Annotated in this window: 203 protein-coding genes, 5 tRNA genes, 1 other RNA gene and 1 riboswitch (2 of these 210 cut by a window edge); of the genes, 84 read left to right on the top strand and 125 right to left on the bottom strand. The window is 66.1% G+C overall.

The window, feature by feature from the left end:
• A protein-coding gene (locus ACXU4B_RS03215; protein ID WP_131407716.1) for a thiolase family protein crosses the window boundary here: on the top strand, window positions 1–1,141 show its 3' portion. The gene continues 152 nt to the left of window position 1, outside the view; only the last 1,141 of its 1,293 coding nucleotides appear in the window; its start codon lies off the left edge, out of view; it ends in the stop codon at window positions 1,139–1,141.
• 29 nt (window positions 1,142–1,170) lie between these two features.
• Here ACXU4B_RS03215 and ACXU4B_RS03210 read toward each other — a convergent pair whose 3' ends face one another.
• Window positions 1,171–2,439, bottom strand: a complete 1,269-nt coding sequence (locus tag ACXU4B_RS03210; RefSeq protein WP_240733995.1) for an OprO/OprP family phosphate-selective porin — start codon at window positions 2,437–2,439, stop codon at window positions 1,171–1,173.
• Window positions 2,440–2,775: 336 nt separating this feature from the next.
• On the opposite strand from ACXU4B_RS03210, the gene ACXU4B_RS03205 reads away from it, so the two are divergent.
• The 11 genes from ACXU4B_RS03205 (at window position 2,776) to ccoS (ending at window position 15,593) form a co-directional block, all read left to right on the top strand.
• Window positions 2,776–4,620, top strand: a complete 1,845-nt coding sequence (locus ACXU4B_RS03205) for an amidohydrolase (protein WP_131407714.1) — start codon at window positions 2,776–2,778, stop codon at window positions 4,618–4,620.
• A gap of 173 nt (window positions 4,621–4,793) precedes the next feature.
• Complete coding sequence (locus ACXU4B_RS03200; RefSeq protein WP_131407712.1) at window positions 4,794–5,543, top strand: SDR family oxidoreductase; 750 nt, start codon at window positions 4,794–4,796, stop codon at window positions 5,541–5,543.
• 137 nt (window positions 5,544–5,680) lie between these two features.
• On the top strand, window positions 5,681–6,916 hold the full coding sequence (locus tag ACXU4B_RS03195) for an NnrS family protein (RefSeq protein ID WP_131407710.1): 1,236 nt from the start codon (window positions 5,681–5,683) through the stop codon (window positions 6,914–6,916).
• Window positions 6,917–6,941: 25 nt separating this feature from the next.
• Entirely contained in the window at window positions 6,942–7,361 is a 420-nt protein-coding gene (locus tag ACXU4B_RS03190) for a group III truncated hemoglobin (RefSeq protein ID WP_131407708.1), read from the top strand.
• 48 nt (window positions 7,362–7,409) lie between these two features.
• Window positions 7,410–9,341, top strand: coding sequence for a cytochrome c/FTR1 family iron permease (locus tag ACXU4B_RS03185; protein WP_240733994.1), 1,932 nt, complete (start codon window positions 7,410–7,412; stop codon window positions 9,339–9,341).
• A 388-nt stretch (window positions 9,342–9,729) separates the two neighbouring features.
• A complete protein-coding gene (ccoN, locus tag ACXU4B_RS03180; RefSeq protein ID WP_131407706.1) occupies window positions 9,730–11,196 on the top strand; it encodes a cytochrome-c oxidase, cbb3-type subunit I in 1,467 nt (488 codons plus the stop codon).
• Window positions 11,197–11,207: 11 nt separating this feature from the next.
• A complete protein-coding gene (gene ccoO, locus ACXU4B_RS03175; protein WP_131407704.1) occupies window positions 11,208–11,870 on the top strand; it encodes a cytochrome-c oxidase, cbb3-type subunit II in 663 nt (220 codons plus the stop codon).
• Window positions 11,867–12,073 carry a cbb3-type cytochrome oxidase subunit 3 gene (locus tag ACXU4B_RS03170; RefSeq protein ID WP_131407703.1) on the top strand — a complete coding sequence of 69 codons (207 nt, stop codon included), beginning with the start codon at window positions 11,867–11,869 and terminating at the stop codon, window positions 12,071–12,073. Before ccoO ends, ACXU4B_RS03170 begins: the two co-directional genes overlap by 4 nt.
• Entirely contained in the window at window positions 12,070–12,972 is a 903-nt protein-coding gene (ccoP, locus tag ACXU4B_RS03165) for a cytochrome-c oxidase, cbb3-type subunit III (protein ID WP_131407701.1), read from the top strand. Before ACXU4B_RS03170 ends, ccoP begins: the two co-directional genes overlap by 4 nt.
• Before the next feature lie 201 nt (window positions 12,973–13,173).
• Complete coding sequence (locus ACXU4B_RS03160) at window positions 13,174–15,393, top strand: heavy metal translocating P-type ATPase (RefSeq protein ID WP_131407697.1); 2,220 nt, start codon at window positions 13,174–13,176, stop codon at window positions 15,391–15,393.
• Window positions 15,390–15,593 carry a cbb3-type cytochrome oxidase assembly protein CcoS gene (gene ccoS, locus ACXU4B_RS03155; RefSeq protein ID WP_131407695.1) on the top strand — a complete coding sequence of 68 codons (204 nt, stop codon included), beginning with the start codon at window positions 15,390–15,392 and terminating at the stop codon, window positions 15,591–15,593. The genes ACXU4B_RS03160 and ccoS overlap by 4 nt, the downstream gene beginning before the upstream one ends.
• A 17-nt stretch (window positions 15,594–15,610) precedes the next feature.
• On the opposite strand, the gene ACXU4B_RS03150 is transcribed toward ccoS, so the two are convergent.
• Window positions 15,611–16,396 carry a helix-turn-helix domain-containing protein gene (locus ACXU4B_RS03150; RefSeq protein WP_131407693.1) on the bottom strand — a complete coding sequence of 262 codons (786 nt, stop codon included), beginning with the start codon at window positions 16,394–16,396 and terminating at the stop codon, window positions 15,611–15,613.
• A 435-nt stretch (window positions 16,397–16,831) separates the two neighbouring features.
• The gene (locus ACXU4B_RS03145; protein ID WP_131407691.1) at window positions 16,832–17,863 is read right to left on the bottom strand and encodes a LacI family DNA-binding transcriptional regulator; all 1,032 of its coding nucleotides are present in this window, start codon (window positions 17,861–17,863) and stop codon (window positions 16,832–16,834) included.
• A 204-nt stretch (window positions 17,864–18,067) separates the two neighbouring features.
• On the opposite strand from ACXU4B_RS03145, the gene ACXU4B_RS03140 reads away from it, so the two are divergent.
• From ACXU4B_RS03140 to ACXU4B_RS03130, 3 genes are all read left to right on the top strand, one after another.
• The gene (locus ACXU4B_RS03140) at window positions 18,068–18,784 is read left to right on the top strand and encodes an HAD family hydrolase (RefSeq protein ID WP_131407689.1); all 717 of its coding nucleotides are present in this window, start codon (window positions 18,068–18,070) and stop codon (window positions 18,782–18,784) included.
• A gap of 31 nt (window positions 18,785–18,815) precedes the next feature.
• Entirely contained in the window at window positions 18,816–19,649 is an 834-nt protein-coding gene (locus ACXU4B_RS03135; RefSeq protein WP_131410279.1) for an NAD-dependent protein deacetylase, read from the top strand.
• A 73-nt stretch (window positions 19,650–19,722) separates the two neighbouring features.
• Entirely contained in the window at window positions 19,723–20,640 is a 918-nt protein-coding gene (locus ACXU4B_RS03130; protein WP_131407687.1) for a CHAD domain-containing protein, read from the top strand.
• Window positions 20,641–20,650: 10 nt separating this feature from the next.
• Here ACXU4B_RS03130 and tadA read toward each other — a convergent pair whose 3' ends face one another.
• Window positions 20,651–21,139 (bottom strand): tRNA adenosine(34) deaminase TadA, encoded by a 489-nt coding sequence (gene tadA, locus ACXU4B_RS03125; protein WP_131407685.1) that lies wholly within the window; start codon window positions 21,137–21,139, stop codon window positions 20,651–20,653.
• Window positions 21,140–21,329: 190 nt separating this feature from the next.
• Between tadA and ACXU4B_RS03120 the strand changes: the two genes are divergently transcribed.
• A complete protein-coding gene (locus ACXU4B_RS03120) occupies window positions 21,330–22,031 on the top strand; it encodes an SDR family NAD(P)-dependent oxidoreductase (RefSeq protein ID WP_131407682.1) in 702 nt (233 codons plus the stop codon).
• A gap of 77 nt (window positions 22,032–22,108) precedes the next feature.
• Here ACXU4B_RS03120 and guaA read toward each other — a convergent pair whose 3' ends face one another.
• The 3 genes from guaA to folD form a co-directional block, all read right to left on the bottom strand.
• Entirely contained in the window at window positions 22,109–23,689 is a 1,581-nt protein-coding gene (gene guaA, locus ACXU4B_RS03115; protein ID WP_131407680.1) for a glutamine-hydrolyzing GMP synthase, read from the bottom strand.
• A gap of 144 nt (window positions 23,690–23,833) precedes the next feature.
• The gene (gene guaB / locus ACXU4B_RS03110) at window positions 23,834–25,291 is read right to left on the bottom strand and encodes an IMP dehydrogenase (RefSeq protein WP_131407678.1); all 1,458 of its coding nucleotides are present in this window, start codon (window positions 25,289–25,291) and stop codon (window positions 23,834–23,836) included.
• 111 nt (window positions 25,292–25,402) lie between these two features.
• Window positions 25,403–26,266: a bifunctional methylenetetrahydrofolate dehydrogenase/methenyltetrahydrofolate cyclohydrolase FolD gene (gene folD / locus ACXU4B_RS03105; protein WP_131407676.1), complete on the bottom strand. Its 864-nt coding sequence runs from the start codon at window positions 26,264–26,266 to the stop codon at window positions 25,403–25,405.
• Between the two features lie 78 nt (window positions 26,267–26,344).
• Between folD and ACXU4B_RS03100 the strand changes: the two genes are divergently transcribed.
• The gene (locus ACXU4B_RS03100) at window positions 26,345–26,896 is read left to right on the top strand and encodes a GNAT family N-acetyltransferase (RefSeq protein ID WP_131407674.1); all 552 of its coding nucleotides are present in this window, start codon (window positions 26,345–26,347) and stop codon (window positions 26,894–26,896) included.
• On the opposite strand, the gene moeB is transcribed toward ACXU4B_RS03100, so the two are convergent.
• The 8 genes from moeB to ndk all read right to left on the bottom strand — a co-directional run bounded on the left by moeB (window position 26,893) and on the right by ndk (window position 34,944).
• Window positions 26,893–28,062, bottom strand: a complete 1,170-nt coding sequence (moeB, locus tag ACXU4B_RS03095) for a molybdopterin-synthase adenylyltransferase MoeB (RefSeq protein ID WP_131407672.1) — start codon at window positions 28,060–28,062, stop codon at window positions 26,893–26,895. The genes ACXU4B_RS03100 and moeB overlap by 4 nt on opposite strands.
• Window positions 28,063–28,108: 46 nt before the next feature.
• Window positions 28,109–29,509: a ribosome biogenesis GTPase Der gene (gene der, locus ACXU4B_RS03090; protein ID WP_131407670.1), complete on the bottom strand. Its 1,401-nt coding sequence runs from the start codon at window positions 29,507–29,509 to the stop codon at window positions 28,109–28,111.
• A gap of 22 nt (window positions 29,510–29,531) precedes the next feature.
• The gene (gene bamB, locus ACXU4B_RS03085; RefSeq protein WP_205746495.1) at window positions 29,532–30,761 is read right to left on the bottom strand and encodes an outer membrane protein assembly factor BamB; all 1,230 of its coding nucleotides are present in this window, start codon (window positions 30,759–30,761) and stop codon (window positions 29,532–29,534) included.
• Window positions 30,758–31,402 carry a YfgM family protein gene (locus ACXU4B_RS03080; RefSeq protein ID WP_131407668.1) on the bottom strand — a complete coding sequence of 215 codons (645 nt, stop codon included), beginning with the start codon at window positions 31,400–31,402 and terminating at the stop codon, window positions 30,758–30,760. The genes bamB and ACXU4B_RS03080 overlap by 4 nt, the downstream gene beginning before the upstream one ends.
• A 152-nt stretch (window positions 31,403–31,554) precedes the next feature.
• A complete protein-coding gene (locus tag ACXU4B_RS03075) occupies window positions 31,555–32,520 on the bottom strand; it encodes a helix-turn-helix domain-containing protein (RefSeq protein ID WP_240733993.1) in 966 nt (321 codons plus the stop codon).
• 71 nt (window positions 32,521–32,591) lie between these two features.
• Window positions 32,592–33,389, bottom strand: a complete 798-nt coding sequence (gene pilW, locus ACXU4B_RS03070; protein ID WP_131407664.1) for a type IV pilus biogenesis/stability protein PilW — start codon at window positions 33,387–33,389, stop codon at window positions 32,592–32,594.
• A complete protein-coding gene (rlmN, locus tag ACXU4B_RS03065; protein WP_131407661.1) occupies window positions 33,379–34,512 on the bottom strand; it encodes a dual-specificity RNA methyltransferase RlmN in 1,134 nt (377 codons plus the stop codon). The genes pilW and rlmN overlap by 11 nt, the downstream gene beginning before the upstream one ends.
• A gap of 6 nt (window positions 34,513–34,518) precedes the next feature.
• Complete coding sequence (ndk, locus tag ACXU4B_RS03060; RefSeq protein ID WP_131407659.1) at window positions 34,519–34,944, bottom strand: nucleoside-diphosphate kinase; 426 nt, start codon at window positions 34,942–34,944, stop codon at window positions 34,519–34,521.
• A gap of 235 nt (window positions 34,945–35,179) precedes the next feature.
• On the opposite strand from ndk, the gene ACXU4B_RS03055 reads away from it, so the two are divergent.
• The 3 genes from ACXU4B_RS03055 (at window position 35,180) to ACXU4B_RS03045 (ending at window position 39,602) form a co-directional block, all read left to right on the top strand.
• Window positions 35,180–35,803 (top strand): TetR/AcrR family transcriptional regulator, encoded by a 624-nt coding sequence (locus ACXU4B_RS03055; RefSeq protein WP_131407657.1) that lies wholly within the window; start codon window positions 35,180–35,182, stop codon window positions 35,801–35,803.
• Window positions 35,804–35,881: 78 nt separating this feature from the next.
• Window positions 35,882–38,254 (top strand): 3-hydroxyacyl-CoA dehydrogenase/enoyl-CoA hydratase family protein, encoded by a 2,373-nt coding sequence (locus ACXU4B_RS03050; protein ID WP_131407655.1) that lies wholly within the window; start codon window positions 35,882–35,884, stop codon window positions 38,252–38,254.
• A gap of 139 nt (window positions 38,255–38,393) precedes the next feature.
• Window positions 38,394–39,602 (top strand): acetyl-CoA C-acyltransferase, encoded by a 1,209-nt coding sequence (locus ACXU4B_RS03045; protein ID WP_131407653.1) that lies wholly within the window; start codon window positions 38,394–38,396, stop codon window positions 39,600–39,602.
• A gap of 275 nt (window positions 39,603–39,877) precedes the next feature.
• Here the strand turns inward: ACXU4B_RS03045 and ACXU4B_RS03040 are convergent, their stop codons facing one another.
• On the bottom strand, window positions 39,878–40,261 hold the full coding sequence (locus ACXU4B_RS03040) for a YidH family protein (protein ID WP_165583125.1): 384 nt from the start codon (window positions 40,259–40,261) through the stop codon (window positions 39,878–39,880).
• Window positions 40,262–40,392: 131 nt separating this feature from the next.
• Here ACXU4B_RS03040 and ACXU4B_RS03035 point away from each other — a divergent pair, with 131 nt between their 5' ends.
• The 3 genes from ACXU4B_RS03035 to cycA all read left to right on the top strand — a co-directional run bounded on the left by ACXU4B_RS03035 (window position 40,393) and on the right by cycA (window position 43,231).
• A complete protein-coding gene (locus ACXU4B_RS03035; RefSeq protein ID WP_131407648.1) occupies window positions 40,393–40,932 on the top strand; it encodes a DUF2058 domain-containing protein in 540 nt (179 codons plus the stop codon).
• 75 nt (window positions 40,933–41,007) lie between these two features.
• Entirely contained in the window at window positions 41,008–41,745 is a 738-nt protein-coding gene (locus ACXU4B_RS03030) for a 2OG-Fe(II) oxygenase (RefSeq protein ID WP_131407646.1), read from the top strand.
• 73 nt (window positions 41,746–41,818) lie between these two features.
• Window positions 41,819–43,231: a D-serine/D-alanine/glycine transporter gene (cycA, locus tag ACXU4B_RS03025; protein ID WP_131407644.1), complete on the top strand. Its 1,413-nt coding sequence runs from the start codon at window positions 41,819–41,821 to the stop codon at window positions 43,229–43,231.
• A gap of 132 nt (window positions 43,232–43,363) precedes the next feature.
• On the opposite strand, the gene ACXU4B_RS03020 is transcribed toward cycA, so the two are convergent.
• The 9 genes from ACXU4B_RS03020 to ACXU4B_RS02980 all read right to left on the bottom strand — a co-directional run bounded on the left by ACXU4B_RS03020 (window position 43,364) and on the right by ACXU4B_RS02980 (window position 52,477).
• Window positions 43,364–43,439: transfer RNA gene (locus ACXU4B_RS03020), tRNA-Gly, on the bottom strand.
• 57 nt (window positions 43,440–43,496) lie between these two features.
• Entirely contained in the window at window positions 43,497–44,102 is a 606-nt protein-coding gene (gene pgsA / locus ACXU4B_RS03015; RefSeq protein WP_131407642.1) for a CDP-diacylglycerol--glycerol-3-phosphate 3-phosphatidyltransferase, read from the bottom strand.
• 51 nt (window positions 44,103–44,153) lie between these two features.
• Window positions 44,154–45,980, bottom strand: a complete 1,827-nt coding sequence (uvrC, locus tag ACXU4B_RS03010) for an excinuclease ABC subunit UvrC (protein WP_131407640.1) — start codon at window positions 45,978–45,980, stop codon at window positions 44,154–44,156.
• An 18-nt stretch (window positions 45,981–45,998) separates the two neighbouring features.
• Window positions 45,999–46,475 (bottom strand): low molecular weight protein-tyrosine-phosphatase, encoded by a 477-nt coding sequence (locus ACXU4B_RS03005; RefSeq protein ID WP_131407638.1) that lies wholly within the window; start codon window positions 46,473–46,475, stop codon window positions 45,999–46,001.
• A 673-nt stretch (window positions 46,476–47,148) separates the two neighbouring features.
• Complete coding sequence (kdsB, locus tag ACXU4B_RS03000) at window positions 47,149–47,922, bottom strand: 3-deoxy-manno-octulosonate cytidylyltransferase (RefSeq protein ID WP_131407636.1); 774 nt, start codon at window positions 47,920–47,922, stop codon at window positions 47,149–47,151.
• A 76-nt stretch (window positions 47,923–47,998) separates the two neighbouring features.
• Entirely contained in the window at window positions 47,999–49,309 is a 1,311-nt protein-coding gene (gene aroA, locus ACXU4B_RS02995; RefSeq protein WP_131407634.1) for a 3-phosphoshikimate 1-carboxyvinyltransferase, read from the bottom strand.
• A 42-nt stretch (window positions 49,310–49,351) separates the two neighbouring features.
• Window positions 49,352–50,440: a prephenate dehydratase gene (pheA, locus tag ACXU4B_RS02990; RefSeq protein ID WP_131407632.1), complete on the bottom strand. Its 1,089-nt coding sequence runs from the start codon at window positions 50,438–50,440 to the stop codon at window positions 49,352–49,354.
• An 80-nt stretch (window positions 50,441–50,520) separates the two neighbouring features.
• A complete protein-coding gene (gene serC, locus ACXU4B_RS02985; protein ID WP_131407630.1) occupies window positions 50,521–51,606 on the bottom strand; it encodes a 3-phosphoserine/phosphohydroxythreonine transaminase in 1,086 nt (361 codons plus the stop codon).
• Between the two features lie 103 nt (window positions 51,607–51,709).
• A complete protein-coding gene (locus tag ACXU4B_RS02980; protein WP_131407628.1) occupies window positions 51,710–52,477 on the bottom strand; it encodes an FHA domain-containing protein in 768 nt (255 codons plus the stop codon).
• A gap of 102 nt (window positions 52,478–52,579) precedes the next feature.
• Here ACXU4B_RS02980 and ACXU4B_RS02975 point away from each other — a divergent pair, with 102 nt between their 5' ends.
• Both ACXU4B_RS02975 and infA read left to right on the top strand, forming a co-directional pair.
• On the top strand, window positions 52,580–52,855 hold the full coding sequence (locus ACXU4B_RS02975; RefSeq protein WP_131407626.1) for a polyhydroxyalkanoic acid system family protein: 276 nt from the start codon (window positions 52,580–52,582) through the stop codon (window positions 52,853–52,855).
• 83 nt (window positions 52,856–52,938) lie between these two features.
• Window positions 52,939–53,157, top strand: coding sequence for a translation initiation factor IF-1 (infA, locus tag ACXU4B_RS02970; protein WP_019466733.1), 219 nt, complete (start codon window positions 52,939–52,941; stop codon window positions 53,155–53,157).
• Between the two features lie 130 nt (window positions 53,158–53,287).
• Here infA and clpA read toward each other — a convergent pair whose 3' ends face one another.
• Both clpA and clpS read right to left on the bottom strand, forming a co-directional pair.
• Complete coding sequence (gene clpA / locus ACXU4B_RS02965; RefSeq protein ID WP_131407624.1) at window positions 53,288–55,555, bottom strand: ATP-dependent Clp protease ATP-binding subunit ClpA; 2,268 nt, start codon at window positions 55,553–55,555, stop codon at window positions 53,288–53,290.
• Between the two features lie 106 nt (window positions 55,556–55,661).
• Window positions 55,662–55,988 (bottom strand): ATP-dependent Clp protease adapter ClpS, encoded by a 327-nt coding sequence (clpS, locus tag ACXU4B_RS02960; protein WP_019466735.1) that lies wholly within the window; start codon window positions 55,986–55,988, stop codon window positions 55,662–55,664.
• 156 nt (window positions 55,989–56,144) lie between these two features.
• Here clpS and ACXU4B_RS02955 point away from each other — a divergent pair, with 156 nt between their 5' ends.
• From ACXU4B_RS02955 to hflD, 3 genes are read left to right on the top strand one after another with little or no spacing between them, the layout of a single operon-like run.
• On the top strand, window positions 56,145–56,639 hold the full coding sequence (locus ACXU4B_RS02955) for an NUDIX hydrolase (protein ID WP_131407622.1): 495 nt from the start codon (window positions 56,145–56,147) through the stop codon (window positions 56,637–56,639).
• Entirely contained in the window at window positions 56,636–57,781 is a 1,146-nt protein-coding gene (gene mnmA / locus ACXU4B_RS02950) for a tRNA 2-thiouridine(34) synthase MnmA (protein WP_131407620.1), read from the top strand. The genes ACXU4B_RS02955 and mnmA overlap by 4 nt, the downstream gene beginning before the upstream one ends.
• Window positions 57,782–57,791: 10 nt before the next feature.
• Window positions 57,792–58,415: a high frequency lysogenization protein HflD gene (gene hflD, locus ACXU4B_RS02945; protein ID WP_131407619.1), complete on the top strand. Its 624-nt coding sequence runs from the start codon at window positions 57,792–57,794 to the stop codon at window positions 58,413–58,415.
• 16 nt (window positions 58,416–58,431) lie between these two features.
• On the opposite strand, the gene ACXU4B_RS02940 is transcribed toward hflD, so the two are convergent.
• A complete protein-coding gene (locus tag ACXU4B_RS02940; RefSeq protein ID WP_131407617.1) occupies window positions 58,432–59,343 on the bottom strand; it encodes a LysR family transcriptional regulator in 912 nt (303 codons plus the stop codon).
• An 87-nt stretch (window positions 59,344–59,430) separates the two neighbouring features.
• Complete coding sequence (locus ACXU4B_RS02935) at window positions 59,431–62,022, bottom strand: bifunctional aconitate hydratase 2/2-methylisocitrate dehydratase (protein WP_131407615.1); 2,592 nt, start codon at window positions 62,020–62,022, stop codon at window positions 59,431–59,433.
• 348 nt (window positions 62,023–62,370) lie between these two features.
• Between ACXU4B_RS02935 and acnA the strand changes: the two genes are divergently transcribed.
• Window positions 62,371–65,121 (top strand): aconitate hydratase AcnA, encoded by a 2,751-nt coding sequence (gene acnA / locus ACXU4B_RS02930; RefSeq protein WP_131407613.1) that lies wholly within the window; start codon window positions 62,371–62,373, stop codon window positions 65,119–65,121.
• A 97-nt stretch (window positions 65,122–65,218) separates the two neighbouring features.
• Here acnA and ACXU4B_RS02925 read toward each other — a convergent pair whose 3' ends face one another.
• Window positions 65,219–65,605 carry a hypothetical protein gene (locus tag ACXU4B_RS02925; protein ID WP_240733992.1) on the bottom strand — a complete coding sequence of 129 codons (387 nt, stop codon included), beginning with the start codon at window positions 65,603–65,605 and terminating at the stop codon, window positions 65,219–65,221.
• 188 nt (window positions 65,606–65,793) lie between these two features.
• On the opposite strand from ACXU4B_RS02925, the gene ACXU4B_RS02920 reads away from it, so the two are divergent.
• Complete coding sequence (locus tag ACXU4B_RS02920) at window positions 65,794–67,482, top strand: AMP-binding protein (RefSeq protein WP_131407609.1); 1,689 nt, start codon at window positions 65,794–65,796, stop codon at window positions 67,480–67,482.
• Window positions 67,483–67,551: 69 nt separating this feature from the next.
• On the opposite strand, the gene ACXU4B_RS02915 is transcribed toward ACXU4B_RS02920, so the two are convergent.
• Complete coding sequence (locus tag ACXU4B_RS02915; RefSeq protein ID WP_131407607.1) at window positions 67,552–67,923, bottom strand: PilZ domain-containing protein; 372 nt, start codon at window positions 67,921–67,923, stop codon at window positions 67,552–67,554.
• Window positions 67,924–68,017: 94 nt separating this feature from the next.
• Window positions 68,018–69,193 (bottom strand): DNA polymerase IV, encoded by a 1,176-nt coding sequence (gene dinB, locus ACXU4B_RS02910; protein ID WP_131407605.1) that lies wholly within the window; start codon window positions 69,191–69,193, stop codon window positions 68,018–68,020.
• A gap of 468 nt (window positions 69,194–69,661) precedes the next feature.
• Here dinB and ACXU4B_RS02905 point away from each other — a divergent pair, with 468 nt between their 5' ends.
• Genes ACXU4B_RS02905 through arsC form a run of 4 tightly spaced genes read left to right on the top strand, consistent with a single transcriptional unit; the run spans window position 69,662 to window position 73,360 of the window.
• Window positions 69,662–70,570, top strand: a complete 909-nt coding sequence (locus ACXU4B_RS02905; protein ID WP_131407603.1) for a segregation and condensation protein A — start codon at window positions 69,662–69,664, stop codon at window positions 70,568–70,570.
• 50 nt (window positions 70,571–70,620) lie between these two features.
• Window positions 70,621–71,505 (top strand): SMC-Scp complex subunit ScpB, encoded by an 885-nt coding sequence (scpB, locus tag ACXU4B_RS02900; protein ID WP_131407601.1) that lies wholly within the window; start codon window positions 70,621–70,623, stop codon window positions 71,503–71,505.
• The gene (locus ACXU4B_RS02895; RefSeq protein ID WP_131407599.1) at window positions 71,502–72,998 is read left to right on the top strand and encodes a pseudouridine synthase; all 1,497 of its coding nucleotides are present in this window, start codon (window positions 71,502–71,504) and stop codon (window positions 72,996–72,998) included. Before scpB ends, ACXU4B_RS02895 begins: the two co-directional genes overlap by 4 nt.
• 14 nt (window positions 72,999–73,012) lie before the next feature.
• Complete coding sequence (gene arsC / locus ACXU4B_RS02890; RefSeq protein WP_131407597.1) at window positions 73,013–73,360, top strand: arsenate reductase (glutaredoxin); 348 nt, start codon at window positions 73,013–73,015, stop codon at window positions 73,358–73,360.
• Between the two features lie 33 nt (window positions 73,361–73,393).
• On the opposite strand, the gene ACXU4B_RS02885 is transcribed toward arsC, so the two are convergent.
• The 3 genes from ACXU4B_RS02885 to ACXU4B_RS02875 all read right to left on the bottom strand — a co-directional run bounded on the left by ACXU4B_RS02885 (window position 73,394) and on the right by ACXU4B_RS02875 (window position 76,348).
• Entirely contained in the window at window positions 73,394–74,194 is an 801-nt protein-coding gene (locus ACXU4B_RS02885; protein ID WP_131407595.1) for an amidohydrolase, read from the bottom strand.
• Window positions 74,182–75,327 carry a pyridoxal phosphate-dependent aminotransferase gene (locus ACXU4B_RS02880; RefSeq protein WP_131407593.1) on the bottom strand — a complete coding sequence of 382 codons (1,146 nt, stop codon included), beginning with the start codon at window positions 75,325–75,327 and terminating at the stop codon, window positions 74,182–74,184. The genes ACXU4B_RS02885 and ACXU4B_RS02880 overlap by 13 nt, the downstream gene beginning before the upstream one ends.
• 67 nt (window positions 75,328–75,394) lie before the next feature.
• Window positions 75,395–76,348: a LysR substrate-binding domain-containing protein gene (locus ACXU4B_RS02875; RefSeq protein ID WP_131407591.1), complete on the bottom strand. Its 954-nt coding sequence runs from the start codon at window positions 76,346–76,348 to the stop codon at window positions 75,395–75,397.
• Between the two features lie 114 nt (window positions 76,349–76,462).
• On the opposite strand from ACXU4B_RS02875, the gene ACXU4B_RS02870 reads away from it, so the two are divergent.
• On the top strand, window positions 76,463–77,047 hold the full coding sequence (locus tag ACXU4B_RS02870; RefSeq protein ID WP_131407589.1) for an FMN-dependent NADH-azoreductase: 585 nt from the start codon (window positions 76,463–76,465) through the stop codon (window positions 77,045–77,047).
• Between the two features lie 59 nt (window positions 77,048–77,106).
• On the opposite strand, the gene ACXU4B_RS02865 is transcribed toward ACXU4B_RS02870, so the two are convergent.
• Together ACXU4B_RS02865 and ACXU4B_RS02860 are read right to left on the bottom strand one after the other, a co-directional pair.
• The gene (locus tag ACXU4B_RS02865; protein ID WP_131407587.1) at window positions 77,107–78,783 is read right to left on the bottom strand and encodes an amidohydrolase; all 1,677 of its coding nucleotides are present in this window, start codon (window positions 78,781–78,783) and stop codon (window positions 77,107–77,109) included.
• 115 nt (window positions 78,784–78,898) lie between these two features.
• A complete protein-coding gene (locus ACXU4B_RS02860) occupies window positions 78,899–79,135 on the bottom strand; it encodes a hypothetical protein (RefSeq protein WP_131407585.1) in 237 nt (78 codons plus the stop codon).
• A gap of 346 nt (window positions 79,136–79,481) precedes the next feature.
• On the opposite strand from ACXU4B_RS02860, the gene ACXU4B_RS02855 reads away from it, so the two are divergent.
• Window positions 79,482–79,718, top strand: coding sequence for a hypothetical protein (locus ACXU4B_RS02855; RefSeq protein ID WP_458910829.1), 237 nt, complete (start codon window positions 79,482–79,484; stop codon window positions 79,716–79,718).
• 96 nt (window positions 79,719–79,814) lie between these two features.
• The gene (ligD, locus tag ACXU4B_RS02850) at window positions 79,815–80,708 is read left to right on the top strand and encodes a non-homologous end-joining DNA ligase (protein ID WP_240733991.1); all 894 of its coding nucleotides are present in this window, start codon (window positions 79,815–79,817) and stop codon (window positions 80,706–80,708) included.
• Between the two features lie 37 nt (window positions 80,709–80,745).
• Here ligD and ACXU4B_RS02845 read toward each other — a convergent pair whose 3' ends face one another.
• From ACXU4B_RS02845 to ACXU4B_RS02835, 3 genes are all read right to left on the bottom strand, one after another.
• Window positions 80,746–81,156 carry a response regulator gene (locus ACXU4B_RS02845; RefSeq protein ID WP_165583124.1) on the bottom strand — a complete coding sequence of 137 codons (411 nt, stop codon included), beginning with the start codon at window positions 81,154–81,156 and terminating at the stop codon, window positions 80,746–80,748.
• A 131-nt stretch (window positions 81,157–81,287) separates the two neighbouring features.
• Entirely contained in the window at window positions 81,288–81,938 is a 651-nt protein-coding gene (locus ACXU4B_RS02840) for a response regulator (RefSeq protein WP_458910828.1), read from the bottom strand.
• A complete protein-coding gene (locus tag ACXU4B_RS02835; RefSeq protein ID WP_131407576.1) occupies window positions 81,887–83,473 on the bottom strand; it encodes a sensor histidine kinase in 1,587 nt (528 codons plus the stop codon). Before ACXU4B_RS02835 ends, ACXU4B_RS02840 begins: the two co-directional genes overlap by 52 nt.
• 442 nt (window positions 83,474–83,915) lie before the next feature.
• On the opposite strand from ACXU4B_RS02835, the gene ACXU4B_RS02830 reads away from it, so the two are divergent.
• A complete protein-coding gene (locus tag ACXU4B_RS02830; protein ID WP_165583123.1) occupies window positions 83,916–84,554 on the top strand; it encodes a response regulator in 639 nt (212 codons plus the stop codon).
• Between the two features lie 65 nt (window positions 84,555–84,619).
• Window positions 84,620–85,078 (top strand): glycine zipper domain-containing protein, encoded by a 459-nt coding sequence (locus ACXU4B_RS02825; protein WP_131407572.1) that lies wholly within the window; start codon window positions 84,620–84,622, stop codon window positions 85,076–85,078.
• A gap of 57 nt (window positions 85,079–85,135) precedes the next feature.
• Here ACXU4B_RS02825 and ACXU4B_RS02820 read toward each other — a convergent pair whose 3' ends face one another.
• Together ACXU4B_RS02820 and ACXU4B_RS02815 are read right to left on the bottom strand one after the other, a co-directional pair.
• Window positions 85,136–86,032 carry a DUF2950 domain-containing protein gene (locus tag ACXU4B_RS02820; RefSeq protein ID WP_131407570.1) on the bottom strand — a complete coding sequence of 299 codons (897 nt, stop codon included), beginning with the start codon at window positions 86,030–86,032 and terminating at the stop codon, window positions 85,136–85,138.
• 2 nt (window positions 86,033–86,034) lie between these two features.
• The gene (locus tag ACXU4B_RS02815; RefSeq protein WP_458910827.1) at window positions 86,035–87,480 is read right to left on the bottom strand and encodes a DUF3300 domain-containing protein; all 1,446 of its coding nucleotides are present in this window, start codon (window positions 87,478–87,480) and stop codon (window positions 86,035–86,037) included.
• A gap of 268 nt (window positions 87,481–87,748) precedes the next feature.
• On the opposite strand from ACXU4B_RS02815, the gene ACXU4B_RS02810 reads away from it, so the two are divergent.
• Window positions 87,749–88,600: a hypothetical protein gene (locus tag ACXU4B_RS02810; protein ID WP_131407568.1), complete on the top strand. Its 852-nt coding sequence runs from the start codon at window positions 87,749–87,751 to the stop codon at window positions 88,598–88,600.
• Between the two features lie 135 nt (window positions 88,601–88,735).
• Here the strand turns inward: ACXU4B_RS02810 and recJ are convergent, their stop codons facing one another.
• The 3 genes from recJ to ACXU4B_RS02795 are packed head-to-tail and all read right to left on the bottom strand — an operon-like array spanning window position 88,736 to window position 93,293.
• A complete protein-coding gene (gene recJ, locus ACXU4B_RS02805; protein ID WP_131407566.1) occupies window positions 88,736–90,493 on the bottom strand; it encodes a single-stranded-DNA-specific exonuclease RecJ in 1,758 nt (585 codons plus the stop codon).
• Window positions 90,454–91,374 (bottom strand): phosphoglycerate mutase, encoded by a 921-nt coding sequence (locus ACXU4B_RS02800; RefSeq protein WP_131410271.1) that lies wholly within the window; start codon window positions 91,372–91,374, stop codon window positions 90,454–90,456. Before ACXU4B_RS02800 ends, recJ begins: the two co-directional genes overlap by 40 nt.
• A gap of 8 nt (window positions 91,375–91,382) precedes the next feature.
• Window positions 91,383–93,293 (bottom strand): ABC-F family ATP-binding cassette domain-containing protein, encoded by a 1,911-nt coding sequence (locus ACXU4B_RS02795; protein ID WP_131407564.1) that lies wholly within the window; start codon window positions 93,291–93,293, stop codon window positions 91,383–91,385.
• Window positions 93,294–93,466: 173 nt separating this feature from the next.
• Between ACXU4B_RS02795 and ACXU4B_RS02790 the strand changes: the two genes are divergently transcribed.
• The 4 genes from ACXU4B_RS02790 to ACXU4B_RS02775 all read left to right on the top strand — a co-directional run bounded on the left by ACXU4B_RS02790 (window position 93,467) and on the right by ACXU4B_RS02775 (window position 97,337).
• Window positions 93,467–93,805, top strand: a complete 339-nt coding sequence (locus ACXU4B_RS02790) for a hypothetical protein (RefSeq protein WP_131410269.1) — start codon at window positions 93,467–93,469, stop codon at window positions 93,803–93,805.
• A 149-nt stretch (window positions 93,806–93,954) separates the two neighbouring features.
• A complete protein-coding gene (locus ACXU4B_RS02785) occupies window positions 93,955–94,989 on the top strand; it encodes an agmatine deiminase family protein (RefSeq protein WP_131407562.1) in 1,035 nt (344 codons plus the stop codon).
• Window positions 94,990–95,128: 139 nt separating this feature from the next.
• Window positions 95,129–96,019, top strand: a complete 891-nt coding sequence (locus ACXU4B_RS02780) for a carbon-nitrogen hydrolase (protein ID WP_131407560.1) — start codon at window positions 95,129–95,131, stop codon at window positions 96,017–96,019.
• A gap of 85 nt (window positions 96,020–96,104) precedes the next feature.
• Window positions 96,105–97,337: a TraB/GumN family protein gene (locus ACXU4B_RS02775; RefSeq protein WP_131407558.1), complete on the top strand. Its 1,233-nt coding sequence runs from the start codon at window positions 96,105–96,107 to the stop codon at window positions 97,335–97,337.
• Window positions 97,338–97,843: 506 nt separating this feature from the next.
• On the opposite strand, the gene ACXU4B_RS02770 is transcribed toward ACXU4B_RS02775, so the two are convergent.
• Window positions 97,844–99,004, bottom strand: coding sequence for a glycoside hydrolase family 18 protein (locus ACXU4B_RS02770; RefSeq protein WP_131407556.1), 1,161 nt, complete (start codon window positions 99,002–99,004; stop codon window positions 97,844–97,846).
• Window positions 99,005–99,188: 184 nt separating this feature from the next.
• On the opposite strand from ACXU4B_RS02770, the gene ACXU4B_RS02765 reads away from it, so the two are divergent.
• Both ACXU4B_RS02765 and ACXU4B_RS02760 read left to right on the top strand, forming a co-directional pair.
• On the top strand, window positions 99,189–99,512 hold the full coding sequence (locus ACXU4B_RS02765; protein ID WP_131407554.1) for a c-type cytochrome: 324 nt from the start codon (window positions 99,189–99,191) through the stop codon (window positions 99,510–99,512).
• Between the two features lie 18 nt (window positions 99,513–99,530).
• Window positions 99,531–99,884: a c-type cytochrome gene (locus ACXU4B_RS02760; protein WP_131407552.1), complete on the top strand. Its 354-nt coding sequence runs from the start codon at window positions 99,531–99,533 to the stop codon at window positions 99,882–99,884.
• A gap of 75 nt (window positions 99,885–99,959) precedes the next feature.
• On the opposite strand, the gene ACXU4B_RS02755 is transcribed toward ACXU4B_RS02760, so the two are convergent.
• Complete coding sequence (locus tag ACXU4B_RS02755; protein WP_131407550.1) at window positions 99,960–100,568, bottom strand: NfuA family Fe-S biogenesis protein; 609 nt, start codon at window positions 100,566–100,568, stop codon at window positions 99,960–99,962.
• Window positions 100,569–100,709: 141 nt separating this feature from the next.
• On the opposite strand from ACXU4B_RS02755, the gene ACXU4B_RS02750 reads away from it, so the two are divergent.
• Together ACXU4B_RS02750 and ACXU4B_RS02745 are read left to right on the top strand one after the other, a co-directional pair.
• Complete coding sequence (locus ACXU4B_RS02750; RefSeq protein WP_131407548.1) at window positions 100,710–101,051, top strand: 4a-hydroxytetrahydrobiopterin dehydratase; 342 nt, start codon at window positions 100,710–100,712, stop codon at window positions 101,049–101,051.
• Window positions 101,048–102,589, top strand: a complete 1,542-nt coding sequence (locus ACXU4B_RS02745; RefSeq protein WP_131407546.1) for a CPBP family intramembrane glutamic endopeptidase — start codon at window positions 101,048–101,050, stop codon at window positions 102,587–102,589. The genes ACXU4B_RS02750 and ACXU4B_RS02745 overlap by 4 nt, the downstream gene beginning before the upstream one ends.
• Here ACXU4B_RS02745 and ACXU4B_RS02740 read toward each other — a convergent pair.
• Window positions 102,557–103,570: an RluA family pseudouridine synthase gene (locus ACXU4B_RS02740; RefSeq protein ID WP_131410266.1), complete on the bottom strand. Its 1,014-nt coding sequence runs from the start codon at window positions 103,568–103,570 to the stop codon at window positions 102,557–102,559. The genes ACXU4B_RS02745 and ACXU4B_RS02740 overlap by 33 nt on opposite strands.
• A 342-nt stretch (window positions 103,571–103,912) precedes the next feature.
• Between ACXU4B_RS02740 and ACXU4B_RS02735 the strand changes: the two genes are divergently transcribed.
• Window positions 103,913–106,987, top strand: a complete 3,075-nt coding sequence (locus tag ACXU4B_RS02735) for an Rne/Rng family ribonuclease (RefSeq protein WP_131407544.1) — start codon at window positions 103,913–103,915, stop codon at window positions 106,985–106,987.
• Between the two features lie 80 nt (window positions 106,988–107,067).
• Here ACXU4B_RS02735 and ACXU4B_RS02730 read toward each other — a convergent pair whose 3' ends face one another.
• The 5 genes from ACXU4B_RS02730 to ACXU4B_RS02710 all read right to left on the bottom strand — a co-directional run bounded on the left by ACXU4B_RS02730 (window position 107,068) and on the right by ACXU4B_RS02710 (window position 108,605).
• Window positions 107,068–107,721, bottom strand: a complete 654-nt coding sequence (locus ACXU4B_RS02730) for a response regulator (RefSeq protein WP_131407542.1) — start codon at window positions 107,719–107,721, stop codon at window positions 107,068–107,070.
• 151 nt (window positions 107,722–107,872) lie between these two features.
• Window positions 107,873–108,118, bottom strand: a complete 246-nt coding sequence (locus ACXU4B_RS02725; RefSeq protein WP_131407540.1) for a hypothetical protein — start codon at window positions 108,116–108,118, stop codon at window positions 107,873–107,875.
• A 57-nt stretch (window positions 108,119–108,175) separates the two neighbouring features.
• A tRNA-Leu gene (locus ACXU4B_RS02720) sits at window positions 108,176–108,262 on the bottom strand.
• 111 nt (window positions 108,263–108,373) lie between these two features.
• Window positions 108,374–108,447 (bottom strand) — tRNA-Cys (locus ACXU4B_RS02715).
• Window positions 108,448–108,529: 82 nt separating this feature from the next.
• Window positions 108,530–108,605, bottom strand: a tRNA-Gly gene (locus ACXU4B_RS02710).
• Between the two features lie 292 nt (window positions 108,606–108,897).
• Between ACXU4B_RS02710 and ACXU4B_RS02705 the strand changes: the two genes are divergently transcribed.
• Both ACXU4B_RS02705 and ACXU4B_RS02700 read left to right on the top strand, forming a co-directional pair.
• A complete protein-coding gene (locus ACXU4B_RS02705; protein ID WP_131407538.1) occupies window positions 108,898–109,599 on the top strand; it encodes a pirin family protein in 702 nt (233 codons plus the stop codon).
• A 116-nt stretch (window positions 109,600–109,715) separates the two neighbouring features.
• On the top strand, window positions 109,716–110,663 hold the full coding sequence (locus ACXU4B_RS02700) for an MBL fold metallo-hydrolase (RefSeq protein ID WP_131407536.1): 948 nt from the start codon (window positions 109,716–109,718) through the stop codon (window positions 110,661–110,663).
• Window positions 110,664–110,666: 3 nt separating this feature from the next.
• Here the strand turns inward: ACXU4B_RS02700 and ACXU4B_RS02695 are convergent, their stop codons facing one another.
• On the bottom strand, window positions 110,667–111,278 hold the full coding sequence (locus ACXU4B_RS02695; protein ID WP_131407534.1) for a TetR/AcrR family transcriptional regulator: 612 nt from the start codon (window positions 111,276–111,278) through the stop codon (window positions 110,667–110,669).
• Window positions 111,279–111,349: 71 nt separating this feature from the next.
• Here ACXU4B_RS02695 and ACXU4B_RS02690 point away from each other — a divergent pair, with 71 nt between their 5' ends.
• Window positions 111,350–112,624: an MFS transporter gene (locus ACXU4B_RS02690; RefSeq protein WP_131407532.1), complete on the top strand. Its 1,275-nt coding sequence runs from the start codon at window positions 111,350–111,352 to the stop codon at window positions 112,622–112,624.
• Here ACXU4B_RS02690 and ACXU4B_RS02685 read toward each other — a convergent pair whose 3' ends face one another.
• From ACXU4B_RS02685 to cmk, 10 genes are all read right to left on the bottom strand, one after another.
• Window positions 112,625–112,981 carry a tRNA-binding protein gene (locus ACXU4B_RS02685; RefSeq protein WP_131407530.1) on the bottom strand — a complete coding sequence of 119 codons (357 nt, stop codon included), beginning with the start codon at window positions 112,979–112,981 and terminating at the stop codon, window positions 112,625–112,627. It lies immediately after the preceding gene.
• Window positions 112,978–114,267 (bottom strand): NAD(P)/FAD-dependent oxidoreductase, encoded by a 1,290-nt coding sequence (locus ACXU4B_RS02680; protein WP_131407528.1) that lies wholly within the window; start codon window positions 114,265–114,267, stop codon window positions 112,978–112,980. The genes ACXU4B_RS02685 and ACXU4B_RS02680 overlap by 4 nt, the downstream gene beginning before the upstream one ends.
• 244 nt (window positions 114,268–114,511) lie before the next feature.
• Window positions 114,512–115,384, bottom strand: coding sequence for a UTP--glucose-1-phosphate uridylyltransferase GalU (galU, locus tag ACXU4B_RS02675; RefSeq protein ID WP_131407526.1), 873 nt, complete (start codon window positions 115,382–115,384; stop codon window positions 114,512–114,514).
• Entirely contained in the window at window positions 115,385–117,280 is a 1,896-nt protein-coding gene (locus tag ACXU4B_RS02670; RefSeq protein WP_131407524.1) for a polysaccharide biosynthesis protein, read from the bottom strand.
• A complete protein-coding gene (locus ACXU4B_RS02665; RefSeq protein ID WP_131407521.1) occupies window positions 117,267–118,298 on the bottom strand; it encodes an MraY family glycosyltransferase in 1,032 nt (343 codons plus the stop codon). The genes ACXU4B_RS02670 and ACXU4B_RS02665 overlap by 14 nt, the downstream gene beginning before the upstream one ends.
• 7 nt (window positions 118,299–118,305) lie before the next feature.
• The gene (gene lapB, locus ACXU4B_RS02660; RefSeq protein WP_131407519.1) at window positions 118,306–119,481 is read right to left on the bottom strand and encodes a lipopolysaccharide assembly protein LapB; all 1,176 of its coding nucleotides are present in this window, start codon (window positions 119,479–119,481) and stop codon (window positions 118,306–118,308) included.
• On the bottom strand, window positions 119,478–119,744 hold the full coding sequence (locus tag ACXU4B_RS02655) for a LapA family protein (protein WP_131407517.1): 267 nt from the start codon (window positions 119,742–119,744) through the stop codon (window positions 119,478–119,480). Before ACXU4B_RS02655 ends, lapB begins: the two co-directional genes overlap by 4 nt.
• Window positions 119,745–119,919: 175 nt before the next feature.
• Window positions 119,920–120,207, bottom strand: a complete 288-nt coding sequence (locus ACXU4B_RS02650) for an integration host factor subunit beta (RefSeq protein ID WP_131407515.1) — start codon at window positions 120,205–120,207, stop codon at window positions 119,920–119,922.
• A 63-nt stretch (window positions 120,208–120,270) separates the two neighbouring features.
• A complete protein-coding gene (gene rpsA, locus ACXU4B_RS02645) occupies window positions 120,271–121,944 on the bottom strand; it encodes a 30S ribosomal protein S1 (RefSeq protein WP_131407513.1) in 1,674 nt (557 codons plus the stop codon).
• Window positions 121,945–122,111: 167 nt separating this feature from the next.
• Window positions 122,112–122,792, bottom strand: coding sequence for a (d)CMP kinase (cmk, locus tag ACXU4B_RS02640; protein WP_205746494.1), 681 nt, complete (start codon window positions 122,790–122,792; stop codon window positions 122,112–122,114).
• Between the two features lie 111 nt (window positions 122,793–122,903).
• Here cmk and ACXU4B_RS02635 point away from each other — a divergent pair, with 111 nt between their 5' ends.
• The 4 genes from ACXU4B_RS02635 (at window position 122,904) to ykgO (ending at window position 126,617) form a co-directional block, all read left to right on the top strand.
• Complete coding sequence (locus tag ACXU4B_RS02635; protein WP_131407511.1) at window positions 122,904–123,161, top strand: acyl-CoA-binding protein; 258 nt, start codon at window positions 122,904–122,906, stop codon at window positions 123,159–123,161.
• Between the two features lie 83 nt (window positions 123,162–123,244).
• The gene (locus ACXU4B_RS02630; RefSeq protein WP_131407509.1) at window positions 123,245–125,263 is read left to right on the top strand and encodes an oxidoreductase; all 2,019 of its coding nucleotides are present in this window, start codon (window positions 123,245–123,247) and stop codon (window positions 125,261–125,263) included.
• A gap of 241 nt (window positions 125,264–125,504) precedes the next feature.
• Window positions 125,505–126,401, top strand: coding sequence for a LysR substrate-binding domain-containing protein (locus tag ACXU4B_RS02625; RefSeq protein ID WP_131407507.1), 897 nt, complete (start codon window positions 125,505–125,507; stop codon window positions 126,399–126,401).
• Between the two features lie 90 nt (window positions 126,402–126,491).
• Window positions 126,492–126,617, top strand: coding sequence for a type B 50S ribosomal protein L36 (ykgO, locus tag ACXU4B_RS02620; protein ID WP_008215056.1), 126 nt, complete (start codon window positions 126,492–126,494; stop codon window positions 126,615–126,617).
• Between the two features lie 118 nt (window positions 126,618–126,735).
• Here the strand turns inward: ykgO and greA are convergent, their stop codons facing one another.
• Genes greA through carA form a run of 3 tightly spaced genes read right to left on the bottom strand, consistent with a single transcriptional unit; the run spans window position 126,736 to window position 131,565 of the window.
• Window positions 126,736–127,212 (bottom strand): transcription elongation factor GreA, encoded by a 477-nt coding sequence (greA, locus tag ACXU4B_RS02615; RefSeq protein ID WP_131407505.1) that lies wholly within the window; start codon window positions 127,210–127,212, stop codon window positions 126,736–126,738.
• Entirely contained in the window at window positions 127,209–130,436 is a 3,228-nt protein-coding gene (gene carB, locus ACXU4B_RS02610) for a carbamoyl-phosphate synthase large subunit (RefSeq protein ID WP_131407503.1), read from the bottom strand. The genes greA and carB overlap by 4 nt, the downstream gene beginning before the upstream one ends.
• On the bottom strand, window positions 130,429–131,565 hold the full coding sequence (gene carA / locus ACXU4B_RS02605) for a glutamine-hydrolyzing carbamoyl-phosphate synthase small subunit (RefSeq protein ID WP_131407501.1): 1,137 nt from the start codon (window positions 131,563–131,565) through the stop codon (window positions 130,429–130,431). The genes carB and carA overlap by 8 nt, the downstream gene beginning before the upstream one ends.
• Before the next feature lie 213 nt (window positions 131,566–131,778).
• Here carA and ACXU4B_RS02600 point away from each other — a divergent pair, with 213 nt between their 5' ends.
• Together ACXU4B_RS02600 and ACXU4B_RS02595 are read left to right on the top strand one after the other, a co-directional pair.
• Window positions 131,779–132,474: a 2OG-Fe(II) oxygenase gene (locus ACXU4B_RS02600; protein ID WP_131407500.1), complete on the top strand. Its 696-nt coding sequence runs from the start codon at window positions 131,779–131,781 to the stop codon at window positions 132,472–132,474.
• An 85-nt stretch (window positions 132,475–132,559) separates the two neighbouring features.
• Complete coding sequence (locus ACXU4B_RS02595) at window positions 132,560–133,312, top strand: tetratricopeptide repeat protein (RefSeq protein WP_131407498.1); 753 nt, start codon at window positions 132,560–132,562, stop codon at window positions 133,310–133,312.
• An 84-nt stretch (window positions 133,313–133,396) separates the two neighbouring features.
• Here the strand turns inward: ACXU4B_RS02595 and ACXU4B_RS02590 are convergent, their stop codons facing one another.
• The 6 genes from ACXU4B_RS02590 to hrcA form a co-directional block, all read right to left on the bottom strand.
• Entirely contained in the window at window positions 133,397–134,404 is a 1,008-nt protein-coding gene (locus tag ACXU4B_RS02590) for a sodium:calcium antiporter (protein ID WP_131407496.1), read from the bottom strand.
• 92 nt (window positions 134,405–134,496) lie between these two features.
• A riboswitch (yybP-ykoY riboswitch) is annotated at window positions 134,497–134,644 on the bottom strand.
• Between the two features lie 61 nt (window positions 134,645–134,705).
• A complete protein-coding gene (dapB, locus tag ACXU4B_RS02585) occupies window positions 134,706–135,509 on the bottom strand; it encodes a 4-hydroxy-tetrahydrodipicolinate reductase (RefSeq protein ID WP_131407494.1) in 804 nt (267 codons plus the stop codon).
• Window positions 135,510–135,632: 123 nt separating this feature from the next.
• Window positions 135,633–136,754 (bottom strand): molecular chaperone DnaJ, encoded by a 1,122-nt coding sequence (dnaJ, locus tag ACXU4B_RS02580; RefSeq protein WP_131407492.1) that lies wholly within the window; start codon window positions 136,752–136,754, stop codon window positions 135,633–135,635.
• A gap of 128 nt (window positions 136,755–136,882) precedes the next feature.
• Window positions 136,883–138,805: a molecular chaperone DnaK gene (gene dnaK, locus ACXU4B_RS02575; protein WP_131407490.1), complete on the bottom strand. Its 1,923-nt coding sequence runs from the start codon at window positions 138,803–138,805 to the stop codon at window positions 136,883–136,885.
• 159 nt (window positions 138,806–138,964) lie between these two features.
• On the bottom strand, window positions 138,965–139,498 hold the full coding sequence (gene grpE / locus ACXU4B_RS02570) for a nucleotide exchange factor GrpE (protein ID WP_131407488.1): 534 nt from the start codon (window positions 139,496–139,498) through the stop codon (window positions 138,965–138,967).
• A gap of 84 nt (window positions 139,499–139,582) precedes the next feature.
• Window positions 139,583–140,635, bottom strand: coding sequence for a heat-inducible transcriptional repressor HrcA (hrcA, locus tag ACXU4B_RS02565; protein WP_131407486.1), 1,053 nt, complete (start codon window positions 140,633–140,635; stop codon window positions 139,583–139,585).
• Between the two features lie 119 nt (window positions 140,636–140,754).
• On the opposite strand from hrcA, the gene recN reads away from it, so the two are divergent.
• Entirely contained in the window at window positions 140,755–142,425 is a 1,671-nt protein-coding gene (recN, locus tag ACXU4B_RS02560) for a DNA repair protein RecN (RefSeq protein ID WP_131410262.1), read from the top strand.
• A 118-nt stretch (window positions 142,426–142,543) separates the two neighbouring features.
• Here recN and ACXU4B_RS02555 read toward each other — a convergent pair whose 3' ends face one another.
• Entirely contained in the window at window positions 142,544–143,179 is a 636-nt protein-coding gene (locus ACXU4B_RS02555; RefSeq protein WP_131407484.1) for a response regulator transcription factor, read from the bottom strand.
• Between the two features lie 67 nt (window positions 143,180–143,246).
• Between ACXU4B_RS02555 and ACXU4B_RS02550 the strand changes: the two genes are divergently transcribed.
• Window positions 143,247–144,842, top strand: a complete 1,596-nt coding sequence (locus ACXU4B_RS02550) for an MASE1 domain-containing sensor histidine kinase (RefSeq protein ID WP_131407482.1) — start codon at window positions 143,247–143,249, stop codon at window positions 144,840–144,842.
• 340 nt (window positions 144,843–145,182) lie between these two features.
• Here the strand turns inward: ACXU4B_RS02550 and fur are convergent, their stop codons facing one another.
• Window positions 145,183–145,599 carry a ferric iron uptake transcriptional regulator gene (gene fur / locus ACXU4B_RS02545; protein ID WP_131407480.1) on the bottom strand — a complete coding sequence of 139 codons (417 nt, stop codon included), beginning with the start codon at window positions 145,597–145,599 and terminating at the stop codon, window positions 145,183–145,185.
• 76 nt (window positions 145,600–145,675) lie between these two features.
• Between fur and ACXU4B_RS02540 the strand changes: the two genes are divergently transcribed.
• Window positions 145,676–146,122, top strand: a complete 447-nt coding sequence (locus ACXU4B_RS02540) for an outer membrane protein assembly factor BamE (RefSeq protein WP_131407478.1) — start codon at window positions 145,676–145,678, stop codon at window positions 146,120–146,122.
• A 20-nt stretch (window positions 146,123–146,142) separates the two neighbouring features.
• Here the strand turns inward: ACXU4B_RS02540 and ACXU4B_RS02535 are convergent, their stop codons facing one another.
• Entirely contained in the window at window positions 146,143–146,424 is a 282-nt protein-coding gene (locus ACXU4B_RS02535; RefSeq protein ID WP_131407476.1) for an RnfH family protein, read from the bottom strand.
• Window positions 146,417–146,848 (bottom strand): type II toxin-antitoxin system RatA family toxin, encoded by a 432-nt coding sequence (locus tag ACXU4B_RS02530; protein WP_131407474.1) that lies wholly within the window; start codon window positions 146,846–146,848, stop codon window positions 146,417–146,419. The genes ACXU4B_RS02535 and ACXU4B_RS02530 overlap by 8 nt, the downstream gene beginning before the upstream one ends.
• An 82-nt stretch (window positions 146,849–146,930) precedes the next feature.
• Between ACXU4B_RS02530 and smpB the strand changes: the two genes are divergently transcribed.
• Window positions 146,931–147,422 (top strand): SsrA-binding protein SmpB, encoded by a 492-nt coding sequence (gene smpB, locus ACXU4B_RS02525; protein ID WP_131407472.1) that lies wholly within the window; start codon window positions 146,931–146,933, stop codon window positions 147,420–147,422.
• An 18-nt stretch (window positions 147,423–147,440) separates the two neighbouring features.
• On the opposite strand, the gene ACXU4B_RS02520 is transcribed toward smpB, so the two are convergent.
• Window positions 147,441–147,893: a GNAT family N-acetyltransferase gene (locus tag ACXU4B_RS02520; RefSeq protein WP_131407470.1), complete on the bottom strand. Its 453-nt coding sequence runs from the start codon at window positions 147,891–147,893 to the stop codon at window positions 147,441–147,443.
• Between the two features lie 119 nt (window positions 147,894–148,012).
• On the opposite strand from ACXU4B_RS02520, the gene ssrA reads away from it, so the two are divergent.
• The 3 genes from ssrA (at window position 148,013) to ACXU4B_RS02505 (ending at window position 150,636) form a co-directional block, all read left to right on the top strand.
• Window positions 148,013–148,364: a transfer-messenger RNA gene (gene ssrA, locus ACXU4B_RS02515) on the top strand.
• Between the two features lie 165 nt (window positions 148,365–148,529).
• A complete protein-coding gene (locus tag ACXU4B_RS02510) occupies window positions 148,530–149,750 on the top strand; it encodes a tyrosine-type recombinase/integrase (protein WP_131407468.1) in 1,221 nt (406 codons plus the stop codon).
• Window positions 149,751–149,841: 91 nt separating this feature from the next.
• The gene (locus tag ACXU4B_RS02505; RefSeq protein ID WP_131407467.1) at window positions 149,842–150,636 is read left to right on the top strand and encodes a hypothetical protein; all 795 of its coding nucleotides are present in this window, start codon (window positions 149,842–149,844) and stop codon (window positions 150,634–150,636) included.
• 110 nt (window positions 150,637–150,746) lie between these two features.
• On the opposite strand, the gene ACXU4B_RS02500 is transcribed toward ACXU4B_RS02505, so the two are convergent.
• On the bottom strand, window positions 150,747–155,330 hold the full coding sequence (locus ACXU4B_RS02500; RefSeq protein WP_131407466.1) for an NACHT domain-containing protein: 4,584 nt from the start codon (window positions 155,328–155,330) through the stop codon (window positions 150,747–150,749).
• Between the two features lie 741 nt (window positions 155,331–156,071).
• On the opposite strand from ACXU4B_RS02500, the gene ACXU4B_RS02495 reads away from it, so the two are divergent.
• Window positions 156,072–156,527: a hypothetical protein gene (locus ACXU4B_RS02495; RefSeq protein WP_131407462.1), complete on the top strand. Its 456-nt coding sequence runs from the start codon at window positions 156,072–156,074 to the stop codon at window positions 156,525–156,527.
• A gap of 466 nt (window positions 156,528–156,993) precedes the next feature.
• Here the strand turns inward: ACXU4B_RS02495 and ACXU4B_RS02490 are convergent, their stop codons facing one another.
• Together ACXU4B_RS02490 and ACXU4B_RS02485 are read right to left on the bottom strand one after the other, a co-directional pair.
• On the bottom strand, window positions 156,994–157,533 hold the full coding sequence (locus ACXU4B_RS02490) for an SHOCT domain-containing protein (protein WP_205746493.1): 540 nt from the start codon (window positions 157,531–157,533) through the stop codon (window positions 156,994–156,996).
• A gap of 221 nt (window positions 157,534–157,754) precedes the next feature.
• Window positions 157,755–158,540 carry an SDR family NAD(P)-dependent oxidoreductase gene (locus ACXU4B_RS02485; RefSeq protein WP_131407460.1) on the bottom strand — a complete coding sequence of 262 codons (786 nt, stop codon included), beginning with the start codon at window positions 158,538–158,540 and terminating at the stop codon, window positions 157,755–157,757.
• A gap of 281 nt (window positions 158,541–158,821) precedes the next feature.
• On the opposite strand from ACXU4B_RS02485, the gene ACXU4B_RS02480 reads away from it, so the two are divergent.
• From ACXU4B_RS02480 to ACXU4B_RS02460, 5 genes are all read left to right on the top strand, one after another.
• Entirely contained in the window at window positions 158,822–159,145 is a 324-nt protein-coding gene (locus ACXU4B_RS02480; protein WP_131407458.1) for a hypothetical protein, read from the top strand.
• Between the two features lie 4 nt (window positions 159,146–159,149).
• Entirely contained in the window at window positions 159,150–159,533 is a 384-nt protein-coding gene (locus ACXU4B_RS02475; protein ID WP_131407456.1) for a GntR family transcriptional regulator, read from the top strand.
• Complete coding sequence (locus ACXU4B_RS02470; RefSeq protein ID WP_131407454.1) at window positions 159,530–160,387, top strand: ABC transporter ATP-binding protein; 858 nt, start codon at window positions 159,530–159,532, stop codon at window positions 160,385–160,387. Before ACXU4B_RS02475 ends, ACXU4B_RS02470 begins: the two co-directional genes overlap by 4 nt.
• Complete coding sequence (locus ACXU4B_RS02465; protein ID WP_131407452.1) at window positions 160,384–161,352, top strand: hypothetical protein; 969 nt, start codon at window positions 160,384–160,386, stop codon at window positions 161,350–161,352. The genes ACXU4B_RS02470 and ACXU4B_RS02465 overlap by 4 nt, the downstream gene beginning before the upstream one ends.
• Window positions 161,353–161,439: 87 nt before the next feature.
• Complete coding sequence (locus ACXU4B_RS02460) at window positions 161,440–162,000, top strand: DUF2884 family protein (RefSeq protein WP_165583122.1); 561 nt, start codon at window positions 161,440–161,442, stop codon at window positions 161,998–162,000.
• 24 nt (window positions 162,001–162,024) lie between these two features.
• On the opposite strand, the gene ACXU4B_RS02455 is transcribed toward ACXU4B_RS02460, so the two are convergent.
• Window positions 162,025–163,422, bottom strand: a complete 1,398-nt coding sequence (locus ACXU4B_RS02455) for a class II fumarate hydratase (RefSeq protein ID WP_131407448.1) — start codon at window positions 163,420–163,422, stop codon at window positions 162,025–162,027.
• A 992-nt stretch (window positions 163,423–164,414) separates the two neighbouring features.
• On the opposite strand from ACXU4B_RS02455, the gene purB reads away from it, so the two are divergent.
• A complete protein-coding gene (purB, locus tag ACXU4B_RS02450; RefSeq protein WP_131407446.1) occupies window positions 164,415–165,782 on the top strand; it encodes an adenylosuccinate lyase in 1,368 nt (455 codons plus the stop codon).
• A gap of 156 nt (window positions 165,783–165,938) precedes the next feature.
• On the opposite strand, the gene cysK is transcribed toward purB, so the two are convergent.
• Together cysK and cysG are read right to left on the bottom strand one after the other, a co-directional pair.
• On the bottom strand, window positions 165,939–166,880 hold the full coding sequence (gene cysK / locus ACXU4B_RS02445; protein ID WP_131407444.1) for a cysteine synthase A: 942 nt from the start codon (window positions 166,878–166,880) through the stop codon (window positions 165,939–165,941).
• Window positions 166,881–166,952: 72 nt separating this feature from the next.
• Window positions 166,953–168,389, bottom strand: a complete 1,437-nt coding sequence (cysG, locus tag ACXU4B_RS02440; protein WP_131407442.1) for a siroheme synthase CysG — start codon at window positions 168,387–168,389, stop codon at window positions 166,953–166,955.
• A gap of 350 nt (window positions 168,390–168,739) precedes the next feature.
• On the opposite strand from cysG, the gene ACXU4B_RS02435 reads away from it, so the two are divergent.
• Window positions 168,740–169,759, top strand: a complete 1,020-nt coding sequence (locus ACXU4B_RS02435; protein ID WP_131407440.1) for a LysR substrate-binding domain-containing protein — start codon at window positions 168,740–168,742, stop codon at window positions 169,757–169,759.
• Between the two features lie 24 nt (window positions 169,760–169,783).
• Here ACXU4B_RS02435 and ACXU4B_RS02430 read toward each other — a convergent pair whose 3' ends face one another.
• The 4 genes from ACXU4B_RS02430 to ACXU4B_RS02415 form a co-directional block, all read right to left on the bottom strand.
• Complete coding sequence (locus ACXU4B_RS02430; RefSeq protein ID WP_131407438.1) at window positions 169,784–171,553, bottom strand: bifunctional sulfate adenylyltransferase/adenylylsulfate kinase; 1,770 nt, start codon at window positions 171,551–171,553, stop codon at window positions 169,784–169,786.
• A 70-nt stretch (window positions 171,554–171,623) separates the two neighbouring features.
• The gene (locus tag ACXU4B_RS02425; protein WP_131407436.1) at window positions 171,624–172,346 is read right to left on the bottom strand and encodes a phosphoadenylyl-sulfate reductase; all 723 of its coding nucleotides are present in this window, start codon (window positions 172,344–172,346) and stop codon (window positions 171,624–171,626) included.
• On the bottom strand, window positions 172,343–174,037 hold the full coding sequence (cysI, locus tag ACXU4B_RS02420; protein ID WP_131407434.1) for an assimilatory sulfite reductase (NADPH) hemoprotein subunit: 1,695 nt from the start codon (window positions 174,035–174,037) through the stop codon (window positions 172,343–172,345). The genes ACXU4B_RS02425 and cysI overlap by 4 nt, the downstream gene beginning before the upstream one ends.
• A gap of 1 nt (window position 174,038) precedes the next feature.
• A complete protein-coding gene (locus ACXU4B_RS02415; RefSeq protein ID WP_165583121.1) occupies window positions 174,039–175,895 on the bottom strand; it encodes an assimilatory sulfite reductase (NADPH) flavoprotein subunit in 1,857 nt (618 codons plus the stop codon).
• Between the two features lie 112 nt (window positions 175,896–176,007).
• Between ACXU4B_RS02415 and ACXU4B_RS02410 the strand changes: the two genes are divergently transcribed.
• From ACXU4B_RS02410 to pilH, 9 genes are all read left to right on the top strand, one after another.
• Window positions 176,008–176,757, top strand: coding sequence for a sulfite exporter TauE/SafE family protein (locus tag ACXU4B_RS02410; RefSeq protein ID WP_131407432.1), 750 nt, complete (start codon window positions 176,008–176,010; stop codon window positions 176,755–176,757).
• Window positions 176,758–176,802: 45 nt separating this feature from the next.
• Complete coding sequence (locus ACXU4B_RS02405) at window positions 176,803–177,996, top strand: cupin domain-containing protein (RefSeq protein ID WP_131407430.1); 1,194 nt, start codon at window positions 176,803–176,805, stop codon at window positions 177,994–177,996.
• Window positions 177,993–178,949 carry a GNAT family N-acetyltransferase gene (locus tag ACXU4B_RS02400; RefSeq protein ID WP_131407428.1) on the top strand — a complete coding sequence of 319 codons (957 nt, stop codon included), beginning with the start codon at window positions 177,993–177,995 and terminating at the stop codon, window positions 178,947–178,949. Before ACXU4B_RS02405 ends, ACXU4B_RS02400 begins: the two co-directional genes overlap by 4 nt.
• A 260-nt stretch (window positions 178,950–179,209) precedes the next feature.
• On the top strand, window positions 179,210–182,050 hold the full coding sequence (locus ACXU4B_RS02395) for a 2-oxoglutarate dehydrogenase E1 component (protein WP_131407426.1): 2,841 nt from the start codon (window positions 179,210–179,212) through the stop codon (window positions 182,048–182,050).
• A 146-nt stretch (window positions 182,051–182,196) separates the two neighbouring features.
• Window positions 182,197–183,399, top strand: a complete 1,203-nt coding sequence (gene odhB / locus ACXU4B_RS02390) for a 2-oxoglutarate dehydrogenase complex dihydrolipoyllysine-residue succinyltransferase (protein WP_131407424.1) — start codon at window positions 182,197–182,199, stop codon at window positions 183,397–183,399.
• A 140-nt stretch (window positions 183,400–183,539) separates the two neighbouring features.
• Window positions 183,540–184,964 carry a dihydrolipoyl dehydrogenase gene (gene lpdA / locus ACXU4B_RS02385; RefSeq protein ID WP_131407422.1) on the top strand — a complete coding sequence of 475 codons (1,425 nt, stop codon included), beginning with the start codon at window positions 183,540–183,542 and terminating at the stop codon, window positions 184,962–184,964.
• 185 nt (window positions 184,965–185,149) lie between these two features.
• Window positions 185,150–185,746, top strand: coding sequence for an LOG family protein (locus tag ACXU4B_RS02380; RefSeq protein ID WP_131407420.1), 597 nt, complete (start codon window positions 185,150–185,152; stop codon window positions 185,744–185,746).
• Window positions 185,747–185,780: 34 nt separating this feature from the next.
• Window positions 185,781–186,788 (top strand): YhdH/YhfP family quinone oxidoreductase, encoded by a 1,008-nt coding sequence (locus tag ACXU4B_RS02375; protein ID WP_131407418.1) that lies wholly within the window; start codon window positions 185,781–185,783, stop codon window positions 186,786–186,788.
• 68 nt (window positions 186,789–186,856) lie between these two features.
• Window positions 186,857–187,222, top strand: coding sequence for a twitching motility response regulator PilH (pilH, locus tag ACXU4B_RS02370; RefSeq protein ID WP_131407416.1), 366 nt, complete (start codon window positions 186,857–186,859; stop codon window positions 187,220–187,222).
• 64 nt (window positions 187,223–187,286) lie between these two features.
• Here the strand turns inward: pilH and ACXU4B_RS02365 are convergent, their stop codons facing one another.
• A complete protein-coding gene (locus ACXU4B_RS02365; RefSeq protein ID WP_131407414.1) occupies window positions 187,287–188,186 on the bottom strand; it encodes a DnaJ C-terminal domain-containing protein in 900 nt (299 codons plus the stop codon).
• 230 nt (window positions 188,187–188,416) lie between these two features.
• On the opposite strand from ACXU4B_RS02365, the gene ACXU4B_RS02360 reads away from it, so the two are divergent.
• Together ACXU4B_RS02360 and ACXU4B_RS02355 are read left to right on the top strand one after the other, a co-directional pair.
• On the top strand, window positions 188,417–188,896 hold the full coding sequence (locus tag ACXU4B_RS02360) for a peroxiredoxin (RefSeq protein WP_131407412.1): 480 nt from the start codon (window positions 188,417–188,419) through the stop codon (window positions 188,894–188,896).
• A gap of 66 nt (window positions 188,897–188,962) precedes the next feature.
• Complete coding sequence (locus ACXU4B_RS02355; RefSeq protein ID WP_131407410.1) at window positions 188,963–189,343, top strand: DUF427 domain-containing protein; 381 nt, start codon at window positions 188,963–188,965, stop codon at window positions 189,341–189,343.
• A gap of 71 nt (window positions 189,344–189,414) precedes the next feature.
• Here ACXU4B_RS02355 and gyrA read toward each other — a convergent pair whose 3' ends face one another.
• The 36 genes from gyrA to ACXU4B_RS02175 all read right to left on the bottom strand — a co-directional run.
• The gene (gyrA, locus tag ACXU4B_RS02350; protein WP_131407408.1) at window positions 189,415–192,033 is read right to left on the bottom strand and encodes a DNA gyrase subunit A; all 2,619 of its coding nucleotides are present in this window, start codon (window positions 192,031–192,033) and stop codon (window positions 189,415–189,417) included.
• Between the two features lie 138 nt (window positions 192,034–192,171).
• Window positions 192,172–192,582 carry a GtrA family protein gene (locus ACXU4B_RS02345; protein WP_131407406.1) on the bottom strand — a complete coding sequence of 137 codons (411 nt, stop codon included), beginning with the start codon at window positions 192,580–192,582 and terminating at the stop codon, window positions 192,172–192,174.
• Window positions 192,579–193,592, bottom strand: a complete 1,014-nt coding sequence (gene mtnA / locus ACXU4B_RS02340; RefSeq protein ID WP_131407404.1) for an S-methyl-5-thioribose-1-phosphate isomerase — start codon at window positions 193,590–193,592, stop codon at window positions 192,579–192,581. The genes ACXU4B_RS02345 and mtnA overlap by 4 nt, the downstream gene beginning before the upstream one ends.
• 64 nt (window positions 193,593–193,656) lie before the next feature.
• Complete coding sequence (locus ACXU4B_RS02335; protein ID WP_131407402.1) at window positions 193,657–193,842, bottom strand: PspC domain-containing protein; 186 nt, start codon at window positions 193,840–193,842, stop codon at window positions 193,657–193,659.
• 33 nt (window positions 193,843–193,875) lie between these two features.
• A complete protein-coding gene (locus tag ACXU4B_RS02330; RefSeq protein WP_131407400.1) occupies window positions 193,876–194,943 on the bottom strand; it encodes a class III poly(R)-hydroxyalkanoic acid synthase subunit PhaC in 1,068 nt (355 codons plus the stop codon).
• Between the two features lie 9 nt (window positions 194,944–194,952).
• Complete coding sequence (locus ACXU4B_RS02325) at window positions 194,953–196,002, bottom strand: poly(R)-hydroxyalkanoic acid synthase subunit PhaE (RefSeq protein ID WP_131407398.1); 1,050 nt, start codon at window positions 196,000–196,002, stop codon at window positions 194,953–194,955.
• 174 nt (window positions 196,003–196,176) lie between these two features.
• Complete coding sequence (gene pnp, locus ACXU4B_RS02320; protein ID WP_131407396.1) at window positions 196,177–198,282, bottom strand: polyribonucleotide nucleotidyltransferase; 2,106 nt, start codon at window positions 198,280–198,282, stop codon at window positions 196,177–196,179.
• Window positions 198,283–198,363: 81 nt separating this feature from the next.
• A complete protein-coding gene (gene rpsO, locus ACXU4B_RS02315) occupies window positions 198,364–198,633 on the bottom strand; it encodes a 30S ribosomal protein S15 (RefSeq protein ID WP_131407394.1) in 270 nt (89 codons plus the stop codon).
• A 138-nt stretch (window positions 198,634–198,771) separates the two neighbouring features.
• Window positions 198,772–199,707 (bottom strand): tRNA pseudouridine(55) synthase TruB, encoded by a 936-nt coding sequence (gene truB / locus ACXU4B_RS02310; RefSeq protein WP_131407392.1) that lies wholly within the window; start codon window positions 199,705–199,707, stop codon window positions 198,772–198,774.
• Complete coding sequence (gene rbfA, locus ACXU4B_RS02305) at window positions 199,707–200,090, bottom strand: 30S ribosome-binding factor RbfA (RefSeq protein WP_131407390.1); 384 nt, start codon at window positions 200,088–200,090, stop codon at window positions 199,707–199,709. The genes truB and rbfA overlap by 1 nt, the downstream gene beginning before the upstream one ends.
• A gap of 195 nt (window positions 200,091–200,285) precedes the next feature.
• Window positions 200,286–203,150 (bottom strand): translation initiation factor IF-2, encoded by a 2,865-nt coding sequence (infB, locus tag ACXU4B_RS02300; protein WP_131407388.1) that lies wholly within the window; start codon window positions 203,148–203,150, stop codon window positions 200,286–200,288.
• A gap of 125 nt (window positions 203,151–203,275) precedes the next feature.
• Window positions 203,276–204,781 carry a transcription termination factor NusA gene (gene nusA / locus ACXU4B_RS02295; protein WP_131407386.1) on the bottom strand — a complete coding sequence of 502 codons (1,506 nt, stop codon included), beginning with the start codon at window positions 204,779–204,781 and terminating at the stop codon, window positions 203,276–203,278.
• A 47-nt stretch (window positions 204,782–204,828) separates the two neighbouring features.
• Window positions 204,829–205,344 (bottom strand): ribosome maturation factor RimP, encoded by a 516-nt coding sequence (locus tag ACXU4B_RS02290; RefSeq protein ID WP_131407384.1) that lies wholly within the window; start codon window positions 205,342–205,344, stop codon window positions 204,829–204,831.
• Window positions 205,345–205,549: 205 nt separating this feature from the next.
• A tRNA-Met gene (locus ACXU4B_RS02285) sits at window positions 205,550–205,626 on the bottom strand.
• A 111-nt stretch (window positions 205,627–205,737) separates the two neighbouring features.
• The gene (nuoN, locus tag ACXU4B_RS02280; RefSeq protein ID WP_131407382.1) at window positions 205,738–207,177 is read right to left on the bottom strand and encodes an NADH-quinone oxidoreductase subunit NuoN; all 1,440 of its coding nucleotides are present in this window, start codon (window positions 207,175–207,177) and stop codon (window positions 205,738–205,740) included.
• Window positions 207,178–207,189: 12 nt separating this feature from the next.
• The gene (locus ACXU4B_RS02275; protein WP_131407380.1) at window positions 207,190–208,698 is read right to left on the bottom strand and encodes an NADH-quinone oxidoreductase subunit M; all 1,509 of its coding nucleotides are present in this window, start codon (window positions 208,696–208,698) and stop codon (window positions 207,190–207,192) included.
• 13 nt (window positions 208,699–208,711) lie between these two features.
• Window positions 208,712–210,745, bottom strand: coding sequence for an NADH-quinone oxidoreductase subunit L (nuoL, locus tag ACXU4B_RS02270; RefSeq protein WP_131407378.1), 2,034 nt, complete (start codon window positions 210,743–210,745; stop codon window positions 208,712–208,714).
• Window positions 210,746–210,749: 4 nt separating this feature from the next.
• Window positions 210,750–211,055 (bottom strand): NADH-quinone oxidoreductase subunit NuoK, encoded by a 306-nt coding sequence (nuoK, locus tag ACXU4B_RS02265; RefSeq protein WP_131407376.1) that lies wholly within the window; start codon window positions 211,053–211,055, stop codon window positions 210,750–210,752.
• Window positions 211,052–211,705, bottom strand: a complete 654-nt coding sequence (locus ACXU4B_RS02260) for an NADH-quinone oxidoreductase subunit J (RefSeq protein WP_131407374.1) — start codon at window positions 211,703–211,705, stop codon at window positions 211,052–211,054. Before ACXU4B_RS02260 ends, nuoK begins: the two co-directional genes overlap by 4 nt.
• Before the next feature lie 11 nt (window positions 211,706–211,716).
• Window positions 211,717–212,208, bottom strand: coding sequence for an NADH-quinone oxidoreductase subunit NuoI (gene nuoI / locus ACXU4B_RS02255; RefSeq protein ID WP_131407372.1), 492 nt, complete (start codon window positions 212,206–212,208; stop codon window positions 211,717–211,719).
• Window positions 212,209–212,216: 8 nt separating this feature from the next.
• A complete protein-coding gene (gene nuoH, locus ACXU4B_RS02250; protein WP_131407370.1) occupies window positions 212,217–213,245 on the bottom strand; it encodes an NADH-quinone oxidoreductase subunit NuoH in 1,029 nt (342 codons plus the stop codon).
• 4 nt (window positions 213,246–213,249) lie between these two features.
• The gene (gene nuoG, locus ACXU4B_RS02245; RefSeq protein ID WP_131407368.1) at window positions 213,250–215,571 is read right to left on the bottom strand and encodes an NADH-quinone oxidoreductase subunit NuoG; all 2,322 of its coding nucleotides are present in this window, start codon (window positions 215,569–215,571) and stop codon (window positions 213,250–213,252) included.
• On the bottom strand, window positions 215,568–216,878 hold the full coding sequence (gene nuoF, locus ACXU4B_RS02240) for an NADH-quinone oxidoreductase subunit NuoF (protein ID WP_131407366.1): 1,311 nt from the start codon (window positions 216,876–216,878) through the stop codon (window positions 215,568–215,570). The genes nuoG and nuoF overlap by 4 nt, the downstream gene beginning before the upstream one ends.
• A 12-nt stretch (window positions 216,879–216,890) precedes the next feature.
• Window positions 216,891–217,418 (bottom strand): NADH-quinone oxidoreductase subunit NuoE, encoded by a 528-nt coding sequence (gene nuoE, locus ACXU4B_RS02235; RefSeq protein WP_131407364.1) that lies wholly within the window; start codon window positions 217,416–217,418, stop codon window positions 216,891–216,893.
• Between the two features lie 18 nt (window positions 217,419–217,436).
• On the bottom strand, window positions 217,437–218,666 hold the full coding sequence (locus tag ACXU4B_RS02230) for an NADH-quinone oxidoreductase subunit D (RefSeq protein WP_240734078.1): 1,230 nt from the start codon (window positions 218,664–218,666) through the stop codon (window positions 217,437–217,439).
• A 27-nt stretch (window positions 218,667–218,693) separates the two neighbouring features.
• Window positions 218,694–219,422, bottom strand: a complete 729-nt coding sequence (locus tag ACXU4B_RS02225) for an NADH-quinone oxidoreductase subunit C (RefSeq protein ID WP_131407360.1) — start codon at window positions 219,420–219,422, stop codon at window positions 218,694–218,696.
• A 16-nt stretch (window positions 219,423–219,438) separates the two neighbouring features.
• Window positions 219,439–219,996, bottom strand: a complete 558-nt coding sequence (locus ACXU4B_RS02220; RefSeq protein WP_131407358.1) for a NuoB/complex I 20 kDa subunit family protein — start codon at window positions 219,994–219,996, stop codon at window positions 219,439–219,441.
• Window positions 219,987–220,343: an NADH-quinone oxidoreductase subunit A gene (locus tag ACXU4B_RS02215; RefSeq protein WP_131407357.1), complete on the bottom strand. Its 357-nt coding sequence runs from the start codon at window positions 220,341–220,343 to the stop codon at window positions 219,987–219,989. The genes ACXU4B_RS02220 and ACXU4B_RS02215 overlap by 10 nt, the downstream gene beginning before the upstream one ends.
• A 277-nt stretch (window positions 220,344–220,620) precedes the next feature.
• The gene (locus tag ACXU4B_RS02210) at window positions 220,621–220,977 is read right to left on the bottom strand and encodes a PilZ domain-containing protein (RefSeq protein WP_131407355.1); all 357 of its coding nucleotides are present in this window, start codon (window positions 220,975–220,977) and stop codon (window positions 220,621–220,623) included.
• A 107-nt stretch (window positions 220,978–221,084) separates the two neighbouring features.
• A complete protein-coding gene (locus ACXU4B_RS02205; protein ID WP_131407353.1) occupies window positions 221,085–222,014 on the bottom strand; it encodes a PIG-L deacetylase family protein in 930 nt (309 codons plus the stop codon).
• Between the two features lies 1 nt (window position 222,015).
• Window positions 222,016–223,635, bottom strand: a complete 1,620-nt coding sequence (locus tag ACXU4B_RS02200) for a glycosyltransferase family 39 protein (protein ID WP_131407351.1) — start codon at window positions 223,633–223,635, stop codon at window positions 222,016–222,018.
• Window positions 223,636–223,686: 51 nt separating this feature from the next.
• Window positions 223,687–224,622, bottom strand: a complete 936-nt coding sequence (gene holB, locus ACXU4B_RS02195; protein WP_131407349.1) for a DNA polymerase III subunit delta' — start codon at window positions 224,620–224,622, stop codon at window positions 223,687–223,689.
• A complete protein-coding gene (gene tmk, locus ACXU4B_RS02190) occupies window positions 224,619–225,254 on the bottom strand; it encodes a dTMP kinase (RefSeq protein WP_131407347.1) in 636 nt (211 codons plus the stop codon). The genes holB and tmk overlap by 4 nt, the downstream gene beginning before the upstream one ends.
• Window positions 225,251–226,288, bottom strand: a complete 1,038-nt coding sequence (mltG, locus tag ACXU4B_RS02185; protein WP_165583120.1) for an endolytic transglycosylase MltG — start codon at window positions 226,286–226,288, stop codon at window positions 225,251–225,253. The genes tmk and mltG overlap by 4 nt, the downstream gene beginning before the upstream one ends.
• The gene (gene pabC, locus ACXU4B_RS02180) at window positions 226,285–227,118 is read right to left on the bottom strand and encodes an aminodeoxychorismate lyase (RefSeq protein WP_131407345.1); all 834 of its coding nucleotides are present in this window, start codon (window positions 227,116–227,118) and stop codon (window positions 226,285–226,287) included. Before pabC ends, mltG begins: the two co-directional genes overlap by 4 nt.
• On the bottom strand, window positions 227,115–227,304 hold the 3' portion of the coding sequence (locus ACXU4B_RS02175; RefSeq protein WP_131407343.1) for an aminodeoxychorismate synthase component I. 1,160 nt of this gene lie beyond the right edge of the window; the window shows 190 of its 1,350 coding nt (coding positions 1,161–1,350); its start codon lies beyond the right edge, outside the window — the gene reads right to left on this strand; it ends in the stop codon at window positions 227,115–227,117. The genes pabC and ACXU4B_RS02175 overlap by 4 nt, the downstream gene beginning before the upstream one ends.

Raw genomic sequence — 227,304 nt, 5'->3', positions numbered from 1 at the left:
CAAGCAGCCGGACTTCGCCGTATGGGGCACGGTGGTACCCAACCTCACCTGGAGCAACCTGGCCCGCGAGATCCTGATGGACGCGGGTGCACCGGCCACGATCACCGCCTTCTCCACCGTCATGGCCTGCTCCACCAGCATGATCGGCATGATCGAAGCCGCCGGCATGCTGGACGACGACAGCCTGCAACTGGCCCTGGTCGGAGGCGTGGACAGCCTCAGCCGCATCCAGCTCGGTCTCAACCAACGCCTGTCCGACTGGATCCGCCGCTTCCAGAAGGCCCGCTCGGTGGGCGAGAAGGTGTCGCATGCACTGAGCCTCAAGCTCGGCGACATCAGCCTGTACATACCCGGCATCGTCAATCGCACCTCCGGGCTGAGCATGGGCGAACACATGGAGATCACCGCCAAGGAATGGCGGATCCGGCGCGAGGACCAGGACCAGCTCGCCCTCGACAGCCACCTGCGCGCGGTCGCCGGCTGGACCAGCGGCTTCTTCGACGACCTGGTGATCCCGCTGGGGGAGTTCCGGCGCGACAGCATCCCGCGGGCGGACACCTCGCTGGAGAAGCTGGCCCGGCTCCCGCCGAGTTTCGACCGCACCAGCGGCCAGGGCACGCTGACGGCGGGCAATTCCTCGCCGCTGACGGATGGTGCGGCGAGCCTGTGGGTGGCATCGCAGCGCGGGCTCGAACGCCTGCCCGGGCACGTGCCGCGCGTGCGCCTGATCGACTGGGAAATCGCCGCCGTCGACTTCCGCACCGAGGGACTGCTGATGGCGCCCACCTACGCCATCCCGCGCCTGCTCGCACGCCACGGGCTGACTTACCAGGACATCGGCCTGTGGGAGATCCACGAGGCGTTCGCGGCGCAAGTGCAGGCGCATGTCGCCGCGCTGCAGGATCGCGACTTCCTCAGCCGCAAGGTGCGTATCGAACGCGATTTCGGTGCTTTCCCGCGCGAGCGGATGAACCCGCATGGCGGCAGCGTCGCCCTTGGCCATCCGTTCGGTGCCACGGGTGCGCGCATTCTCAGCCAGGCGGTGAAGGAACTCGCCGCGCTACCCTCCGGCACGCGCGCCATCGTCAGCATCTGCGCCGACGGTGGCCAGGGCTCGGTGGCCTTGCTGGAAGCCGACTGAGCCGGACCACTCGCGCCAAGGCCACGCCATCAGAAGTACACCTGCGCCCGCATCTCGAAAATATGCGGGTTCACCTGCAGGCCACGGCGTTCGCTGAAGGCCCGGACGTAGTTGGCCTGGACCTTCAGGTGCTCGCCGATGTACCAGTTGGCTCCCACGGTCCAGTCGTGCTCGGCGCCGCCGCTGATCGCACCGTCGTTGAGGTCGAGCTCGCTGTAGCGCACGGCCAGCTCCACCGCGCCCCACGGATGGGTCGGGCGGATCGCCTGCAGGTCGCGTCCGTTGTAGCGCCGGTCGGCCACGTTGCCGTCGCTGTAGTAGCGGGCCTCGCCGGTAAGCGTCCAGGTGGTGAACAGGTAGAAGCCATGCGTCGCGAAGTCGGGCTTGCCGTGGTCGCGATCGACCCTCGCCTGCAGGTACTCGCCCTGCACCGACCAGGGCCCGTCGATCCACAGTGCCTCGAAGCCCTGGCGGTCCACCTGCCTGCTGTAGGGCAGCGGGCCGGAGTCCACCAGTCGCACGGGTGACAGGCCGTCCTCCGGTCGCGCACGTAGGCGGGCCAGGGGAGGCAGCGCACCCTGATCGGCCCAGTCCAGCTTCTCCCGCGATGCCGACAGGCCAAGGTGCAGGACATGCCCCTGCCGGTTGATCGGCATCCAGGCGGCGCGTGCGGCCAGCGTCGTGCCGGGGTTGTTGCCGTCAAGGTCCTTGCGCCAGAAATAGTCGCCGACGTTGACGATGAAATGCGGGCGCACCCAGGCCCAGTCGACGCCGGCGCGCCGTCCTTCCCACACCGCCTGGGTTGGCAGGGCCGTCTCGATGAAGGTCGTGGCCGAACTGCTGGTCACCCCTTCGAACCCCACCGGCGTCTTGGAGTAGCCGAAGCGCAGGTTGCCCAGGTCGATGCCGATCGCGCCGCTGGTGCGAATGCGGACGAATGTGTCCACCCACTGCCTGGCCTGGTAGTCGTACTGCACGATCGCGTCGTAGACGCCCGGCTTGCGCAGGAACAGGCCGAAGTAGCGGCGTCGGTTGGTACTGGCATCCTCGAACCGACCCTGGTCGTGGGAGAACTGATTGAGGTCGTACTGGTAAAGCACCGCCAGGCCGAAGTCGGTGCCGTCCGATGCCGTGATGTGGGTTGGCCAGTTGCTGTAGAAGTCGTAGCCGTCGGCGAACACCGCCGGCGGGACCAGCGAGAGCACGCCCGTCGCCAGCAACCAGCGAACGGTGGTGGACCACCACGGGGAACGGATGCCGGCCTCGCTCATCGACTCGCCTCGGAAGGGAACGTCCATGCTCTCCAACCCGTTGCGCGACCGGAAATGACGATTGTGCATATGCACATGCCGTGGCCGCGCACGGTATCTGCGCAGTATCCGGGCATTCCCCGGGTCGTGCCATGCGGTGCCCACGGGCCCCGGGCGCGGCGTCCTCGCGGACTCACGGCAAGGTGGCCAGGCGGGGAAACCCTGCATTGACGGCGCCACGCCCCGATCACAAAAGCTAGACACCGCTGCCCTTACATGTGTGTCGCCCGCCGGCAGGGTGCCGTGCGGACCGTGGTCGGGCACCGATCGCCGAAGACGAGCAGGCAGCACCGGATCAGCGCCACCCCCTTGCGGACGACGCCCATGGCTACGTATCCCACGCTCATCGTCCACAACGCGCGCATCTTCACCGGCGTGGCGCAACGCCCCGAAGTGCAGGCGCTGGCGGTGACCGGTCGGCACGTCGCCGCGGTCGGTACGAACGGCCAGATCCGTTCGCTGGCCGGCCCCGCCACCGTGGTGATCGATGCAGGCAAGCGTCGACTGATCCCTGGCCTGATCGACTCGCACATCCACGCGATCCGCGGCGGACTCAACTACAACCTCGAGCTTCGCTGGGACGGCGTGCCCTCGCTGGCCGATGCCATGCGCATGCTGGCCGAACAGGTGGCGCGCACCCCACCGCCGCAATGGGTGCGCGTGGTGGGTGGCTTCAGCGAGCACCAGTTCGCCGAAAAGCGCCTGCCGACCTTGCCGGAGCTCAACCAGCTGGCGCCCGATACGCCCGTCTTCATCCTGCACCTGTATGACCGCGCGCTCCTCAATGGCGCCGCGCTGCGCGCCTGCGGATACACGCGCGACACCCCGGACCCGCCAGGCGGCCAGATCACGCGCGACGGCCATGGCACGCCGACCGGCCTGCTGCTGGCTACGCCCAATGCGCTGCTGCTCTATTCCGCGCTGGCGCACGGGCCCAGGTTGCCGCACGAATACCAGATCAATTCCTCGCGCCACTTCATGCGCGAACTCAACCGGCTCGGCGTGACCAGCGTCATCGATGCGGGTGGTGGCAACCAGCACTATCCGGGCGATTACCACGTGATCGAGGAGTTGCACCAGCACCACCTGATGACGGTGCGCATCGCCTACAACCTGTTCACGCAGAAGCCGGACGAAGAGCTGCACGATTTCATGCACTGGTCCTCGGTCAACCAGATCGGCCAGGGCGACGAGTTCTACCGCCTCAATGGCGCAGGCGAGATGCTGGTGTACTCGGCGGCCGATTTCGAGGATTTCCGCCAGCCACGCCCCGAGCTTCCACTGCACATGGAGGGCGAGCTCGAAGCCGTGGCGCGGGTGCTCGCCGAACGTCGCTGGCCGTGGCGCATGCATGCCACCTACGATGACACCATCGGGCGCGCGCTGGACGTGTTCGAGAAAGTCGATCGCGACCTATCGCTGCAGGGCCTGCCGTGGTTTTTCGACCACGCCGAGACCGTGTCCGAGCGCAACCTCGAACGCATCGCGCGCCTGGGCGGCGGCATCGCCGTGCAACACCGCATGGCCTTCCAGGGGGAATACTTCGTCGAACGCTATGGCGCCGAAGCGGCAACCCGCACACCACCGTTCAAGCGGATGCTGGAGATGGGCATTCCCGTGGGTGCCGGCACCGATGCCACCCGCGTCGCCAGCTACGACCCGTGGAACGCGTTGTACTGGCTGACCACCGGCAAGACCCTGGGCGGGCTGTCGCTCTACCCCGGCAGCAACCGCGTCGACCGGACCACCGCGCTGGCCATGTTCACGCGCATGAACGCGTGGTTTTCCGGCGAGGAAGGCATCAAGGGACAGCTCGATGTGGGGCAACTGGCCGACTTCGCCGTGCTGTCGCACGACTACTTCAGCGTCGAGGATGAGCAGATCCGGCAGATCGTCGCGGAACTGACCGTCGTCGACGGGCGCATCGTCTACGCCGACGGCGACTTCAAACCCCACGACCTCGCGCCGCCACCGCCCATGCCCGACTGGTCGCCGGTGAATTTCGGCAGCCGCTACTGGAAGTCGCAAGGCACCCTGCTGGCCAGGACGGCAGGCACCCGCAGCACCACCGCCTGCTGTGCACGCCCGGCCCATGGCACCGCGCCATGGGGCGAATCCGGCCTGCAGGGGTTCTGGGGCCTGTCGGGTTGCAGCTGCTGGGCATTCTGAGCGCAGCAGGCCCCCTGTTGCCCTGATCCCCCATCAGCGGGTGGCACCTCCAGCATCGCCGGCACATGTTCGACACCATCGAACGAGTCCACCGGAAAGCTGGTACGGCAACGCCGGCAAGCAGGCGCAGCATGACGCCATCAACCCAATCACTCCCGACAAGGGGAAACGTCATGAACCGCTTCGCAGACAAAACCGTCCTGGTCACCGGTGGCAGCAGTGGCATCGGCCTGGCCACGGCCCAGGCTTACGTTGCCGAGGGTGCGCGCGTCATCATCACGGGCCGCGATGCCGCCGCGCTCGATGCAGCCAGGACCACCCTGGGCGCCAGTGCGATGGCCATCCAGAATGATGCCGGCTCCATGGCTGCCGCCAGGGACCTGGCCCAGGCCCTCGTCGCGCAAGGCATCCGGCTGGATGCCGTCTTCCTCAATGCCGGCGTGGCGAAGTTCGCCCCGTTCACCGCCGTGGACGAGGCACTGTGGGACCAGAGCTTCGACATCAACGTGAAAGGCCCCTACTTCCAGATCCAGGCCTTGCTCCCGGTGCTGAATGCCGGCGCGTCCATCGTCATCAACGGGTCGATCAACGCCCGCCTGGGCATGCCCTCGTCGTCGGTCTATGCGGCGAGCAAGGCCGCGGTGATCTCGCTGGCGCGGACGCTGTCGGCGGAACTGTTGCCGGTGGGGGTGCGCGTCAACGTGGTCAGCCCGGGCCCGGTGGAAACGCCGCTGTACGGCAAGCTGGGCATGGACCAGGCCACGCTTGAAGCCACGGCCGCGCAGATCCAGTCGCAGGTGCCGCTGGGCCGCTTTGGCAAGCCGGCCGAGATCGCCGCCACGGTGCTGCACCTGTCGGCCGCCGAGTCCGCCTTCATCGTGGGCACGGAAATCATCACCGACGGCGGCATGAGCCAGTTGTAGCGGCGACGCCGAGCGCGGCGGTGCGACTTCAGTGGCGGTTGACCCGGGCAAAAACTGACCCAGATCAGGGCGCAATACCGGACGGGATTGCCAGACTGCGCCCCGCCTTCGTACCTCCGCCTGCAGGCACGTACACGATGACCGCCGCCACACCCGCTCCACCCCGTCCATCCGATCCGCTGGCGATGTTGCTGGCCGCACCGCATCGGGCGATGTTCCTGGTCGGCGCCATCGCCCTGCTCGGCAACATGGTGTGGTGGACGTGGGCACTGGTGGCCGCGTGGCGCGGCCTGCCATTCGCGCCCCAGGCGATGCCTGCCGCCTGGGCGCACGGGTTCCTGATGCAGTACGCCACGCTGGCGCCGTTCGTGCTCGGCTTCCTGCTGACCGTATTCCCCCGCTGGCTCAACACGCCCGAAGTGCCGCGGCGTGCGTATGCCAGCGTATTCGGCCTGATGCTCGGCGGCGGGGGCCTGGTGCTGCTGGCGCAGAGTGGCATGCCCGACATGTTGCGACCGGGCCTCGCTGCCATGCTGGCGGGCTGGCTGGTAGCCCTGTCCGTCCTCGGTACTCGCCTGCATCAGGCGGGTTATCGCGATCTGTGGGCCGTATCGGCCTTCATGGCGTTGCTGGCCGGAGCCGTCGGTCTCACGCTAGCGCTGTGCTATGCGCTGGGCGGCGCTGCCGTGCTGATGCAGGCGGCGATCAGCATCGGCACCTTCGGACTGCTCGTGCCCGTGTATGCCACGGTCGCCCATCGCATGCTGCCGTTCTTCTCCAACAACGTCCTCGCCGGTTACCGCATGGTGCGGCCAGCGTGGTCGCTGGTCGGCATGCTGGCGCTCAGCCTGGCGCACCTCGGGCTGGACCTGGCCGACATCAGCCGCTGGCGTTGGCTGGCCGACCTGCCCATGGCCGCCCTGCTGCTGTGGCAATGGCTCGCGTGGCAACCGTGGAAGGCGCGTCGCCCGGGATTGCTAGCCGTGCTCTACGTGGCGCTGGCGTGGCTGCCGCTCTCATTCGGACTGTTTGCCGCCGACAGCCTCGCGCTGATGCTGCATGGATCCAGCGGCTGGGCACGTGCACCGCTGCACGCGCTCACCATCGGGTTTTTCGGTTCGATGCTGGTGGCCATGGTGACCCGGGTAACGCACGGACACTCGGGCCGTCCGCTGGCCATGGGCGCCGTGCCCTGGTTTGCCTTCATCGGCCTGCAGGCCGCCGCCATCGTGCGCGTGCTGGCCGATGCCGCGGCGCAACCCTGGCCCTGGTATGTGGCGGCCGCCGCGCTATGGCTGCTCGCACTGACGCCGTGGGTGGTGCGTTCGGCGTGGATCTATCTGACGCCGCGCCGCGATGGCAAGCCCGGCTGAGCATTCGACCCTGGAGACATGAGGCATGGCGCTGTTTGGGCACGCAAGCGAAGTGGGCATTGCCACCCTGGTGGATCGCTTTTACGACAAGGTGCGCGCCGACGCGCAGCTTGGCCCGGTCTTCAACCAGGCCATCGAGGACTGGCCGGGCCACAAGGTCATCCTGCGCGACTTCTGGTCGTCGCTGGTGCTGCGCAGTCGCCGCTATCACGGCAATCCCATGGGCGTGCACCGTGCGCTGCCGGCGTTTCCGCAGGCACTGTTCCATCGCTGGCTGGCGTTGTGGCGCGAAACGGCGCGCGAAGTGTTCGAGGCGCCCGCTGCCGACCTGTTCATCGGCACGGCCGAGCGCGTGGCCCAGGGCCTGAGTCTGGGACTGGAGATGGGGCGGCTGACGGTGGACCCGCCGTCGCGCATCGTGGGTCCACTGCACATCGTGCCCTGAGCCGGCACTTCACCGGGAGCGCCCCGGGTGTAGACTAAACAAATGAGAATGAATCGCATTGGCGGCCTCGTGGCCCTGCCGTGGCTCTGGCCATTCCTGCTTTGCCTCGCTTTCGCGGCGCCGGCCCTCGGGCAGCAGGCGCCCGCCTCGGTGCCGCAGACCTGGCAGATGCTCGATTACCTCGCCACCGACTACGCCGGTGCGGTGAACCACGGCAGCGTCATCAGCGCGTCCGAATACGACGAGATGCGCGAGTTCGCGCGCAACGCGCGCGACCGCATCCGCGCCCTGCCGCCTGCGCCCGGCACGCCGGCGTTGCTGAGTGGTGCTGACACGCTGGTGGCATCGATCGAGGCCAAGGCATCGCCCGAGGACGTGGCCCACCAGGCACACGCGCTTGCCGACGCGCTGCTGCAGGCCTATCCGGTGCCCACGGCGCCCACGCGTGCGCCGGACCTCGCGCGCGGCGCCACGCTCTTTCAATCCCGTTGCGCGTCCTGCCACGGGGCGACCGGCCGTGGAGACGGACCGGTAGGCCTCACGCTGACCCCGCGCCCGGTGGATTTCACCGATCAGGCGCGTGCCGACCAGCGCAGCGCCTTGTCGCTGTACGAAGTGATTTCGCAAGGCGTCGAAGGCACGCCGATGGCGAGCTTCGCGACCACGCTCGACGCCGATGAACGCTGGGCGCTGGCCTACTACGTCGGCACCCTGGCCTACCCCGAGGCGGCCAGCCGGGGCGAGCCTGTGTGGCGCAGCAGTGCCGCCGCGCGCAGTGACATCGCGTCGCTCAACGAGCTGTCCCGCGCCCGCGTCACGCAGCTTGCCACCACGCTGGGCACGGAACAGGCGCGCCTGATCCTCGGTTACCTGCGTGCGCATCCGCAGGCGGTACAACAAGCGCTGGCCGGCATGCCGCTGGCGCGCGCACGCCTGGCGGCGAGCGTCACGGCCTACCGGGCCGGTGCATCGGAAGAGGCGCGGCAGCTCGCGCTGTCCGCCTATCTGGATGGCGTCGAACCGGTGGAAGCCCAGCTCAATGCACGGGACGCCGGGCTGCGGGCAAGCATCGAGACGGCGATGGGCGCCTACCGCACGCAGCTGTCGGAGCAGGCGCCGCTGGACAGCGTGACGACGCAGGCCGCCGCCGTCGACGAGCTGCTGGCCCGGGCTGGCGACCTGATTGCAGGGGCCGCAGCCAGCCCGGTCACGATGTTCGTGGGCGCGCTCACCATTCTCCTGCGCGAAGGGCTGGAGGCACTGCTGGTCGTGGTGGCCCTGCTTGCCTTCCTGCGCAAGGCTGATCGCCACGACGCCACGCGGTATGTGCATGCCGGCTGGTTGCTTGCCCTGTTGGCGGGGGCCGTGACGTGGGCGATCGCCAGCTATGCCATCTCGATCAGCGGCGCGAGTCGCGAGCTGACCGAAGGCCTGTCGTCCCTGTTTGCGGCGGCGGTGCTGCTCGGGGTCGGACTGTGGATGCACCAGAAGAGCATCGGCGGGCGCTGGCAGGCCTATCTCAAGGCGAAGATGGCCACCGCGCTCGACCGCAAGTCCGCCTGGTTCGTGTTCGGCCTGACCTTCATTTCGGTCTACCGCGAGGTGTTCGAGACCATCCTGTTCTACGCCGCACTGTGGAATGAAGGCCAGGGCGTGTGGTTGCTGTCCGGCATCGCCGTCGGCGCACTCCTGCTCGGCCTGATCGCATGGCTGCTGCTGCGCACGAGTCGCCGCCTGCCCCTGGGCGTGTTCTTCTCGGTCAGTTCGCTGGTCATTGCCGTGCTCGCCGTGGTGCTGACTGGCAAGGGCGTGGCCGCGCTGCAGGAGGCGGGCTGGACCGCCGTCACCGTGGCGCCGGTGCCCTCGATCGAAGTGCTGGGCATCTACCCGACCTGGCAGTCGCTGCTGGCCCAGCTTGCCGTTGCCCTGATGCTTGCCATCGGCTTCTCCGTCAATCGCTGGCGGGCTCGCGCGACCTGACGTGTCACATCCGTGACAGGCTGACCTCGCTTTCGTCGGCGCTGATCAAGAGAAGGTGAACGCTGCGTGTAAGCAGTTCACCGGGCAGGCCTGGGCGCAGCCGGTGTGCATGCCGTTGATGTCGTTTTCGCTGACGACATGGGTCAGTCGCGCCCCTGCGGCCAACCGCACAGTGTCAGCCACCACCAAACGTCCACACTGATCTGAATCAGTCCTCCGGTGACTGGCGTGGCTGCCCTGAAAGCGGGATCATGTCCGAAGGGGTACCTGGACTGCGGCAAACGACCACGGCGTCTGTAAGTTTTTTGCTGCGTTCACTTGATCTGTGTCATCGATGTGCGACGTATCGACGGGGCAACATCTCACCATTGATCAGGGACGTTTCCGTATGCTTAATACCGAGTATTACGACGACAGGGTCGTCCGCCTCTTTCTGTTGGCGGCAGCCGTGTGGGGCATCATCGGCATGTCGGTAGGCGTTTACGCCGCGGCCGAATTGATGTGGCCTGCCCTCAACTTCAATCTTCCCTGGCTGACGTTCAGCCGCATCCGACCCGACCACACGTTTGGCGTGATCTTCGCCTTCGGCGGTTCGGCCTTGATGGGTACGTGCTACTACGTCGTGCAGCGCACCGGTCATACGCGGCTGGCCTTGCCACGCCTGGCAGAACTGACGTTCTGGGGCTGGCAACTGATCTGCGTGCTGGCCATGACGACCATGCCGCTGGGCATGACGCAGAGCAAGGAATACGCCGAGCCGGAATGGTTCGTCGACCTGTTGATCGCCGTGGTCTGGGTGTCGTTCGGCGTGGTGTTCTTCGCCAGTCTTGCGCGCCGGCGCATCCGCCATATCTACGTGGCCAACTGGTACTACGGCGCGTTCATCATCGCGGTCGGCCTGCTGCACATCGTCAACAACATCGCTTTGCCGGTCAGCCTGACCAAATCGTACCCGGTCTATTCCGGTGTCGTGGATGCGATGGTGCAGTGGTGGTACGGCCACAACGCGGTGGCGTTCTTCCTCACCGCGGGCTTCCTCGGCATGATGTATTACTTCGTGCCGCGCCAGGCGCAGCAGCCCTTGTGGAGCTATCGCTTCTCCATCGTCAATTTCTGGGCGCTCATCTCCGTGTACATGTGGGCGGGCTCGCACCACCTGATGTACACCGCCCTGCCCGACTGGGTGCAGTCGGTGGGCATGGCGTTTTCGCTGATCCTGCTGATGCCTAGCTGGGGTTCGGCCGCCAATGGCCTGCTTACCTTCAACGGCTCCTGGTACAAGCTCAAGACCGACCCCGCGGCCAAGTTCATGGTGATGTCGCTGGTGTTCTACGCGGCCGCCACGTTTGAAGGCTCGATGATGGCCATCAAGACGGTGAACTCGCTGTCGCACTACACCGACTGGACCATCGCCCACGTGCACTCGGGTTCGATCGGCTGGGTCGCGATGATCACCATCGGCTCGCTCTACGCGATGGCGCCGCGTGCACTCGGCCAGCCGGCGATGTATTCGCGCGCCGGCATGGAGCTGCATTTCTGGCTGCACATCACGGGCCTGCTGCTGTACATCGGCTCCATGTGGACGGCCGGCGTCACCGAAGGGTTGATGTGGCGCGCCACCAATGCCGACGGTTCGCTCACCTATTCATTCCTGGACAGCCTCATCGCGATCAAGCCGATGTACCTGATCCGCTGGATGGGTGGCGTACTGGTGCTTTCCGGCATGGTGGTGATGGCCTGGAACCTCTGGTACACCGCGGCTGATGCGCGTGCGCGCATCATCAAGCCCATTCCGGTGCCCGTACCCGAACCCGAGCCGCATCAGGTGCCTGCCCCGCTGCCGGCGGCGGGTTGAGGAGCGCACCCATGGCCTACAAGCATTTCGAAGCCATCGAGAAGCACGCCGCCCTGCTCGGCATCCTCACCGCGGTGATGGTGTCCATTGGCGGCCTTGCCGAGATCACGCCGCTGTTCATGGAAGCACATACCGTGAAGGCGCCACCCAACGTGAAGCCTTACGACGCGTTGCGGCTGGCGGGGCGCGACATCTACGTGCGCGAGGGTTGCTATCTCTGCCACTCGCAGATGATTCGCGCACTGCGTGCCGAAACGGAGCGCTACGGGCACTACTCCATTGCCGAGGAGTCGGTCTATGACCGCCCCTTCCAGTGGGGTTCCAAGCGCACCGGCCCGGACCTCGCCCGCATCGGCGGCAAGTACACCGACCAGTGGCATGTGGTGCACCTGATGGATCCGCGCAAGGTAGTGCCGCAATCGAACATGCCCGGCTATCCCTGGCTCGCAGGCGCGAAGCTCGACGCCAGCGACATCCAGGCGCGCATGCGCGGCCTGCGCAAGCTGGGCGATCCCTACACGGATGCCGAAATCGCCGGCGCGCCCGATGCCGTCAACGGCAAGACCGAGATGGACGCGCTGGTCGCCTATCTGCAGGGCCTGGGCGTCCGCAACGAACCGGCCGCAGGCTTGGCCGGCGCAGCCGCACCGGCCAGCGATGGAGGCCAGCCATGAACGACGTATGGGTCGATTTCTGGGGGCATCTCACCGGCGTCATCATCGTCGTGATGATGGTCGCCTTCGTCAGCATCTGGGCGTGGGCATGGAGCGGCCGGCACAAGCGGGCGTTCTCGCGCATGGCCGAGCTTCCCATGGAGGACGAGCCTCCCCACGAACACGCGGCAGCGCAGGCATGCGCAAAGGATGACCAGCCATGAGCCTGTTCTGGTCGTTGTGGATCATGTTCCTGGTGGTGCTGAACCTGGGCATCACCCTGTTCCTCTTCCTGTGGGCGCCACGCGCCAAGATTCCCGTCCAGGAAGACGGCACCAGCGGGCACGTGTGGGCGCATGGCGTGCTGCGCGAAGGCGTGCGCAACCTGCCGCGCTGGTGGATCGTGTTGTCGGCGGCCATGTTCGTCATCGGCTTCACCTATCTCGCCCTCTTCCCGGGCTTCGGCCGTTTCAAGGGACTGCTGGGCTGGACGTCGCATGGCGAGCTTGCCAACGACGTGGCGGCCAACAACGGCAGGCTGGACGAGCTGATGAAGCGCTTCTCGCTTTATCCGATCGAGCAGATCTCCAGGGACCCGAATGCACAACAGCTCGGGCAGCGCCTGTTCATGGACAACTGCGCGGCCTGCCATGGACGCGAAGCGAAGGGCAACGTGCTGCTGGGCGCGCCGGACCTCACTGACAACGACTGGCTCTACGGCGGCGACGGCAAGGCCATCTACACGTCCATCCATGACGGCCGCAGCGGCGTGATGCCGCCGTGGGCAAGCCTTGGCGAAGACAATGTGAAGAATCTCGCGCAGTACGTGCTCAGCCTCTCCGGCGCCGCGCACAATGCGCAGCAGGCGGAGGCCGCCAAGCCGCTGTTTGCGACCTGCGCCGCATGCCATGGCCCGGACGGCAAGGGCAATCCGGCGCTCGGGGCCCCCAATCTCACCGACCATGTCTGGTTGCACGGCGGCGCCGTGGCCGACGTCGAGACCTCCATACGCAACGGCCGGCAAGGGCATATGCCGGCATGGAGCCCTCGATTGTCCGATGACCAGATCCGCGTGCTCAGTGCCTACGTCTACCACCTGGCCCATCCGGATCATGCCGACTAGCAAGCGATCGCCGAGGTCCGCAGCAGCAGTCTGGTATCAGCAGCCGATACTCTGGCTCGGGGCGGCGATCTTCGGGGCTTCGCTGGTCGGGTGCGGGTGGATGATCGTGCTGGGCGAACGCCATGCGGATCAGCCCGTGGACGCGCCGCATGCGGTCTTCGGCGTGCCATCCAGCAGCCATAGCAGCCACGGGCCGCGGCGATGACGGTCCACGACACATGGTCCCATCCGCAACTGGCGGCACAGGTGCTGCGCACGCGGCGGGACGGCCAGACGGAAGTCGCGCTGCGGGTGACGTCGCTGCAGGGACCAAGGCATATCCTCCGGCTGCAGCAGTTCATCCATGCCCTGCCCGGCGTGCGCCGCGTGAGCGTGGACGCAGCCGCCCGGCGCGTCCGCGTCGTGTGGGACCACGAACGAACATCGCTGCCGACCCTGCTGCGCGCGTTCGACGCCATGCGCTGCGCGGCGCAGCCGCTGCGCAGCGATACCATCGACGACTCGCGTTCGCGCGAAGCCCATGACCTGCTGAAGCGCCTGCTGGTGGCCGGCATGTGCGCCATGCAGGTAATGACCTATGCGTTCGTGATCTACATAGGCGTGGTGGATTTCGTCGACTTCACGACGCGCGGCCTGTTCCGCTGGCTGAGCCTGGTGTCTGCGGCACCCGTGGTGTTCTATTCGGCGCATCCGTTCACCAGGGGGGCATGGCAGGAGTGGCGGGCGCGGCGCCTTGGCATCAACCTGCCGGTGGCACTGGCCGTCTGGCTGGTGTTCATCGCCAGCACCATCAACACCGTACGTGGCGCGGGCGACATCTATTTCGATTCCGTGAGCATGTTCGTGTTCCTGTTGCTCGCCGGCCGCTACGTGGAGCTGCGCGCGCGGCACCACAGTGGCGCGCTTGGCGATGCGGTGATCGACGGCACGCCGCTGCTGGCGGAGCGCCGGCGCGCCGACGGCAGCCTGGAAACCGTGCCAGCCATGGAACTGTGGCCTGGCGACTGCGTACACATCGCCGAAGGCACCACCGTGCCGGCTGACGGCGTGCTGCAAAGCGCGTCGGTGCAAGTGGACGAAGCGCTGCTGTCCGGTGAATCCAGCCCCGTGACGCGAACGCGTGGCGAGCGCCTGGTGGCGGGAAGCGTGCTGGTCTCCGGGCCGGCCCAGCTGCTGGTGGAACACAGTGGCGAGCAAACGGCCGCCGCGCGCGTCGGCGCGCTGAGCGCACGCACGCGCCTGGCACGCGACGCTGCGCTGCTGGTCGACGATGTGCAGCTGCGCCACTTCGTCGGTCGCATCCTGCTGTTCACCCTGCTCACCGCGCTGGGCTGGTTGCTGGTCGATCCGTCGCGCGCGTTCGCATGCGCCATTGCCGTGCTCGTGATCGCCTGCCCCTGCGCGTTTGCGCTGACGGCACCGAGCGCCCTCACGCGCGCCCTGGGCGTGCTGGCCCAGCGTGGCGTCCTGGTTACCGACAGCACGGCACTGACGCGCCTGGCGAGGGTCGATCTAGCCGTGTTCGACAAGACCGGCACGCTGACCGAATCCCGCCTCGATGTTGACGGAACCCGACCAGCCGAGCGTGGCGAAGCCGACGACTGGCTCTCCCTCGCCGCGGCGCTGGCGCAGCAAAGCTCGCACCCGGTCGCCCGGGCGGTGGCCCGCGCACCGGGAAACGCGGCGATCCACGATACCCGCCATGTCATGGTCATCCCGGGTGAAGGCATCGAAGGCCAGGTGGACGGACGTGCACTGCGCCTTGGCCGCGCGAGTTTTGCCCGCGCGCCCCATGGGCCCTTGCCATCGGGCGCCGACCTCTGGCTCGCCGATGCCCAGGGACCGCTCGCGGCCTTCCGCATCCATGAAGCACTTCGCCACGATGCAGCGTCGACGCTGTTGACGATGCATGCCGATGGCATCGCGACGGTGATGGCAAGCGGCGACACCCCGGCCCGCGTTGCCGACGTGGCTCGCGCACTGCATGTCGCGGAGTGGCATGCCTCGTGCGCGCCGGCGGACAAGCTCGAGCTTCTGCGCAGCAAGCGGGCCGCAGGCCACGTCACGCTGGTCGTGGGCGACGGCAATAACGATGCCCCCGTGCTGGCAGGGGCGGATGTGTCTGCCGCGCTCGCCTCCGGCACGGAGCTGGCGCAGTCGCAGGCGGATTTCCTGCTGCTGCATGGACAACTGGGCGGCCTGCTGGAAGCCCGCCAGGTGGCGCGACAGGTCGTAGAGGTGATCGCCCAGGGGCGACGCTGGTCGCTGGCCTACAACCTGTGCGCCGTGCCCTTTGCAGCGCTCGGCTGGGTGCCGCCCTGGCTGGCGGCCATCGGCATGTCGGTCAGTTCGCTGGTGGTGGTGCTCAATGCATGGCGTGTCGGTCGTGACGGGCATGCACGCCCCATGGTGCATGCATGAATATCCTGCTGGTGCTGATCCCGGTGACCTTGCTGATCGTGATCGTGGCCGTCGCGATCTTCTTCTGGGCCGTGAACCACCACCAGTTCGACGATCTCGACAGCCCCGGCGTGCTGCCCCTGATGGAGGAGGCGGAAAGTGACCGCGCGGCAGGTGCGCCGGCGACTGGAACCGGCAGCGACAGCGATACCGCCGAGTGAGGTGCCCGCCGGCGCCGCTAGGCGCGGGCGGCGGCCTGCACCGATGTCGTCCCGAGGTCGCGTAGCGCATCCACATCAGTCAGGCGCAGCTGCCGGCCTTCGATGGCGACCCATCGACGCGAGCGGAAGCGGCTGAACACGCGACTGACCGTCTCCGGCGCCAGCCGCAGGTAGTTGGCCATATCGCTGCGCGACATCGGCAGCTGGAACGAAGTGGCGGACAGCCCCCGGCGCCCGTGCCGCTCGCCCAGGTCGAGCAGGAACGCCGCCAGCCGCTCGTCGGCCGTGTGATCACCGGCAAGCAGGCTCGCCATCCCCAGCTCGCGGCTCAGCAGGCGAAACAGATGCTGTTGCACGGCCGGCAGCGTGGATGCCAGCTCGCTCATGGCAGGAAAGGAGAATCGGCACAGGGTCGCGTTCCCCAGCGCTACCGCGTCGCAGGGATAGCGCTCAGGGTAGATGCCATTGAGGCCCACGACTTCGCCAGGCAGGTAAAAGCCCAGCACCTGTTCGCGGCCGTCGCGTTCGAACAGCGAGGTCTTCACGCTGCCGCTGCGCACCGCATAGATGGCGCGGAACGGTTCGCCGCGGCGAAACACGTAGTCGCCCTCGGCACGCAGCCCGACATGCTCGACGAGACAATGCAGTGCGGCCAGCTCGCGCCGGCCATAACCCGTGGCAAGGCACGCACGCGAAAAGGCACAGGTGTCGCAGAACCTGCCACAGTCGCTGCATTCGCTTTCGACGCCCGCTGCCGGTTGCGTTCGAATGCACTCAATGCGCGGCAAGTCGATGGGCTTCATGGCTCTGCTGAAGAACGCCGACCTCGGCGCGGCGCGTCACCTTATCCTGAGCGAACGCCCGTTCCCGGCCTGCGGCCTCGTGCCGCAGCCCAGCGTCGTCATGACGGCCGGAATGAAAAAGGCCGGATCCCCCCACAGAGATCCGGCCAATCCGCCATTCCGGGGAGGGTTGGTGCCCTCGCCTTCGCCAGGGCGCCAGGAGAACGGCGTTACATCAACGACGCCGGAAGCATGGGCGCGCCGGTGTCGGGTGCATCAGGGCCACACGCCGACGGTGACACCATAGGTCCGCGCAGGGAGATATTCCGAGACGTACTCGAAACTTCCGCCCGACGTGGCCAAGCGAGCGGCCTTGCTGCAAAGACGCCCGGGGCCGAAGCGGCGCGGCTCCGGCAGGCATGGCCGCACCCTCGATGCGCGATGCAAGCCGATGGCTCAACGACCCGGCGAAGCGATCCGCAGCGGTTTTTCCGGCGCCCGGGCGGATGATCCGCGCAAGCACATGGCGAATTCCGCGAACTCCATGCCGCCTTCGCCGCCGCGGACCAGCCGCAGCAACTGGTCGGCGGCGATGCGCCCCATGTCGCGACACGGCTGGTGAACGGTAGAAAGCGAAGGCCAGATCTGGCGCGACATCGGCGTGTCGTCGAAGCCGCAGACCGACAGGTCGCGCGGCACCGAAAGTCCCGCCTCGTTGGCGGCCCAGATGACACCGGCTGCCATGTCGTCGTTGGCGGCAAAGATGGCCGTGGGAGGCGCATCGAGTGCGAACAACGCACGCGCGGCGACCACGCCCGAATCGAACGAGAACCGCCCCTGCACCACCAGCCCGGGGTCATAGTGCAACCCGCATTGGGTGAGGCCGTCCTTGTAGCCGTCCAGGCGCCAGGTCGATGCGCCGTGGTCCGGGTGGCCGATGATGTGCCCGATGCGCTCGTGACCCAGTGAGGCCAGGTGGCTCACCATCTCGAACGCCGCGCGTCGCTCGTCCAGCACCACGCCGACGCAGCTGCGGTCGCGCGGCGACACGCAAGCGAAGGGCGTGCCCAGCTCGCGCAGGCGGGCGAGCAGGCCCTCATGATCGCTGATGGGCGGCGTGAGGATCAGCCCCTCCAGGCGCCGCCCGGAAATGAGCATCTCCACCTGCTCGACGAAACGCGGGCTGGTCGCATCCAGCGCCTGCAACATCATGCTGTAGCGCTGCGCGTCGCATGCTTCCAGCGCGCCGGCCTGCACTTCCATCATGTAGCTGGGCGATGGATTGTCGTAGAGCAGCGCGACCAGGAACGAGCGGTTGGCCGCCAGGCTGCGCGCCGAAGGATGCGGGCGATAATCCAGCGACCTGACCACCTCAAGGATGTGCTGCCGGGTTTCCGCGCGCACATGGGGTTCGTTGTTGAGCACACGCGAAACCGTCTTGGGAGAAACCCCCGCGACCCGTGCCACATCTTCGATGCGTGCGCGCATAGTCACCTGATGCCAAGACCATAGAGAGGCTCCGACGTCCCCTGCAGCCTGCCTCGAAGGGCGCCCGGCCATGGCAGGGAGGGGCTCGAATCATCCTAGCACGCGTCCCGCGATCCACAGGCCGGCCCCGTTTTCTGGGAAAATAGGCCGTCCGCGCACGGCCGGTCCGGCGCGCCCCGTACTGTCCTGCTTCAGGTGGCTGACGTGATTGAGCTGGTGGGTTTTGATGGCGACGACACGCTGTGGCACAGCGAAGGCTATTACCAGTCCGCCAACGGCGAGTTCGAACGCATCATCGGCGAGTACGTCGACCTTGCCAACGCACGACTGCACGATCGCCTGCTGGCGACCGAGCGCCGCAACATCCGGCTGTTCGGTTACGGCGCCAAGGGCATGACGCTGTCGATGCTCGAATCGGCCATCGAGATCACCGAGTCGCGCATCAGCGCCGCCGACCTGCACCGCATCATCGAGATCGGCAAGCAGGTGCTTGCGCATCCCGTGGAACTGCTGCCGGGCATCCGCGCTGCGGTGGAAGCGGTGGCGGCGACGCATCGGATCGTGCTGATTACCAAGGGCGACCTGTTCCATCAGGAGCAGAAGGTGGAGAGCAGCGGCCTGGCCGACCTGTTCCACCGCATCGAGATCGTTTCCGAGAAAGACGATCGCGCCTACCGGCGAGTGCTGGAGGAATTCAACGTCCCGGCCGGACAATTCGCCATGGTCGGCAACTCGCTGCGCTCGGACATCGCACCGGTCGTGCAGCTGGGCGGCTGGGGCATATACATGCCTTATCACGTGACCTGGGCGCACGAGACCGACACGGATTTCATCGATCACGATGCACGCGTCGTGCAGGTGGAGAGCCCGCAAGGGATCGCCCATGCCGTCGAGGAGTTGCAGGCACGTGCCGCTGCCTGAAGCCGCCACGACCGCCAGCGACGTCACGGCGATGCCATCGCCGGGCATGACCCTGCAGCGCGACCAGGCTCGCCTGCGCGAATTCATCGAGGCCCATCCGCGCCTGTTCATCCTGACCGGCGCCGGCTGCAGCACCGATTCGGGCATTCCCGACTACCGCGATGCCAACGGCGGCTGGAAGCGGCCGCAGCCGGTCACCTACCAGGCCTTCATGGGCGAACAGGCGACCCGCCAGCGCTACTGGGCGCGCAGCCTGGTCGGCTGGCGCCGATTCGGCCGGGCCCGCCCCAACGCCACGCACCACGCCCTGGCGCGACTGGAGCAACAGGGCCGCGTGACCGCCCTGCTCACCCAGAACGTCGACGGGCTGCACCAGGCTGCCGGGCATCGCAAGGTGATCGACCTGCACGGCCGGCTTGACGAGGTGCGCTGCATGGCCTGCCCGCAGCGCCTGCCACGCGAGGCATTCCAGCACGAACTGGTTCGCCTCAATCGCGCCTGGGCCTTGCTTGACGCAGGCGACGCCCCCGACGGCGACGCCGATCTCGAGGCACGGGACTTCTCCGGCTTCGATATCCCGCCGTGCCCGCGCTGCGGCGGCATCATGAAACCCGACGTCGTGTTCTTCGGCGAAGGCGTGCCCCGGGATCGAGTAGACGCCGCCGTCACATCGCTGAACGAGGCCGACGCGATGATCGTGGTCGGGTCCTCGCTGATGGTCTATTCGGGCTACCGCTTCGTGGTCGCCGCCGCCCGCAGCGGCAAGCCCGTGGCCGCGGTGAACATGGGTCACACCCGGGCCGACCCGTTGCTGGACTTCAAGATCGAACAACCCTGCGCCGAGGCCCTGGCCTTTATCGCCTAGCCGCCCATACGGCCGCTCGCGCATTGTCATAATTTGATGCAAAGTAGACAGCCCGGTCGTCTGGAATCGTTCCATGAATGCCAGGCTGCAACATCGATCTCCCTCCACGCGCGCGTCGCGGCCTCATCGCGAGGCCCGATCGGGCGCACTGTCGGAGTTCGATCGGATCCGGCGCACGCTGGACGGCTACCTGGAAAAAGCCGGCAATGCGCGCAAGCGCCTGCTGGGCGGCCCCTACGACCCGAAGCTGCTGCATGCCTGGCGGGTCAGCCTGCGCCGCGTCATCGCAACCCTGAACGGGCTTGCGCGTCTTTCCGACGACGACCTGGGTGACGTATTGGGCTATCTGCGCCAGTGCCGCGAAGCCACCGGCCAGTGCCGCGACATCGACATCCTCGCCCAGGAAACCCTGCCCGCCTTCATGGGCGAGAGCCCGCCATCGCCAGCCGACACCATGCTGCTGCAGCAGGCGCTGGCTGAACAGCAGCGCCTGGCCCACGAACACGCGCTGGCCGCGCTGAAGAAGGCCGATATCACCACACCCATCCGCGCCTGGCGGCGGTGGTGCGACTCCCTGGAGGCGCCGACCGATCGCCTGGTTCGCGCGACGGCCGCACGGGTCATCGAGGACCGCTACAGCACGTTGAAGAAACGCGCCGCGCAACTCGATGGCGGCAGAAAGCGCCTGCACCGCCTGCGCACCGCGACCAAGAAACTGCGTTACAACGTGGAGTTGTACCAGGAGCTGTTTCCCCGGCGCACCGTGGATCACTGGCTGGATCAGCTGGCCGACCTGCAAACCCATCTTGGACTGGCGCACGACCGCATGATGGGCCGCAACATGCTGACCACGCTGGTGCCCGCCGACAACCACGGCGCCGTGGCCAAGCCGTTCCGCCGCTGGACCAAGCACACGGCCTACGAGGCCAGCCACAAGGCCACCCAGTCGCTCGCCAAACTCGACAAGCTGGGCCGCTACTGGCGCGAATGACGCCCCGCGATCAACGGCGCGAGCGGAAGAACTCCCGCAGCATCACCGACGCCTCATCGGCCAGCAGCCCGCCGACGACCGTGACGCGATGGTTGTGGCGATCGGAAATGAGCGTGTCGAACACGCTGCCTGCCGCCCCGGTCTTGGGGTCGGTGGCGCCGTAGACCACGCGGCCGATCCGCGCGTGCACCAGCGCCATCGCACACATGGCGCACGGTTCCAGCGTCACGTACAGCGTGGCGCCCGGCATGCGGTAGTTGGCGAGCCTCTCCCCCGCCGCGCGCAAGGCCATGATCTCGGCATGCGCGCTGGGATCATTGAGCGTGATGTTGCGGTTCCAGCCCAGGCCGATGATCTCGCCGTCCTGCACCAGCACGGCGCCCACCGGCACCTCGTCCTCGGCGTCGCGCGCGTGCGCGGCCAGCTGCAGCGCACGCCGCATGTGGCCTTCGTCCTCGGCGGTGAAAGGCGGCGGCGAAAGGGGAAGCTGGTCAGACATCGGGTCGGCAGGCCAAGGCGGGGTCCGTCATTCTATCGTCAGGGCAAGCGCCTCATGCCCTTGCAGTCACGGCCATGATGAAGTCGAGCAGCCCGCGCAGCCAGGTCGAAGCCGCCCGCCACGATGTCGCCTAGCTGGTCGAGTGTGCCGGTTGAGCGCACAGTCGTCCCTCTGCCAACGGGCGACCGCCATGCCGAACCCTGACAACTCCACGGCGCTGATCGTCGGCGCATCGCGCGGCCTGGGGCTGGCGCTGGCGGCGGAATACCTGCACCGCGGCTGGCGGGTGATCGCCACCGTGCGCGGCAGCGGGCGGACCCGGCTGCACGAGCTGGCCGCGTCCGCCGGTGGGCGGCTCGAAGTGGAAACCGTCGACATCAACATCCGCGACGAAGTCGCGCGACTGCGGGCACGCCTGCACGGGCGAACGATCGACCTGCTGTTCGTCAATGCCGGCATCGCCATCGACCCGGGCCAGTCGATCAACGATGTCGGCACCGATGCCTTCGTGCGCATGATGGTGACCAACGCACTCAGTCCGATGCGGGTGATCGAAGCCTTCGAGAGCCTGGTGCCTGCCACGGGCACCATCGCCGCCATGTCATCGGATCTGGGCAGCGTGTCGGCAAACACGGATGGCGGCTGGGAAGCCTATCGGGCCAGCAAGGCGGCACTCAACACCCTGATGCGCAGTTTCGCCGCCCGTCACGCCGGCGATCCGCGCGCCCTGGTGCTGATGGCACCGGGCTGGGTACGCACCGACATGGGGGGACCGGATGCCGAGCTCACGATCGAGGAGAGCATCCCCCGCGTGGTCGACACCCTCAGCGCGCAGGCCGGCCATGCCGGCCTGCGCTACCTGGATTATCGCGGGCAGACCGTGCCGTGGTGAGCTCACGGCAAATACATAAATATCAATGCATTACGCGACATTCATGAGAAAAGTTGACCGGCGCCACGCCGATAAACTCATTCCCACTCAATGGTTGCGGGCGGCTTGCCACTTATGTCATAAACGACACGAGAAACACCACGCAACTCGTTGATAATACGATTAGAAACCTTGCCAAGGAAGTCGTACGGCAAGTGCGCCCAATGGGCGGTCATGAAGTCGATCGTCTCCACCGCGCGCAATGCGATCACCCACTCGTAGGCACGGGCGTCACCGACCACGCCTACCGACTTCACCGGCAGGAACACCGCAAAGGCCTGGCTGGTCTTGTCGTACAGGTCCCAGGCGCGCAGCTCTTCGATGAAGATGGCGTCGGCGCGGGCCAGCAGCTCAGCGTATTCCGGCTTCACCTCGCCCAGGATGCGCACGCCCAGGCCCGGGCCCGGGAACGGATGGCGGTAGACCATCGCGCGCGGCAGGCCCAGCTCCACGCCGATGCGGCGCACCTCGTCCTTGAACAGCTCGCGCAACGGCTCGACCAGCTTGAGCTTCATTTGCTCCGGCAGGCCGCCCACGTTGTGGTGGCTCTTGATCACGTGCGCCTTGCCGGTCTTGCTGCCGGCCGACTCGATCACATCCGGATAGATGGTGCCCTGGGCCAGCCACTTCACTTGGCCATGGCCGGCGTTGGTGACCTTGGCCGACTCTTCGTCGAAGATCTCCACGAACAGGCGGCCGATGATCTTGCGCTTGGCTTCCGGGTCGGCCACGCCTTCCAGCGCCTTGAAGTAGCGCTCGGCGGCGTTGACGCGAATCACCTTCACGCCCATGTGCTCGGCCATGGTGGCCATCACCTGGTCGCCTTCCTGCCAGCGCAGCAGGCCGGTATCGACGAACACGCAGGTCAGCTGGTCGCCAATGGCACGATGCAGCAGCGCGGCCACCACGGAGGAATCCACGCCGCCCGAGAGACCCAGCAGCACATGGTCGTCACCCACCTGGGTGCGCACGCGCTCGATCTGATCCTCGATGATGTGCGCGGCCGTCCACAGCGTCTGGCAGCCGCAAATTTCCGTGACGAAACGCTTGAGCAGCGCGGTGCCCTGCTTCGTATGCGTCACTTCCGGATGGAACTGCACGCCGTACCAGCGCTTGTCCTCGTTCTCCATCACCGCGACCGGAATGCGGTCGGTGGTGCCGGTGATGACGAAGCCCGGCGGCGCCTTGGCGACGTGGTCGCCATGGCTCATCCACACGTCCAGGCGGTGCGCGCTGTCGTGGTCGCTGAGGTCCGCGAACAGGCGACTCTTGGCCACGATGTCCACTTCGGCGTGGCCGAATTCGCGCGCGTCAGCGGCTTCGGTGGCACCACCCAGCTGCGCGGCCAGCGTCTGCATGCCGTAGCAGATGCCAAGGATCGGCAGGCCCGATTCGAACACTTCCTGCGGCGCCCTGGGCGCGCCCGGCAGCGTGGTCGACTCCGGGCCACCCGACAGGATGATGCCCTTGGCGCCGAACGCGGCGATCTCGGCCGGGTCGTGGTCCCAGGCCCAGATCTCGCAATACACACCGATCTCGCGCACGCGGCGGGCAATCAGCTGCGTGTACTGCGCGCCGAAATCGAGGATGAGGATTTTGTCGCTATGGATGTTCGTCATAGGAGCGGATCGGAAGTCGGAAAATGAGAAAGGCCGGAACGCGTCACGCCCCGACCTGCGAATGTCTTCATGATCGTCATTCCGGCGGAAGCCGGAATGACGACTCGGTGACAGCGCGGCGTTCGACCGCCACCCTGCCCGCCCTCACGAATTGAGCCGATAGTTCGGCGCTTCCTTCGTGATCTGGATGTCGTGCGGGTGCGCTTCGGTGACGCCGGCGCTGGTCACCTTGACGAACTGCGCCTTGTTGCGCACGTCATCGACGGTGGCCGCACCCAGGTAACCCATGGACGCGCGCAGGCCGCCGATCAGCTGGTGGATGATGTTGCGCAGCGAACCACGGTACGGCACGCGACCTTCGATGCCTTCCGGCACCAGTTTGTCGGCGTCCGCCTCGTCCTGGAAATAGCGGTCCTTGGAACCCAGCGCCATTGCGCCCAGCGAACCCATGCCGCGGTAGCTCTTGTACTGACGGCCCTGGAACAGTTCGACGTCGCCCGGCGATTCTTCGGTACCGGCGAACATCGAACCGAGCATCACGGTGGATGCGCCGGCGGCGAGCGCCTTGGGGATGTCGCCCGAGTAGCGGATGCCGCCATCGGCGATCAGCGGGATTTCGTCCTTCAGTGCAGTGGCGACCAGGTCGATGGCGGTGATCTGCGGCACGCCCACGCCAGCCACCACGCGCGTGGTGCAGATGGAGCCCGGGCCCACGCCCACCTTGACCGCGTCGACGCCGGCATCGAGCAGCGCACGCGCCGCTTCGCCGGTGACGATGTTGCCGGCGATCACCTGCACTTGCGGATAGCGCTTCTTCACCCAGCCGGCGCGTTCGATCACGCCCTGCGAATGACCATGCGCCGTGTCGACCACCAGTACGTCGACACCGGCATCCACCAGCGCTTCCACGCGCTGCTCGGTATCGCCACCCACGCCCACTGCAGCGCCGACGACCAGGCGCTCGAGGCGATCCTTGGCCGCGTGCGGGTTGTCGCGGGCTTTCTGGATGTCCTTGACGGTGATCAGGCCGCGCAACTGGTAGTCGCTGTTGACCACCAGCACCTTCTCGATGCGGTACTTGTGCAGCAGCTGCAGCACTTCATCCTGGCTGGCACCCTCGCCGACGGTCACCAGTTTGTCCTGGCGCGTCATGATGTTGCGCACCGGGTCGTCATGCTTGCGCTCGAAGCGCAGGTCACGACTGGTGACGATGCCCACGAGCTTTTCGCCTTCCACCACCGGCACGCCGGAGATGTTGTGCGCGCGGGTGAGCTGCAGCACTTCGCGAATGGAGGTGTTCGGACCGACCGTGATGGGACTGCGAATGACGCCGGCTTCGAACTTCTTCACCAGGCGCACTTCGGCCGCCTGCTGCTCGGCGCTCATGTTCTTGTGGATGATGCCGATGCCGCCCTGCTGGGCCATGGTGATGGCGAGGCGGGCTTCGGTGACCGTGTCCATGGCGGCGGACACGATGGGGATGTTCAGGCGCAGGTTTCGGGTAAGCCGCGTGGAAGTGTCTACATCACGTGGCAGAACGGCCGAATGGGCCGGAACGAGGTAAACGTCGTCGTAGGTGAGGGCCTCGGCGAGGATACGCATGCGAAAAGTCCCGCTGCAAAGAGAGGATTATACGCAGAACGCCGACCCCTCGCCACACGCCGGATGAACGCAATGTTGCCGCAGGGGCGACGATCGCCGCGGCGACCGAGGTCAGTGCCCCGGCAACGCGCGGGCTTCGGCGGCTTCCAGCGTATTTTCCAGCAGCGTCGCCACCGTCATCGGGCCCACGCCGCCGGGCACGGGCGTGATCCAGCTGGCGCGCTCGGCCGCGGCGGCGAAATCGACGTCGCCAACCAGACGGCCATCTTCCAGGCGGTTGATGCCCACGTCGACCACGACGGCGCCGGGCTTGATCCATTCGCCCCTGACCAGGCCCGGCTTGCCGACCGCCACGATGACGATATCGGCCTGCCGCACGAAGTGTTCGAGGTCGCGCGTGAAGCGATGGCAGCAGGTCGTGGTGCAGCCGGCAATCAGCAACTCCAGCGCGAGGGGGCGTCCCACGTGATTGGACACGCCCACCACCACCGCGTGCTGCCCGCGCACCGGCCGGTCGGTATGGCCAAGCAGGGTCATGACGCCGCGAGGCGTGCACGGGCGCAGACCGAAGCGGCGCAGCGCCAGACGGCCCACGTTCACCGCCTGGAAACCGTCCACGTCCTTGCCCGGGTCGATGCGATCGACCAGCGCATCCTCGTCGATGTGATCGGGCAGCGGCGACTGCACCAGGATGCCGTGCACGGCCGGGTCGGCATTGAGCCGGTCGATCAGCGCCATCAGCTCGGCCTGCGTCGTGGTCGACGGCAGGTCGAAATCGAACGAGCGGAAGCCCACCTGGTGACATGCCTTGCGCTTGTTGCGCACGTAGACCGACGAGGCCGCATCATCACCCACCAGGACCACGGCCAGGCCCGGTTCGGCCAGCCCCTTCGCCTTGCGCTCGACCACGCGCCGTCCGATCCGCTCCATGAGTTCCTGTGCGATGCGCTTGCCATCGAGGATGCGTGCGGACATGGTCGGGCCTGGCTGCAAAGAGACGTATTATCCCGGCTCACCCACGCCTACACAAACGTACCCCACGGTTGCCGCCCCATGCCCCCCGCTCCGGTAGAACTCGCTGCATCCTCGTTGCGCCTGCGGCCATGGCAACCCGGCCATGCCGATGCGCTGTGCGAAGCGGCGCAGGAGTCCGTTGCCACGGTTGGCCGGTGGTTGCCGTGGTGCCATGCCGGCTATGCCTGGGAAGACGCCGTTGCGTGGATCGAGCACTGCCAGGGCGGGTGGCTGCGCGGCGACCCTTACGCCTTTGCGATTTTCGATGCGGCCGACCGGCTGGTCGGCGGCGCAGGCCTCAACCGCCTGGACCGCGAGCATCGCAGCGCCAATCTCGGCTACTGGATCCGCCAGCAGGCGCAGGGCAAGGGCATGGCGCCCATCGCCGTGCAGGCCGTGGCCGCGTTCGGCTTCGCGACACTGTCCTTGAGCCGCATCGAGATCGTCGTGGCCGTCGACAACGCGGCCAGTCGCCGCTGCGCGGAAAAAGCGGGCGCCCGCTTCGAAGGGATCGCGCGCCAGCGCCTCGTCGTGGATGCCGTGCCCGTGGATGCGGCGATCTATGGCCTGCTGCCGGCCGACCAGGCCTAGCCCGCGGCGGCGCAGAGCGCGGCAATGTCCTGGTAACCCGAGAACACGGCCCCGTCGCCACATCCCGGACAAGACCGGTCGCGCGGCAGGCGCGTCTCGCGAAAACGCATGGCGAGCGCATCGAAGCCCAGCAGGCGCCCGACCAGCGGATCGCCGATACCGAGGATCAGCTTCAGCGCCTCCGTCGCCTGCAGCAACCCGACAATGCCGGGCAACACGCCCAGCACGCCGGCCTCGCTGCAATTGGGCGCCTCCGCCGCCGAGGGCGGCTCGGGGAACAGGCAGCGATAGCACGGCGAATCGGTGCGTCGCGGATCGAACACGCTGACCTGGCCTGTGAAGCGCTCGACCGCGCCGTAGACCATCGGCAGGCACAGCCGCTGCGATGCCGCCGCCACCAGGTAACGCGCAGGAAAATTGTCGGCGCCATCGATCACCAGGTCGTGGCCACCGAGCAGGTGCTCGACATTGCTTGCCTGCAGGCGCTCGTTGCGCACCTCGACCCGCACGCGCGGATTGAGCGCGGCGAGCGTGATGCGGGCGGATTCCGCCTTGGGCATGCCGACCCGTGCATCGGCGTGGATGACCTGGCGATGCAGGTTGGAACGCTCGACCCGGTCGTCATCGATCAGCGTGAGCTGCCCCACGCCGGCGGCGGCCAGGTACAACGCCGCCGGGGCACCCAGGCCACCCGCGCCGAGCAGCACGACGCTGGCGCGTGCCAGCTTCGCCTGCCCGTCCTCGCCGACTTGCGGCAGGCGCAGCTGGCGGGCATAGCGTTCGGCCGCATCGGCATCCAGCCCCGCCGTTGCCGTCGGCAGGCCTTCCGCCTTCCAGCGGTTATAACCGCCCGCCACCGAGGCCACGTTGCGATAGCCAAGCCGTTGCAATGCCTCTGCCGCCAGCAGCGAACGCTGGCCGCTGCCACACAGGGCGATCACGGCGCGCCCGCGGTCGGGTTCGGCCTGCTCGATGCGCAGCTCAAGGAAACCACGCGACAAGCCCAGCGCGCCGGCCGGCGTGCCTGAGGCGCGCTCGGCATCCTCGCGCACGTCGATCAGCAAGGCGCCCTGGGCCTGGCGGCTCAGGGCGTCAGCGGGTGCGATTTCAGGAATGCGCTGGCGCAGCTCGGCCAGCCAGGTGTCGCGGTCGTTGGCGGTGCTCATGCAAATAGCATAGAACGTTCGCCGGGAGACTGCGCATGGCCTGCGGCTAGCGCTTGCGCTTCTTCAGCTCGCGGATCATGCGCTGGCGCTTGCGCATCTGACCCTCGGTGAGCACGTTCTTCTTGCCGGCAAACGGGTTTTCGCCATCGCGGAACTCGATGCGGACCGGGGTGCCTTCCAGCTTGTAGCGCTTGCGGAAAAAGTTTTCCAGGTAACGCCGGTAGGCCGGGGCAATGTGCTTGGTGCGACTGCCGTGGATGACCACGGTCGGCGGGTTGCTGCCACCCGGATGGGCAAAGCGCAGCTTCGGCGCATGCCCGCGCACCAGCGGCGGCTGGTAGCCCTCGTAGGCGCGCTCGAGCGTCTTGGTGAGCTCGGACGAGCTGAGCTCCCTGGTCGCGGCCTGATGGGCACGAATGATGGCCTTCATCAGCTCACGCAGGCCCGAGCCGTGCAGGGCCGAGATGAAAACGGTCTTGGCCCAGTCGACGAACTGCAGGCGGCGCTCCAGCGCACGCTGGCACTGCTCGCGCTGGTAGCTGTCCATGCCGTCCCACTTGTTGACGGCAATGACCAGCGCCCTGCCCTCGTCGACGGCGTGGCCGATCAGGGTGAGATCCTGGTCCGCCAGGTTCTCGCGGGCATCAACCATCACCACCACCACCTGGGCGGCGGCCATGGACTGCAGCGTCTTGATCACGCTGAATTTCTCGACCGCTTCCTCGACGCGCGCCTTGCGGCGCACGCCGGCGGTGTCGATCAGCGTGTAGCGCTTGCCGTCGCGCTCGAGCGACACGCTGATGGGGTCGCGCGTGGTGCCGGCCGTGCTGGAGACGATCAGGCGATCCTCGCCCAGCAGGCGATTGATCAGCGTCGACTTGCCGGCGTTCGGCCGACCGACGATGGCGACGCGCATGCCTGCATCCGCACCAAGGTCGACTTCCTCGTGGGTGTCCTCGGGCAACAGCTTGAGCGCCGTGGCCACCAGATCCTCGGTGCCGCGGTTGTGGGCAGCGGAGAGCGGCAGGCTGTTGGCGATGCCGAACACGGCAAACTCCGCCATCGCGTCCTGCAGGTCGAGGCCATCGGTCTTGTTGACCGCGGCGATGATCGGCTTGCCGCTGCGGCGCAGCTCGTCGAGGATGCTGCGGTCCTGCGGCAGCAGGCCGTCCCGCGCATCCACCACGAACACCAGGACGTGCGCTTCCTCGATGGCAAAGCGCACCTGCTGTGCGGTCAGCGCGTCGAGACCTTCCTCGACGCCCGACAGACCACCCGTATCGACCACCACGAAGGGGCGCGCGCCGGTGCGGCACACGCCATAGTGGCGATCGCGGGTAACGCCCGGCATATCGGCCACCAGGGCGTCACGGCTGCGCGTCAGTGCATTGAAGAGGGTCGATTTACCGACATTGGGGCGACCGACCAGGGCGACGACGGGCAGCATGATTCAGACAACCGTTACGCGGTCAGCGTGCGGTTGACAGACGATAGGCGCCGATTCGGCCCTTCTCGTCTTCAACGTACACAGTGTCACCCACCACCAGCGGCTGGGCGCGGATGGGCTTCTTCGACAGGCGTTCGCGCGCCGCCAGGGCGCCGTCGCCGGTCTGCAGCCAGTGGACGTAACCCTCGACGTCGCCGACCACGACATAGTCGCCGAGCACGGCCGGCCCGGTGAGCCAGCGGTACTTCAGCGCATCGTTCTTCCACATGTCCGAGCCGCCGCTCTTGTCGAAGGCCCAGACCTGCGACTGGTCGTTGACGCCGTACAGCGCATTGGCGCCGAGGTCGATCGAGGTGAAGGTGGAGAACGGGCGTCCCCACAGCGGGCGGCCGCTGGGGCCGTCGACGGCCACAAGGTTGCCGTGATAGGCGGCGCCGTAGAGCGTGCTGCCCTGGAGCAGGATGCCACCGTCGACGTCGCTCAGGCGATCGATCTCGGTGCGACCCTCGCCAGAGGCAAGCGTCTGCTCCCACAGCTTTTCACCGTTGTCGAGGCGCAGCGCCACGAGCTTGCCCGCGTCGCTGCCATAGAACACCACGCCGTTGGCCACCAGCAGGGGACCGTTGCCGCGCAGGCTCAGCAGCGGCACGCTGTCCTGGTCATAGACCCAGCGACGCTCTCCGTTGGTGCTGTCGAAACCGTACAGGCGACCGTCCTGGGTACGGGCGATCACCAGGTTGCCGGCGATGACCGGCGAGGAGATCACCTCGGAGTTGACCACCGACTCCCAGCGCGGGCTGCCGTCCTTGGCGTTGACGCCGTAGACGTGACCGTCGAGCGTGCCGACCACCAGCAGGTCGCCGGACACCATCGGGCCGCCGGCATACAGCGCGTCGGCGCGCTTCTTGTCGCCCCAGCCGAACCAGCCCTGGGTACGCGAGCTCTTGGTCCACACGGTCTTGCCGCTGGCTGCGTCGAACGCGGCCAGCTTGCCATCGGTGCTCGCGGCATACAGCACGCCGTCGGCGAACGCGGGGCGCAGGCGCACGCCGCTGTCGCCGGCGCCATCACCGACGCTGTTGGTCCACACGCGGGTGACCTGGACGGTGGGCTTGAAATCCTTGGCCAGCGGCGTCGGCGGCTGGACGTTTTCCTTCTTGAACGAGTGGCAGCCGGCGAGGGCCACCAGGGAGGTCAGCGCAACCAGCAAGACGCGCTTCATCGCACCGCGTTTCTTCACTTCCGCTTTCATGCACCCTGCTTCCCGGCCACGGCCAGATCATCGATTTTCATCTGCACGCTCTGAGGCGCGTTCTCGCCCAGCGCCGCCTTGGCCGCTTCGTAGGCCTTGCGGGCATCGTCCGGGCGCCCAAGCTTGACCAGCACATCGCCGCGGAGTTCCTGCGCCACGCCCTCGTAGCTCTTGGGCGGCATACGATCGAGCGCGACCAGCGCGTCGGCGGCCTTGCCCTGCGCCAACAGCACCTGCGCGATGCGCATCTCGACCAGCGCCTTGAGCCGGGCATCGCTGGCATGGGCTTCAGCCCAGTTGAGCGACTCGATGGCCTTGTCCAGTTCCTTGGCCTGCACCTGGCGCTGCGCGCGATCGCTGGCAGCAAACATGGCATAGGGGGTATCGGTGTAATCCTTGAGCAACTGCTCGGTCAGCGCGTTGGCGCTGTCGGCCTTGCCCCCCGCGGCAGCCATCTGGACCTGCTGGTACAGGTCCGCGGCGCCGGTCAGGTGGTCGGCCTTGTGCTTGTTCCACTGCTGCCAGCCGAAGATGCCGACCAGGCCGATCACGATGCCAACGACGATGGACAGGCCGTTCTGGCGCAGCCACTGCTGTACGCGCTCGCTCTGTTCGTAATCGTCGTACGCTTCAAATGCCATGCAATCACCCTTGGGGAACCGCACACCGAAAGCACTTGCGACGGTGCTTTTCGTGCGGGAAAAGAAATCAGCCCGACTTGCCCGCTCGCTGCCGAGCGGACAATGGGCAAGCATAACCGATTGCGCCGGACCGCACAGGTCCGGTGCGCGGATCAGGCGCCGGCCGGTGCGGCCTTGCCGTCGTGCAGCTCGATGCGGAAGTGCGCCACGTTGGAGCGCCGATAGCTGTCGAGCGCCATCGGCTGGCCGTCCAGCATGACCTGGGCGCCACTGGCGTTGCCAATGCGCACTTCCAGGGGCTGGTCGCTGTGGTAGGTCTTGGAGCTGCCTGCGGGCAGCAGGCCGTATTCGAGACGCGAGCCGTCCTTGGCGGTGACCTCGACCCAGCTGGAGCCTTGCAGGCTCAGCACCAGGCTGTGGGCACCGACACCTGCCGTGTCAGCCGCCGGTGCCGGCGGCACGCGCGCGGCATCGCCAGCGAGATTCGGGAACGGGGCCATCGACGCCATCAGCGGCTGCTGGTCCTGCGCGGGAGCGGTAGCAGGCGCCGTCGCCTGCGTCACGGGGGTCGCGGCCGCCGTCGTCGCGGCCGATGCACCGGCGTCGACAGGCTGCGCGTCCGGCGTGGCCGACGTGGTTGCCGCACTCGGCGGAGCATCCAGCTGTGCCACCGGGGCGGCATCGAGCGGCGCCAGATGACTGACGTCGCGATCGAGCGTGCCGCGCACGCCGAGCCAGATGGTGGGCACCACGATTGCTGCGGTCAGCACGACATACGTCGCTGCCCGCGCATAGTGCTCCAGCAAATAGCGTGAATGCGAAATGCCACCGGTGGCGACCAGGGTCGGCTCGCCAGGCTTGATGCGCTCGAGTTCCAGCTTGACGTCGGTTTCGTCGATGCCGAGGTAGCGCGCGTATTTGGTGAGATAGCCGCCCAGGTACACCTGGTAGTCGATGCCGCCGTACTCGTTGCTCTCCAGCTGGCGAACCACCCGCGTCGGCAGGCGCAGCGCATGCGCGCACGACTCGATGTCCATGCCGCGCAGCTCGCGGGCTGCCCGCAGTCGCCCGCCCAGAGTGCCTGCGTGCTTTTCCGACGAAAGGTGTTCCGTGTCCATGCTGGCTTCAGGTACGTCGTTGAATGAAAGGTCTCGGTTGCCGCTGTGGGCCGAATTTGACTGCTGGGATGTCATTGGCTTGCAGTTGCGTCGAGGGCGCGCGCCTGCTCCGAATCCGGGAACTGGCTTTGCAGTCGCCTGCCATAGTTGAGAGCAGCATCCTTGTTGCCCAACCGGGATTCAATGTCATGACCTAGCTTGAGTGCCGCCGCACTGGGCTGTCCCAGCGCGTCGAAACGCTGGATGAAGGCCCGCGCGCGGAAGGCATCGTTCTGAAGATAAAGCACGTTGGCGAGCTGGTACAGCGCCTCGCCGCTCTGCGGGTCGATCTCGATCGCCTTGCGGAAATCGACTTCGGCGCCGGCAAGGTCGCGCGAGCGACTCAGGCAGGTGCCCGCATTGGTCCAGGCCCGCGCCGGCGTCTGGTAGAACGGATCGGCCACGGCCTTCTGGAAATACGGCATGGCCTCGACCGTCTTGCCTTCGCTGTTGCACAGGAACCAGCCGAGGTTGTTGTTGGTGTCGCCCTTTTCCGGAGCGAGCGCCACGGCCCTGCGATAGTGCAGCTCCGCGTTGGCCTGGTCGTTGATGCGCTCGTACAGCACGGCAGCCACGGTGTGCGCCGGCACGTAGTTCGGATTGAACTGCAGGGCCTTGTTGACCTTGACCATCGCGTCCTGCAGGTCGCCGTTCTGCATGTACTGCTGGGCCAGCTCGGTGTGGATGCGGGCACCCTCTTCCTTCTGCTCGGCCTTGGTGGCGCGCGGAATCTTGTTGGAGAGGCCACTCTCATTGGTGGTCGTCGTGGTGACACAACCGGCCAGCAGCATGGCTACGCCGGCACTCAACAACAATCGCTCAAGCCGCATGACTCGCCCCTTCGTCCAGACGCTTGCGAAATTCGGCCTGGCGACGGGTGCGGTCCAATACCTGCCCTTTAAGCTGGCCACATGCCGCGTCGATGTCGTCGCCGCGGGTGCGGCGCAACATGGTCAGCACGTTGGCATTGAGCAACTGGGTCTGGAAGGCGCGGATGGTTTCGGCGTCGGAACGCTCGAAACGCGTGCCAGGAAAAGGATTGAACGGAATCAGGTTGACCTTGCAGGTGGGCATGCGGCGCATCAGCTTGATGAGCTGGCGCGCATGCTCCGGCTGGTCATTCACACCCTTCATCAGGGTGTATTCGAAGGTGATCGAGGTGCGTGGCTTGCGATCCAGCCAGCGCTGGCAGGAGGCCATCAGCTCGGCGATCGGGTAACGCTTGTTGAGCGGCACCAGCTCGGTGCGCAGCTCGTCGTTGGCCGCGTGCAGCGACACCGCCAGCGACACGTCGATGGTTTCCGACAGCTTGTCGATCATCGGCACCAGGCCGGCGGTGGACAGCGTGACGCGCTTGGAGGCCAGGCCAAAGCCCAGGTCATCGCGCATCAGGCTCATCGCCTTGGTGACGTTGTCGAAGTTCAGCAGCGGCTCGCCCATGCCCATCATCACCACGTTGGTGATGCGGCGGTTCTGGTGCGTGACGTTGCCGAGGTATTTGGCCGCGACCCACATCTGGCCGATGACTTCGGCGGTGGACAGGTTGCGGTTGAAGCCCTGCGTCGCGGTGGAGCAGAACTGGCAGTTGAGGCCGCAGCCGACCTGCGAGGACACGCACAGCGTGCCGCGGGTCGGCTCCGGGATGTACACCGCCTCGATGGCGTTGCCGCCATCCATGCCGAGCAGCCACTTGTGGGTGCCGTCGGCGGCAGCCTTGTCGAACAGGGTCTTCGGCGGACCGACGTAGCAGGACGCTTCGAGCTTGGTCCGAAGCGCCTTGCCCACGTCGGTCATGTTTTCGAAGTTGTCTTCCAGGCGATGGTAGATCCACTTCATCACCTGCTCGGCGCGATACGGCTTCTCGCCCAGCTGCGCGAAGAAATCACGCAGGCCCTGGCGATCGAAGTCGAGCAGGTTGACCTTGTCGGTGGAAGTGGGTACTGCCTGGTTCACAACTTGTTACCTGCTGAAAGTTTCGGTCGTCGCGAAGAAGTACGCGATCTCGACCGCAGCCGTTTCGGCGGCGTCGGAACCATGCACGGCATTGGCGTCGATGGAGTCGGCGAAGTCGGCACGGATGGTGCCCGGCGCGGCGTCCTTCGGGTTGGTGGCGCCCATCAGGTCGCGATGCTTGAGGATGGCGTTCTCGCCCTCGAGCGCCTGGATCATCACCGGACCCGAAATCATGAACTCGACCAGTGCCTTGAAGAACGGGCGTTCGCGATGCACGGCGTAGAAGCCTTCGGCTTCCTGACGCGAGAGGTGCTTCATCTTGGCGGCGACGACCTTCAGGTCGGCCTTTTCGAAGCGTGCATAGATTTCGCCGATCACGTTCTTGGCAACTGCGTCGGGCTTGATAATGGAAAGGGTGCGCTCCAGCGCCATGGGTCTGCTCCGGGAAAACGGGTATCTGAATGGGCGGTCCGGCCTATGCCGGCAAAGTTAAGCCAAATCCTTTCGATATTTACGGATTTAGCTCACGAAAGTTTGACAGATTCTACCCCATACGCAACCCGGACGCCGGGTTTCCGACGCCTGGCTCGAACGACCGTTTGACGGCTGCAAATCGACCCGCGTATGCTCAAACGATCGTTTGATTCGACGCCGAGGCCCACGGACCATGCCAGCTTCCCAAGCCGTCCTGCCAACCAAGGAGCGCATCCTGGGTGCCGCCGAGGAGCTGTTTGCCCGGCACGGCTTTGAAGGAGCCTCCCTGCGCCAGCTGACCGCGGCCGCCGGGGTCAACCTGGCCGCGGTGAACTACCACTTCGGCTCCAAGGACCGCCTCATCGAAGAGGTGTTCCGCCGCCGCCTGGATCAGCTGAACGGACGCCGCATGGCTGCCCTGAAGAAAATCGCCGGGGCGCCGGATACCACCATCGAGGACGTGCTGGCCGCTTTCATCGTACCTGCACTGGAGCTTTCCCACGATGGCAGCGGTTCGCTGTTCATGCGCGTGCTGGCCCGCGCGTTCGCCGAGCACGACGACACCCTGCGCAAGTTCCTGTCGGAAAACTATGGCCACGTGATGCGCCAGTTCACCGCCGAGTTCACCCGCCTGCTCCCGCACCTGAGCAAAGAGGAGCTCTACTGGCGCGTGGACCTGGTGACCGGCGCCCTGACCCACGCCATGTCCGGCTTCGGCATGATCCAGCGGAAAAGCGACGTTCCCGAGCACCAGCATCGCGAGCAGACCGCCCAGCACCTCATCCGCTTCGCTGCCGCAGGCCTCAAGTCGTCCTGAATTCGTTGTTACCCAAATCCCACGGCCGGCGACGGCCGCCAGTCTCACCCTGATGTGTCTCGCACTACGGAGAAGCCAATGACTGCAACACCACTACGTATCCGCAAGGCGGCGGTGCTCGGCGCCGGCGTCATGGGCGCGCAGATCGCTGCGCACCTGACCAATGCCGGTGTCGAAACCGTGCTGTTCGACCTTGCGGCCAAGGACGGTCCCAAGAGCGGCATTGCGCTGAAGGCCATCGCCAATCTGCAGAAGCTGTCGCCGGCCCCGCTGGCCGACAAGAACCTCGCCGGCGCGATCATCCCCGCCAACTACGACGAGGACCTGAATCACCTCAAGGACGTCGACCTGGTGATCGAGGCCATCGCCGAGCGGATGGACTGGAAGCTGGATCTGTACAAGAAGATCGCTTCACACCTGTCGCCGACCGCCGTGATCGCCTCCAACACCTCCGGCCTGTCGATCAACAGCCTGGCCGAGGCGCTGCCCGAAGAGATGCGCCATCGCTTCAGTGGCGTGCACTTCTTCAACCCGCCGCGCTACATGCACCTGGTCGAGCTGATTCCGACCCGCCTGACCGACAGGAACGTGCTGGAAGGCCTCGAGGCATTCCTCACCACCGCGCTCGGCAAGGGCGTGGTGTATGCCAAGGACACCCCGAACTTCATCGGCAACCGCATCGGCGTGTTCTCGATGCTGGCCACCATGCACCACACGCAGCAGTTCGGCCTCGGCTTCGACGTGGTCGATGCGCTGACCGGTCCGGCCGTGGGTCGACCCAAGAGCGCCACCTACCGCACCGCCGACGTGGTGGGCCTGGACACCATGGCGCACGTGATCAAGACCATGGCCGACACGCTGGCTGACGATCCGTGGCATTCGTACTTCAAGGCGCCGGTGTGGCTCTCCGCCCTGATCGAAAAGGGCGCGCTGGGCCAGAAGACCGGCGCGGGCTTCTACCGCAAGGCCGGCAAGGACATCGTCGTCATCGACGTCGCCAAGCAGGACTATCGCCCGTCCGAGCAGAAGGCGTCCGACGAAGTGGCCGCCATCCTGGCCATCAAGGACCCCGCCGAGAAGTTCGGCAAGCTGCGCGCGTCCGGCGACCCGCAGGCGCAATTCCTGTGGGCGACCTTCCGCGACCTGTTCCACTACACCGCCTATCACCTGGCCGACATCGCCGACACCGCGCGTGACGTCGACTTCGCCATCCGCTGGGGCTACGGCTGGAAGCTCGGCCCGTTCGAGACCTGGCAGGCTGCCGGCTGGCAGCAGGTGGCCGGCTGGATTGCCGAAGACATCGCCGCCGGCAAGGCCATGAGCAAGGCGCCGCTGCCGGCGTGGGTTACCGACGGCCGCAACGGCGTGCACGGCAAGGACGGTTCCTGGTCCGCCGCCGAAGGCAAGAACAAGCCGCGCTCGCAGCACCCGGTCTACCAGCGCCAGCTGTTCCCCGATCCGATCCTGGGCGAGAAATTCGACCAGGGCAGCACGGTGTGGGAGAACGACGGCGTGCGCCTGTGGACGCTGGGCGACGACGGCGTCGGCATCATCTCGTTCAAGACCAAGATGAACACGGTCAACGACTACGTGCTCGACGGCGTGCAGCAGGCGATCGACGTCGCCGAGCAAAAGCTGAAGGCCGTGGTGATCTGGCAGACCAGCGAGCCGTTCTCGGCCGGCGCGGACCTGAAGGGCGCGTTGGGCCTGCTGCAGGCCGGCAAGTTCGACGACTTCGGGAAGATGGTCGCCAACTTCCAGGCCACCAGCATGCGCATCAAGCATTCGCTGGTGCCGGTGGTGTCGGCTGTGCGTGGCCTCGCCCTCGGCGGCGGCTGCGAGTTCCAGATGCACTCGGCCCGCACCGTGGCCGCGCTGGAAAGCTATATCGGCCTGGTCGAGGCCGGCGTCGGCCTGCTGCCGGCCGGTGGCGGCCTGCATGAGCTGGCGATCCGCGCTGCCAAGGCGAACCCGGAAGATCCGTTCGAGGCACTGAAGAAGGTGTTCGAGACGGTCGCGATGGCGAAGGTGTCTGCCAGCGCGATGGAAGCGAAGCAGCTGGGCCTGCTGCGCGACAGCGACGTCGTGGTGTTCAACGCCTACGAGCTGCTGTACGTGGCCAAGAAGGTCGCGCTGTCGCTGGCCGAAAGCGGCTGGCGCCCGCCGATGATGAATCGCAACATCCCGGTCGCCGGCGACGTGGGCACGGCCACGTTCCAGGCATCGCTCGCCAACCTTGCCGAAGGCTATTTCGCCTCGCCGCATGACGTGGCCATCGCCACGCGCATCGCGGACACGCTGTGCGGCGGCAAGATCGAACGCGGTTCGCTGGTGGACGAGGAGTGGCTGCTCCAGCTCGAGCGCAAGCACTTCGTGGAGCTGGCCAGGACGGAGAAGACGCAGGCCCGCATCGCGCACACCATGACCACGGGCAAGCCATTGAGGAACTGACACGCTCGTCGTCCCTGCGCAAGCAGGGACCCAGCGACTTCGCTTTACGCCAACGACACTGGATCCCTGCTTGCGCAGGGATGACGATCAAAACCAACAGCGTCGCCGCGAATCACGCGCGACGCCACGGAGTAAAACCATGACCAAGCAAGTGCAAGACGCCTATATCGTCGCCGCCACCCGCACGCCGGTCGGCAAGGCGCCGCGCGGCGTGTTCCGCAACACCCGTCCGGACGACATGCTCGCCCACGTGATCCGCGCCGTGATGGCGCAGGCGCCGGGCATCGATCCGCATCGCATCGAAGACGTCATCGTCGGCTGCGCCATGCCGGAAGCCGAGCAGGGCATGAATGTGGCCCGCATCGGCGCGCTGCTGGCCGGCCTGCCCTACACCGTGCCGGGTGTCACCATCAATCGCTTCTGCTCGTCCGGTGTGCAGGCCATCGCCATGGCCGCCGACCGCATCCAGCTCGGCGTGGCCGACCTCATGATCGCGGCCGGCACCGAGAGCATGAGCATGGTGCCGATGATGGGCCACAAGATCGCGATGAACCCGGCCATCTTCGCCAACGACGAAGACCGCGCCATCGCCTACGGCATGGGCATCACCGCCGAGAAGGTGGCCGAGCAGTGGAAGGTCACCCGCGAGCAGCAGGACGCCTTCGCCGTGGAAAGCCACCGTCGCGCGCTGGCCGCCATCGCCGCCGGCGAGTTCAAGGAGGAGATCACCCCGTTCCAGCTGGATGACCACTATCCCGACCTCGCCACCCGCGGCATCAAGACCGACAGCCGCGTGATCGACACCGACGAAGGCCCGCGCGCCGGCACCACGCTGGACGTGCTCGGCAAGCTGCGCACGGTGTTCCGCAACGACAAGTTCGGCGGCAGCGTGACGGCCGGCAACTCTTCGCAGATGTCCGACGGCGCCGGCGCCCTGCTGCTGGCCAGCGAAAAGGCCATCAAGGAGTTCAACCTCACCCCGATCGCCCGCTTCGTGGGCTACTCGGTGGCGGGCGTGAAGCCGGAGATCATGGGCATCGGCCCGAAGGAAGCGATCCCGAAGGCGCTCAAGCAGGTCGGCCTCAGCAAGGACCAGCTGGACTGGATCGAGCTCAACGAGGCGTTCGCTGCGCAGGCGCTGGCGGTGATCGGCGATCTCGGCCTGGACCCGAGCAAGGTGAACCCGCTGGGCGGCGCCATTGCGCTGGGCCACCCGCTGGGCGCCACTGGTGCGATCCGCGCCGCCACGCTGATCCACGGCATGCGCCGTCGCAAGCAGAAATACGGCATGGTGACCATGTGCATCGGCACCGGCATGGGTGCGGCAGGCGTGTTCGAAGCGCTCTGATCGTCCGCAACCGGCGACAAACGGAAACGGCGCCGTAGCGATACGGCGCCGTTTTTTGTGATGACGCGACAGTACACGACCGCCATGCGCCGCCCCCTCAACGTCATTGCTGCGAGGTGCTCTTCAATGGCTGAAAAGCTGGTCAAGCAAGGTCCAGCGTCTTCGCTCGCATCGAGGAAAAGTCACTGGATTCCTGCTTTCGCGGGAATGACGGTCTTGTTGAGGGGCGCCGCCACTCGTCGGTTCGCCCCGCCCTTTGAGCTCGAGGCTCCGCATCAACTCAGCGCCGCAATCTGCCTTGCCACATAGAGGGTCAGGAAGATCGCCATCAGCACCAGCAGCACGGCCATGCCGCGCGCCGTCCACGAGTCGCCGTACATCGAGGACCCGGATGCCTCGATGGCCTTTCGATTGCGGTAAAAGCGCGCCGTCGCGCCCGCCACCATCAACGCCCCCACCAGCAGCAGGCCCAGGCCCAGCCATTGCGACGCACGCGTGTGCAGGCCCTCGGTCACTCCGACGGCCGCACGCGACGCGACGAGCAGGAAGATGTCGAAGCGTTCCAGCAGGAAGCCGAACGCCATGACCGAGATCGCGGTGCGCACCCAGGCGAGGTAAGTGCGCTCGTTGGCCGAATGATCACTGAAATGGGGTATCACGGCACATCCCTTGGTGAGGACATGGAAACCTGCCGGCGCCATCATGCCACGGCGCGTCTCAGCTGGCCCCGGACAGGTGCCCCCGGCTGCCGCGCTACAATCAGCGGTCTCGCTTCCCGGACGCCCCACGCATGCGCAATCCACTGCAGGAACAGCTACTCAAGGCCGGCCTCGCCAAGAAGGGCAAGGTGGACCAGATCGCGCGCGACCAGGCCAAACAGCGCCAGGGCAAGGCACCGGCGGCCGAGGCTGCCGAAAAGATCGATACCCAGCGCCTGCAGGCGGAACGGGCCGAACGCGATCGCGCCCTGGCCGCCGAGCGCAATGCGCAGGCCCATGCCCGCGAGATCGCCGCCCAGGTGCGCCAGATCATCGAGTCCAACAAGGTCAGGCGCGAGGGCGAGATCAGCTACCGGTTCAGCGATGGCGAAAAGATCCACAGCGTGCTGGTGAACGAGGCACTGCGCACGCAACTGGCCAAGGGCGTGCTGGTGATCGTGCGCGCGGGCGATGGCCATGAACTGCTGCCGCGCGCCGCTGCCGACAAGATTCGCGAACGCGACGCCGCCGTCATCGTGCTGGACCATGGCCAGCCAGCGCAGAGCACGCCGGCGAGCGACGACGACGCGTTCTACAGCCAGTTCAAGGTGCCCGACGACCTGATCTGGTAGGTCCGCAAGAAACGGAGTGCGGGACACGCAGTCCGCGGCTAGCTTCCCCGTGTCACCGCACCGGACTCGCCGACCATGCACGCAAAAACGAGCGCCCCACCAGGCCAGGACATCACCTCGCGCATCGATGCCGTCGACTGGCAGGCCGCCATGTCGGAGCTGGACGCACGCGGCAGCACCGTGCTCCGCGGCCTGCTCGATGGCGGAACCTGTCGCGACATCGCCGCGGGGTACGCCAGCGAGTCGCTGTATCGCAGCCGCGTGGTGATGGCGCGCCATGGCTTTGGCCTGGGCGAATACCAGTACTTTCGCTATCCCCTGCCCGCTCCCGTGCAGCAACTGCGCAGCGGCCTCTATCCACGCCTGGTGGCGCTGGCCAACGACTGGAATGCCCGCATGGGCCTCGAGGTGCGTTATCCGGCCACCCATGCCGCCTTCCTGGCCCGCTGCCATGACGCCGGCCAGACGCGGCCCACTCCGTTGTTGCTGCAGTACGGCGCCGGCGACTACAACTGCCTGCATCAGGATCTCTATGGCGAGCACGTGTTCCCGCTGCAGGTGGCGATCCTGCTGTCCGAGCCGGACCGCGATTTCAGTGGCGGCGAATTCGTGCTCACCGAGCAGCGCCCGCGCATGCAGTCGCGCGCCGAGGTGGTGGCCCTGCGCCAGGGCGACGCGGTGGTCTTCGCCGTCAACCAGCGCCCGGTCAACGGCAGCCGGGGTTCGTACCGGGTGACCATGCGCCATGGCGTGAGCCGCGTGCGCGCTGGCCAGCGCCATACGCTGGGCATCATCTTCCACGACGCCGCGTAGGCGCCCCGTCGTACGCCGGGCGACGATTCCTTTAGGATGACTCCCTTCGTACCCCGAAAGGATCGTGCCGCCCATGCAGACCCACGAACCGACTGCCGTGACCGGCTTGCCGGAACATCACCTGCAGCGAAACCTGCGCAACCGCCACCTGCAGCTGATCGCCATCGGCGGTGCGATCGGTACCGGCCTGTTCATGGGTTCGGGCAAGACCATCAGCCTGGCCGGCCCTTCGGTGATCTTTGCCTACGCGATCATCGGCAGCGTGTTGTTCTTCATGATGCGGGCGATGGGCGAGCTGCTGCTGTCCAACCTGCACTACAAGTCCTTCGTCGACTTCAACTACGACCTGCTCGGGCCCTGCGCGGGCTTCTTCACCGGCTGGACCTACTGGTTCTGCTGGGTCGTCACCGGCATCGCCGACGTGGCGGCCATCACCGGCTACATCCAGTTCTGGGCGCCGCATGTGCCGCTGTGGCTGCCTGGATCGGCCTGCATCCTCCTGCTGCTGGGCCTCAACCTGCTGACCGTGAAGCTGTTCGGCGAAATGGAGTTCTGGTTCGCGCTGGTGAAGATCGTGGCCATCGTCGCGCTCATCGCCGTGGGCATCGTGCTGATTGCCATCGGCTTCACCTCGCCGACCGGCGCCAGGGCGGCGGTGTCCAATCTCTGGGCCAACGGCGGCTGGTTCCCACACGGCGGCGCAGGCTTCATGGCGGCATTCCAGATCGCGGTGTTTGCCTTCGTGGGGATCGAGCTGGTGGGCACCGCATCGGCCGAGGCGCGCGATCCTGAAAAGACCTTGCCCAAGGCGATCAACTCCATTCCCATCCGCGTGATCGTGTTCTACGTGCTCGCCCTGCTGGTGATCATGACGGTCACGCCATGGAACCAGGTGGCGCCCGATCGCAGCCCGTTCGTGAACCTGTTCATGCTGATCGGCATTCCGATCGCCGCCAGCCTGATCAACTTCGTGGTGCTGACCTCGGCAACGTCCTCCGCCAACAGCGGCATCTATTCGACCGGACGCATGCTCTACGGTCTCTCGGCAGGCAGGCTCGGCCCGAAGCCGTTCGCCAGGCTGAGCAACAACAACGTGCCGGCCAACGGCCTGGCTTACTCCTGTTTCCTGCTCTTCATCGGCGTGTTCCTGCTCTACCAGGAAGGCGACGTCATGAAGGTCTTCACCATCGTCACCACGATCTCCAGCATCTGCTTCATCTTCGTGTGGTCGCTGATCATGATCGCCTACATGCGCTACCGGAAGCTGCATCCGGAACGCCACGCCACCTCGATCTTCAAGATGCCCGGCGGCGTGGCCATGTGCTGGCTGGTGCTCGCCTTCTTCACCTTCGTGCTGTGGGTGTTCGCGCAGAAGCAGGACACCCTGCAGGGCCTGATCTACACGCCGATCTGGTTCGTCTGCCTGGGGCTTTGTTATCCGTTCTATCGCCGGCAGGCGATCGAGCATCGCAAGGAGACGCATTGACGGTGCGACGCACGGCGGCGCGAGGCCCAGGCCCGCGCCGCCACGGTCGAAGCAGGGCCTGCATCACAGGCATTAAAAAACGGCCGCGAGGGCCGTTTTTTTGTGAATGGCGATGCTTCCATCCACTGAATCTGGAGCGGGAAACGAGACTCGAACTCGCGACCCCGACCTTGGCAAGGTCGTGCTCTACCAACTGAGCTATTCCCGCATCGGAGTCGCGCATTTTAGCGGCTAAAAAACCGCCGTCAAGCCTCGGTCACGAAATTCATTCATCGTCGCGCCACGGGGGCTGCGGGCCGTCGCCGCGCAGGCTGGGCCACGCCGCGCGCAGGTAGTAGAGGCCCGACCAGATGGTGAGGATGCCGGCGATCACCAGCAACGCCTCGCCAATGTGATACAGCCGCAAGGCCTCGGCGCTCTTCTCGTGCTGCACGATCAGCACGACCAGCGCCACCATCTGCATGACCGTCTTGAGCTTGCCGATGAAAGCCACCTTGACCGTGGCGCGCATGCCGATCTCGGCCATCCATTCCCGCAGGGCCGAGACGCTGATCTCACGCCCCACGATCACCGCCGCGGTCACCGCCATCACGATCCCCGGCCAGCCGCCACGATGCGATTCCACCAGCAGGAACAGCGTCACCGCCACCATCAGCTTGTCCGCCACCGGGTCGAGGAACGCGCCGAAGGCCGAAGTGAGGTTCAGGCGGCGCGCCAGGTAGCCATCGAGCCAGTCGGTAATCGCCGCGAGCAGGAATACGATCGCGGCCGTGATGTTGTGCCCCGGAAACTGCCAATAGAAGACCAGCACCATGACCGGCAGCAACAGCACGCGGAACAGTGTGAGCCAGGTCGGCAGATTGATGCGCATAAATCCTTTCCGGGTGGGTTCTTGCCAGTGACGGGACCGCGTGGCCGCCGGCTAGCCGTGCAGCACAGCATAAATGCGTTCGGCCAGGCCGCGATCAATCCCCTTCACCTGCATCAATTCCTCCACGCCCGCCGCTTCCACACCGGCCAGGCCGCCGAAGGCCTTGAGCAGGGCCGAGCGCCGCCGCGCTCCGATGCCCGGCACGTCTTCCAGCACGCTGCGCTCACGCGCCTTCTCGCGGCGCTTGCGATGGCCGCTGATGGCGAAACGGTGTGCTTCGTCGCGCACCGCCGCGACCAGGTGCAGGGCCGGCGACGCCGGCCCCGGATGCAGGTTGCGGCCGGAGTCGGCCAGGATCAGGGTCTCTTCGCCGGCACGACGACCCGGTCCCTTCGCCACGCCGACCACATGGATGCCATTGACGCCAAGCTCCCTGAGCACATCCAGCGCCTGCGCCACCTGGCCGCTGCCACCATCGATCAGCAGTACATCCGGGCTGGCACCCTCGCCTTCGGCGACCTTGCGGAACCGCCTCACCAGCGCCTGATGCATGGCCGCGTAATCGTCGCCCGGCGTGATGCCGTTGATGTTGAAGCGGCGGTAATGCGACTTCTCCGGACCTTCCGGACCGAACACCACGCAGGAGGCGACCGTCAGCTCGCCCTGCGTATGACTGATGTCGAAACACTCGATGCGCCTGGGCAGCTCGTCGAGTTCGAGCAGCTTCTGCAGGTCGTCGAAACGCGCGCCCAGCGTCTGCCGGCTGGCGAGTCGGGCAGTGAGCGAGGCCTGCGCGTTGCGCTCGGCCATCTGCAGGAAGCGCGCCCGTTCGCCGCGAACGCTGGATTTCAGTTCCACTGCGTGGCCGGACTGCTGGGCCAGTACTTCGGCCAGGATCTGCTGGTCGGGCAATACCTCGCCCAGGATCAGCTCGCGTGGCACCGGGCGGTCCAGGTAGTACTGCGCAATGAACTGCGCCAGCACGTCGACGGGATCGGCATCCAGCGGCAGGCGCGGGAAGAAATCACGCGTACCCAGGCTGATGCCGTTGCGGAAGAACAGCACGCTGATGCAGGCCATGCCAGCCTCGATGCGACAGGCCAGCACGTCCATGTCGGCACTCGCGCCCTGCACGTGATGCTCCGCCTGCAGCTTGCGCAGCGCCGCCACCTGGTCGCGCAGTGCAGCCGCCCGCTCGAATTCGAGCGCCTTGCTGGCGTTGTCCATCTCACCCGCCAGTTCGTCGATCACGACGCTGCTGCGGCCGTCGAGGAACATCTCGGCATGGCGCACGTCGCTGCGGTAATCCTCGGTCGTGATCAGCTTCACGCAGGGCGCCGTGCAGCGGCCGATCTGGTGCTGCAGGCAGGGCCGCGAGCGGTTCTTGAAATAGCTGTCCTCGCACTGACGCACCTTGAACAGCTTCTGCATCAGGTTGAGGCTTTCGCGCACGGCAAAGGTGCTCGGATACGGCCCGAAATAACGACCCGGCAGATTGCGGGCACCGCGATGGAAGGCGAGGCGCGGATAGTCTTCGCCGCCGGACAGGTAGATGTACGGATAGCTTTTGTCGTCGCGCAGCAGGATGTTGTATCGCGGCTTGAGCGACTTGATCAGCTGCGACTCGAGCAGCAGCGCCTCGCCTTCGGTGCGCGTCACCGTGATGTCGACGCGCGCGATCTGCGCCACCATCGCGGCGATGCGCGGCTCCATCCGCGGCTTGAGGAAGTAGCTGCCGACGCGCTTTTTCAGGTTGCCGGCCTTGCCGACATAGAGCAGGTCGCCGTCGGCGTCGAAGTACCGATAGACGCCGGGCGATGTGGTGAGGGTCCTGACGAAAGACTTGCCGTCGAAGGCTTGCGGCGGGGGCGAGTGCATCGGTGGATTCTAGCCTCTTCAGCCGCCGCGCAGTCGCGCGATCAGACCATCCACGCCCTGCTCCGCCAGCTGGACTGCCTGCTGGAAACCCGCCGCTTCGCCGAAGTACGGATCGGGAAATTCATGCGGCGACCTCACGACCGCCCACGGCAGGAACAGCTCCGGTCGTGCGCCACGCCCGCCGCGGACCACGTCGAGCGCCTCGAGGTTGTCGCGATCCATGGCCAGCACCCAGTCGTAGCGCAGGAAATCCGCCGACTCCACCTGCCGCGCACGATGCAGCGAAAGGTCATATCCCGCGGCCGCCGCGGCACGCTGCATGCGCGAATCCGCGCCCTTGCCGACATGCCAGTTGCCCGTGCCGCAGGACGCGAGCACCACCTCGAGCCCGGCTTCGGCACAACGCCGACGGGCTACCGCCTCCACCAGCGGCGAGCGGCAGATATTGCCCAGGCAGACGAACAGGATGGAGGTAGTGCGTGCTTGCACAGGCATGGCCGATGGACCCGCATTGGGCGTCCGGGCATTAGTGAGGGCACCGCGACGATGATGCAAGCGCCCAGCGAAGCAAGGCTTCTCCCTGTGGCTACCCGAAGGGAGAGGGGCTCAGGCAACGTCAATCGAAAGAGCCCTTCTCCCGCCGGGAGAAGGTGCCGGTAGGCGGATGAGGGTTCGGGCAGAGCGCGAGACAGCAAGGCCGCGCAAGCCCCGCACCCTCACCGCAACCCCTCTCCCGAAGGGAGAGGGGCTAAAGCAGGCTCCATCGAAGAAACCCTTCTCCCCTCGGGAGAAGGTGCCGGCAGGCGGATGAGGGTTCGGGCGAAGCGCGAGAATGAAAGGCTGCGCAAGCCCCGTACCCTCACCCCAACCCTCTCCCATGGGGAGAGGGGCTAAAGCAACGTCGATCGAAGAAGCCCTTCTCCCATCGGGAGAAGGTGCTGGCAGGCGGATGAGGGTTCGGGCAGAGCGCGAGAATGAAAGGTTGCGCAAGCTCCGTACCCTCACCCCAACCCCTCTCTCCCACAGGGACTACCTTCGGGTCGCCGGCGGGAGAGGGGCTAAGCGAAGCAACCCCTCTCTCCCCCAGGGACTACCTTCCGGTCGCCATGGGGAGAGGGGCCAAGGCAAACGCCGTCGAAGCAACCCTTCGCCCGCGTGAGTCTGGCGATCAGCCCCCGGCAAGCCACTGTTCCGCGCGCTCCAGGTCGGCCTGGGTATCAATACCCGGCGGGAATGGCTCGGGCGTCAGGCGCACGGCAATCGGAAAACCGTGCTCGAGCACGCGCAGTTGCTCCAGCGATTCGGCCTGTTCCAGCGGTGTGCGTGCCAGTTGCGTGTAGCGCTTGAGGAAACCGGCCCGATACGCATAGATGCCAATGTGCCGCAGGAACGGCACGTCAGCCGGCAGCACATTGCGATGCAGGGCGAACGCATCACGTGCCCACGGCAGCGGTGCGCGGCTGAAATACAGGGCCCGGCCCGAGGCCATGCGCACGAGCTTCACCACGTTGGGATCGAACAGTTCGTGCGCTTCGGAGATCGGAGTCGCCAGCGTGGCCACGGGCGCATCGTCCTCGGCCAGGGCACGCGCCACTTCCCGAATGCCCGCGGCCGGCGCAAACGGCTCATCGCCTTGCAGGTTCACCACGATGGCATCGTCGGGCCAGCCGTAGTGCGTGGCGCATTCGGCCAGGCGATCGCTGCCGGAAGCATGGTCGCTGCGCGTCATGCACACGTCCACGCCCTGCCCGGCCAGCGCGTCGGCAATGCGCTGGTCGTCCACCGCGACCACCACCTGTCCCGCGCCGGCCAGCAACGCGCGCTGCGCCACGCGCACCACCATCGGTACGCCGGCAATCTCGCGCAGCGGCTTGGCCGGCAGGCGGGTGGAGCCGTAACGGGCGGGAATGGCGACGATGAACGGCGGGAAATCGGTGGACATGGCGACCTCGGCGTGGAGCACGAAGCCTAACCGCAAGCGGCGCGCCGCACGAGGGCCGCACCGCCCGGGCACGGGGTCAGTCGTGCACCTCGGCCAGCGCAAATCCGCAGCCGTTGGCCAGGGCGAGGAATCCCGGGAACGACGTCGCCACGTTGCTGCAGTCGTTGATGCGCACGGGACCACCGGCGACCAACCCGGCGACCGCAAAACTCATCGCGATGCGGTGGTCGCCATGGCTCTGGATGGTGCCGCCGCCGACGGGGCCGCCGGTGACGGTCGCGCCATCGGGCGTTTCCTCCACCGCCACGCCCAGTGTGCGCAGACCGCTGGCCATCGCCGCCAGGCGATCGGACTCCTTCACGCGCAGCTCGGCCGCGCCGCGCACCACGGTGCGCCCTGTGGCAGCCGCGGCGGCAACGAACAGCGCCGGAAACTCGTCGATCATGTCCGGCACCAGCGACTGCGGGAGTTCGATGCCATGCAGTGGCGCATGCCTGACCACCAGGTCGCCGACGGGTTCACCGCCGCTCTCGTGGGCGTTCTCCACCCGGATGTCCGCCCCCATCAGGCGCAGCGCCTGCAGCAAGCCTGTGCGACGGGGATTGAGGCCCACCGCAGGCAGGTGCAGCAGGGATCCCGGCACGATGCTCGCGGCCACCAGGAAGAACGCCGCCGACGAGAAGTCCGCCGGCACAGCCACGTCGGTGGCACGCAGCGCGTGCCCGCCCGTGATGCGCGCGCGACCAGGTGCAAAATCGATCGGCCAGCCAAACGCGGCCAGCATGCGTTCGGTGTAATCGCGCGTGGGGTGTGGCTCGATTACCTCGGTTTCGCCCTCGGCGTAAAGCCCGGCCAGCAACAGCGCCGACTTCACCTGCGCGCTGGCGACCGGCAAGGTGTAGCGAATGCCATGCAGCGACTGCCCGCCGCGCACGTGCAAGGGCGGCAAGCCCTGCTCGCTGTCGATGCGGGCCCCCATCTGCGCGAGCGGATCGGTCACCCGGCGCATGGGGCGCCTGGAGAGGGATTCGTCGCCGACCAGGGTGCTGTCGAATGCCTGTCCCGCGAGCAGGCCCGCCAGCAAGCGCATGCCGGTGCCTGCGTTGCCGCAATCGAGCGCCTGCGTGGTGCCGCGAAGACCGTGCAGGCCGACGCCGTGCACGCGACGCTCGCCATCGGCCGGCGTCTCGATGCGCACGCCCAGCTGCTGCAGCACCGCGGCGGTGGCGCGGGTGTCCTCGCCTTCGAGGAAACCGCGAATATGCGATGTCCCCTCGGCCAGCGCGCCCAGCATCAGCGCGCGATGCGATACCGATTTGTCGCCGGGCACGCGCACGTTGCCCTGCAGCGCCCGGCCGGTGTGACTGGTCCAGTCAAGTCGACTCACGAAAAATCTCCGGCGGCCGCCCGCGTGGCAACCGCACTCAGGTCAGGGCAACGCCACCGGGTAGGAGCCGAGCACGCGCACCTGGGCCGCCGCCGCCCCCATTTCCTTCATCGCCGCCTGCATCGGCTCGTCGTTGATATGGCCGGACACGTCGATGAAGAATGCGTACTGCCACTTGCCGGAATGCGCGGGGCGCGACTCGATGCGGTTGAGGCTGATGTCGTGCTGCGCAAACGGCTTGAGCAGGTCGTACAGCGCGCCGGGCTTGTCGTTGACCGTGATCAGCAGCGAGGTACGGTCATTGCCGGAAGGCGGAAACAGCGAACGGCCGATCACCAGGAAGCGCGTCGTGTTGTCGGCGCGATCTTCGATCGCCTGCGCCACGGTCTTGAGGCCGTAGACGCGCCCCGCCGTTTCACCGGCTATGGCGCCGGCGTCGTCGGCATGACGCGCCAGGCGTGCCGCTTCGGCATTGCTGCTCACCGCCACGCATTCGACGCCCGGCAGGTTGATGCGCAGCCAGGTCTTGCACTGCTGCAGCGACTGGGCATGCGCATACACGCGCTTGATGTCCTCCAGCCGCCCCTGCAGCGAATGCAGGCACTGGTGCACGCGCAACTCCACCTCGCCGCAAATGGTGGCCTCGGAAGTGAGGAACATGTCCAGCGTCACCTGGATCATGCCCTGCCCGGAATTCTCCACCGGCACCACGCCGAAATCGGCGTGACCCGCGGCCACTTCCTGAAAGACTTCCTCGATGCTGCCCAGCGGCAGGCCATAGGCGGCATGGCCGAAATGCTTGCGCACCGCCTGTTCGCTGAAAGTGCCCTCTGGCCCGAGAAAACCCACCTTCAGGGGATCTTCCTGCGCCAGGCACGACGACATGATTTCGCGGAACAGCCGCACCATCTCCGTGTCGGACAACGGGCCATGGTTGCGATCCACCACCATGCGCAGCACATGTGCCTCGCGCTCCGGGCGGTAATAGTCGATCGCCGACAGCCCCTCGCCCTTGACGCGTGCCACTTCCTGCGCCCACTCGGCCCGCTCGGAAATCAGCTGCTGGATCTGGCGATCGATGGTGTCGATGCGCTCGCGTACATCGGAAAGCGAGGATTTCTTGTCGGTCATGGTTTGGCAGTATGGAAGCAAAGCATTCCAAATATCGGATCAGGGATGGTCCGCGATGTGCGTGCCGCAGCGCAACGGTTTCATCCGTGACGTTTGGCGAAGTCAGCCATGAAGTCGACCAGGGCCCGCACCGCGTCGAGCGGGACCGCGTTGTACAACGATGCGCGCATGCCGCCGATCGCCTTGTGGCCCTTCAGTGCAAGCAGGCCGGCGGCTTCCGACTCCCTGAGGAAATCGGCATCGAGGTTGCCGTCATGCAGCGTGAAAGGCACGTTCGTGCGCGAGCGGGCCGCCGGATCGATGGGGTTGCGGTAGTAGCCGCCGGAGCCATCGATGGCACCGTAGAGCAGCGAGGCCTTGGCATGGTTGCGCTCGCGCATCGCCGCGAGGCCGCCCTGCTGCCTGAGCCACTGGAAGGTCAGCCCGGCGAGATACCAGCCCCAGGTGTTGGGGGTGTTGAGCATGGAATCGTTGGCCGCGTGATCGGCGTAACGGAAGATGCGCGCCATCGGGCGCGAGGCGCGCTCCAGCAGGTCGCGGCGGATGATCAGCACCACCAGGCCGGACGGGCCGATGTTCTTCTGCGCGCCGGCGTAGATCAGGCCGAAGCGGGACACGTCGACCGGACCCGACAGGATGTCGGAGGACATGTCCGCCACCAGCGGCACGTCACCCACGTCGGGGACGTCGTGGAACTCCACGCCATGAATGGTTTCGTTCGGCGTGTAGTGCACGTAGGTCGCGCGCGGATCGAGCTGCCAGGTGTCGCGCGGCGGCAGGCGCAGGTAGTGCTCGCCCTTGCTGCTGGCGGCAAGGTTGACCTTCACGTAGGGCGCCGCTTCGCTCGCGGCCTTTTCGCCCCAGTGGCCGGTGACGATGTAGTCGGCGCGGTCGCCTTCGCCGGCGAGGTTCATCGGGATCTGCGCGAAATGCTGGGTGGCACCGCCCTGCAGGAACAGCACGGCGTAGTTCGCGGGAATGGCGAGCAACTCGCGCAGGTCGGCCTCGGCCTGCTCGGCCAGCCCCACGAACAGCTTGCCGCGATGGGACAACTCCATCACGGAGGCGCCGCAACCCTGCCAGTCGAGGAGTTCGCGCTGCGCACGCTCGAGTACGGCCTGCGGCAGCGCGGCGGGACCGGCGCTGAAATTCCAGAGTCTGCTCACAGACGACGACGCCTTCATCGGAGGGATCGCCGCATTATGCCGCGACGCAGCAACGGAGCGTCAACCCGAACCTGGCCGCCTCCAGATTGCCCGCGCAGGCGCCTCAGAAGCGCACGAGCAAGGCCACGGCGATGCCCAGGGCCAGCACCGCGGCGGTGGCGATCAGCCACCACACTTCCCCGCGGGGGCCGGCGTCTTCTTCGGGCAGATGATCGAAGCTGGGCTCTGGCCGGATGATTTCCGGCTCAGGTTCCAGCCCGGGTGCATCGACGATGAAACGATGCATGGCCAGGCCGATCTGGTCGCCCGGGCGTAGTGCCGCCTGCGTCACGGCCACGCCATTGACGCGCAACGGATAGCGCGCGGATACCTGGCCCGCTTCCAGCAGCAGCTGGCCATCCCGCCAGAACACCGACAGAGAGGCCGCCTCGCCCTGGGGCAGCTCCAGTGGAACCCGGCCCAGCGGACCCAGTTCCAGCTTGTCCTGCAGCGACATCACGCGGCCCGACAGCGGCCCGGCCACCGCGCGCAGCGCCACCGTGCAGCGCCCTTCGGCCGGCACGGTCACGGGCAGGCTGTGCGCCGGCTCCTCATCGGTCCGCAGCAGCATGCGGCAGTCGCCCACGCTGAGGATGTCGCCGGCCCGAAGCAGGGCCTTCTCACGCACCGGCCGCGCGTTCACATAGACGCGCCCGCCCTGCGGCAGCACCTGCAGGACCCAGCCGCGACGATCGAGCTGGATCCGCAAGTGATGTTCGCCGGCCTGCTGGGCCGAGAGGATGAGGTCGTTGTCCGGCGCACTTCCGATGCGCAGCGCAGGGGCATCCCAGTGGAAATCCTCTCGGGCCGAATTGGGAAACTCGATGCGCATCAGTGAGCCAGGCTAGGGACCGCCGGGACTCTAGCAGAAGCGTGCGCACTCTCCGAGCGCATCTGGCTTACCATGGGCGTCTGCAAAATTTTGGAGTCCCGCATGCCCAGGATCGACATCCGCCGCCCCCACCAGCTGACCATCGCGGAGGCCCGCGCCGTGGTCGACCAGGTCGCCTCGCGCATGCAGGAAAAGTTCGGCATGACGGGACAATGGCAGGGCGACACCCTGCGCTTCTCGCGCCCCGGGGTCACCGGCAGCATCGCCGTGACCGGCGATGCCATCCAGGTCACGGCTGAGCTGGGCATGATGCTTACCCCCCTCAAGGGCATGGTCGAACAGGAGATCCGCCGGAAGCTCGACGAGCACTTCGGCTGATGATTCTTTAACCATTCCAACTTTCATGGCATAATCGAACGCTTACGCGGCCATGACGGCCACAATCGCACCCACCGGAACGCATGGCCAAAGACGACGTCATCGAAATGGAAGGCACGGTCCAAGAGACCCTGCCCAACACCATGTTCCGCGTGCAGCTGGAGAACGGCCACGTCATCACGGCCCATATCTCCGGGCGCATGCGCAAGCATTACATCCGAATCCTCACCGGCGACAAGGTGAAGGTGGAGATGACCCCCTACGACCTGACCAAGGGTCGCATCACCTACCGCATGAAGTAACACCCGGGCGTGCCATCACGGCGCGCGGGGGTTATCGAACGGCCAGAATCAGGAAAGGCGGCGCACGATGGCGCCGCCTTTTTGCTTGCCTGCGATTTGGCGAGGCCGGCCGCCGCAGCGGCCAGGCCGCTCAGCTCACCACGGCCGGCAGGGTCTCGGCGGCCTCGGTGCTGACCACCAGTTCGCCGTCGCGCACGCTCAGGCTGACCTTGCCACCCTCGGCCAGCTTGCCGAACAGCAGCTCGTCGGCCAGCGGGCGCTTCACCTTCTCCAGGATCACGCGTGCCATCGGGCGCGCGCCCATCTGCGGGTCGAAACCATGCTCGGCCAGCCAGTGGCGGGCATCGGCATCGACGTCCAGGCTCACATGCTTCTCCGTGAGCTGGGACTCCAGTTCGATCAGGAACTTGTCGACCACGCGCAGGATGTGATCGAAGTCCAGCGCATTGAACTGGATCACGGCGTCCAGGCGGTTGCGGAACTCCGGCGTGAAGGTGCGGCGGATCACTTCCATCGCGTCCATCGAATGATTCTGCTTGACGAAGCCAATGCCGCGACGCGACGCCTGCTGCGCACCGGCATTGGTCGTCATCACCACGACGACGTTCTTGAAGTTGGCCTCGCGACCGTTGGTGTCGGTAAGCACGCCGCGATCCATGATCTGCAGCAGGATGTTGTACACATCCGGATGCGCCTTCTCGATCTCGTCCAGCAGCAGCACCGCGTGGGGATGCTTGGTCACCGCCTCGGTGAGCAGGCCACCCTGGTCGAAGCCGACGTAGCCCGGAGGTGCGCCGACCAGGCGCGAGACCGAATGCGCCTCCATGTACTCGGACATGTCGAAGCGGATCATTTCGATGCCCAGCTGCATCGCCAGCTGCTTGGTCACCTCGGTCTTGCCCACGCCGGTGGGGCCGGCGAGCAGGAAGCAGCCGATCGGCTTGGACGGATCGGCCAGGCCCGAACGGGCCATCTTGATCGACGCGGCGAGCGCCTCGATCGCCGCATCCTGCCCGAACACCACCATCTTGAGGTTGCGTTCGAGGTTCTTCAGCACGTCGCGGTCGGAAGCCGACACCTGCTTGGCCGGGATGCGCGCCATCTTGGCGACGATGTACTCGACCTCGGGCACGTCGACCTTGCCGGTGCGCTGGTCGAGCGGCAGCAGACGCTGGCGTGCGCCGGCCTCGTCGATCACGTCGATGGCCTTGTCCGGCAGCAGGCGGTCGGGAATGTGCTTCACCGACAGGTCCACCGCAGCCTTCAGTGCCTCGTTGGTATAGGCGACGTTGTGGTGTTCCTCAAAGCGCGAGCGCAGGCCCTTGAGGATTTCCAGGCTGTCGGCCACCGTGGGTTCGACCACATCGATCTTCTGGAAGCGACGCGCGAGCGCGCGATCCTTCTCGAAGATGCCGCGGAATTCCTGGAACGTGGTCGAGCCGATGCAGCGCAGTTCACCCGAAGCCAGCATCGGCTTGATCAGGTTGCTGGCATCCATGGTGCCGCCCGAAGCGGAACCGGCGCCGATGATGGTGTGGATCTCGTCGATGAACAGGATCGCGCCCGGCTGCTTCTTGAGCTGGCTGATCACGGCCTTCAGGCGCTTCTCGAAATCGCCGCGGTACTTGGTGCCGGCAACCAGCGCGCCCAGGTCCAGCGACCAGATGGTCGCGTTCTCCAGTACCTCGGGCACGTCGCCGTCGACGATGCGCTTGGCCAGGCCCTCGGCCAGCGCGGTCTTGCCCACGCCGGCCTCGCCGACGTAAAGCGGGTTGTTCTTGCGACGACGGCACAGCACCTGGATGGTGCGCTCGATTTCGTCCTGGCGACCGATCAGCGGATCGATCTTGCCTTCCAGTGCCAGTTCATTGAGGTTGCTGGCGTACTCGCTCAGCGGGTTACCCTTGGGCTCGCCGTCCTCGCCCTCGCGCTCGGTGCCAGGCATGCCCGACGACGGCTCGTCGCCGATCTTGGCGATGCCGTGCGAGATGTAATTGACCACGTCCAGGCGCGTGATCTCCTGCTGGTGCAGGAAGTACACGGCGTGGGAATCCTTCTCGCCGAAGATCGCCACCAGCACGTTGGCACCGGTGACTTCCTTGCGGCCGGACGATTGCACGTGATAGACCGCGCGCTGCAGCACGCGCTGGAAACCCAGCGTGGGCTGGGTGTCACGTTCGTCGCCATGCGGCAGCACGGGCACCGTCTCGGCAATGATCTTTTCAAGTTCGCGCGCGAGCCGCGGCAGATCCACGCCGCAGGCACGCAGGGCGCCTAGCGCCGACTGGTTATCGGTGAGGGCGAGCAGCAGGTGCTCCACCGTCATGAATTCATGACGCTGCTCGCGGGCCTGTTTGTAGCACTGGCCGATGGTGACTTCGAGATCCTTGCTGAACATCCGGACCTTCTCCGCTGTGTGGCAGGGCGGCTATGCCGCGATGGCTACAAAATGGGGGTGCCGGCCACTTGTTCAATCTCTCCGGACAACCCCGTTTCGACAGGCTCTAAAGCTTTTCCATAGTGCACAACAAAGGGTGTTGATGAGCACGTGAATATTCGTTTACCTGGGTTACCTTGGTCTCGGCAACCTCCCGGGTGAACACCCCGCAGACGCCCTTGCCGCGGGTATGGACGTGGAGCATCACCTGCACCGCCCGCTCCTGGTCCAGGTTGAAGAAGCTGCGCAACACCTCGACCACGAAATCCATCGGGGTGAAGTCGTCATTGAGCAGCACCACCTGGAACAGGGGTGGACGAGCCACCTCCGGCCTCGAGGTTTCCAGCGCCAGGCCGTGACCGCTGCCTTGTTCGTGTTCGGGTTCGTGAGCCATGGGTTCTAGCTGAAATATCCTGGGGAAAGTATACCGCCGCGGCCCTGTTGCCGGTCCGCGTCGCCGGGCGACGGGCGCTGCCGGCGGCAGGTTGTCTTCAGGTAATGGCACAATGACGGCTTTTCCAGTGCCGGTTCCGGCGCCATATACCCCCCCATGGCCGATTCCGCTATCACCTCCGTAGAGACAGTCTGGTGCCCGCACGTCACCGTGGCATGCGTGGTGGCGGACGGCGACCGCTTCCTCATGGTCGAAGAGGAAGTGAACGGCCGCCTCGTCTATAACCAGCCAGCAGGCCATTTGGATGACAAGGAAAGCCTGATTTCCGCCGCCGTGCGGGAAACCCTGGAGGAAACCGGCTGGACGGTCGAATTGCAGCACCTGATCGGCATACACCAATGGCGCAGCACCGAGCACGGCGATGGCGTGGTGCGCTTCAGCTTCGCCGCCCGGCCCCTGAGCCATGCACCGGAGCGTCCGCTGGACGAGGGTATCCGCCGCGCCCTGTGGCTGAGCCGGGACGACATCGTGGCCCTCGGCGACCGCCTGCGCAGCCCGCTGGTGCTGATGAGCATCGACGCCTGGCTGGCGGGGCAGCGCTTCCCGCTGAGCGCGATCCGCAGCCTGCTCACCGAGGACCGCTACCCGTGAAGGTGATGCTCGGCATATCAGGTGGCGTGGATTCCTCCGTGGCCGCCCTGTTGCTGCAGGAGGCGGGCCACGAGGTCGAAGGCCTGTTCATGCAGAACTGGGAGGAAGACGACCGCGACGGCCCCTGCACCGCCGACACCGACCGCAAGGACGCCGTGGCGGTGTGCGGCCGGCTCGGCCTGCCCTTCCATGCACGCAACTTCGCCGCGGAATACTGGGACGGCGTGTTCGAGCACTTCCTGGCCGAATACCGCGCCGGCCGGACGCCCAACCCGGACGTCCTGTGCAACCGTGAGATCAAGTTCAAGACGTTCCTGGACGAGGCGCGCGGGCTCGGTGCCGAGAAGATCGCCACCGGCCACTACGCACGCGTGGATTTCCGCGACGGCAAGTTCCGCCTGCTGCGTGCCGTGGATGCCGCCAAGGACCAGACCTATTTCTTGCACGCGCTCGGCCAGGAGCAGCTTGCTGCCACCCTGTTCCCGGTCGGCGAGATCGAAAAGTCACGCGTGCGCGCCATGGCCCGGGAAGCCGCCCTGCCGACGCATGCCAAGAAGGATTCCACCGGCATCTGCTTCATCGGCGAGCGCGATTTCCGCAGCTTCCTCGCCCAGTACATCCCGGCGCAGCCCGGACCCATGCGCACACCGGCCGGCGAGACCGTGGGCGAGCACCAGGGCGTGATGTATTACACCCTGGGCCAGCGTAACGGCCTGGGCATCGGCGGCCGGCATGGCGCCAGCGGGGAAGCCTGGTACGTGGTGGGTAAGGATGTGGCCGCCAACGTGCTCTACGTCGCCCAGGGCGGTGAAAACCACTGGCTGTATTCGCGCCGGCTGCATGCCGGGTCGCCGAGCTGGGTGGCCGGCCAGCCACCCGCTGCGCGCTTCCGCTGCACGGCCAAGAGCCGTTATCGCCAGCACGACCAGGCCTGCGAGGTCATCGTGCGCGAGGATGGCCTGCTGGTCACCTTCGACGAGCCCCAGCGCGCGGTGACGCCAGGCCAGTCGGTGGTTCTCTATGATGGCGAGGCCTGTCTCGGCGGCGCCGTGATCGACCGCACCGACGCGCCGTTCGGCGGCTGGAATGATGCCGTCGTCGCGCCTTCCCCCCTTCCCTGCGAGTCCCTCCCCGGTGCTTGATTCCCTTGCCATGAACGAAGAGCGCGTGCTCGCCCTGGCCGGCCTGTTCCAGGCCACGGCGCTCGCCCAGCAGCTCGCCAACGACGGCCGCTGCGACGACATCGCCATGGCCGCCAGCATGGCCAGCGTGTTTCGCATCGACGCGCCATCCGTGGTGGGTGTCTATGGGGATGTGTCCGGCGTCCGCTACGGCCTGCGCCAGCTGATTGCCCTGCTGGATGAAAACACGCGCGACGTGGCCATCACCCGCATGGCCTTCACCGTCATGAAACTCGAGCGCAGCCTGGCGCGCCGCCCGGAACTGCTCGACCGGCTGCAGCAGGGCATCGTCGCCGCCCAGCGCCAGGTCGAACACTTCGGCCCGGATTCCCCCCAGGTCATCAGCCGGCTGGCCGAGCTGTATGCCAGCACGCTGTCCACGCTCAAGCCGCGCGTGATGGTGACGGGCAATCCGCAACAGTTGCAGCAGCCGGTGGTGGTGCAGAAGGTACGCACCAACCTGTTGGCCGCCGTGCGCTCGGCGGTACTGTGGCGCCAGGTGGGCGGCCGCCAATGGCAGCTGCTGGTGTATCGCCGGCAATGCAGCATGCTGGCGCGCGGACTGTTGACGGGATCGACCCTCAACCATTCCTGAGGGGGACCCGTGCCGGCTAGCCCTCGTCGGCCAGCACCTTCAGGCCCGGACGCTGCCTGGCCAGCTTGCGCAGCAGCCCCGCGAACGCCTGCAGGTCGTTGCTCCACGGCGAGGCTTCGCGCCAGTACAGGGCGATCTCCCGCCCCGGCCCCTGCCCCTTGAACTTCGACAGCACGATGTCCGGCATCGAGGCCAGGCGCTCATGCGCCAGCGCGGGCACCAGCGCGTAGCCGCCACGCAGGCCGACCAGCGCGGCGAGGCTTTCCAGGCTCACGTCCTGCACGTGGCCTCCGCCGAGCACGCCATCGGCATGGCTTTCGGTCATCAGCGTGGCGTCGCTGGCATCCAGCTGCTCCAGCGCCACGCTGCGCTTCCCGGCAAGCGCATGGTCGGCACGCAGCATCACTTCCCAGGGTTCGAAAAACAGCGGCTTCACGGCCACGCCACTGACCGGCGTGACGCGCGGCGCCAGCACGGCGTCCAGCTCGCCTTCGTTCAGGCGACGCAACAGGCCACGCGGCTTGCCTTCGGAAAGACTAAGGCGCGTACCGGGAAAATGCTGCGGAAACGGCTCGATCAGATGCGGCAGCAGGTACGGCCCCAGCGAGGCAGGCACACCCAGGCGCAGTTCGCCGCCGAACGCGACCTCGCCGGCGCGCGCCACCTGTTGCAGGTGTTCGGCCGCGGCCAGCACGGCGTCGATCTGCTCCAGCAGGCGCTGCCCGCCGGCGGTCGGCACCACCCGGCGGCCACCGCGCTCGAACAGGGGTGCGCCCAGCGCCTGCTCGACCTTCTGCACCTGGTGCGACAGCCCCGATGGACTGATGTGCATTGCACGCGCCGCGCTGTTGAAACTGCCGTGGCGGCACACGGCCTGCACCAGCATGAGGTCGCGCAGCGAGACTACCGATAAGTGGGTGGAAATCATCCGTGCAACCTGGCCGTATCGTCGGCAAAGCATAAACGACGAAGCCCGGCACGGGGCCGGGCTTCGCGACGAACGACCTGACGAGGATCAGGCGGTGACGGTGTCGGCCACCTGCTGGTAGTCGGCGATCTGGTCGAAGTTCATGTACTTGTAGATCTTCTCGCCATTGGCGTTGATCACGCCGATGTCGGTCATGTACTCCGCCTTGGTCGGGATGCGACCCAGGCGCGAGCAGATCGCGGCCAGTTCGGCCGAACCCAGGTACACGTTGGAGTTCTTGCCCAGGCGGTTGGGGAAGTTGCGGGTCGAGGTGGAGAACACCGTGGCGCCTTCGCGAACCTGCGCCTGGTTGCCCATGCACAGCGAGCAACCCGGCATTTCCATGCGGGCGCCGGCGGTGCCGAGCACGCCATAGTGGCCTTCCTCGGTCAGCTGCTGCTGGTCCATCTTGGTCGGCGGAGCGACCCACAGCTTGGTCGGGATATCGCGCTTGCCTTCCAGCAGCTTCGACGCGGCGCGGAAATGACCGATATTGGTCATGCACGAGCCGATGAACACTTCGTCGATGGTGGCGCCAGCCACGTCGCTGAGCGTCTTCACGTCGTCCGGGTCGTTCGGGCAGGCCACGATGGGTTCGTGCACGTCGGCCAGGTCGATCTCGATGACCGCGGCGTATTCGGCGTCGGCATCGCGCTCCAGCAACTGCGGGTTGGCGAGCCAGGCTTCCATCGCCTTGATACGGCGCTGCAGGCTGCGCGGATCCTTGTAGCCCTGCGCGATCATGTACTTCAGCAGCGTGATGTTGCTGTTGATGTATTCGATGATCGGCGCCTTGTCCAGGTGCACCGTGCAACCGGCGGCCGAACGCTCGGCCGAGGCATCGGACAGCTCGAACGCCTGCTCCACCTTGAGGTTCGGCAGACCTTCGATCTCGAGGATGCGGCCGGAGAAGATGTTCTTCTTGCCCTGCTTGGCCACGGTGAGCAAACCACTCTTGATCGCGTACAGCGGGATCGCGTTGACCAGGTCACGCAGGGTGACGCCAGGCTGCAGTTCGCCCTTGAAGCGCACCAGCACGGATTCGGGCATGTCCAGCGGCATCACGCCAGTAGCGGCCGCGAAGGCCACCAGGCCCGAGCCGGCCGGGAACGAAATACCGATCGGGAAGCGGGTGTGGCTGTCGCCGCCGGTGCCGACGGTGTCGGGCAGCAGCATGCGGTTGAGCCAGCTGTGGATCACGCCGTCGCCCGGGCGCAGCGAGATGCCACCACGGGTGCTGATGAATTCCGGCAGCGTGTGGTGGGTCTTCACGTCCACCGGCTTCGGATAAGCGGCGGTGTGGCAGAACGACTGCATGACGAGATCCGCCGAGAAGCCGAGGCAAGCCAGGTCCTTCAGCTCGTCGCGGGTCATCGGGCCGGTGGTGTCCTGCGAACCCACCGAGGTCATCTTCGGCTCGCAATACGTGCCCGGGCGCACGCCCTGGCCTTCCGGCAGGCCCACGGCGCGACCGACCATCTTCTGCGCCAGCGTGTAGCCCTTGCCGGTATCGGCCGGCTGCTGCGGCAGGCGGAATAGCGTGGACACCGGCAGGCCCAGCGCTTCGCGCGCCTTGGCGGTGAGGCCGCGGCCGACGATCAGCGGAATGCGGCCACCGGCGCGCACTTCGTCGAACAGCACCTCGGACTTGACCTGGAACTCGGCGATCACTTCACCGTTCTTCAACGCCTTGCCTTCGTACGGACGCAGCTCGACCACGTCGCCCATGTCCATCCCGGACACATCGAGCTCGATCGGCAGCGCGCCGGCGTCTTCCATGGTGTTGTAGAAGATCGGGGCGATCTTGCTGCCCAGGCACACGCCGCCGAAGCGCTTGTTGGGGATGAAGGGGATGTCCTCACCGGTGAACCACAGCACCGAGTTGGTGGCGGACTTGCGGCTGGAACCGGTGCCGACCACGTCGCCCACGTAGGCGATCAGGTGGCCCTTTTCCTTCAGCGATTCGATGAAGGCGATCGGGCCGCGCTTGCCGTCTTCCTCCGGCTGGAACGGTGCGCCGTCGCGCTTGTTCTTCAGCATGGCCAGGGCGTGCAGCGGGATGTCCGGACGCGTGGTGGCATCGGGTGCCGGCGACAGGTCGTCGGTATTGGTCTCGCCCGGCACCTTGAACACGGTGATGGTCAGGCTCGACGGCACTTCTGGCTTGCTGGTGAACCATTCGGCATCGGCCCAGCTCTGCAGCACGGCCCTGGCGTTGGCATTGCCCTGATCGGCCTTTTCCTTCACGTCATGGAAGGCGTCGAACATCAGCAGCGTGTGCTTGAGCGCATTGGCGGCGACGGTGCCGACCTGGGCGTCGTCCAGCAGTTCGATCAGCGGATGGATGTTGTAGCCGCCCAGCATGGTGCCGAGCAGTTCGGTGGCCTTCTCGCGCGAAATCAGTGCGGACTTCTCGGTGCCGAACGCCACGGCCGCCAGGTACGAAGCCTTGACCTTGGCGGCATCATCCACGCCAGCCGGCACGCGGTGGGTGATCAGCTCGACCAGGACGGCTTCTTCGCCGGCGGGCGGGTTCTTCAGCAGCTCGATCAGCTCGGCGGTCTGCTGGGCCGACAGGGGCAGCGGCGGGATACCCAGCGCGGCGCGCTCGGCAACATGTTGGCGATAGGCGTTAAGCATGTGGTCTCTCGTCCGATGAACTACGTGGGAGGCGGCGTCCGACAAGGCGCAAAACCCTGTCTCCATGCCGCTTTGGGGCGGCATGCAAGCCGCTTATTTTGCCAGCCGGGGGGATGCAGCCGCAATGCAAGGCAACGCTTCCGCCAGCGTTCGAAATCTTGCAATGGCCTGGTGCTGGCGTGTCCATGGCCGGCGCTTGCACACTTGGCGGGCTGCCCCAAGCTGTCCTGGCGAGGCCGGGACGATCATTCTTTTGCAATAACGCTCACACTTGCTGTCCTAGGATCAATGGTTCAAGCCGGCCTCGCCGCGCTCGCTCGCCAGACTTACGCAACAGGAGCCCTACCCATGCTGGATTCATTCGCCACCCGCGACACCCTCGATGTCAACGGCAGCCAGTACCAGATCGCCAGCCTGACCAAGCTCGGTCAACGCTTCGACCTCAAGCGCCTGCCCTATTCGCTGAAGATCCTGCTGGAAAACCTGCTGCGCCACGAAGACGGCGTCAACGTGACCTCGAAAGAGATCGAGGCCGTCGCCAACTGGAACGCCAAGGCCGAGCCAGACACCGAGATCTCCTTCATGCCCGCCCGCGTGGTGCTGCAGGATTTCACCGGCGTGCCCTGCGTGGTCGACCTGGCCGCCATGCGCGATGCGGTGGTCAAGCTGGGCGGCAACGCCAACCAGATCAACCCGCTGGCGCCGGCCGAGCTGGTGATCGACCACTCGGTCCAGGTCGACGCCTACGGCTCGGCCTCGGCGCTCGAGCAGAACGTCGAGATCGAATTCCAGCGCAACCAGGAGCGCTACTCGTTCCTGCGCTGGGGCCAGAAGGCCTTCAACAACTTCAAGGTGGTACCGCCGCGCACCGGCATCGTGCATCAGGTCAACCTCGAGCACCTGGCGCGCGTGGTGTTCACCGCCGAAAAGGACGGCCAGTCATGGGCCTATCCGGATACCGTGTTCGGCACCGATTCGCACACCACCATGATCAACGGCGTGGGCGTGCTTGGCTGGGGCGTGGGCGGCATCGAAGCCGAGGCCGCCATGCTGGGCCAGCCGTCGTCGATGCTGATTCCGCAGGTGGTCGGCTTCAAGCTCACCGGCAAGCTGTCCGAGGGCGTCACCGCCACTGACCTGGTGCTCACTGTCACCCAGATGCTGCGCAAGCTCGGCGTGGTGGGCAAGTTCGTGGAATTCTTCGGCGAGGGCCTGCCCCACCTGCCGCTGGCCGATCGCGCGACCATCGGCAACATGGCGCCCGAATACGGTGCCACCTGCGGCATCTTCCCGATCGACCAGGAAGCACTCAATTACCTGCGCCTGTCGGGACGCAGCGAAGCGCAGATCGGCCTGGTCGAGGCCTACGCCAAGGCGCAGGGCCTGTGGCATGACGAAAACACGCCGCACGCCGAGTTCACCACCACGCTGGAGTTGAACCTGGCGGACGTGCGCCCCTCGATGGCCGGCCCGAAGCGCCCGCAGGACCGCGTGTTGCTGGAAGGCGTGCAGAAGAGCTTCCAGGACGCCGTCGGCCCGCTGACCGCGAACCGCAAGCCGCGCAACAACGAAACCACCAACTTCATCAGCGAAGGCGGCACCGCTGCCATCGGCAACCCCGCGAACGACATCACCGACACCGGCGTGCGCGTGGAGAAGGACGGCGCCAGCTTCAAGCTTGGCGATGGCTCGGTGGTCATCGCGGCAATCACCTCATGCACCAACACTTCCAATCCGGCCGTGATGCTCGGGGCGGGCCTGGTCGCCCGGAAGGCGGCCGCCAGGGGACTCAAGTCCCAGCCATGGGTCAAGACCTCGATCGGCCCCGGTTCACTGGTGGTTACCGACTACCTCGAGAAAACCGGCCTGCTGCAGGAGCTGGAGAAGATCGGCTTCTTCATCGTCGGCTACGGCTGCACCACCTGCATCGGCAACTCCGGCCCGTTGCCGGCGGAGATCAGCAAGGGCATCTCCGAAGGCGACCTGGCCGTGGCCTCCGTGCTGTCGGGCAACCGCAACTTCGAAGGCCGCGTGCACCCCGAGGTGAAGATGAACTACCTCGCCTCGCCGCCGCTGGTGGTTGCCTACGCATTGGCCGGCACGCTCGACATCGACCTGACCAGGGATGCGATCGGTACGGGCAGCGACGGCAAGCCCGTGTACCTGAAAGACATCTGGCCGACCAACCAGGAAATCTCCGACACCATCGCCGGCGCGATCAACCCGCAGATGTTCGAAAAAAACTATGCGGACGTGTTCAAGGGCGACTCCCGCTGGAACAAGATCGCCTCCCCGGACGGCGACCTCTACCAGTGGGGCGACTCCACCTATATCAAGAACCCGCCGTACTTCGACGGCATGAGCAAGGAGCCGGGCAGCATCGAGGACATCCACGGTGCGCGCGTGCTCGGCCTGTTCGGCGACTCCATCACGACCGACCACATTTCGCCGGCCGGCTCCATCAAGAAGGACAGCCCGGCCGGTCGCTACCTGATCGGCAAAGGCGTGGACCCGAAGGACTTCAATTCCTACGGCTCGCGTCGCGGCAACGACGATGTGATGGTGCGCGGCACGTTCGCCAACATCCGCATCAAGAACCTGATGCTCAACGGCGTCGAGGGCGGCTACACGCTGCACGTGCCCAGCGGCGAGCAGCTGGCGATCTACGACGCGGCGATGAAGTACAAGGCGGAGAAGACTCCGCTGGTGGTGCTGGCCGGCAAGGAATACGGCACCGGTTCGTCGCGCGACTGGGCGGCCAAGGGCACCCTGCTGCTTGGCGTCAAGGCGGTGATCGCCGAGAGCTTCGAGCGCATCCACCGTTCCAACCTGGTCGGCATGGGCGTGCTCCCCTGCCAGTTCATGGACGGACAGAACGCGCAGTCGCTGGGCCTCACCGGCAAGGAGACCTTCGACATCACCGGCCTCGACGGCGGCGAATCGAAGACCGCGAGGGTCGCCGCCACCACCGCCGACGGCAGCAGGAAGGAGTTCTCGGTGAAGGTGTTGCTGCTCACGCCCAAGGAGCGGGAATTCTTCCGCCACGGCGGCATCCTGCAATACGTGTTGCGCCAGCTCGCGGGCCGCAAGGCCGCCTGAGATGGATGGAAACGCCGCCCGCGGGCGGCATTTCCCTTTCCCGGCGGCTGCGCCAGCCCGCCGGCCACGCCTGCCTGCCGGGTCACCCCGATGAGGCCTACACCTGCCGGGTCCATCTGGCCGAATAACAACGCCACTGTCGCCCCTCGCGGCGCCAGGCGGACTCGACCTGATAAACCCCCGTCTCGGTCGGCAGCCACTTCCCGCCACTGGTCAGCGTGACGGTAAACGTCGCCACATAGCGGTCGCCGCGCTGCTCGACCACGACCGGCCCGGTCAGCGCATGTATCGCCTCGCCGCGGAAATGCGCCGCACGCAGCACGTTCATCAATTGCCTGCGATCGAGCCCCTCGCCATTGCCGTCGAAATCATCGCTGAGCTGGTCACCCAGCGCCGATGCGTCGGCCTGTTCTGCGGCCGAAGCGGCGCGCACGATTGCCTGCCTCACCAACGACTCATCGGGCGCGCGATGGCAGCCGGCCATGGTCGATATTGCAGCGCCGCAAAACAGCAGCGAACCAAGGATTTTCGATGTTTTTCGCATGTTCCGATCTCGTTGCGGCGCGGCTTGCCGCTATACGCAAGCGTATGCTCCAATGCCTTGTCATCATCGTGCCCGAACCGTGCCAATGTCACCCACGGGCCGACCCATACAGGAGCTTTGGATCCAACATGAGCAATGAGCGTCCGTGGCTGGCCAATTACCCGGAAGGCGTTCCGGCACAGATCGACAGCAATCAATACGCCTCGGTGGCCGCCGTCATGGAAGAGGCGTTCGAACGCTTCCGCCAGCGCCCCGCGTTCGCCAACTTCGGCAAAAAGCTCAGTTATGGCCAGATCGATGAAATGAGCGGCCAGTTCGCCGGCTACCTCACCGGCGTGCTCAAGCTCGGCAAGGGCGATCGCATCGCGATCATGATGCCCAACGTGCTGCAGTACCCCATCGCCCTGTTCGGCGCACTGCGCGCCGGCCTGGTGGTGGTCAACACCAACCCGATGTACACCGCGCGCGAACTCAAGCACCAGCTCGAGGACGCCGGCGCCAAGGCCATCGTGGTGCTCGACAATTTCGCCGCGACCTTGCAGCAGGTGGTGGGCGAGACCGAGGTGGAGCACATCGTCACCACCGGCATCGGCGACCTGCTGGGCGCCAAGGGCGCCCTGATCAACTTCGTGCTCAAGCACGTCAAGAAGATGGTGCCGGACTACCACCTGCCCAACGCGCTGCGCTTCCGCGACGCGCTGGCTCAGGGTGCCGCCCATCCGGTGCCGAAGGTGCAGCTCGGCCACGACGATATCGCCTTCCTGCAGTACACCGGTGGCACCACCGGCGTGGCCAAGGGCGCCATGCTCACCCACGGCAACATGGTCGCCAACATGATGCAGGCAGGCGCCTGGATCGGAGGCAATGCCAAGCAGGGCGAAGAGGTCATCATCACTGCGCTGCCGCTGTACCACATCTTTTCGCTCACCGCGAACGGCCTGGTGTTCATGCGCCAGGGCGGCCTGAACTGGCTGATCACCAACCCGCGTGACATGCCCGGCTTCGTCAAGGAACTGAAGAAGTCCGGGTTCACCGCGCTCACCGGCGTCAATACCCTGTTCAACGGCCTGCTCAACACGCCGGGCTTCGCCGAACTCGACTTCTCGCGCCTGCACCTGACCCTGGGCGGCGGCATGGCCGTGCAGCGCGCCGTGGCCGAGCGCTGGAAGAAGGTCACCGGCTGCACCCTGGTCGAAGCTTACGGCCTGACGGAAACCTCGCCGGCCGCATGCATCAACCCGCTGGACCTCAAGGCCTACAACAGCTCGATCGGCCTGCCGATTCCTTCCACGGACGTGGCGATCTGGTCCGAGGACGGCCAGCCGCTTCCGCAGGGTGAGGTGGGTGAGCTGATGGTGCGCGGCCCGCAGGTCATGCGGGGCTACTGGCAGCGTCCGGACGAAACGATCAAGGTGCTTGGCGCCGACGGCTGGCTGCACACCGGCGACATCGCCCGCATGGACGAGAACGGCTACTTCTATATCGTCGACCGCAAGAAGGACATGATCCTGGTGTCCGGCTTCAACGTGTATCCGAACGAAGTCGAGGACGTCGTCATGCAGCATCCGGGCGTGGCCGAGGTCGCCGCGGTCGGCGTCCCGGACGAGCACTCCGGCGAAGTGGTCAAGCTGTTCGTGGTGCGCAAGGACCCGAAGCTGACGGTCGAGGAACTGAAGAAGTTCTGCCACGACAATCTCACCGGCTACAAGCGCCCCAAGATCATCGAGTTCCGCGACTCGCTGCCCAAGAGCAACGTGGGGAAGATCCTGCGCCGCGAACTGCGCGACGAGAAGCGCCCCGCCATCGCCCACGGCTGAGCCTGCCCGGACCGGAAAAGCAGACGCCCGCCTTTTGGCGGGCGTTTTCGTTGGCGCTGGCCGCCGGGCTTATTCGTCGTGCCAGAGCTCGAGGATGTCGGCGTAACCGCCCAGCAGGTTCCACAACGGCACCTGCTTGTCCTCGGGAATCCGCGTGTAGGCAAAGCCGAGGTGGCGCTCCGAGATGCGCGCGACCTGTGCTTCCAGGTGAATATGCAGGTCGTGGCCGAAGATCATGTCCAGGATCCAGCTCTGGCCCACTTCGCCGTGCCAACCCAACGGACGGCGCAGCAGGACTCCCGTCGCCGAGATATCCACCAGCTCGGTGGGATGCGACTCGTCGACACGGCTCATCAGAACCGTAGTCTCGATCCGCATGCGCGCCGGTCGCAATTGCTCCGGGTCGGCGCTGTTCCTGGCGTTGTCTTCCGCTCTGCTCATCCTGCCTCGTCTCCCCGCGCCGGGCGCCCTCGCGCCGCCAGCTTCTTCCTGAACGCACCCCCATCGCCATGATGTGGAGTGTTCCCGCCCAACTTCAATCCTGCCCGCGCGTCCGCAATACACCCGCACGCACCAGGCTCCCCGAGCCAAAACGCGAGTTGATCCTGTCCTGGACCTGGTCGGCCACCCGCTCGCGCGGCGTGGTGCCGAACATGTCCCGCTGCGGTGCCTCGGCAAAGCCGGACAGGCTCACTCCCAACAGGCGCAGACGAGGCTGTCCCTGCTTTTGCCACCAGAATTCTAGCAATCTCCGTGCCACTGCGTGGATCTCGCTGACCGATGCGCTGGGCGTACCCAGCTGGGCCTGCCGGGTATGGGTGACAAACGGCGGCTCGCGCAGTTTCACCGTCACCGTTCGCCCGCTCAGGCCACGATGCCGCGCCTGCGCCGCAATGCGCTCGCAATGGCGCAGCAGCCAGGACTGGGCCAGCGCCAGGTCGGCCACATCCACGTCGAAAGTACGTTCCGCGCCGATGGATTGCTCGACCTGATCGGACTCCACGCGGCGGTCATCTTCGCCGCGCGCGAGTGCCTGCATTGCGCCAGCCTGACGCCCCAGTGCACCGGCCAGACGCAGCGTGTCACATGCTGCCAATTCGCCGATGGTGCGAATGCCCAGTCGATGCAGCGCCTGCTCGGTGACCTTGCCTACCGTCCACAACCGTCCCACCGGCAACGGCGCCAGTTCACCGGCGGCGTTGTGCCGGGTGATGCGGCGGAATCCATCGGGCTTGGAAAGCTCGCATGCCAGCTTGGCCAGCAGCTTGTTCGGGCCCATGCCCACCGAGGCCACCAGCCCGGTGCGCTCGAGAATGCTGTCCTTGATACGGCGTCCGATCACTTCGACCGGACCCAGCAGGCGCAGGCTGGCGCTCACATCCAGGAACGCCTCGTCCAGCGACAAGCCTTCGACCTGCGGAGTCACTTCGTGGAACGCGTTGAACACCTGCGCGGAGACCTCCGCGTAGCGCTCCATGCGAGGCCACAGGTAAATGCCGTCCGGGCACAGCCGCCGGGCCTGGACCGTCGGCATCGCCGAGCGAACCCCGAACCGGCGCGCCTCGTAACTGCAGGTGGACACCACGCCACGTGGGCCCAGGCCACCGACGATCACGGCGGCCCCACGCAACTCGGGCCGGTCGCGCTGCTCCACCGACGCATAGAAGGCGTCCATGTCAACATGGATGATCGAGCGTTCGTCGGGCGGCATGGGCTGCTATTTTGCCGCGAGACGGGATGTTGCGCGCACTGGACTTGCTGCCGTCCAGCGGCTAATCTTGGTCCTGCATGGGTCCAGGAGTGCGCGCACGATCGACCAGGATCGACCGCGACGGCACCCATCCCGATGCACTCAGCCGACCGATTGAAGAGTCAGTGACGCCGGTTTCGTCACGTTCTGGCTTGCGTATTCGTCGTGCCACCGGCACGCCGACATCGCTCAAGGGTCGCTCACGGCCAGCCTGATCGAAACGCCATGCGAGCGATTTCATCATGCATGCCCGTGACGGTGACACCAGGCGCACCGGCGAGGCATCGCGCAGGTTAGCTTTAACGGATTGCCGGCCAGAGGGCGCGATCCGGGCGGGGACATTCCGAAAGCGAATGCCGGTGGGACAGAACATTCCTAACGTGTTGAACGCAACGCAAGCCGTCGTGGGCGGCCAAACGACATGTATTGATGAGCACTGAGCCAGTCGAGCCTCAGGCGGTCGCAGCACCGCAGGACGCGTTTGCGTCGGTACCACAACAGCAGGAAATGCCGCTGGCCATCGTGCGTGGCGAGCCGATGCTGCAGATGCCGCAGGACCTGTACATCCCGCCGGATGCGCTTGAGGTCATCCTGGAGGCGTTCGAAGGGCCGCTGGATCTGCTGCTGTACCTGATCCGACGGCAGAACCTGGACATTCTCGACATCCCTGTCGCCGAGATCACCCGGCAGTACATGGATTACATCGAGATGATGCGCGATGTGATGCGCCTGGAGCTGGCGGCCGAGTACCTGCTGATGGCCGCCATCCTCGGCGAAATCAAGTCGCGGCTGCTGCTGCCGCGGCCGCCGGCCGAGGAAGGCGTGGAGGAGGATCCTCGCGCCGAGCTGGTCAGGCGCTTGCAGGAGTACGAGCGCTTCAAGCGGGCCGCCGAGGACATCGATGCCCTGCCCCGCATGGAACGCGACCTGGCCCCGGCCCATGCCGAGGTCGGCGAGCGCAACGTGATCAAGCTGCCGCCGCCGCTGGACCTGAAGGAACTGCTGCTGGCGCTCAAGGACGTATTGCACCGCGCCGAACTGTTTGGGCACCACGCCATCAAGCGTGAGGCACTCAGCGTTCGCCAGCGCATGGGCGAGCTGCTGAGCAGGCTGGACGACCACCGTTTCCAGCGCTTCGAAACGCTGTTTGACGTGAGCGAAGGACGCCTGGGCGTGGTGGTGACCTTCCTGGCCATGCTGGAGCTGGCCAAGGAGATGCTGGTGGAGATCGTGCAGGAAGAATCCCTGGGACCGATCTACGTAAGAGCCAAGACGGGCAGCGCCGAAGAACCCGTCGAAGAACCCATCGCCGACGAACCGGCCGCTGCCGCCGAATAACGGCAACAGCAATCCGGCGCCCCCAATGAATCCGCACCCGACCTGAGACCATGCAGATCGAGCAACTCAAACCCATCATCGAGGCGGCGCTGCTGGCGACCACGCAGCCGATGACCATCCCCCAGCTGCTGGACCTGTTCAGCGAAGAGGACGAGGTCGGCCGCGAAGAAGTGGCCAGGGCGCTCGAAGCGCTGGCCGAGGATTGCACCGGCCGCGGCGTGGAGCTGCACGAAGTGGCGTCCGGGTTCCGCTACCAGGTGCGCCAGGAAGTGCATCCGTGGATCTCGCGGATGTGGACGGAAAAGCCCAGCCGCTACTCGCGTGCGCTGCTGGAGACGCTGGCCCTGATCGCCTATCGCCAGCCCATCACCCGTCCCGAGATCGAGCAGATCCGCGGCGTGGTGGTCTCATCCAACATCATCAAGACCATGGAAGAGCGCGAATGGATCCGCGTGGTCGGATATCGCGACGTCCCCGGCAAGCCCGCCCTGTTCGGAACCACGCGCGCGTTCCTCGACTACTTCAACCTGAAGTCGCTGGACGAGCTGCCGCCACTGTCCGAAATCCGCGACATGGAAGATCCGCAGATGCGCATCGACCAGGAGCCCCTGCCCGCCCGCATCGTGCGTGACCTGCCGATCGACCCGGACGAAGACGAAGAAACCCTGGTGGTCGCCGGCGGGGAAGCCCCGGCAGCCATCGACGAAAGCCACGACGAGCCGGCCGAGCCCGGCGAGGAAGCCGAGGCGCCCGGACAGGCGATCACCGAAGCCCCCACTGACGAACAAACGCTGGCGATGGAAGTCGCCGCCATTTCCGAACCCGGCGCTGCATCGCACGCCGAGGTACCGACTGACACTGCCGATGAGGCAGCGACCCGCGCGGACGCCACCGATGGCGACGCCACGCAAGACACTGAGGAGTACCGCGCATGACTGCGCCGCAGAAATCCGTATTGACCCTTAAGCGCACGCCGCGCGACGAAGCCGCCGCGGCGCTCGAGGAACGCCTGCACAAGGTGCTGGCCAACGCAGGCCTTGGCTCGCGCCGCATGCTCGAGCAGCGCATCCAGGCCGGCGAAGTGGAATTGAACGGCGCGCCTGCCGGCATTGGCGCCAGCGTCCATGCGGGCGACCGCGTGGTGCTGGACGGCAAGCAGTTCGTCGTCGCCACCGACAACCGCGACGAGACCGAAGTGCTGGTGTTCCACAAGCCCGAAGGCGTGGTGACCACGCGCGAAGACCCCGAGGGCCGCCCGACCGTGTTCGAGCAGCTGCCGCGCCTGAAGGGTGCGCGCTGGGTCGCCGTGGGCCGCCTGGACATCAACACCACCGGCCTGCTGCTGCTTACCACCGACGGCGAACTGGCCAATGCGCTGATGCACCCCAAGAGCGGGCTCGAGCGCGAATACCTGTGCCGCGTGCACGGCGAAGTTCCCGACGAAATGATCGAGAAGCTCAAGGCCGGCGTGGAACTGGAAGACGGCCCCGCGCGCTTCGACGAAATTGCCGTGATCAGCCGCGGCGGCAGCCACAGCTGGTTCCGCGTGGTGATCCGCGAGGGTCGCAACCGCGAAGTGCGCCGCCTGTGGGATTCGCAGGGTTTCCTGGTCAGCCGCCTCAAGCGCATCCGCTATGGCAGCGTCGAGCTGCCGCGCACCCTGCGCCGTGGCGACTGCGAGAACCTTGGCGAGGAAGCGGTCAAGGAGCTGCGCAAGTCCACCGGCCTTGGCGCCCCGCAGCCGGTGCTCACCCTGAGCCCTGTGCTGCACCAGCGTCGTGCGCCGCGCAATGTCACCGAGTATCGCCCCGAACGTGGCGCTACCGGCGGCTGGAGCAGCGCGCACCAGGACGAGGCGCGCGAGTTGCGTGCGTATGACCGCATCCGCGAAGAACCGACGCGTGGCAAGCAGCGCCGTCGTCCCGGCGGCAAGGAAGTGAATGGCAACGTCGCCCGTCCGGAACGCTCGGGCAATGCCATGCCGCGCAAGAACAAGCGCAGCGTCGCTCCCGGCCAGGAGCTGCCGTCGGTGCGCACCTGGTTCGCCGGCGAAAGCCGCGAGGGCGGCCGCGGCGGTGCGGCCACGGGTGCCGGCAATCGCCGTGGCCCCGGGGGCGGCGCCAAGCCGTTTGGCGCACGCTCGGCGGAAGGCGGCAAGCCGTTCGGCGGTCGCGCCGAAGGGCGCAGCAACACGCCTTATGGCGGCTTCGGCGGCGGCAACGCCGGTGGCAACCGCGGCGGCAAGCCCGGTGGGCGCCCCGGCCAGGGCGAGGGGCAAGCGCAGGGTCAGGGTGCTCGCCCGCAAGGTCGTGGCGGCAACCGCCCGCAGGGCCATGGCGGCGGTGGTCGTCCGCACGGTGGCGGCGCAGGCGGCGGTCGCCCGCAGGGCGGCGGCGGGCGCGGCGGCAATCGCCACGGTAATCGCTGAGGCTGCTCGCGCCCATGACGGTACGCATCTACCACAACAGTCGCTGCTCGAAGTCGCGCGCCACGCTGGAGTTGCTCGAGGCACGAGGCGAAGCGTGCGAGGTGGTCAACTACCTCGACACGCCGCCGAGTTCGGCCGAGCTGACGCAGTTGCTGGACATGCTCGGCATGACGCCGCGCGAACTGATGCGCAAGGGTGAGCCCGAATACGCCGAACTGGGCCTGGACAATCCCGCGCTGGACGACACCACGCTGATTGCCGCACTGGTCAGCCATCCGCGGCTGCTGGAGCGTCCGATCGTGGTGGCCAACGGCAAGGCCGCCATCGGGCGGCCGCCGGAAGCGGTGCTGTCGATCCTGTAATGCCCTCTCCCGGCAGGGAGAGGACGCCATGCGTCAGACGTCCAGCGTAAAGCGATCGGCATCCATCCACGCGGGGAAGCGTTCGCGATGGGCCAGCAGCGGCGCCGGATCCAGCGTCACCGTGACCACTTGTTCCTGCGTGCCGAGTTCCAGCAACGGCTCGCCCACCGGATCGAGCACGGCGCTGTCGCCGGCGTAAGGCAGTTCGTTGCCGTCCACGCCGACGCGATTGAGGCCGACCACGTAGCTGAGGTTCTCGATGGCGCGGGCGCGCAGCAAGGTGCGCCATGGCTGCCGGCGCGGCGCCGGCCAGTTCGCCACGAAGATGGCGAGGTCGTAGTCCATGCCGCCGCCCGCCTGCTCGCGACGGCCATTGCGCAGCCACACCGGAAAGCGCAGGTCGTAGCAGACCTGCGGCAGGATGCGCCAACCCTTGAGCTCGACGATCAGGCGTTCGTTGCCGCCGCCGTAGCGCGTATGCTCGCCGGACATGCGGAACAGGTGCCGCTTGTCGTATTGCGCGTAGCTGCCGTCCGGGCGTGCCCAGATCAGGCGGTTGTAGACGACCCCTTCCTCGCGAATCGCCAGGCTGCCGCAGAGCACGGCATCCACCTCGCCGGCCAGCGCGCGCATCCACGCCACGCCTTCGCCATCCATCGTCTCGGCGCTGGCGCGCGTGTCGTTGCTGAAGCCGGACAGGAAAGTTTCCGGCAGCACCACCAGGTCGGTCTGGCCGGCAACGCGACGGACCAGCTCGCCGTAATAGGCCCGATTGGCCGGCGCGTCATGCCAGCGCGTGGCGCCCTGCACCAGGCTCACTTTCAGAGTTTGCATAGACGCTCCGCGGCAGCCTCCATGGTGGCATCGCTCTTGGCGAAGCACAGGCGCAACAAGTGCGTTCCGGGCGCCGTCTCATGGAACGGCGTGAGCGGGATCGCGGCCACGCCGCCTTCCTTGACCAGCCACTCGCAGAAGGCGACGTCGTCCTTGTTGCTGATGGCCGAATAGTCGACCAGCTGGAAATAGCCGCCCGGCACGTCCAGCAGCCTGAATCGCGAGGGCCTGATCAGTTCGCGGAATCGATCGCGCTTGGCCTGGTAGAACGCCGGCAGTTCAAGGTAATGCCCCGGCGCGCTCGCCATGAATTCGGCAAACGCTACCTGCGCCGGGTGGAAGGTGCAGAAGGTGAGGTACTGATGCACCTTGCGAAACTCCGCCGAGAGCGCCCTGGGCGCCACGGCGTAGCCGAGTTTCCAGCCCGTGCAGTGATAGGTCTTGCCGAACGACGACACCACGAAACTGCGGTCGGCCAGTTCCGGATGTCGCAGCACGCTTTCGTGCTGGGCGCCGTCATACACGATGTGCTCGTACACCTCGTCGGAAAGCACGACGATTTCGGTATCGCGCACGATGGTCGCCAGCTCCTCCAGGTCGGCCGCCGACAGCACCGCGCCCGTGGGATTGTGCGGGCTATTGATGAGGATCATGCGCGTCTTTGGCGTCACCGCGTCGCGCACGCGCTGCCAGTCGACCGCAAACGTGGGCGCCACCAGCGGAATATGCACCGCACGCGCGCCCTGAAGCTCGATGGCCGGCTCGTAACTGTCGTAGGCAGGATCGAACACGATCACTTCGTCGCCCGCGCGCACGACCGCGGCGATGGCGGCAAACAAGGCCTCGGTCGCGCCCGATGTGACCGTGACGTCGGTATCGGCGCTGATGCGACGGCCGTACATGCGCTCGGTCTTGATCGCGATCTGCTCGCGCAGCGTGGGCAGGCCGATGCCCGGCGCATACTGGTTGCGACCTTCCGCCATCGCACGGGCAATGGCGTCGCGCAGCGGCTGCGGCGGCTCGAAATCCGGAAAGCCCTGCCCCAGATTCACGGCCTTGTGCTCCAGCGCGAGCTGGCTCATGACGCTGAAGATGGTGGTACCGACTTTGGGAAGCTTCGTATCGATCTGCATGATCCGGATGTCTGGATGGCTAAATGGGTGGGATGCTAGCACGCGTGGCGCCGGCGGGCTGCCGAAGTCAGACGTACTTGGCGCATTGCTCGTGCTTCTCGCGCACGGTGCCCGGCAGCTTCTCGGCCAGGAAATCCACGAACGCGCGCACGCCCGGCAACAGGCCGCGGCGACTGGGATAAACGAAGTGCATGGTGCCCTGGGGCACGCTCCACTCGGGCAGCACGACCTCCAGTTCGCCGCGCGCAATGGCCGGCCCGCACACGAACTCGGGCAGCAGGGTGACTCCGATGCCGCGCTTGGCGCACTCGAGCAACGCGGCGAAATCGCCGCAAATCAGCCGGGGCTGGATATCCACCACCACGCGCTCCCCTTGCGCGTCGAGCAGCTCCCAGCTTTGCGCCCCCTCGTGTTCGCTCATGGTCAGCGCGGGCAATTGGGACAGGTCGGACGGCACCTTGGGATGCCCATGCTGCTTGAGCAGGTCGGGACTGGCCACGGGAAGCACGCGCGACTGACCAAACGTGCGCACGACCAGGGTGGCGTCGGTATCGAGCTTGCTGCGCACGCGGATGGCCACGTCGAAGCCTTCGCCGATGACATCGACGCGGCGGTCGGTGGCCTGCAGGCGGACCTGCATCTTCGGGTGCTGCGTGAGGAACTCCGGCAGCATGTGGCCCACCACGCTCTGCACCAGCGACACCGGGCAACTCACGCGCACCACGCCACGCGGCTCGGAGCGCAGTTCATCGACCGCTTCCTGCGCCGCCCTCGCCTCTTCCAGCACGGCGCGGCAGTGCCCATAGAAGCGCTCACCCACCTCGGTCACCACGAAGCGGCGCGTGGTTCGCTGCAGGAGGCGCACGCCCAGGCGTTCTTCCAACTGGGCGATGCGCTTGCTCAGGCGCGACTTGGGAATGCCCAGCGCGCGTCCCGCCGAGGAAAAGCCTCCGTGCTCCACCACCGCGGCGAAGAAGTACAGGTCATTCAGATCCTGCAGGGCGCCGTCCAACACCGTCATGGTCGTTTCCTCTTGGGAACAATACGTTCAAGTTTACCCGTCTTATCAGCACATTGTCCGATGGGTACCTTAGCGCTGTCGCCGGTCGACCCGGCCCGTCACTGAGGAAATGCCATGAAATTGCTGCATCTCGACGCCAGCGCCCTGGGTAGTCACTCTGTTTCGCGTGGGCTGACCGCTGCCATCGTAGCCCAACTTACCGGTAACGCGGCGGGTACGGACGTCATCTACCACGATCTCGTCGCCAATCCGCTCCCCCACTGGACCCCGGTGGCGGATGCCAATGACCCTGCCACGGTCCTCGGCAGCCAGATGCTGGAAGAGTTCCTCGCCGCCGACGTGGTGGTGGTCGGTGCGCCGATGTACAACTTCTCGATTCCCAGCCAGCTCAAGGCCTGGATCGACCGCATCACCGTCGCGGGCAAGTCGTTCCACTACACCGCCAACGGCCCGGAAGGTCTGGCCAAGGGCAAGCGCGTGATCATCGCCTCGTCCCGCGGCGGCGTGTACAGCGAAGGCAGTGCGGCTGCACCGATGGATTTCCAGGAAACCTACCTGCGCGTCCTGTTCGGCTTCCTTGGCGTGACCGACATCGAGTTCGTGCGCGCCGAAGGCGTGGCGATCAGCGAAGACAACAAGGCCGAGTCGCTCAAGACGGCGCACGCCGCGATCGGCGTGGTCACCCGCAAGGCCGCCTGAGGCACTCCGCTGCCCCTCCCCGCCGGGGCGAGGCAGCGAAACCGGACCAACGCCGCGCGTCACTGCGCGGCGTTTTTCTTTTCGGCGTGGTAGACCGCCTTGCCGTCCACCCAGGTGCTGAGTGGCTTGAGGTCCGCGATCTGTCGCTGGGGCACCGTCATCAGGTCGCCATCCAGCAGCACGAAGTCGGCACGCAGTCCCGGCCTGAGCATGCCGACCTCGTTTTCCATGAAGGCGGCGTAGGCCGCGCCACGGGTGAAGCCCGCCAGCGCCTGGATGCGACTGACCCGCTGGTCCGGCAACCAGCCGCCGGGCGGCTGGCCCTTGAGGTCCTGGCGCGTGACGGCCGCATAGATGCCCAGCATCGGGTTGACCTGTTCGACCGGGAAATCGGAACCGAAGGCCAGCGGCACGCGCTCATGGATAAACCGTTGCCACGCATACGCCCCCTTGAGTCGCTCGGGCCCCAGTCGCTGCTCTGCCCACGGCATGTCCGAGGTGGCGTGGGTGGGCTGCATGGAAGCAATGATGCGCACCTGCGCGAAGCGTGGAATATCGTCAAGCGCCACGATCTGCGCATGCTCGACGCGCCAGCGGTGGTCGCTGTCCGCACCCTCGCCAAGCACGGACTGGTACGTATCGAGCACCATCCGGTTGCCACGGTCGCCAATGGCGTGCGTCGCCACCTGCACATGGCAGCGGTGCGCCTTGTCGACCGCGCTGCGATACGCATCGGGCGACGTCACGAAGATGCCGCGGTTGCCGTGATCGTCGTTGTAATCGGCCAGCAGGGCAGCGCCGCGGCTGCCAAGCGCACCGTCCATGTACAACTTCACCGTGCGCATCTGCAGGCGGCCGGCCGCGTCCGCCCAGTGCCCGCCCTGCGTGCACAACCAGTCGAGCGCCGCGTGGTTGCCGTCGGCCATTTCATACAGGCGCAGCGGAAGCTCGCCAGCCGCGGCCATTTCCTGCAGCACCTTGAAGTCATCCAGGCTGACGCCCGGATCGTGCACGCCGGTCAGGCCTGCCGCCACGGCATCGGCGAAAGCCGCCTTGTACGCCTCGCGGGTTTGTTCGTGCGTCAGCGGCGGCACGGCATTGGCGACCAGGCCTTGCGCACCGTCCACCAGCACGCCGCTGGCCTTCTTGCCCACGCGCATGATGCGCCCGCCGTCCGGCTGCCAGTCGCCGTCGAGCGGTTTGGCGGCATGCTTCATCGCGGCGGAGTTGACCCAGCTGGCGTGGCCATCGATGCGCTCCAGCAGCACCGGACGATCGGGAAACGCCGCATCGAGGTCGGCGGCGGTCGGAAACTGCTTGCCCGCCCAGCGGTTCTGGTCCCAGCCGCGACCGACGAGCCAGGCGTCCCTGGGCAATCTGGCCGCCGCTGCCTTCAGCCGTTCAAGGATCTCGGCTTTCGACGAGGCACCCACCAGGTCCACCTGGATATGGGTCATGCCCAGGCCGAGCATGTGGCCGTGCGCATCGATCAGTCCGGGAATCACCGTGGCACCCCCGGCGTCCACCTTGGTGGCATCCGGATAGCGCTTTTGCAGGTCGGCGGTATCACCTACGGCGAGCAGGCGGCCATCGTCCTTCCACGCCAGCGCGGTGGCCTCGGGGCGCTCTGGGTCCATCGTGTGGACATGTGCGTTGACGAGTAACGAGGTCGCCTGCAAGGGCAGCGCCGCAAGGGCGAGCAAGACGACGGAGGAACAGCGGGGCAACAGGCGCATGGGCGGACCCTGACCGAAAGGTCCCGCGACTTTGCCTAGCCTGGCCGCTTTCGACAAGCCGCCATGCAACACGATGGGGTCGCCCTCCCGGCGCCCCTCGGGCCCCGGCGTGTCCTTACGCCGCCGCGACCAGCGGCATGAGCGGACGGGCGAATTGCGCCAGCCGGATGGTGGATTCCGGGCCAGGCATTTCCACGCACACGGGGCGACCCGAGCGCTGGTGTTCGTCATGCGCCACTTCGCGTGCAAGGCGGATGGCCGGCGTCAGCCGCAGGTCACTGAACAACGACAGACCACTACGGCACACCGACCACTGCCCCTGGGCGGTTTGCTTGAGCGAATAGGTGACCATGTTCCGACCCTGTGAGGAAGAGAAAGCACTCGCACCGCTTGAAGTAGTGGGAGCAAGGCTCACCACGAGGCCCTTGCCGGGCCCATCGAGCATGCACTCGTTCAACTGAGGCGCATATCGGCGCAGCACTGGGTGTTCCGTAGGAAAGCGACTACACCAGCGCGCCCCACCGGCCAGCCCGCATGACGGCTTGCCGTCCGCTTCACGCCGCCTGCATCGACGCTTGCCCTCGCTTAACCGCATGCAAGCGGAGCCTGAACCGGCCCATCCATCACACAGCGGCGCGTCATCGGTGATTAACCGCCATGCCCGCAATTTCGGGGCACCCGGGACGGAGCCATGCCTGATGCCCCATAAAGCAGAAGATCCCCAACGCCGGATGATGCACGCCTTCGACGAACTGGTTCACCTCTATCGCCTGCTGGAGCGCGAAAACGACATGCTTCGCGAGCAGTTGCGCCGGCACTCCGCGGGCGAATTGCAGATACGCGAAACCGAAAGGAGGATGTCTGACCTTCGCGGGCATCGGCCACAGGTCACCCATGACCGCCTGCGCGAACTTCTGACGTCGGACTCGTTCTAGCGTGGGCGGCGCGCAACCCCTTCACTGGCGCTCCACGGCAAGGCCGATCTGCTCCGGATACCCTCGCCCGCGACGCGACAGCTGGTGCACCGGACCATGAAGACGCCTGTCATCGATGGTATTGCCATCACGCACGCCGAACGGATGGTCTATCCGGACGACGGCATTACCAGGCAGGAAGTGGCCGATTACTACGCCGCCATCATGGATCGCTTCCTGCCGCAGGTCGAAGGACGCCCCACCTCGGTCCTGCGCTTTCCGGAAGGCATCGGGCAGCCGGGCTTTTTCCAGAAACATCCCATGCAAGGGCTACGGCACGTGCACTCGATTCGCCTGGTGGAGGCCGACGGTGGCCATGGCGACTACCTGTGCCCGCGCGACGCGCGCGCGGTGATCGAACTGGTGCAGTTCGGCGCGCTCGAATTCCATCCCTGGGCGGCCCGGGCCGATGCGCTGGATGAGGCCGACTACCTGGTGTTCGACCTGGACCCGGCTGTCGATGTGGCGTGGACCACGGTCGTGGCGGCGGCCAGGATGATCGACAAGAAACTCGCGGCCATCGGCTTGCGAAGCTTCGTTCGCACCAGCGGCGGCAAGGGCCTGCACGTGGTCGTGCCCTTGCACTCGTCCTGCGGCTGGAACGATGCCGGGCAATTCGCGCATGCCTTCGCCCGGCAACTGGCAGGCGAGCAGCCGGACGCCTTCACCTCCACCGCGTCGAAGCATGGGCGCGCGGGCCGGATCTTCATCGACTACCTGCGCAACAGCCGCGGAGCCACCAGCGTGGCCTCCTATTCGCTGCGAGGTCGTGCAGGCGCACCCGTGGCCATGCCGTTGCGCTGGAGCGAACTGGGCCGGAGCAGCGGTGGCGACCACTACACACTACGCCCGGCGCGGCGGCGGCTGGCACGGCAAGCGAGTGATCCCTGGGAAGGCTTTGTCGACATGCGCCAGGATCTTCGCGAGGCGGCGCAGCGACTGGGCAAGTGACCTGCCGGAGTCCGCGCGCGACGGCGCGCCATCGCTCCTATCGCACCGGCGTCTCAATGCGGCCGAGTACCGCCGAGACAAAATACTGGTCTTGCAGGCCACGCTTCACCGCGTCGACGAGCTCCTCGCCGGCAGAAGCCTTGAGCACATAACCCCTGCCGATGGAGAGCGCCGCACGTACCAGCGACGGGTCATCGTGCACCGTGATGAAAATGACCGGGAGCCCCGGAAACTCGCGCAAGATTTCCCGGGCGGCCTGCATGCCGTCCATGCCGGGCATGCTGATGTCCGTGACGACGACATCCGGATGCAGGCGCCTGGCCGCCTTGATCAGTGCCTCGCCGTGCCCCACCACGGCAAGCACGTCGAATTCCTCGCTCAGCAGCTCGCGTATCTGCTCGGCGACGGGAGGATGATCCTCGGCCAGGATGACGGTTGCGCGAGCCACGATGCTCCCCGGAAACCGGAAGACTTCCGATGGGGAGCATCCCCGATCGCAAGCTCTTCCGCCACCGAAAGAGAACCCAATTATGGCTACGTAAAACTACCCGTTCCGGGTCCCGAAGCGGTCCTGCCGCTTCAGAACAGCAAGCCGAGGTCCTCGGCGCGCCGCACCAGCTCCAGCGTGGAATGCACGCCGAGCACCTGCATCATGGTGTACTTGTGGGCCTCGACGGTGCGCACCGACAGGCCAAGCTGCAGGGCAATCTGCTTGGAGCGCAGGCCTGACCCCACCAGTCGCAGCACCTGGATCTGCTTGGAGGTCAGGTTCTGCACATCCATCAGCTGGCCGCTGATGTAGCGCGCGCCCAGCGCCGGCGTCACGTAGGTTCCACCCGCCATGACCTGCTGCGCCGCCGAGCGAAGGTCCTCGCCGGCGGAATTCTTCACGATGTAGCCGCTCGCTCCCGCGCGCAGGGCGGCGACCGCAAGCGCCGGCTCGATATGCATGGTCAGGAACACGAACCGGGTGTCGTAGCCAGCCTGGCGGAGCCGCTTGAGCGCGTCCATGCCATTGCACTTGGGCATGTTGATGTCGGCCACCACCAGATCCGGGGCGAACTGCCGAACCGCGTCGACCAGCGCCTCGCCGTCCGCCACGATATCGAGCAGGTCGAAATCATCGTCGAGAATGTGCTGGATGCCTTCGGCCACCATGCGGTGGTCATCGGCAATGATCAGGCTTGGCCGCGTGGCGGCGCGAATGGTCCTAGCGGAATGCATATGCATAGTTCAGTCCCTTTCCCCAAGGTCGAATTCAGCCGATAGCTGCCCCCCAGCAGCTTCGTGCGTTCATCGATGCTCAACAGCCCGAGCCCGCGGTGCCCCTCTTCCTGCGCGGCAAATCCTCTTCCATCGTCCGTGATGGTGAGGTCCACGGATTCGTCGCCCAGCGATAACGCCACTTCGATCCGTTTCGCATCCGCGTGCCTGATCGCGTTGCTCAGCGCCTCCTGCGTCACGCGGTACAGGCACAGCGAAATATCTTCGGAGAGATCCGTGGCCTGCGGCGACACGCGCAGTTCGATCGCCGGGCCGTGCCGCTGCCGTTGCGCCTGGCACAGGCCGGCCAGCGCGGCCGTGAGGCCGGTCTGGCTCAACATGCTGGGATGAAGATCATGTGAAAGATGACGCACGTCTTCGGAGAGCTCGATGAGGTCGTTCTGCAGCTGGCTCACGTCCTGCTTGTTGCACTCCTCCACCTTGCGTCGCAACGCGCTCAGGCGGATCGACGCCACCGCCAGGCGCTGATTGATGTCGTCGTGCAGATCGCGTGCGATGCGGGCCCGTTCCTGTTCCTGCGCGACGATCAGGCGCCCGGCCAGTTCGCGCACCTCGGTGCTGGACATGGACAAGGCCCGCTGCGTCGCACGGCGCTGTTCCACCAGCGCTGCGAGGAACAGCGATGCCGTGGCCATGCCGAGCATCCACAATTGCACGCTGATCGCGGTGGGTTCGGCAGCCGGCTGGGCGAACGGGCCCTCGTGCGCCAGGCTGAGTTCGATGGCCATGCCACCCACCACGAGGTTCACGATGCTTGTTCCCGGGATCTGCGCACGCAAGGCGACATAGATGGCCAATGGCACCGGCGCCATCACCATCAGCGGACGCAAGGTGTCGACGCCACCCAGTTCGCGCCAGGCCACCCACAGCAACAGCAGCGCTACCGTCGTCGTCAGCAGCATGTTCCAGTTGGGCAGCGCGTCGTGCCGCAACGATGAACCGGGGTTGGCCAGGCTGACGATCGCGGGCGTCAGCAGGGCGTAGCCGAGCGCATCGGCCAGGGCGATGTGCATCCAGCTTGGCGAGAGCCAGCCAGGACCGGGCAGCACCCTGGTCAGCTGCGTCATCACCACCGACGTGGCGACCGGCAGCAGCAGCACCGCGACGAGCAGGAAGCTGACCAGGCGCGGGAAGTCTTCGATGGCGCGATCCCGGCGGAAGCTTCCCAGCAGCAGCGCCGCCAGGTTGATCAGCATCAGCACCAGCAGGGTCATCAGCACCGTGCCCGGCATGGGCTGCTGCCACGCTGCTGCCAGTGCCAGCAGGCCGACCAGCCAGCCGGCGCCATAGGCAAACCAGTAGCGCCGCGGCTCGCACAGCAGCGAGGCCAGCAGCAGCGGACCGGGCAGCCAGATCATCTGCGCGTCGCCCTGATGGTTCCACAGGCTGAGCGACACCCAATGCGACACCAGAGCGGCCAGGAACATGCAAACGCCGCGCAGCACATGCGGCCAGGCCCCGCCCGTGTCGTTCCGGCTCATGACTCCCTCATTCGGCGCGGTGTATGGCGTCTGCCCCGGGGAGTCGGCCCCATTGTTGCAACAGCGGCTTCCACGGCCGTGACCGACTCCCCAGTCGCCGCTGATTTCCACACGAAAGACGTCATGTCTTCGTGACGGCTTGCGTAGTTCTACGCAGAACCCGTCTCAGGGACCGCTAAACCCATCGGTATTTTTACTGGAATTTTTTGAGTGAAAGTTCGCTTACGGGAACCGGCCCGAGGCACCAAGCTGGCGCCACGGCGTGATGCCATGCACGAGCGACCGGCAACCGTGGCACCGACGGTTGCCGAGCCTGCGCCCGCTCACGGCATGCCACGGCAACCACACGCAACCGGGACGACTGGCGAGGCCTGACGGGACATTTCGCTCGGACATGAAAACGACCGGCACAAGGGGCAACAAAAGCACGCGCAGGCTTCGGGTGCTGCTCGCCGACGAGCATCGCTGCGTTGCCGAGGGACTGGCCGGCCTGCTGGCCAAGCAGACCGGCTCGGTCACCCTGGTGCATGACGGTGAGGCCTTGATGCGCGTGGCGCTCAGCGGCGAGGTCGACCTGCTGATCACCGATATCGCCCTCGCTCCGTTCAGTGCCCTGCACGCACTGCAGCGGCTGCGCCGACAAGGCTGCCAGGTCCCCGCCATCGTGCTGTCCACCCATAGCGAACCACTCATCGTGCGTGAAGCCATGCAGATGGGCGCCAACGGCTATGTACTCAAACAGTCCAGCAGCAGCGAACTGTATGCCGCCATCGAAGAAGTGGTCGCCGGCAACCAGTTCATCAGCCCGCACCTGATGGCGACGCTGCTGCAGGCGCCCGAAGCCACCCAGCGGCTCACGCGCCGACAGCGCGATGTCATCGCGTGCATGGCCAGGGGACAGCGCACCACGGAAATCGCGACCGAGCTGGGCATTTCGGTGCGCACCGTGGAAAGCCATCGCCAGGCCCTGCTCGGCCTGCTCGGGGTGCACAGCGGCGTGGCGCTCATCCGCGAGGCCGAACGGCTTGGCCTGATCGCGTTCGCACCTTACGGAACCGACGAGACGACGGAGAGCTCTTGACCCTGCATGGACGCCAACCAGGCAGCCCGCTGCTCCCTTCCATTCGCTTTTGCAGGAGTACCACAATGAGCACGCCATCCCTTCGTTGCATCGTGTTTGCCGGCAGTCTCATGGCCGTCGCTGCCTCTGCGCAGCAGCTGCCTGCCGCGTATCCCGCCAATGGGCAGAACAGCAGCCAGCAACAGTCCGACCAGAACGCCTGCATGTCATGGGCACAGACCAACGCCCCGGTGCAGGCCGCCCCGCCGCCGCAGACCGGTCCGGCCGTGGGTGGCGGCCAGCGTGCCAGCGGCGCGGTGCGTGGCGCGGCAGCGGGCGCCGTGATTGGTGGCGTGGCCAATGACGATGCCGGCCATGGGGCCGCGGTTGGCGCGGCGGCAGGTGTGGTGGCCGGCGGCGTGCGCGCACGCTCGCAGCGGCGCGAGCAGAACGCCGCAGCGGCCAACGCGCAGACACAGAACAGCGCGGCCTACAGCCAGGCCTATGCTGCCTGCATGAAGGGCAAGGGCTATTCCGTCAACTGATCCCCTGCCAACGGGGCGCGAGGCGTCATCGCCTTGCGCCCCGTGCGGCATGCCGGATCATTCCGTCGGCTTGACTTCGTTCCAGCTGCTGTCGGGATCGAACAGCTTCATCGCCTTTGCCGCGGCCTCGCCATTCTTGCCTAGGTCTTTCTCGAAGATCTCGCCGTCGTGGCTGATCATGAAGGTCATCACGCCGGTTTCGCCGTAGGTCACCGGCCACGCCACCAGCGCGAATCCAACGGTCATGCGGCCGCCCACGATGTAGTTATAGGCGCCGCCGGGCGCGGACGGTCCCTGCGCGGTGAGGATGCGGTAACGGTATCCGTGATAACCCTCACCCGGCGTCGGGTCGTTGAACTTGGGACCCAGCGGACTTTCCGGCTCGTCGCCGCTCACCGGCCAATACAGTCCATCGTGCTTGCCGGGACTGCTGATGAGGCGCTGCGCGTACTGCAGCACCTTGTCGCCGTCACGATCCGCCGTGGCGTAGTCGCGCTGCGCATCGTAATAGGCCAGCATGGCCTGCTCGGTCGCCAGTTCATTGGCGCCGATGCGACGCGTGCGGATCTCTTCCTTGGCGGCGGCCATGTCGAAGTGCCAGCCGGCGCCTCCCTTGACGATCGGGATGGGCAGCACCCAGTTGTCCTTGCCGACATCCAGATGGGCCCGGCCACTGTCGTCGTCGATGCGATGACCCTCGTCATAGCGCTGCAGGAAGTGATCGACGTCCTCTCGCGGAATGCCTTCCACGGGTATGTAGTCTTTCCAGTGGGCACCCAGCACCGTCGCCAGCGCCCCCTGGTCATTGTCGCGGATGGCTTTCACCAACGCGCTCGCCGCCGCGTCGGCGGTCGGATAGCTGGCCTCCTGTGCCACCGCGGCGGCGGACAGCATCCATCCGCTCGTCCACACCAGGCCAAGAAACCACGTGCGTGCCTTGGACGTGTTGTTCATGGTCAGGCTCCTACTCGACGACGGCCGCCACCGCCGCCCCGACTGGGCGCAGGACGGGACATCTGGTGACCGCCCGAACGCCCGCCGCCGCCGCTACTGCGATTGGTGTTCATGGATCGCTGGCTTGCCTGGCCGCGATTGGCCTGCGAGCGCGCATTGCCGGGCGACTGCATGCCACTGAACGCGTTGTCGCGTGGCGCCGCGGACGGCCGCGAGTTGCCACCCGCGTTGCCGTAGCCGCCGCCCTGGCGGTTGCCGCCGGCCGCGCCCTGCCGGTTGCCTTCGCGATTGCCTGCGCCAGCCCCACCCTGGCGATTGCCCCCACCCTCGAAACCCTGGCCTCCGCCCTGGCGATTGCCGGCACCGGCACCGCCTCCGGGCCGATTCTGCCCTGCGCCCGACTGCCCCGCCGAGCGCCGCGCGACGTCCGACGCCCCGCCCTGCGTGCTGCGATCGAAGCTCTGCATCGCCCGCTGGCGGTTGGCATCGCCGGCCCCTTCGCGACCACGATAACCTTGCCGCTGCTGTGCACCACCCACGCCATTGTCGAAGCGCTGGCGGCTGCCGGAGTCGCGATACGGCGTGCCGCGACGATTGGACGGGTTGTGGTTCCAGCCGACATTGCCGTTGCCGCTGATGCGGTTGCTGGTGTTGATGTTGTTGTAGCGGTTGACGTTGATGTTGACGTTGTTGCTGCCCCAGTTGCAGCCACCCCAGAGGGAGTTCACCGCGGCAATGCCCACGCCGAAGGCCAGGCCGGCGGCGAGGCCCGATGCCACCGGGTATGCATAGCCCACCGGTGGCGGCCAATACGTCGGCGGGTAGGCGGGATAGGGCCAGGCGCCGTAGACCACCGTGGGGTTGTACGACGGCACGTAGACGACCTCGGGATTGGCCGGCTGGATCTCGATGATGGTCGGGCTGGCGGCGGTTGAACCGGCCGGCGCCTGCTGCACGACCACCTTCTGTTGCTCGGTCGACTTGAGGTTGCCCGCTTTCTGCGCTTGCGCGCGCAGGCGTTGCACCGAATTCATCACATCATCGGGCTGCGCCAGGAAGGCATCACCCATGTTCTGTACCCAGTCCGGGTGTTGCTTCATCTGCGCCAGCACCTGCGGGAAAGCGACCAGTGATTGCACGCTGGGATCCCACGACTGGCTGGATACCTGCTTGACCGCAGCGTCACCCTGCGCCTTGGGATTGGCCGCGGACCAGGTCGCCGCTTCCGCCACGTCGCCGGGATAGGTCGTCGCCATGAAGATCTGCGACAGCAATGCATCCGGATACAACGCGACAGGTGCCAGCATCTGGTCCAGCTGCTGGTTGTCGAAAATCTTCTGGCTGCCCTGCGCAGCCTGCGTTGCACCCTGCGCACCCTGCGCACCCTGCGCACTCTGCGCATGTGCCGCGCCCGCCATCCACGCAGGCAGCAATGCGAGACAGAGCACGCAGCATCGCCAGAACCCACCTCGCCTGATCGTCTTCATGGTGCCGCTCCCGTGCAGCGCTTGCGCCCTTGCCAGCTTGCAGCCTGCAGCGGCCGCTTGACCACTGCATTTATGCGGTATCCGCCGTACGTAAAACTACGTAGGCAGCGCCGGGCCCGCGGGTGTCTGCGTAGAATTACGCAGAGCTTCTACGTAATAGTTCGCTGGGCCGAACGCGCTGGCCGGTACACCATAGCCACACCTTTCCACCGGCCCCAGGGTGTCCGCCATGCGTAGCGCTGCCTCCTCGCGTTCTGCCCGTCGTCAAGCCGCGCTGGGCGTGGCCATTGCCACCCTGCTGGCCGCTTCAGCCGTCCAGGCCGACACGCCGGCCGATCCCTGGGACGGCAACTGGCACGGCAGCATCACTCCCTATGGATGGCTGCCCGGCGTCACCGGCGAAACGCGTTATCAGTTGCCCAACAGCGGCGGCGAAGTGACGACCAAATCGGACAACAACGTGCTGAGCAACCTCAGTGGCGCCTTCATGATCGAGGGCGACCTGCGCAAGGGCCAATGGGGCATGTACGCCGACATCGACTGGGTCAAGTTCTCCAACGAGGACGCCCACTTCACCAATATCGGCGGCGACCGCATCGGCGGCAGCGCGAAGCTCGACACGCGCTGGGGTCTCAAGGGCGGCATGGTCAACTTCGCCGGCCTGTACACGCTCGTGCATGGGCCCCAGGGCTATATGGATCTGCTGTTCGGCGTGCGCTATCTCTGGCTCAAGGGCAACCTGAGCTGGAACTTCAACGCCACCGGCAATGGCGGCCGTGTCGACATCTCCAACAGCGGCCACCTGGACAACCAGACCCATGTCACCGATGCCGTGATCGGCATCCGCGGTTACTGGGCACCGTTCAAGGACAGCCATTTCTTCTTCCCCTACTACGCCGACGTGGGCACGGGCGATTCGGACAACACCTATCAGTTCAACGTCGGCGTGGCCTACGCCTTCGACTGGGGCGACATCGCACTCAACTACCGCGACGTGGAGTACCACGAAGGCAGCAACGACAAGTTCCTCAAGAAGGTGCAGCTGAGCGGCCCGTCGATTGCCGTCACCTGGCGCTTCTGACCGGGCGCGGCGCCAGGCCTTGCAGGGTGCGCTCATCGCGACGCGCCTTTCGTTCGCGCCGATCTGGCCGAGCGTGATCCCGGCGAAAACCGTGCTCGTCCATCTGATCGGCCTGCTGATCTGATCCGTCGACGCTCAGCCCGGCGCGGCGTCGATATGCCGAAGCAACAGGCGCGCGCTCTCCCTGCCCTGCCAGTCGTTGATGACCAGTTCGTAGACGGCCCTGAAAGAGCTCGGTGGCGGCGAGCCTTCGTAGGCATTGAACATCACCGCGTCGTGCAGCGAACCGTCGCGCGGATCGCGCAGGCTCAGGCGCAGATGGCGTTCGCCCATGACCTTCCAGCTCGCGCATTCGAACAGGTTGTCGAACACCGGCTCGGGAAATGCCTGTCCCCACGGACCGGCCGCACGCAACTGGCGGGCCAGCTCCAGCGTCGCTGCGCCGACGGGCAGCTCGCCGTCGGTATGCTGCACCGCCTGCAGATGATCTTCGTCGAGCCACTCGCGCGCTATCGTGTCGAAAGCATCAGCAAAACGCGGGTAATCCTCGGTGCGAAGGCTCAGCCCCGCGGCCATCGCGTGCCCGCCGAAACGTTCGATCAGTCCCGGATGGCGCGCGTCGATCATCGCCAGCGCATCGCGAATGTGGAACCCGGCGATCGAGCGCGCCGAGCCGCGCAAGGCGCCCGGCTCGTCCTCGCTGGCCGGCGCAAACGCGACCACCGGCCGATGCAGTCGCTCCTTCAGTTTCGAAGCGACCAGGCCAACCACGCCCGCGTGCCAGCTCGGCTCGAACAGCGCGACGCCCACGGCGTCCGTGGCGGCGGCACGCGCCACCATCACTTCCGCCTCGGCCACCATGGTTGCCTGCAGTTCGCGACGCCCCTGGTTGATCTCGCTCAGCAGCCCGGCATAGTGCCGCGCCTGCATCGCATCATCGGCCAGCAGGCATTCGATGCCGATGCGCATGTCTTCCAGCCGCCCCGCGGCATTCAGGCGGGGTCCGATGGCATAGCCGAGGTCGCTGGCGCACAACGTGGCGAGGCTGCGCTGGCTCGCTTCCACCAGCGCCACCACGCCCGCGGCACCCTGGCCGGCGCGCAGCCGCCTCAGGCCGGCTTCCACCAGTACACGGTTGTTGAAATCCAGCGGCACCAGATCCGCGACCGTCCCCACCGCCACGAGGTCCAGCAGCGTGGAAAGATCCGGTTCGCTACCTGGCGCAAACATGCCCTGCCCACGCAACGCTGCACGCAAGGCCAGCAGCAGGTAGAACATCACGCCGACGCCCGCGAGCGCCTTGCTCGGGAAGTCGTCGCCGGCGAGGTTCGGATTGACCATCGCATCGGCCGCGGGCAATTGCTCGCCGGGCAGATGATGGTCGGTGACGATGACGCGGATGCCGCGCTTGCGCGCCGCCGCCACGCCGGCGATGCTCGCCACGCCGTTGTCGACCGTGACGATCAGCCGTGGCGTGGGTTGCAGCGACTCGACCAGCGCCTCGCTCAGCCCATAGCCGTGGATGAAGCGGTTGGGCACGGCGTAACCGACGTGCCTGGCGCCGAGCATGCGCAAGCCGCGCACGGCCACGGCGGTACCCGTCGCGCCATCGCAGTCGTAGTCGCCGGCAATGACGATGGACCAGTCATCGCGAATGGCTTCGGCCAGCAGCGCCACCGCCTGTTCAAGCCCGCCGAGCTGCTGCGGCGACAGCAGCCTTGCCAGCCGGTACTCGGCCTGCCCGGGAGACAACACGCCGCGTGCGGCGTACACCTGCTGCAACACCGGGTGGACGGCATCGCTCCAGCCGCTGGGCGTGCCCTGCGGCGTGCGGCGGCGAATGCCCACCGGCCTCACGCAGCGCTCCCGCGCCAGAACCGCCAGCGATGCCATGGGCGATGCAGCCAGCGCTCGCCACTGGCAAAGCTCAGTTGCAGCGCCTGTCGTTGCGCCAGTGCCTGGATGCCGGGCCACCAGGTCGTGGCGATCTCGTCGACGGGAAGGTCCTGCAGGTCGAGCAGCCAGCCGGCCATGGCCGTCTTTACGGCCGCGGCCGAACGCGGCAGCACGGCGATGCCCGCATGCTTCGCCAGGGCGCAGAGCAGGACGTCGTCGCCGATCACGCCGCCCAGCGGGGTCTGCACCGCCCCGGGCAATCGCCCGCCACCCCACAGCCACAGGCTGTTGATCGGCGGCAGGCCGCGGGCGCGTCGCTCGGCATTGGCCGGATGCTGGTGCAGCAACACCTGCACTTCATTGAGGATCACCCGCCAGCGGCGGCCATCCGCGCCTTGCGGCAAGTGTTCAAACAGGTCTTCGCCCAGCGCCTGCTCCGGCGCGGCAAACGCCGGCAGTGGCGCGTCATCGGGCAGGCGCACGTGCCAGTGATCGGGCGAGGACACCTCGAGCAGCATGCCGGCCTCTTCGAACACGGGCTTGAGCGGCCCGGCCAGCGCCTGCGCCTCCTCCATGCCCAGCTGCATGCGCCCGCAGGCGAGCAGGCGTACGCCGTTGAGATCCGGCTGCACCCACGCGGGATCGGCGCACAGCCAGCGGCTGCCAGCGGCATCGCCCACCATCATCTCCCGCCGCAATGCCGCCGCCGGCAAGCCCTCTGGCAGCGCAAAGCGATCCGCGAGTCCTCCGAGATAACCCCTTGCACCGCCATCCAGCCGATCGGCCTTGCGCAGCAAGGCGCGCAGTGGATGGCCGGCGTCAAAGCGGGCCAGGTCCGGCAACCAGAGTTCCAGCGGCTTCAGTGCTTGCACGCCCATCGGCCGGCTCACGCCTCCAGCTGCTCGTAGAGTTCAAGCCACTCGCCTTCGAGGGTTTCCTTCTCGCGGCGCAACTCGGTCTGCAGCTGCCCCAGCCGCATCATCTCCGACGTCGGGCCGTTGTAGGTTTCCGGGGCCGCCAGCTTCGCCTCCAGCGTGGCCAGCTCGCCTTCGATGCTGGCGACGCGCGTCTCGATCTTCTTCACGCGCAGGCGCGTGGCCTTTTCGTTGTCGCGTTGCGCGGCGACGCGACGGCGACGCTCGTCCGCCGATTCGACCGGGGCCGCGGGCCTGGCTTCCGCGCCGGCCTTCTTGGCCTTCTTGTTGGTGGCCCCGCGACTGCGCAACCAGCGTGCATAGTCGTCCAGGTCGCCGTCGAAGCCGATCGCCTCGCCGTCGGCCACGCGCCAGAAGCTGTCGCAGACCAGGCCCAGCAGATGGCGATCATGCGACACCAGCACGAGCGCGCCGTCGAATTCGGCCAGCGCATCGGCCAGCGCCTCGCGCATGTCCAGGTCGAGATGATTGGTGGGCTCGTCGAGCAGCAGCAGGTTGGGCTTGTCCCACGCGATCAGCGCCAGCGCGAGACGCGCACGTTCGCCGCCCGAGAAGCCGTCCACCGATTCAAAGGCGCGGTCACCGGCGAAATTCCACGTACCAAGGAAATCGCGCATTGCCTGCGCGCCGACACCCGGTGCCTTGTCCTGCAGGTGATCGAACGGCGAGGCGCCTTCGCGCAGGCTCTCGACCGTGTGCTGCGCGAAGTAGCCGATCTTCAGGTCCTTGTGCGCCTTGCGCTCGCCGCCCAGCGTCGCCAGCTCGCCCACCAGCGTCTTCACCAGGGTGGATTTGCCCGCGCCGTTGGGACCCAGCAGGCCGATGCGCTCGCCCGCCTCGAGCCGGAAGCGCACGTCGTGCAGGATGGTCGTGGCTGGCGCCTGGCCGTCACCCGGGTAGCCGGCGACGACCTCTTCCAGCTGCAGCATCGAGTCCGGCAGGCGGTCAGGCACGGCGAACTGGAAGCGGAATGGTCGCTCGGCGCGCACCGCCTCGGTGCCGGCGAGCTTCTCCAGGCGCTTGACGCGCGACTGCGCCTGCTTGGCCTTGCTTGCCTTGGCCTTGAAGCGATCCACGAACGATTGCAGGTGCGCGCGTTCGGCCTGCTCGCGTTCGTGGGCGATCTGCTGCTGGCGCAGTTGCTCGGCACGCAGGCGTTCAAACGCGCTGTAGTTGCCCGTGTAGAGCTTGGCGCCGCCATCATTGAGATGCAGCGTATGGGTGATGACGCCGTCGAGGAACTCGCGGTCATGCGAGATCACCAGCAGCGTGCCCTGGTAGCGACGCAGCCATTCTTCCAGCCACAACACCGCGTCGAGGTCGAGATGGTTGGTCGGCTCGTCGAGCAGCAGCAATTCGGAGGGCGCCATCAGCGCCCGCGCCAGGTTGAGGCGGACGCGCCAGCCGCCGGAGAACTCCTTGACCGGGACCTCGTGGGTTTCCGGCGCAAAGCCCAGGCCGTGCAGCAGGCGACCCGCGCGGGCCCGGGCGTCGTAGCCGTGCAGTTCCTCGATGCGGTGGTGCGCGCGGGCCATGGCCTCGGAATCGCCCCGCGCCTGTGCGTCCAGTTCGTCGCGCAGCGCCGTGGCGAGCTCCTCGTCGCCGCCCATCACATAGTCGATGGCGGGGTCAGGCAGCGACGGCGTCTCCTGGGCCACCGAGGCCATGCGCAGCTTCGCGGGCAGGTCCAGGTCGCCTGCATCGGCGTCCACCTTGCCCTGCAGCGCCGCGAACAGGCTGGATTTGCCGCAACCGTTGCGCCCGACCACGCCCAGGCGCCAGCCGCTCTGGATCACCAGGTCAATGTCGGAAAGCAGCAGGCGACTACCGCGGCGGAGGGCAAAACGACGAAAGGAGATCATGGGAACAGGTTATCCGGACCGGGCGTCCTGCCGCCCGCAGCCGGCCATGATACCTGCAGCGAATGCCCACCCCATCGCATTCGTTGCAGATTCACGTGGAATAGCCCTGGTAGTTCTGTTAAAACGACGCGGCAACGCCTTGCGCGGAGAGGGGACCCGTGAATAAGTACGGAATCAGCAAGCTCAGCATCAGCCTGTCCATCGTGCTGCTGGCCGCGGTCGGCGCTTCCGCGCCCGCCCCGTCGCACGCCGAAGACGTACTCATCAACCGCGTGCAGCAGGAACAGGGCATGGACCTGCCTTTGCGCGGCATGAGCATGGATCAGGTCGAAAAGAAGTACGGCGCGCCGCAGCGCAAGCTCACCCCGCGGGGTGGCGACAGCGCCAGGCATCCGGTGATCAATCGTTGGGACTACTCCAACTTCATCGTGTACTTCGAGAACAGCCACGTGATCCACGCCGTGCTCAATACGCCGGCGGGCAACAATACCAATCCGGCCTCGGTCAACTGATCGACTGATGCCCTGACGGCGCGGCCCGTGGCGACACGGGCCGCGTTGTCGTTTCCGATGCCCTGCCGTCGCATCGACTACACTTCGCATCCCGCGTGGCCCGCCCCTGGCGCGAGGCCGCTTTCCCCGATGCAAGAGAACTGGCAACGATGACTGACCTGAGCCTGCGCCTACCGGCCGAATGGGAGCCGCAAGCGGCCGTGCTGATCGCCTGGCCGCACGCCGGCACCGACTGGGCCGACCGCCTCGCCGAAGTGGAAACGACCTATGTGGCGCTCGCCGCCGCGGTCACCCGCTTCCAGTCGTTGATCATCGTGGTGGCCGACCACGAACTGCGCATCCGCGTGCAGTCCCTGCTCGGCATCGAGGGCATCGACCTGTCCAGGGTCCGGCTGGTGGAATTGCCCTATGACGACACCTGGCTGCGCGATTCCGGCCCGATCACGCTCCAGGGCGACGGCGGCGCATTCCAGCTGACCGATTTCCGCTTCACCGGCTGGGGCGGCAAGTTCGGCGCCGAGCAGGACGACGCCCTGGTCGCCGGGCTGGTCGGCGAAGGCGTGTTTGGCAAGGCCGCGCACCAGCGCGTGGACTGGGCGCTGGAAGGCGGCGGCATCGAAAGCGATGGCGCCGGCACCGTGCTGACCACCTGGCGTTGCCTGAACCAGCGCCACCCCGAACAGTCGCGCGAGGCGATGAGCCGGATCCTCGCCGACAGCCTGCACGCCCGTCGCGTGCTGTGGCTGGATTACGGCTATCTCGAAGGCGATGACACCGACGCGCACATCGACACGCTGGCGCGTTTCGCGCCGGGCGACCGCATCGTCTATCAGGCCTGCGACGACGCCAGCGACCGCCACTTCGACGAACTCAGGCGCATGGGCGAGGAACTGGCCGCGCTGCGCACGCCCGACGGCCGTCCGTACCAGCTGTACCCGCTGCCCTGGGCACAACCGATCATCGACGAAGGTCGTCGGCTCGCCGCGTCCTATGCGAACTACCTGATCGTCAATGGCGCCGTGCTGGTGCCCGCCTACGGCGATGCCCGTGACGACGAAGCGGCACGCATCATCGGCCAGGCCCATCCGGGCCGCGAGATCGTGCAGGTGCCGTGCCGCCCGCTGATCTGGCAGAACGGCAGCCTGCACTGCATCACCATGCAGTTGCCGGCCGGCATCGTCTGAGCCCACGCCGCACGCTGGAAACGCGCGTGCGGCGGCCCCATGTCGACATCCCCGGGCCGGCGCGAACCGAGCCGGTAGCACCTATCCGCTAGACTGGGCGGACTGCCCTTGCCGGCAGACGCCATCAGAGAACATGCCGATGACCCGCAAGACCCTCAAAGTCGCCCTGCTGCAGGAAACCGATCGCGGCAGCCGCGACGCCAACCTCGACGCCATCGAAGCCGGCCTGCGCGAAGCCGCCGCCCGCGGTGTCGAACTGGTGTTGCTGCAGGAACTGCACAACGGCCCCTATTTTTGCCAGCGCGAGTCGGTGGACGAGTTCGACCTCGCCGAGACGATTCCGGGCCACAGCACGGCGCGCATCGGCAAGCTGGCCGAGGAGCTGAAGCTGGTCGTGGTCGCGTCGCTGTTCGAGAAGCGCGCCACCGGCCTGTACCACAACACCGCCGTGGTGTTCGATCGCTCGGCGGCCATCGCGGGCAAGTACCGCAAGATGCACATCCCGGACGATCCGGCGTTCTACGAAAAGTTCTATTTCACGCCGGGCGACCTGGGCTTCGACCCCATCGATACCTCGGTGGGCCGCCTTGGCGTGCTGGTGTGCTGGGACCAGTGGTATCCGGAGGCCGCCCGCCTGATGGCGCTGGCCGGCGCCGATCTCCTGCTTTATCCCACCGCCATCGGCTGGGACCCGCAGGACGACCAGGCCGAGAAGGACCGCCAGCGCGAGGCATGGGTGACCGTGCAGCGGGGCCACGCGGTGGCCAATGGCCTGCCGCTGTTGTCGTGCAACCGCACGGGTTACGAGGCCGACGCCGCCGGCGTGGGCAACGGCATCCAGTTCTGGGGCACGAGCTTCGTGGCCGGACCGCAGGGCGAATTCCTCGCGCAGGCCGGCACGGACCAGCGCGAATTGCTGGTGGTCGAGGTGGACATGGCGCGCAGCGAGCACGTGCGCCGCATCTGGCCATTCCTGCGCGACCGTCGCATCGATGCCTACGGCGACCTGCTCAAGCGCTTCCGCGACTGATTCGGGCCCGATCGCCGGCGGCGCGGCTTGTACGCCACGCCTGCCATCCCCATGCAGTGATTACTCCGCCACACCGACGCCGCGCATGAGCCTTTCCGATATCGCCGATTCCCTGCCCCCCGTGCTGCGCGACCAGCCGATCGAGCGCGTGACGCGTGGCGGCGTGGAATACGTCGTGCTCGGCACGGCGCACGTATCGCGCACGAGCGTGGAAGCGGTCGATGCCTTGCTGGCGCACGAGCCGTTCGATGCCGTCGCCGTCGAACTGTGCGACAGCCGTGCCCAGGGCATGCGCGATCCGGACGCGTTCAAGCAGATGGACCTGTTCCAGGTGATCCGCCAGGGCAAGGCCGGCATGGTGGCCGCGAGCCTGGTGCTTTCCTCGTTCCAGAAGCGCCTTGCCGAGCAGTACGGCATCCAGCCGGGCGCGGAAATGAAGGCCGCGATGGACGGCGCCGATCAGCGCGCGCTGCCGGTGTGGCTGGTGGACCGCGAAGTCGGCACCACGCTCAAGCGCGCCTGGCACAGCGTCGGTTTCTGGCAGCGCTTCGGCCTGCTCGGCGGACTCATCGCCAGCGTGTTCGAACGCCAGCAGATCGAAGAAGTCGAGATCGAGAAACTCAAGCAAGGCGACATGCTGGAAAGCGCCTTCAGCGAGTTCGCCAGCGAATCGGCGCCGCTCTATCGCAGCCTGATCGCCGAGCGCGATGCCTATATGGCCGCGCGATTGCGCGAACAGGCGGCATCCAGCGGCTTTGCTGCCGGCCGCCGCGTCCTGGTGGTGATCGGCGCCGGCCACCTGAAAGGCCTGTGCGAGCTGCTGCGCACGCAGCAGGACGACCCTTCGACGCTTGCCGGGCAACTGGCGAGCACGCCGCCGAAGGCGCGCTGGCCAAAGTGGCTGGCGATCGGTCTGGTGCTGGCCATCTTCGCGGCCATCGGCTTCGCCTTCCACCGCAACACCACGCTGGGTGCGGCAGCGTTGCGCGACTGGGTGCTCTATACCGGCGGCTTTTCCGCCATCGGCGCGATCATCGCCGGCGCGCACCCGTTGAGCGTGCTTGCGGCCTTCATCGCGGCCCCGATCAAACCGTTCCGCCCCGGCATTCCCTCGGGCGGCATCAGCGCGATGGTGGAAGCCTGGGTGCGCCGCCCACGCGTGGCGGATTTCGACACCCTGCGCGACGACATCGGCCACTGGCGCGGCTGGTGGAGCAACCGCGTGGCACGCACGCTGCTCAACTTCTTCCTGGTAAGCCTCGGCACCATCATCGGCGAATACACCGCCGGCATTCACATCGTGAAGAGCCTGTTCTAAGCACGTGGGAAAGACGGCAAAGTGCCGTCTCGAGGCGAGCACCCGCCCCTCACCCCAACCCTCTCCCCGGAGGGGAGAGGGAGCAGTGGGCGCGCCGCGAAAACCAGCCAAAGCAAAGGCGATGCGTAGCGAGCCCCCGCTTTAAGTCCTCAGCGATTCGGGCGCGTTGCGCAGCGCTACGCAGTATTCGCAGGCACCCTCCCATGAGTGTCGCGTTGGACGCGCCTCGAGCGTGCAAGGCTTATCCCGACACAATGCTGCCAGCCTTTGAGGCCATTCTCTTTGGGTTACTTTTCTTTGACTCCGGGCATCCTGCCCTCCGCCCTTCGGGCCGGCTTCGCCGTTCGCACGCGCTCCTGCGCGTGCGTGGGCCAGCAAGAGAAAAGTGACTCGAGCGCCGGCAGGCGATCGAAACGCCCGCCGCGCAGGCGGCCCGGTCGTCGTATGGCGACAATCGAGCGATACAGAAACTGGCCCCCGGCCGACGCCAGTACCACGAGCAAGGATCAGTGCCTGCCCAGCGCCTCATCCAACACCCCCAGCAACTCCTCGTCGCGATCCAGGCCGTGCTCCCAATACATGACCCCGCCCAGTCCCTTCGCCTTCACGAAATCCACCTTGGCGCGCAGCGACTGCGGGTCCTCGTAACTCACGAAGCTGCGCGTCGCGGCATTCCACAGATACGGCGCCTGCGCCCTGGCATCCCAGTGCCGCACGTAGCCGTTCTTGTCGATGTAGCTGGCCACCAGTTCGCGCCATGACGGATCGCCCGCGTACCTGGCGTACTTCTGCTGCAAACCGTCGTGGGCCGGATCGACGCCGGTGAAGGCACGCCCGTAGAACGCGACGCCAAGATTGAGTTTCCGCGCCGGCACGCCGGCCGCGAGAAACTGCGCCACTGCCTTGTCGCCCGCACGATCCTCCGCGGGAGCGACATCCGACAGGTGCAGTCCCGCGTGATGGCCCGTCGTGGGCGTCAGGCTGTTGTGGAAGTCGTAGGTCATCAGGTTGATCCAGTCGAGCGAGCGCGACACGCGCTGCAGTTCGATGCCCTGCACGAATTCGCTGTCCGCCGCGGCGATGCTCAGCAGGTAGTGGCGTCCGCCATGCGCAGCGCCGAGCCGGTCCAGCCGCGCGCGCAGCGTTTCCAGCAGCAGGCTGAAATTGCGTTTGTCCTCCGGGCGATGGCCGATGCCTGCGCCGGCGAGGGTCGGATATTCCCAGTCCAGATCGACGCCATCGACATCGTGCTGCTCGATCAGCGTGGCCACGCTGTCGGCCATGCGCTGGCGCGAGCTCTCGGCGAGCGCTACATCGGAGAAATGATCGGCGCCCCAGCCCCCGATCGACACCATGACCTTGAGTTCGGGATGGCCCTTGCGCAGGCCGGTCAGGGCCGCCAGCGTCCCGCCGGCGGTCGGGCTGGGGAAGATCACCTCACCGCCGGGCTCGAGACGCGCAAAAGCGTAGTTGACGACGTCCAGCTTGTCGGGGCTCACGTGGGGCAACGGACTGGCATCCAATACGTAGCCGACGATACGCAGGTGCGTGGTGGCCGAGGTCGCCCACGTGTCGGCGCCGCACAAGACCACGCCGGTCGCCAACAGCCACCCGGCAACCCATCGCCATCCGCGTCGACCCGCCGGCGTTCCCGCGATCCGCGTCATGCAAGCTCCCCTTTGTCTGGTCTCACGGCGCTCTCGATGCGGCAGCGCCACGCCATTCCACCATGGTCAGACTTCGCACTGATGAGAATCAGTGGCTTGCGACATGTTGTCCGTTTGTGAATGCAACCACTATACTTCCGCGACTTTTCACCATGTACCCGCCGGAATCGTGGGAATGATCTCGATGACTCGACTGCAATTGCTCGGCCTTACCGTGGCCTCAGCTCTTCTCGCCACTGCCAGCGTGCATGCCGAGGGTGACAAGGCCGCCGGACGGAAACTGATCTACACCTGCAATGGCTGCCACGGCGTGCCGGGCTACTCCAACGCGTACCCGAACTATCCGGTGCCGCGCATTGCCGGTCAGAACCAGCAGTACATCGTCAACGCGTTGCACGGCTACAAGTCGGGCGAGCGCAACCACCCGACGATGACGGCGCAGGCGCAGAGCCTGTCCGACAAGGACATCGACGATGTCGCCGCCTATCTTTCCAGCCTCGCCAAGTAAGCCAAGGACTCTTCCCGCATGAAACGTGCACTCACCCTGCTTTCATTCGGCGCCGTCCTGGCGTTCGCCTCGACCCAGCTCCTGGCCGCCGGCAGCATCGAGAATGGCAAGCAGAAGGCCGCCACCTGCTTCGCCTGCCATGGCACCGATGGCAACGCGGTCGACCCGCAGTACCCGCGCCTCGCCGGCCAGTACAACATGTACCTCCAGCAGGCGCTGCACGAGTACAAGAGCGGTCAGCGCAGCAACCCGATCATGAAGGGCTTCGTCGCCACCCTGTCCGAACAGGACATCGAGGACGTCGCTGCCTACTTCTCCAGCCAGCCGACCAAACTCGACACGCTGCAGGGTCATATCCAGGGCGACAAGTAAGCGCCGCCCGGCTCGCCGTAACACCGAAGGCCCGCCTTGCGCGGGCCTTCCTGTCTGGTCCGGAAGGATCCGATCTCAACCCAGGGCAGACTGCCCTTCGTGCTTGCTGTAGTACGGATTGCTGCCGCCGCTGTGGTCGGTGGCATCACGCACGGCCGTGATCTCGGGCACGCGTTCGCGCAGGGTCTTTTCCACGCCGTTCTTCAGGGTGACATCGACCATGCCGCAACCGTGGCAGCCGCCACCGAACTGCAGCAACACCACGCCGTTGGCGTCCACTTCCAGCAAGGTAACGCGCCCGCCGTGCGAGGCGACCTTGGGATTGATTTCCGCCTCCAGCACATAACGCACGCGTTCGATCAGGCCGGCTTCCTGCCCCGGGATGGCACCCTTGATGCGCGGCGCGCGGATATTGAGCTGGCCGCCCGTGGCATTGGGCTCGAAATCGATGCTGGCGCCCTCCAGCCAGGACGCGCTGTCGCCATCGACGTGGAAGTCGAAACCGTCGCAGACGATGGTCCATTCCTGGCCGCTGAGCTCGTCGGGCTCCACGAACTCCAGCTCGCAATTGGCCGCCGGCGTGCCCGGGGCGGTGACGCGCAGGCGTATGCCCAGCCCATCGATGCCCTGCTGGGAAAGCAGTCGCAGGAAGTGCTTCTGTGCGCGTTCTGAAATATCGATCATGTCTACTCCAGCCTAAACACCGGCCATGCCGGAAATACAGCACCATTTTAGTCCTGTTTTGATTCCGCTGCTCGCCTTTTGACTTTTGTGCGCCGAGCTTCGACGCTTCGCACCCTTCACCTCCATCACGGAAGCATCGCCATGAGCCTCAGCCCACTCGCCAGCCAGCACTGCACGCCACGCAAGGGCAAGGAGCACGCACTGGACGCGACCGCGGTCAAGGAGCTGCTCGGCTCGCTACCGGGCTGGCAAGTCAGCGCGGACGGCAAGGCCATCGTGAAGGCCTTCAGGTTTGCCGACTTCCACCACACGCTCGGCTTCATCAACGCAGTGGGCTTCATGGCCAACCAGGAAGACCACCACCCCGACCTCGAGGCGGGCTATGGCCACTGCCAGGTGCTGTGGTCGACCCATGATGTCGGTGGACTGTCGCTCAACGACTTCATCTGCGCCGCTCGCGTCGAGGCCTTGCTCGAGCGTTGAGCACGCCGCGCGCCAGGCATCGATTCGCCGCCGCCGCGGGCTTCGTGGTGGCGGTGCTGTTGCTGCTGTGGGCCATGGCGGCGGTATCGGACTGGATTACCCGGGGACGACTGGCCGATGACGCGCGCCAGGGGCTGGCGACGCTGCGCGATGGCCAGCCCTTGTGGCAGTGGACGCTGCGAAGGCCGGCCGACCTGGTCGCCGGACGCGCCTTTGGCCCGGTGGACCTCGCCAGCGACCCGGCGGGCCTGCGCCTCACCAGCCGCAACGGCTCCGCATTCGAACTCGGCCTGCCGCTGGCCGAACCGGCGGATCTCGCCCACTGGCCCTTGCTGCGCCTGCGCCTGCACAGCGACGCCGCCGGCCAGCTTGGCCTGAGCTATCAGGCCGGCGAGTTCAGCCAGGCCTGCCTGGCGCTCGGCGCGGCCCGCATCGACCCGGGCACGGAGGAGCAGGTGGTCGATCTGCATGGCCTGTCCTGGCGCTCCGCCACGGGTGGGATCTGTCGTCCTCCGACCGTCGTCAGCTACATGTTGCGCCTGCGCCTCCAGCTGCCCGCACGCGCCACCGTGGTGGTCGGGCAAGCCGCCCTGCTGGCGCGGCAGCCGCCCGACCTGCCGCGGAGCATCAGCGCAGACACCGCCGACGTGCGGCTGCCGCTCCCCGCCGGCGCCGGGCATGGCGGATCGGACGCCGCGGTAGCGGCCGGTGACCCGCTGGTCGCTCCCCTGGTGCGCCTGCCGCGCGACGCTTCGCCCGAAGCGATGCTCGCCCTGCGCGACCTGGCCCGGCAGCGCTGGCCTGCCGCCCTGGTGCTGCCGGCGGGGCAAGCGTTGTCGCCGACGCTTCCGGGCAGCATGCCTTCCTGGCTGGACTGGGCGACCTGCGGCGCCTATCTGGCCTGGCTGGCGTGGCTCACCTGGCGCCAGACCCGTGAACGCACCCGCCCCGCCGTGGAAGTCGCCGCCATTGCGGCCGGTCCGCTGTGGCTGATCGCGGGACTGCGCTGGGGACCCCAGGTGTCCGTTCCGGGCGTCATCGCCTTTGTCGCGGCACTGGTCTTTGGTGGCGTGAGCGAGTGGCGCCGTCGACCGGTCGCCTGGACCTGGCTCGGTGAACGCTGGCCCGACTGGCTATGGCCGCTGCTTCCGCTGCCGGTCGCCGCGGCCCTGATGCTGGCCGACGGCCATGGCCTGATCCGGCTGGATCCCCGGCACGTGCTGGCCTATTTCGGCTGGGCGCTCCTGCAACAATGGGCCATGCTGGGGATCGTGATGGGGCGCCTGCGGCAAACCCACCTGCCCGGCCCGGTGCTCATCCTGGTCACCGCCGGCCTGTTCGGGTTACTGCATACGCCCAATGGCTCGCTGATGCAGTTGTGCCTGCTGGCGGAACTCTGGTGGGCCTGGTGCTTCCTGCGCTCGCCCCGGCTGCTGCCCGTGGCGATCGCCCATGCGACCTGCGCCCTGCTGGTCGAAAGCGGCCTGACCGGCCACCTGCTGCGCTCACTTGAGGTCAGTGCGCGATTTTTCCTGTAGATGCTCTTGCAGACGGCGAATCCTTTTTCCTTTTACAGCAAGCACATCCAGGAACTCCTTCAGATCATCCGGCAGCGGCGCGGAAAAGCTGTACGCCCGGCCATCCAGCTCGAAACTCAGGTGGGACGCATGCAGGAACATCCGCTGCAGCCCCAGGTCCTTGAATTTCTTGTTCATTTCCTTGTCGCCGTATTTCGGATCACCCGCCAGCGGGTGGCCTATATGGGCGGCATGGACGCGAATCTGGTGCGTGCGCCCCGTACCGAGCGTCGCCTGCATCAGGCGGGCGCTCGGGTACTGCTCCATTTCCTGGAAAAAAGTCAATGATGGCTTGCCGTTATCGGACACTCTTACCATCCGTTCTCCGCCCTGCAACACCGACTTGAGCAGGGGTGCATTGACGTTGAACTTGGCCTTGGACGGGTGCCCGACCATCAGGCACAGGTACTGCTTGGTGACGCCGCCCTCGCGGATGGCCGCCTGCAGGCCGGTCAGGCCCGCGCGGGTCTTGGCGAACACGAGCACGCCACTGGTATCCCGGTCGAGGCGGTGCACCAGTTCCAGGTGCTCGGTGGGGCGCGCTGCCCGCAGCAGTTCGATCGCACCATGACTCACGCCGCTACCGCCGTGGCTGGCGATACCGGCCGGCTTGTCGATGGCCAGGAAATGCTTGTCCTCGAAGATGACCGCATCGGCCACCGCCGCCACCATGGTGGGGGCCGGCCCTTGGGTCGCCTCTTTCTCGGCGGTCCGCACCGGCGGGATGCGCAACGTATCACCGGCCGCGAGACGCGTATCCGGTTTCGCGCGCTTGCCGTTCACACGCACCTGGCCGGTGCGCAGGAGCCGGTAGATCATGCTCTTGGGAACCCCCTTGAGCAGGGTCATGAGCGCATTGTCGATGCGCTGACCGTCCCGCTCCGGGCCGATCTCGACTTGACGCACACCTTTAGGTGCGTCGGGGGAAGTTGCCGTCTGCATTGAAAAAAACCTGGCGAAATAGGATACTCGGTCGGCGCTACATCCCGCCCTGCCGAAGTTCGGAGTGGAGTTGGGATGCCCGTCCGTGACGTCGGCGAGGATTGCGCCGGTCGCCTTATGTGGCAGCCGGTCGCTGCTCCCTTTCATCGTAACGGTTTGGGTTGTCGTTTGTCCGGTTCCAAGAGGTTCCGGGGCGATGAGCGTGTTGCCACGAATCATCCCGGAGCCGGAAACGGCGCCGTCATGTTGCCGCTTAACCGCAGCGGCGCGATCCCCGGCAGGCCGCCGCAGTGACGGCGCCACCGCGGCACGCGACGCGCGGCAAGCCGAGGAAAAATTACAATGAAACGTATGTTGATCAACGCAACTCAGCGTGAAGAGTTGCGCGTGGCCATCGTTGATGGCCAGACCCTTTACGATCTTGATATCGAAATCCCCTCCCGCGAGCAGAAAAAGGCCAATATCTACAAGGGCCGCATCACCCGCGTGGAACCCTCGCTCGAAGCCTGTTTCGTCGACTACGGCGCCGAACGCCATGGCTTCCTCCCGCTGAAGGAAATCGCCCGCGAGTACTTCACGCAGGGCCTGGATCCGAACAAGTCGAACATCCGCGACCTCCTCAAGGAAGGCCAGGAAGTCGTCGTGCAGGTCGAGAAGGAAGAGCGCGGCAACAAGGGCGCGGCGCTGACCACCTTCATCAGCCTGGCCGGCCGCTACATGGTGCTGATGCCGAACAACCCGAAGGCCGGCGGCGTGTCCCGCCGCATCGAGGGTGAAGACCGGCAGGCGCTCAAGGAAGCGCTGGAGCACCTGACTGTGCCCGACGACGTCGGCCTGATCGTGCGCACGGCCGGCATGGGACGCGACGCCGAAGAGCTGCAGTGGGACCTCGACTACCTGCTGCAGTTGTGGAAGTCGATTTCCACCGCCGCGGGCTCGCAGAAGGCTCCGTTCCTGATCTACCAGGAGTCGAAGCTGTTCATTCGCGCCCTGCGCGACTACCTGCGCAATGACATCGGCGAAATCCTCATCGACGAGGAATCGCTCTACAACGACGCGCGCGAATTCATGCAGCAGGTCATGCCCAATGCCCTGCGCAAGCTCAAGCTGTACCGCGACGACACGCCGCTGTTCTCGCGCTACCAGATCGAAACCCAGATCGAGAGCGCGTTCGACCGCCAGGTCCGCCTGCCCTCCGGCGGCTCGATCGTGATCGACCAGACCGAAGCGCTGACCGCCGTCGACATCAACTCGTCGAAGGCCACCAAGGGCAGCGACATCGAGGAAACGGCGTTCAACACCAACTGTGAAGCGGCGGTCGAGATCGCCCGCCAGCTGCGCATCCGCGACGCCGGCGGCCTGATCGTGATCGACTTCATCGACATGGACAGCCCCAAGCACCAGCGTGAAGTGGAAGAGCGCCTCAAGGACGCCCTGAAGCTCGACCGCGCCCGTGTCCAGATCGGCCGCATCTCGCGCTTTGGCCTGCTCGAGATGTCGCGCCAGCGCCTGCGACCGTCGCTGGGCGAAGCCACCCAGATCGTCTGCCCGCGCTGCGAAGGCCATGGCCATATTCGCGGCGTGGAATCGCTGGCTCTGTCGACGCTGCGACTGATCGAAGAGCACGCCATGAAGGACAACACCGGCCAGGTGCTGGTGCAGGCGCCGCCGACGGTCGCCAACTTCATGCTCAACGAAAAGCGTGCGAGCGTGGTCGAGATCGAGCTGCGCAACAAGGTCCACGTGGTCATCGTGGCCGACGACAAGCTCGAGACCCCGCACATCGAGATCCAGCGCATTCGCGAAGCGGACATGGGCGAGCACAGCAAGCCCAGCTACGAGCGCCTCACCGCGGTCGAAGCCTCCGCCGTGCCGAAGATGGGCCAGGCCCTCGGCAGCAGCGAGCAGCCCGCCGTCAGCGGCATCGTGCCGTCAACGCCAGCCCCGGTCCGCGAAGAAGTTGCCGCCGCCGCGCCTGCGCCGCTGGCCCAGCCGGCACGCCAGGCCGCCGCCACGCCGGCCGCCGGCGGTGGCGTGATCTCGCGCCTGCTCGGCTGGTTCCGCAGCAGTGCCGAGCCGGTCGCCGCACCCGCACCCGCGACGAAATCCGAGTCGACGCCTGCGGGTGCCCGTGGCAATCGTCGCGACGAGCGCGGCCGCCAGGGCGCCCAGCAGGGCAGCCGCCAGCAGCCGCAGCAGCGCCGTGACGAGGCCAAGCCGGGCCAGAAGGGCCAGCAGCAAGCCAAGGGCAATCGCCAGCGCGGCAATGAACAGGGCCAGTCCCAGCGCCCGCTCCAGGGCCAGGCCACGCGACAGGAGCCGCGTCAGCAGCAACCGAAAGCCGAGCCCGGTCAGCCGCAGGCGGAACGCAAGCAACAGCAGCCGCAGGCCAAGCAGGAGCCGCGTCAGCCGCGGCCTGCCCAGCCGCAGCAGCCCGTCGCCGCGGCCCAGCCGTCCGCGCCGGCCCAGCCGGCGGAGCGTCAGCCGCTTGCGCCGGTGGCAGAACTCGCCAGGGAGCCGGTGACTGCCCCGACCGCGGACCTCGAAACCGCACTGACCGCGGAAACGACCGCAGCCCAGGGCTCGCCCGAGTCCGAGGGCAGTCAGTCGCGTCGCCGTCGTGGACGCCGCGGTGGCCGTCGCCGCCGTCGCCATGAGGACGCCACCAACGCCGGTGCGTCCACCGAAGCCGGCGCCGATGACAACTTTGACCTGGATGACGAGGACCGTGGCGAGGGTGCCACGCCGGCGCCGGTCGAAACGGCTCGCCCTGCCAAGGTGGCTGCGCCCGTGGCCGCCGTGGTGGCCAGCGCAGCGGCTGCGACGATCGTCCGGGCCACCGAGGCAACGGCAGCGGCCGATGCGTTCGAGCAGGCAGCTGCAGCCCCCGTGGAGGCCGCGCCCGTCGTCGAGACTCACGTCGAGCAGGCTCCGGAGCACGTGCTGAGTGCGGTTGCCCCGGTGTCGTTCAACCTGCCGTCGCTGCCGCCGATTCCGGAAGCGCCCGCCGTGGAGGCTGAAGCCCCCGCCATCGTCGCCGTGCCGGCCGAGCCGGTCATGGTCCATGCGACCGTGGCCGTCGAGCCGACGCCTTCGGCACCGCTGACGGCGGATGTGGAAGCCAGCACGACGCATGTGCCGGCGGCAGTCGTCCAGACCGAACCCGCCGCGGCGACGGAAAGCTCGACCATCGACTTCCACGCGCCGCTGCATGCCGAAGCTCCCACGGCCGCGCCGGCAGCACCGGTCGAAGCCGTGACGGTGCAACAGGAGCAGGCCCAGCCTGCCACTGAAGCCAATCCGGTGGTGACGCCCAAGCAGGGTGATCTGCTGGCGCACGCGGGTCATGCACCCGCACCGGAGCAGCCCGTGGCCGACGAAGCCGACGCGCCCAAGAAGGATGCGTCGCACGGCTGATCCCTGCGAAGCTGCTCAAAAAAAAGCCGGACTTCGCGTCCGGCTTTTTTTATGCCGCGGGCCCTGACGACCGGCAGGTTTCAGTTCCCGACCTGGTTGTTGTGCGTATCCAGCAGGCCGTGGATGGTCATGAGGTGCGCCAGGCTGATGACGTGGTCGACCTGCAGTTTCTCCATCAACCGCTGCTTGTACGTCGAGACGGTCTTGGGACTGAGGTTCAGCTGCTCGCCGATCATGGTCAGCGCCTTGCCGCGCACGAGCATCATGGCCACTTCCAGTTCCCGGCTCGAAAGCGCGTCGAACGGCGAACCTTCGCCATCCAGCGTGGCCAGCGCAAGCTGCTGCGCCACCGCGGGCGCGAGGTAGCGGCGACCATGGGCCACCTGGCGTACCGCGTCGGTCAACTCGGCCGCCGTGCAGCCCTTGGTCAGGTAACCCAGCGCGCCGGCATCGAGCAGACGCTTGGGAAAGCGCGCATCGTCAACCACGGTGACGATGATGATGTGGGTAGGCAACTTGGAACGGGAGACGCGCTCGGTCAGCTCGATGCCGCTCATGCCAGGCATGTGCACGTCCACCAGCGCGATGTCCGGCGCCTTGGCGCGGATGAGCCGCAAACCCTCCTCGGCCGTGCCCGCTTCGCCGCTAATCTGTATGTCTGGCTGCTGCTGCAGGATCATCCTGAATCCCGTACGCACCAGCTCGTGGTCGTCAATCAAAACCACCTTGATCACCAGGCGCCCTCCTTGGGTAGATTGAATGACCTTAGGCCGCGGCTTCGCTATATGCAAGCACCTGAAGCGCCTTGGAAACGCATGCTCCGCGTCGTCCTACGAATCAAAATGAAGTTCCCCTACAAGGCGATTCGAAGGTCGGTCGCGGCTGCTACTCCAGGCCGGTGGACCAGTCCCTGAGCCCTTGATCATCGAGGTCAAAATCTTCGACGACGACGGTCATGACATGGCCATGCTCATCCGTCCAGCGCTGCTCGCCGGTGCACCTCAATACGCCAGTGACGGCAGCGCCCGCAGCCATCACGCAGTCGCCGGGACAGGTGCCCACGACATAGCCCTCGGGGAGCTCGGCCGCCACGCGATCGTCATAAGGGCCAAGAAGCCGGATCACACTCATGCTTGCTCCCGGATGCGCGCAACCTGCGCCGAGCACCCTGTCGGCGCCTTTCATCCGTGGTGCCCGGAGCGGGGATCGAACCCGCATAACCTTGCGGTTGAGGGATTTTAAGTCCCTTGCGTCTACCAGTTTCGCCATCCGGGCCGGGCGCGGAAGGTCCGCATCCTAGCATGGGCATGCCCTGCCCCCTTCCGCCCGCGCCGACGACGGGCAACAAAAAGCCCGCCAAGAGGCGGGCTTATGCTGGGTGCGCAATGGAGGCCTGGGTCGGAATCGAACCGGCGTACACGGCTTTGCAGGCCGCTGCATGACCACTCTGCCACCAGGCCATTGCGCACGAATCGTAACCTGAAAAGGGTCACCATCCGCTTAAAAAGCAAAACCCCGGGAAACCGAGGTTTTGCTTGAAACTGGAGCGGGAAACGAGACTCGAACTCGCGACCCCGACCTTGGCAAGGTCGTGCTCTACCAACTGAGCTATTCCCGCATCAGAGTCAGAAATAGTAACAGATCGAGGGAATTTGTGAAGAGTCTGTGCGGACTTTTTTTGCTCCGGGACGCCGCGTCGCACCCGCAGGCGGGCCTCGTGGCGGCATCCATCGCGGCGACCGCCAGGACGCGCTGGCTGTCTTTCACGGCGACATCGCGACAAGTGTCTAACCTCGGCACCGGGCGCATTTCGGCAACAGTCCGTTCCCGGGGCAGCGATTGGTGTCGACGCTGCAACACCTTATCTTGCTCGCAGGCCAATCCGGCACACTGATACAAGGGAGTGCAGCATGATCGAACGTCGACCCTTCGATGGCTTGGGTGGAGCCGACCACGGCTGGCTCCACGCCAAGCACCATTTTTCCTTCGCCAACTATTACGACGGCGCCCGCATGGGCTGGGGTGCGCTGCGCGTGTGGAACGACGACACGATCGCACCGCAGACGGGCTTTCCGCCGCATCCGCACGCAGACATGGAAATCATCACCTATGTGCGCGAAGGCGCCATCACCCATCAGGACAACCTCGGCAACAAGGGCCGCACGGTGGCCGGCGACGTGCAGGTGATGAGCGCGGGCACCGGCATCACGCATGCCGAATACAACCTCGAGCCGGGCACCACGCGCATCTTCCAGATCTGGATCATTCCGAACCAGCAGGGCAACCCGCCGTCGTGGGGCACCAAGCCCTTCCCCGTGGGCGAACGGTCGGGCCGTTTCGTGGCGCTCGCCAGCGGCTTCGCCGAAGACACCGATGCCCTTCCGCTGCGCACCGATGCCCGCGTGTTGGGCGCATCGCTGAAAGCGGGCGAGACGACGCAATACGCGCTCGCACCGCACCACTTCGCCTATCTGGTGCCGTCGAAGGGCAAGGTGGAAATCAACGGCGTCACCCTGGATGCGCGCGACGGTGCCGCCATTCGCAACGAGCCGACGCTGACGGTCACCGCGCTGGAAGATGCGGAACTCGTGCTGGTCGACACCGCCCCCTGATATCGCGGGGACTGGGCAGCGGCAGGCCTTCGCCTGCCGCTGCCAGACCAGGCTGGACATGCCGTGCCGGGCGCCGCTTGCTAACCTGCCGGGATTCCCATGGCGCGAGGCTCGCGATGAATCACGGCATCTACACCATCGACACCGGCTTCGTGCGTCCCCGCTTTGACGCCGCCTACCTCGTGGTGGAGAACGGACGCGGCGCCTTTGTCGATTGCGGCACCAATCACGCCGTTCCGCGCATGCTCGATGCACTCACGGAAGCGGGGCTGTCACCCGATGACGTCGACTGGCTGATCCTCACGCACGTGCATCTCGACCACGCCGGAGGCGCCGGCGAACTCATGGCACGGCTTGCGCGTGCCAGGCTGGTAGTGCACCCGCGCGGCGCACGCCACATGATCGATCCCAGCCAACTGTGGGCTGGTGCGTCGGCCGTGTATGGTGAAGCCGTGATGGAGGAAACCTATGGTCGCCTGCGCCCCATTGCCGCCGAACGCGTCGTGGAAGCGCCGGATGGTCACATCGTGCTGCTCGCGGGTCGACCGTTGCTTTGCCTCGAGACCCCCGGCCATGCACGCCATCACCTGAGCGTGTACGACGAACGCGCCAATGTGTGCTTCACCGGCGACACGTTCGGCCTGTCGTATCGCGAGTTCGATACGAGCAACGGTCCCTTCATTCTGCCGACGACATCGCCGGTGCAGTTCGATCCCGATGCATTGCACGCGTCGATCCGGCGACTGGTCGGGCTGCAGCCCGTGGCGATGTATCTCACCCACTACGACCGCGTCCAAGAGGTCGCACGACTCGCGGATGACCTGCACGCGCTGATCGATGCCATGGTGTCCATCGCACGGTCGGCGCAGGCCGGCACATACCGTGTTGAAGATCGCCATCAAGCGATGAAAACCGCGCTGACGAATCTCTACCTGTCCCGCGCGCAGGCCCATGGCTGGCAAGGCGACAGGACTCGGTTGCTGGAGATCCTTGGCATGGACGTGGAACTCAACGCGCAAGGCCTTGGTATCTGGCTGGACAACCAGCCACGCCGCGGCGGCTGACACTCACGCCAGCGACGCATCGATCAGCTGATTGGCGACCTTGACCAGCGATTCCGCCGGACCGTGCACTCCGAACAGCTGGCCTGACGCATAGGTGCCCTCGAGCAGCAACAGCAGACCATCGGCGAGAACGGCTGGCTCCTTCGCACCCATCGCGGTGGATAGCTCGACCAGGCGCGTGCGCAACTTGCGCTTGTGCTCTTCGGCGACCTTGCGCGCCGGGTGTTCGTCACCGGGATATTCCACCACGGCGTTGGTCAATCCGCAGCCGCGATAGCCCGCTTGCGAGGCCCGCTGCGCCAGCCCCTCCAGGTACGCCATCAATTGCGCGCGTGCGTCGGTGGGATGCGTTTCGGCGCCTGCCTCGAACACCTTCCAGAACGCCACTTCGTAGTCACGAAGGTACTCGGCAGCGAGTTCGTCCTTGGAGGCATAGCTGCGATAGAGGCTGGGCTTGGTGACGCCGGCACGCGTCACGATCTCGTCCACGCCAATGGCGCGGATGCCTTCGCGATAGAACAACTCGCGCGCCGTACGACGAATGCGTTCGGCAGCCTTGGGTTTTTCTTCAGTGGCCGGTGCGGCGGGCCGGGATGGGGGACGCTTGGCTGGCATGGCGAGTCACGGGTTGACAATGTTACCGATCGGTACGTACGATTCGCAAACCACACGTACCGGTCGGTAACATGACTATACCGCGCACCCGCCCCTTCGGCCAGAAGTACGCCTTTGTCGTTGCCGGCGTGATCTTTCTCGCCCTGCTTGCCGCCGCCGGCGTCCGCGCGGCGCCCGGCGTGTTGATCCTCCCGCTGGGCAAGGCCTTCGGCTGGAGCCGGGACACCATTTCCCTCTCGGCCGCCCTGGGCATCTTCCTTTACGGCATGGTCGGCCCCTTCGCCGCGGCCCTCATGCAGGCCGTAGGCGTGCGCCGCACGCTGGTGGCTGCCCTGGCCCTGATGGCGGTGTCCATCTCCGCCAGCGCGTGGATGACGCAGCCCTGGCACCTGATGCTGACGTGGGGGCTGTTCTCGGGCATTGGTTCGGGCTGCGTGGCCATCGTGCTGGGCGCCACCGTGGTGAACCGGTGGTTCGTCACGCACCGCGGCCTGATGATGGGACTGCTCACGGCGAGCACGGCCACCGGCACCCTGGCCTTCCTGCCCGCGTTGGCGGCCATTGCCGACCATGGCGGCTGGCGGCCGGTGGTGTGGACGGTCGCCACCGGCTGCGCCCTGTTGATTCCGCTCGCCTGGTGGCTGCTGCCGGAACGACCGGCCGATATCGGCCTGCGTGCCTACGGTGCGACGCAAGATGACGTCGACACGGCGCCACGGCGCAACCTGCTCGCCATCGCGCTGGGCACCCTGGCCACGGCGTCGAAGCAGCGTACGTTCTGGTTCCTGTTCGCCACCTTCTTCATCTGCGGCTTCACCACCAATGGCCTGATCGGCACGCACTTCATCGCGATGTGCGGCGACCATGGCATTACGGAAGTGCGCGCGGCGAGCCTGCTGGCCATGATGGGTGCGTTCGATCTGGTCGGCACCACGCTGTCGGGCTGGCTGACCGATCGCTGCGATCCGCGCAAGCTGCTGTTCGTGTATTACGGCCTGCGCGGGCTCTCGCTGATCTGGCTGCCTTATTCCGATTTCTCGCTGCCCAGCCTGTCGTTGTTCGGCATGTTCTACGGCCTGGACTGGATCGCCACGGTGCCGCCCACCCTGCGCCTCGCCACCGAAGCGTTCGGCGATCGCGATGCGCCGGTGGTGTTCGGCTGGGTCGCCGCGGGGCACCAGATCGGCGCGGCCAGTGCGGCCTTCTTCGCCGGGGCGCTGCGTACGCACAGCGGCGACTACCTGCAGCCGTTCGTGGTGGCTGGCGTTACCGGCCTGATCGCGGCGGGACTCGCGCTGATGATTGGTCGCCGCCCGCAGCTGCAGCCAGCATTGCAGGCCGGTTGATCAGGCCAGGCGCGTGCCGTTGGGTACCGCGCGCTCGATCGCGGTAAGCACCACGCCTTCATCGGTGTGGAACCCGGTGAGCAGGAACTGCGAGCGGTATGGGCCGATCTGCTTCTCGGGAAAATTGATCACGCCGACGATCTGCCGGCCCAGCAGATCCTCGGCGCGATAAAGATTCACCACCTGCGCGCTGGTTTTCTTTTCACCATACGGACCGAAATCCACCCACACTTTCCAGGCCGGCTTGCGCGCCTCGGGAAAAGGCTCCACTCGCGTGACGGTACCCGCGACGATCAGGACCTTTTCAAAGTCGGACCAGCTGATTTCGGCAGCGCCGATCGCGTGTGCCTTGCTCATCCTTCCAGCCTCGTCTTGAACCAGTCCCTGCCCTGCTGCCACCAGTAGCTTGCCTGCGCGCCCGCATAGCCGAACGGTCGATAAGTGCGCGCCAGGCCGTAGTCGCCGAATTGTTTCCAGCGATCGTCGCCCTCCGCGATGGCCGATGCAAGCAGCTCGCCGGCGGCGCAGGTCGGTGCCAGGCCGTGTCCGCCAAACGCTTGCGCCCACCACAGGCCATCGCCCGTGCTGCCGATCTGCGGCATCTGGTGGCGCGCATAACTCATCAGCCCGGACCATGCGTGATCGACGCGGACACCTTTCAGCTGCGGAAAGACACGCAGCAGGTCCTGCATGAGCAGGCGTTGCACGGCCCGCGGCGAGCGGTCGCGTACTGAGATCCGGCCGCCCCACAGCAGGCGCGTATCGGGCAACGGACGGTAGTAATCAAAGGCGAACCGCGTGTCGTACACGGCCGCGCGCGTGCGCAGGCACTCCGCCAGTCGATCACCCAGCGGCTCGGTCACCATCACATACGTGGCGATGGGCAGGATGGCGCGGTCCACCTGCCGCTTCAGGCCCGCCAGATAACCGCCGCAGGCGAGCACGACGTGATCGGCATGCACCGCGCCTTGCGCGGTTTCAATGCGCCAGCGCCCGCCATTGCGGCGCAGCCGCCCGACGTCGGTACCCTCGTGGATGCGCACGCCGTGCCCGGCGGCGGCGCCTGCCAGGCCGATGGCGAAGTTGAGCGGATGCAGGTGAAGCGCGTTGCGTTCGTACAGGCCATCGAAATAGCGCTTGCTGCGAAGGCGTTCGCGCAGCTCGCCCTGCGGCAGCCAGTCCCAATGGACGTCGTAATGCCGTGCCAGCAATTCCTGGCGCTGCCGCAGCACGGCCGGGTCACGGAACCAGTTGGCCCACAGCACGCCCTCGTCGACCACGTCGCAGGGAATGGCGTAACGCGCGACTTTCTGGCGAATGTCCTCGACGGCGTTCGTCGTCAAGCGGAACAACGCCTGTGCCGCCTCCTCGCCACGCTGGTCGAGCAGGGATTGCTCGCCCAGCGAGTAGCCCGCGAACACGAAGCCGCCGTTGCGACCAGATGCACCGAAGCCAACCTGCTCCCGCTCCAGCAACACCACGTCGCGCACGCCACGTTCGGCCAGGCCCAGTGCCGTATGCAAACCCGCGAATCCACCGCCGATGATGGCGACCCTGGCGTCCGCCGGCCCCTGCAGCGGCGCGTAGCGCTCATAAGGCGTCGCAGTAACGCGATAGTACGAAGGGGCCGGTGACGAAGCCATGTGACGAGTGCGCTCTTGCCGCGATGACGACGGGCAAGCATAGCGCAGGCCACCACCGGCGCTGCGACATGACGCATGGCACGGTGTCCGCTTATTCGAACTGGCTCACGCCCCGCGCACGTGCGGCGCTGCATCCGCAATCGTCCACCACGCACATCGCACTTCGTTGCCGGCCTAGCCATCGAGGAGGTCGGGACTTGCCGACCTCCTCATGCGTACGCGTGCTGCGTACGGCAAACAGGCTTCAGAGCGTGGCGATGAGCTCGCGCACGACCGGCGCAAGCTTGGGGTCCTGCAGGGCCATGTGCATGGTGGCGCGCACGAGGCCAGCCTTGTTGCCGCAGTCGAAGCGCGTGCCTTCGAAGCGATAGGCCAGCACCTTGCCCTGCTCCTTGAGCAGCGCATCGATGGCATCGGTCAGCTGGATCTCGCCACCGGCACCCGGCGTGGTCTGCTCCAGCAGCTCGAAGATGCGGCCGGGCAGCACGTACCTACCGACCACCGCGAGGTTCGAAGGCGCCTCGGCCGGCTTGGGCTTCTCCACCATATGGCGGATCTGCGCACTGCGCGCATCGATCGGCGTGGCGTCCACGATGCCGTACTTGTCGGTGTCGCTGGGCGGAACTTCCTCCACTGCGATCACACCGGCATGCTGCGACTCGGCGAGCTCAGCCATCTGGCGCAGCGCACCGTGGCCCTTGTTCCAGATCAGGTCGTCGGGAAGGATGACGCCGAACGGCTCATCACCGACCACCGGCTTGGCGCAAAGCACCGCATGACCGAGACCCAGCGCCTCGGGCTGGGTCACGAAGATCGCGCGCACGTGCCGGGGCAACGTCCCCTGCACCAGGGCGAGCAAGTCGTCCTTGCCCTTCTCCTGCAGCTTCGCCTCCAGCTCGTAAGCCTTGTCGAAATAGTCGGCGATGGCGTGCTTGTAGCGATTCGTCACGAACACCAGGGTGTCGGCGCCGGCATCCACCGCCTCATCGACCGCGTACTGGATCAACGGGCGATCCAGCACGGGCAGCATTTCCTTGGCCACGACCTTGGTGGCTGGCAGGAAACGCGTGCCCAGGCCGGCCACGGGGAAAACCACCTTGCGCAACGGCTTGCTCACTTACTTCTCTCCTGATTCATTGCGGCGAAGCGACACCACGTTGTCCGGTTGCGCCGTGTCGCTCCAGCGGAACGACGGCAACAGGTTGGAAACGGAGGAGCGCAAACCGTCTTCGTCATACGTAACCACGGCCTCGGCCGCCTTGCTCATCTGGACATTCAGCATGTCCCATTTCACCGGGCGATGCTGGGCCAGGAAAATCTTCGCGTGCGTCGTCTCGATGTAGTTCTCGAGCGGATGGAACAGCTCCTCGAACAGCTTCTCGCCGGAACGCAGCCCGGTATAAACGATCGGGATTTCGGTACCCGGCTTGCGTCCCGCCAGGCGGATCATCTGCTCGGCGAGGTCGCGGATCTTCACCGGCTCGCCCATGTCCAGCGCAAAGATCTCGCCGCCCTTGCCGATGCTGGCCGCCTGCAGGATCAACTGGCAGGCCTCGGGGATGGTCATGAAGTAGCGCGAGATTTCCGGATGGGTGATGGTGACCGGGCCACCATCGCGGATCTGCTGGCGGAACAGCGGCACGACGGAACCGGCCGAGTCGAGCACGTTGCCGAAACGCACGGTGATGAAGTGCGTGTTCGAGCGCTCGTTGAGGTTCTGGCACCAGATTTCCGCGATGCGCTTGCAGGCTCCCATCACGCTGGTCGGATTGACCGCCTTGTCGGTGGAGATGAGCACGACGCATTCGACGTCGTAGCGGTCCGCAAGATCGGCCACGTTGCGCGTGGCCAGCACGTTGTTGCGGAAGGCGGCGCGCAGCTGCGCCTGCAGCATCGGCACGTGCTTGTACGCTGCCGCATGGAACACCACCTGCGGCTTGTACTCGCCGAACAGCTTGCGCATCGCGGCCGGATCGCCGCAATCGGCCAGGACCGCCTCGTAGATCAGCTCAGGGTATTCCGCACGCAGTTCCTGGGAGATCTTGTAGAGGTTGAATTCGCTGTTGTCGACCACGCACAACGACTGCGCGCCGAGGCGAGCGACCTGGCGGCACAGCTCCGAACCGATCGAACCGCCACCACCCGTGATCAGCACGCGGCGGCCTGTCAGCGTGACGCGGATGGCCGTCCAGTCCAGCTCGACCGTATCGCGGCCAAGCAGGTCTTCGATGGCCACTTCCTTGATCTCGTTGAAGTGCGCGCGACCGGAAACCACGTCCTCCAGCTTGGGGACGGTGCGATAAGGCAATCCACTCTGGTCGCACAGCTCGACTACGCGGCGCATTTCCTGCGTGGAGGCACCGGGCAAGGCGATCAGCAGCATCTGTGCAGCGACTTCGCGAGCCAGTTCGGGGAGCTGGTCCACCCGGCCGAGCACGGGACGGCCGTTGATGCTGGCGCCGCGCAGGCTTTCCTTGTCGTCGACGAAGCCGACCACGGTATACCCGTTGTCGCGATGCAGGTCGCGCGCGAGCGCCTCGCCGGCGCGATCGGCGCCCACGATCAGCACGCGCTGCACCGGCTTTGTCTGGAACAGGTCGACCCTGCTGTCCTTCCAGAAGCGATAGGCCAGACGCGGCGTGCCGAGCAGGACCGAGAGCACCGCCGGATAAAGCAGCAGCACGGAGCGGGGAACGTCCTCCAGACGGTTGTAGAGGATCAGGGCCGCGGCAATGGCCAGCGCGCCCAGCACGGCCGCCCGCAGGATGTTCCACAGGTCCGGAAGGCTGGCGAAGCGCCAGACGCCCTTGTACAGCCCCGTCCAGCTCAGCACCGCGCCCTGCACGAGCAGCACGAGGGGGAATTCGAGCAGATGGAAGCTGATGGCGGCGTCACCGATCAGGGCATAGCGCAGCGCCTTGGCGATCCACCAGGCAAGCGCTGCCATCAGCAGGTCGTGCAAGACCACGGCCGTGCGCGGATGGATGATACCGATCAGTTTACGAAACGACATGACGGCCCTTGTGCAAAACGCGCCGCAGACACCAGCGCCTCATGAGAATCCATACGGCAATCGCCAGCAGATAGGTGCCGAAGCAAATCGCCACCGACCAGGACGGCCTGGCCCATGCCATCGCGGCCAGCGGGGCCGCGACCAGCAGGTTCCAGGCCACATAGCATGCGCCCCCCGCGGCATGCGTCGATCCACTGCGAACCAGCCACTGATAGAGGTGTTCGCGATGCGCAGTGTACCAACGCCGGCCACTCGCCATCCGTCCCAACAGAGTAAGGGTAGCGTCCGCTATGAAAGATGAACTGAGGATCAAGGCCGGCCAGAGCAGGTGCCAGTCGACCCGCCAGAACAACGCGGCGAGGGCAAACACGAGCAGGCCCATGGTGCCGCTGCCTACGTCGCCCATGAAGATCCGCGCACGGGGCCGGTTGTAGTACCAGAAGCCGGCGCCTGCGGCCGCCAGGCAGGCGGCCGCACCCGCCAGGGCCGGCTGGGCCACGGCCACGGCCAACGCGGCCGATCCGGCGCCGACGAAGATCACCTGCTGGGCCAGCAGACCATCGATGCCATCCATGAAGTTGTGCAGGTTGATGCTCCAGGCCCCGCCCAGCACCAGCACGGGGACCCACCACCAGGCCATGCCCTCGATCGCCAGCGCCGAGGCCATGAGGCCTGCCGCCAGCAGCTGCACGCCCAGCCTGGGCAGTACCGGCAAGGAACGATGGTCGTCCCACCAGCCGACTGCGGCGACGATCACGGTGGCAACCACCAGCGCGGCTACGACGGTAGCGGGCCAGGCAGCCGGCAGGCCGCGCAGGCAGACCGGCATGGTCAGCAACACGGCGGCCACCATGCCGATGCCGCCGCCACGAGGCGTGGGAATCGTGTGGGAACGACGTTGCCCCGGCAGGTCCATCATGCCGCGCCGGTGCGCGTACGCGATGGCAGCGCGTACCACGATCATGGCGATCAACAACGAGGCCAGCACCATCCCTATTGCCAGCAAGGAAAACGTCATCCCATCCTCATTCGTTGGCGACGCCGTGGATCGGGCGGATCGTGCTCCAGCTCTTGCAACTCGGGCATTGCCAGTGATGCGCCTTCGCGCCGAAGCCGCAACGGCTGCAGCGATACATGGCCTGCCCTTCCAGCAGCTTCTTGGTGAGGTCGCGCAGGATCAGGAAATTTTCGCGAGCCTCGCCCTCGATCTTGTCCATGGTCGCATCGATCAACGCCATCAGCCCGCGCACGGACGGCCGCTGGCGAAGCTGGGACGTGAGGAACTCGATGGCCGTGCGTTCGCCGTCGCGCTGCTGGTAGAGCCGCGTGAGTGCGAGGACCGGCGAGATGCCGTGGTATCGCTCGAGGATGTCGCGCAGGAAATGCTCCGCATGCTCCATCTGCTGCGAGCGCGCGTAACTGTTGAGCAACGGGGGGAGGATCTCCGGCACAAAGGCGATGTCAGCCTCCACCGCCTGCTCATAAACCTTCGCCGCTTCGGCATGCTGCCCTTCCTCGGCGTACAGCCGGCCGGTCAGCATGAAGGCGCGCACGCAATCGGCCTGGCAGGCAAAGGCCTGGCGCAGGTACTCGCGCGCTTCCTGCCGCGCGCCGTGCTGGCGCGACTGCTCGGCAAGCTCGCAATAGAACTGGGCGATCATCCCCGACTCGTCTTCGCCGGTCATCGCCTCGAGGCGGCGCGCGTGCTCGATCGCCTTGTGCCAGTCGCGCTCGTGCTGGTAGATCGCGATGAGGTGCCGCAACGCCGACGGCGCGTGCGCGTCCATGGCGACAAGATCGGAGAACAGGGTTTCCGCGCGATCGAGCAACCCGGCGCGCATGTAGTCCTCGCCCAGCTCAAGCAAGGCGACGGTCTTCATCGCGTCCGAGAGGCCCGGTCGCGACACCAGATGCTGATGCAGTCGAATCGCTCGATCCACTTCGCCCCGCCGGCGGAACAGGTTACCTAACGCTAAGTGCGTTTCCACCGTGTCCCGGTTGTATTCGGCCAGCTTGAGGAACACCTCGATGGCCTTGTCCTGCTCCTCGTTGAGCAGGTAATTGAGACCGCGGAAGTAATCGGAGGAAAGCTCGCTGACCTGGGCGCCCGAACGACGCGCGCCGGCGCGCCGCGCCGTCCACCAGCCACTGGCGAAGGCTGCGGGTACCAGCAGGATGAGTACGTAGAGAAGCGCGCTCATGCACCAGCCGAGGAAGTCTTGGCCTTGCCCGACGCGGGCATGGCCTGCCGGCGCAGGCGCCGGTGCCGGGAGCTGACGCCCAGCCACGCCGTCAGCCCGCCGAGCAGCCACCCGATCACCAGGGCCAGCAACAGGGCCGCGCCCTTGGGCAACGCCATGCGCACGAAGCCGAGGTCATAGGCGACCAGATCGGCATTGAGCGCGCCCAGCACGATGCCGGCGGCGATGAAGAACAGGAGGATCAGCGTCACGATCAGTCGCATGCGGCGACTTTACCCGATTGGGCATGACCGTCACAGGCACGCGTGGACCGACTTTCACAAACCGGCAAGCCATGCCTGGTGGCACCCCGGGCCTGGAACGCCCAAAAGAAAGGGCAGGATCGGCTCGACGCCGCCTGCCCTCGCAAGACTCGGTGTGACTCCCGGTGTGCGGGAATCAATCCAGGTTCATATTGACGCGCTCACGCAATTCCTTGCCCGGCTTGAAGTGCGGGACATGCTTGCCCGGTAGCGCCACCGCGTCACCCGTCTTGGGGTTGCGGCCCATGCGCGGCGGACGGAAATGCAGTGCAAAGCTGCCAAAGCCGCGGACCTCGATGCGCTCGCCATTGGACAAGGCGTGGCTCATCTGTTCGATCACGCTTTTGACCGCCAACTCCACATCGGTGAAGGCAAGGTGCGTCTGGCGCCGTGCCAGCGCTTCGATCAATTCGGATTTGGTCATGGGTCCCCAATGTCCGTGACTTAAATCAGCGGGGCGGCCGTGCGCCGCCCCGCATTTTTCACTTTAGTCAGCCTTGTTGAGCTGCTCCTTGAGCAGCGCACCGAGCTTCGTCGTACCGCCGGAGGCGTTCGAGTACTCGGCCATGGCGTCGTGCAGTTCTTCTTCGTCCTTCGCGCGGATCGACAGCTGCAGCTGGCGGCCCTTGCGGTCCATGCCGGTGAACTTGGCCTCGACCTTGTCGCCCACCTTCAGATGCTGCGTGGCATCCTCGATGCGCTCCTTGGCGATGTCATTGGCGCGCAGGTAACCCTCGACGCCCTCACCCAGGTCGATCACGGCGCCCTTGGCGTCCACTTCCTTCACGGTACCGTTGACGATGGTGCCGCGCGGGTTGGTGGCCATGAACTGGCCGAACGGATCCTGCTCCATCTGCTTGATGCCGAGGGAGATGCGCTCGCGCTCCGGATCCACCGCCAGCACCACGGCCTCGATCTCGTCGCCCTTCTTGAAGTTGCGCACGAGGTCTTCGCCGGAAACCTGCCAGGAGATGTCGGACAGGTGGACCAGGCCGTCGATGCCGCCGTCCAGGCCGATGAAGATGCCGAAGTCGGTGATCGACTTGATCTGACCGGACACCTTGTCGCCCTTCTTGTGCATCGCTGCGAAGGCTTCCCACGGGTTCGAGCGGGTCTGCTTGATACCCAGCGAGATGCGGCGACGCTCTTCATCCACGTCCAGCACCATCACTTCGGTCTCGTCACCGACCTGCACGACCTTGGCCGGGTTGACGTTCTTGTTGGTCCAGTCCATTTCGGAGACGTGCACCAGGCCTTCCACGCCCGGCTCGATCTCGACGAAGCAACCGTAATCGGTCACGTTGGAGACCTTGCCGAACAGGCGGCTGCCGACCGGGTAGCGGCGGGCGATGGCGACCCACGGATCGTCACCCAGCTGCTTGAGGCCCAGCGACACGCGGTTGCGCTCGCGGTCGTACTTCAGCACGCGCACGTCCAGCTCGTCGCCGACGTTGACGACTTCGGACGGATGACGCACGCGCTTCCACGCCATGTCGGTGATGTGCAGCAGGCCGTCGATACCGCCCAGGTCCACGAACGCGCCGTAGTCGGTGAGGTTCTTGACCGTGCCCTTGACCACCGCACCCTCGGTGAGGCGCTCAAGCAGCTTCTCGCGCTCTTCGGAGAACTCGGTCTCGACGACGGCGCGGCGGCTGACCACAACGTTGTTGCGCTTGCGGTCGAGCTTGATGATCTTGAACTCGAGGTCCTTGCCTTCCAGGTAAACCGGATCGCGGACCGGACGCACGTCGACCAGCGAGCCCGGCAGGAATGCGCGGACGTCCTTGATGTCGACAGTGAAACCACCCTTGACCTTGCCGGAGATCTTGCCGGTGATGGTCTCTTCCTTGTCGAAGGCCTGCTCGAGGTCGTCCCAGACCATGGAACGCTTGGCCTTCTCACGGGAGAGCTTGGTCTCGCCGAAACCGTCTTCCAGGGCGTCGAGGGCAACCTTCACCTCGTCGCCTACCTGCACTTCCAGCTCTCCGCTCTCGTCCTTGAACTGCTCGATCGGGACGATGCCTTCGCTCTTGAGGCCAGCGTTGATCACGACGACGTCGTTGCGGATTTCCACAACGATACCCGTGACGATCGCGCCCGGCTTCAGCTTGGAGATAGCCTGTTGGCTCTGTTCAAACAGTTCGGCAAAACTTTCAGTCATGTTGATTCCAGAAATGAGAAAAGGCCTTGAGTCCTGTGCGCGCCGTGGAGTGAATAGCGCACGGACAGTCGGCCCACCGGTTATGGGTGTCGCCGGATCGCTCCGTTGGCACCGTTGACCAAGACCCCCGCCGCGGCAGGGGCGCCAAAAGCCGTCGGCAGCCCTCTTCAGGACTGCACGACAGCCAATACTTTCGCGACGACGTCGTCGATGCCCATGCCGGTGGTATCGATGAAAACCGCATCTGCGGCCGGCTTGAGCGGCGCCACGGTCCGCGATGCATCGCGGGCGTCACGCGCTTCGATCTCGCGCTGAAGGGTGGCAAGTGTAACGCCCAGGCCCTTTTCCTTCAACTGCTTATAGCGTCTTTTCGCACGTTCGGCCGCACTTGCGGTCAGGAATACCTTGAACGGCGCCTCGGGGAAGATCACGGTGCCCATGTCGCGTCCGTCGGCCACCAGGCCGGGGGCCTTGCGAAAGCCCAGCTGCATGTCCACAAGTGCCTGACGCACCGAAGGAATCGACGCAATCGCCGAGGCTGCCGCGCCGGCCGTTTCGGTACGCAGCTCATCGGTGGCGTCGTGCCCATTCACCAGCACCCGCGTATCCGTGCCATCGACCGCGGCCTGGAAGCGAATCCGGGTGGTCTGGGCACAGCGGGTCATGGCCTCCGCATCGGACAGATCCAGCCCCTCCATGCCTGCCGCATACCCCACGGCCCGGTACAGCGCCCCCGAATCCAGCAGCCGCCAGCCCAGCGTCTCGGCCACCCGCCGGCTGATGGTGCCCTTGCCCGATCCCGACGGTCCGTCAATGGTCAGCACGGGAACAGGCAACGATGGGCTCATGACAACTCCTGACGGTGGTTTGCGAAAACGCCTATGCTATCGCGTTGCCCCTCGCACGGAACGCGGGAATATCGACCCATCCAGCCCGCCAGGCCCATGCCAGTCCTAACCATGAACGATCTGCGTCACGAATTCGTCCAAGCATCCGAAGACATCCAGCGACTGGGCCGGCGACCTGACAACGACACGCTGCTCAAGCTCTACGCGCTCTACAAGCAGGGGTCGGAGGGCGACGTGCACAGCAACCAGCCCGGATTCTTCGATTTCGTCGGCACGGCCAAGTACGAGGCGTGGGCGCAGCTGCGCGGGCTGCCCACGGACGAGGCCATGCGCCGCTATATCGCCCTGGTGCACGAACTGCTCTCCTGAACCGGGCGCCCAGGCGCCTGCCCCTTGCTTTCAAACGCTTGCAACGGGCACATTCATACGACCGTTTGAACCTTCCGGGCCGTATGAACTATCCCCATTTGTTTGCCCCGCTCGATCTCGGGCACACCACCCTGCCCAACCGCATCCTGATGGGATCGATGCACACGGGCCTGGAAGACCGCTCCGCCGACTACGACAAGCTGGCCGCCTACTTCGCCGAGCGTGCCCGCGGCGGCGTGGGTCTGATGGTGACCGGCGGCATCGCACCCAGCATCCAGGGCTGGCTGAAACCCTTCGGCGGCCGGCTGTCGATGCCCTGGCACGTCAGCCGCCACCGCAAGCTCACCCGGGCCGTGCACGCCGAGGGTGGCCGGTTGTGCATGCAGATCCTGCATGCGGGCCGCTATGGCTATCACCCGCTGTCGGTGGCGCCTTCGAAGATCAAGTCGCCGATCACCCCGTTCACGCCGCGCGCCCTTTCCGCCAGCGGCGTCGAGCGCACGATCCGGGACTTCGTGCGCTGCGCCAGGCTGGCCCAGGATGCCGGTTACGACGGCATCGAGGTGATGGGTTCGGAGGGCTATCTGATCAATCAGTTCCTGGTATCCCATGCCAACCGGCGCAGCGACGCCTGGGGCGGCGATGCGGCCAGACGCATGCGCTTTCCGGTGGAAATCGTGCAGCGCACCCGCGAAGCGGTGGGTCGCGATTTCATCATCATCTATCGCCTGTCGATGCTCGACCTGATCCAGGACGGACAGGACTGGAGCGAGATCGTCACCCTGGCCAAGGCGATCGAGGCGGCCGGCGCCAGCATCATCAACACCGGCATCGGCTGGCACGAAGCGCGCGTTCCGACCATCGTCACCAGCGTGCCGCGCGCCGGCTTTGCCTGGGTGACGAAGAAGCTCCGGGGCGAGGTGGCCATTCCGCTGATCACCACCAACCGCATCAACATGCCGGACGTGGCCGAACAGATCCTCGCCAGCGGCGAGGCCGACATGGTGTCGATGGCGCGCCCGCTGCTGGCCGATCCCGCCTGGGCCAACAAGGCCAGGCGTGGGCATAGCGATCGCATCAACACCTGCATCGCCTGCAACCAGGCCTGCCTGGACCACGTGTTCCAGAACCGTCGCGCCAGTTGCATGGTCAATCCGCGCGCCTGCCATGAAACCGAGCTGCGCATCACGCCGGCCACCACACGCAAGCGCTTCGCCGTAATCGGCGCGGGTCCGGCGGGGCTGGCCTGCGCCAGCACCCTGGCCGAGCGTGGCCATCAGGTCACCCTGGTCGACCAGGCGGGAGAGATCGGCGGCCAGTTCAATGTCGCCCGGCGGATTCCGGGCAAGGAAGAATTCCACGAGACGCTGCGCTATTTCCGTCATCGCCTGGCCGACGCCGGCGTGGAAGTGAAGCTGGGCGAAACCGCGACGGCCGCGACGCTGGCCGCTGCAGGCTACGACGAGGTGGTGGTGGCCACCGGCATCACGCCACGGCGCGTGCAGTTCCCCGGCAGCGACGACCACCGCGTGCTGGACTATCTGGACGTGCTGGCACACGGCAAGCCGGTGGGCCCGCGCGTGGCCATCATCGGTGCCGGCGGCATCGGCTTCGACACCGCCGAATTCCTGGTCGAGCATCCGCCCTCGCCCACCCTCGACGTCACCCGCTGGACGCGCGAATGGGGCGTGGACATGCAGCTCGACAACCGCGGCGGCCTGGCCCCCGCGCGTCCCGAGGCGCCGGCCCGACAGGTGTGGCTGCTCCAGCGCAGCGAAGGCCGCCCGGGTGCGCGACTGAACAAGACCACCGGCTGGGTCCACCGTGCGACGCTCAAGGCCAAGCGCGTGACCATGCTCGGCGGCGTGACTTATGAGCGCTTCGACGACGCTGGCCTGCACGTCACCGTGAACGGACAGCACCAGCTGCTCCCGGTGGACAACGTGGTGATCTGCGCAGGCCAGGAACCCAACCGCAGCCTGGCCGATGCGCTCGCCGCCGCCGGCATCAAAACCCACCTGATTGGCGGTGCCGACGTGGCCGCCGAACTGGACGCCAAGCGCGCGATCGATCAGGGCACCCGGCTCGCCGCCACGCTCTGAAACGACAACGCCCGGCCAAGGCCGGGCGTTGTGCTGGAAAAGAAAGCGCCCCGCTAAACGACGCGTCGATATGGGTCAGGGGGGAGGAAGACCAGATATCGCAGGGGTAGCGTCGCCGCGGGGCGAGGGTCGGCGCCACCTGGGGGGGAGGGGACGGTGGCGCGACAGGGGTAATAATACGAACGACAGGATATAGAAACAAATATATATTTAGGCCACGACTTATTCGAAATCCAAATATATGTTCGACTTTCGTCAGCTTCGTTACTTCGTCACGGTAGCCGAGGAGCTCAGCTTCACCCGCGCCGCGCAGCGGCTGTATATCTCGCAGCCCCCGCTTTCCCAGCAGATCCAGGCACTTGAGAACGATCTCGGGGTGCGCCTGCTGGAGCGCAACAAGCGCAATGTGGCCTTGACCGAGCCCGGCAAGCTGTTCCTGGAGCAGGCGCGGCACATCCTGGACAAGGCCGAGGAAGCCCGTGCGCAGATGGCGGACGCGGCCACGGGATTCAGCGGCAAGCTGCGGCTGGCCTATACGGTATCGGTGACGTTCCACCCGGCCCTGCCCCAGACCCTGCTGCGCTATCGGAGCTTTGCGCCACAGGTGCGGCTGATCCTGCGCGAGATGTATACCGAACACCAGTACGCCGCCCTGCTCGCCGGTGAGCTGGACGTGGGCTTCGTGCGCGACCAGCCGGGGCACGACAGCATTGCGCGCAACCTGCGCCTGGACGTGATCGACCACGAGCCCCTGCTGCTGGCCCTGCCCTCGAATCATCCGCTGGCCAGTCGCGAGAGCATCTGGCTGCGCGAAGTGGCCATGGAGGCCTTCGTGGTGCAGCCCCGCGAACTGGCCGCCACGCTGTACGACCGCCTCACCCAGATTGCCGCCAAGGCGAACTTCCACCCGCTGATCCGCCAGCACGCCCAGCAGATCAACGGCCTGCTGGTGCTGGTGGCCGCCGGCATGGGCCTGGCCCTGGTACCCGCGTCCATGCGCTCGGTCAGCCTGGCCGGCGTGAGCTATCTGCGCCTGGAGGATCCGGACGCCTATATGCTGCTCGCCCTCGCCAGCCGCGCCGATGATCCGTCGCCGGTGGTGCGGCGGTTCCTGAGCGCCATGACCGAACCCGAATGAACGAGGCCGCCCGGAGGCTTGTGCCAAGCCATTCCGCCGGTTACAATTCCGTTCTTGTATTTTTTCTTTCTTTAGTTTCAGGAGCTGGCCGTGAAGGTGCTTTCCTCTTTGAAGTCCGCCAAGCAGCGGCACCGTGACTGCAAGGTTGTGCGCCGTCGCGGCAAAGTGTTCGTGATCTGCAAGAGCAACCCGCGTTTCAAGGCTCGTCAGCGCTGATTCGTCAGCTGCGACAAGCCATGAAAAAGGGCCGCGAAAGCGGCCCTTTTTTATTGCCTGTCCTTCCTGCCAAGGCGTCGGAGCGCAGCAGCTGCGCCCCGACGCGTGCACGGCGGACTCAGGCGTAACGCACGCCGGTGATCTCGTATCGCTTCACCCCGTTCGGGGCCCGGAACTCGAAGCTGTCGCCTTCGCTCTTGCCGATCAAGGCGCGGGCAATCGGCGACGACACGGCGATCAGCCGCTGCTTGATGTCGGCTTCCAGGTCGCCGACGATCTGATAGGTGACGGCCTCGCCACTGTCCTCTTCTTCCAGATCCACCGTCGCGCCGAACACCACGCGACTGCCTGCGCCGAGGCGACTGACATCGATCACTTCGGCCGTCGACAAGGCCGCTTCCAGCTCGGCGATGCGACCTTCGACAAAGCTTTGCTGCTCACGTGCCGCGTGGTACTCGGCGTTCTCCTTGAGATCGCCGTGGGCACGCGCTTCGGCGATGGCCGCGATGATGCGCGGCCGGTCGGAGGACTTCAGTTTTTCCAGCTCGCCGCGAAGACGCTCTGAACCCGTCTTGGTGATGGGAGCTCGACTCATGCGTTCAGTTCCTTGTGCAGTTCCTGCAGGCTGTGCACCTGGCCATCGCCGTGGTAATCCAGCGAATGCACCAGCGCGCGCGCGCCTGCCACCGTGGTGGAGTACGTGACGCGCTGCTGCAGGGCCTCGCGTCGGATCGAGAACGAGTCGGCGATCGCCTGCTTGCCCTCGGTCGTGTTGACGATATAAACGATTTCGCCGTTCTTGATCAGGTCGACGATGTGCGGACGACCTTCGGCCACCTTGTTGATGCGCTCGCAAGCCACGCCGTGCGCACCCAGGTAGGCCGCCGTGCCTTCCGTCGCGACCAGGCTGAAGCCGCGCTCCAGCACCTCGCGAGCCACCGGCAGCAGGCGATCCTTGTCGGCATCGCGCACCGACACGAACACCTTGCCCTTCGGCGGCGTCTTGATCGAAGCCGCTTCGTGGCCGCGCGCAAACGCAGCGCCGAAGCTGCGGCCCACGCCCATCACCTCGCCGGTGGAGCGCATCTCGGGACCGAGGATCGGATCGACGTTCTGGAACTTCAGGAACGGGAAGATCGCTTCCTTCACCGAGTAGTAAGCCGGGATCACTTCACGCGTCGTGCCCTGTGCGATCAGCGAGCGGCCAGCCATGGCACGCGCCGCGATCTTGGCCAGCGGCACGCCGGTGGCCTTGGACACGAACGGCACCGTACGCGAGGCGCGCGGGTTCACTTCCAGGATGAACACGGTGTCGCCCTGGATCGCGAACTGGGTATTCATCAGGCCGATGACCTTCAGCTCCTTGGCCATCGCCGTCACCTGGCGACGCAGTTCATCCTGCACTTCGGGCGTCAGCGAGTAAGGCGGCAGCGAGCAGGACGAATCGCCCGAGTGCACGCCCGCTTCCTCGATATGCTCCATGATGCCGCCGACCAGCACGTTGCCGTCGGCGTCGGCGATGATGTCGACGTCCACTTCGACCGCGTGGTCGAGGAAGCGGTCGAGCAGCACCGGCGAGTCATTGGATACTTGCACCGCCTCGCGGATGTAGCGCGACAGATCGGCATCGCTGTAGACGATTTCCATTGCGCGGCCACCCAGCACGTAGCTCGGGCGCACCACCAGCGGGTATCCGATCTCGCGCGCGAGCGCCAGCGCCTCGTCCGCGTTGCGCGCGGTGCGGTTCGGTGGCTGCTTCAGGCCGATCTTCTCGATCATCTTCTGGAAGCGCTCGCGGTCTTCCGCCAGGTCGATGCTGTCCGGGCTGGTGCCGATCACCGGCGTACCGGCCGCTTCCAGCGCGCGTGCCAGCTTCAGCGGCGTCTGGCCGCCGTACTGCACGATCACGCCCTTGGGCTTCTCCAGGTCCACGATCTCCAGCACGTCTTCCAGCGTCAGCGGCTCGAAGTACAGGCGATCGGACGTGTCGTAGTCGGTCGAGACGGTTTCCGGATTGCAGTTGACCATGATGGTTTCGAAACCATCCTCGCGCAGGGCGAGCGCGGCGTGCACGCAGCAGTAGTCGAACTCGATGCCCTGGCCGATGCGGTTCGGGCCGCCGCCGAGCACGATGATCTTGTCGCGATCGGTCGGATTGGCCTCGCACTCTTCCTCGTAGGTCGAGTACATGTAGGCGGTCGTGGTGGCGAACTCGGCCGCGCAGGAGTCCACGCGCTTGTACACCGGGCGCACGCCCAGCGTGCGGCGCAGGTGGCGCACGGCGCCCTCGTCCGAACCGATGAGCTCGGCCAGGCGCGCATCGGAGAAACCGAGCCGCTTGAGTTCGCGCATGCGCGGGGCATCCAGCGCGGCAATGCCCTGGGACTCCACGTCCTTCTCGGTGAGCACGATGTCCTCGAACGCGGCGAGGAACCAGGGATCGACGCGGCTGAGGCCATAGACCTCGTCCAGCGTAAGGCCCGCGCGGAACGCATCGGCCAGATGGAACACGCGATCCGGCCGCGGCTCGCGCAGTTCGCGCTTGAGCGCGGCGATGCCTTCCTCGGTGCTGAGATCCAGCCCGGTCGGGTTGAGGCCGGTCTTGCCGATCTCCAGGCCACGCAGCGCCTTCTGCAGCGATTCGTGGAAGGTGCGGCCCATGGCCATCACTTCGCCGACGGACTTCATCTGCGTGGTGAGGCGCGCGTCGGCCGAGGGGAACTTCTCGAACGCGAAGCGCGGGATCTTGGTGACCACGTAATCGATGGTCGGCTCGAACGACGCCGGGGTCAGGCCACCGGTGATGTCGTTCTTGAGTTCGTCCAGCGTGTAGCCCACGGCCAGCTTGGCGGCGATCTTGGCGATCGGGAAGCCAGTGGCCTTGGAGGCCAGCGCCGACGAACGCGACACGCGCGGGTTCATCTCGATCACCACCACGCGGCCGTTCTCGGCATTGATGCCGAACTGCACGTTGGAGCCGCCGGTATCCACGCCGATCTTGCGCAGCACCTTGATGGAGGCGTCGCGCAGGCGCTGGTATTCCTTGTCGGTGAGCGTCTGCGCCGGCGCGACCGTGATCGAGTCGCCGGTATGCACGCCCATCGGATCGAGGTTCTCGATCGAACACACGATGATGCAGTTGTCCGCCTTGTCGCGGACCACTTCCATCTCGAATTCCTTCCAGCCGAGCACGGACTCCTCGACCAGCACCTCGCCCACCGGCGAAAGCTCGAGGCCGCGCTTGACGATCTCTTCGAACTCTTCGCGGTTGTAGGCGATGCCACCACCGGAACCGCCGAGCGTGAAGCTGGGACGGATGATGGTCGGATAGCCGACCTTGGCCTGCGTCAGCAGGGCCTGCTCGAAGGTGCGAACAACTTCGGCCTTGGGGCATTCCAGGCCGATCTCGGCCATGGCCACGCGGAACAGCTCGCGGTCCTCGGCCATGCGGATGGCTTCGCGCGAGGCACCGATCAGCTCGACGTTGTACTTCTCCAGCACGCCGTGGTCGGCCAGGTCGAGCGCGCAATTGAGGCCGGTCTGGCCTCCCATCGTCGGCAGCACCGCATCCGGGCGCTCCTTGGCGATGATGCGCTCCACCGTCTGCCAGTTGATCGGCTCGATGTAGACGGCGTCGGCCGTCTCCGGGTCGGTCATGATGGTGGCGGGATTGGAGTTGACCAGGATGACGCGGTAACCCTCTTCCTTCAGCGCCTTGCAGGCCTGCGCGCCGGAGTAGTCGAACTCGCAGGCCTGGCCGATGACGATCGGGCCGGCGCCGATGATGAGGATGCTCTTGATATCGGTGCGCTTAGCCATGCGTGCGGGCCTCCTGCATCAGTGCGGCAAAACGATCAAACAGGTAGCTCATTTCATGCGGACCAGGGCTCGCTTCCGGGTGTCCCTGGAAGCAGAAGGCCGGACGGTCGGTGAGCGCAAAGCCCTGCAGCGAACCATCGAACAGCGAGGTGTGGGTGACGCGCACGTTCGCCGGCAGCGTGGCCGGGTCGACGGCGAAGCCGTGGTTCTGCGAGGTGATCAGCACGCGGCCGTCGTCGTGGTCCTTCACCGGGTGGTTCGCGCCGTGATGGCCGAACTTCATCTTCAGCGTCCGGGCGCCAACCGCCAGGCCCATGATCTGGTGGCCCAGGCAGATGCCGAACAGCGGGATCTTCACCTCGAGAAACTGCCTGGTGGCCTCGACCGCGTAATCGCAGGCCGCCGGATCGCCGGGGCCGTTGGAGAGGAACACGCCATCGGGCTTCATCGCCAGCACGTCGGCCGCCGGTGTCTGCGCGGGCACCACGGTGATGTCGCAGCCCTGCTCGGCCAGCAGGCGCAGGATGTTGTGCTTGACGCCGTAATCGTAGGCCACGACCTTGAAGCGTTTGGACGGCTGATTGAAAGCCGTGCGATCGAGGTCGTAGATGCCCTCGTTCCAGGTGTACGACTCGCCGACGCTGACCACCCTGGCCAGGTCCATGCCGTTGAGGCCGGGGAAGGCGCGGGCCTTGGCCAGCGCGGCCTCGGCATCGACGATCTCGCCGGCGACGATGCAGCCCGACAGCGCGCCCTTGTCGCGCAGGATGCGGGTGAGGCGACGCGTATCGATCCCGGCGATGGCCACGATGCCGTGGCGCTTGAGGTAATCCGACAGGCTTTCGGTGCTGCGCCAGTTGCTGGCACGACGCGGTACGTCGCGCACGATCAGGCCGGCGGCATGCACCGTCTCGGATTCGGCATCCTCGACATTGATGCCGGTGTTGCCGATATGGGGATAAGTCAGGGTGACGAGTTGTCGGCTGTACGAGGGATCGGTGAGGATCTCCTGGTAGCCGGTCATGGCGGTATTGAAAACCACCTCGCCGACGGCTTCGCCAGTCGCGCCCACGGCGTGACCGTGGAACACGCTGCCGTCTTCGAGGGCAAGCAATGCGGGAATAGGCATGGGAGGTCCGCCTTTTAGGTGCAGCAAGGTCCGCAAGCCGCACTAAGCAGGCTTGTGGACCTTAGTCGAGGAATGTTTCAGGGCGGGTCGAAATGATAGGTGCAAGGGCTCTTGCTGTCCACCAGAAACAGCTGAACAATCCGGCTTGAAAAGCCCTGGCGACGGCCCGGCCGGGCGCTAGACTAGCGCTGTCATGCCAACGAACGGACTTCCATGAACTCAGCCGCGCTGCTCGATCCCGCCCGCCTCGACCGACCGGACACGGACATACGGCAGGAACCGTTCCCGTTTCTGATCGCTCATGGCCAGTTGCCGGACGAAGCGCGCGGCGACCTGGAGCGCGACTTTCCGCGCTACGCCAGCGCCGGCTTCTTCCCGTACGACGCCAGCGACTGCGGCCCGTCGATCAACGCACTGGTGCAGCGACTGATCTCACCGGAGTTTGCGAGCGCCATCGGGCAGCGCCTTGGCATCACCAATCTTGGGCAGTACCCCACCCTGATCACCCTGTGCCGGTCGCTGAACAAGCGCCACGGCACCATCCACACCGACAGCAAGTCCAAGGTCGCCACGGCCCTGCTTTACCTCAATGGCCTATGGCCGGACACCAGCGACGGCTGCCTGCGCTTTCTCGGCAGCATCGACAACATCGACAGCCTGATCGCGCCCGAACTCAAGCCCCTGTACGGCGAGTTCGCCGTGTTCAAGCGCTGCGACAATTCGTTCCATGGCCACTTGCCCTATGAGGGCGAGCGTCGCGTGATCCAGGTGGCCTGGCTTACCAGCGAGGAAGAGAAACTGCGCAAGACCAAGCGCGGCAACTTCTCGCGCGCCTTCAAGAAGCTGTTCGGTTCGCTCGACCGCAAGCTCGGTGCCGGTCGCGATCGCAACGCCTCCCACAAGGACTAAGCATCTCGCCCGCGGGGGATGCCGCGGGAATCCGTCGTCACCCAGCAGCCGCGGCTCCGCCATGGTCGCGCCCAAGGAATCAGGCATGCCCGTCGTTTTTCTGCTGTCCATTGCCCTGCAGGTCGCCTGTGCCGTCCACGTCGTGCGCAGCGGCCGCCCGCTGTACTGGATCTGGCTGATCCTGATCGGCTCGTACCTCGCCGTGCTGGTCTATGTCCTCATCGCCGTGCTGCCCGACCTGCGCCACGACCCGCGCGGACGCAAGGCCGCCAGCAAGGCCCTGCAGATGATCGACCCGCAGCGGCGGCGACGCGAGTTGCAGCGCCGGCTCGAACTGAGCAACACGGTGGACAATCGCCGCCACCTCGCCGAAGAAAGCCTGCAGCTGGGCGACTACACCAATGCGCAAGAGCTCTACCAGGGCCTGCTCACCGGCATGTACGTCACCGAGCCTGACTTCATGCTCGGCCTGGCCAGGGCACAGTCAGGCCAGGGTGACCACGTCGCCGCGCGCCGCACACTTGAGGCCCTGATCCAGGCCAATCCCGGCTACAAATCCAGCGATGGACATTTGCTCTATGCCCGCTGCCTGGAGGAATTGGGCGAGTCCGAGGCAGCGCTCGAGGAATACCGCGTGCTGGCCGACAGCTATCCGGGCGAGGAAGGCCGCTTCCGCTACGGGCGCCTGCTGGCCAGGACCCAGCGCCATGCCGAGGCGAAGGACGTCTGGCAGGCCCAGATCCGGCGTGCCGAGCTGATGCCGGGTTACTACCGGCGCAAGGAACAGCCGTGGCTGAAGGCGGCCCGGCTGGAGCTGGCGCAACTGGGCGAGCCCTGAGCCGCGGGCGGCCTTGCGGCAGCCATCGGGCCCGCGCGCCCATCCATCGACGGTGGTCCGGGCCGGACCACCGCGACCGACGGATCAGGCCTGGCTGGCGAAATGCCAGGCGATATACGCGGCGAACACGCCGTACAGCAGACCCACCGGCACCAGCCAGCGCGCGTCGACGCGGCCGCGCCGGAACATCCACCACAGATAGATCACCGCAACGCCGGTCAGCACGCCTGCCACCATCAACGGCGCATCGAACAGCCACGGCGTGGCAAACAAGGCCATGGAACTGGGGATGGTGGCCTGGATCATCATCGCGCCGGAAATATTGGCCAGGGCCAGCCGCTCCTTGCCCTGGCGCACCCAGATCAGCGCATTCATGGTTTCGGGCAACTCGGTGGCCACCGGGCTGAGCACGAGTGCCACGAGGTGCGGCGACAACTGCAGGGCCAGGCCGATCGCCTCGATCTGCTTGACGAAGGTATGCGAGGCGAAGGCGATGACCACCAGGGCCAGCGTGGTCTGCAGGATGACGCGCGACAGCGCCGGGTCGGCGGACGCGGGCTGGAACTTGAGCGGCTCGAGCGCCTCGTCTTCCGGCGCCGTGTCCTCATGCTGCAGTTCGCGCCATACGTACAGCGCGTAGGCCGCGATAAACAGCAGGCCCAGCCACGGCTTGAAAGCGAATGCCACGAGACCCAGCCCGCACTTGACCACGAAGATTGCCAGGAACCACGACTGGTCGCGCGCCAGCCGGCCATGTTCCACGCGAACCAGGTTGTCGGCACGCTGCAAGCGGCGACGATTCATCCAGAGGGCAATACCCACCACGGCATAGGCGATGGTGGCGAGCACCAGCGGGCCACCCAGTGCCGCGCCGACGCCGATGTCCTTCTGCTCCGGCGTGCGGCCCAGCACGACGGCCACGAAGGTCACGGCGCTCTCGGGCAAGGCCGTGCCGAAGGCGGCCAGGATGGTCCCGGTGGCCGTGGCCCCCAGGTTGAGCTTCTGGCCGAACCATTCCACGCCGTTGACGAAGTATTCGCAGGCGATATAGATCGCGCCGGCCGAGAGCAGGAACAACAGTGCGGTAAGCATGCGTCTTCCAGTGCCGGGCAAGCGAAAACCATTGGCTCAACGACGCGGGCTCGCCCGGCAAGGGTAAGCGCGTCGTGGCCAAAGGTCTCGCCGGGCCGCCAATACCTGAAGGTATCGATGGCCATCCGCGCCATGAAGCCGAGGCCTCAAGTCTGTTGACGCGGATTCCTCTGCTGTCGCAAGCCGTGCGGCCTGCGCGGGGTGAGGATGGCTACTCCCCAATGACAATGCCACGCATGGTAGCGGCCAGCGCCGCGCGCGGCAAACCGGGCGGCACGCTGCCGCCCCGTCGGAGCAACGTTCAGCGCGTGGCGCGCTCGGCCAGCATGGCGTCGAGGTCATAGGCGCCAGCGGCGCGACCACTGAGCCAGTGCGCCGCCTCCAGCGCACCGCGCGCAAAGATCGAACGATCGCTCGCGCGATGCGCCAGCTCCACCCGTTCGCCCTGCCCCATCAGCAAGGCCACGTGCTCGCCGACGATGTCGCCGCCACGCACCACCGCGAAGCCGATGGTGCCCGTTTGACGTGGACCGGTGCGGCCTTCCCGCGCGTAGACGGCGCTTTCCCTGAGCGTCGTGTCACGCGCTGCGGCAGCGGCTTCGCCCAAGGCCAGCGCGGTGCCCGAGGGTGCGTCTTCCTTGCGGTTGTGGTGCGCCTCGATGATGTCGAGGTCCCACTCCGGCAGCGCCGCGGCCGCTTCACGCAACAATCGCGTCAGCACGGCGACGCCCAGGCTGAAATTGGCCGAACGCAACAATGCCACGCGTTGCGCCGATGCCACCAGGCGCGGCTCGAAGGTCGCGTCCAGGCCGGTGGTCCCGGTCACCAGGGCAACACCATGGGACTCGCAATGCGTCAGCGCCTCGGCCAGCCCTGCCGGCCCGCTGAAATCGATCACCACGTCGAGCGCGCCAGCGGCGGGCCACTCGTGGGTAAAGCAGCGTGACCCGTCGCCGGCGTAGACCGGTTGGCCAAGCTGGCGCGATTCCGGACCGGTGATCGCCGCCACGAGGACGAAGCGCGGGTCGCCCTTCACAAGTCCCAGCAGGGCCTGTCCCATGCGGCCGGTAGCGCCGTTGATGGCGATGCGGACGGGATCGCTCATGCGTTGACTCCTACCCAGGACGGCTGCAAAGACGGAAGACGCGATGCTAGCCGCAGCCGCGCGCTGCGTACACAAGCCAGTACGAGAGAGGCGCCTGGGCGCATCCGCCCGAGGCGCAGCCGCTTACGAGGTGACGCGCGACCAGAACTGCTTGACCCCGTCGACCCAGGACTTCGCCCGCGGCGTGTGCTGGTCGGCGGCGCCGCCGGCAAACGTGGCTTCGAGCTGCTCGAACAACTCGCGCTGCTGCTTGGTCAGGCGTACCGGGGTTTCCACCACCACGCGGCAGATCAGGTCGCCCGTGCGGCTGCTGCGCACCGACTTCACGCCACGGCCGCGCAGGCGGAACAGCTGGCCGGTCTGGGTTTCCGGCGGAATGTTGATGGCCACTTCGCCGTCGAGCGTCGGCACCTGCAGCTCGGCGCCCAGCGCCGCCTGCGAGAAGCGGATCGGCAGCTCGCAATGCAGGTCGTTGCCGTCACGCTGGAAGATGGCGTGCTCGCGCACGCGCACTTCAACGTACAGGTCGCCTGCCTCGGCGCCGGCGGGGCCGGCCTCGCCCTGCCCGGCAAGGCGAATGCGATCGCCGTTGTCGACGCCGGCCGGAATGTTCACCGACAGCGCGCGGGTTTCTTCCAGGCGGCCTTCGCCATCGCACTCCCGGCAGGGATTCTCGATCGCCTGGCCGCTGCCGCCGCAATGCGGACAGGCCTGCTGGATGGAGAAAATGCCGTTCTGCATGCGCACGCGGCCATGCCCGTGGCAGGTCTTGCACGAAACGGTCTTGCCGTCCGCGGAGCCCGAGCCATTGCAGTGATGGCAATTGACCTGGGTGGGAATCTCGAACTTCCGCTCGACGCCGAACACGGCTTCCTCGAGGTCGAGCTCCATGATGTAGCGAAGGTCCGAGCCGCGACGGGCCCGGTTGCGGCCGCCGCCGCCAAAAATGTCGCCGAAGATGTCCCCGAAGATGTCGCCCATGTCGCCGAAGCCGTTGCCACCGCGACCGCCCATGCCATGCTCGAAGGCGGCGTGGCCGTGCTGGTCATACATGGCGCGCTTCTGCGCGTCGGACAGTACTTCGTAGGCCTCCTTGGCCTCCTTGAATTTCTCCTGCGCATGCGGATCGTCCGGACAGCGGTCCGGGTGGTACTTCATCGCCAGCCGACGGAACGACTTCTTCAGGTCGCCTTCGGTGACGGTGCGTTCGACGCCCAGGATTTCGTAATAGTCACGCTTGCTCATTCTTGCTTCCGACTCGAATCGCGTTTTCCACATGAATCGCGCGATCCATGCCTATTCAACAAACAGCCCGCGCCAAGGAGTTTCCCCGGCGCGGGCTGCGTCAGATCGGCAGCGCCGACCGGCCAATATTACTTCTTGTCGTCCTTGACTTCAGTGAACTCGGCATCGACCACGTCATCATGGCTGGCGCTGCCCTGCGGGCCGGCATGGGCCGCACCGGCTTCCGCCTGGGCACTGCCCTGGGCCGCGGCGTACAGCGCCTGGGCCACCTGCTCGAGCTTCTCGACCTTGGCCTCGATGGCCGCCTTGTCGTCGCCGTCCTTGACCTTCTCCAGGTCGGACAGCGCGCCTTCGATCGTGCTGAGCTGGTCAGCCGGCACCTTGCCGCCGTGCTCCTTGAGCGCGCTGCGGGTGGCGTGCACCATCTGGTCGGCCTTGTTGCGGGCACCGACGAGCTCGTGGAACTTGCGGTCTTCTTCCTTGTTGGCCTCGGCGTCGGCCACCATGCGGTTGATCTCTTCCTCGGACAGGCCCGAGCCGGCCTTGATCTCGATCTTCTGTTCCTTGCCGGTCTTCTTGTCCTTGGCCGACACGTGCAGGATGCCGTTGGCGTCGATGTCGAAGGTGACCTCGATCTGCGGCATGCCGCGCGGCGCGGCGTCGATGCCCTGCAGGTCGAACTTGCCCAGCGACTTGTTGGCGCTGGCGCGCTCGCGCTCACCCTGCAGCACGTGCACGGTCACGGCGGTCTGGTTGTCGTCGGCGGTGGAGAACACCTGCGAGGCCTTGGTCGGCACGGTGGTGTTCTTCTCGATCAGCTTGGTCATCACGCCGCCCATCGTCTCGATGCCGAGCGACAGCGGGGTGACGTCCAGCAGCAGCACGTCCTTGACGGTACCGCCCAGCACGCCGCCCTGGATCGCGGCGCCGACAGCGACGGCCTCGTCCGGATTGACGTCCTTGCGGGGCTCCTTGCCGAAGAAGTCCTTCACCGACTCCTGCACCTTGGGCATGCGGGTCTGGCCACCGACGAGGATCACCTCGTTGATGTCGGACACGCGCAGGCCGGCGTCATTCAGCGCGGTGCGGCAGGGGTCGATGGTACGCTTGACCAGGTCTTCCACCAGCGCCTCGAGCTTGGCGCGGGTCAGCTTGATGTTGAGGTGCTTGGGACCGGACGCGTCGGCCGTGATGTACGGCAGGTTCACTTCGGTCTGGTGGCTGGAGGACAGCTCGATCTTCGCGCGCTCGGCAGCGTCCTTCAGGCGCTGCAGGGCCAGCGGATCCTTGCGCAGGTCCATGCCCTGGTCTTTCTTGAATTCTTCGACCAGGTAGTCGATGACGCGCATGTCGAAGTCTTCGCCACCCAGGAAGGTGTCGCCGTTGGTGGCCAGCACTTCGAACTGCTTCTCGCCGTCGACTTCGGCGATCTCGATGATCGACACGTCGAAGGTGCCGCCGCCAAGGTCGTACACGGCGATCTTGCGGTCGCCGCCCTTCTTGTCCAGACCATAGGCCAGCGCGGCCGCGGTCGGCTCGTTGATGATGCGCTTGACGTCCAGGCCCGCGATGCGGCCGGCGTCCTTGGTGGCCTGGCGCTGGCTGTCGTTGAAGTAGGCCGGTACCGTGATCACGGCTTCCGTGACCGGCTCGCCGAGATAGTCCTCGGCGGTCTTCTTCATCTTCATCAGCACTTTGGCCGAGATCTCCTGCGGGGCCATCTTGCGGAGGTCGGCGGTCTGCACCCAGGCGTCACCGTTCTCGTGCGCCACGATGCCGTAGGGCACGATATGCAGGTCTTTCTGCACTTCCGCGTCGGTGAACTTGCGGCCGATGAGGCGCTTCACCGCGTAGAAGGTGTTCTTGGGGTTGGTCACGCTCTGGCGCTTGGCCGGCGCGCCCACCAGGACTTCGTTGTCCTTGGTGAAGGCCACGATGGAAGGCGTGGTGCGATCACCTTCGGCATTCTCGATGACCTTGGCGGTGGTGCCATCCATCACCGCGACGCACGAGTTGGTCGTGCCCAGGTCGATACCAATGATTTTGCCCATGTTGTCTACTCCCGAATTCTTTAAGCGACCCCTCGGCCGCGACTGGTTTCCAGATGGGGCTCGATGCGCGGCATCTCAATGCCGGCAAGACCCCAAAGCCCTTGACACCGGTGCCGGAAGGGGACGCGATTCAGGCGTCCTCGGCCTCCGGCCGGTGCGTCAATCCTTTGCGACCGCCACCAGCGCCGGGCGCAGCAGTCGATCGTTCAGCACATAACCCTTCTGCAGCACGCTGACCACTGAATTGGGTGCCGCCCCCGGGGCGTCGACCATGCTCACCGCGTGATGCCGCTCCGGATCCAGCGGCTGGCCGACCGGGTCGACCTGCACCAGACCGTTGTTTTCGGCAATCTTCAGCAGCGACTTGAGGGTAAGCGCAATGCCTTCGCGCACACTGGCAATGTCGCCGCTTTCCACCTGCAGGCCGCGCTCGAGGCCGTCGTAGACCGGCAGCAGCTCGTTCAGCAGCTTCTCGTTGGCGAAGCGGCGAGCCTGCTCCACGTCGCGATGCAGCCGGCGGCGCTGGTTCTCGATCTCGGCCTTTTCGCGCAGCACGGTCTCGCGCAATTCGGCGTTGCCGGCCTCCAGCTCGGCGATGCGCGTCTTGAGGGCCTCCAGCTCGGCGTTGGGCGATTCGCCCTGCGCGCCGCTGCCCTGCGCCTCGTTGGACGTCGTTGGGTCGTTGCTCTGCATGTATTACTCCAAGCCATACCATGGCTGGTGCGCAAGGCACCAACCGTCTACAAACTTGCGGGTAAAACCCGCCTCCCGGGCGCGTTATAGGGTCGTAGCGGCGCGATTCAAGGCATCGCTGAGCAAACCGGCCGTGGCCTGCACTACCGGGATGACCCGTTCGTAGGCCATGCGGGTGGGGCCAATCACGCCCACCGCACCCAGCACGCGTCCCTGGGCACCATAGCTGGCGGTGACCAGGCTACAGCCATCCAGCGCGGCGAACCCCGACTCCTCGCCAATGAACAGCCGCACGCCGGGGGCCCGGGCGCATACCTCCAGCAGCTGCACCAGCTCATTCTTCTTCTGGAACGCCTCGAACAGTTCGCGCAGGCGCTCCAGGTTGGCCAGCTCGGAATAGCCCATCAGATTGGTCTGGCCGCTCACCAGCACGTCATCGCTCTCGGCCTGCGGCGCAAACGACGCCGCCGCCAGCTCCACCGCGCTGGACAGCAGCCGGTTGAGCTCCCCGCTGGTCTCGCGCAGCTCACGCAACAGATGCGTGCGGATATCGTCCAGGCGCTGGCCGGCGAACTGGCTGTTGAGGTAGTTGGCCGCCTGCTCCAGCTCCCGTGCCTCCAGCGGCCTGGCCAGCTGCACGATGCGGTTCTGCACCTGGTTGTCCGAGAACACCAGGATCACCAGCACGCGTGCATCGGGCAGCGGCACGAAATCGATGTGGCGCAGCGGGAAGTCCACCTGCCGCGGCACCGTCACCACGCCCGCGAAACGGGTCATGGCCGACAGCAGGGTCGAAACGTTGCCGAGCAGGTCGCGCGTGGTAGTGGGGCCCGGCGGCATCTCCAGGCGCAGGCGCGCCATCTCTTCGAGCGGCAAGGGCTGCAGTTCGATCAGGCTGTCCACGAACAGGCGCAGGCCGCGCGGCGTCGGCACGCGCCCGGCCGAGGTGTGCGGCGAGGCCACCAGGCCGGCCTCTTCCAGGTCGGCCATGATGTTGCGGATGGTGGCCGGGCTGACGTCCAGCCCGGACGAACGCGACAGCGTGCGCGAACCCACGGGCTCGCCATCGGCCAGGTATTGGGCGATCAGGGTGCGCAACAGGCGGCGCGCGCGGGCATCGAGGTCAGAGACAGGCATGCTGTAGCAATCCGTGAGACGTAAAAGAAATAAGGTCTGACGAGCCCGCGCGCAAGCCCGGCACCTTTTGCCCCGCCGGTCAGCCGCTACAATCGACCGACTTCAACGTGCCCCAGACCATGCTCACTTCGCTCTACGTCCGTCATTTTGCTGTCGTCGAAGAAGCCGAGATCACCTTCGGCCCGGGTCTTACCGTGGTCAGCGGCGAGACCGGAGCCGGCAAGTCCCTGCTGGTCGACGCCCTCATGCTACTGGCTGGCGCCCGCGCCGACAGCGGCATGGTGCGCGCCGGCAGCGACCGCGCCGAGCTGACCGCCGAGTTCGACCTTTCCGACCTCCCCGAGGCGCGCGAGTGGCTGCGCCGCGAGGAGCTGGACGAGGAAGACACTTGCCAGCTCCGCCGCGTCATCCGCGCCGAGGGCAGCTCGCGGGCGTGGATCAACGGCCGCCCGGCCAACGCCAGCCAGCTCGGCGAACTGGCCACGCTGCTGGTGGAGATCCATGGCCAGCACGAGCACCAGGCCCTGCTCGCGCGTGCGCACCAGCTTGAATTGCTCGACGCCTACGCCGGCAACGAGGCGCTGGTCGGCGAGATCCGCGAGCTGGCCACGCAATGGCGCGAGCTGGGCACGCGCATCCGCAAGCTCAGCGGCGGCGACGACCGCGAGCAGCGGATCGAGCTGCTCAGCCATGAGCTGGGCGAACTGGAAAAGTGGGCGCTGCCCACCGCCGAACTGACCGAGCTGGAAGCCAGCCACAAGCGACTGGCCAATGCCGGGCGCCTGGCGGAAGGTGCCGGCGGCGTGGTCGAACTGCTGGACGGCGAGAGCGAGTTCGCCCTGCGCCGCGCGCTCGGGCGCGCCCAGCTGGAAATGAGCAAGCTGGCCGCGCTCGACGACAAGCTGGCGCCCTGGCTGGAGCTGCTGGACAACGCGTCGATCCAGCTCAGCGAGGCAGCCGATGGCCTGGGCCGCTATGCCCTGGACGTCGATCTGGAACCCGACCGCTATGCCGACGTGGACACGCATCTGACCCGGCTGCACGAACTGTCCCGTCGTCATCGCGTGCCGCCGGCCGAACTGCACGACAAGGCGGCCACGCTGCGCGACGAACTCGCCGAGCTGGAAGGCGCTGGCGACGCGCTGGAAAAACTGGCTGCCCAGCGCCAGCGCCTGCAGCAGCAATACAACGACACCGCGGAAAAACTCGGCAAGTCACGCCACGACGCCGCCGGCCGGCTGGGCAGCGAAGTCAGCCAACTGATGTCCGAACTGGGCATGAGCGGTGGCCGCCTGGTGGTCGAGCTGGAGTCTTCCAGCGACCACGAACCCGATGCGCAGGGCCGCGAACGCTGCGAACTGCTGGTCAGCGCCAACCCGGGACAACCGCCGCGCCCCTTGCGCAAGGTGGCCTCAGGCGGCGAACTGGCACGCATCAGCCTGGCCATCGAAGTGGCCACGCTGGGCAAGGACACCGTGGGCACCATGGTGTTCGACGAGGTCGATACCGGCATTGGCGGTGCAGTGGCCGAGGTCGTCGGCCAGAAGCTGCGCGCGCTGGGCGGTGAGCGCCAGGTGCTGTGCGTGACCCACCTGCCGCAGGTCGCTGCACAGGGTCACGCGCACCTGCGTGTCAGCAAGGCCAGCGATGGCGCGTCCACGCGCACCCAGATCGAGGCGCTGGACGCGGCGGGACGTCGCGATGAACTGGCCCGCATGCTCGGCGGCGTGGAGATCACGCGCGAAACGCGGGCCCACGCCAGGCAGATGCTGGAGCGCGCGCAAGTCTGAGCCGGGCTCGCCAGGTTGCGTCGTCGCGGGGCGCGGCAGGTTGGCCTGATCGCAGCCCCCTGCCCTGCATCCTCCCCACCCGGTCGGCCTGCGGGCCTCCCGAGGGAGTAACGCGGGATCAGTTGCGCCGCGGCAACAAGCCTCGCTCGGTCGCCATGCGATAGAGGTCCAGTTCCGAACCTGCGCCGAGCTTGCCCATCAGGCTCGCACGGTGGATGTAGACCGTCTTCTGGCCGATACCCAGCTCGCCCGCCACCTGCTTCGGTGCCCGCCCGGCCGCCAGCAACAGGAACACCTCCCGCTCGCGCGTGGTCAGGCGATCGAGCGGATCGAGCGCGGCCCCGGGGCGTTCGGCGCGCCGCTGGCGCAGGTCCGAACTGAGAAAGCATTCACCCTGCATCACGGCACGCAGCCCGGCCACCAGTTCTTCCGGCGCCACGCCCTTGGTGACGTAGCCACTGGCACCGCGGCGCAGCGCTTCGGATACGTAAGGCTCGCCGTCGTGCATGCTCAGCACCACGATGCGCGTATCCGCCGCCACGCTGCGCAGGTGCTCGATCAACGGCAGCCCGCTGCCATCGGGCAGCGAGAGATCGAGCGCCACGAGATCAGGCCGTCGCGAGCCAACCGCTTCCACCGCATCGTCGGCGCAGCGGCACTCCGCTACCACCTCGAGATCCGGTTCCAGTTCGATCAGCCGCTTGAACCCCTCGCGGACGATGGCATGGTCATCGACCAGGACAATGCTGTACATGGCACATGTATAGCAGCCTGCGGGGGAGCCGCCTATACCCCTCTTCGCGGCGTGTACCATCTCGCGCATGCCATCGAAATCTTCCGCACTCCCGGGCTCGGCCTTTTTGCTGGGACTCGGCTATTTCCTGCTCTGGCTGCTGCTGTGGCCGACCGAACAACCCTATTGGATGCTGCCGTACGGCCTTCGCTTCGGCGCCCTGCTGCTGGCACCGATCCAGCGCTGGCCGCTACTGCTCGGCGCGGAATTTGCGGCCACGGGCCTGATCAGCATGGCCCACGGACTTCCGCTGGGCTGGACGGGCTTCCTCCTCGGCGAGGTCCCCGAACCCACCGTGGTGGCGATCTGCCTCTGGCTGATGCGACGGGCGACCCTGCACGCCAGCCTGCGTGACCCGGAGGACGTGGCGCGGCTGCTGCTCTCGGCCGCCTTCACGGTGGCCGCGACCACCGCCACCGATGCCGTCCTGCTCGCCCTGATCCATGCCAGCCCCACCTCGGACCTGATGGTGCAGGCGCTGGGACAGGATCTGCTGGGCAACTACGTCGGCATCCTGCTGGTCGTGCCGTTCCTGATCATGCTGACACGTGCCCGGCTGGCCAAGCGCGCACTGGGCAGCCTGCTGATGGACGGCCTGCTGGTGATGCTGCCTTCGCTGGCGATCCTCCTGACGCTGTCCTCGCACGACGCGCCGCAACCCCAGTTCGCGCGCGTACTGTCGCTGGCCCCGGTGCTGTTCTTCGCGTTCCGCCACGGCTGGCGTGGCGCCAGCCTGGTCATGCTGATTTCCAGCCTGGGCATGACCGTGGTCGACCACATGTCAGGCCATGGTCCCGCAGGCGCGCCGGGCGAGCTGTTCCTGGCCGTGGCCGGCACCGGCGCCCTGATGCTGGGTTCGGCCACCGATGCCCTGCGCCGCAGCAGCGAGCGCGTGGCCGAACAGAACGTCTACCTGGCCGCCGTCAACCGGCGCCTGGACCACCTCGCACGCCAGCTGCGCGATGCCGCGCGCGGCAACCTGCAGGCCGAGGAGAACCAGCGCCGCCACATGGCCGCCGAGCTTCACGACGAGCTGGGGCAGAACCTCACGGCAATCCAGACCCACCTCAAGCTCGCGCAAAACCGCCTGAGCCAGGCCGGCATGGGCGACATCGGCACCTCCATCAACGGCATCCTGGGCCACATGCGGCGTGCGCTGCACCGCCTGCTCGACGACCTGCGACCCGCCGTGCTGGACGAATTCGGTCTGCTGCGCGCGCTCGACGAAGGCCCGATACGCGACCTGCTCAGCGCCGCCGGCGTCACCTACCACACCGACCTGCATGGCGATCCGCGCATGCTCGACGACGACACCCGCACGGTGATCTACCGGCTGGTCCAGGAAAGCGCGACCAACGCCGTCAAGCACGCCCAGGCCGACGTGTTCCAGCTGCGCCTGCGCATCGGCGAACGCCAGGGCACCGCGCTGGCCCTGCTCGATATCCGCGACAACGGCGTCGGCCTGCCCACCCGCATGCCCCGCGGCGGGCGCGGCATGCAGGGGATGCGCGACCGGGTGACCTCCCTCGGGGGCCTGTTCCGCGTGCGCCCCGAGTCGCAGGGCGTGCACCTGCGCATTTTGCTGCGCAGCAACACGAGCAGCGGCGATTCAGCCAGGGTTTGACTTCCGTTGCATAGGAAATTTTCTGATACCGGTGATGTGAAGGGTTCGTTAGTCTCCTTCCATCGATGTGGGGGAGCCACCATCGCAAGATGGTGAGCCTTGCCAACCGTGGGGACGGTGGGCAAGAAGAGCGGCAGGATGCCGTTCCGCCGGAATCGGTGGCATACCCAGGCTGAGCGAGCAACTCGCCTTCCTCTGGAGCCATCCGGTAACGGATCAGCCGCGAGTGGACAGGAGTCCATTTGCGGCTTTTTTTATGGGCGATCGCCAGCCCCGGCCAACAAAAAGGCCGGCAGCGTCGCCGCCACCGGCCTGCCATTCCACGCGCGGATTCGGGCGTCTACTTGCCCCGGTGCTTCGGGCGCACGTACAGCACCAGGCTGTGGTCCTCGATGACATAGCCGTGGCGGGCGGCGATCTCGGCCTGGAGACGCTCGATCTCCTCGCTCACGAACTCGATGACCTTTCCGCTGTCCACATCGATCATGTGGTCGTGATGCTTGCCGCGGTCCAGCTCGTAGACGGCCTGGCCGCCCTCGAAGTTGTGCTTGACGACGATGCCGGCAGCCTCGAACTGGGTCAGCACCCGGTAGACGGTGGCCAGCCCGATGTCTTCCTGATGGGCGAGCAGGCGTTTGTAGATGTCTTCGGCGGTGAGGTGGTGGGCTTCCTCATCCTCGAAGATCTGCAGGATGCGCATGCGGGGGTGGGTCACCTTGAGCCCGGCTTTGCGCAGTTCTTTGGTTTCCTGTTCCATAGCAAGCTCCACGCACACGGCGCCACGAAGCCGTTAGTGTATCATCCGACACCTTTACGATCCGGACGCAACACGCATGCACAAGCTGATTCGCACGCTGGGTTTTGCCATGCTGGCCATCTCGCTGGCCAGCTGCCGCCTTATCTATACCCCAGACGTGCAGCAGGGCAACCTGCTCGACAAGAAGAACGTGGATCAGCTGCAGCCCGGCATGACCAAGCGCCAGGTCCTGGTTCTGATGGGTTCCCCCTCGGTGAACTCGCCGTTTAGCCAGAACCAGTGGAATTACGTCTCCACCCAGCAGCACCGCGGCGGCGACATCAAGATCCGCACGCTCACGCTGACCTTCAACAACGACTCGCTGGTGCGTACCGACGGCGACTTCTTCGCCGAAGACGCCCAGAAGCTGGTCGACGACACCAAGAAGTACCACGCCAGCTATCCGGTCGACGAAACCAAGGGCGACAAGAACACCGACGGCTCGCAGGGCAAGAAGGACGGCGGCGGCAACGACGGCCATTGATGCCGCGTGCCGTGCCGGCGTCAGCCCTCGCGGGCCCGGCGCCGGCGCGCGTCCTTCGGATCGAGCGTGAGCGGCCGGTAGATTTCCACCCGGTCGCCCTCTTCCACGATGTGGCCCGGCACCGCCTTGCGGGAAAAGATGCCCAGCTGCGCGGGATCGATCACGAGGCCGGCCACGGCCGCCTCGATGCCTGAAGCCTCGACCGCCTGCAACACCGTGCTGCCCGCGGCCAGGGTCACGCGGCGCACCACCTGGCGCGACGCTTCGGCATACACGACCTCGACCGTGACCTGGTCAGGCATAGGCCCGCTCCGCCTCGCGGCAGAAGTCGTCCACCATGCGGCCGGCGAGCCCCTGGAAACCCAGTTTCAGTGCCGTGCCGCCCAGGCGACCGGCGTAGTCGAAATCCAGCGCAAAGGACACCTTGCAACCGGCGTCGCCCAGGGCGATGAACTCCCACAGGCCATCGAGGCTGCGGAACGGTCCATCGACCAGGCTCATGTGCAGGCGCTGCGCACGAACCGTGGTATTACGGGTGGTGAAACTCTGGCGGAAGCCGGCGTACTTGAGATCCAGCCGCGCCACCAGCACATCGTCACCTCGTTGCATGACCTCGGCGCCGACACACCAGGGGAAACGCTTTGGGTATGCTTCGACGTCATTGACCAGGTCGAACATCTGGGCCGGTGAATATCGCACCAGGGCGCTGCGGCGGATCTCGATCACATCAGCCTCTTATCGGAATCATCTGGATCCGGCCTTTGCGGACGGATCATTATCAGGGCAAACAGCCCGAAGTTTAGCGGACATGGCCAAGCCCAAGGACAAAGACAAGCACGCCGGCGGCACCATCGCGCTGAACAAGCGTGCGCGCCACGAATACCACATCGACCAGCGCTTCGAGGCCGGCGTCGAGCTGCAGGGCTGGGAAGTGAAGTCGCTGCGCGCCGGCCGCATCAACTTCGGCGACAGCTACGCCATGGTCATCAAGAACGAAATCCAACTGGTGGGCACGTCGATTCCACCACTGATCAGCGCCTCCACCCACGTGGTGGCGAACGATCGCCGCACGCGCAAATTGCTGCTGCATCGCGCGGAGATCGACCAGCTCGTAGGCGCCGTGGAACGCAAGGGCTACACGCTGATCCCGATGGCCATGTACTGGAAAGGCAACAAGGTGAAGGTGGAGATCGGCCTCGCCAAGGGCAAGCAGGACCACGACAAGCGCGACGCCGAGAAGGAACGCGACTGGCAGCGCGAGAAGCAGCGCACCATGCGGGCGCACAACCGCAGCGCGTGAGGTGCCACCGCTCGCCGGTCAGGCGAGCGGCATGTTCATGGCGTCCACCGCCGTGCGAAAACCGAAGCGTTCGTACAACCCGTGCGCGCTCGCCGTGGTGTGCAGGTTCATCGCATCCACGCCCTGCTCCCGCGCCGCCGCACCCACCGAAGCCAGCAACGCCTGGGCAATCCCAATGCGGCGATGCGCCGGCTTCACGTAGACATTGAGCACGTACCAGCCCACGCCCCGCGGAAAATGCGGCGACGGCATGTGTGGATAGGGATTGACCGCCGTACAGCCGGCGACACGGCCATCGACTTCGGCCAGCCACACCAGCAGGCGGCCATCCTGCAATGCCTCTTCGATCCAGCTGCGCAACGTGTCGGCAAAACCGTCGTGCAGCTGCTGGCCCAGTTCCTCGAGAAACATGCAGCGCAGGTCGGTCAGGATGCCTGCATCCGCCTGCCCTGCCAGACGTATCCGTGCCATCGGTGCGTCCCCTCGTTGGTCCCCGTACCCACCATAGATGCTAACGCCCCTCGCCGCGCAGCCTTGCTGAATGCATGCAAGGCTCCATATACTGGCTGACCAGCAATACGATCTTCCCCGGGGGTGTCCTGGCTTCGACGGGGGTAGTGAGATGGCTTGGTGCATGCCGAGGGGGCAGCTTTCCTCGTTAATCCAGCCGCAAACTTATAGTTGCCAACGACGACAACTACGCTCTGGCCGCTTAAGGCCTAGCCCCGAACCCACTTGTGCTCGTGCTCGTGGATGTAGGGTCATTATCACGAGATCGCCCGAAGCTGCCGCCTGTCGGTAAGGGCTAAATCAAGCAGGCTGGTCCTTCGATGCGCTTCGCACATCGTGCTGTCGCGGGACGAGATCCAACGGTGAGCTAAGCATGTAGTACCGGGCGTCAAGCGCCTTCGGACGCGGGTTCGACTCCCGCCACCTCCACCAATTCAAGCTCCAACGCAGTCCAACGAAGGCCGGAAACCCAAGCGATAGCAAAGGTTCCGGCCTTTTTTTGTGCCCGATACAGTCCGATTGGGTCCATTGCAATCCGGGGGCAACAGGGGGCAACATCGGGGGCAACAGCACCTGATCCCATGAGGGTTGCCCCCAATGGCACTTACTGACACAGCGGTCCGCAAAGCCAAGCCAATGGACAAGCCCCAACGCCTTTTCGATGGCGGCGGCCTGTATCTCGAACTGTCCCCGGCCGGGGGGAAGTGGTGGCGCCTGAAGTACCGCTTTGGGGGCAAGGAGAAGCGCCTCTCTCTCGGCACATATCCCGATACCGGCCTAGCCGATGCCCGCGCCAAGCGCGATGCAGCTCGCAGGTTGCTGGCAGCAGGGGTTGATCCTGGCGAACAACGAAAGGCCGAAAAGGCCGCAGGCGAAGAACGCGCCGCGAACAGTTTCGAAGTAATCGCACGGGAGTGGCACGCAAAGCAGTCGGCAACTTGGGTCGAGCTACACGCCAGCCGAATCATGCTGCGTCTGGAAAACGATATTTTCCCCTGGCTAGGCAGGCGTCCGATCGCCGACATCGGCGCCAAGGAGCTGCTAACCGCGATCAACCGCGTAGTTGATCGCGGCGCCGTCGAGTCAGCGCACCGCGTCCTCCAGAACTGTGGACAGGTGTTCCGTTATGCCATAGCCACTGGTCGCACCGAGCGCAACCCAGCAGCCGACCTGCGCGGTGCCCTACCCCCGGTCAAACAAACCCATTTGGCGGCCATCACCGACCCGAGTGCCATAGGGGCGCTACTCCGAGCCATCGACAGCTATCAAGGTTCGCTTGTCACCAAATGCGCCCTGCGCCTAGCGCCACTCGTGTTCGTTCGCCCAGGCGAACTGCGGCAAGCGGAGTGGGCAGAGTTCGACCTCGACAACGCGCAATGGAACCTGCCTGCCGAGAAGATGAAGATGCGCGAGCCACACTTAGTACCGCTAGCGCCTCAGGCCGTGTGTGTCCTGCGTGAGCTGCAGGCTCTGACTGGACGTGCTCGCTATGTATTTCCTAGTGCGCGCAGCCCGAGGCGCCCTATGAGCAATAACGCCGTACTTTCGGCTCTGCGGCGTATGGGCTACAGCACCGACGAGATGAGCGGGCATGGCTTCCGTGCGATGGCGCGCACCGTGCTGGACGAAGTGCTGCACTTTCGACCCGATTACATCGAACACCAGCTAGCACACGCGGTCAAAGATCCTAACGGACGCGCTTACAACCGAACCGCCCATCTACCTGAGCGCCGAAAGATGATGGCAGCATGGGCGGACTATCTGGACGTACTTAAAGCCACCGGAAATGTAGTGACAATGGCGCGCAAGGCTGGCTGACTTACTTTGAATCCCACGCCCAGGCTAACCCCAAAAGACAAGACCCGTCCCTCGCCCAGCACATCATCTGAGATGAGACATGGAGGCATGCGTGTCTGAATATCTTCTGGCTCGATATCGGCCTATTGCCAATGCTCTACTCGCAAAGCACCAACTTGAGGTGGACGAAAGCACACGGGATACGCTAGCAATGAGCATAATGCACAACCGTGTCCTATCGACTGACGAGGCAGCGCCCAACCAGTCACCAGTACCCGCCGCAAAAAAGGCACTGGGTCATGCTCGAGCGTTGTTGAAGTACGCCGCAAAACCACCCCGCCGAAAGGACAGCATCCCGAAACGCCGTGCCAAATTGCTGGCAATTTTGCTGGATTCCGATCTCCTGGCATTCGTATTGGGGATTCAAGAGACAACAGACATGAGCACGGATGGCTACCGGTCGCTGCTCGACTCGCTGGAAATCGAAAGTATTGATACGCCTATCCTTGCCAAAATCGCTCAAAAGCTGGAGGCGATCACGGTAGCCCCGAATGACTGGCAGAGCGTCGGCCGCCCCTGGGGGCTTACTAAGAAACTCGTGCGCTGCGGCTGCATGGCGTGGTGGCGAGCTGGAAACCCCCAACTGGGTCACGGCTGGGACGAATCTAACCAAGCTCTAACGGGCGCACTCCCAGACTTTCTACGAGACCTACTGACATGCTGTAACGGCACTTCACCGCTGATAGCCCAGAGCGGACTACCCGCCCCAAAGGGTTACGCTTTCAAGCCTACGCTACCTCGAGGTAACGGCCTGCGGTTGAGCGACGCATCGCTGAAGATGGCCATAATCGAATGCAGTCGCGACGATGCCCTAAGGACTCACGCCACCAATTCTGGCCGTGCTTGAACTGGTTTTGGCTACTGCAAGTCGAAGTGTGCGTGCAGTCGCTCAGGTGGGCTCGGGTGTCCTCCCGGCTAGGACGGCGCCGGAATAGTGGTCAGCGATAGCCGCAATCCTTATCGTTTTCCTGGCTCAGTGGGAGAGTGCTTCGCTCGACCTCCTGCCGCCTGAGCTCCGCCTGATGTGGTCCGACGGTTAGCGGGCTTACTAGTGGACGACAATGCACGCATCCCCAAGGCGCGCCCCTTACCGATCTTCCCTCCCGCCCCCTTCCCCGCGCGGGCGTTTTCACCGGTCTCCTCGCGCGCGGCCGCGCTCCTGCGCTTCTTCGAGCTTGCGGACCCATCGTTCTTAGACGCTGATTGGGATGTCGTCACACGTCGGGTGGTCTGCGATGACGACCCGGCAGAGGAAAGATCTCGCGGCCGCAAATCGAGCGCTTTTGCCGTCAGATAAGCGTCGTTCCCAAGGGAGCCGACCAGTGTTGCGGCTAACGCATTGAGGTGCTCTAGCAGCTTCTCAAGGCTCATTTTTTTACCCGTGCGCGGGTGTTTCCACGTTCGATCCTTGGCGATGGATATCAACAAGCAACCCACGCGTCGATGCTCGGGCGCGAGGTAGCGCGTGACCAGCTGATCTCGAAGCGCCACCTCGTAGTCGACGACGGTGTAATTTTGCTCGGCGAGCTTTAGCTCTATAACGGCCTCAAGCGGTCCGCGAGCCGAGATCAACCGGACATCTGTCTCCCTTTCATCGCCGGTCGCGGCCTCCTGACTGAGAGTGTAGGCCGAGCGTGCCATGCTCTGGAGTGCGCGGGAGATCTCTCGGCGCATTTCCCTTTCGAGCTGAATCTTGCTCCAGGCCTCTCGGGGCGATTCGTCCCGAACGAGAAGGTCACCAATATCTGCGAGTCGATCCTGCAGCAGCATCGCGAGGTCTGCGCGGTTGGCGGGAGGGAACTCGTGCTGCTGCTCGAGTTCTACCACCTCACGCTCGTCCATGGGCGGAGCATCCCATTCCTCCGCGAGTATCTGCTCCGCGACGGCAAGCGCCCGGTCGCGGAAGGCAATGACTTCAGGGGCATTGGCGAACGTGAGTTTGGCATGCCATGCATCTACACCCTTGGCATTCAGCAGCATGTTGATCAACATACTGCGCGCGTGCTCCGCGTGGTCGCGTTCATCAGGAGAGTAAGCACCATCATGCACGTTATCGTCTGCGAATCTGACGTGGCTGCACGCCAGCCTGGCAGCCCGGAACACAAGCTCGGGGCGATGCCCAAGCGCCTCTAGACCCACAGAACCCCCACCCCAATCGCCGAAGAGAGCGGCAAGCCAAGAGGTCACAGGGCTACGCGCCTGGACCGGAATGGTGGATGCGAAGTTCTCCAACACGCCCAACGCAGCCTCCGCATCGAGTCGCAGCAGCACTTGAAGCCAGAACGAAACGTCGTCGGTGGATGGGTTGCCCTTCAGCTTGGACGTCGCCTGTTTGACTAAGCCCTTTCGATCCACATCCGTGCCGTAGTCGGCGACCAGTCGTATGGCCGGCTCCAACTTGCGCGTTGATACCTTAGCGGCACGTCGGGCCGCGAGTCCCGTTTTGAGCCAGGCCCGCACGCGCGGCAAGATGAGATCGATGACCGGCCGCGAGGACTGTGAAATGTTCTGCAGGAGCATCGAGTACTCGATGCTCTGATCCGACAACTCCGCAATCAGCTCGGCGCCAACGAGCGACTCCACCGGCGCGGGATGAACATCGATAAGGTCGTCGAGCCAAACAGGAAGGCGGTTGAGTTCGAGAAGCGCATAGCGTGCCGCAAGTTCGGCTTCACTTGTGTTCAGGAGCGTTGCCCAGCCCGTGGTTTCAACCTCCGCATACAGTCCTGCAAGACCCATTGTCCAGATCGCCCGGTATGTATTGCGCGCCTCGGCAGGCCGCTCGGACCAAACCGTCGGACGATCGGTTCGCCAATAGTTCTTGAGCGCTTCGCGCAGCCTGTTTGCCACAGCAGGGTTGAAGGCCCGCTCGATGAAGCCCCGATTCCACCCGGAACCCGAACCACCCACCCTGCCCATAACAGACCACAGGTTCCAAGCCGTGTTCTCCTGCGACGAAGCGAAGGCCCCGTCGGGATCGGCGACGACGTCGCGCCAAAACTGGCTCCAGGAGGCATATCTCTTTGCCTCCTTCTTCCTGGATTCCTCTTGTCGACGAGCATTATCCCGCGCCCATTTGGGTTCCGGCGGCGGGTTCTCGATATGTTTGATGGCCTCTCGGAGCTCCGCCTCTATCGCCGGTGCATCGGCGACACAGGGCAGAAGCACTCTCAGTTGCTCGAGTGCGCCATCGGCCCGCATCAGCAGCCACTGGCTGGCTCCGAGGACAAGCAATCGGTCCTCCGGGGCGGCTCGGGCGTCTGAGAGGACCGAACGCAACCAGTCCGCATCGGCCTCCCACTCCAACTCCAAAGGGGGACGCTCGAGCAGCCGAGTGAGTCGCCTGGCCGCATCTTGTGCCTTTCCCCGGTAGTCCCCAATAAGACGATCATTGGACCAGAATAACCGGCCCCTCAGCCCCCCTTCGGCCGATGCCAGGCGCTCCCGCAGCGCGCGGCCTTGCCCTTCTGCATTGATCTCAGGGTTGTTCACCCGCAGCGCCAAGGTTGTGACATCGACCCATGCGTCGCTTGCGCACCCGCCCTCGTACTCTAGTCGGCAGACAACCAGAAGGGCTGGCACGAGGTCCTCACGGCGGGTGACCAGCTCCCAACGGCTCTCGTCCCAGGACAACGTCGACGCGACCATACTTGCAAGGCCCTCGCGGAGCTCCTTGAGCTCACCAGGCGATAGTCGTGCTTCAGCGATCGCGCTGGGCAGCATGTACGCATAGCCCGAAGCCCGCTTCTTCTGATCCGCCAGGCTCCTAAGTGCACAGATGAGCTGTCGCACGGACATGTGGCGCGGAAAGATGTGCACGACGGCGGAGACCACCAACTCAGGAGCCAAGGACTTCGGGTTCGTCACCATGGCGTCGAGCAAAGCGCTCAGGCGCGTGTCCCCAAGCTCCGCAACTACACGCAGTGCATGGAGCCGCGGGCCGAGCTCCGATCCTTTCGCTGTCGCCGCACCGAAAGCGATGTTGGCGCAGGTGTACATCCGACCGGCGCCGATCAGCTGCAGAAGCGTCTCTTTAACTTCTGGATTGCTAACTGCAGGCGTCCATAGCGCCAGGATCGTCGGCGCCAGGTTGGGCGTGGCGAATCGTTGGATTTGAAGCGAGGGGATGTCCTGCCCCCTCCACCGTCCCGGCCCATACCGTTCCACATAGAGAGTCAGGGCACGGATCCGGTCCTCCAGCCGCAAGACCGCTGGATCCGCCAGCTGCAAGAGGAGACTGGGGTCTCGATCGAGGACTTCGTCCCTTACCGTCGAATTGAACTGAGCGAGCCATGCCGACACCGGCCTCATGGTCGGTTTTACGACTCGTAGACCCACTGGAGTGGTGGCAAACAGAAGTCGCGAGAGCGTACGAACTGACATGCCTCGATCCACCAGCCGGCGGAGGCGTTCGGCCGCGAGAAATTCGATCACCGAACGATGGTGGAAACGCACACGGCCGTACGTCGCGAAGCCAAACAACGGTCGTTCTAGCAATGTCCGTATTTCGTCCTCGTTAAAATCGTGAAGGACGCGCGCTGGCTCCAGCGCACTATCGCCACGGGAGCGGTCCGCATCGCGGCCGTACCAGATCGTGAAGCGGCGCGTCATCAGGGCGGCAAAAGCGAGTCGTTCGGCACCCTCACGAGCGCGCTCAAGCGCCAAGGGCGCTCGCTCGGGACGCTCGTCACGCGACCGAAGCTTGGTCTCGATGTCCCCGGATACCTGCTCACGGTGGGAGCGGATCCGACCATGTCTCTTCCAGTCGCCGCACAGCTCCATGAAATCGAGCGGCCGCTCGGTAAACTCGTGCGCATTATGCGCGTCGATCGCAGCAAGCAGGTTATCGACGTCCACCACACCGCACTGCACCGCAAGTGCCCTCATCTGACTTTCGCTCAGTGGACTCAACGCGACCCATCGCCATATTGGAGCTGCCGGCACGTCGGACTTGGTCATACTTTTGCCCACGCCCATCGCGACGCTCACGAAATACTTTTCGCCCACGACGACGTTTTCGCTCTCGGGCGCCGGCAGGTATTTCTCGATAATGTGCCGGTCCATCGGGACCGGGCGGGTGGTCAACACGATCCTGGCGCGGTGTAAGTTGCCCACTCCAATCGCGGCGGCGACCCTCCTGATCGCATACTCGAACGAGCTCGGCGTGAGCTTGAGCTCGTCGATAGAGTCGAGAAAAAAGGTTGCACGCTCGTTCTGGGCCGCGAACCAGCGGGCGAAACGCTCCTTCTGTTCGGGCATTAACTGGCTTTCAAAGGGCGCCCGAGCCAGAACCGAGAGTTCGAGATAGAACGAAGGCTCGCCTTGGGCCCAAAGGCGCTCTTGCTGAACCTTGCACTCCACGGTCTTGCCCATGCCCGCTTCGGACACAATCAGGACGCGCTGGGATTCGAGCAACTTCTCCCAAGTCAGCTGCGTAGTGCCTCGCCCGAGCAACAGAAGGTCGGCCTGACGCAGATTGAAATCTCCGTCCTCAGGCAGGTCGATGAAGGTTCGCTCGAGGTCAATAGGCGCGTCGGTCATACGTTGCTCAACATGGGTCGGAGGGGAAGCATCGCGGGAATTCGAGCACCCGCACAAAAACGTGGGACTTGTTTGACTTAGACACGGACCCGGTAATGCGAACAATGAGAAGCCATGTACAGCGACGGCCGAAGACGGCCAAGGGAAAGCAACATGGTTACCTATCTACCCGAGACAGGCTATCTTCGTCTATCGCAGATAGTCGGCAAACCCGCCACCCGAAACGCTGCAGCCGTTCCCGCCTTGATCCCCGTAGGCAAGTCGACATGGTGGGCAGGCGTCAAAACCGGTCGCTATCCAAGGCCTGTGAAGCTCGGCGAACGCATTACCGCTTGGCGTGTAGAGGACGTACGCGCCTTGATTGAGGCAACTGCGAAGTGACCGGACCGCGTCGTACCAACAGCCGGTGCGCGCGGTACGAAGGGAGCTCTATGCGTGAACACACGTTGCCGTGCCATTGCGCCGACATGTTCATCCGGAATTGTCGATGCGCGATGGGTCCCTAGTCGACCAAATAGAGCTAGAGAGCAATCGGCCATCAGGTCTTGCACCAGTCGCCTAGGTTCGCCCCCCTGACATCGAGCTTGGGAGGCATCACCCCAGGCATCCGCCCTGCTCGCGAACGGCTCTCAACCCGACCCACTCACTTGCAGCGCCAGGCCACCCAATGGCTTGGGAGGACTTCATATGCCGGAACCTAGCGGAAGGAAGCGCAACAAGCTGACCGGCAAAGGTGGATCCGTGTCGTTCCTCAGCCTTCCTCATTTCGTTCTGGACTCGCCGGAGTTCGGCGAACTGAGCGGCAACGAGTTACGGATGCTCTTGGAACTCGCGAGGCAATATCGTGGGGGCAACAACGGCGATTTCTCAGCCACACGCGAGCAACTTAGACAGCGAAACTGGCCTAGTCATCAAACTATCGATGTGGCCCTACGTCGCCTTGAAGTGAAGGGCTGGATCGTTAAAACGCGCCAGGGTGGAAAGCGCATCGGCTGCACCCTATACGCCATAACCATCTGGCCCGTCGATGCTTGCGGTGGCAAACACCATTGGCCAACCGAAAGGAAAGCGAGCCACCGGTGGAAAAACAAATCGACAGGCCCGATTCCAATCATCGGCAAGCCCGACTATCAGGCGCATGAGCGCATTCGCGCCCACAATTCGGGCCACTTCCATGCCCAAAGCTACCCCAAATAGCGCACTTATGCGCCCGATTTTCGGGCCACCTTTATATATATCTACCAAGGGGGTTTGTCGTTTTCATTGCTCGCAGCACCAAGAAGTCGTTCCCGGTGAGCGCGACATCACCACGTTGCTCGGATTCGACCTCGAGCCGATACAAGACATGTTTCTTGATTACCTTTGGTTTCCCGCCTCCCTTTGGCGCTTCCTGGAAGGCCAGAACGGCGAGCCCGGCTTTTGCCTTCGCCGCCATTACTCGCATACCCCACCGAAGTCCGAACGGAGTGCATGACCGCTTCGTTATCCTGCTAAAACGAGAAAACGTTATCGCATGGCACAACCCCGACCCGAGCTACACATCAGCCATGAACCCGATCCTGGACGGTCCCAAAGAGGCACACCATCAGCATGAGCTGACAGACAGGTGCAGGAAATCGGAGTGCGCCCAATTCGGCGAGAACCCAACGCTCGCGCGCGCGACTCAATTCTGCTCGAGGACTTTCTTCTTCTGAGCTTGGAAATCTTCCTCGCTGATGATCCCTTTCTTCCGCAGGTCGTCCAATTTGATCAGGCGGGCATATACGTCATTGGACCTTCCAGGTGGAGCATCCGATTTGTCGACAGTCACCCTTTCAGACTTGCTTACCGTGATATCGGCCTGCGGTAAAAGCACTCTGCTTTGTGCTGCAGAGTCACTCTTGTCCACCAGCTGAAATTCATAGGTGAAGGTCGCCCACTGACCTGGACCAAATCCGACGGGTTTGCCATGCGTTGAGACCGGAACGGCTACCTTGCCTTGGCTCTCTGCAAATGCATTTGCCTCGCTGATCACTTCGGCCTGAAGTTTGGCTTGGCTCCCGAAGATACCGGCGTGGTCCTCTTTCGAGAGAATGTACGTGTTGCCCGACAAGCGCACGACGCCCGGGTTGGAACATCCGGTTAGGCAAACACCAAGGCCCACCAAAAGGCCAAGCCACGCCACATTTTTCATCGCCATCCCCCTGTAGATGAGGCGGAGCATACACAGCCCGCCAACACCCGAAAAATGAACTACCTCTATCGACAGGGGGCAACTTTGGGGGCAACCCACTTCGGCACCCCACCCTAACGCGTTACATATCCGTCACTTACGGACACACTTCAATGGTCGCCACCCCAATACGAAGCAAGCCGGCCCCAGGGCCGGCTTGCTTTTTGCACGCGTCGCGCCTGCAAGGCGGACCTGGCCGCGCTTTCGCCTGCCTAGATCACGGCTGCCTTGCCGCCATCCATCGGAATCACTGCGCCGGTGACATAACTGGCCAGTGGCGAGGCGAGAAACAACGCCACGTTGGCGACCTCGGCCGGTTCGGCCATGCGCCCCATCGGAATTTCCGCCAGCTGCTCGGCGAGCAGTTCCTCCGGCGCGCGGCCGCTTGCGCGCGACGCCGCGCCAAGGCCTTCCTGCACGCGTCCCGTGCGCGCGATGCCTGGATTGATCACATTGACGCGCACGCCCTTGGCGGCATACGCACTCGCATAGCCCACCGAGGCCAGCATCAGTGCGGCGTTTGCCGCGCCGCCGCCGACGTGCAGCGGATTGGCCTGCTTGCCGCCCTGCCCGACCACGTTGACGATGCTGCCGTGGCCGCGCGCCGCCATGTGACGGATGACCGGATCGATCACATGCATGTAGGTGAAGTACTTGGCCTGCATCGACGCGTGCATCGCGTCGGCGTGCAGCTCGGCCACCGGCGTGCGCCGCGCCGCGCCGGCGCAATTGACCAACACGTCGATCGGACCGAACTCGTTCTCGATGTATTCGATGACCACCTGTGCAGCCACGCTGTCGCGCAGGTCGGCGGCGGTGACCTCCATGTGCAGGCCTTCGTGCTGCAGGTCGCGCTGGGCGGCGTGCAGGTGGGCGATGTCACGCGATACGCCGACGACCTTGGCGCCCTCCCTGGCGAAGGCCATCGCGCAGGCCAGGCCGATGCCCTTGCTGGCGCCGGTGATGACGACGACGCGCCCGCTCAAGCCGAGATCCATGGATGCACTCCTTCCGGGTTTCCACGGCATTGAACCACGGCGGGCACCCTGGCGCCGCGAGGTGATGCCTGTCACCACCGAGGCCTGATGTCCGGCCCTGCCGTGCCGGCCTGCGCCGGCGGACCATGCCCCATGGCGACAGGCACCGCGGCCGGGCGCCCTCGTTCAGCCATATAGGCCATCAGTCATGTTGCGAATTTCAGCCCGACCTATTGACGGTTTCGAATATGGTGTTATAGTTCACTACAACACCGGTCCACGAGAGCACTAAGGAGAACGTCATGAAAGCGAACAACCTGCTAGCACTGACCGCCGCCGCCCTGTTCACCACGGCAGGCCTGGCCGCCATCAACTCCAATGTCCGGAGCGTCCCCGTCAGCGAGATCAACGGTGCCAAGGTCATCAACCTGGCCCCGGTCGAGGTCCGCCCCACGGCCGAGGACATGCGCGCCGCCACCCTGTATGCCGACGCCGCCGCAGCCTACGCAACGGTCTCACCGTTCCTGAGCCCGAAGGCCGCCGCCAGTTCGAGCATCCTCGGGGCACAGCTGGCCATGCCCTACTATTCGTTTGGCACCAAGCTCGGCCGTATCAGCAAGGATTAAACGTATGACCATTACCTGGAACGACAGCGTCCCGATTTACCGCCAGCTGCGCGAACGCGTCGTGGCGATGATCCTGGACGGCGCCTTGAACGAGGGCGACCCGCTGCCGTCAGTGCGCCAGGTGGCAGCGGATTTCCAGATCAACCCGCTGACTGTTTCAAAGGCGTACCAGGAACTGGTCGACGATCAACTGGTGGAAAAAAGGAGGGGACTGGGCATGTTCGTCATTGATGGAGCCAGGGAGGCGCTGCTCAAATCCGAGCGCGAGCGGTTCCTGCGCGAGGAATGGCCTTCGCTTTTCGCCCGGCTGCAGCGCCTCGGGCTGGATCTGAAAACCCTGCTGCGCGAAGCGGACAGCGCGCGGGCCACCGGGGAGAACCAGCCATGAACGCGGTTGTGACGGCCACTGGCCTGAGCAAGCAGTACAAGAACACCCTGGCCCTGGACAATGTGAGCTTCCGCATCGAGTCCGGTCGCATCGTGGGGCTGATCGGCCCCAACGGTGCGGGCAAGACCACGGCGCTTAAAGCGATCCTGGGCCTCACCGACTTCCGGGGCGACCTGAACGTGCTGGGCTTTGACCCCCGCACGCAGCGCGACAAGCTGATGGAACAGGTGTGCTTCATTGCGGACGTCGCGGTGCTACCGCGCTGGATCCGCGTCCGCGAGGCCGTCGATTTCGTCGCCAACGTGCACCCGCGCTTCAACCGGGCCAAGTGCGAGGCCTTCCTGGCGCGCACCAAGCTCACGCCCGACCAGCGCGTGAAGCAGATGTCCAAGGGCATGATCGTGCAGTTGCACCTGGCGCTGGTGATGGCCATCGACGCCCGCCTGCTGGTGCTGGACGAGCCCACGCTCGGCCTGGACATCCTTTACCGCAAGCAGTTCTACCAGAGCCTGCTGGAGGACTACTTCGACGAGAACAAGACGATCATCGTCACCACCCACCAGGTCGAAGAGATCGAACACATCCTCACCGACCTGATGTTCATCCGCGACGGCAAGATCGTGCTGGATACCGACATGGACGCCGTGGGCGAGCGCTTTGCCGAAGTGATGGTGAGTGCCGACAAGGTCGACGCGGTCCGCAGCCTCAAGCCGCTGGACGAGCGCCAGGTGTTCGGCAAGAGCATCTTCCTGTTCGACGGTGCCGACCGCGCCACCCTGGAAGGCATGGGTGAAGTGCGACGGCCCACCGTCAGTGACCTGTTTGTCGCCACCATGAAGGGGACCTACGCATGAAGACCTTCTACTGGCTCGTGAAGCGCGAGTTCTGGGAGCACCGCGGCGGTTTCCTGTGGGCGCCGGTGATCACCGGGGTGATCTTCCTGGTGCTCAACATCATGGCCATCATCACCGCCGAGGTACTGGGCGCGAAGCATGGGGTCGAGATCGGCGGCAGCAACTGGCAGATGATGATCGCCAAGGCCGATGCCGGCGACCTCGCGCAGATCGGCACCGGGCTGGACATCGCGATGATGTCGTCGATGGGGCTGATCAGCATCGTGATGGGCATCGTGGTGCTGTTCTATTGCCTCGGCGCGCTGTATGACGACCGCCGCGACCGCAGCATCCTGTTCTGGAAGTCGCTGCCGGTGTCCAACACCAGCACCGTACTGTCCAAGCTGGTGAGCGCCATCGTGCTGGCGCCGGTCATCGCCGTCGCGGTCGGCATCGTCATCGGCATCGTGCAACTGGTGATCTTCGCCCTGGTGTTGTCGATGCACGGCGTCAATGCCTGGCACCTGCTGACGCTGGCGCATCCGTTCCGCGCCGTCGCCACGCTGATCAGCTCGATCCCGATGTACGCGCTGTGGGCCATTCCGTCGGCAGGCTGGCTTATGTTCTGCTCGGCCTGGGCACGCACCAAGCCGTTCCTGTGGGCAGTGGCAGTGCCGGCGGTGGCAGGCCTGCTGGTGAGCTGGTTCGGCATCATGGGACTGTTCAACCTGCCCACCGTGTGGTTCTGGAAGAACGTCGTCCAGCGCGCCCTGCTCAGCGTGTTCCCCGGCTCCAACATCGTCTACAACGACCATGCGCTGGAAGCGGCGGCCGACCTGGGCGACAGCCACAACCCGCTCAGCGTGCTTTCGCCGATGCACACCTACACCTTGCTGGCCTCGCCGAATCTCTGGCTGGGCGTGCTGGCCGGTGCCGTGCTGATCGCCGGTGCCATCTGGTATCGCCGGGTTCGCGACGACAGCTGATGCCTCATGCCCCGCCGGCACCTGCCGCATGGATGCGGCGTGCCGGCGGGGCACCCTCTTGTCACGGTTGTAGAAGGAGCGCTATCCATGATCCATCGGCACCTTCCCTGGCTGCTGGCAGCCGCCACCCTGCTAGCCGCCTGCAACAGCTCCAGCGACGTGCAGGTGTTCGGCGGCGACACCGACATCGTCAACGACCACATCACCCTGCATGACGGTCGCGTCACCATCAAGGCGGCCGGCGTGCCCGATGCCATCGTCGATGCCAACGGCCAGCTCAGCGTCAACGGCCAGAACGTGCCGGTGAACGGCGCGCAGCGCGCGCTGCTGCAACGTTACAACGCCGCCGCGCAGGCGATGCGGGCCGATGCCATCGCCACCGGCAAGGCAGGTATCGAGACGGCGACGAAGGCCATCGGGGCAGCCGCGGGCAAGGTCACCGGCGCGGAGAGCGCCGATGCCGTCCGCGACACGGCCGATGCCGCCGCCCGCAACGTGAAGCAGGCCGCCGCGAAGATCTGCGACGACCTGGCCGGCATGAAGGCGGCGCAGGACGAACTGGCCACGCAACTGGATGCGTTCAGGCCCTACGCACAGGCGCTGTCCGGCAGCAACGTCAGCGAGTGCCGGGAACACACCGCGCACTGATCTCCGACGACGGGTGGCCGGGGATCAGCCGCCGCCACCACCGCCGCCATGGATGCCGCCACGGGTCAGCGTCAGCGGGTCGAGCAGCTTCTGCAGTTCGGCCCGCGACAGCCCGGTGGTTTCCAGCGCCACATCCATGATCGGGCGCTTCTCCTTGTAGGCCTGCTTGGCGGTCGCGGCGCCCTTCTCGTAGCCAATCACCGGATTGAGCGCGGTGACGAGGATGGGATTCTTCGCCAGCGCCTCCTTCACGTGCGCAGTGTTCACCTTGAAGCCCGCGATGGCCTTGTCGGCCAGCAGCACGCTGACGTTGGACAGAATGCCGATCGACTGCAGCAGGTTGTGCGCCACCAGCGGCAGCATCACGTTGAGCTGGAAGTTGCCCGACTGCCCCGCGATGGTGATGGCCGCGTCATTGCCGATCACCTGCGCCGCCACCATGGCCGTGGCCTCCGGAATCACCGGATTGACCTTGCCCGGCATGATCGACGAGCCAGGCTGCAGCGCGGGCAGCTCGATCTCGCCCAGGCCGGCGAGCGGTCCCGAATTCATCCAGCGAAGATCGTTGGCGATCTTCATCAAGGTCACTGCCAGCGTCTTGAGCTGGCCGGACAGCTCCACCGCCGCGTCCTGGGACGCCATCCCCTCGAAGTAGTTGCCCGCGGATTCGAAGCGCACGCCGGTGAGCTTCTTCAGCTCGCGCGCAACCGTCGCGCCGAACTTCGGGTCCGCATTGATGCCGGTGCCCACTGCGGTGCCACCCAGTGGCAGCCGGTGCATGCGCTTGAGGCTGTCGTAAATGCGCTCGATGGCGCTGCCGACCTGCGCCGCCCAGCCGGACAGCTCCTGCCCGAACGTCACCGGCATGGCATCCATCAGGTGCGTGCGCCCCGTCTTGGGCACGTTGCGCAGCTCGCGCGCGCGGCGCTCGATGGTGCGCTTGAGGTGCTTCAGCGCCGGCAGCAGCTGCTCGCTGGTGCTGAGCGCGGCACTGACCTGGATGGTGGTGGGAATCACGTCGTTGGAGCTCTGCCCGTAGTTGACGTGGTCATTGGGATGGACCTTGCCGCCGGTGCGGCTGGCGAGGTGGGCAATGACCTCGTTGGCATTCATGTTGGTGCTGGTGCCCGAGCCGGTCTGGAACACGTCGATCGGAAACTGGTCGTCGTGCTCGCCGGCAGCAACCGCCAGCGCGGCCCGGCGGATCGCATGGGCCTGGGTCTTCTTGAGGTGACCGAGCAGGAAATTGGCGTCGGCGGCGGCGGTCTTGACCAGTCCCAGCGCCCGGATGAAGGCGCGCGGCATGTGCATGCCGGAGATCGGGAAATTGTCCACTGCGCGCTGGGTCTGGGCGCCATACAGCGCCTTGGCCGGCACCTTCAGCTCGCCCATGCTGTCGTGTTCGATGCGGAACTGGCTCATATCCTTGCGATTCCTGGCGGAAAAGTTGTCGCTGACTATAGGACCGCTTTCGTTAGCGCGCCGCCAAGGGGGCGCCGATCATTTGCTCCCTCTCGCCTAGGGGGCGAGGGGTAAATGCTCGCCTCACGGTTTCAGTTGATCCGCCGTCCGGCGTGGACCGGGACCCAGTTTCGTAGGTGGTTGGCTATCGCCTCGTGCGATCCCGCGATCTGGCCGCCTACGCGGCGGGCGTTTCGACCTCCTGCCGGAGGCCGAGTCATTTTTCTTTTGCTGACCCAAAAGAAAAGTAACCCAAAGAAAATGGCCTTCAGAGCGGGTAGCACGCTGTTGGGAAAAGCCCGAACGCTCGAGGGCGATTGTTGCCAGGGAACCTCCGCCGCTGCACAGCCGGTATGCCGTAGCGCTGCGCAACGCGTCGAGGCGCAGAGGACTTAAAGCGGAGCCGCGCGTCGCTTTGGCTTTGGCTGTTGGGGTCCCCGTATGAGGCGGCGGGTGGGTGGAGGAGAGCCCACAGGGTGGCTCGCATGGATGCGAGCCAGTTTGGCGTCAGGGCAGGAAGCCCTGTCGACAAACCCCGCAACCCGCCCGCGCACCTGGAGGGCTGCAGGCCCGAAAGGCGCCACATCCGGGGGGCCCTTGCTTTGGGTTACTTTTCTTTGGGCAAGCAAAGAAAAGTGACTCTAGCGGCGGCAGCCGTTCGAAACGCCCGCCGCGTAGGCGGCCAGATCGCAGCATCGCACGAGGTGACGGCCAACGACTTACGAAACCAGGTCACAGCCTGTACCGGGAAGACGGATCAAATGACACCGTAAGACGAGCACCCACCCCTCACCCCAACCCTCTCCCCGCCGGGGAGAGGGAGCAAAGCCCCCCCGTTCACGCACACCTCCCCAACGGGGCCAACGACCACGGCACCCGCACAAAAACCTGAAATCCGCCCCTCCCCGCCCCTGTTGTAAAATCTCCCCTTTCCCGCCTCCGGAACACCCCCGATGTCCTCCCATGCCCTGACCGCCCTGTCGCCGCTGGACGGCCGCTATGCCAGCAAGGTGGAAATGCTGCGCCCGATCTTCAGCGAGTTCGGCCTGATGCACCGCCGCGTGCACGTGGAGATCGAATGGCTGCTGGCGCTGGCCGCCGACGAGGGCATCGAGGAGCTGCCGGCGTTCTCGGCGGCGCAGGTTACCCGGCTCAAGGGCATTGCCGCGGATTTCTGCGTCGAGGATGGCCAGCGCATCAAGACCATCGAGGCGACCACCAACCACGATGTGAAAGCGGTGGAATACTTCATCAAGGAGCGCATCGGCAACGATGCCGCGCTGGCGCAGGCCAAGGAGTTTGTGCACTTCGCCTGCACCAGCGAAGACATCAACAACCTGTCCTACGCGCTGATGCTGCGCGACGCGCGCAACGACGTACTGCTGCCGGCGCTCGACGGCATCATCGCGAAGCTGCGCGAACTGGCGCATGCCAACGCCGACCTGCCGATGCTCTCGCGCACGCACGGCCAGACCGCTTCGCCGAGCACGCTGGGCAAGGAGCTGGCCAACGTGGTGGCGCGCCTGGAGCGCCAGCGCCGGCAGCTCGTCGCGCTGGAAGTGCCCGGCAAGATCAACGGCGCGGTGGGCAACTACAACGCGCACGCCATTACCTATCCCGCGCTGGACTGGCGCGGCTTTTCGCAGCGCTTCGTGGAAAGCCTCGGCCTCGATTACAACGCCTACACCACGCAGATCGAACCGCATGACGGCGTAGCCGAATACTGCGACGTCGTGCGTCGCGCCAATATCATCCTGATCGACCTGGCACGCGACATCTGGGGCTATATCTCGCTGGGTTACTTCAAGCAGTCACTGAAGGCCGGCGAGGTGGGCTCGTCCACCATGCCGCACAAGGTCAATCCGATCGACTTTGAAAACGCCGAAGGCAATTTCGGCCTCGCCAATGCCCTGCTCGGCCATTTCGCCGAGAAGTTGCCGATCAGCCGCTGGCAGCGCGACCTCACCGACTCCACCGTGCTGCGCGCGCTGGGCACCGCGTTCGGGCACACCCTGGTCGCACTGGAGTCGCTGAAGAAGGGCCTGGGCAAGCTCACCGTCAACGCCGAGCGCCTCGGCGCCGACCTCGATGCGAGCTGGGAAGTGCTGGCCGAAGCCGTGCAGACGGTGATGCGCCGCTACGGCCTGCCGGAGCCCTACGAGCAGCTCAAGGCGCTGACGCGCGGCCAGGGCATCACCAGGGAATCGATGCGCAGCTTCATCACCGGCCTCGACTTGCCGGCCGACGCGAAGCAGCGCCTGCTGGACCTGACGCCAGGCGGTTATATCGGCCTGGCGGAGCCGTTGGCGCGCGAGATCTAAGCGCCTCCTCCTCTCCCCTGCGGGGAGAGGATCGAGGTGAGGGGTGGGTGCTCGCGTCGGGATGTCTACCAGGCAGGCAAGCCCTGTCCTTATCGCAAGCCTGGTCCCTCGGCCCAACCCTCTCCCCTCTGGGGAGAGGGACTTGGCGCGGTTGCCTCACTCCACCTCGTCCGACCCCTCGTTGACGCCCTCGAACAGGAACGTCGACAGGTAACGCTCGCCGGTGTCCGGCAGCATGGCCAGCAGCACCGAGCCAGCCGGCGCGTCGTTGGCGACCTTGAGCGCAGCGGCCAGCGTGGCGCCGGCCGAGATGCCGACGAAGATGCCTTCCTTCTGCGCCAGGTCGCGCGCGGTATCCCGCGCCAGCACGTCGTCCACGGGCAGGATCTCGTGCACGACCTCGCGGTTGAGCACGGACGGCACGAAGTCCGGCGTCCAGCCCTGGATCTTGTGCGGCTGCCATGCGCTACCGCTGAGCAGGGCTGCGCCGGCCGGCTCGCTGGCGATCAGCTTTACTTCGGGACGGGCCACCCGCAACACCTCGCCCACGCCGGTAAGCGTGCCGCCGGTGCCCCAGCCGGTAACGAAGTAGTCCAGGCGCTTGCCGGCAAAATCGCGCAGGATTTCGGGTGCGGTGGTATTGCGGTGATAAGCCGGGTTGGCCGGGTTGTCGAACTGTTGGGCCAGGAACCAGCCGTGCTTGTCGGCCAGTTCCCTGGCCTTGCGCACCATGCCGCTGCCGCGCTCGGCAGCCGGCGTCAGCAACACTTTCCCGCCATACGCACGGATGAGCTTGCGCCGTTCGATCGAAAAGGTTTCGGTCATCACCGCGACGAACGGATAGCCGCGTGCGGCGCACACCGCCGCCAACGCCACGCCCGTATTGCCCGACGTGGCTTCCACCACGGTCTGGCCCGGCTTGAGCACGCCACGTTTCTCCGCGTCGATGATGATGGCGTAGGCCAGGCGGTCCTTCACCGAACCGGCCGGATTGAATGCCTCGACCTTTGCATACAGGGTCACGTGCTTCGGCGCGAGCCGATGGATGCGCACGACGGGCGTGTTGCCGATGGTGTCGAGAATGCTGTCGTAGATCATGGATCACTCCGTGGCACGGCATGGATGGAAACGGCGTCGGCCGATGGTGCGCCCGGTGAGGGGAAGGTTGTGTCAAACCGCGAGGGGCTCGGGCACCGCTGGCCGCAAGGGATGCGCGGCCCCCAGCGGCGGACGTCCAAACCAGGCAAGCGAGGTGGCCAGCGCCGCGACTTCGCCGATGATGAGCAGCGCCGGCGAGCGAACCTGATGGACGCCGGCCCGTTCGACCAGGTCGGCCAGCGTGCCGGTGACCACGCGCTGTTCGGGCCGGGAGCCATTCTCGATGATGGCGAAGGGCGTGGTGGCCGCGCGTCCATGGGCCAGCAGGCGCTCCTGCAGCACGGGCAGCTCGCTGGTTCCCATATAGACGGCCAGGGTCTGGCGCTCCTGCGCCAGCGCCGGCCAGTCGAGTGTGTCGACCGAGCCCTGGCAATGCGCCGTGACCAGCCGCACCGACTGGGCGTGATCGCGGTGGGTCAGCGGTACGCCGGCGTACGCGGCACATGCCAGCGCGGCCGTGATGCCGGGAACCACTTCATAGGGAATGTCGTGCTGGCGCAGGAATTCCAGCTCCTCGCCGCCGCGCCCGAACACGAACGGATCGCCGCCCTTCAGGCGCACGACGTTCCGGCCCGCGGCGGCGTGCACGCGCATCAGCGCATGGATCTGCGCCTGCGTGGCGTGGTGATGCCCGGCCTGCTTGGCCACTTCGATGCGTTCGGCATCGCGACGCGCGAGCGCGAGGACCTCCGGGCTCACCAGACGATCGTGCAAGATCACGTCGGCCTCGTTGAGCGCCCGCAGGCCCCGCAGCGTGAGCAAGCCGGGATCGCCCGGCCCCGCGCCCAGCAGCACGACCGAGCCGGTGGCCTTGGCGTGTGCCGACTCCAGCAGCCGCTCGGTGGCAGCCTCTGCCAAAGCCAGCTGTCCGCGTCGCAGCAGGCCTTGCACAGGCCCAGCCAGCACGCGTCCATAGAAGCGTCGCCGCGCGGCAAGATCCGGCAGCTGTGCGCGGATGCGCGAGCGCATGCTGCCCAGCAGGCTCGCCAGCGGCCCCGTCACGGGATCGATCAGCAGCTCCAGCCGCTCTCGCAGCAGGCGCGCCAGCATCGGTGCGTGACCGCCACTGGAAATCGCCACCGTGACCGGCGCGCGATCGATCACCGCCGGCACGTGGAAACTGGACAGGTCTGCATCGTCGACTACGTTGACGAACAGCCGACGCGCCTGTGCCAGCCCGGCGATGCGCCGGTGCAGGTCCGGGTCGTCGGTGGCAGCGATCACCAGCCAGGCGCCATCGAGCCAGGCTTCCTCGAAACTCCCGGGAAGCCAGCGGATGCGTCCCTGGTCCGCCCATTCGCGCAGCGCCGGCGTCAGCGTGGCCGCCCCGACCGTGACGCGCGCGCCCGCCTCGAGCAACGCGGCTGCCTTGCGCTCGCCGACCACGCCACCGCCGACCACCAGCGCCTCACGCCCGGACATATCCGCGAACAAGGGGTACAGCTTCATCGATCCAGGGACTCCGGCAGCGGCAACAACACGGGTGATGGGCCTGGCCACGCTAGGCAGCCGGCGGCACCCGTACAAATGATTTGTGCGCCTGCGCATATGCCTCGTGGTTATAAGTCCCGGGCCTGGCGCACGAACGGGCCGCCCATTGACGCAGCGCACAAACGAAGGTATAGACGTCTATTCACGACAGCGCCAAAACCCGGACATCATGCAAAGCCATCGCAAGGCCAAGAGCACCCGACCCGATGCCAGCACGCGCAGGCGTACGGCAGCGGGCGGGCGCCTGCGATGTCACCGCTCCGCGACCACGAGCCACCATCTTCTCGATCGCCTGCGGAACCCAAGTCATGACGCTTACCCAATTGCGCTACCTGATCGCCATCGCCGATGCCGGACTAAACATCACGGTGGCGGCCGAGCGTGTGCATGCGACCCAGCCCGGCCTGAGCAAGCTGCTGCGGCAGCTTGAGGACGAACTCGGTTTCCAGCTGTTCCATCGCAAGGGCCGCAGCCTGCATGCGATCACCCACGCGGGCACGCAGGTACTCGAACGTGCACGCACTATCCTCGCCGAAGCCGCCAATATCCGCTCGATAGCGGCCAACCTGCGCAATGAATCCCGCGGCACCCTGCGCATCGCCACCACGCACACCCAGGCCCGCTTCGCGCTGCCGAGCGCAGTGAGTGCGCTGAGCCGCAGCTATCCGCAGGTAAGCGTGCACCTGCAACCGGTCAGCGATGCCGATGTGATCAACCTGCTAGAAGGCGGGCATGTCGACCTGGCCATTGTCAGCACCGCAGCGGGCGCACCGCCTCCGCACGGCATCGCGCTGCCCGCCTATCGCTGGAACCGCATCGTGCTGGCGCCGCAGGATCATCCGCTGGCGCGGCAGGATCGCCCGCCCACGCTGGAGCAACTCGCGGCACAGCCGCTGATCAGCTACGACTCGTCGCTGAAGTCGGAGTCCTCGCTGGCGCGCGCCTTCCAGGCCGCCAACCTGCACCCGCAGATCGCCATGACGGCCAGCGACGCGGACCTCATCAAGACTTATGTGCGCGAAGGCATGGGCATCGGCATCCTGGCCGAGATGGCGTACCAGGCCGAGCACGACACCGACCTGCGCCGCCTGAACGCCGATCACCTGTTCGTGCCCTGCACCACCTGGATCCTGCTGCGTCGTGAAAGCGTGCTGCGCGACTACACCCTGGACTTCATCAACGTCTTCGCGCCGCACCTGGAACGACGCGCCGTGAGTCGCGCACTGGCCACCGCCGGTACCGGTCCGCTGCCATGGCCCGGCGTACCCCACTGGCGCGACCGGCCCGTGCCCAGCCGCGTCGCCGAGGCGGTGGCCGACGTCGGCTGAGCCGGAGCTTGCCGCGGCGGACGCTCAGGTTCGCAGCAGGCCGCGCTGCTCCAGCAGGGACACGATGTGCCGCGCCAGCACGGCCGGCTCGCCGGCATTGCCGTCCACGCGCAACTCGGGCTGCAGCGGCGCCTCGTAGGGATCGCTGATGCCGGTGAAGTGGGCGATCCTGCCGGCTCGTGCCTGCGCGTACAGGCCCTTGCGGTCGCGCGCTTCGCACACTTCCAGCGCGGTGGACACATGGATCTCGACGAAATCGCCGTGCGACTCCACCAGCGCACGCGCCTCGGCGCGCGAGTCGGCATACGGTGCAATGGGCGCGCAGACCGCAATGCCACCGTGGCGCACGATCTCGCTTGCCACGTAGCCGATGCGCGTCACGTTGGCAGCGCGGTCCTCACGCGAGAAGCCCAGGCCGCGCGACAGGTGCTTGCGCACTTCGTCACCGTCGAGCACGGTCACCGCACGGCTGGTGCGCTCCAGCAACTGGGCCACCACCGCCTGCGCAATGGTCGATTTACCCGCGCCGGAAAGACCGGTAAAGAACAAGGCGAAGCCGCGCGGTGCCTGCGCCGGGTGGCGCTCGCGCAGGATCTGCACCACCTCCGGGAAGCTGAACCAGGGCGGGATCTCGGTGCCCTCGTGCAGGTGCTGGCGCAACTGCGTACCTGAAATATCGCGCACTTCGTCGTCGGCCTGCAGTTCGGTCGTCGGCAGGTAGGCATCACGATTGGCCACGTAGACCATGGCCGGAAACGGCACGATGCGGATGCCCAGTTCGTCCTGGTGGCGTTCGAGCAGATGCTGCGCGTCGAATGGTCCGTAGAACGGCTTGCCGCCCGTATCCTTGCCGGGACCGGCGTGGTCGCGACCGACGATGAAATGACTGGCGCCGTAGTTCTTGCGGATGATCGCGTGCCACAGCGCCTCGCGCGGGCCGCCCATGCGCATGGCCAGCGGCAACAGCGACAGGCGCGTGCTGTCCGGTGGGTATTGCGGCAGCAGGGCCTGGTAGCAGCGCACGCGAGTGTAGTGGTCGACATCGCCGGGCTTGGTGCGCCCCACCGAAGGCTGCAGCAGCAACTTGGCGCCGACCTGCTGCGCCGCCCGCAGGGTCAGTTCGCGATGCGCGCGGTGCATGGGGTTGCGCGTCTGGAACGCGACGATGCGGTGCCATCCATGCGCGGCGAACCAGGCGCGCAGGCTGCGTGGCGTGTCGCGGAGTCCGCTGAAGTCGTAATGGGCAGGCGCCTGGATGCCACGCACGCGGCCGCCGAGATTGACCGGCCGCTGGCGCTCAAGCAGGTCCGCCACGCCAGGGTGCGTGCGGTCGAGCGTGCCGAAGACCTTGAGCGCTTCGTGCTCGCGATCGGGTCGGTAAATGTCCTCCACCACCAGCACGGCCAGTGGCACGCCCTGCGCATCGCGCAAAGCCACCTCGCTGCCCGGCGCGAGCCGTTCGGCGAATTCCTCGCTCACGTCCAGCGTAACGGGGATGGGCCACAGCGTGCCGTCGGCCAGGCGCAGCTCCTCGACGACGCGCGTGTAATCGCGCTGGGTAAGGAACCCTTCCAGGGGCGAGAACGCACCGTTGAGCAGCAGTTCGAGGTCGCACAACTGGCGCGCGTCGAGATCCACGCCGGGCAGTCCGGCACTGCGTTGCTTGAGCGACTCCGCCTCGTCGCGCGGGAGGTACAGCTCCTTCAGGACGCCGCCGTGCGGCGCGACCAGGTCATGTTCGGTGACGTCATCGACGATGGAAGCATCGGCTTGTGCAAGGGCGGTGTGGCTCATCGTGGTTTCTTGTGTGATCGGGGGAATAGCCAGCGTGTCGCGCTGGAGGCTCGGGTGTCGTACGAGCGAATCAGGCCAGTCCGTGCAGGCCGCATTCGCGTTTCAGTCCAAAGAAGCGGGTCGCCTCGGCATCCATGCCCGGCTCCCAGCGGTGCGTGCTGTGCCTGTCGCCGATGGAGATGTAGCCCTGCTCCCACAGCGGGTGGTAAGGCAGCTGGTGGCGGCGCAGGTACAGGCCAACATCGCGGTCGGTCCAGTCCGCGATGGGATGGAATTTCCAGCGCCCGTCGCGGCGCTCGGCAAACGGAATGGCCGCGCGCGTGCGGGCCTGGCTGCGCCGCAGCCCCGCGAACCAGCTGCCGGCATCGAGTTCCTTGAGCGCCCGCGCCATCGGCTCGATCTTGCGCAGCCGGTTGTAACGCTCGATGCCACTGACACCTTGCTCCCACAACCGCCCTTCCCGCGCCTCCAGCCAGGCGGCGCTTTCGGCCGCGCTGTAGACCTTGAGGTTCAGCACCAACCGCTCGCGCAATTGCTCCACGAAGCGATAGGTCTCGGGAAACAGGTAGCCCGTGTCGACCAGCACCACCGGCAGCGCCGGTTGCTGGCGGGTCAGCAGATGCAGCGACACCGCCGCCTGTGCGCCAAAGCTCGACGACAGCACATGGGTGCCTGGCGCATGCTCCAGCGCCCAAGCGACGCGCGCCTCGGCGGACAGCGCACCGAACCACGCGTTCAGCGCGTCGAGCGCGCCGGCGTCCTGTTGCGCCTGCTCAAGCAGGGCCGGACTCATGCCACCACCTCGGCCGGAATCCGCCGCGATCCGTGGCTGATGACACCGGTGCGCACGAGGAAGTCGCCAAAGTGCTCGCCTGGCGTCCGTTCCCGCGCAAAGCGTTCGAACAGCGGCGACAGCGCCTCGAGAATCGCTGCCTCGTCGACGTTTTCGCGATAGGGCTGGTTGAGTCGCTGGCCGCGAAAATCCGCGCCAAGGCGCAGGTCGTAGCGACCCGGGCCACGGCCGACGAGGGCGATTTCGCCGAGGTAAGGACGCGAGCAGCCATTTGGGCAGCCGGACAGGCGCAGCAGGATCGACTCGTCGCTCAGGCCGTGGCCCGCCAACAGGGATTCGAGCTTCGGCAACAGCTGCGGCAGGTAGCGCTCGCTCTCGGCCATGGCCAGCCCGCAGGTGGGCAAGGCCACGCAGGCGACCGCATGCAAGCGGATGCCGCTCTGCGTGCGGTAACTGTCCAGCCCGTGCGCGGCAACGATGGCGTCGATCCGCTCGCGCTGGTCGGCGGGCACGTTGGCGACGATCACATTCTGGTTGCAGGTGAGCCGGAAATCGCCCTCATGCGCCATCGCCAGCTCGCGCATGCCGCTGAGCCAGCGCCGATCTCCCACGTCGGCGAGGCGTCCGGATTCGATCTGCAGCGTGAGGTGCCAGCGACCGTCCCCGCCTTCGATCCAGCCATAGCGGTCGCCGTTGTGGTCGAAGCGGTAGGCGCGCTCCGGCAGCAAGGCAAAGCCGAGCCGCGCTTCGACCTCGGCGCGGAACGCATCGAGCCCGCGATGGTCGATGGTGTACTTGAGCCGGGCGTGCTTGCGCTCTGCCCGATTGCCCCAGTCGCGCTGCACCGCCACCACCGCCTCGGCCACCGCGAACAATTGCCCGGGCGTGGCAAAGCCGATCACGCTAGCCAGCCGCGGATACGTAGTGGCATCGCCATGGGTCGCGCCCATGCCGCCGCCCACGGCGATGTTGAATCCCTGCAGCTGGCCGTCATCGATGATGGCGATCAGGCCCAGGTCCTGCGCGAACACGTCGACATCGTTGAGCGGCGGAATCGCCAGGCCGATCTTGAACTTGCGTGGCAGGTAGGTCGCTCCGTAGAGCGGTTCCTCTTCTTTCGGCGCGCCAACCAGCGCCTCGCCATCGAGCCATATCTCGTGATACGCCCGGGTCCGCGGCGCCAGCCCCGCGGACAGCAGCGTGGCCCATTCGCAGGCTTGCGCGTGCGCCGCGGACTCGACCGGGTTGGCGGTGCTCACCACGTTGCGAACCACGTCGCCGCACGCAGCGATGGTCGTGGCGAGTGCGTCGTGGATCGCCGCGATGGTGAGCTTCAGGTCGTGCTTGATGATGCCGTGCCACTGGAACGTCTGTCGCGTGGTGATGCGCAGCGTGCCGTTGGCGTGTTCGCGCGCCAGGCGGTCGAACACCAGCCACTGCGACGGCGTCACCACGCCCGCCGGCAGCCGCGCGCGCAGCATGAACGAGTATGCCGGCTCAAGCTTCTGCCGGCGGCGTTCCTCGCGCAGGTCGCGATCGTCCTGCAGATAACTGCCGTGGAATTTCAGCAGCTTGTTGTCGTCGTCGCTGATGGCGTTGGTGACGGGATCGCGCAGGCCTTGCGCAATGCTGCCGCGAAGGAAGCGGCTGGCCGCCTTGATGCGTTCCAGATCGGAGAGCGAAGTCGTCATGTCAGTACACGTCGCGGGCGTAGCGGCCCTGTTGCAGGAGCTCGGCCAGCCACTCGCGGGCCTGGTCGGGCGAGTGTCCGCCATGGGTCGTGGCGATATCGATCAGGGTGGCGTGCACATCCTTCGCCATGCGACTGGCGTCGCCGCAGACGTAAATGGATGCACCGTCGCGCAACCAGGCGTACAGCTCACGGCCCTGCTCGCGCAGGCGCTGCTGCACGTAGACCTTCGAGCCGCCGTCGCGCGAGAACGCCAGGTCGAGGCGGTGCAAGGAACCGTCGCGCAGCGCGGCCTGCCATTCGAGCTGGTAAAGGAACTCGCTGCTGAAATGGCGATTGCCGAAGAACAGCCAGTTGCGTCCACGCGCGCCGGTTTCGCGGCGCTCCTGCAGGAACGCGCGGAACGGCGCCACGCCGGCGCCTGGGCCGATCATGATGATGTCGCGCGCATCGTCCCTGGGAAGACGGAAGCGTTCGTTCGCCTCGATGAAGACCGGAAGGCGCTGCTGCTCCCCGGCGTTCGCGACAAAGGTAGACGCAGCGCCCCAGTGCGGCTCGCCATGCATGAGGTAATCCACCACGGCGACCGTAAGGTGGACCTCGTCGCCCACCACTTTCTGGCTGGAGGCAATCGAATACAGTCGTGGCGTCAGCGGGCGCAGCGCGGCCACCAGGGACTCGGCCGACCAGCCGTGCCGGTGGCGGCGCCACAGGTCGATGGGCTGGTGATCGCCCAGCAGCGTGGCCAGGGCTGCCCGCTGCTCCGGTTGCAACAGGCCAGCCAGTTCCTTGTCGCCGCTGACTTGCGCGAGCGCGGCGAGCAGCGGGCGACTCAGTCGGGTCAGTTCGCGCTCCTGCGCCAGCCACTGCTGCAGTGGCAGCGTGCGCTGGCCGTGGCTCACCGCCTGCCCGCCATCGAGCTCCAGCAGCGACAGCCATTGCCTCACCAGCGCCGGCGGGTTGTGCGGCCATACGCCGAGCGCATCGCCTGGCTGGTAGCTCAGGCCCGAGCCTTCCAGCGAGAGTTCCACGTGCCGCACGTCGCGACCGGCATCGCGCGCCACGATCGCCTGGTTGTCCAGTACGGATGCATGAAAGGGACGTTCGCGCGAAGGGACGGTCCGGCTGGGCACCGGCTGCAGCGTGGCAACGCGCGCCGTCGACGGCTGCACAGTCAACACTTGCCTTGCCTGCTCCAGCGCCTGATCCGCCCAGGGGCCGGCCACGGCGTCGACATCCACGTCGGCCTCGCCCAGGGGAACGAAGCGCGACGCGCCGAGCTCCGCCAGTCGCGCATCCAGCTGGCGCCCGATGGCGCAGAACTGCGGATAGCTGGAGTCGCCCAGGCCCAGCACGGCGTAGCGCAGGCCGGGCAGCTGTGGCGCGCGCTTGCCGAGCACGAATTCCACCAGGCCGCGCGCATCGTCCGGTGGCTCGGCATCGCCCTGCGTGCTGATCACCACGACAAGATGGCTCTCCCTGGCCAGGTCGCGCTGGGCATAGCTGTCGGCCCGCACCACACGCACCGGCAGGCCGGCTGCCTCGACGCGGGCGCCCAGCTCGCTGGCGACGCGCCGGGCCTGGCCGGTCTGGCTGCCGTAGAGGATGGTGAGCTGCGCGTTGCCGGCCCTGGCCAGCTGCAGACCGGTCGCGGGCGGATTGCGCTGCAACTGTTCGGCGCGGGCCGCACTCCATGCCGCCACCCAGTAGAGCTCGGCGGGCCCGAGCCCGTCGACCGCTCGCTCGAGCGCCGACAGCACTTCGCCATTCATGGATGCCGGCCTGATTTCCGCCGCAACGACCGCATTCACATCGACTTCCTTTGGACGTCCATACTGCTGGACGCCCAACGTATTCATAACGACTGGCCATGTGAAAGGACGTGTTGGCATATGCATATGCCGATCCCCTCATTTCCAAGGCGACGCCGCGGTCGCTTACACTGGGCCCGTCCATCCTCGCTTACGGCCCATGCTCACGGATTTCCTTGCGTCCGCCCTGATCGGCGTGCTCGCCCAGCTAGTCGACGGTGCGCTAGGCATGGCCTACGGCGTCACTTCGGCCGCGTTGCTGCTCACGCTGGGCGTGCCGCCAGCGCTTGCCAGCGCGAGCGTGCACTACGCGGAAACCTTTACCTGCGGCGCCTCCGGCATCAGTCACCTGCTGGCCGGCAATGTGCTGCGCCGGCTGTTCTGGGGCCTGGTGATACCCGGCGCCATCGGCGCGACCCTTGGCGCCTATGTGGTCAGTCATGTGCCGCCGGAATGGATGAAGCTGGCGCTGACGCCGTACCTGATCGGCATGGGCGTATTCCTGTTGCTCCGCCCCATCCGGCGCCAGCGCTTGCACGAGGAAACGCCGCGCCTCACCCGGCCGCTGGGACTCGTGGCCGGCTTTGCCGACGCCGTGGCCGGTGGCGGCTGGAGCGCGCTCACCGTCACCACCCTGGTGGCGCGCGGCCTCAGGCCCCGCATGGTGATCGGCACGGTGCACCTGGCCAAGTGCGTGGTCAGTGCCGTCGCCAGCATCAGCTTCCTCGTCCAGGTCGGGCTGCCGCACGGGGCCTCGGTGCTCGGACTGATCGCCGGCGGCGTGGTCGCCGCGCCGGCGAGCGCCCTGCTCGCCCGCCGCATGCCGCCCCGCCTGGCCACGGTGCTGGCTGCGCTCGCCGTGCTGGCCATCGGCCTCAACAATGTGGCGCGGGGTTGGCTGGCCCACTGACTCCGATCAAGCCGTGCCTTCACGGCCTTGGCTTAGAATGGGCGGATGACCACATCCCGCCCCCTCCCCCTGGAAGTCCGCGGCAGCACCAGGCTGCCGCTCGGCATGACGCCCGCGCAATTCCTGCGCGACTACTGGCAGAAGCGCCCCCTGCTGATCCGGCAGGCGTTCCCCGATTTCGTTTCGCCCATCGCGCCGGACGACCTGGCCGGCCTGGCGCTGGAAGAGTCGGCGCTGTCGCGCCTGATCATCCACGACGAGAAGCGCGACCGCTGGCAGGTCAAGAGCGGCCCGCTGAGCGAGGCGGATTTCGCCAGCACGCCGGACAGCAACTGGACGCTGCTGGTGCAGGACGTGGACAAGTGGGACGCCGATGTCGCCGCCCTGCTGCAGGACTTCACCTTCCTTCCCAGCTGGCGACTGGACGACATCATGATCTCCTACGCCGAGCCCGGCGGCGGCGTGGGCCCGCATGTGGACCAGTACGACGTCTTCCTGCTGCAGGGCCTTGGCCAACGCCACTGGGCCATCAGCACCGACCCGAGCGCGCCGAAGGACTTCCGGCCCGACGTAGAGCTCAAGCAGCTGCAGCATTTCGACCCCGACCACGAGTGGCTGCTCGAACCGGGCGATATGCTCTACCTGCCGCCCGGCGTGCCGCATGACGGCGTCGCCTTCGGCGGGCCCTGCCTGACCATTTCGGTGGGCATGCGTGCCCCTTCGCAGGCGGAACTGACCGGTGATCTGGCCGACTACCTGGCCGAGCGCCTGCCCGATGAATTGCGCTACGGCGACGCCGACCTCACGCCTGCCAAGGCCGTGGGCGAGATCGATCGCGCCGCACTCGCGCGCCTGCGGCAGGCCATGCCGTTCGCTGCCGGCCTGGACGATGCCACTCTCGCCGACTGGTTCGGCCGCTTCATCACGCGCTACCGCAATGCGCAGGTGCCGGTGCCGCCGGACAAGCCGGTGACCGAAGCGGCGCTGGCCAAACAACTCGACGGCGGCGCCCGCCTGCTGCGCCATCCCTGGGCGCGCATGGCCTGGACCAGGGTCAAGCGTGGTGCCACGCTGTTCGTCAACGGCCACGCCTACCCCACCTCGGCCGAGCTGGCCGAGCGGATGTGCAGCGAACGTGAACTGAGCCCGGGCAAGAAGCTTCCGGCCGCGGAAGCCGCCCTGCTGCTGTCGCTGGTCAACGATGGCCACCTGGTCGTGCGAAAATCGCGACGCCGATGAACATCCACGACTTCCACGTCGAGCATGCCGACTGGGCCCGCGACAGTGAGCGCGAGGCCCTGCGCGGCATCCGGATGGAAGTCTTCATGCAGGAACAGGGCGTCCCCGCATCGCTCGAGTGGGACGAGCTGGACAGCGGCTCCCTCCATCAGCTCGCCCGCGACGGTACCGGCGAACCCATCGGCTGCGCCCGCCTGACGCCGCACGGCAAGATCGGTCGGGTGGCCGTGCGCCAGCCCTGGCGGCAGCGGGGCGTCGGCGCGGCCATGCTGCGGGCGCTGATTGCCCGGGCCCGCGCACTGGGGCGTCGTGAAATCATGCTCGATGCACAACTCTCGGCCGTGGCCTTCTACCAGCGCGAGGGCTTCGAGGCACTGGGCGATGTCTTCGAGGACGCCGGCATCAGGCATCAGGCCATGCGCCTGCTCCTGGGCGACCCGACGCCCGGCGAGACGGCGCCAGCCGCGCATCGCGAGGAGCTGCTGCCGTGCGGCAGCCGCAGCGAACTGGCCGCCAGCCGGCTCCAGCTGCTCACCGAGGCGGCCCAGCGCCTGTCCATCTACCAGCCACTGCTCACCGATGACGCTTATGCCAGTCCGAGCGAACTGGCGGAACTGCGCCGCATCGCCACCTCCGGCCGCGGCGCGCAGATCCGCCTGCTGCTGCACGATCCCGCGGCGGCGCTGCGCAACAGCCACCGACTGATCGCCCTGGCCCAACGCCTGCCCAGCCTGGTGCTGGTCCGCACGCCGATCGAGGAACTGGACCTGGCCTACGGCTCGTCCTACCTGCTCACCGACCGGGGCGGCCACCTGTTCCAGCCTGATGCCACGCGCGCCTCCGGTCGTGCCGCACGCACCGATCGCGCGGCCCAGGCACCGCTGATGCAGCACTTCAACGAAGTCTGGGAGCGCTCGCTGCGCGCCAGCGCACTACAACCGCTCGATCTTTAGCCGCCGGCTGAATGGCCCGACACGCACGGGCGGCACCAGCCCGACCGCACCAAAGGCGTCATTCACGGGAGAAAACCGCAGCTTGAGACGAAGGTCGGTACCCCCGGGGCTCGAAAAACATCCCGGCACCCCCATTTCGGATGGGCTTGTCGGGTTGCCGCGTCGCAGCACCCCGAGGCTATAATTAACGGGATTTTTCCCAGGCATCCGCCCACCCCCGGCCGGATGGCTGCAAGCCTCCCTTCCTCACCGGTGGTGACGTGAGCATTAATCTGATCAGCGAGTTCCTCCAGTCCTCTCAGCTCGCCGGCGGCAACGCCGAATATGTCGAACAGCTCTATGAATCCTGGTTGGCGGAGCCGTCGTCGGTCCCCGCCGACTGGAGCAAGTACTTCGAGACCTTCAAAGGCCGCGAGTCGGGGGACGTGCCCCACTCAGCGGCCATTGCGCGTATAGAGGCCGCGCAAAAGCAGCGCCGTAACGGCGTCGCCGCCGGTCCGATGGACGATGCCCACGCCCGCAAGCAGGCCGGCGTGCTGCGCATCCTCACCGCTTACCGCTCGCGCGGCCACCTGGCGGCCAACCTCGATCCGCTGGGCCTGGCCGAAAAACTGCCGGCACCCGACCTGGAACCCGCGTTCCACGGCCTGAGTGACGCCGATCTCGACACCGAGTTCGATTGCGGCAACTTCGCCGGCGGTGGCCAGCGCATGAAGCTGCGTGACCTGATCGCGCGCCTGAAGAAGGTGTACACCAACACCGTCGGCGTCGAGTTCATGCACATCAGCAACCATGAACAGCGCAACTGGCTCTATACCCGCCTCGAGCAGGCCAACGGCAGCGCAGGCCTGGACAAGGCCGGCAAGCAGCGCGTGCTGGCTGCGCTGACCGCGGCCGAGGGCCTCGAGCGCTACCTGCACACCAAGTACGTCGGCCAGAAGCGCTTCTCGCTGGAAGGCGGCGACAGCCTGATCCCGATGGTGGACGACGTGGTCCGTGCCGCCGGCGACAACGGCATCAAGGAAGTGGTGATCGGCATGGCCCACCGCGGCCGCCTCAACATGCTGGTCAACATCCTCGGCAAGCCACCGCGCACGCTGTTCAACGAGTTCGAAGGCAAGTTCGACCATCCGGACGACCCGGCGCACTCCGGCGACGTGAAGTACCACATGGGCTTCTCCGCCGACGTCAAGACGCCGAACGGTGCCACCCACGTGGCGCTGGCGTTCAACCCGTCGCACCTGGAAATCGTCAACCCGGTGGTGGCCGGTTCCGTGCACGCGCGCCAGACGCGCCGCCGCGACACCGAACGCAAGCAGTCGCTGGCCGTACTGGTGCACGGCGACGCGGCGCTGGCCGGCCAGGGCGTGAACATGGAACTGTTCAACATGTCCCAGGCCCGCGGCTTCAAGATCGGCGGCAGCCTGCACATCGTGGTGAACAACCAGGTGGGCTTCACCACCTCCAATCCGCAGGACGCCCGCTCCACGCTGTACTGCACCGACCTGGCCAAGATGGTCAACGCGCCGGTGTTCCACGTGAACGGCGACGACCCGGAAGCAGTGATCCAGGCCACCCGCCTGGCCTATGACTTCCGCAAGCAGTTCCGCAAGGACGTCGTGCTCGACCTGGTGTGCTACCGCCGCCATGGCCATAACGAGGCCGACGAGCCGGCTGCCACCCAGCCGGTGATGTACCAGATCATCCGCAAGCGCCCGACCACCCGCGACCTGTACGCACAGCAGCTGGTGAAGGAAGGCGCACTGGCCGACGGCGACGCGCAGAAGATGTTCGACGAGTACCGCGCCCGCCTCGAGGGCGGTGCGCCGATGACCGAGCTGACCACGGCCCTGATCAAGGACATCGAGGTCGACTGGGACATCTTCATCGGTGGCAAGCTGTCCACCCCGGCCAACACCGGCGTGGACAAGCAGCGCCTGGTCGAGCTGGCCAACCAGATCCTGAAGTTCCCCAAGGACCTGACCCTGCAGTCGCGCGTGGCCAAGATCTACGACGATCGCGCCAAGATGGCCAGCGGCGAGCTGCCGGGCGACTGGGGTTTTGCCGAGAACCTGGCCTACGCCACGCTCATCGACCAGAACTACAACCTGCGCCTGGTCGGCCAGGACTGCGGCCGCGGCACCTTCTTCCATCGCCACGCCGTGCTGCACGACCAGAGCACCGGCTATACCTACATGCCGCTGGCCAACGTGCGCGACGGTGCCGACGTCGAAGTGATCGACTCGCTGCTCAGCGAAGAAGCGGTCATGGCGTTCGAGTACGGCAGCGCCACCACCGATCCCTACACCCTGCATATCTGGGAAGGCCAGTTCGGCGACTTCGCCAATGGCGCCCAGGTGGTGATCGACCAGTTCATCAGCTCCGGCGAAGCGAAGTGGAACCGCCTGTGCGGCCTGGCGCTGTTCCTGCCGCACGGTTACGAAGGCCAGGGCCCCGAGCATTCCTCGGCACGCCTTGAGCGCTTCCTGCAGCTGTGCGCGCTGGACAACATGCAGGTCTGCGTGCCCACCACGCCGGCCCAGGCCTTCCACATGATCCGCCGCCAGATGGTGCGCCCGACGCGCAAGCCGCTGATCGTGATGACGCCCAAGTCGCTGCTGCGCCACAAGCTGGCCGTGTCCAGCCTGGACGAACTGGCCACCGGCGGCTTCCAGCTGGTGATTCCGGAGCATCGCGAACTGGCCGCCAAGAAGGTCAAGCGCGTGGTGCTGTGCTCGGGCAAGGTCTACTACGACCTGCTCGAAGACGCCGACAAGCGTGGCCTCACCGACGTGGCGATCGTGCGCGTGGAACAGCTCTATCCGTTCCCGCGCCCGGAAGTCAGCGCGGAGCTGGAGAAGTACCCGGCGGCCAAGGAAGTGGTGTGGTGCCAGGAAGAGCCGATGAACCAGGGCGCCTGGTTCCAGATCCGCCATCACCTGCAAGCGTGCATCGGCAGCAAGCAGAGTCTCTCGTACGCGGGACGCGCTCGCTCGCCGGCTCCGGCCGCCGGCCACCTCAATACCCATGTCGTCGAACAGGCGGCACTGGTCGAACAGGCACTGGTCGCGCCGGTCGGCACCGACCACGCAGCAGAGTAAAAAGCACTAAGAGTGCGGCCATGGATGGCCGCTTGTTGACTCTGGCGTTCACGGATGAACGCACTACATATTGAAAAGTGCGGCTATGGATGGCCGCTTGTTGACCTTGGCGTTCACGGACGAACGCACTAATCAAAGGAATTCATATGTCCATCGAAGTCAAAGTGCCCGTCCTGCCTGAGTCCGTCTCCGACGCCACCATCGCCACCTGGCACAAGAAGGCCGGCGACGCCGTGAAGCGCGACGAGAACCTGGTCGACCTCGAAACCGACAAGGTGGTGCTGGAAGTGCCGGCGCCGGTCGACGGTGTGATCAAGGAACTGAAGTTCCAGACGGGCGACACCGTGACCAGCCAGCAGGTCATCGCGGTGATCGAGGAAGGCGCCGTGGCCGCGGCTCCCGCCGCCGCCCCCGCCGCTGCCGCGCCGGCTCCGGCCGCTGCCGCCCCGGCCGCGCCGCAGGCTGCCGCCAAGGGCACCGCGGAACTCTCCCCGGCCGGCCTGCGCGTGGCCACCGAGGAAAAGATCGACCCGTCCAAGGTCGCCGGCACCGGCCGCGATGGCCGCGTGACCAAGGAAGACCTGGTCAACTACGGCAAGGGTGGCGGCGCTCCCGCCGCTGCAGCGGCTGCCGCACCGACGCCGGGCGCCCGTCCGGAAGAGCGCGTGCCGATGACGCGCATGCGCGCGCGCATCGCCGAGCGCCTGATGCAGTCGAAGAACTCCATCGCCATGCTGACCTCGTTCAACGAGGTGAACCTGGCCGAAGTGGTGAAGATGCGCAAGACGCTGGGCGAGTCGTTCGAAAAGGCCAATGGCGTCAAGCTCGGCTTCATGAGCTTCTTCGTCAAGGCCGCGGCCGAAGCGCTGAAGCGCCACCCGGTGGTCAATGCCTCGGTCGACGGCAACGACATCATCTATCACGGCTACCAGGACATCTCGATCGCCGTGTCCACCGACAAGGGCCTGGTGACGCCGGTGCTGCGCGACGTACAGGACAAGAGCTTCGCCGATGTCGAGAAGGGCATCCTCGACTACGCCAAGAAGGCGCGCGACGGCAAGCTCGGCCTCGATGACCTGCAGGGCGGCACCTTCACCATCACCAACGGCGGCACCTTCGGTTCGCTGCTGTCGACCCCGATCGTCAACCCGCCGCAGAGCGCCATCCTGGGCATGCACGCCATCAAGGAGCGCGCCATCGTCGAGAACGGCCAGGTGATCGCCGCGCCGATGATGTACCTGGCGCTCAGCTATGACCATCGCATCATCGACGGCAAGGACGCGGTGCTGTTCCTGGTCGACATCAAGAACCAGCTCGAGAACCCGCAGCGCATGCTGCTGGGCATCTAAGCCTTGCACTGGCCCCTCTCCCGGCGGGAGAGGGGTTGGGGTGAGGGTTCGGTCTTGCCGAAACGCCTCGCTCCGCACGCACCCTCACCCGCCCTTTGGGCACCCTCTCCCGCAGGGAGAGGGGCAAAAAGAGAAACGACATGAGCGACAAATTCGACGTCATCGTCATCGGCGCCGGCCCCGCCGGCTATGTGGCCGCGATCCGCGCCGCCCAGCTGGGCCTGAAGACGGCCTGCGTGGATGCCTTCGTGGGCAAGGACGGCAAGCAGGCCCTCGGCGGCACCTGCCTCAACGTGGGCTGCATCCCGTCCAAGGCGCTGCTCGATTCGTCCAAGCAGTACTACAACATTGCGCACAACCTGCCGGTGCATGGCATTACGGTGGAAGGCGCCAAGGTCGACCTGGGCACCTTCATCGGCCGCAAGGACAAGATCGTCAAGCAGTTCACCGGCGGCGTCAGCATGCTGTTCAAGGCCAACAAGGTCACGCCGTTCTTCGGCAAGGGCAAGCTGCTGAAGGGCAATGAGGTCGAGATCACCGGCAACGACGGCTCCAAGCAGACCATCAGCGCCACCAACGTGATCCTCGCCTCCGGCTCCGTGCCGATCGAGCTGCCGTTCGCCAAGTTCGACAACAAGTTCATCCTCGACAACGCCGGCGCACTGGACTTGACCGAAGTGCCCAAGCGCCTGGGCGTGATCGGCGCCGGCGTGATCGGCCTGGAGCTGGGCAGCGTATGGAAGCGCCTGGGTTCGGACGTGACCGTACTCGAGGCGCTGCCGGATTTCCTCAGCGTCGCCGACGCGGACATCGCCAAGGTCGCCTTCAAGGAATTCGGCAAGCTGGGCCTGAACATCAAGCTCGGCGCCAAGCTGACCAAGGCCGAGATCAAGGGCAAGGAAGTCGCCCTGACCTACGAGGACAAGGACGGCGCCCACGAGCTCACCGTCGACAAGCTGCTGGTGGCCGTCGGCCGCCGCGCCTACACCGACGGCCTGCTGGCCGCCGACACCGGCGTAAAGCTGGACGAGCGCGGCCGCATCGTGGTCGACGAGCACAACCACACCGGCGTGAACGGCGTGTGGGCCATCGGCGACGCCGTGCGCGGCCCGATGCTGGCGCACAAGGGTTCCGAGGAAGGCGTGGCCGTGGCCGAGTGGATCGCCGGCAAGGCGGGCCACATCAACCTCGACACCGTGCCGTGGGTGATCTACACCGAGCCGGAAATTGCCTGGGCCGGCAAGACCGAGAAGGAACTGAAGGACGCCGGCATCCCGTACAAGGTCGGCTCCTTCCCGTTCGCCGCCATCGGCCGTGCCGTGGCGATGAACGAGGCCATCGGCCAGGTGAAGATGCTGGCCCACGCCGAGACGGACCGCATCCTGGGCGTGCACATGGTCGGCCCGGGTGTGTCCGAGCTGATCGCCGAATGCGTGGTGGCGATGGAGTTCAAGGGCTCCTCCGAAGACCTGGCCCGCATCGTCCACGCCCACCCGACGCTGTCGGAAGCCGTGCACGAAGCCGCCCTGTCGGTGGACAAGCGCGCCATCCACAAGGGTAACTGAGGGGCGGGAAGCCCTAGTTCTGTGCGGGCCATGGATGGCCGCCGACACGGGATCCGCGGCCCGCTCGTGGCGACATGAGCGGGCCGTTTGCTTTTTCCGGAACGAGTGAATAGAAGTGACCGGCGGGAGCACACCCGCTTCCGCGTCCATCGCGCGCACTCCTCACTCCCTTGACGACGTCCCCTATGACTACCCCCAAAGCCCTCTGCGTCTACTGCGGTTCCAGCAACGGCAAGCATCCGGAATACGCCGAACAGGCACACGCCTTCGGCACCGAGATGGCACGACGCGGCGTCGCGCTGATCTATGGCGGCGGCAAGGTCGGTCTGATGGGCACGGTCGCCGATGCGGTGCTGGCCGGCGGCGGCAAGGTGGTTGGCGTGATCCCGCGGCAGCTGGTGGAACGCGAAGTGGCGCATCCGGGCCTGAGCGAGCTGGTAGTGGTCGAAACCATGCACCAGCGCAAGACCCGCATGTTCGAGCTGTCCGACGCCTTTGTCGCCCTGCCCGGCGGCTTCGGCACCCTGGATGAAATGTTCGAGATGCTCACCTGGGCCCAGCTGGGGCTACATCGCTACCCGTGTGCCTTCCTCAATGTGCGCGGGTACTACGATCGCCTGCACGCGATGATGGACCATATGGCCCAGGAAGGTTTCATCACGCCGGGCCAGCACGACAGTGTATGGTTTGGCCATGACATGGCGGCGCTGTTCGACTGGATGCCGACGTATCACGGCGAAAAGGCGTCGCGACTGGTCGACAAACGCATCGTCAGCGCCTGACCCGCGCACGGCTCCGCAGCAAAGGACTCCCCCCATGGCCTCCCCCTCCGCTTTCCGTGCATTCCGCATCCACAACGACGACGCCGGCTACCGGGGCGGCCTCGAGACGATCAACGCCGACGCCCTCTCGCCGGGCGAGCTGCTGGTGCAGGTCGCCTATTCGTCGGTGAATTACAAGGACGCGCTGGCCGGCACCGGCAAGGGCAAGATCCTGCGTCAGTACCCGCTCAACGGTGGCATCGACGTGGCCGGACGGGTGGTCGCGTCCACCGACCCGGCCTTCCGGGAAGGCGATGCCGTGCTGTGCACCGGTAGCGGGCTTTCCGAGACGCGCGACGGCGGTTACGGCGAATTCGCGCGCCTTCCCGCGGCCTGGGCCATCCCCCTGCCGTCCGGGCTTACCTTGCGCGAAAGCATGATCCTCGGTACGGCCGGCTTTACCGCCGCGCTGGCCCTGCTGCGCATGCAGGACAACCGCCAGGCGCCGGCACTGGGCCCCATCGCCGTCACGGGCGCCAGCGGCGGCGTCGGCATGCTGGCCATCGATATCTTTACGCGCGCCGGCTACGCCGTGCATGCGATCAGCGGCAAGGCCGCACACTTCGACTTCCTGCGCGACCTGGGCGCGGCCGAGTGCATCGACCGCCACCAGTTCGCCTTCAGCGGCAAGCCGATGGACTCCGTCCGCTTTGGCGGCGCGCTGGACAATGTCGGCGGCAGCACCCTGGCCGGCCTGCTGCCGCTGATCGCGCCCTACGGCAATATCGCCATCTGCGGCAACGCCGGCGGCATCGGCTTTGAAAGCACGGTCATGCCTTTCATCATCCGCGGCGCCAGCGTGCTCGGCATTGCCTCGGCCGGCACCGCGCGCGACCTCCGCGACCGCGTTTGGCAACACCTGGCCTCCGACTGGAAGCCGCAACATCTTGAGCGCATTGCCACGCGCGAAGTCACGCTGGAGCAGTTGCCCGACGTGTTCAATCGCATGCTGGCCGGCGAATCGTTCGGACGGACTTTGGTGCGCATAGGCCAAATGGCGTGATCTACGTGCTTGGAAGCTTGGCGACAGCGTCTTAGAATCCACGCAAACAACAAGGGGAATATCACCTTATGGCACGCATCCTGATTGTCGACGATTCGCCGTCGCAGCTGCTGGGCATCAAGCGCATCGTCGAGAAGCTGGGGCACGAGGCCCTGACTGCCGAGGATGGTGCAGCGGGCGTCGAGGCGGCCAGGCGTGAACGCCCCGACCTGATCCTGATGGACGTGGTAATGCCCAACCTCAACGGTTTCCAGGCCACCCGCACGATCAGCAAGGATCCGGACACGTCGCATATCCCCGTCGTGCTGGTCACCACCAAGGACCAGGAGACCGACAAGGTGTGGGGCTTGCGCCAGGGCGCGAAGGCCTACGTGACCAAGCCGATCCGGGAAGAGGAACTGGTCAACACGCTCAAGGAGCTGCTGCCCGCCTGAGCGGCGCGTTCCCCAACAAGAAACGGCGCCCTCGGGCGCCGTTTTTTTTCGCCGTCCAGACGGCTCAATGGCGTGGGTCGTAATCCGGGAACTGTTCGCGCAGCGCCTCGTAGGCGGATCGCTGGTCCTCGGATTCCGCGGCAGGCACGCGGATCGACAACTCGACCAGCTGGTCGCCCGGGTGCGCGCCCGGCAAGCCGCGGCCCTTCAGCCGGAGTTTGCGGCCGGACTGCGAACCGGAGGGAATGCGCAAGTCCACCGTGCCTGCCAGGGTCGGCACCGGCACCGTCGCCCCCAGGGCAGCCTCCCATGGCGCGATGGCCAGCACATGCAGCACATTGCGGCCTTCCAGGCGGAAACGGGCATCGTCGCGGATACCCACCTCGAGCAACAGGTCGCCGTTGGGAGCGCCGCCCATGCCGGAATGCCCCTGGCCGCCCAGGCGTATCACCTGCCCTGGCTGGATGCCGGCGGGAATCTTCACTTCCAGCACGCGTTCGCCGCCGCTGCCGTCCTGCAAGGCCAGTCGCGTGCGGCCACCGTCAAAAGCCGTCTGCAGGTCGATCTGCACGTGGGCATGCACGTCGCCGCCGCGACGGGCACGCGGCGCACCGCGCGGGCCGGCGCCGCCGCGCCCGAACAGGCTTTCGAAGAAGTCGCTGAAATCGCCGCCACCATCGCCGCCGACGCCGAAACCGTGGTTGTGGCCCCAGCCCGGCGGTGGACGGAACTGCTCACCGCCCCGGTAACCGCCGGCGCGCAGTTCGTCGTAGGCGCGGCGCTTTTCGGTGTCGCGCAGCACTTCATTGGCTTCGTTGATCGCCTTGAATTTCTCTTCTGCCCCGGCGTCCTTGTTCTTGTCCGGGTGATACTTCCTGGCCAGCTTGCGGTAGGCGCCCTTGATCTCCGTCTCCGAAGCTTCGGGCTTCACGCCAAGAATGTCGTAATAGTCTTTGAATTCCACTGCCGCTCCCCGGCGACGGCGCTGCCCGCACTGACTCGCGGGAAATCATCGCCCCCCGCCAACCTGCCCGCAAGGCGCAGCCCGCCCGTTCAAGATGTGATGCCCGGCGACGTCTCGCCACCCTCTGCTCTGTATCGCCAAATGGGTGCGAAAGCGGCGTGATTCAAGGCGACAGCGCGCCCTCGGTGGCGCTAGCATCGGTTTCCCCTATCCACTTCCAGGCATCCACCATGAGCATCCAGGTCGGCCAGACGCTACCCGATGTCGAGATCCGCGCGATTGGCGCCGAGGTCGAACAGGTCCATACCGGCGCGCTGTTCGCCGGCCGCAAGGTGGTGATGTTCGCAGTGCCTGGCGCCTTTACCCCGACCTGTTCCAACCGCCATTTGCCGGGTTACGTGCAGCACTTCGGCGACTTCCAGTCGCGCGGCATCGCCGTGATGTGCCTGGCGGTGAACGACGCCTACGTGATGCAGGCATGGGCAGCCGCGCAGCATGTGCCGCACGAACTGCGCATGCTGGCCGATGGCAATGGCAGCTTCACCCGCGCGCTGGGCCTGGAACTGGACGGCAGCGGTTACGGCATGGGCCTGCGCGCGAGGCGCTTTGCCCTGTATGCGGTAGATGGCGTGGTGAAGATCCTGCAGGTCGAGGCACCCGGGGAGTTTCGCGTGTCCAGCGCCGAGGCCATGCTCGAAGCCATCGGATGATGCCGCGGACATCCGCGACGGCATCGGAGTAATCTCGGGGTTCCCTGCCGCAGCGGGAGCCATGCCATGCCCCTCCAAGAGCGAAGGGTCCCGGGACCGGACCATCCCATCGACATCACACCCAACCCGTCCCGCCTGGTGGTTCGGGTTGCCGGGCGCATCGTCGCCGACACACGGGCGGCCCTCAGCTTGCGCGAAGCCTCGTACGGGGCGGTGCAATACATTCCGCGCAAGGACGTGGACATGTCCTTGCTCGAACGCAGCGATCACCAGACCTACTGCCCGTACAAGGGCGAATGCTCCTACTACAGCATTCCACTGGGCGGCGAACGCGCGGTCAATGCCGTTTGGACGTATGAACATCCATACGACGCCGTCGCCGCGATCAAGGAGCATCTGGCGTTCTACCCGAGTCGCGTCGACGCCATGACGGAATCGCAGGACTGACCGCCCGCTGGCAAGCCTCCCAAAAGAAAACCCGGCCAGGCCGGGTTCTCTTTCGTGCATGACGCCAGGGCTTAGCCGGCGTCCGTGGGCGTATCCACGCCGGGCTCGGCCTGGCCCGATTCGGCCTGGCCGGGTTCGACCGCGGCATCCTCGCCCTCGCCGTTTTCCGTCTCGGCGTCGAGACGAACCACGCTGACCAGCGACTCATCGGCCGGCAAGCGAATCAGCGTCACGCCCTGGGTATTGCGGCTCAGCTGCGAAATCTCCGCCACGCGGGTACGCACCAGCGTGCCCTGGTCGGAAATCAGCATCAACTCGTGCGCTTCGGTCACCTGGGTCGCTGCCACCAGGGCGCCGTTGCGCTCGGAGCACTGGATGCCGATCACGCCCTGGGTGCCGCGTCCCTTCTTGGGGAACTCGTCGAGCGCAGTGCGCTTGCCGTAGCCACGTTCGGTCGCCGTGAGAATGTCACCGTCGGCGGCCACGATCAGCGACACCACGCTCGCCTCGTCGGCCAGCTTCATGCCACGCACGCCGGTGGCGGTGCGTCCCATGGAGCGGACTTCGGATTCGTCGAAGCGCACGGTCTTGCCGTTGGAAGCGAACAGCAGCACGTCGCTGTTGCCGTCGGTCAGCTCGACCCCGATCAGCGCATCGCCCTCGTCGAGGTTGATCGCGATCTTGCCCTTCTGCAGCTGGAACGCGAACTCGGTGAGCGGCGTCTTCTTGACCGTGCCCTGCCTGGTGGCGAAGAACACGAAGCGGTCTTCGGTGTACTCACGCACCGGCAGCACGGCTTGCACCTTCTCGCCCTCGCCCAGCGGCAGCAGGTTCACCATCGGCTTGCCGCGTGCGTTCGGACCCGACTCGGGCATCTGGTAGACCTTGAGCCAGTACACGCGACCGGTACTGGTGAAGGTCAGCAACGTATCGTGGGTGTTGACCACCCACAGCTGCTCGACGAAGTCCTCGTCCTTCAACGCCGAGGCCGAGCGGCCCTTGCCGCCGCGACGCTGCGCGCGATACGTGCTGGCCGGCTGGCGCTTGACGTAACCGGTATGCGACAGCGTGACGACCACGTCTTCCGGCGCGATCAGGTCGAGTACGTTGAGGTCTTCCTGCGAATGCTGGATCTCGGTGCGACGTGCGTCGCCGAACTCGTCCTTGATCGCCTGCAGCTCGTCGCGGATCACCGCGAGCAGACGCGCGGGATCTTCCAGGATTTCGATCAGGCCGCGGATGGTCTCGAGGATCTGGCGGTATTCGTCGGAAAGCTTTTCCTGCTCCAGGCCGGTGAGGCGGTGCAGGCGCATGGCCAGGATTTCCTGGGCCTGCACGTCGGACAACTGGTAGCCATCGGCCTTGAGGCCGTCGCGCGGATCCATGTCCTCCGGACGCGAGGCTTCGGCACCGGCGGCGGCCAGCAGGCTGCCCACCATGCCCGGCTGCCACTTGCGGGCCAGCATGCGCTCGCGCGCTTCCTGCGGCGAGGCCGAGGTGCGGATCAGCTCGATCATCTCGTCGATGTTGGCGAGCGCGACCGTGAGGCCTTCCAGGATATGCGCACGGGCACGTGCCTTGCGCAGGTCGAAGATGGTCCGGCGCGTCACCACTTCGCGGCGGTGGCGAATGAATGCCTCGAGGATGTCCTTGAGGTTGAGCAGGCGCGGCTGGCCGTCCAGCAGCGCCACCATGTTGATGCCGAAGGTGACCTGCAGCTGGGTCTGCTGGAACAGGTTGTTGAGCACCACATCCGCCATCGAATCTCGGCGGATCTCGATGACCACGCGCATGCCGTCCTTGTCGGACTCGTCGCGCAGCTCGCTGATGCCCTCGAGCTTCTTCTCCTTGACCAGCTCGGCGATCTTCTCGATCAGGCGAGCCTTGTTCACCTGATACGGCAGCTCATGGACGATGATCGTCTCGCGGCCGTTCGACTCGGTTTCGATCTCGGTGCGCGCACGCACCAGGATGCGACCGCGGCCGGTGCGGTAGGCCTCGATGATGCCCGACGATCCATTGATGATGCCCGCGGTCGGGAAGTCCGGACCGGGGATGTAGTGCATCAGGTCTTCGACCGACAGCGACGGATCGTCGATCAGGCCGATGGTGGCGGCGACGACCTCGGTGAGGTTGTGCGGCGGCACGTTGGTGGCCATGCCCACCGCGATACCGGCCGAACCGTTGATCAGCAGGTTCGGCACGCGCGTGGGCAGTACCAGCGGCTCGTGCTCGCTTTCGTCGTAGTTGGGGCCGAAGTCGACGGTGTCCTTGTCGATATCGGCCAGCAGCTCCTGCGTGAGGCGCGCCATGCGCACCTCGGTATAACGCATGGCTGCCGCGTTATCGCCGTCGACCGAACCGAAGTTACCCTGGCCGTCGACCAGCATGTAGCGCAGCGAGAACGGTTGCGCCATGCGCACGATCGCGTCATAGACCGACGCGTCGCCGTGCGGATGGTACTTACCGATCACGTCACCGACCACGCGGGCCGACTTCTTGTACGCCTTGTTCCAGGCATTGCCCAGTTCGTTCATGGCGAACAGGACGCGGCGGTGCACGGGCTTCAGACCATCGCGGACATCCGGGAGGGCGCGTCCCACGATCACGCTCATGGCGTAATCGAGGTAGCTCTGGCGCATCTCGTCTTCGATATTGACGCGAATGACTTCTTTGGCGAGTTCTGCCATCAATCGGCTTCCGTGATGATGAAGAGGGCCGCCCGCCATGCGCCTCATGCGCATGCGCTAGCGACCCGAAAGGCAACCTGCGAAGTGTAACACGTTTGTCGCCAGATTCACACTATTTTCACATTGAAAATCAATGACTTACGCGGACGTCTTGGCGCTCTTGAAAAGCACTCCGCGTGCTGTCGCGAAATTGACCAGCGAGGCCGCCGCCGAGCTCGCCGCCACGGCCACCGCAGGCCAGCGATGCAGCCACGGGTAGAGCATGAGAATGGCCGCGTAGGCGGCGTAGTTGACCACCGCGCCCACGCTCATCAGGGCGACCCAGTGCAGCCATTCGGCATGCAGGGAACGCCCGCTGTGCCGGTGTCCGAAGGTGAAGCGGCGGTTCCACAGCCACGTGGCCGTGGCTGCCAGGACGAAGGACAGCACGCGCGCGAGGTAGGGATTCCAGTGCCCGAAACTCACCAGCGCCTGCACCACGCCCGCGTCCACCACCAGCCCGATCAGGCCGCCGATGGCAAACAGCAGCACCTGCCGCCGCAGCCTCATCTACCGAACAAGGCCTGCATGGCGAGGGCGTTCGGCCGCTCGATCACCCCGCGCTCGGTCACGATGGCGTCGATCAACCCTGCCGGCGTGACATCGAACACCGGATTCCAGGCGTCGGCACCCTCGACCACGGTGCGCTTGCCGGCCACCGACAGCAGCTCGGCCGCATCGCGCAGTTCGATCTCGATGTCCTCACCGGATGCCGTCGCCATGTCGACCGTGGACGACGGAGCGACAACCATGAACTTCACGCCGTGATGCCGCGCGGCAATGGCGAGCTGGTAGGTTCCGATCTTGTTGGCGGTGTCGCCGTTGGCCGCAATGCGGTCGGCGCCCACGATGACCCATTGCACGACACCCGAGCGCATCAGGTGCGCTGCGGCCGAATCGGCGATGAGCCGCGCGGGAATGCCGTCGCGCACCAGCTCCCACATGGTCAGCCGCGCACCCTGCTGCCAGGGGCGCGTTTCGCCGGCATAGACATGCTCGATGCGGCCCGCGGCCACGCCCGCGCGAATCACGCCAAGCGCCGTGCCGTAACCGGCCGTCGCGAGCGATCCGGTGTTGCAATGCGTAAGCACGCCGGAATTCGGCGCGATCAGCGACGCGCCCAGCTCACCCATATGGCGGTTGGCGGCGAGGTCCTCGGCCTGGATGGCCTGCGCCTCGCGCTCGAGCGCGGCAGCGTCGGCCCCGGAAGCGATGCGTGCCTTCATGCGGTCGAGCGCCCACATCAGGTTGACGGCGGTGGGACGCGCCGCGCGCAACATGGCCAATACGCCCTCGAGCGGCTGCCCCTGCCTGGCTGCCAGCACCACGCCCCACGCGGCCGCGATGCCGATGGCCGGCGCACCGCGAACAGCCAGGTCCCTGATCGCCTGGGTCACCTGGGCCGCGCTGGAGCAATCGATCCAGCGCTCTTCCTGTGGCAGCAGGCGCTGGTCCAGCAGGCGCAGGTGATCGCCTTGCCACTGCACGGCGCGAATGCGGTCGTAACGGTCGAAATCCATAAGACAACTTTGCTATGCGAAGAAAATGAAGAGCGGCGGCGCGCTCACGCGCCTGCCGCGATGGTCACTGGCCATCGGGCATCAGCAGCCAGAGCACCAGGTAAGCCACGATGCCCGATCCACCGAGAAACGTGAGCAGCACCCACAACACCCGCACCAGCGTCGGGTCCCAGCCAAGGTATTCGGCGATGCCGCCGCAGACACCGGCGATCTTCCTGTCCGTCAGTGAACGATGCAGACGCTTTTCCATGACCCTGCCCTGTTTACCCGTGGAAGCAACGGCTCAGTTTCTCGTACTGAGCCACTGGTGGATAGCCGGCGGCACTTCACGCTGCGCGCGACCGGACACGTAGATGCCGATATGCCCACCCTTGAAGGCCAGCTGCGTATAGTCCGAGCTGCCCACGTGACGACCGAGCGCGCGCGATGCATCCGGCGGCACCAGGTGGTCCTGTTCGGCAAAGATGTTCAGTACCGGCTGCGTGATCATGCCGAGGTCGACCGGCTTGCCCCCGATGATCAGGTCGCCCTTGACCAGCTTGTTCTGCTGGTAGAACTCCTTGATGAATTCGCGGAATGCCTCGCCCGCCTGGTCCGGCGAGTCGAAGATCCAGCGCTCCATGCGCAGGAAGTTCTGCAGTTCCTTCGGGTTGTCGAGGATATCGACCAGCCCCACGTATTTCTGCTGGTTGAGGCGCACCGGCTTGAGCGTGAGGTAGACCCAGTTGAGCAGTTCGGCCGGGATGTTGCCCACGGTGTCGACGAAGCGATCCACGTCCAGCTCGCGTGCCCAGTGCGACAGCATGTTGTCCGGTGTGTGGAAATCCACCGGAGTCACCATGGTGATGAGGTTTTTCACCTTTTCCGGATGGGTTGCCGCGTAGCACAGCGAGAACGTGCCGCCCTGGCAAATGCCGAGCAGGTTGATCGCATCGGTGCCGCTGGCGCGACGCACGGCGTCCACGCAGCGGTCGAGGTAGCCGTTGACGTAGTCGTCCAGCGCGAGCCAACGGTCGGCGCCGTCGGGGTAGCCCCAGTCGAGCAGATAGACGTCCTCGCCCTGCTCCAGCAAGTTGCGAACCAGCGAACGGTCAGCCTGCAGGTCGGTCATCCACACCGTGTTGACCAGTGCATAGACGATCAGCGTCGGCGTCTTCGCGGTGGGCGTGCCATGGCCCTTCATGTGCCATAGCGTGAGCTTGTCTTCGCGATACACCGCCTCACGTGGTGTATTCGCATACTCGGGCTCACGCTGGTCGGCCAGGTTGCCCAGGCCCGAAGCCAGCTTGCGCTGGAAGGCGGAGATCTCGCCCAGCAAGGCAGTGGGGTCGAGGCGTAGCGGTGGGAACATGGGTGCTCCTTACTTGCGCGTGCGCGTTCCGCGCACCACGGACTTGCGGGTGGCCACGGCAGCGGCCGGCTTGGCACGGCGCGCCGGGGCATCGTCCCCGGATGCGCGCTTGCTGCTGCGTGCGGCGGGCTTCTTCGCTGCCACCTTCTTCTCGCCGGCGAGCTGGCGCTTCAACGCGGCCACTTCGGCGCGAAGCGCCGCCACTTCGTCGGCCAGCGGCGACGAACTGCTGGCGCGCACCTCGCGGCGCAACTCGTGCAGGCGCTTGCCCAGCGCCGTCACGTCGCTGCGCGTCGGCATGCCCAGCTCGCGGCACAGGGCCTCGAGCTGCTGTTGCTGCAATTCGCGCACGCGGCTCTGCGCGTTGACCATGCGGCCATAGACGTGGCGGAATTCATCGGACAGCGCGATCTGCGCATAAGCCTCTTCCGCGCCGTCGACCCACAGGTCGTACAGCGCCTTGAGCGATTCCACCTGCCGCGACGATGTCGACATCTCGGCGAGCTTCGCCTGCAGGCGCTCGAAGCCGCGCGCATTGGCCTGCTGGATCAGGGCCTGGTACTTGCCCGCCCATTCCAGGTATTCGCGCATGGCCGCCGCCAGCGATTGCTGCTGCTTCTGTTTTTCGCGCGTGTAGCCGAAGGCCGCCAGGTGCTCGACGTCCAGGGGGGCCTGCATCACGCTCGACTGGGTCGCCTGCAGCCAGGCCTGCCACTGCTGCGCGAAGCCGCGCGCCGCCTCGCTGTCGATGCCGGCAAAGGCGTTGGCAAACGGCTGGCCGCCAAGCCCGGAAAACAGGTTCTGCAGCGACTGCTGCCAGTCGGGGCCCTGCCCCAGGCCACTGCCGGCGGCGCCCTGCAGCCAGTCGCCATAGCCCTTGAGGGCGCCCATGCAGCGTGCCAGCAAGTCGTCGCCCGAACCGATGGGCGCTCCGGCGAAGGCATGGCCGTAGGGCGTCCCCATCGACATGGGCTGTTGCAGATAACGGGTCCAGGCATCCCATGACTGCTGTGCCAGCGCCTGGTAATCCTTCAACAAATCAGTTGCCTGGTCGGCCATACCCACATCCTCATTGCACTACCGGCATCCTAACAAAAGCATGTTGCAATGGACGCAAAACGCCCGTTGGCGCGGGCCTGGTGGCACCCCGTGCCGGGCCGGGATTCCGCAGCGCACCAAAAGCAAAAGCCCGGCGCGGGGCCGGGCTTTTGCGGGTTACAGCGTTGCGAACACTCAGGCGTTGGCGCCTTCGTCCTCGGCCACGGCCTTCATCGACAGGCGGATACGACCCTGCTTGTCCACTTCCAGCACCTTGACCTTGACGATATCGCCTTCCTTCAGCTTGTCGGAGACCTTCTCCACGCGCTCGCTGGAAATCTGCGAGACGTGCACGAGGCCGTCCTTGCCCGGCATGATGGTGACGAACGCGCCGAAGTCCATCAGCTTGGCAACCTTGCCCTCGTAGATGCGGCCCGGCTCGACGTCGGACACGATCTGCTCGATGCGCGCCTTGGCCGCATTGGCCGCCTCGCGGTTGACCGAAGCGATGATCACGGTGCCGTCATCGCTGATGTCGATGGTGGTGCCGGTCTCTTCGGTGATCGAACGGATGGTGGCGCCGCCCTTGCCGATGACTTCGCGGATCTTGTCCGGGTGGATCTTGATGGTGAGCAGGCGCGGGGCGTACTCGCTCATCTCGGTACGCGGCGTGCTGATCACCTTGGCCATTTCGCCCAGGATGTGCAGACGACCACGCTTGGCCTGTTCCAGCGCCACCTTCATGATCTCTTCGGTGATGCCGTCGATCTTGATGTCCATCTGCAGCGCGGAGATGCCATCGGCGCTACCGGCCACCTTGAAGTCCATGTCGCCGAGGTGGTCTTCGTCGCCCAGGATGTCCGACAGCACGACGAAGTCGCTGCCTTCCTTCACCAGGCCCATGGCGATACCGGCCACCGGGGCCTTCAGAGGGATGCCGGCGTCCATCATGGCGAGCGAGGAACCGCACACCGAAGCCATCGACGAGGAACCGTTGGACTCGGTGATTTCCGAGACCACGCGCACCACGTACGGGAATTCTTCGATGGTCGGCTTCACTGCCTGCACGCCGCGCTTGGCGAGACGGCCGTGGCCGATTTCGCGACGCTTGGGCGCGCCGAAGCGACCGGCCTCACCCACCGAGAACGGCGGGAAGTTGTAATGGAACAGGAAGGCATCCTTCGACTCGCCTTCCGGCGCATCGATGATCTGCGCATCGCGGGTGGTGCCAAGCGTGGTGACGACCAGTGCCTGGGTTTCGCCGCGGGTGAACAGCGCCGAGCCGTGGGTGCGCGGCAGCACGCCGACGCGGACGGTGATCGGGCGGACGTCGTCCAGGTTGCGGCCGTCGATGCGGATCTTGGTCTTCAGCACGCCGTCGCGCATGGTGCGGTATTCGAGCTCGGCGAATTCCTTCGACAGCTCCGCCTTGTCCCAGCCCTTGGCTTCGACATCGGCAGCCAGCGAGGCCAGCACATCGGCCTTGATGGCGGCGATGGCGTCGCGGCGCTGCAGCTTGTCACGCACCTGGAAGGCGGTTTCAAGCTGGTTGCCCACGGCGCCGGTCAGGGCGGCGACGAGCGATTCGTTGCGGGCCGGAGCCTGCCAGGACATGGACGGACGAGCCGCCTCGGTGGCCAGCTCGGCGATGGCGCGGACCGCCACCTGCAGCTGCTGGTGACCGAACACCACGGCGCCGAGCATCACTTCCTCGGACAGCAGCTTGGCTTCCGACTCCACCATCAGCACGGCGTTGGCCGTACCGGCGACGACCAGGTCGAGCTCGGAGGTCTTCAGCTCGGTGGCGGTCGGGTTGAGCAGGTACTTGCCGTTGGCGTAACCGACGCGGGCGGCGCCGATCGGGCCCTTGAACGGGATGCCGGCGAGGCTCAGCGCGGCGGAGGCGCCCAGCATGGCCGGGATGTCACCGTCGACTTCCGGGTTCAGCGAGACGACCTGTGCAATGACCTGCACTTCGTTCTTGAACTCTTCCGGGAACAGCGGACGCACCGGGCGATCGATCAGACGCGAGGTGAGCGTCTCCTTCTCGGTCGGGCGGCCTTCGCGCTTGAAGAAGCCACCGGGAATGCGGCCCGCAGAGTAGAACTTTTCCACGTAGTCGACGGTGAGCGGGAAGAAATCCTGCCCCTCTTTCGCCTTGGCGTTGGCCACCACGGTGACCAGCACCACGGTGCCGCCCATGCTGACCATGACGGCACCGGAAGCCTGGCGGGCGATTTCGCCCGTCTCCAGTGTGACTTCGTGATTACCGAACTGGAATGACTTGGTTACTTTCGCCACTGTCTTATCCTGATTTGGGAGTTGCGGCCAGAGCTGGCCGCTTTTGACCTTTGCGCCACTAAGCGGGCGCAAACATCAACCTTAACGACGCAGGCCCAAACGCTCGATCAGGGTCTGATAGCGAGCCAGGTCACGATCTTTCAGGTAGCCCAGCAGGCGCTTGCGCTGGTTGACCAGCTTCAGCAGGCCGCGGCGGGAATGGTGATCCTGCTTGTGGGCCTTGAAATGGTCGGTGAGGTGGTCGATGCGGGCGGACAGCAGGGCGACCTGCACTTCCGGCGAACCGGTGTCGTTCGCCACGCGGCCGAAATCAGCAATGATCTTGCCGGTCTGTTCTGCGGTAAGGGACATGGTATCTCTTCCTAAAAAATCGGGTGCGAAGCTTGCGCAACGTCACGGGATGACGTTGCGCAAGCTTCGCCTTGATGAATGAAAAGTCTGGAACAAGCTCCGTATTGTAGCGACCGGAGCCCTATGACAACAAGACCGTCATGTTCGGCCGGCATCCTCGCCCGCCTCCGGCAGGTTGAAGCCGCGCACGATATGCAGCTTCCCGTCCACCGCCTCGCCCAGGGCCAGCAGGCGCCCGTGCTCGGAAAAAACCGCAAGCCTGCCGCTCATCGCGGCGTCCAGCGGAATCTGCTGTCCTTGTGAGACGGCCACGCTGCGTGCCTCATCCAGATGCAGCGCGGGCAGCCCGGCCAGGCCGGCCGACACCGGCAACATCAGGGCAAGCAGGGCATCGTCGCCCTGCTCCGCCGCGGCCTGGAGCTGCTCGACCGTGACCATGGCCGACTCCCTGAACGGATCGACCCACAGCCGGCGCAGCGCCGTCAGGTGGGCGCCGCAGCCCAGGTCCTCGCCGAGGTCCACGGCCAGGCTGCGCACGTAGGTACCCGAGCCGCATTCCACGTACAGCGAGAGGCGGTCGTCGGTGCGGGACAGCAGCTCCAGCCGGTACACGTCCACGTCGCGCGAGGGTACGTCGACTGCCTCGCCGCGCCGCGCCTTCACGTAGAGCGGCTCGCCATCGCGCTTGATGGCCGAATAGGCCGGCGGCACCTGGGTGATGCGCCCGCGCAGCTTGGCCAGCGACGCCTCGACGAGGGCGTCGGTGAGCGGGGGCACCGGCCGCTCCAGCACGATCTCACCCTCGAGATCGGCGGTGGCCGTGGTGGCGCCCAGCCGGCACTCGGCGAGATAAGCCTTGCGCGACCCCAGCAGCATGCCGGCGATCTTGGTGGCTTCGCCGAAGCACAGCGGCAGCAGGCCACTGGCCAGCGGATCGAGCGCGCCGGTGTGGCCGCCCTTCTCCGCCCGGAAAATACCCTTGCGCACGACCTGCAGCGCCTGGTTGGAGCTCAGGCCCAGCGGCTTGTCCAGCAGGACGATGCCGTGCAGGTCGCGAAAACGTATCCGCTTCATCAGTCCTCGGTGCTTTCCTCGTCCGGGGCCGCCGCGCGCACGCCATCCTGGCGCAGCAGGCTTTCGATGCGCTCGCCCTTGTCGACCGAGTCGTCGTACTTGAAACGCAGCTCCGGCACCCGGCGCAAGCGCATGGTGCGCGACAGCTCGCGACGGAACTCGATCGCCAGCTCCTTGAGCGCCTTCATGGCCTCGACGGAACGCTCCGGCTGCAGCGCGGTGACCCACACCGTGGCCCAATCCAGGTCACGAGTGACTTCCACGTCCGACACGCTGACCGAAGGCAACCCGTGATCGCGCACGGCAGCATGGACCAGCAGGGCCAGTTCGCGGCGCAACTCGGCGCCGACGCGGTCGGTACGCTTGAAATCGCGTGAAGGCATGACGCACTCCTAGGTTTTTGCGTTCATCCATGAACGCGAAGGTCAAAAAGCCGCCATCCATGGCCGCACTCTTCAATGTGAGGCCCACCAGCATGGCGGGTCCCGAAAAACGAAGCGAGCGATGTGGAACCCCACACCGCCCGCCTGGGAAGGCACCACTGGTGGGTGACGGCCCGTTGCCCGGGCCGGACACCGTTACAGCGTGCGGGCCACCTCGATACGCTCGAAGCACTCGATCTGGTCGCCGACCTTGACGTCGTTGTACTGCTTCACGGCGATACCGCATTCCATGCCGTTGCGCACTTCGTCGACGAGGTCCTTGAAGCGACGCAGCGACTCCAGTTCGCCCTGGAAGACCACGGTGTTGTCGCGAAGCACGCGGATCGGCTTGCTGCGCTTGACCGTGCCTTCGATGACCATGCAACCGGCCACCGCGCCGAACTTGGAGCTGCGGAACACCTCGCGGACCTGCGCCACGCCGATGATCTCTTCGCGCACTTCCTTGCCCAGAAGGCCGGAAGCGGCCTGCTTCACCTGGTCGATCACGTCATAGATGATCGAGAAGTAGCGGACGTCGAGGCCGGAGGTGTCGATCACCTTGCGCGCCGAGGCATCGGCACGCACGTTGAAGCCGATCACCAGCGCCTTGGAGGCGGCGGCGAGCGTGGCGTCGGACTCGGTGATGCCGCCGACGCCGGCCGCGATCACGTTGACCTTCACGTTCTCGTTGCCGATCTGGCTGAGCGACTCGCGCAGCGCCTGCACCGAACCCTGCACGTCGGCCTTGACCAGGATGTTGAGCGTCTGCTGCTCGGCACCCTGGCCCATCTGGGCCATGATGTCCTCGAGGCGGTTGGCCTTGCTGACCATGCGCGTTTCACGGCGCTTGAGCTGGCGCTCGGCGGCCACTTCGCGGGCGAGGCGCTCATCGGCCACCACCACGAAGTCGTCACCGGACTCCGGCACGCCGGACAAGCCAAGCACCTGCACCGGAATCGACGGGCCGGCTTCCTGCACCTGCTTGCCGTTCTCGTCGATCAGCGCGCGCATGCGGCCGTATTCGATGCCGCACACGACGAAGTCGCCGCGCTTGAGCGTGCCCTGCTGCACCAGCACGGTGGCCACCGGACCGCGACCGCGATCCAGGCTGGACTCGATCACCACGCCCGAAGCCGGACCGTCCTCGACCGCCGTCAGCTCCATCACTTCGGCCTGCACCGAAATGGCGTCGAGCAGGTCGTCGATGCCCATGCCGGTCTTGGCCGATACCGGCACGAACGGCGTGTCACCGCCCCACTCTTCCGGAATCACTTCCAGGATGCCCAGGCCCTGCTTGACGTGGTCCGGGTTGGCGTCGGACTTGTCCATCTTGTTGATCGCGACGATCAGCGGCACCTTGGCGGCGCGCGCATGCTGCACGGCTTCCGCCGTCTGCGGCATCACGCCGTCGTCGGCCGCGACCACCAGCACCACGATATCGGTGGACTGGGCGCCGCGGGCACGCATCGAGGTGAACGCTGCGTGGCCTGGCGTATCCAGGAACGTGATGACGCCCTTGGGCGTTTCCACGTGATACGCGCCGATATGCTGGGTAATGCCACCGGCTTCGCCCGAGGCGACCTTGGTGCGGCGGATGTGGTCCAGCAGCGAGGTCTTGCCGTGGTCGACGTGGCCCATGATGGTGACCACCGGCGGACGCGGCTTCTTCTCGCCTTCCAGTTCGGCGCTCTGCGTATGCGCGGCCAGGGTCGCCTCGGCGTTGTTCTCGCTGGCGGCAACCGGGGTATGGCCCAGCTCTTCGATCACGAGCACCGCGGTGTCGTGGTCGATGGTCTGGTTGATGGTGGCCATCACGCCCATCTTGAACAGGGCCTTGACCACTTCCGAACCCTTGACCGCCATCTTCTGGGCGAGATCGGCAACGACGTTGGCATCGCCCACGACCACTTCGCGCACGACCGGCGCGGTCGGGCGGGAAAAGCCGTGCGCGCCGGTGCTGGCCTGGTTACCACCACGCGATACTTCGCGGCCGGAACCCTTGCCGGGCTTGCCGCGCTTGTTGTTGCTGGAACGACGCGCACGATCGGCGTCGCTCAGGTGCAGTTCGCCGCCGGCAAAGCGCTTGCCGCCCGGCGTATCGTCACGGTCGCGACCGTGGCGAGCCTTGTTGCGATTGTCGCCGGCCGGCGCACCCGCAGCGGCGCCAGGCGCGGCGCCACCCGCGGCGGCCGGACCCGGACGGGTCGCCGCCGGTGCGGCAGCCGCCGGCGCAGGCTTCGGCGCCGGCGGTGCCGGCACGATGACGACCTTCTTCTCGCGGCGACGCGGCTCGTGGATGGTCGGCACGATCATGCCAAGCGCGCTGTGGTCGATGCGCTGCACCGCCTGCTCGGCCACGGCCTGCCTGTCGGCCGGCTCGGCGCCGGCCGGCGCGGCCACGACGGGCTCGACGGCAGCGGATTCAACGGTGGCCTGCTGCTCGCGCTGGACGTGCTGCTCCTGCGCGCGGGCGGCTTCCAGTTCGGCATGCTCGCGACGCTGGGCCTCCTCGGCTTCGCGCTGGCGCTGGGCCTCTTCGGCGCGCTGCTGGGCCTCTTCCTGGCGACGGCGGTCGGCCTCGATGCGCTCGTGCTCCTCGTGGTCGCGCTGCTGCTGCGACTCGTGCAGCTTGCGCACCGCGTCCTCGCGCTCGACATCGCTGCCGGCTTCCTCGGCGATGACGCTGCGCTTGACGTAGGTGCGCTTGGCGCGCACTTCCACGTTGACCGTCTTGGCGCTGGCGGCGGCGCCGCGGCCGCCTGGCGTGGCGACCTTCAGCTCGCTGACCTTGCGACGCTTGAGGGTGATCTGGCGCGGCGAGCTGTCATCGGCCTCGGCCGTGCTGACTTCCGCCTTGCCATGGGTGCGACGCAGGAAGCCCAACAGCTTCACCTTTTCGGTGCTGCTGATGATCTGCTCCGGATCGGAGAATTTCATGCCGGCTTCGGCCAGCTGCCCAAGCAGCTTGTCCACCGGCATGCCAAGGACCTTGGCAAGTTGTTTGATCGTTACGTCTGACATCGTGTTCTTTCTCCGCCGTTCCCGCGCTAAGTCCGTGAGGCCTCGCCTGCACGTCCACCCCCATCCCTGGTGGAGAGCCTTTCAGCTCTCCTCGGCGCGCCCTTCCAGGGCGCTACCGCCCGCGGTTAGCCACCTTTCTCCAGACGCGCGATCATCGGCGCACGTGCAGCCATGATCAACGCGGCAGCGCGATCCTCGTCCATGCCTTCGATATCGATGAGATCGTCCACGGCCAGGTCGGCCAGGTCGTCCATCGTTACGATTTCACGTGAAGCCAGCGCATAGGCGGTGGCCTCGTCCATGCCCGGCAGGGCGAGCAGCTCGTCCGACGGCTGGTGCTCGTCGATGCTCTCTTCCACGGCCAGCGCCTCGGTCAGCAGCGCGTCGCGGGCGCGGGCGCGCAGTTCCTCGACGATGTCCTCGTCGAAGCCCTCCACGGCCAGCAGCTCGGCGCTGGGCACATAGGCGATTTCCTCGACGCTGGAGAAGCCTTCCTGCACCAGGATATTGGCGATCTCCTGGTCCACTTCCAGCTTGTCCATGAACAGCTGGCGGGCCGATTCCTGCTCGGCCTCGCTCTTGGCGGCGACCTGGTCCTGCGTCATCACGTTGAGCTGCCAGCCGGTGAGCTTGCTGGCGAGGCGCACGTTCTGGCCACCGCGACCGATCGCCTGGGACAGCTTGTCCTCGGCCACCGCGATGTCCATCGAGTGCTTTTCCTCGTCCATGATGATGGACTGCACTTCGGCCGGCGCCATCGCATTGATGACGTACTGGGCCTGGTTTTCGTGCCACAGGATGATGTCCACGCGCTCGCCATTGAGCTCGTTGGACACCGCCTGCACGCGCGAACCGCGCATGCCGATGCAGGCGCCGATGGGATCGGTGCGGGTGTCGTGGGCGACCACCGCGATCTTGGCGCGGTCACCCGGGTCGCGGGCGCAGCCCTTGATCTCGACCAGGCCCTGGCCGACTTCCGGCACCTCGAGCTTGAACAGCTCGATCATGAATTCCGGCGCGGCGCGCGACACGAACAGCTGCGGGCCGCGGGCTTCCGAGCGAACCTCGTAGAGGTAGCCACGGACGCGGTCGCCGACGCGGGCCGACTCGCGCGGAATGGTCCTGTCGCGCGGGATGAAGGCCTCGGCATTGCTGCCCAGGTCCAGGTAGACGTTGCCGCGCTCGACGCGCTTGACGATGCCGGTGACCAGCTCGCCCACGCGCTCCTGGAACGCGTCGACCACCTGCTGGCGCTCGGCTTCGCGCACGCGCTGGACGATCACCTGCTTGGCGGCCTGCGCGGCGATGCGGCCGAACTCGGCGTTCTCGATCTGCTGCTCGATGTACTCGCCGACCTCGGCGCCTTCGCGCTCGTCGACGGCGTCCATCAGGCGCACCTGGTGGAACGGCGATTCCATCTCGCCGTCGTCTGCGATGACTTCCCAGCGGCGGAAGGTCTCGTAGTCGCCGGTATGGCGGTCGATGGCCACGCGGATATCCGGATCTTCGTCCGGGTAGCGCTTCTTGGCGGCGGACGCGAGCGCCGCTTCCATCGCCTGGAAAATCACTTCACGCGGCACGCCCTTTTCATTGGCAACCGCGTCAACCACCAGCAAAAGTTCTTTGCTCATTGCAGCAACTCCGTAGACGCCACCGGCGCCCGATCGCTTTCGATTGATTACTTTGTGGTCTTCTTGCCCGGCTTCTTGCCTGGCTTGGGCTGCGGCACATAACCGAGCGCCACCCAGTCAGGCACTACGCGCGCGCTTTCCACCGCGTCATGGTCGAACTCGAAGGTCTTGCCTTCGGCTTCCAGCGTGATCCGTTCGCCTTCGACCGATACCACCTTGCCGCGCAAGCGGCGACGCCCTTCCAGGGGCGCTTTCAGCAGAATCTTTACTTCCGATCCGGCCACCTTGGCGAACTGCGCCGCGGTGAACAGCGGGCGATCGATGCCGGGCGAGGAAACTTCCAGCACGTAGTGGCCCGGGATCGGGTCCTCCACGTCCAGCATCGCCGACAGTTCGCGACTGGCGGTCTCGCAGTCGTCCAGGCCGACTTCGCGACCTTCCGTATCCAGATAAACCCGCAGGGTACTCTGCCCCTGCGACGGGGTGAACTCCACGCCGATGCATTCCAGGCCCAGGTCGGCCAGGACTTCGGTGAAGCGTTGAGCCAATGCTTGCGTATCCATGTCGCCTACCACCGTTACCGTCGTCAGAAACAAAAAATGGGCTCAAGCGGCCCATTCCCTTATCTCGCCGATGTCCCGACTCATCCAGACTCTTCCGGGGCACCTGACGCAGCCAGCATCGAAGCGGCATGTGACGCACGTGCGACGCTTCCTTGCGCCCAACAAAAAAGCCTCACGAGGAGGCTTTCTTGTTCTAAGAAAGATCTGGTAGCGGGGGCAGGATTCGAACCTGCGACCTTCGGGTTATGAGCCCGACGAGCTGCCAGACTGCTCCACCCCGCATCAGAGTTCGAGAATATTAGCGAGATGGCCGAATTCTTGCAAGCCTTTTCGCCAAGATTTTCGAACATCCACTGACCTTGCCGCGGCGGGCCCTGCCCGCCCCGGCGGCAATCAGCCGACAAACACCTGCTGGCACCAGCCAAACAGCGGACCCCAGTCAAGGCCCAGCGCAAGCAACGCCAACACATTCAGCGACAGCGCCACGCGCATCGAGACATCACCCTGCAGGCGAATCTCGGTGCCCTCGACGGGCTTGTCGAAGTACATCACCTTGACCACGCGCAGGTAGTAGTAGAGGCCGATGATGGCGAACACCGCACCCACGATGGCCAGCCACATGAAGCCCGCATGGATGGCGGCCTGCAGCACCAGCAGCTTGGCGAAGAAGCCGAACAGCGGCGGCACGCCCGCCAGCGAGAACATCACCAGCATCATCAGGAACGCGGCCCACGGCGAACGCTGGTTGAGGCCCTTGAGATCGTCGATCTCCTCGCACTCGAAGCCGGCCCGGGCCAGGGCCAGGATGACGCCGAAGGCCGCCGTGCCCATCAGCGCGTAGCTGATCGCATAGAACAGCGACGCGGCGTAGCCCTCCGGCCCCGCATTGACCAGGCCCAGCAGCAGGTAGCCCATGTGCGAGATGGTCGAATAGGCCAGCAGGCGCTTCAGGTTGGACTGCACGATGGCCACGATGTTGCCGATGGCCAGCGACAGCACCGCCAGCACGGCCAGCATCAGCTGCCAGTGCTGCGAGAGGTCGCCCAGGCCCGACGCCAGCAGGCGATAGGCCATGCCGAACGCGGCCAGCTTCGGCGCCGAGCCGATGAAGATGGTCACGGCGGTGGGCGAACCCTGGTAAACGTCCGGAATCCACATGTGGAACGGCGCCGCGCCAAGCTTGAAGCCGATGCCCACGATCATGAAGATCAGGCCGAACACCAGCAGGTGCGGCATGCCCGTCTGGGTGGCAGCCATGTGCAGGCGCGCCAGGTCCAGCGTGCCGGTGGCGCCATAGACCATCGACATGCCGTACAGCAGCATGCCCGAGGCCAGCGCACCCAGCACGAAGTACTTGATGGCCGCTTCCGAGGACAGCTGCGAATCGCGGTTCAGGGCCACCAGCGCATAGGACGACAGCGTCAACAGCTCCAGGCCCAGGTACACGGTGAGCAGGTTGCCCGCCGACACCAGCAGCATGATGCCGATCACCGCGAAGATGGAGAGCGTGTAGAACTCGCCGACGAACAGCTTGCGGTCGATCAGGTAGGACTTGGCATAGACGAACACCAGCGCCGTGCACAGCAAGGCAAACACCTTGATGATCTCGGCGACACCGTCGCGCACGAACATGCCGTTGAACGCGGTCACCGACTGGCTTGGCTGCCCCGCCACCACCAGGTAGATGGCCACCAGCAGCACCAGCACCGACAGCCAGTGCAGCAGCGGGCGCTGCTCGGGCTTCATGAAGGCATCCAGCAGCAACAGCAAGCACGCTGCCACGACCAGATACAGCTCCGGCAACAGGATCAGAATGTCATTGAAATTCGGCATGATCAGTCCTGTTCAGATCTTGTGGATGGCAAGCTGCTGGACCAGCTGCGTCACCGACGCATCCATCAGGTGGATGAGCGGCTGCGGCCAGATGCCCAGGGCCAGCACGGCGGCGGCGAAGGCACCAAGCACAAACCATTCGCGACCGTTGATGTCCTCCATTTCGGCCACGTGCGGGTTGTGGATGTCGCCCCACAGCACGCGCTTGACCATGTACAGCGTGTACGCCGCGCCGATGATCAGGGTGAAGGCGGCGAAGAAGGCGATCCACGGGTTGGCCTGGAAGCTGGCCAGCACCACCTGGAACTCGCCCACGAAACCGCTGGTGCCCGGCAGGCCGCTGTTGGCCATGGCGAACAGCACGTAGAAGAAGCCGAACCACGGCATCACGTTGATGACGCCGCCGTAGTCCTTGATCTGGCGGGTGTGCAGGCGGTCATACAGCACGCCGATGCACGAGAACATCGCGCCCGAGACGAAGCCGTGCGAGATCATCTGCACCATGGCGCCCTGCATGCCCAGCTTGGCCGCGTCGAGGTTGCCCGCGCCGCGCACCAGCATGAAGGCGATGAAGATGCCCAGGGTGACGAAGCCCATGTGGGCGACGGACGAGTACGCCACCAGCTTCTTCATGTCCTCCTGCACCAGCGCGATGTAGCCGATATAGACCACCGCGATCAGGCTCAGGCCGATCACCACCCAGGCATAGGCTTCGGATGCGTCCGGCGTAATCGGCAGCGAGAAGCGCAGGAAACCGTAGCCACCGATCTTCAGCATCACCGCGGCCAGCACCACCGAACCGCCGGTAGGCGCCTCCACGTGGGCATCCGGCAACCAGGTGTGCACCGGAACCATCGGCACCTTCACCGCGAAGGCGATCAGGAACGCGAAGAACAGCCAGCTCTGCTCCTTCATCGTCAGCGGCAGCGCCGCCAGCGTGGCCAGGTCGAACGAGCCGGCCTGCAGGTACAGGTAGATCAGGCCGACCAGCATGAAGATGGAGCCGAAGAATGTGTAAATGAAGAACTTCAGCGTGGCATAGACGCGCCGCGGACCGCCCCAGACACCGATGAGGATGAACATCGGGATCAGCATGGCCTCGAAGAACACGTAGAACAGCAACGCGTCGGTGGCGCAGAACACGCCGATCATCAGGCCTTCGAGCACCAGCATCGCCGCCATGTACTGGTGCGGCTTGTCCTGGATGACTTCCCAGGCGCCCACGATGACCAGGATGCCCACGAAGGTGGTCAGCAGGATCAGGGCGACCGAGATGCCGTCCACCGCCAGGCTGTAGTGCACGCCGAGCGAGGCGATCCACACGTGGCTTTCGGCCAGTTGCTTGACGCTGTCGGACGCGTCGTAGTGCGGCAGCATGAAAAGGCTGGCCGCAAACGTGAGGATGGCCACCAGTAGCGCGATCCAACGTGCAACGTTGGGGCGCGCCGATCCGGCGAGCAACACTGGGACCGCACCCGCAACCGGGAGCCAAATCAGCAGGCTGAGCAAATGATTGAACATGGAGCAGGTTCCCTTATTGCCCGACCAGCCAGTACCCGCCAAGCAGCAGGATCAGGCCGAGGATCATCGCGAAGGCGTAGTGATACAGAAAACCGGACTGCAGGCGGCGCACGCCACCCGCGATCCGCTCGACCAGGCCCGCCGAACCATCGATCAGCACGCCGTCGATCACGGCAGCGTCGCCGCCCTTCCACAGCGCACGACCCAGCGCGATGCCGCCGCGGGCGAACACGATGTAGTAGACCGCATCGAACCAGTACTTGTGATGCAGCGTGTTGTAGAGCGGCCGGAGCGCGCTCTTGATGCGGTCGGCCACCGACGGGTTGAACAGGTAGATATAGGTCTGGATCGCAAAGGCAGTCAGCACCAGCAGGAACGGCAGCTGGGTGAAGCCGTGCAGGGCCATCGCCACCGAACCATGGAACTCCTTGCCGAGCTCGCCCAGCACATTGTTCGCTTCATTGACCTGGATGGCCGAGCCGAACCACTCGCCGAACAGCAGCGGCTGGACCGCGAAGAAACCGACCAGCAGCGACGGGATCGCGAGCAAGACCAGCGGCAGCGTGACCACCCACGGCGACTCCTTCGGCGTCTCGTGCATGATGCCCTGCTCATGGTGGCCGTGGTCGTCCATGTGGTCGACGTGGTGGCCATGGCCATGGTCGTGCACGATGGTGAAGCGCTCCTTGCCATGGAAGGTCAGGTACATCTGGCGGAACGTGTACAGCGCCGTCACGAAGGCACCCGTCATCACGCAGACGTAGGCGTAGGTCGCACCCCAGCGATGCGACTCGCCGACGGCCTCGATGATCGCGTCCTTGGAGTAGAAGCCGGCGAAGAACGGCACGCCGCAAAGCGCCAGCGAACCAATCCACATGGTGATCCAGGTGATCGGCATGTACTTGCGCAGGCCGCCCATGTAGCGCATGTCCTGCTCATGGTGCATGGCGATGATCACCGAGCCGGCGCCCAGGAACAGCAAGGCCTTGAAGAACGCATGCGTCATCAGGTGGAACACCGCGCCCGAGTAGGCGGACACGCCCAGCGCCACGGTCATGTAACCGAGCTGGGACAGCGTCGAATACGCCACCACGCGCTTGATGTCGTTCTGCACGATGCCGATCAGGCCGGTGAACAGCGCGCCGGTGGCGCCGATGATCATCACGAAGCTGAGCGCATTCTCCGACAGCTCGAACAGCGGCGACATGCGCGCCACCATGAAGATGCCGGCGGTCACCATCGTCGCGGCGTGGATCAGTGCGGAGATCGGGGTCGGGCCTTCCATCGAGTCCGGCAGCCACACGTGCAGCGGCACCTGGGCGGACTTGCCCATGGCACCGATGAACAGCAGGATGCCGATCACGGTCGCCGCATCCCAGTGCGTGTTCTGGGTGATCTGCAGGGTCTTGCCGACCAGCGTCGGCGCTGCCTTGAACGCGGTGTCGTAGTCCAGGGTGTTCAGGAAGAACAGCACGGCGGCGATGCCGAGCAGGAAACCGAAGTCGCCCACGCGGTTGAGCAGGAAGGCCTTGAGGTTGGCGAAGATCGCCGTCGGCCGCTTGAACCAGAAGCCGATCAGCAGGTACGACACCAGGCCCACCGCTTCCCAGCCGAAGAACAGCTGCATGAAGTTGTTGCTCATCACGAGCATCAACATCGAGAAGGTGAACAGCGAGATGTAGCTGAAGAAGCGCTGGTAACCCGAATCCTCGTGCATGTAGCCGATGGTGTAGATGTGCACCAGCAGGGACACGAAGGTCACCACCACCATCATCATGGCGGTCAGGCGATCGATCAGGAAACCGACGCTGGCGCTGTAGCGGCCGATCTCGAACCACGTGTAGATGTTGTGGTTATAGACCGGGGCGCCGCCGGCGGTCAGCTGGTACAGGACGTAGAGCGACAGCCCGCAGGCGATGCCGACGCCCAGGATCGTCGCCGTATGCGCGCCGGCGCGGCCGATCATGCGACCGAGGAAGCCCGCCAGCAGGCAGCCGACCAGCGGAGCCAGGGCGATGGTCAGCAAAATGGAGGTAGACAGTTCCATCGGCTCAGCCCTTCATGCTGTCGATTTCGGCGATATTGATCGTGCTGCGGTTGCGGAACAGCAAGACCAGGATCGCCAGGCCAATGGCGGTTTCCGCCGCGGCCACGGTAAGGATGAAGAACACGAACACCTGCCCCGCCACGTCGCCCAGGAAGCGGGAGAACGCCACGAAGTTGATGTTCACCGCCAGCAGCATCAGCTCGATCGACATCAACAGCACGATCACGTTCTTGCGGTTGATGAAGAGGCTGGCCAGGGCGATGCAGAACAGCACCGCGCCAAGCACGATGAAATGCGAAAGCGTGATCATGGGGTCGACTCCTTGCCCGGTGCCGGCTGCGGCGCGGCCGGGACTTCCGCCGCCATCTTGACCACGCGGATGCGGTCCTTCGGATTGACGCGAACCTGCTGCGAGGCCGCCTGGTGGCGCACGCCGGTACGCTCGCGCAGGGTCAGCACGACGGCCGCCACCACGCCCACGGTCAGGATCAGCGCCGCGATCTCGAACGGCAGCAGGAACTGGGTATAGAGCGCATGGCCCAGCCATTCGGTGTTGGACATGCCGGCGACGGTGGCCGGGTCGGCCCCCATCACGGCTTCATGCATGGCGCGCACGCCGATCAGGGCGAGCATTTCGCCCAGCATGATCAGGGCCACGATGATGCCGACCGGCAGGTACTTGATGAAACCCTCGCGCACGTGCTCCTGCTTGATGTCGAGCATCATCACGACGAACAGGAACAGCACCATCACCGCACCCACGTAGACCACGATAAGGGCAATGGCGAGGAACTCGGCTTCGGCCAGCAACCAGATGCAGGCCGTGCTGAAGAAGGTCAGCACCAGCGACAACACGGCATGCACCGTGTTGCGAAGGGTGATCACGCCCAACGCCGCCGCCACGGTGACCGCGGCGAAGGCGTAGAAGCAGACCAGTTGGAACACAGACGGATCAATCATCGGGTGTGTCCTCAGCGATACGCGGCGTCTTGAGCGCGGGCAGCCGCGATGTCCGCCTCGAAGCGGTCGCCAATGGCGAGCAGCTGCGGCTTGGTCACCACGTTCTCGCCACGCTGCTCGAAGTGGTACTCATGGATATGGGTTTCGACGATCGAGTCGACCGGGCAGCTCTCTTCGCAGAAGCCGCAGAAAATGCACTTGAACAGGTCGATGTCGTAGCGCGTGGTGCGGCGCTGGCCGTCGCTTTCGCGCGGCGCCGAGTCGATGGTGATGGCGAGCGCCGGGCACACCGCCTCGCACAGCTTGCACGCGATGCAGCGCTCCTCGCCGTTCGGGTAGCGGCGCAGGGCATGCAGGCCGCGGAAGCGGTTCGACTTGGGGATGTGCTCCATCGGGTAGCGCATCGTGTACTTCGGGCTGAACATGTAGCGCATGGTCAGGCCCATGCCCTTGAACAGCTCGATGAGCAGCAGGCTCTTGAAATAGTGAGTAACGCGGGACATGTTTTTCTTCAGCCTCCCGTGCCGACGGTGACCCAGCCGAAATACTTCATGCAGCCGGCGACGAGGACCCAGACGATGGTGATGGGAATGAACACCTTCCAGCCCAGCCGCATGATCTGGTCATAGCGGTAGCGCGGGAAGCTGGCGCGGAACCAGAGGAACAGGAAGGCAAACAGGAAGGCCTTGGCGAACAGCCAGAAGAAGCTGCCCTGCCCCACGAAGCCCCACGACGCCGGCAGCGGCGACAGCCAGCCACCCATGAACAGGATGGCGGCCAGGAAGCTGACCAGGATCATGTTGGCGTATTCGGCCAGGAAGAACAGCGCGAAAGCCGAACCGGAATATTCCACGTGGAAACCGGCGACGATTTCCGACTCGCCTTCCGCCACGTCGAACGGCGCGCGGTTGGTTTCGGCCACGCCCGAGATGAAGTAGATGATGAACACCGGCAGCAGCGGCCACATGAACCAGTCGAAGATGCCCTTGCTGCCCGCCTGGGCATGCACGACGTCGGTGAGGTTCAGCGAGCCCGACAGCACCAGCACGCAGACCAGGCACAGGCCCATGGCCAGTTCGTAGGAGATCACCTGCGCCGCCGAACGCATGGCACCCAGCAGCGCGTAGCGCGAGTTGGAGGCCCAGCCGGCCAGGATGATGCCGTACACGCCGAGTGAGGTCATCGCCAGCAGGTACAGCACGCCGGCATTGACGTTGGCCAGCACCAGCTTGTCGTTGAACGGAATCACCGCCCACGCCGCCAGGGCGGGAATCAGCGCCAGCATCGGTGCCAGGTAGTACAGCACCTTGTTCGCTTCGGTCGGAAGGATCACTTCCTTCAGCAGCAGCTTGACCACGTCCGCGAAGGCCTGCAGCAGGCCCAGGGGACCGATCTTGTTCGGCCCCATGCGCACGTGCATCCAGCCGATGACCTTGCGCTCCCAGTACACGAACATCGCGACCGCGATGACCAGCGGCAGCACAATGCACAGGATGTACACGATCGGCCAGACGATCTGGTTGAGAATCTGTTCGCCCATGTGCTTATGCCTTGCTCAGGGTGAGGGACGCGCCATACGGCGGCAGCGTGACGGTGTCGTCGTGTGCGGCTTCGATCCAGGCAGTGCCATCGGGAACGGAAGCGTCGATCACCAGCGGCAGCACCGCGTCGGCGACCCGTACTGCAACGCCCTCGCCCAGGCCCAGGCGCTGTGCCTCGCCCGCATTCACGCGCACGGCCGGTGCGCGGTTCAGCGGATGCGCCTGCAACGCCTTTGCACGGCGCACCACCGCGTCGGTGCGATAGATCGGCCAGGTGGCGAGGCGGCTCAGGCCGCCGGCCTGCGGACGCGCGGCCAGCTCGGCGCGCGGCTGATGGCCGCGTTCGCTCAGGCCTTCGCGCAGGCCGGCAAGGTCATCGAACTCGAAGCCGGCCAGCTTCAGGACACCACCGAGCGCACGCAACACCTTCCAGCCCGGGCGAGCTTCGCCCGGAGCCTTCGAGCCCGCGGCCACGCTCTGCGAGAGACCGTCGACGTTGACCAGCGTGCCGTCCATTTCCGGCAGCAGGGCGATCGGCAGGATCACCTGGGCAACCTCGCGCAGCGCGGGGCTGGCATAGGCCGTGAACGCGACCACCTGGCCGGCGCCACGCAATGCCTTGAGCAAGGCAGCGCCGTCGGCCACGTCCTGCGGCTCGACGCCGTAGAGCAGATAGCCCTTGCGCGGCTGCGCCAGCATCGACTGCGCATCGAGGCCGCCATTGCCCGGCAGCACGCCCACGCGAGCCAGGCCCACGGCGTTGGCGCCGACCGGCAGCTCGTTGTAGGCGGCCCCGGTGGCCTCGGCGATGAAGCGCGCCAGCGCGCGCAGCCACGAGGTCTGCGGATGCGTCACGGCGGCCTCGCCGAGGATGACCACCGCGCTGCCAGCCTTGAGCTGGGCAATCGCGTCCTTGTCCCCCTGGTCGGTGGCGGCACCGTTGATGGCGGCGGCCAGCGCGGACGGCGCGGCGGCACCGGCCTCGACGGCAGCCCTGGCCAGCGACAGCAGCGCATCGACCAGCGCCGGCGGCGCCACGATGGCTTCGCCTGCCAGCTTGTAGTTGAAGTTGAAGCTCGCCGGATTGACGGCGTAGACCTTGGCGCCCTTTTTCACCGCCTGGTGGATGCGGTGGTTGACCAGCGGCAGCTCATGGCGCAGGTCGGAGCCGACCAGCAGCGCCGCCTTGACCTTGTCCAGCTCGGCTACCGGCTTGCCGAAGGCGGTGGCAGCGGCGTTGTCGGCGAAGTCCAGCTGGCGCACGCGGTGATCGACGTGCGCGCTGCCCAGGCCGCGGGCCAGGCGAACCAGCAGGTCGCCTTCCTCGCAGGTGGTTGCCGGGTGCACCAGCACGCCCAGCTCACTGCCCGGCACCGCCTTGAGCGCGTCGACCGCGGCGCCGATGGCGTCCTCCCAGGTCGTGACCTGCCACTGGCCGTTGCGCTTGACCTGCGGCGCGCTGACGCGATCGGCGGCGTACAGGCCCTGGTGGCTGTAGCGGTCGCGGTCGGACAACCAGCATTCGTTGATGGTTTCGTTGTCGCGCGGCACCGTGCGCAGCACCTCGCCGCGGCGCGTATGCAGCCACAGGTTGGAGCCCAGCGCGTCGTGATAGGCGACCGACGGCTTGGCGACCAGCTCCCAGGCACGCGCCTGGAACTGGAACGGCTTGTTGGTGAGCGCGCCCACCGGGCAGACGTCGATGATGTTGCCCGACAGTTCCGTCTCGATGGTCTTGCCGATGTAGGTGCCGATCTGCAGGTTGTCGCCGCGGCTCATGCCGCCCAGCTCGTAGGTGCCGGCGATTTCGCTGGTGAAGCGCACGCAGCGCGTGCACTGGATGCAGCGGGTCATCTCGGTGGCGACCAGCGGGCCGAGGTTCTCGTCGGTGATGGTGCGCTTGCGCTCGGTGTAGCGCGACACGCTGCGGCCGTAACCCAACGCCACGTCCTGCAGTTCGCACTCGCCGCCCTGGTCGCAGATCGGGCAGTCGAGCGGATGGTTGATCAGCAGGAACTCCATCACGTCCTTCTGGAACTTCAGGGCGACGTCGGAGCGGGTCTTCACCTTCATGCCTTCGGCCACCGGGGTGGCGCAGGCCGGCTGCGGCTTGGGCATGGGCTTGCCGCCCATCTCCACCTCGACCAGGCACATGCGGCAGTTCGCGGCGATCGGCAGCTTGCGGTGATAGCAGAAACGCGGGATCGCCACGCCAATGGCGTCGGCGGCCTCGATGATCATGGCGCCCTTGCGGATCTGCGTGGGCTTGCCGTCGATCTCGATGTTCAGCAGGTCAAGGGCGGGCGTAGCGGGCTGCGCACTCATGCGGCGGCTCCAAGCTTGTCGTCGACGATGGAACGGCCGTTGACGATGTAGTACTCGAATTCATCCCAGAACTGGCGCAGGAAGCCCTGCACCGGCCACGCCGCGGCTTCGCCGAACGCGCAGATGGTGTGGCCTTCGATCTGGCCGGCGATGGCCTTCAGGCGATGCAGGTCGTCCATGGTGCCCTGGCCTTCCACGATGCGCGTCAGCACGCGGTGCATCCAGCCGGTGCCCTCGCGGCACGGCGTGCACTGGCCGCAGGATTCCTTGTGGAAGAACTGCGAGATGCGACGGGTGAAGCGCACCGTGCAGACGGTGTCGTCCAGCACCACGATGGCGCCCGAACCTAGGCCCGTCTTGAGGTCGCGCAGGGTGTCGTAGTCGAACGGCAGGCCCTTGAGCTGTTCCGCCCGCAGCACTGGCATCGACACGCCGCCCGGGATCGCGCCCTTGAGCGTACGGCCCGGACGCAGGCCACCGGCCATCTCGAGCAGTTCGTCGAAGGTGGTGCCCAGCGGCACTTCGAAGTTGCCGCCCTTCTGCACGCAGCCGGAGACCGAGAAGATCTTCGGGCCACCGTTCTTGGTCTTGCTCTGCGCCAGGAACCAGTCCGCGCCCTTGCGCAGGATGGCCGGCACCGAGGCGTAGGTTTCGGTGTTGTTGATCGTGCTGGGCTTGCCGTACAGGCCGAAGTTGGCCGGGAACGGCGGCTTGAAGCGCGGCTGGCCCTTCTTGCCTTCCAGCGACTCCATCAGCGCGGTCTCTTCACCGCAGATGTAGGCGCCGGCGCCGAGCGCGCCATAGATATCCACGTCGAGGCCGGTGCCCTGGATGTTCTTGCCGAGCAGGCCGGCCGCGTAGGCTTCCTTCAGCGCCTCTTCGAAATGCTCGAACGGCTCGTGATGGAACTCGCCACGCAGGTAGTTGTAGGCCACGGTGGAACCGGTGCAATAGCACGCGATGGCCATGCCTTCGATCACCGCATGCGGGTTGAAGCGCAGGATGTCGCGGTCCTTGCAGGTGCCCGGCTCCGATTCGTCGGAGTTGCAGAGGATGTACTTCTGCATGTTGCCCTTGGGCATGAAGGACCACTTCAGGCCGGTCGGGAAGCCCGCGCCGCCACGGCCGCGCAGGTTGCTCTTCTTGATCTCCTCGATCAGAGCGTTCGGATCGGGCTTCTCGGCGAGGATCTTCTTCCACGCTTCATAGCCACCGACCTGGGTGTAGCTGTCCATCGCCCACGGCTTGTCGAAATGCAGCGTGGTGTAGACGACCTGGTGTTCCTGGGGTGCGGGTCCGTAAGCCATTGCGCCCTGCCCTTAATTCAGACCATCGAGAATCTCGTCGATCTTCGCGATCGAGAGCCTCTCGTGGTAATGGCCATTGACGGTCATCGCCGGCGCGCTGGCGCAGGCGGCGATGCATTCTTCTTCGCGCTTGAGGTACACGCGGCCATCGGCGGTGCTCTCGCCGAGCTTGATGCCAAGCTTCTTCTCGCAATGCGCGACCAGCTCGTCGGCGCCGTTGAGCCAGCACGAAACGTTGGTGCAGATCGCCACGTTGTTGCGCCCGACCGGCCTGGTCTCGAGCATCGAGTAGAAGCTGGCGACCTCATACGCCCACACGGCGGGCAGTTCCAGGTACCTGGCGACGGCGGTGATCAGCTCGTCGGTAAGGAAGCCGTGGTTCTGCTCCTGCGCGGCGAACAACGCCTGGATCACCGCCGAGCGCTTGCGATCCGGCGGGAAGCGGGCAACCCACTCGTCGATGTGGTGACGGGTGTGGTCGTTGAGTTCGACGAGCGGATCGACGTTCCTGACCTGCTCGAAATTTCCGGTGGCTTTCATGTGTGCTTTCCTCCGGGCTCAGCGATCGACTTCGCCGAACACGAGGTCATAAGTGCCGATCATGGCCACGACGTCGGCCAGCATGTGGCCGCGCACGATGGCATCCATCGACGACAGGTGGGCAAAGCCCGGTGCGCGCAAGTGCACGCGGAACGGCTTGTTGGCGCCATCGGAAACCAGGTAGCAGCCGAACTCGCCCTTGGGCGCCTCGACCGCGGCATAGGTTTCGCCAGCCGGCACGCCATAGCCTTCGGTGAACAGCTTGAAGTGATGGATCAGGGCTTCCATGTCCTCCTTCATGCCTTCGCGGTCCGGCGGTGCGACCTTGTAGTTCTGCACGATCACCGGACCGGGATTGGCACGCAGCCACTTCACGCACTGCTGGATGATGCGGTTGGACTGGCGCATCTCCTCGACGCGCACCAGGTAACGGTCGTAGCAGTCGCCGCCCGAGGCCACCGGGATGTCGAAGTCCACTTCCGCGTACTTGGCATAGGGCTGCTTCTTGCGCAGGTCCCATTCGATGCCCGAACCGCGCAGCATCACGCCGGTCATGCCCCAGGCCTGGGCCATGTCCGGCGAGATCACGCCGATGCCGACCGTACGCTGCTTCCAGATGCGGTTGTTGGTGAGCAGTTCCTCGTACTCGTCCACCTTCGACGGGAAGTCGCTGGTGAACGCCTCGAGGAAGTCCAGCATGGAACCTTCGCGCCAGCTGTTGAGGCGCTTGAGGTCCTTGCCCTTGTGCCAGGGCGACTCGCGGTACTGCGACATCTGCGCCGGCAGGTCGCGGTAGACACCGCCCGGACGGTAGTAGGTGGCGTGCATGCGCGCGCCCGACACCGCCTCGTAGACGTCCATCAGTTCCTCGCGCTCGCGGAACGCGTACAGGAACACCGCCATCGCGCCCAGGTCGAGCGCGTTGGAGCCGATCCACATGAGGTGGTTCAGGATGCGGGTGATCTCGTCGAACATCGTGCGGATGTACTGCGCACGCTCCGGCACCTCGATACCCATCAGGTTCTCGATGGCGCGCACGTAGGCGTGCTCGTTGCACATCATCGACACGTAGTCGAGGCGGTCCATGTAACCGATGGACTGGTTGAACGGCTTGGACTCGGCCAGCTTTTCGGTGCCGCGATGGAGCAGGCCCACATGCGGATCGGCGCGGACGATGGTCTCGCCGTCCATCTCTAGCACCAGGCGCAGCACGCCGTGCGCAGCGGGATGCTGCGGGCCGAAGTTCATCGTGTAGTTGCGAATCTCTTGCACGGATTAGTTCCTCCGCCAGTCGTCGGCGGCTTCGGCCTTGGCCTGCACCAGATCGGCGTCGTCACGGATCACGCGCGGCACCAGCACGCGCGGTTCGATCGACACGGGTTCGTACACCACACGCTTCTGCTCGGGGTCGTAGCGGACCTCGACGTTGCCGATCAGCGGGAAGTCCTTGCGGAACGGATGGCCAACGAAGCCATAGTCGGTCAGGATGCGACGCAGGTCCGGGTGGCCTTCGTACACGATGCCGTACAGGTCGAACGCCTCGCGCTCGAACCAGTTCACGCCCGGCCAGATGCCGGTGACCGACGGCAGCATCGGCAGCGTGTCGTCTTCGCAGAAGGCGCGCAGGCGCAGGCGATGATTGTTCTCGAGCGAAAGCAACTGGATCACCGACGCGAAACGCCGCGGCAGGTTCTCAGCGCGAGGACGGTCCGCCCACTTGAAGCGGCCCATGGCTTCGCCTTCCACGCCGCGCGAGAAACCGGTGCCGGTAACGGTCTCGGTGTCCCACTCGGTCTGGCCGTAGCCCAGGTAGTCGATGCCGCAGAGATCGATCAGCAGGCGAAAGCGGAACGGCGCCTCGTCACGCAGGGCCGTGGCCACGGCGAGCAGGTCGGCGGCGGCCACTTCGGCAGTGACCTCGTTGCGTGCGGTGCTGATCGACAGCGTGTCGCCGAATCGCGCGGAAAGGCGCTCGGCCAGCGAGTTCGATTGCGTATCAGTCATGGCTGGGCTGCGCCTTTCAGGAACGCGCGATGGTGTTGGTGCGACGGATCTTCTTCTGCAACTGCAGGATGCCGTGGATCAACGCCTCGGCCGTGGGCGGGCAGCCCGGCACGTAGATGTCCACCGGCACAATGCGATCACAACCGCGCACCACGGAATACGAGTAGTGGTAGTAGCCGCCGCCATTGGCGCAGCTACCCATGGAGATGACCCACTTGGGGTCGGGCATCTGGTCATAGACCTTGCGCAGCGCCGGGGCCATCTTGTTGACCAGGGTGCCGGCCACGATCATCACGTCGGACTGGCGCGGACTCGGGCGGAAGATCACGCCATAGCGGTCAAGGTCCAGGCGCGCGGCGCCCGCGTGCATCATTTCCACGGCGCAGCAGGCCAGGCCGAACGTCATCGGCCACATCGAACCGGTGCGCGCCCAGTTCATCAGCGCATCGACGCTGGTGGTGGCAAAGCCGCGCTGCATGACCGGGTTGTCACCGGCCGGACGCAGGATGTCGTCCACCAGGTTCAGCGGCTGCGGGTTGTGCATCACCCGGTCGAGGGACGAGATCACTCCCATTCCAGTGCTCCCTTCTTCCACACGTAAGCGAAACCGACGACCAGGAGCAGCAGGAACAACGCCATCTCGATGAGCGCCACCAGGCCGATCTTCTGGAAGACCACGGCCCACGGGAACAGGAAGGCGATTTCCAGGTCGAAAATGATGAAGATGATCGCCAGCAGGTAGTAGCGGACGTCAAAGCGCATGCGCGCATCTTCGAACGCTTCGAAACCGCACTCGTAGGGCGAGAGCTTTTCCGGTTCGGGGCGACTTGGGCCGGCGAGCAGGCCAATGGCGAGCAGGACTACGCCCAGGCCAGTGGCGACGCCGATGAACAGCAGGATGGGCCAGTATTCGGCAAGCACGGTGAAACGTACCTCCGCGCCTTCAATGGCGCATCAGTGACCGTTGGGGGAAACGGTCCGGAACCGGGTTCGGCGGGCCGGTGAGGGCCACGGGTTGTTCACCACGATGAAGCGGTTTGCGGCCGCCATCGTCCGACTTTCCACGATCAGGGTCGGGAATCGCGACATTGTATCAGCGCGCTTAACAACAACAAGCCTTGACGGCTATTTGCAGGGAAGTTTGCGCGTGTTAGTGCATGGCCCGCGTCACGTCGGCGCAGACCATCGCCACCAGGGTCTACATGGTGTGCGTCGGGCGCTCGGAGCCGGTCATGCCCGCCAGGATGTTCTCGATGCGGGTGCGGGCCACTTCACCGTCGGTCGATTCGTTGAATTGCACGCCGATGCCGGCGGTGCGGTTGCCCTGGGCGCCCACCGGGGTGACCCAGACGACCTTGCCGGCCACCGACAGTCGCTCGCCCTCGTCGGTGAGGTTGATCAGGAGCACCACTTCGTCGCCGAGCGAGTAGCGCTGGGCCGTGGGCGCGAACAGGCCGCCGTTCTTCAGATAAGGCATGTACGCGTTGTAGAGCGACGCGGTGTCCTTGATCTTCAACGAAATGATGCCCTGGCGGGCGGCAATGGCCGGATTCATGACTGCTCCTGCAAACCCCTGGGGCAATACCCCCCAAGTCGCATCCTAGCGAGCGCCGAGCCCGAGCCACAAGCGATGCGTGGAAGGAATGTGACGGGCGCGGCGACTCAGAGCTCGCACCAGCCCCAGCGATCGAAGATCCAGGGCGATGGCAGGTACATGTGCAGCTTGGCGAAAACTGGACCGACATGCCCCTCGGCCAGTGCATGCAGCACATAGTGGCCCTGCCCGTCGCGGGTCACCGGCGCCCGGCTCCACGGCCAGGTGCGCACCGCCTCGCCGTCTGCCACGGTCAATCTCAGCCACGGCCGCAGGGCGGCGGAGGGCTGCCAGGGCAAGACGGTCGCGAGCGGTCCGGCATGGGGCTCGCGCACGACCTGGTAGCGCTCGGGCCGGTCGGCCAGGCGACGCATGCGCTTGCCGCTGAGGGCCATCTGGCTGCGATGGCAGGCCAGCGCGGTCAATTTGTTGGCGTGCATGCCCACCGACGAATCGAGCTTCACCCTGCCCGTCACTTCACCTTCACGGCCGTGGACGAGGTACGCCAGCAATTCGGGCGGCGCGCCCTGCCTGGACGCCAGCGCCAGCCGGGTCAGCACATGCGCGGCGCCGTGGTCCGGGTGATGGTCGCCCAGTGCAGGCAGCGCAACCAGGCTGGGTCGAAAGGCATCCAGGCAGGCGCCGACCGCCTGCCGTGCTGCGACAAAGTCGTTGCACAGCTTGCTGGTGAGCCCCATGTCGGGCCAGCCCAGCGCTTGCAGCGCCGAAGGGTCCACGCCCAGCTGGCCCAGTGCCTGCCCGACTTCGCCCCGGCGTCGCTCGCCCCAGCGGCGACGCTCGGCCGCGCCAATGCGCAGGCGACGTTCCACCCAGCGCTGCGGCCACGGGTTGTTGTCGCCATTGGTGAGCAGGAGGATGCGCACCTCGCCGCCGGCTTCGCGTACCTGCTGGATCAACTCTCCCGTCGCGATGGATTCGTCGTCCGGGTGCGGCGACACCACCAGCAAGCGCGTCCTGGCGTTGAGACTCAACGCCATGTCAGCCGCCTCCCGTCGCCAGCGGGCGCCAGCCGCGGTCAAACGCCTGGCTCCAGACCAGGGCGACCGGCGCGCCGTCGCGCACGCTGAAATGATGCAGGCCACGCCCCAGTGTCCAGTGGTCGGCAACCGGCGCACCGTCGAGGCTGGCATCGAGGCGCCCGTGCCCGTCCGTCAGCACGTAGTCGCCCGGCAGCGCCACGTCCACGACCTGGTCGGCCGCCTGCGAGGCCAGCATGCGACCTGCCACCCAGACATCCCTTCCTGCCGGCACGTAGTTGGTCTCCACGAAGTAGGCGCTTGCATAGGGTAGACGACGCAGCACGACCAGCATGGTGCGATGGTTCACCAGTTCGTCGACGATGGTGTCCGTCATTTGGCCGCGCCGCAAGCGATGCAGCGCGAGGGTTTCCAGCACCGGGTAATACGGACGCAGGCGGAAAATGGCATCGCCCTTGGCATCCATCACGGTGTCGTGCCGGTCCGTGTAGTGCAGCACCAGCGCCAGTTCGGCGCGCTGGGCGGCGAGGCTGTCTTCCCATGGCGGCGCGTACGCGATCAGCGTGGCCAGTTCGACCGCGAGCACGCTCGCCAGCAGCCATCCGCGCCACCGGCGCCGGTCGCGCAACCAGGACCAGGATGCCAACTGACCGCAACAGGCCAGCACGACCAGCGGGATGGCGGGCAGAAAATCCTGCCCGGTGATGAGGGGCCACACGAACCAGATCAGCAGGAGATACATGCCTCCGTGCAGGGCCAGGAAGGCCGCCCAGGCGAAGCCCTGTCCCCCGCGGCGGCGGACGATGTAGCGCAGGACACCGACCAGGGCCATGGTCATCAGCAGGAACCACAGCAGATGGGCGGCAGCGTGGCGCTTGTTGACGCCGCCCATGTTGTAGCCGGCCAGCCCGTACCAGGCCGCACCGAGCGCGCCTTGCCACGCCAGCCAGCCGGCGAAGATCGCCGGCACGACGAGAAACCCCAGCGCGCCGATGCCGAGGTATGGCCAGGGAAATGGTCGTCCGGAGGTCGGCCGCATGAGGCGCACCGTGGCCCAGGCGAGCAAGGCCGTGACCAGCAACACCAGCGTTTTCTGCGACACGCACAGCGCACACCCCACCAGCAGGCCCGCCACCAACCAGCGCCACGCACGCACCGGCGCCCCGACCAGGAACGCCAGCGCGGCCAGCCACAGGGCCATCCACAGGTCGTCGGTGCGGAACTGGCCGCTGACCATGAAAAAACGCGGGTACAAGCCGGCGACCAGCACGGCGACGACCGCCACGCGCCACCCGTACAGGCGCCAGCCCATCCAGCCCACGGCACCGAGTGCGACCACGTACCAGGCCTGCATGGCCAGACGCAGCCAGGTCAGTACATCGGCCCGTCCGTCGAGCAGCCGCAGCAGCGGCGCATGCAGCCAACCGAACAGCGGGCCGTGGTTGTCGAAGACGTCACGGTAAGGCAGCAGGCCCTGGCTCCACGCCCAGGCCACGTGCGCGTGCTGCGCTTCATCGGAATTGAGCGTGTACGCATCCAGCCACGCCAGTCGAAGGACCAGCAGGAACGCGAGGGACAACCAGGGCCAGACGGGGTAACGGCACCACAGGGGGGACTTCATCGCGCAAGGCTAGGCAGGCGGGCTGTCAGCCAGCTTTCCCTGCGCCGCCACTCAACGCCAGCGCGAGAGCAACTCCAGCAGCAGCAGATCGCCGCGCAGCGGACCGCGCAGCGATTCACGCGTGCGATTGACCAGCACGTACCACTGGTCGAGCGCTTCGGCATCCAGCTGGCTGGCCAGCGGACCGACGCCCGCCGTCGCACGCGCCTTCAGTTCGTCGGCCACCACTTGCGCGGCGAACCAGAGCCGTTGTTCGGGTTCGCTGTCGAGCCAGCGTTTGGCCGTCTCCATCGCTTCGCCGCGCCCCGCCGCCAGCGCCGCGAGGTCCTTGCGCACTTCAAGCCGACGTGCCAGCGCGCCGGCCTCGGCCCAGGCGCGCGCGAGTCCGGGGTTGCCACCTGCCGCATCGAGCGCGGTGGCGGCATCGTTCACGCCGCCGCGCTGCAACCAGGCGAGTGCCTCTTCGCGCGCCGGCAGGTGGATCTCGATGCGCTGGCAGCGACTGCGAATGGTCTGCGGCAATCGCCACGGCGCATCGGCCACCAGCAGCAGCAGCGTCTGCGGCGATGGTTCTTCCAGTGTCTTCAGCAACGCGTTGGCCGCGGCCGCATTCATGGCATCGGCAGGATCGATGCAGACCACCTGCCAGCCGCCGAACTGGCTGGACATGGCCAGGCGCGCCGACAATTCGCGGATCTGGTCGACCACGATCTCGCTGCGCTGCACGCCGTCCTTGCGCAGCCCGAAGCTCAGCACGGCAAAGTCCGGGTGCGTGCCCGCGGCGAGCAGCTGGCAACTGCGGCAGTGGCCGCAGGGCTCGCCCTGCTGCGCCTGCGTGCACAACAGGCCTTGCGCAAACCGGCGCATGAAGTCGCGCTTGCCGAGGCCGGCCGGCCCGCACAGCAGCAAGGCATGCGGCATGGCATCGCGGGCGCGCCGCGCCTGCAAGCGCGACCAGTGTTCGGCATGCCACGGCATCGCATTCATGCGACCGCTCCAAACAAGTGGCCGGTGGCATCGATGGCCGCCTGCAGCACCTGGGCTGGCGACCGGCTGGCGTCGATCACGCGGAAACGCGCCGGCTCCGCCGCCGCGCGTGCGCGATACGCCGCACGTACGCGTTCAAAGAAAGCATCCGCCTCGACTTCGATGCGGTCCGCCTCGCCCCGGCCCGCCGCACGGGCACGCCCGGTGGCCACGGGCAGATCGAGCAACAGGGTGAGATCGGGAGCCAGGCCATCAGTCGCCCAGCGTTCCAGCATGGCAATGCGTTCCACCGGCATGCCGCGACCGCCACCCTGGTAGGCATAGCTGGCATCGGCAAAGCGATCGCACAACACCCACTTGCCCTCGGCCAGCGCAGGCTCGATGCATTCGCGCACCAGCTGCGCGCGCGAGGCGAACATCAGCAGCAGCTCCGACTCGCCGCTCATGCCATGCAGGGCCGGATCGAGCACGATGGCGCGGATCGCCTCGCCCAGCGGCGTGCCGCCCGGCTCGCGCGTCTGCACCAGTTCCACGCCCCGCGCCAGCAGGTGCGCCCGCAGCCCGGCGAGCAAGGTGCTCTTGCCGGCGCCTTCGCCGCCCTCCAGCGTGATGAACTTGCCTCGTGTGGTCATGGACAGCGCTTCAGTTGGTAGCAGGCGACATTGCGATTGTGTTCGTCCAGCGTACTCGAGAACACATGGCTGCCGTCGCCACGCGCGACGAAATAGAGCTCGGTACCCGTCGCCGGATGCAGCGCCGCCTCGATGGCCGGCTTGCCGGGCATGGCGATGGGCGTGGGCGGCAGGCCCGGTCGCGTATACGTGTTGTAGGGCGTATCGGTGGTCAGGTCGCTCTTGTGGATATTGCCGGCATAGGACTCACCCATGCCGTAGATCACGGTCGGGTCGGTCTGCAGCAGCATGTGCGTCTGCAGGCGCCGCACGAAGACACCGGCGATGCGTGCACGTTCGTCGGCGCGACCGGTTTCCTTTTCCACGATCGAGGCGAGGATCAGCGCGTCATAGGGCGTGGCCAGTGGCAGGTCCTGCCCGCGTTGCGCCCACAGCGCGTCGAGCATCTTCACCATCGCGGCATGCGCGCGGCGCAGGATGTCCAGGTCGCTGTCGCCTTTCACATAGGCGTAGGTCTCGGGCAGAAAGCGTCCTTCCGGCATTTCTCCGGCCAGGCCGATCTTGGCCATCAGCGCTGCGTCCGCCAGGCCTGCGCTGTCCTGGCGCAGCTTGTCGGCCTTGGCCAGCGCCTGGCGAAGATCGCGAAAGCTCCAGCCGTCGACGATGGTGAAGTTGCGCTGCAGGACTTTGCCCGTCGCCATGTTGAGCAGCAGGTCGCGCGGCGTCATGCCGGGGCTGAGTGCGTATTCGCCAGCATGCAGGCGGCCGGCCACGTGCAACTGCTCGGCCAGCACGCGCCAATAGAGCGGCCCGGTGGACGTCGCGTGCTGCTCGCGCAACTGGGCCACGACATCGCGCAGGCTGCTGCCGCGCCCGATGTCGAGGCTGGCTGCCTGTGCCTCGACGGTGAGCGGCGTCTGCGTGAAGCGCCGGTAATCCATCCAGCCATAGGTCACGGCGCCGGCCACCGCCAGCAACAGCAGTACTACCACGGCGCGCCAGATCCCGCGCCCTTCCATCGTGTGACGAATCATGCCTGCTCCATCGGAAAACCCAGGCCGCGCCAGTGCTGCTGCAAGGCGCGGGTGACCGGGCCGGGAACATACACGGTATGGTCCACGGCCTGAACAGGCAGGATGCCTCGGACGCTCGAACTGAGGAAGATCTCCGCGGCACCGGCCATCGTCTCGCGTGACAGCGGCAGCACCTTTGCACCGGGCCACGAGGCCAGCACCTCGGCACGCCCGACGCCCGCCACGCCGCATTCGTCAACCGCCGGCGTGACCAGTTCGCCATCGATTACCGCGAACACATTGGCCATGGTGGCCGAAATGACCTGCCCTGCGGTGTCGCACAGCAGCCCCTCGACCACCGCGGGGTCATTCCATTCGGCGCGTGCAAGCACCTGTTCCAGCCGGTTGAGGTGCTTGATGCCGGCCAGCAGGGGCTGGCGCGCCAGCCGCGTGTCGCACCAGCGCACGCGGATGCCTTGCACATAGGCATCGCCGCGCATGCCGGGCGCCTCGAACGCAGCCACGATGCGCGTGGGCCGCGGCGTCGGCGGCGGCGCATAGCCGCGAGGCCCCGTGCCTCGCGTCAGCGTGATGCGCACCACCGCCTGGGCCAGGTCATCCGCGACGACGGCGACCTCGCGCAGGAGCAGCGCCGGATCGGGCATGGCGAGGCGCAGGCGCTGGCAACCCTCCTGCAATCGCTGCATGTGGCGCGTCCACAACGGCGCGTGGCCGTCCACCAGGCGAATCGTCTCGAACAGTCCGTCGCCATAGGCCAGCCCGCGGTCGAACACGCTCACCGCATCGGCGCGCGTGCCGTCAACCAGCACCCGCCCGTCGGCCGCGCTCATCCCGCCACTCCCAGCGCCCGCAGCAGGCCGCGCGCCTTGGCGCGGGTCTCGTCCAGTTCCTTCTCGGCAATCGAGTCGGCCACGATGCCGGCGCCCGCGCGCAAGGTCACCTGCGAACCGGACAGAGTGAACGTGCGGATGAGGATGTTGAGGTCGAGATCCCCGTTGCGGTCGAGATAGCCCAGC

It is taken from the genome of Dyella soli (assembly GCF_054482295.1).
This window is presented reverse-complemented; position numbering and strand designations above follow the sequence as displayed.

Bases quoted from the DNA above. Each gene is read 5' to 3' on its own strand.
- ACXU4B_RS03210 (WP_240733995.1), bottom strand. From the start codon at position 2,439: ATGGACGTTCCCTTCCGAGGCGAGTCGATGAGCGAGGCCGGCATCCGT.
- ACXU4B_RS03205 (WP_131407714.1), top strand. From the start codon at position 2,776: ATGGCTACGTATCCCACGCTCATCGTCCACAACGCGCGCATCTTCACC.
- ACXU4B_RS03200 (WP_131407712.1), top strand. From the start codon at position 4,794: ATGAACCGCTTCGCAGACAAAACCGTCCTGGTCACCGGTGGCAGCAGT.
- ACXU4B_RS03195 (WP_131407710.1), top strand. From the start codon at position 5,681: ATGACCGCCGCCACACCCGCTCCACCCCGTCCATCCGATCCGCTGGCG.
- ACXU4B_RS03190 (WP_131407708.1), top strand. From the start codon at position 6,942: ATGGCGCTGTTTGGGCACGCAAGCGAAGTGGGCATTGCCACCCTGGTG.
- ACXU4B_RS03185 (WP_240733994.1), top strand. From the start codon at position 7,410: ATGAATCGCATTGGCGGCCTCGTGGCCCTGCCGTGGCTCTGGCCATTC.
- ccoN (WP_131407706.1), top strand. From the start codon at position 9,730: ATGCTTAATACCGAGTATTACGACGACAGGGTCGTCCGCCTCTTTCTG.
- ccoO (WP_131407704.1), top strand. From the start codon at position 11,208: ATGGCCTACAAGCATTTCGAAGCCATCGAGAAGCACGCCGCCCTGCTC.
- ACXU4B_RS03170 (WP_131407703.1), top strand. From the start codon at position 11,867: ATGAACGACGTATGGGTCGATTTCTGGGGGCATCTCACCGGCGTCATC.
- ccoP (WP_131407701.1), top strand. From the start codon at position 12,070: ATGAGCCTGTTCTGGTCGTTGTGGATCATGTTCCTGGTGGTGCTGAAC.
- ACXU4B_RS03160 (WP_131407697.1), top strand. From the start codon at position 13,174: ATGACGGTCCACGACACATGGTCCCATCCGCAACTGGCGGCACAGGTG.
- ccoS (WP_131407695.1), top strand. From the start codon at position 15,390: ATGAATATCCTGCTGGTGCTGATCCCGGTGACCTTGCTGATCGTGATC.
- ACXU4B_RS03150 (WP_131407693.1), bottom strand. From the start codon at position 16,396: ATGAAGCCCATCGACTTGCCGCGCATTGAGTGCATTCGAACGCAACCG.
- ACXU4B_RS03145 (WP_131407691.1), bottom strand. From the start codon at position 17,863: ATGCGCGCACGCATCGAAGATGTGGCACGGGTCGCGGGGGTTTCTCCC.
- ACXU4B_RS03135 (WP_131410279.1), top strand. From the start codon at position 18,816: ATGCCATCGCCGGGCATGACCCTGCAGCGCGACCAGGCTCGCCTGCGC.
- ACXU4B_RS03130 (WP_131407687.1), top strand. From the start codon at position 19,723: ATGAATGCCAGGCTGCAACATCGATCTCCCTCCACGCGCGCGTCGCGG.
- tadA (WP_131407685.1), bottom strand. From the start codon at position 21,139: ATGTCTGACCAGCTTCCCCTTTCGCCGCCGCCTTTCACCGCCGAGGAC.
- ACXU4B_RS03120 (WP_131407682.1), top strand. From the start codon at position 21,330: ATGCCGAACCCTGACAACTCCACGGCGCTGATCGTCGGCGCATCGCGC.
- guaA (WP_131407680.1), bottom strand. From the start codon at position 23,689: ATGACGAACATCCATAGCGACAAAATCCTCATCCTCGATTTCGGCGCG.
- guaB (WP_131407678.1), bottom strand. From the start codon at position 25,291: ATGCGTATCCTCGCCGAGGCCCTCACCTACGACGACGTTTACCTCGTT.
- folD (WP_131407676.1), bottom strand. From the start codon at position 26,266: ATGTCCGCACGCATCCTCGATGGCAAGCGCATCGCACAGGAACTCATG.
- ACXU4B_RS03100 (WP_131407674.1), top strand. From the start codon at position 26,345: ATGCCCCCCGCTCCGGTAGAACTCGCTGCATCCTCGTTGCGCCTGCGG.
- moeB (WP_131407672.1), bottom strand. From the start codon at position 28,062: ATGAGCACCGCCAACGACCGCGACACCTGGCTGGCCGAGCTGCGCCAG.
- der (WP_131407670.1), bottom strand. From the start codon at position 29,509: ATGCTGCCCGTCGTCGCCCTGGTCGGTCGCCCCAATGTCGGTAAATCG.
- bamB (WP_205746495.1), bottom strand. From the start codon at position 30,761: ATGAAAGCGGAAGTGAAGAAACGCGGTGCGATGAAGCGCGTCTTGCTG.
- ACXU4B_RS03080 (WP_131407668.1), bottom strand. From the start codon at position 31,402: ATGGCATTTGAAGCGTACGACGATTACGAACAGAGCGAGCGCGTACAG.
- ACXU4B_RS03075 (WP_240733993.1), bottom strand. From the start codon at position 32,520: ATGGACACGGAACACCTTTCGTCGGAAAAGCACGCAGGCACTCTGGGC.
- pilW (WP_131407664.1), bottom strand. From the start codon at position 33,389: ATGCGGCTTGAGCGATTGTTGTTGAGTGCCGGCGTAGCCATGCTGCTG.
- ndk (WP_131407659.1), bottom strand. From the start codon at position 34,944: ATGGCGCTGGAGCGCACCCTTTCCATTATCAAGCCCGACGCAGTTGCC.
- ACXU4B_RS03055 (WP_131407657.1), top strand. From the start codon at position 35,180: ATGCCAGCTTCCCAAGCCGTCCTGCCAACCAAGGAGCGCATCCTGGGT.
- ACXU4B_RS03050 (WP_131407655.1), top strand. From the start codon at position 35,882: ATGACTGCAACACCACTACGTATCCGCAAGGCGGCGGTGCTCGGCGCC.
- ACXU4B_RS03045 (WP_131407653.1), top strand. From the start codon at position 38,394: ATGACCAAGCAAGTGCAAGACGCCTATATCGTCGCCGCCACCCGCACG.
- ACXU4B_RS03035 (WP_131407648.1), top strand. From the start codon at position 40,393: ATGCGCAATCCACTGCAGGAACAGCTACTCAAGGCCGGCCTCGCCAAG.
- ACXU4B_RS03030 (WP_131407646.1), top strand. From the start codon at position 41,008: ATGCACGCAAAAACGAGCGCCCCACCAGGCCAGGACATCACCTCGCGC.
- cycA (WP_131407644.1), top strand. From the start codon at position 41,819: ATGCAGACCCACGAACCGACTGCCGTGACCGGCTTGCCGGAACATCAC.
- pgsA (WP_131407642.1), bottom strand. From the start codon at position 44,102: ATGCGCATCAATCTGCCGACCTGGCTCACACTGTTCCGCGTGCTGTTG.
- uvrC (WP_131407640.1), bottom strand. From the start codon at position 45,980: ATGCACTCGCCCCCGCCGCAAGCCTTCGACGGCAAGTCTTTCGTCAGG.
- ACXU4B_RS03005 (WP_131407638.1), bottom strand. From the start codon at position 46,475: ATGCCTGTGCAAGCACGCACTACCTCCATCCTGTTCGTCTGCCTGGGC.
- kdsB (WP_131407636.1), bottom strand. From the start codon at position 47,922: ATGTCCACCGATTTCCCGCCGTTCATCGTCGCCATTCCCGCCCGTTAC.
- pheA (WP_131407632.1), bottom strand. From the start codon at position 50,440: ATGACCGACAAGAAATCCTCGCTTTCCGATGTACGCGAGCGCATCGAC.
- ACXU4B_RS02980 (WP_131407628.1), bottom strand. From the start codon at position 52,477: ATGCGCATCGAGTTTCCCAATTCGGCCCGAGAGGATTTCCACTGGGAT.
- ACXU4B_RS02975 (WP_131407626.1), top strand. From the start codon at position 52,580: ATGCCCAGGATCGACATCCGCCGCCCCCACCAGCTGACCATCGCGGAG.
- infA (WP_019466733.1), top strand. From the start codon at position 52,939: ATGGCCAAAGACGACGTCATCGAAATGGAAGGCACGGTCCAAGAGACC.
- clpA (WP_131407624.1), bottom strand. From the start codon at position 55,555: ATGTTCAGCAAGGATCTCGAAGTCACCATCGGCCAGTGCTACAAACAG.
- clpS (WP_019466735.1), bottom strand. From the start codon at position 55,988: ATGGCTCACGAACCCGAACACGAACAAGGCAGCGGTCACGGCCTGGCG.
- ACXU4B_RS02955 (WP_131407622.1), top strand. From the start codon at position 56,145: ATGGCCGATTCCGCTATCACCTCCGTAGAGACAGTCTGGTGCCCGCAC.
- hflD (WP_131407619.1), top strand. From the start codon at position 57,792: ATGAACGAAGAGCGCGTGCTCGCCCTGGCCGGCCTGTTCCAGGCCACG.
- ACXU4B_RS02940 (WP_131407617.1), bottom strand. From the start codon at position 59,343: ATGATTTCCACCCACTTATCGGTAGTCTCGCTGCGCGACCTCATGCTG.
- ACXU4B_RS02935 (WP_131407615.1), bottom strand. From the start codon at position 62,022: ATGCTTAACGCCTATCGCCAACATGTTGCCGAGCGCGCCGCGCTGGGT.
- acnA (WP_131407613.1), top strand. From the start codon at position 62,371: ATGCTGGATTCATTCGCCACCCGCGACACCCTCGATGTCAACGGCAGC.
- ACXU4B_RS02925 (WP_240733992.1), bottom strand. From the start codon at position 65,605: ATGGCCGGCTGCCATCGCGCGCCCGATGAGTCGTTGGTGAGGCAGGCA.
- ACXU4B_RS02920 (WP_131407609.1), top strand. From the start codon at position 65,794: ATGAGCAATGAGCGTCCGTGGCTGGCCAATTACCCGGAAGGCGTTCCG.
- ACXU4B_RS02915 (WP_131407607.1), bottom strand. From the start codon at position 67,923: ATGAGCAGAGCGGAAGACAACGCCAGGAACAGCGCCGACCCGGAGCAA.
- dinB (WP_131407605.1), bottom strand. From the start codon at position 69,193: ATGCCGCCCGACGAACGCTCGATCATCCATGTTGACATGGACGCCTTC.
- ACXU4B_RS02905 (WP_131407603.1), top strand. From the start codon at position 69,662: ATGAGCACTGAGCCAGTCGAGCCTCAGGCGGTCGCAGCACCGCAGGAC.
- scpB (WP_131407601.1), top strand. From the start codon at position 70,621: ATGCAGATCGAGCAACTCAAACCCATCATCGAGGCGGCGCTGCTGGCG.
- ACXU4B_RS02895 (WP_131407599.1), top strand. From the start codon at position 71,502: ATGACTGCGCCGCAGAAATCCGTATTGACCCTTAAGCGCACGCCGCGC.
- arsC (WP_131407597.1), top strand. From the start codon at position 73,013: ATGACGGTACGCATCTACCACAACAGTCGCTGCTCGAAGTCGCGCGCC.
- ACXU4B_RS02885 (WP_131407595.1), bottom strand. From the start codon at position 74,194: ATGCAAACTCTGAAAGTGAGCCTGGTGCAGGGCGCCACGCGCTGGCAT.
- ACXU4B_RS02880 (WP_131407593.1), bottom strand. From the start codon at position 75,327: ATGCAGATCGATACGAAGCTTCCCAAAGTCGGTACCACCATCTTCAGC.
- ACXU4B_RS02875 (WP_131407591.1), bottom strand. From the start codon at position 76,348: ATGACGGTGTTGGACGGCGCCCTGCAGGATCTGAATGACCTGTACTTC.
- ACXU4B_RS02870 (WP_131407589.1), top strand. From the start codon at position 76,463: ATGAAATTGCTGCATCTCGACGCCAGCGCCCTGGGTAGTCACTCTGTT.
- ACXU4B_RS02865 (WP_131407587.1), bottom strand. From the start codon at position 78,783: ATGCGCCTGTTGCCCCGCTGTTCCTCCGTCGTCTTGCTCGCCCTTGCG.
- ACXU4B_RS02860 (WP_131407585.1), bottom strand. From the start codon at position 79,135: ATGGTCACCTATTCGCTCAAGCAAACCGCCCAGGGGCAGTGGTCGGTG.
- ACXU4B_RS02855 (WP_458910829.1), top strand. From the start codon at position 79,482: ATGCCCCATAAAGCAGAAGATCCCCAACGCCGGATGATGCACGCCTTC.
- ligD (WP_240733991.1), top strand. From the start codon at position 79,815: ATGAAGACGCCTGTCATCGATGGTATTGCCATCACGCACGCCGAACGG.
- ACXU4B_RS02840 (WP_458910828.1), bottom strand. From the start codon at position 81,938: ATGCATATGCATTCCGCTAGGACCATTCGCGCCGCCACGCGGCCAAGC.
- ACXU4B_RS02835 (WP_131407576.1), bottom strand. From the start codon at position 83,473: ATGAGCCGGAACGACACGGGCGGGGCCTGGCCGCATGTGCTGCGCGGC.
- ACXU4B_RS02825 (WP_131407572.1), top strand. From the start codon at position 84,620: ATGAGCACGCCATCCCTTCGTTGCATCGTGTTTGCCGGCAGTCTCATG.
- ACXU4B_RS02820 (WP_131407570.1), bottom strand. From the start codon at position 86,032: ATGAACAACACGTCCAAGGCACGCACGTGGTTTCTTGGCCTGGTGTGG.
- ACXU4B_RS02810 (WP_131407568.1), top strand. From the start codon at position 87,749: ATGCGTAGCGCTGCCTCCTCGCGTTCTGCCCGTCGTCAAGCCGCGCTG.
- recJ (WP_131407566.1), bottom strand. From the start codon at position 90,493: ATGGCATCGCTGGCGGTTCTGGCGCGGGAGCGCTGCGTGAGGCCGGTG.
- ACXU4B_RS02800 (WP_131410271.1), bottom strand. From the start codon at position 91,374: ATGGGCGTGCAAGCACTGAAGCCGCTGGAACTCTGGTTGCCGGACCTG.
- ACXU4B_RS02795 (WP_131407564.1), bottom strand. From the start codon at position 93,293: ATGATCTCCTTTCGTCGTTTTGCCCTCCGCCGCGGTAGTCGCCTGCTG.
- ACXU4B_RS02785 (WP_131407562.1), top strand. From the start codon at position 93,955: ATGACTGACCTGAGCCTGCGCCTACCGGCCGAATGGGAGCCGCAAGCG.
- ACXU4B_RS02780 (WP_131407560.1), top strand. From the start codon at position 95,129: ATGACCCGCAAGACCCTCAAAGTCGCCCTGCTGCAGGAAACCGATCGC.
- ACXU4B_RS02775 (WP_131407558.1), top strand. From the start codon at position 96,105: ATGAGCCTTTCCGATATCGCCGATTCCCTGCCCCCCGTGCTGCGCGAC.
- ACXU4B_RS02770 (WP_131407556.1), bottom strand. From the start codon at position 99,004: ATGACGCGGATCGCGGGAACGCCGGCGGGTCGACGCGGATGGCGATGG.
- ACXU4B_RS02765 (WP_131407554.1), top strand. From the start codon at position 99,189: ATGACTCGACTGCAATTGCTCGGCCTTACCGTGGCCTCAGCTCTTCTC.
- ACXU4B_RS02760 (WP_131407552.1), top strand. From the start codon at position 99,531: ATGAAACGTGCACTCACCCTGCTTTCATTCGGCGCCGTCCTGGCGTTC.
- ACXU4B_RS02755 (WP_131407550.1), bottom strand. From the start codon at position 100,568: ATGATCGATATTTCAGAACGCGCACAGAAGCACTTCCTGCGACTGCTT.
- ACXU4B_RS02750 (WP_131407548.1), top strand. From the start codon at position 100,710: ATGAGCCTCAGCCCACTCGCCAGCCAGCACTGCACGCCACGCAAGGGC.
- ACXU4B_RS02740 (WP_131410266.1), bottom strand. From the start codon at position 103,570: ATGCAGACGGCAACTTCCCCCGACGCACCTAAAGGTGTGCGTCAAGTC.
- ACXU4B_RS02735 (WP_131407544.1), top strand. From the start codon at position 103,913: ATGAAACGTATGTTGATCAACGCAACTCAGCGTGAAGAGTTGCGCGTG.
- ACXU4B_RS02725 (WP_131407540.1), bottom strand. From the start codon at position 108,118: ATGAGTGTGATCCGGCTTCTTGGCCCTTATGACGATCGCGTGGCGGCC.
- ACXU4B_RS02705 (WP_131407538.1), top strand. From the start codon at position 108,898: ATGATCGAACGTCGACCCTTCGATGGCTTGGGTGGAGCCGACCACGGC.
- ACXU4B_RS02700 (WP_131407536.1), top strand. From the start codon at position 109,716: ATGAATCACGGCATCTACACCATCGACACCGGCTTCGTGCGTCCCCGC.
- ACXU4B_RS02695 (WP_131407534.1), bottom strand. From the start codon at position 111,278: ATGCCAGCCAAGCGTCCCCCATCCCGGCCCGCCGCACCGGCCACTGAA.
- ACXU4B_RS02690 (WP_131407532.1), top strand. From the start codon at position 111,350: ATGACTATACCGCGCACCCGCCCCTTCGGCCAGAAGTACGCCTTTGTC.
- ACXU4B_RS02685 (WP_131407530.1), bottom strand. From the start codon at position 112,981: ATGAGCAAGGCACACGCGATCGGCGCTGCCGAAATCAGCTGGTCCGAC.
- ACXU4B_RS02680 (WP_131407528.1), bottom strand. From the start codon at position 114,267: ATGGCTTCGTCACCGGCCCCTTCGTACTATCGCGTTACTGCGACGCCT.
- ACXU4B_RS02670 (WP_131407524.1), bottom strand. From the start codon at position 117,280: ATGTCGTTTCGTAAACTGATCGGTATCATCCATCCGCGCACGGCCGTG.
- ACXU4B_RS02665 (WP_131407521.1), bottom strand. From the start codon at position 118,298: ATGACGTTTTCCTTGCTGGCAATAGGGATGGTGCTGGCCTCGTTGTTG.
- lapB (WP_131407519.1), bottom strand. From the start codon at position 119,481: ATGAGCGCGCTTCTCTACGTACTCATCCTGCTGGTACCCGCAGCCTTC.
- ACXU4B_RS02655 (WP_131407517.1), bottom strand. From the start codon at position 119,744: ATGCGACTGATCGTGACGCTGATCCTCCTGTTCTTCATCGCCGCCGGC.
- ACXU4B_RS02650 (WP_131407515.1), bottom strand. From the start codon at position 120,207: ATGACCAAATCCGAATTGATCGAAGCGCTGGCACGGCGCCAGACGCAC.
- rpsA (WP_131407513.1), bottom strand. From the start codon at position 121,944: ATGACTGAAAGTTTTGCCGAACTGTTTGAACAGAGCCAACAGGCTATC.
- cmk (WP_205746494.1), bottom strand. From the start codon at position 122,792: ATGAGCCCATCGTTGCCTGTTCCCGTGCTGACCATTGACGGACCGTCG.
- ACXU4B_RS02635 (WP_131407511.1), top strand. From the start codon at position 122,904: ATGAACGATCTGCGTCACGAATTCGTCCAAGCATCCGAAGACATCCAG.
- ACXU4B_RS02630 (WP_131407509.1), top strand. From the start codon at position 123,245: ATGAACTATCCCCATTTGTTTGCCCCGCTCGATCTCGGGCACACCACC.
- ACXU4B_RS02625 (WP_131407507.1), top strand. From the start codon at position 125,505: ATGTTCGACTTTCGTCAGCTTCGTTACTTCGTCACGGTAGCCGAGGAG.
- greA (WP_131407505.1), bottom strand. From the start codon at position 127,212: ATGAGTCGAGCTCCCATCACCAAGACGGGTTCAGAGCGTCTTCGCGGC.
- carB (WP_131407503.1), bottom strand. From the start codon at position 130,436: ATGGCTAAGCGCACCGATATCAAGAGCATCCTCATCATCGGCGCCGGC.
- carA (WP_131407501.1), bottom strand. From the start codon at position 131,565: ATGCCTATTCCCGCATTGCTTGCCCTCGAAGACGGCAGCGTGTTCCAC.
- ACXU4B_RS02600 (WP_131407500.1), top strand. From the start codon at position 131,779: ATGAACTCAGCCGCGCTGCTCGATCCCGCCCGCCTCGACCGACCGGAC.
- ACXU4B_RS02595 (WP_131407498.1), top strand. From the start codon at position 132,560: ATGCCCGTCGTTTTTCTGCTGTCCATTGCCCTGCAGGTCGCCTGTGCC.
- ACXU4B_RS02590 (WP_131407496.1), bottom strand. From the start codon at position 134,404: ATGCTTACCGCACTGTTGTTCCTGCTCTCGGCCGGCGCGATCTATATC.
- dapB (WP_131407494.1), bottom strand. From the start codon at position 135,509: ATGAGCGATCCCGTCCGCATCGCCATCAACGGCGCTACCGGCCGCATG.
- dnaJ (WP_131407492.1), bottom strand. From the start codon at position 136,754: ATGAGCAAGCGTGACTATTACGAAATCCTGGGCGTCGAACGCACCGTC.
- dnaK (WP_131407490.1), bottom strand. From the start codon at position 138,805: ATGGGCAAAATCATTGGTATCGACCTGGGCACGACCAACTCGTGCGTC.
- grpE (WP_131407488.1), bottom strand. From the start codon at position 139,498: ATGCAGAGCAACGACCCAACGACGTCCAACGAGGCGCAGGGCAGCGGC.
- hrcA (WP_131407486.1), bottom strand. From the start codon at position 140,635: ATGCCTGTCTCTGACCTCGATGCCCGCGCGCGCCGCCTGTTGCGCACC.
- recN (WP_131410262.1), top strand. From the start codon at position 140,755: ATGCTCACTTCGCTCTACGTCCGTCATTTTGCTGTCGTCGAAGAAGCC.
- ACXU4B_RS02555 (WP_131407484.1), bottom strand. From the start codon at position 143,179: ATGTACAGCATTGTCCTGGTCGATGACCATGCCATCGTCCGCGAGGGG.
- ACXU4B_RS02550 (WP_131407482.1), top strand. From the start codon at position 143,247: ATGCCATCGAAATCTTCCGCACTCCCGGGCTCGGCCTTTTTGCTGGGA.
- fur (WP_131407480.1), bottom strand. From the start codon at position 145,599: ATGGAACAGGAAACCAAAGAACTGCGCAAAGCCGGGCTCAAGGTGACC.
- ACXU4B_RS02540 (WP_131407478.1), top strand. From the start codon at position 145,676: ATGCACAAGCTGATTCGCACGCTGGGTTTTGCCATGCTGGCCATCTCG.
- ACXU4B_RS02535 (WP_131407476.1), bottom strand. From the start codon at position 146,424: ATGCCTGACCAGGTCACGGTCGAGGTCGTGTATGCCGAAGCGTCGCGC.
- smpB (WP_131407472.1), top strand. From the start codon at position 146,931: ATGGCCAAGCCCAAGGACAAAGACAAGCACGCCGGCGGCACCATCGCG.
- ACXU4B_RS02520 (WP_131407470.1), bottom strand. From the start codon at position 147,893: ATGGCACGGATACGTCTGGCAGGGCAGGCGGATGCAGGCATCCTGACC.
- ACXU4B_RS02510 (WP_131407468.1), top strand. From the start codon at position 148,530: ATGGCACTTACTGACACAGCGGTCCGCAAAGCCAAGCCAATGGACAAG.
- ACXU4B_RS02500 (WP_131407466.1), bottom strand. From the start codon at position 155,330: ATGACCGACGCGCCTATTGACCTCGAGCGAACCTTCATCGACCTGCCT.
- ACXU4B_RS02490 (WP_205746493.1), bottom strand. From the start codon at position 157,533: ATGCTCCGCCTCATCTACAGGGGGATGGCGATGAAAAATGTGGCGTGG.
- ACXU4B_RS02485 (WP_131407460.1), bottom strand. From the start codon at position 158,540: ATGGATCTCGGCTTGAGCGGGCGCGTCGTCGTCATCACCGGCGCCAGC.
- ACXU4B_RS02480 (WP_131407458.1), top strand. From the start codon at position 158,822: ATGAAAGCGAACAACCTGCTAGCACTGACCGCCGCCGCCCTGTTCACC.
- ACXU4B_RS02475 (WP_131407456.1), top strand. From the start codon at position 159,150: ATGACCATTACCTGGAACGACAGCGTCCCGATTTACCGCCAGCTGCGC.
- ACXU4B_RS02470 (WP_131407454.1), top strand. From the start codon at position 159,530: ATGAACGCGGTTGTGACGGCCACTGGCCTGAGCAAGCAGTACAAGAAC.
- ACXU4B_RS02465 (WP_131407452.1), top strand. From the start codon at position 160,384: ATGAAGACCTTCTACTGGCTCGTGAAGCGCGAGTTCTGGGAGCACCGC.
- ACXU4B_RS02460 (WP_165583122.1), top strand. From the start codon at position 161,440: ATGATCCATCGGCACCTTCCCTGGCTGCTGGCAGCCGCCACCCTGCTA.
- ACXU4B_RS02455 (WP_131407448.1), bottom strand. From the start codon at position 163,422: ATGAGCCAGTTCCGCATCGAACACGACAGCATGGGCGAGCTGAAGGTG.
- purB (WP_131407446.1), top strand. From the start codon at position 164,415: ATGTCCTCCCATGCCCTGACCGCCCTGTCGCCGCTGGACGGCCGCTAT.
- cysK (WP_131407444.1), bottom strand. From the start codon at position 166,880: ATGATCTACGACAGCATTCTCGACACCATCGGCAACACGCCCGTCGTG.
- cysG (WP_131407442.1), bottom strand. From the start codon at position 168,389: ATGAAGCTGTACCCCTTGTTCGCGGATATGTCCGGGCGTGAGGCGCTG.
- ACXU4B_RS02435 (WP_131407440.1), top strand. From the start codon at position 168,740: ATGACGCTTACCCAATTGCGCTACCTGATCGCCATCGCCGATGCCGGA.
- ACXU4B_RS02430 (WP_131407438.1), bottom strand. From the start codon at position 171,553: ATGAGCCACACCGCCCTTGCACAAGCCGATGCTTCCATCGTCGATGAC.
- ACXU4B_RS02425 (WP_131407436.1), bottom strand. From the start codon at position 172,346: ATGAGTCCGGCCCTGCTTGAGCAGGCGCAACAGGACGCCGGCGCGCTC.
- cysI (WP_131407434.1), bottom strand. From the start codon at position 174,037: ATGACGACTTCGCTCTCCGATCTGGAACGCATCAAGGCGGCCAGCCGC.
- ACXU4B_RS02415 (WP_165583121.1), bottom strand. From the start codon at position 175,895: ATGAATACGTTGGGCGTCCAGCAGTATGGACGTCCAAAGGAAGTCGAT.
- ACXU4B_RS02410 (WP_131407432.1), top strand. From the start codon at position 176,008: ATGCTCACGGATTTCCTTGCGTCCGCCCTGATCGGCGTGCTCGCCCAG.
- ACXU4B_RS02405 (WP_131407430.1), top strand. From the start codon at position 176,803: ATGACCACATCCCGCCCCCTCCCCCTGGAAGTCCGCGGCAGCACCAGG.
- ACXU4B_RS02400 (WP_131407428.1), top strand. From the start codon at position 177,993: ATGAACATCCACGACTTCCACGTCGAGCATGCCGACTGGGCCCGCGAC.
- odhB (WP_131407424.1), top strand. From the start codon at position 182,197: ATGTCCATCGAAGTCAAAGTGCCCGTCCTGCCTGAGTCCGTCTCCGAC.
- lpdA (WP_131407422.1), top strand. From the start codon at position 183,540: ATGAGCGACAAATTCGACGTCATCGTCATCGGCGCCGGCCCCGCCGGC.
- ACXU4B_RS02380 (WP_131407420.1), top strand. From the start codon at position 185,150: ATGACTACCCCCAAAGCCCTCTGCGTCTACTGCGGTTCCAGCAACGGC.
- ACXU4B_RS02375 (WP_131407418.1), top strand. From the start codon at position 185,781: ATGGCCTCCCCCTCCGCTTTCCGTGCATTCCGCATCCACAACGACGAC.
- pilH (WP_131407416.1), top strand. From the start codon at position 186,857: ATGGCACGCATCCTGATTGTCGACGATTCGCCGTCGCAGCTGCTGGGC.
- ACXU4B_RS02360 (WP_131407412.1), top strand. From the start codon at position 188,417: ATGAGCATCCAGGTCGGCCAGACGCTACCCGATGTCGAGATCCGCGCG.
- ACXU4B_RS02355 (WP_131407410.1), top strand. From the start codon at position 188,963: ATGCCCCTCCAAGAGCGAAGGGTCCCGGGACCGGACCATCCCATCGAC.
- gyrA (WP_131407408.1), bottom strand. From the start codon at position 192,033: ATGGCAGAACTCGCCAAAGAAGTCATTCGCGTCAATATCGAAGACGAG.
- ACXU4B_RS02345 (WP_131407406.1), bottom strand. From the start codon at position 192,582: ATGAGGCTGCGGCGGCAGGTGCTGCTGTTTGCCATCGGCGGCCTGATC.
- mtnA (WP_131407404.1), bottom strand. From the start codon at position 193,592: ATGGATTTCGACCGTTACGACCGCATTCGCGCCGTGCAGTGGCAAGGC.
- ACXU4B_RS02335 (WP_131407402.1), bottom strand. From the start codon at position 193,842: ATGGAAAAGCGTCTGCATCGTTCACTGACGGACAGGAAGATCGCCGGT.
- ACXU4B_RS02330 (WP_131407400.1), bottom strand. From the start codon at position 194,943: ATGTTCCCACCGCTACGCCTCGACCCCACTGCCTTGCTGGGCGAGATC.
- ACXU4B_RS02325 (WP_131407398.1), bottom strand. From the start codon at position 196,002: ATGGCCGACCAGGCAACTGATTTGTTGAAGGATTACCAGGCGCTGGCA.
- rpsO (WP_131407394.1), bottom strand. From the start codon at position 198,633: ATGTCCCTTACCGCAGAACAGACCGGCAAGATCATTGCTGATTTCGGC.
- truB (WP_131407392.1), bottom strand. From the start codon at position 199,707: ATGAAGCGGATACGTTTTCGCGACCTGCACGGCATCGTCCTGCTGGAC.
- rbfA (WP_131407390.1), bottom strand. From the start codon at position 200,090: ATGCCTTCACGCGATTTCAAGCGTACCGACCGCGTCGGCGCCGAGTTG.
- infB (WP_131407388.1), bottom strand. From the start codon at position 203,150: ATGTCAGACGTAACGATCAAACAACTTGCCAAGGTCCTTGGCATGCCG.
- nusA (WP_131407386.1), bottom strand. From the start codon at position 204,781: ATGAGCAAAGAACTTTTGCTGGTGGTTGACGCGGTTGCCAATGAAAAG.
- ACXU4B_RS02290 (WP_131407384.1), bottom strand. From the start codon at position 205,344: ATGGATACGCAAGCATTGGCTCAACGCTTCACCGAAGTCCTGGCCGAC.
- nuoN (WP_131407382.1), bottom strand. From the start codon at position 207,177: ATGCCGAATTTCAATGACATTCTGATCCTGTTGCCGGAGCTGTATCTG.
- ACXU4B_RS02275 (WP_131407380.1), bottom strand. From the start codon at position 208,698: ATGTTCAATCATTTGCTCAGCCTGCTGATTTGGCTCCCGGTTGCGGGT.
- nuoL (WP_131407378.1), bottom strand. From the start codon at position 210,745: ATGGAACTGTCTACCTCCATTTTGCTGACCATCGCCCTGGCTCCGCTG.
- nuoK (WP_131407376.1), bottom strand. From the start codon at position 211,055: ATGATCACGCTTTCGCATTTCATCGTGCTTGGCGCGGTGCTGTTCTGC.
- ACXU4B_RS02260 (WP_131407374.1), bottom strand. From the start codon at position 211,705: ATGATTGATCCGTCTGTGTTCCAACTGGTCTGCTTCTACGCCTTCGCC.
- nuoI (WP_131407372.1), bottom strand. From the start codon at position 212,208: ATGTCCCGCGTTACTCACTATTTCAAGAGCCTGCTGCTCATCGAGCTG.
- nuoH (WP_131407370.1), bottom strand. From the start codon at position 213,245: ATGGGCGAACAGATTCTCAACCAGATCGTCTGGCCGATCGTGTACATC.
- nuoG (WP_131407368.1), bottom strand. From the start codon at position 215,571: ATGAGTGCGCAGCCCGCTACGCCCGCCCTTGACCTGCTGAACATCGAG.
- nuoF (WP_131407366.1), bottom strand. From the start codon at position 216,878: ATGGCTTACGGACCCGCACCCCAGGAACACCAGGTCGTCTACACCACG.
- nuoE (WP_131407364.1), bottom strand. From the start codon at position 217,418: ATGAAAGCCACCGGAAATTTCGAGCAGGTCAGGAACGTCGATCCGCTC.
- ACXU4B_RS02230 (WP_240734078.1), bottom strand. From the start codon at position 218,666: ATGAACTTCGGCCCGCAGCATCCCGCTGCGCACGGCGTGCTGCGCCTG.
- ACXU4B_RS02225 (WP_131407360.1), bottom strand. From the start codon at position 219,422: ATGACTGATACGCAATCGAACTCGCTGGCCGAGCGCCTTTCCGCGCGA.
- ACXU4B_RS02220 (WP_131407358.1), bottom strand. From the start codon at position 219,996: ATGGGAGTGATCTCGTCCCTCGACCGGGTGATGCACAACCCGCAGCCG.
- ACXU4B_RS02210 (WP_131407355.1), bottom strand. From the start codon at position 220,977: ATGAATCCGGCCATTGCCGCCCGCCAGGGCATCATTTCGTTGAAGATC.
- ACXU4B_RS02205 (WP_131407353.1), bottom strand. From the start codon at position 222,014: ATGGCGTTGAGTCTCAACGCCAGGACGCGCTTGCTGGTGGTGTCGCCG.
- ACXU4B_RS02200 (WP_131407351.1), bottom strand. From the start codon at position 223,635: ATGAAGTCCCCCCTGTGGTGCCGTTACCCCGTCTGGCCCTGGTTGTCC.
- holB (WP_131407349.1), bottom strand. From the start codon at position 224,622: ATGAATGCGATGCCGTGGCATGCCGAACACTGGTCGCGCTTGCAGGCG.
- tmk (WP_131407347.1), bottom strand. From the start codon at position 225,254: ATGACCACACGAGGCAAGTTCATCACGCTGGAGGGCGGCGAAGGCGCC.
- mltG (WP_165583120.1), bottom strand. From the start codon at position 226,288: ATGATTCGTCACACGATGGAAGGGCGCGGGATCTGGCGCGCCGTGGTA.
- pabC (WP_131407345.1), bottom strand. From the start codon at position 227,118: ATGAGCGCGGCCGACGGGCGGGTGCTGGTTGACGGCACGCGCGCCGAT.